Here is a 192,320-nt window from a genome sequence, read left to right as displayed (position 1 = left end):
GCGTCCGGCGGCGCGCGCCGGCGGTGCCGCCGCCGCGCTCGACGTGCTGCGCAATGCAGGGATGCGCGTGTCGTCGGACCGCGGTCGTGCAGGCGCTGCGGCCAAGCCGGCGGCGGCCCAGCCGGCCGCCGAGAAGCCGGCCGCGCCGCGGCCGGCCGTGCAGGTGCCGACGCCGCGTGCCGCCGCCCGCGCGCCGCAAGCCGCCGAGGCGCGCCAGCCGTCGCCGCCGTGGGAGGACATCCCGCCCGACGACTACGTGCCGCTCAGCGCCGACGAAATGTTCGGCGGTTCCGACGACGGCTTCGTGCCGGTGTTCGACAGCGGTCCCGACGATGTGCGCGTGACGCCGAAGCCGGCGGACGCGCGTCCGGCCGCGCCGATCGACACGCGCCCGCTACCGCCGGCGATCGCGCTCGATCCGATCGGCTTCGACGGCGAATGGCCGGCGCTGGCTTCGCGGCTGCCGCTGAAGGGTGTTGCATACCAGCTCGCGTTCAACAGCGAGCTGACGGCCGTCGATGCGAGCGCGTTGAAACTGTCCGTGCCCGTGCCGCAGTATGCGGACGCCGCGCAGGTGGCGAAGCTGAAGGCCGCGCTGGCCGATGCGCTCGGCAAGCCGGTCGAGGTGACCGTGGAGGTCGGGCCCGCACGGCGCACCGCGGCGGCGCTCGATGCGGCCGCGCGCGCGGCGCGCCAGCGCGAAGCCGAGCAGGAGATTCACGGCGATCCGTTCGTCCAGCAGCTCGTGCGCGAGTTCGGTGCGCGCATCGTCGAGGGGTCGGTGCGTCCGCTCGCCGATTCCGCGCCGGACGGTGTGCCGCCTACACTCCATTGAACCGAGCGCCCCACGACAGGCACAATCACGCCCCGCACACATTGGCCGGCACGCGCCGCGTGCCGGTTTTCACACGATCGAGAAGGAGTATTCCCATGTTGAAAGGCAACCTCGCCGGACTGATGAAGCAAGCGCAGCAAATGCAGGAAAACATGAAGAAGATGCAGGAGCAGCTTGCGCTGATCGAGGTCGAAGGGCAGTCGGGCGCCGGCCTCGTCAAGGTGACGATGACGTGCCGCAACGAAGTGCGCCGTGTGTCGATCGACCCGAGCCTGCTCGCGGACGACAAGGACATGCTCGAGGATCTCGTCGCCGCTGCGTTCAACGACGCGGTGCGCAAGGCCGAAGCCACGTCGCAGGAAAAGATGAGCGGCATGACGTCGGGCCTGCCGCTGCCCCCGGGCTTCAAGCTGCCGTTCTGAGCTTGGCGTCCTTGCCACCGTTTGCCGCCGTATGAAACAGCCGTCCGCCCTGTCCGCTCTCGTCGAAGCGTTGCGCGTGCTGCCCGGCGTCGGGCCGAAATCCGCGCAGCGCATGGCGGTTCACCTGATGCAGCACGACCGTGAGGGCGCGGAGCGGCTCGGCCGGTCGCTGCTGTTCGCGACCGAGCACCTGCAGCATTGCGAAAAGTGCAACACGTTCACCGAAGCGCAGATCTGCGAGGTCTGCAGCGACGAGGAGCGTGATCCGACGCTGCTGTGCGTCGTCGAGACGCCCGCCGACCAGATCATGCTCGAGCAGACGATGACCTACCGCGGGCTGTATTTCGTGCTGATGGGGCGGCTGAGCCCGCTCGACGGAATCGGTCCGAAGGAAATCCATTTCGACCGCCTCGTGCGGCGCGCATCCGACGGCGTCGTCAAGGAAGTCGTGCTCGCGACCAACTTCACCAACGAAGGCGAAGCCACCGCCCACTATCTCGGCCAGACTCTCAAGGCGCGCGGGCTGGCGGTCACGCGTCTCGCGCGCGGCGTGCCGGTGGGCGGCGAGCTCGAGTACGTGGACGCGGGCACCATCGCCCGCGCGATGCTCGATCGCCGCACGATGTAAGCCGGGCGCCGCCTGCTAGCGGCGCCGTTCCTCATGCCAGGGAGACACATGAGCACCAGCCAGGGCCCGCTCGCGGGCGTCAAAGTGCTCGAATTCGGAACGCTGATCGCGGGGCCGTTCGCGTCGCGGCTGTTCGCCGAATTCGGCGCGGAAGTGATCAAGATCGAGGATCCGAACGGCGGCGACCCGCTGCGCAAGTGGCGCAAGCTCTACCCGGAGCAGGGCGGCACGTCGCTGTGGTGGTCCGTGCAGGCGCGCAACAAGAAATCGGTCACGCTGAACCTGAAAGCCGACGCCGGCAAGGCGATCGCGCGGCAACTCGCGAGCGAGGCCGACATCGTGATCGAGAACTTCCGTCCGGGCCTGCTCGAAAAGCTCGGGCTCGGCTACGACGTGCTGTCGGCCGACAATCCGGGCCTCGTGATGGTGCGCCTGTCCGGCTACGGGCAGACGGGCCCGTACCGCGACCGGCCCGGCTTCGGCGCGATCGCCGAATCGATGGGCGGGCTGCGCCACATCACCGGCTATCCGGATCTTCCGCCGCCGCGCATCGGCATCTCGATCGGCGATTCGATCGCCGCGCTGCACGGCGTGATCGGCGCGCTGATGGCGCTCCATCATCGCAAGGTCAACGGCGGCGCGGGGCAGGTGGTCGACGTTGCACTGTATGAAGCCGTCTTCAACATGATGGAAAGCGTGGTGCCCGAATACGGCGTGTACGGGATGGTGCGCGAGCGCACCGGCGCGTCGCTGCCGGGCATCGTGCCGTCGAACACGTATGCATGCCGCGACGGCAGCATCGTGATCGGCGGCAACAGCGACCCGATCTTCAAGCGGCTGATGAAGGCGATCGAGCGCGACGACCTCGCCGACGATCCCGCGCTCGCGCAGAACGACGGGCGCGTGCCGCGCACGCAGGAAATCGACGACGCGATCGCCGCGTGGCTCGCGCCGCGCACGATTGACGAGGCGCTCGGCGTGCTGAACGCGGCCGACGTGCCGGCCGGACGCATCTACAGCGCGGCCGACATGTTCACCGATCCGCAGTTCGTCGCCCGCCAGATGATCCAGCGGTTCAAGCTGGCCGACGGCACCGACATTCCGCTGCCGAACATCACGCCGAAGCTGTCGGCCACGCCGGGCGAAACGCGCTGGCTCGGGCCCGAGCTCGGCGAGCACACCGACGAGGTGCTGCGCGGCCTCGGCTACGACACGCAGGCGATTGCCGCACTGCGCGAGGCGGGCGCGATCTGAGCGCAGCCGGCCCGGCGATGGGATCCCGTCGCCCAGACTTTCGTCGGGGCGGCAAATCGGGCGACACGGTGTTTTCCCCAGCGCGCGGAACGCCGCCGCGCAGTACGGCGGCGCATCGCCCGCCCATGCGTATACCCGCCCGTCTGCGGTGGCTGGACTGTCGCTCTCGCGCCATCCTTCCTCGGTTACAATCGCCGGATGCGAATCCTACTCAGCAACGACGACGGCTATCTCGCCCCTGGTCTCGCCGCGCTCAGCGAAGCGCTGCAGCCGCTGGCCGAGCTTACGGTGATCGCGCCCGAGCAGAACTGCAGCGGCGCGTCGAATTCCCTCACGTTGTCGCGGCCGCTGTCGGTGCAGCGTGCAGCGGGTACGGGTTTCTTCTACGTGAACGGCACGCCGACCGATTCGGTGCACGTCGCGCTGACGGGGATGGCCGATGCGAGGCCGGACATCGTCGTGTCCGGTATCAACAACGGCCAGAACATGGGCGAAGACACGCTCTATTCGGGGACAGTTGCAGCCGCCACCGAAGGCATCATGTTCGGCGTGCCGGCCATCGCGTTCTCGCTGGTCGACAAGGGCTGGACGCATCTGGCCGACGCCGCGCGCGTCGCCGCGGAAATCGTCGCGCACTACCTCGCGCATCCGCTGCCGGGCCAGCCGCTGCTGAACGTCAACATTCCGAACCTGCCGTACGATCAACTGAAGGGCTGGAAGGTCACGCGCCTCGGCAAGCGTCATCCGTCGCAGCCGGTGATTCGCCAGACCGACCCGCGCGGCGAGCCGATCTACTGGATCGGCGCCGCGGGCGAGGCGCTGGACGCCAGCGAAGGCACCGATTTCCATGCCGTCGCGAACGGTTTCGTGTCGATCACGCCGCTGCAGCTCGATCTCACGCATACGCAGATGCTGCCCGCGACGCGCGAATGGGCGCGCGCCGGAGGGCGGGCTTCATGAGCGGCGAGCGCGCGAAGCGGTTCCCGCTCGCGCTCGAAGATCTCAAGCGAGCGCCACGCAAGTCGGAAAAAGGCCGGGCCGGCGAACGCCAGACGGCGAGCGCGGTGCCGAAGGCCGCCGACAAACCCGCGGTCGCGGTGAAGCCGGCTGCCTTGCGTGCGCCGCAGCCGGGTATCGCCGCCGCGAAGCCGGCGACCGCACCGAAGCCTACCGCACTGAAGCCTGCGCTGCCGAAGCCGGCCGCGCCGAGTGTCGCGCCGGCCGGCGCGTTCGCGCTTACGTCGGAACGTGTGCGCGAGCGGATGGTCGAACGCCTGCGCGCGAACGGCGTGACCGATGCGCGCGTGCTGGACGCGATGGCCGCGGTGCCGCGCCACCTGTTCGTGGATCCGGGGCTCGCGACGCAGGCCTACGAGGATTCGGCGCTGCCGATCGGCCACCAGCAAACCATTTCAAAGCCGTCGGTCGTCGCGCGCATGATCGAGCTCGCGATGGCCGGCCGCACGCTCGAGCGCGTGCTCGAGATCGGCACGGGCTGCGGCTATCAGGCCGCCGTGCTGAGCCACGTGGCACGCGACGTGTATTCGATTGAACGCATCAAGCCGCTTTACGAGCGCGCGAAGCTGAACCTGCGGCCGCTGCGCGTGCCGAACATCCGTCTGCACTACGGCGACGGGCGTGTCGGCCTGCCGTCCGCGGCCCCGTTCGACGCGATCGTGATCGCGGCGGCGGGGCTCGACGTGCCGCGCGCGCTGCTCGAGCAACTCGCGATCGGCGGGCGGCTCGTCGCGCCTGTCGGTGCGCAGAGCGGACAGCACCAGGTGCTCACGCTCGTCGAGCGCGTCGCGCACGCGCAATGGCGAGAGTCCCGGCTTGATCGCGTTTTCTTTGTCCCTTTAAAATCCGGAGTGATTTGAAACCGATGAGTATGTTGCGCGCGATGCAAAACAACCGATCCAGGGAACCGCTCACGCTCGCCCAGCGCGCGATCTGTGTGGCTGCTTTCTCCACGCTGCTGGCCGCCTGTGCGACGCGGCTCGACAACGCGCCCGTCGTCGATCGCTCCGGGGCGCTCGGCACGAGCACCGCCGCGCAGCCCGCGGTGCCGCTCGGCCCGCCGCCGCCCGGCTTCTATCGGGTGAAGCCGGGTGACACGCTGTACCGGATCGCGCTCGAGAACGGGCAGAACTATCGAGACATCGCGTCGTGGAACAATCTGGCGAACCCGAACCAGATCGAAGTCGACCAGTTGCTGCGTGTCGCGCCGCCGGGCGGCGCCGCGGTCGCGGGCGCGCCGGCCACCGCACCGATCGCCGGTGGTGCGGTCGCGACCGCGCCGCTGAGCAGCGGCCCGGCCACGCCGGCTGCCGGCACGTCGTCGGCGCTTGCCGCCACGCCGCCGGCCGCGGCAACCGGATCGAGCGATACGGCCGCGGCCCCGAGCGGCCCCGTGACGTTCGCGTGGCCTGCGCGCGGCCCCGTGCTGAACGGGTTCGACGATGCGAAGAACAAGGGCGTCAATATCGGCGGGACGGCCGGCGAGGCCGTGAAGGCAGCAGCAGACGGGCGCGTCGTTTACTCCGGCAACGGGCTGCGTGGTTACGGCAACCTCATTATCATCAAACACGATGCAACTTACCTCACGGCGTATGCACACAATCGCGCTTTGATGGTAAAAGAGGGGGACGCGGTAACGAAGGGGCAGAAGATCGCCGAGATGGGTAACAGCGATGCCGACCGCGTGATGCTGCATTTCGAGGTTCGCCGGCAGGGTAAGCCTGTCGATCCGCTGAAGTATTTGCCGCCTCAATAACCGAGACGACCATGCCGAAATCGAAGCGCCACGAGCCGCAAGCCGAGTCTGAGAAGATCAGTCGTGCCACGCAAGCATCGGTGGGGCGAGCAGGTGCTTCGACGGACGACGAAGACGACGTCGCGGAAAACGAACGCGATCTCGAGGCACGCGACGCCGACGCCGACGCGGACGGCGACGACGACGAGCGCGAAGGCCGCCAGGAAGCAGTTCCCGACGTCGACGATTTCCGCACGCTGCTGCAGGCCGAGCTCACGGCCGACACGATCCAGCATTACCTGAACCGCATCAGCGTGAAGCCGCTGCTGACCGTCGAGGAAGAGCAGCGCTATTCGCGCCTCGCGAAGGCCGGCGAATTCGAAGCGCGGCAGGTGATGATCGAGCGCAACCTGCGTCTCGTCGTCAGCATCGCGAAGGGGTACCTGAACCGCGGCGTGCCGCTGCTCGACCTGATCGAGGAAGGCAACCTCGGCCTGATGCATGCGATCGAGAAATTCGACCCGACGCGCGGGTTCCGTTTCTCGACCTATGCGACGTGGTGGATCCGGCAGAGCATCGAGCGGGCAATCATGAACCAGGCCCGCACGGTACGCCTCCCCGTGCACGTGATCCGCGAACTGAACCAGGTGCTGCGCGCGAAGCGCCACCTCGAAAAGAATTCGATGTCGACGGGCGAGGCGGCCGAGCGCCGCGAAGCCAGCATCGACGACATCGCCTATCTCACCGGCAAGACCGCCGAGGAAGTCACCGATATCCTCGCGCTCAACGAACACACGGCGTCGCTCGACGCGCCGCTCGACCTCGATCCCGCGAGCAGCCTGCTCGACCTGCTGCCCGACGACCAGAGCCAGTCGCCCGACGCCGAGGTGCGGCATCGCGAGCTCGAAACGCTGACGCGCGCGTGGCTGTCGCGGCTGTCCGACAAGCACCGGCACGTGATCGAGCGCCGCTTCGGCCTGAACCACATCGAACCGGCGACGCTCGAGGAGCTTGCCGACGAGATGGGGCTCACGCGCGAGCGCGTGCGCCAGATCCAGCAGGAAGCGCTGGTGCGCCTCAAGCGGTTCTTCGCCTCCAACGGCGTGCGCAAGGACGCCGTTCTGTAACTGATGACTCCGATTCTCGTTTTTGACATCGAGACGATTCCCGATGTCGACGGCATCCGCCGTCTGGAAGACCTGCCCGCGACGCTCGACGATGCCGCAGTGGCCGAACATGCGTTTGCCGCACGCCGCGAGAAGACCGGCGGCGATTTCCTGCCGCACCATCTGCAGCGGATCGCGGCGATCTCGTGCGTGTTCCGCGACAACAACGGTTTTCGCGTGCGCTCGCTCGGGACGCCGCAGGACAACGAAGCCACGCTGATCCAGTCGTTCTACCGCGTGATCGAGAAATACACGCCGCAACTCGTGTCGTGGAACGGCGGCGGTTTCGATCTGCCGGTGCTCCATTACCGCGCGCTCGTGCACGGCATTCCCGCCACCCGCTACTGGGATCTCGGCGAGGACGACCGCGAATTCAAGTGGAACAACTACATCTCGCGCTATCACTCGCGGCATACCGACCTGATGGACGTGCTGGCGATGTATCAGGCGCGCGCGAACGCGCCGCTCGACGCGCTGGCGAAGCTGTGCGGTTTCCCGGGCAAGCTCGGGATGGACGGCAGCCAGGTATGGCCGGCGTTCCGCGACGGCCGGATCGACGAAATCCGCAACTATTGCGAAACCGACGTCGTCAACACCTACCTGCTGTATTGCCGGTTTCAGTTGATGCGCGGCGGGCTGACGCCGAGCGAGTACGCGGACGAAATCCTGCTCGTGAAGAACGCGCTCGCGCTGGAGCCGGCGCCGCACTGGGCCGAATACCTGGCCGGCTTCGACGCGTAGCGCGGGCGGCGGCGCCGCAACCTGCGCGATCAGGCCAGTTCGAGCAGCACCGGCTGGTGATCGGACGCGCGCACGTCGCCATCGATCTCGCAGCGGGTGACGCGCGGCAACAGCGTGTCGGTCACGAACACGAAATCGCATGTGAGCGGGCCGTCCGACCATTGCACCGTATCGTAGACGCCGGCCGTCGGCGGCGGCGTACGACCGGGATGCAGCGCGACCCACGCGTCGACGAAACGCGGCGCGTCGGCAATCGGCTCCAGAAAGCGTCGGTATGCCTCGCTGCCGAATGCGCTGTTGAAATCGCCGCAGACGATCGCGTCGCGCGGTTGTCCGGTCGCGCTGAACGGCCCGTCGGCGGTTTCGGCGGGCGCGGGGTGGTCCGCGTGCGCACAGGCCTCGCGATGCCGGGCGCGTAACGCGTCGACCTGTGCAAGCCGCTGGCGCGCCGAGTAATACTCCAGATGCGTGGTGATCACGCGCAACGGCCCGAAGGGCGCCTGCAACTCGATATCGAGCGCGACGCGCGGCATCGACGGCGCGCCGGCGTCGGCGGGCCACGGCAGCAATTGGTGCAGCACGCGCCCGACCGGCAGCCGCGTCGCGATCGCATTGCCGAACTGGCGGCGTGCTCCACCGGGCCGGATGGCAGGCAGGTCGGCGCCGATGGCCTCGACGATCGTATAGCCAGGCAACAGCGCCGCGAGTTCGGCGAACTGATCCGGGCCTGGCCGGCCGGGCAGTGCGTCGAAGCCGCGCGTGACTTCCTGCAGGCACAGCACGTCGAAATCGCCGAGCCGGCGGATGGCCGCGACGGTGCGCGGAAGATCGACGACGCCGTCCGCGTCCCGGCCCCATTGGATGTTCCAGTCGATCAATCGCATGGTCGAACCTCCTGTCGGGCGGGTAGGGATGTTGGGCCTCGGACGTTGCCTCGGCTGATTCCGTGGCCCACGCCGACTGCAGGCGAATCGGAAAGCCGCGTCGAGCGGCCGTCCGGGCCCGCGCCGCATGGTTTATGCCCGCGTGCCCGATGCGTGCCTCATCCAAAGCACGCGGCGAGGGCCTTCGTCGTCTACAATCTCGCCTTCTTCAACGTTTGTCAGGAAAAGCTGGTGTCCGAAGCCGTCCCCACTTCTGCGCGCAAATCGAAAAATGCGCCCGTTCCGCCCGGGCCTGCACCGGTTCTCGAGATCGAATCGCTCGACATGGAAGCGCGCGGTGTCGGCCGCACGATGACCGAGGACGGCCAGCCGGGCAAGGTGATCTTCGTCGAAGGCGCGCTGCCGGGCGAGCGCGTGACCTATTCGAGCTATCGCCGCAAGCCGAGCTACGAGCAAGCGACGGTCGTCGACATTCTGCGTCCGAGCGTGATGCGTACGCAGCCGAAATGCAAGTTCTTCGGCACCTGCGGCGGTTGCTCGATGCAGCATCTCGACATGCGCGCGCAGGTCGCGGTCAAGCAGCGCGTGCTCGAAGACAATCTGTGGCACCTGGCGAAGCTGCGCGCGGAAACGATGTTCGCGCCGATCCACGGCCCGTCATGGGGCTATCGCTACCGCGCACGCCTGACCGTGCGCAACGTCGCGAAGAAGGGCGGCGTGCTGGTTGGATTCCACGAGAAGAAGAGCAGCTACGTGGCCGACATGACGAGCTGCGAAGTGCTGCCGCCGCACGTGTCGGCGATGCTCGTGCCGCTGCGCCGGCTCGTCGAGGGGCTGTCGATTCGCGACCGGATGCCGCAGATCGAACTCGCGGTCGGCTCGGCGGTCACGGCGCTCGTGCTGCGCGTGCTGGAGCCGATCAACGCGGACGACGAAGCGCTCCTGCGCGCGTTCGCGGACGAGCACAAGGTGCAGTTCTGGCTGCAGCCGAAGGGGCCGGACACGGTAACGCCGTTCTATCCGCTCGACGTGTCGCTCGATTACACGCTGCCGGAATTCGGCATCCGCATGCCGTTCAAGCCGACCGACTTCACGCAGGTCAATCACCAGATCAACCGCGTGCTGGTGGGCCGCGCGCTGCACCTGCTCGCGCCGTCGCGCGACGACCGCGTGCTCGACCTGTTCTGCGGAATCGGCAACTTCACGCTGCCGCTCGCGCGGCTGTCGCGCGAAGTGATGGGCATCGAGGGCAGCGACACGCTGACCACGCGCGCGCTGGCGAACGCGCGCGAGAACGGTGTCGACGGCCACACGACGTTCGCGTGCCGGAACCTGTTCGAAGTGACGGGCGACGACCTGCGCGCGCTCGGCGCATTCGACAAATTCCTGATCGACCCGCCGCGCGAAGGCGCGCTCGCGGTGTCGAAGGCGCTGGCCGAGATCGCGCAGAGCGGCGAAGGCCCGCTGCCGAAACGCATCGTCTACGTGTCGTGCAACCCGTCGACGCTCGCGCGCGATGCGGGCCTGCTCGTGCACGAGGCCGGCTACCGCTTGAAGGGCGCTGGTGTCGTGAACATGTTCCCGAATACGTCGCACGTCGAATCGATTGCGCTGTTCGAGCGCGACTAAGCCGGGCGGCGGACGTAAAAAAACCGGCCCGCGGGCCGGTTTTTTCATGGGTGCGCAGCGAACGTCAGTTGCGGTTGCCGCCGAAGATGCCGAGCAGCGCGAGCAGGTTCGTGAACACGTTGTACAGGTCGAGGTAGATCGCGAGCGTGGCCGAGATGTAGTTCGTCTCGCCGCCGTTCACGACGCGCTGGACGTCGAACAGCATGTAGGCCGAGAAGATCGCGATCGCGAGCACCGACACGGTGAGCATCAGCGCCGGCAGTTGCAGGAAGATGTTCGCGACCGACGCCAGCAGGATCACGATCACGCCCATGAACAGCCACTTGCCGAGCCCCGAGAAGTCGCGCTTGCTGACGGTGGCGATCGTCGCCATCACGGCGAAGATGATGCCGGTGCCGCCGAACGCGAGCATGATCAGCGACGGGCCGTTCGAGAAGCCGAGGATGAAGCTCAGCAGCCGCGACAGCATCAGGCCCATGAAGAACGTGAAGCCGAGCAGCACGAACACGCCGGCCGCGCTGTTTTTCGTCCGCTCGATCGCGAACATGAAGCCGAACGCGATCGCGAAGAACGCGAGCAGGCTCATCATCGGGCTCGTGGCCGCGAACAGCGAGAAGCCCGTCGCGACGCCGACCCAGGCGCCCAGCACGGTCGGCACCATCGACAGCGCGAGCAGCCAGTACGTGTTCCGCAGCACGCGGTTGCGAACCTCGGCGGTGCTGACGGAACCGCCGCGGCCGAAATTGTACGGATAGTCGTTCATGGTTTCTCCTAACATTGAACGCGTGGGCGTCCGGGGCCGGTTCGGCGCGCGCGATGTGCGGCGCAGCAAACCGGGGCAGCTATGGCTAAGATACGTTCCGTGCCGCGAGGTTTCAATGGCTCGGCGGAACAAAACATATGGATTCTGAACCTTTCATTCGTGTAAGGGTTCAATCGCAATGATACACGGGATCGTGCTACAATAGCGGATTCATTTGAACCTGTAACTTCTTAATTTTTTGGAGTTTTTATGGCAATCGAGCGCACCCTGTCGATCATCAAGCCGGATGCGGTGGCAAAGAACGTGATCGGCCAGATCTACAGCCGTTTCGAAGGCGCCGGCCTGAAGATCGTCGCAGCGCGCATGGCACACCTGTCGCGTGCTGACGCAGAGAAGTTCTACGCAGTCCACGCGGCACGTCCGTTCTTCAAGGATCTCGTCGATTTCATGATCTCGGGCCCGGTGATGATCCAGGTTCTGGAAGGGGAAGGCGCGATCCTGAAGAACCGCGACCTGATGGGCGCGACGGATCCGAAGAAGGCGGAAAAGGGCACGATCCGCGCCGACTTCGCCGACAGCATCGACGCGAACGCCGTGCACGGCTCGGACGCCGCGGAAACGGCAGCGGTCGAAATCGCGTTCTTCTTCCCGGAAATGAACGTTTACTCGCGTTAAGCCCTGGCTGACAGCAAGTAGGCAGGATTCAGCGCACGCGGCAAGGCAGCACATCATGACGAGCGAAACTTCCGTCAATCTTCTCGACTTCGACGCCGAGGGTCTTGTCGCGTACTGCGGCAGCCTGGGCGAGAAGCCGTTCCGCGCCAAGCAGTTGCAGCGCTGGATCCACCAGTACAACGCCGGCGACTTCGACGGCATGACCGATCTCGCGAAGTCCCTGAGGGAAAAGCTCAAGGGCCGCGCGTCGATCGTGATGCCGGATATCGTCAGCGATCACGTTTCCACCGACGGCACGCGCAAGTGGCTGATCGACGTCGGAAACGGCAATGCGGTCGAAACCGTGTTCATCCCGGAAGAGACGCGCGGCACGCTGTGCGTGTCGTCGCAGGCCGGATGCGCGGTGAACTGCCGCTTCTGTTCGACGGGCAAGCAGGGCTTCTCCCGCAACCTGTCGACAGCCGAAATCATCGGCCAGCTCCGGATGGCCGAGTTTGCGTTGCGCGCGTCGCTGGGCCGCGCGCCCGGCCCGAATGGCCGGGCCGAGCGGGTCGTCACCAACGTGGTGATGATGGGCATGGGCGAGCCGCTCCTGAATTACAGCGCGGTCGTACCCGCGATGCGGCTGATGCTCGACGACAACGCGTACGGCCTGTCGCGCCGTCGCGTCACGCTGTCGACGTCCGGCGTGGTGCCGATGATGGACCGCCTCGGCGCCGAGTTGCCGGTCGCGCTGGCCGTTTCGCTGCATGCGCCGAACGATGCGCTGCGCGACGAGCTGGTGCCGCTCAACAAGAAGTATCCGCTTCGCGAGCTGATGGCTGCGTGCCAGCGTTATCTGAAAGTCGCGCCGCGCGACTTCATCACGTTCGAATACTGCATGCTCGACGGTGTCAACGACACCGAAGCGCATGCGCGCGAACTGCTGGCCGTCACGCGCGACGTGCCGTGCAAGTTCAACCTGATCCCGTTCAATCCGTTTCCGGAATCTGGCCTGATCCGTTCGAAGCCGGAGCAGATCAAGCGTTTCGCGCAGGTCCTCATCGACGCGGGCGTCGTCACGACCGTGCGCAAGACCCGCGGCGACGACATCGATGCCGCGTGCGGGCAACTGGCCGGCGCGGTGAAGGACCGCACGCGCCTCGCGGAACGGACGGGCGCGGCAGGAAAGATCATCGAAGTTCGGGCAGTTTGACGGGGACGCCCAGTTGGGGACGCCTACTCGGGGGCGCGTAGTCGGGGGCGCTTGGTTCGGGGCACCTGCCCAGGGTGCCCGAACCGTTTGGCGGTGCAACACGCGAATAGCGATCGGTCGCGGCGCCTCGGCGCCGCGCAGGGTATGAACCGTTGCGGGTGCCGGCCGGCAGGAGCCGGCGGCACCCGCCAGTGAAGAAGAATCGACGCGAGGACAAGGATGAGTGAGCCGCAGCCGTCTAACGGCGCAGAGACGAATGCCGCGAAGCCGGCACCGGCGGGACTGGAATCGCTGGCGGCGGTCGGCAGCCGGCTGGCGCAGCTTCGGGAGACGAAGGGCTGGTCGGTCGACGACGTGTCGGCGCGACTCAAGGTCGCACCGCAGAAACTCCGGGCGCTCGAGGCCGGCGACATCAGCCATTTGCCCGGCGTGACCTTCGCGCTCGGCGTCGTGCGCAGCTACGCGAAGATGCTCGGCGTCGATCCGGAACCGTTCGCGCAGGCGCTGCGCCGCGAGCGCGGGGTGCCGGAAGTCGACCTGTCGATGCCGGCGTCGTCGGGCACGGATCTGCCGCGCGGCCGCGTGTCGATTCCGCTTGGCGGTTCGTCGCGCCACCATCCCTGGCTCTGGGGAACGGGCATCGTCATCGTCGCGGTGGTCGCCGCACTGATGTGGCACACTGGCGGCGATTCGTCGAGCCTGCTCGCGCGCTTCAAGGGCGGCGACGCCGAACATGCATCGGCCGCGAGCGCGGCGGCAGCGTCCTCCGCTGAAGAAGCGGCCCCGAACGGTGCGTCGGCAGTGGTGGCGAATGAGGTTCCGGCCCCGGCTGCCGCGTCGGCGGCCCCGGCCCCCGCGCAGGCGATTGCATCGGCTGTCCCGGCGCCCGCGGCCCCGGTCGCGACGGCTGCGGCATCCCAGCCCGTGGCGGCAACGACGGCGGCAAGCACGGCCGCGCCGGCCCAGCCGGCGAGCGTCGCGGTCGCGGCAGGCCAGTCGATGGTCGAACTGAAGGTCAAGCAGGATTGCTGGTTCAGCGTGCGCGACAAGAACGGCAGGGAGCTGTTTTCGGCGCTGGTGCGCGCCGGCGAAACGAAGCAGGTTGCCGGCGACGGGCCGTTCAAGGTCACGATCGGCAACAAGGCCGGCCTCGACGCGATTGCGTTCGACGGAAAACCGGTCGATCCGGCAAAATATTCGGCAGCGCGGGGTAACGTGGCGCGGTTCACGCTGCCCTGACGTCAAGCGCCGTGGCGAAGGCCTGCCGTCGATATCGGCAGGCCGCGAGGGCACGGCGCTTTTTCAATTCATGCGCCGCGTCGCGGCGCATTCCGCGTAAATGGATCTATCGATGCAATCCGAAGCTCAATCCCCACGCAGCAGTCAGATTTGTTCAACCGAGCCGGTGTTCGGCGGGCATCAGCCGCGCCGCGTATCGCATGCGGTGGATGTCCGCTGGGGCGGGCAACTCGTGACGATCGGCGGCGACGCGCCGGTGCGCGTGCAGTCGATGACGAATACCGACACGGCCGACGCGATCGGCACGGCGATCCAGATCAAGGAACTCGCGAATGCGGGCTCCGAGCTGGTGCGCATCACGGTCAACACGCCCGAAGCCGCGGCCGCCGTGCCGGCGATTCGCGAGCAGCTCGACCGGATGGGCGTGACGGTGCCGCTCGTCGGCGATTTCCACTACAACGGGCACCTGCTGCTGCGCGACTACCCGGGCTGCGCGGAGTCGCTGTCGAAGTACCGGATCAACCCCGGTAACGTCGGTCAGGGCGCGAAGCGCGACACGCAGTTCGCGCAGATGATCGAGGCCGCGGCGAAGTACGACAAGCCGGTGCGGATCGGCGTGAACTGGGGCAGCCTCGACCAGGATCTGCTGGCGCGCATGATGGACGAGAACGCCGCGCGCGCGCAGCCGTGGGACGCGCAGAGCGTGATGTACGAGGCGCTGATCCAGTCGGCGATCGGCTCGGCCGAGCGTGCGGTGGAGCTTGGCCTCGGCCGCGACCGCATCGTGCTGTCGTGCAAGGTCAGCGGCGTGCAGGACCTGATCGCCGTGTACCGCGAACTCGGCCGTCGCTGCGGCTTCGCGCTGCACCTCGGGCTGACCGAGGCCGGCATGGGCTCGAAGGGCATCGTCGCGTCGACGGCGGCGCTCGGCGTGCTGCTGCAGGAAGGGATCGGCGACACGATCCGCATTTCGCTGACACCGGAGCCGGGCGCGTCGCGCACGGGCGAAGTGATCGTCGGCCAGGAAATCCTCCAGACGATGGGCCTGCGCTCGTTCGCGCCGATGGTGATCGCGTGCCCGGGCTGCGGCCGCACGACCAGCACGCTGTTCCAGGAACTCGCGATGCAGATCCAGACGTATCTGCGCGAGCAGATGCCGGTCTGGCGCAAGGAGTATCCGGGCGTCGAGAAGATGAACGTCGCGGTGATGGGCTGCATCGTCAACGGCCCGGGTGAATCGAAGCACGCGAACATCGGCATCAGCCTGCCGGGCTCGGGCGAGAACCCGGCCGCGCCGGTCTTCATCGACGGCGAAAAGGTCAAGACGCTGCGCGGCGAGCGGATCGCCGAGGAATTCCAGCAGATCGTCAGCGACTACGTCGCACGCAATTACGGCCGCACCGAGGCCCTGAACTAATTCGTCCACACACACGAACGATGACTGAACAGAAACGCAAGATCGAGAAGCTCACCGGCGTCAAAGGCATGAACGACATCCTTCCGCAGGATGCCGGCCTGTGGGAATTCTTCGAAGCTACCGTGAAATCGCTGCTGCGCGCGTACGGCTACCAGAACATCCGCACGCCGATCGTCGAACATACGCAGCTCTTCACGCGCGGCATCGGCGAAGTCACCGACATCGTCGAGAAGGAGATGTACAGCTTCACCGACGCGCTGAACGGCGAGAACCTGACGATGCGCCCGGAAAACACCGCGGCCGTCGTGCGTGCGTCGATCGAGCACAACATGCTGTACGACGGCCCGAAGCGCCTGTGGTACATCGGCCCGATGTTCCGTCACGAGCGTCCGCAGCGCGGCCGTTATCGCCAGTTTCACCAGGTCGGCGTCGAGGCGCTCGGCTTCGCGGGTCCCGATGCGGATGCCGAGATCATCATGATGTGCCAGCGCCTGTGGGACGACCTCGGCGTGACCGGCATCAAGCTCGAGATCAACTCGCTCGGCCTCGCCGAAGAGCGCGCCGCGCACCGCGTCGAACTGATCAAGTACCTCGAGCAGTTCGCCGACGTGCTCGACGAGGATGCGAAGCGCCGCCTGTACACGAACCCGCTGCGCGTACTCGACACGAAGAATCCCGCGCTGCAGGAGATCGCGCAGAACGCGCCGAAGCTGATCGATTTCCTTGGCGACGAATCGCGCGCGCATTTCGAAGGGCTGCAGCGCCTGCTGCTCGCGAACAACATTCCGTTCAAGATCAATCCGCGTCTCGTGCGCGGCCTCGATTACTACAACCTGACCGTGTTCGAGTGGGTGACCGACAAGCTCGGCGCGCAGGGCACGGTCGCGGCGGGCGGCCGCTACGATCCGCTGATCGAGCAGCTCGGCGGCAAGCCGACCGCCGCGTGCGGCTGGGCGATGGGCATCGAGCGCATCCTCGAGCTGCTGAAGGAAGAGGATCTCGCGCCCGAGCAGGAAGGCGTCGACGTATACGTCGTGCACCAGGGTGAAACCGCGCGCGAACAGGCGTTCATCGCGGCCGAGCGCCTGCGCGACACGGGCCTCGACGTGATCTTCCACTGCAGCGCCGACGGCGCGCCGGCGAGCTTCAAGTCGCAGATGAAGCGGGCCGATGCAAGCGGCGCCGCGTTCGCGGTGATCTTCGGCGAAGAAGAGGTCGCGAACGGCACGGTGGGCGTGAAAGCGCTGCGCGGCGCGGGCGCGGAAGGGGAAAAGAACGTTCAGCAGACCGTACCGGTCGAAAGCTTGACCGAATTCCTAATCAATGCGATGGTTGCATCCGCCGAAGACGGCGACGACTGATCGCGCTGGCATCCGCTCGACAAGAAAAGCTGAACAGGAAGGAATCGCTCGCCGATGAGTTATCACGACGAACAAGAATCGATTGAAAGTCTCAAGGCGTGGTGGGCCCGCTGGGGCAACCTCACCACGTGGATCGTGCTCGCGGCGCTCGTCGTCGCGGCCGGTTTCAACGGCTGGAACTACTGGCAGCGCCGTCAGGCCGCCGAGGCGTCCGGGCTGTACGAACAGGTTCAGAAGGCGGCCGCCGCGAACGACAAGGCGACGATGGCCCGCGCGGCTGCCGACATGGAAGACAAGTTCGGCAGCACGCCGTATGCGCAGATGACGGCGCTCGCGGCCGCGAAGACGCTGTACGCGGCCGGCGATGCGGCAGGCGCGAAGGCGCAGCTGCAATGGGCCGCCGATCACGCCAAGGACGAAGAGTACAAGCAGATCGCGAAGCTGCGGCTCGCGTCGCTGCTGCTCGACGAGAAGGCGTACGATGCGGGCCTCGCGCTGCTGTCGGGTACGCCGGTCGATGCGTTCAAGGGCCTCGTGGCCGATCGCCGCGGCGATCTGCTGGCCGCGCAAGGCAAGACCGACGATGCGCGCGCGGCTTACAAGCTTGCGCTCGACGGCCTGTCGAAGGACGACCAGTCGGCACGCCAGCTCGTGCAGTTCAAGCTGGACGCGCTCGGCGGCTGAATCCCGGCCCCCTCAACCTCTTAACTCTGCTTCGCTAACCGATGAATTTGCTGAAACGTTACGCTGTGCCCGTTGCCTGCGCGGCGGCTGTCCTCGCTTTGGCGGCTTGCTCGTCGTCGAAGGACGCGCGCCGCGTGCCGACGCCGCTCACCGAGTTCAAGCCCGTCATGGACGTGCAACAGGTCTGGAAGGCGAGCGTCGGCAAGGGCGGACGCTACCTGTTCTCGCCGGTGGCCGTGGGCGACGCCGTCTATGCGGCGGGCGAAAACGGTTCGGTCGAGAAGATCGACGCGAAGACGGGCCAGACGCTGTGGCGCTCGAAGGTGGGGTCGGACCTGTCGGCCGGTGTCGGCAGCGACGGCAACCTGACCGCGGTCGGTGCGTTGAAGGGCGGCGTGTTCGTGCTGGGCCCGGACGGCAAGCAACTGTGGAAGACCACCGTGCAGGGCGAGATCTTCTCGCCGCCGCTCGTCGGCAATGGTCTCGTGATCGTGCGCACGATCGACGGCCAGGTGATCGCGTTCAACGCGCAGACGGGCGAGCAGAAGTGGAACTACCGCAACCGTGCGGTGCCGCTGAACCTGCGCGTGTCGGCCGGCATGACGTTCGCGGGCGACGCGGCCGTGCTCGCGGGCTTCCCGGGCGGCGGTCTCGTCGCGATCAACCTGCAGACGGGCGAGCCGTTCTGGCAGACCCCCGTGTCGTTCCCGAAGGGCGTGACCGAGGTCGAGCGCATCAATGACGTCAGCGGCCCGCCGACGCTCGTGGGCGCGGAAACCTGCGCGGTGACGTTCCAGGGTCAGCTCGGCTGCTTCGATGCGAACTCGGGCCGTCCGCTGTGGGAAAAACCGTTCTCGAGCCGCAGCGGCCTCGCGCAGGACGATTCGGTGGTCGCCGGCGGCGACGACTGGTCGGTCGTCACCGCGTACGACGCGGCCACGGGCAACCAGCTGTGGCGCAACGACAAGCTGAAGAGCCGTGACGTCGGCGTGCCGTACCTGCTCGGGCACGCGGTCGTGATGGGCGATTACAAGGGCTTCGTGCATTTCCTGTCGCGCGAAGACGGCAGCTTCATCGCGCGGATGAAGACCGACGGCAGCGCGATTACGGCGGCGCCGGTTCTCGCCGGCAATACGCTCGTCGTGCAGACGAAGGACGGCGGCCTGTACGGGTTCCGTCCGCGCTGACACGCGGGAAACAGGCGGGGCCGCGGTGCGGCGGGCCGGTCCCGCGCGCCGCGGCCCCGCGACTTGAAGGCGGCCGGCGTTCCCGGCCGCTCGGTATTTGAAAGGCAGTTCGAGACGAAAGACGACGGCGCGCGACGCGCGCCCGGCGCGCGCATCCGGCGCGGCGCGAATTCGTGATATTTTCATTCAGCGCAGCCGCCCGCAGCAGCGGGCCTCCCGCTGCTGCGCTTCACCGTAGAAAACACAGATGAAACCGGTCATTGCCCTCGTTGGGCGCCCCAATGTGGGGAAATCCACGCTGTTCAACCGGCTCACGCGCTCGCGCGATGCGCTGGTCGCCGACTTGCCGGGCTTGACGCGCGATCGCCATTACGGCGAAGGGCGCGTCGGCGAACGGCCCTACCTGGTCGTCGATACGGGCGGCTTCGAACCCGTCGCGAAGGACGGCATCCTGCACGAAATGGCGCGCCAGACGCGGCAGGCCGTCGAAGAAGCCGATGTCGTCGTGTTCATCGTCGACGGCCGCAACGGGCTCGCGCCGCAGGACAAGTCGATCGCCGACTACCTGCGCAAGACCGGCCGGCCGATCTTCCTCGTCGTCAACAAGGCCGAGGGGATGAAGTACACGGCGGTCGCCTCCGAGTTCTACGAGCTGGGGCTCGGCGATCCGCGCGCGATCTCGGCCGCGCACGGCGACGGCGTGACCGACATGATCAACGAGGCGCTCGAAGTCGCGTACGCGGGCCAGCCCGAGGAAGCGGACGAGGATGATCCGTCGCGCGGCATCAAGATCGCGATCGTCGGCCGCCCGAACGTCGGCAAGTCGACGCTCGTCAACGCGCTGATCGGCGAGGACCGCGTGATCGCGTTCGACATGCCGGGCACGACGCGCGATTCGATCTACGTCGACTTCGAGCGTAACGGCAAGAAATACACGCTGATCGACACGGCCGGCCTGCGCCGCCGCGGCAAGGTGTTCGAGGCGATCGAGAAGTTCTCGGTCGTGAAGACGCTGCAGTCGATCTCGGACGCGAACGTCGTCATTCTTCTGCTGGATGCGCAGCAGGACATTTCCGACCAGGACGCGCACATCGCCGGCTTCGTCGTCGAGCAGGGCCGCGCGCTCGTGATCGGCGTCAACAAGTGGGACGGCCTCGACGACCACGCGCGCGACCGCGCGAAAGCGGATTTGACCCGCAAGCTGAAATTCCTCGACTTCGCGAAATCGCACTTCATTTCGGCCGCGAAGAAGACGGGTATCGGCGCGCTGATGCGCTCGGTCGACGACGCCTACGCGGCCGCCATGGCGAAACTGCCGACGCCGAAGCTCACGCGCGCGCTGATCGAGGCCGTCGAATTCCAGCAGCCGCGCCGTCGCGGCCCGGTGCGTCCGAAGCTGCGCTACGCGCACCAGGGCGGCCAGAATCCGCCGATCATCGTGATTCACGGCAACGCGCTCGACGCGGTGACGGAAACCTACAAGCGCTACCTCGAAAACCGGTTCCGCGAAACTTTCTCGCTGACCGGGACTCCATTGCGCATAGAGTTCCGTTCGTCGAACAATCCGTACGCGGACAAGGGCTGACGCATGGCCCGCCACGGCTAGGCCGGAAGGCCTATGCACCGGGCGGGGCAGGCAAAATCAGCTATAGTGTAGCGATTGGCGCCGGATCTCTTTTTCTTCGCCGCCAATCCAGATCAACCTGCAAAAAAAGATGGAGTACGCCATGAGCAACAAAGGGCAATTGTTACAAGACCCGTTTTTGAACGCACTGCGCAAAGAGCACGTTCCCGTTTCGATCTACCTCGTCAACGGCATCAAGCTTCAAGGGAACATTGAATCGTTCGACCAGTACGTCGTGTTGCTCCGTAATACGGTGACCCAGATGGTTTACAAGCACGCCATCTCGACGGTCGTGCCGGCGCGCCCGGTGAATTTCCACCCGGACGCGGAAGCCTCGTCCTAACCTATCGCAGCGGCCGGCATCCGGTCGCCGCGAGCGACCGATGCCAGCCGCCTTATCTTGACACCCGATAATTTGATCAACGCAGCGCTCGTCGGCATCGATTTCGGCAAGACCGATTTCGAAGCCAGTCTCGAAGAACTCAGTCTTCTCGCCTCCAGCGCGGGAGCCCGTCCCGCCGTCACCCTCACGGGGCGTCGCGCCAGTCCCGATGCCAAGATGTTCATCGGCAGCGGCAAAGCCGAAGAGCTGCGGCTCGCCTGCGACGCGCACAACGTCGAAATCGTCATCTTCAACCACGCATTGGCGCCGGCCCAGCAACGCAATCTGGAGCAGGCGCTTAACAGGCGCGTGGTCGATCGCACGAGCCTCATCCTCGACATCTTCGCGCAGCGCGCCCGCAGCCACGAAGGCAAGCTGCAGGTCGAGCTCGCGCAGCTTCAATACCTGTCGACCCGGCTCATTCGCGCGTGGACCCACCTCGAACGGCAAAAGGGCGGTATCGGCCTGCGCGGCCCCGGTGAAACCCAGCTCGAAACCGACCGCCGGCTGATCGGCGAACGCATCAAGATGCTGAAGTCGCGGCTCGACAGGCTGCGCCGCCAGCACAGCACGCAGCGCCGGCAGCGCGCGCGCAGCGGCACGATGTCGGTGTCGCTCGTCGGCTATACGAACGCGGGCAAGTCGACGCTGTTCAATGCGCTGACGAAAGCGCAGGCCTACGCGGCCGACCAGCTGTTCGCGACGCTCGATACGACGTCGCGGCGCGTGTACCTCGGCGACGAGGTCGGGCAGATCGTCGTGTCCGATACGGTCGGGTTCATCCGCGAGCTGCCTCACCAGCTCGTCGCGGCGTTCCGGGCGACCCTCGAGGAAACGATCCATGCGGATTTGCTGCTGCACGTGGTCGATGCGTCGAGCGCGGTCCGGCTCGAGCAAATCGAGCAGGTCAACGGCGTGCTGCACGAGATCGGTGCGGACACGGTCCGGCAGGTCCTGGTGTTCAACAAGATCGACGCCGTGCCCGAGCTGGCGGCCCGCGGCGACGCGGTCGAGCGGGACGAATATGGTAATATTTCGCGCGTCTTTTTGAGCGCGCGCACCGGTCAGGGTCTTGATACGTTGCGTGCCGCCATCGCCGAAATCGCCTCCGCGGAACACCTTTCCAGCGCGACCTTGTCCGACGCGCTCGATGGCACGTCCGCTGAACCGCACGAAGACCACACGATTTCCGAACACGGGCGCTAACCGGCCCCGGCCGGTTCGCCGGCTTCCAATCTGGTGAACAAACTCTGGTGAACGAATACAACGAGCGGAGTACCTGGCGGCGGATGCGCGCCTTGTTGTCGATCAACGATCCCCGCTGGGGACGCGGCGAAGGCAATGGCAAGGACGGATCCCGCCCCCGCGCGAACGAATCGAAGCGTCCGCAAGGCGGCGACGGCGACGGTCCGCCCGATCTCGACGAGATGTGGCGCAACTTCAACCGACGCCTGAGCGGCCTGTTCGGCGGCAAGGGCGGTAACGGCTTGCGTCCCGACAACGGCCGGGCCGCACGGGTGGGCGTCGGCATCGTGATCGGCGTGCTGGTCGCGGTGTATGCGGGCAGCGGGCTGTTCGTCGTGCAGGAAGGCCAGACGGGCGTCGTGCTGCAGCTCGGCAAGCTGTCGGGCACGGTCGGCCAGGGCGTGCACTGGCGCGCGCCGTATCCGTTCGCGTCGCACGAGATCGTCGACACGTCGCAGGTCCGCTCGATCGAGATCGGCCGCAATAACGTCGTGCGCCTCGCGAACGTGAAGGAGGCCGCGATGCTGACGCGCGATGCCGACATCGTCGACGTGCGCTTCATCGTCCAGTACCGGATCCGTTCCGCCACCGATTACCTGTTCCGCAGCGTCGATCCCGAGCGCAGCGTGTCGCAGGCCGCGCAGGCCGCGGTGCGCGCGATCGTCGGCACGCGCAGTGCGGCCGACATGCTGAATCAGGATCGCGATGCGCTGCGCGAGCAGCTTTCCACCGCGATCCAGCGTGATCTCGACCGCTACCAGTCGGGGCTCGAGGTGACGGCCGTCACGATGCAGAGCGTCGCGGCGCCCGACCAGACCCAGGCCGCGTACGCCGAAGTGGCGAAGGCGCGCGACGAGCGCGAGGCCGCGAAGCGCGCCGCGCAGGCCTACGCGAGCGACCTGCTGCCGAAGGCGCAGGGCGATGCGGCGAAGCTCGTCGACGAAGCGAAGGCGTATGCCGATCGCGTGGTCACGCAAGCCGAAGGCGATGCGGACCGCTTCAAGCAAGTCTACGCGCAGTACTCGAAGGCGCCCGCGGTCATCCGCGAGCGGATGTATCTCGAGACGATGCAGGAAATCTATTCGAACGCGACGAAGGTGTTCGTCGGCAACAAGGGCGGCAACAGCGTCGTGTATCTGCCGCTCGACAAGCTCGTCGAGCAGGGGCGGCAAAACGCCGCGGCGTCGACCGGCGCGTCCGCGCCCGATACGGCGTCGGCCCCGGCGGCCACGACGCCGTCGGCAGCCGCGCCGGCACCGGCGAGCGCCGCACCGGCCGCCACCGCGTCGGGCGTCGACGTGCTGCGATCGCGCGAAGCGTTTCGCAGCCGGTCGCGTGAAGACGATACGAAGTAACGGGGAGCGCAGAACATGAACCGAATCATTGCGCTCGTCGTCGCAATCGTGATCGTCGCCTTCGCGGCATCGTCGACGGTCCTCACCGTCGATCCGCGCCATGCGGCCGTGCTGTCGGGCCGCGACGGTACGCAACCGGAGCTCGCGGGCCCCGGCGTCCACTTCAAACTGCCGCCGCCGCTGCAGACGGCCACGCTGATCGACACGCGCGTGCAGTCGCTCGAGTCGTCCGATCCGCTGCAGCTGGCAACCGAAGACAAGCACGACCTGCTGGTCGCGTATGCGGCGAAGTACCGGATCAGCGATCCGATGAAGTATTTCACCGCGACGGGCGGGGACCCGGCGGCGGCCGCCGACCGGCTGGCCGGCGTGCTGAAGGGCGCGCTCGGCGACGCATTCGGCAAGCGCGCGCTCGACGATGCGCTCGGCGGCCAGCGCGCGATCGCCGAGGCCGCGCGCGATGCGGCGAAGGCGCAAGCGTCCGGTTTCGGCGTCGACGTGGTCGATGTTCAGCTCACGCGTGTCGACTTGCCGGCCGCGCAGGCGGACGCCGTCTATCAACGGATGATCGGCGCGTTGCGCGATCAGGCGGCCCAGGTGCGTGCGCAAGGCGCGGCCGACGTCGAGCAGATCAAGGCCGACGCCGAACGCGAGCAGCGGGCCGTGCTCGCGAACGCGTACAAGTCCGCGCAGACGATCAAGGGCGAGGGCGACGCGAAGGCCGCGACGATCGCCGCCGACGCGTTCGGCCGCGATCCGCAGTTCTATCAGTTCTACGCGAGCCTGCAGGCCTACCGGAATACGTTCAAGCGCAACGACATCATCGTCGTCGATCCCGACAGCGAGTTCTTCCGCTTCATGCGCAGCCCGACGGGCGGCGCCGCACCGGCGGCGCCCGCTCCCCGCAAACATTGACCTTGGGGCGCCGCGTCGAGCGGCGCCGTCGCTCGCATGGACCTGGCTGGCTCGTTGTTGCTCGCGGTAGCGCTGATGCTGATCATCGAGGGGGCGTTCCCTTTCGTGTTTCCCGTCGCCTGGCGCGACACGTTTCGTAGAATAGCTGAGCGGCCGCCGCATCATATCCGGATCGGCGGGCTGATCGTGATGGTGCTCGGGCTCGTGCTGCTGCTGCTCGCGACCTGACCGGCGCCCCGATCCGGACGGCGCATCCGCCGTTCGTTCCGCCCGATTTCGAAATTCCGATTCAACTCGCGGCGCGCGTGTCGCGCGCCGTTTCCCGTCGTAGGACCGTACCGATGTCGACCTGGTTACTTCCCGAGAATATCGCCGACGTGCTGCCGTCGGAAGCGCGCAAGATCGAGGAGCTGCGCCGCAGGCTGCTCGATCGCTTCCGTTCGTACGGCTACGAAATGGTGATGCCGCCGCTGCTCGAGTATCTCGAGTCGCTGCTGACGAGCGGCGGCGCCGATCTGCGCCTGCGCACCTTCAAGCTGGTCGACCAGCTGTCGGGCCGTACGCTCGGCCTGCGCGCGGACATCACGCCGCAGGTCGCGCGGATCGACGCGCACCTGTTGAACCGGCAGGGCGTGACGCGCCTCTGCTACGCGGGCCACGTGATGCATACGCGTCCGCGCGGCCTGCACGCGACGCGCGAGCAGATCCAGATCGGCGCCGAAATCTACGGGCACGCCGGGCTCGAAGCCGATCTCGAAATCCAGCAACTGATGCTCGACGCGCTGCATCTCGCGGGCCTGTCGCGCATCCGTCTCGACCTCGGTCACGCGGGCGTGCTCGCGGCGCTGCTGGCGCGCGACGCGCAGGCCGCCGAGCGCGGCGAGTCGCTGTACGACGCGCTGTCGGGCAAGGACGTGCCGCTGCTGAACGAACTCACCGACGATCTCGGCGCCGATACGCGTGCCGCGCTGCGCGCGCTGCCGAACCTCTACGGCGACGCGAGCGTGCTCGCCGAGGCGCGTACGCGCCTGCCGGTGCTGCCTGAAATCACGCGGGCGCTCGACGATCTCGCGCAGCTTGCGTCGCAGGCGAAGGGCGTCGAAGTCGCGATCGATCTCGCCGACCTGCGCGGCTATGCGTACCACAGTGGCGCGATGTTCAGCGCCTACATCGACGGCGTGCCGAACGCGATTGCGCGCGGCGGCCGTTACGACCACGTGGGGCAGGCCTATGGCCGGGCGCGTCCGGCAACCGGCTTCTCGCTCGACCTGCGCGAGCTCGCGCGGATTTCGCCGGTCGAGGCGCGCGGCACCGCGATCCTTGCGCCATGGGCGCAGGACGACGCGCTGGGCGCGGCTGTCGCAGCGCTGCGCGATGCGGGCGAGGTCGTGATCCAGGCGCTCCCGGGCCACGACCACGTGCTCGACGAATTCGCGTGCGATCGCTCGCTCGTGGAGCGCAACGGCGCATGGGTGGTCGAACCCCGATAAACAGGCGTTCGCGGGTCGCGCTTCGGCGTGCATATCGTTGAAGCGAAACGGAAAAATTCGGAATCGCCCGCGAACATAGGTAGAATACGTTTTTAACCAGCTAACGAATCAACATGTCTGCCAGCGCAGTGAACGTGACTCCCGGGCGCAATGTCGTCGTCGTGGGAACGCAATGGGGTGATGAAGGCAAGGGCAAGATCGTCGACTGGCTGACGGACCACGCTCAGGGCGTCGTGCGTTTCCAGGGCGGTCACAACGCCGGCCACACCCTCATCATCGGCGGCAAGAAAACGATCTTGCGCCTCATTCCGTCGGGCATCATGCGTGAAGGCGTCGCCTGCTACATCGGCAACGGCGTCGTCCTGTCCCCCGAAGCACTGTTCAAGGAAATCGGCGAGCTCGAAGAAGCCGGCGTGAACGTGCGCGACCGTCTGTTCATCTCCGAAGCCACGACGCTGATCCTGCCGTATCACATCGCGATCGACCAGGCGCGCGAAGCGCGCAAGGGCGCGGGCAAGATCGGCACGACGGGCCGCGGCATCGGCCCCGCGTACGAAGACAAGGTCGGCCGTCGCGCGCTGCGCGTGCAGGACCTGTTCGACGCGAAGACCTTCGCCGATCGCCTGCGCGAAAACCTCGATTTCCACAATTTCGTGCTGACCCAGTATTTGGGCGGTGCGGCCGTCGACTTCCAGGCCACGCTCGACACGATGCTCGGCTATGCCGACCGCCTGAAGCCGATGGTGGCCGACGTGTCGCGCCGCCTGTACGACGCGAACAACGCGGGCCAGAACCTGCTGTTCGAAGGCGCGCAAGGCACGCTGCTCGACATCGACCACGGCACCTATCCGTTCGTCACGTCGAGCAACTGCGTCGCGGGCGCGGCATCGGCCGGCGCCGGCGTCGGTCCGCAGAAGCTGAACTACATCCTCGGCATCACGAAGGCGTACTGCACGCGCGTCGGCTCGGGCCCGTTCCCGAGCGAACTGTACGATGCGGACAACCCGCAGCGTCAGGACCAGGTCGGCGTCACGCTCGCGAACGTCGGCAAGGAATTCGGCTCGGTTACCGGCCGTCCGCGCCGCACCGGCTGGCTCGATGCAGCGGCGCTGCGCCGCTCGATCCAGATCAACGGCGTGTCGGGCCTGTGCATGACGAAGCTCGACGTGCTCGACGGTCTCGATGAAGTCAAGCTGTGCGTCGGCTACCAGGTCGACGGCAAGGACGTGGACATTCTGCCGCGTGGCGCGGTCGACGTCGCGCGCTGCGAACCGGTGTACGAAACGTTCGCCGGCTGGAAGGAAAGCACCGTCGGCATCAAGACGTGGGACGCGCTGCCGGCCAACGCGCAGGCTTACCTGAGCCGCGTCCAGGAAGTGGCTGGCGTGCCGGTCGACATGGTGTCGACGGGCCCGGACCGCGACGAAACGATCCTGCTCCGCCATCCGTTCAAGGTGTAATTCCCAAGATGACGCAGCAAATCACGATGACGGCGGCAGACTTGATGACCGATCCGCGCAACGACGACAAGAACCTGTGGGTAGGCTGGGACGAGTATCACCGTCTGATCGAGCTGCTCGCGCTCCAGGTGCATGCGTCGGGCTGGAAGTTCGACCAGATCCTGTGCCTCGCGCGCGGCGGCCTGCGCGTCGGCGACCAGCTGTCGCGCATCTATGACGTGCCGCTCGCGATCCTCGCGACGAGCTCGTACCGGGAAGCGGCCGGCACCCAGCAGGGCGAGCTCGACATCGCGCAGTACATCACGATGACGCGCGGCCATCTCGCGGGCAACGTGCTCCTGGTCGACGATCTCGTCGATTCGGGCGTCACGCTCGCGCGCGTGCAGGAGCACCTGAAGGAGCGCTATCCGGCGGTCACGGCGGTGCGTTCGGCCGTGCTCTGGTACAAGGGTTGCTCGAAGGTCAAGCCCGACTATCACACGCAGTTCCTGCCGACGAATCCGTGGATTCATCAGCCGTTCGAGGAGTGGGACACGGTTCGTCCGCACAACCTCGAGGCGTGGATCAAGCGCGGTCGCGCGCAGCGCGACGGTTCGGGCGCGTAAGCGGCCGGCCGATCGAAGGAAAGCCTGGTACGGCGCCGCTTGCGGCGCCGTTTTCGTTGGTGCGCGCGTTGCGCCGCGCGGCGCGCCTTGCGCACCCCGATAGGCAGGCGGCGCGGTCCCGGCTATGATGGCAGCCCTGCCACAGGTGGCGCCGGATTGCATGCGCGGCGTGGATCACGTGGTTCCACGGCAACACGGCAGGGCGGCGTTTCACGGGGGCGCGAGTAGAATAGCGCTCGTTTTGTCCGACCCGGACCCGATTATTACGCTTCATATGAACGACACGACTCACGCGACCGACGCCGCACACGCGCCGCATTCGACGCAACAACATTCGATGCGGGCGCTAGCGATAGCAGCCATCGGCGTCGTGTTCGGCGACATCGGCACCAGCCCGCTGTATTCGCTCAAGGAGGCGTTCAGCCCCGCGCACGGGATTCCGCTGACCGAAGGGTCGATTCTCGGCGTGATCTCGCTGCTGTTCTGGGCCATCGTGCTGGTGGTCGGCGTCAAATACCTGCTGTTCGTGATGCGCGCCGACAACAACGGCGAAGGCGGCGTGCTCGCGCTGATGGCGCTGTCGCTGCGGCCGCTCGACTCCAAAACCCGTGTCGCGGGCGCGCTGATGGCACTCGGGATATTCGGCGCGTGCATGTTCTACGGGGACGCGGTGATCACGCCGGCGATCTCCGTGATGTCGGCCGTCGAAGGTCTCGAGATCGCGACGCCGCACCTGTCCCATCTCGTGCTGCCGATCACGATCGTGATCCTGATCGCGCTGTTCTGGATCCAGCGGCACGGTACCGCGCTGGTCGGCAAGCTGTTCGGCCCGATCATGGTGCTGTGGTTCGTCGTGATCGCGGCGCTCGGCGTGTACCACATCGTTCGCGTGCCGGGCATCATCGCGGCAATCAATCCGTATTACGCGGCGTCGTTCATGGCCGACCACCTGCTGCAGGCCTACGTCGTGCTCGGCTCGGTCGTGCTGGTGCTGACCGGCGCGGAAGCGCTCTATGCGGACATGGGCCACTTCGGTGCGAAGCCGATCCGCTACGCCGCGTACGGGCTCGTGATGCCGTCGCTCGTGCTGAACTATTTCGGCCAGGGCGCGCTGCTGATCCAGAATCCGAAAGCGATCGAGAATCCGTTCTTCCTGCTGGCGCCCGAATGGGGGCTGCTGCCGCTCGTCGTGCTGTCGACGGTCGCGACCGTGATCGCGTCGCAGGCCGTGATCTCGGGCGCGTATTCGCTGACGTCGCAGGCGATCCAGCTCGGTTACGTGCCGCGCATGAAGGTGCTGCATACGTCCGAGCTCGCGATCGGTCAGATCTACGTGCCGGTCGTGAACTGGCTGCTGCTGTTCGTGATCCTCTGTATCGTCGTCGGTTTCAAGAGTTCGGACAATCTCGCGGCTGCGTACGGTATCGCGGTGACGGCGACGATGGTGATCACGACCGTGCTCGCGTGCGTCGTGATGGTGAAGGTGTGGAACTGGAACCGGCTGCTGGTGGGCGCGATCATCGCCGTGTTCCTCGCGATCGACCTCGGCTTTTTCGGCGCGAACCTGCTGAAGGTCGCGCAGGGCGGCTGGCTGCCGCTCGGCATCGGCGCGCTGCTGTTCTTCCTGCTGATGACCTGGTACAAGGGGCGCCACATCGTCAAGGAGCGCACGGCGGCCGACGGTATTCCGCTGGAGCCGTTCCTGCAGGGGCTGCTCGCGCATCCGCCGCATCGCGTGTCGGGCACCGCGATCTACCTGACCGGCAACGACAAGCTCGTCCCCGTCAGCCTGCTGCACAACCTGAAGCACAACAAGGTGCTGCACGAGCGAACCATTTTCCTGACGTTCGTCACGCGCGATTTTCCTTACGTGCGCGACGACAAGCGCCTGAGCTCACGCGATGCCGGCGGCGGGCTGTACATCGTCAAGGCCGAGTACGGCTTCAACGAGACGCCGGACGTGAAGGCGGTGCTCGAGGAATTCGGCCGCTCGCACGACATGACGTTCGAGTTGATGGATACGTCGTTCTTCCTCGCGCGCGAAACGGTCGTGCCGACGCATCTGCCGGGGATGTCGATCTGGCGCGAGCGCGTGTTCGCGTGGATGCATCAGAACGCCGCGAAGCCGACCGATTTCTTTTCGATTCCGGCGAACCGCGTCGTCGAGCTCGGCACGAAGATCGAGATCTGACCGGTGCGGTGGGGCCGTGCATGCGGCCCATGCCGGCCAGGCTGCGCGTTTCGCCGAAGCAATAAAAAACCCGCCGGAAGGCGGGTTTTTTATTGCTTCGGGCGCCTTCGCGCTCAGCGCTTGAGCTTCGCGAATGCCGCGGCCATCGCGCCTGCCGGTTCCGGCTCGCGGGAACGCTGCGGGCGAGCGGCACCGCGCCCCGCGTTGCCGCGATCCTGGCCGCCGCGCGACGACATGCCGGGCGCTGCCGCGTCGTCGTCGAGGCGCATCGTCAGCGCAATGCGCTGGCGTTTCACGTCGACGTCGAGCACCTTCACCTTGACGACCTGGCCGGCTTTCACGACTTCGTGCGGGTCCTTGATGAACTTCGTCGACATCGCCGACACGTGCACGAGGCCGTCCTGGTGCACGCCGATATCCACGAACGCGCCGAACGCGGCGACGTTCGTCACGACGCCTTCGAGCGTCATGCCCGGCACGAGATCCGATACCTTCTCGACGCCTTCGCGGAACGTGGCCGTCTTGAATTCCGGACGCGGATCGCGACCCGGCTTTTCCAGTTCGGCCAGGATGTCGCGCACGGTCGGCAGGCCGAAACGTTCGTCAACAAATTCCATCGGAGACAGGCCCGACAGCGCTTCGCGGTTGCCGAGCACGTCGTCGATGCGCTTGTTGATCTTCGCGAGCATCCGTTCGACGACCGGATATGCTTCCGGGTGCACCGACGAGCGGTCGAGCGGATTCTCGCCGCCGTTGATGCGCAGGAAGCCGGCGGCTTGCTCGAAGGTCTTGTCGCCCAGGCGCGGCACCTTGCGCAGGTGCTCGCGCGACGGGAACGGGCCGTTCGCATCGCGGTAGTCGACGATGTTGCGCGCGAGCGTCGCGTTCAGGCCCGACACGCGGGCGAGCAGCGGGACGGACGCCGTGTTCGCGTCGACGCCGACCGCGTTCACGCAATCCTCGACGACCGCGTCGAGCGAGCGGGCGAGTTCGCGCTGGTTCACGTCGTGCTGGTACTGGCCGACGCCGATCGCCTTCGGCTCGATCTTCACGAGCTCGGCGAGCGGGTCCTGCAGGCGGCGGGCGATCGACACGGCGCCGCGCAGCGACACGTCGAGCTCCGGGAATTCCTTCGCGGCGAGCTCGGACGCCGAGTAGACCGACGCGCCGGCTTCCGACACGACGATCTTCTGCAACCGCAGTTCGGGGTGCTTCGCGATCAATTCGCTCGCGAGCTTGTCGGTTTCACGGGACGCGGTGCCGTTGCCGATGCTGATCAGCTCGGCCTGCGTCTGCGCGGCGATGCGCGCGAGTTTCGCGATCGAGCCGTCCCAGTCGCGGCGCGGTTCGTGCGGGTAGATCGTGTCGGTCGCGAGCAGCTTGCCGGTGCGGTCGACCACGGCGACCTTCACGCCCGTGCGCAGGCCGGGGTCGAGACCGATCACCGCCTTCGGGCCGGCCGGCGCGGCCAGCAGCAGGTCGTTGAGGTTGCGGGCGAACACGCGGATCGCCTCGGTTTCGGCCGTTTCGCGCAACTGCGTGAGCAGTTCGTTTTCGATGTGCGGCTGCACCTTCACGCGCCAGCACCAGCGGCAGACGTCGGACAGCCATTTGTCGGCCGGGCGATTCTGGTTCGCGATCCCGAAATGGCGCGCGATCATCGCCTCGCCGGGGTGCGGCACCTGCGCGTCGAGCTCCTCGCCGAGGCCGAGCTTGATCGTCAGCACGCCGGCGTTGCGGCCGCGGAACAGCGCGAGCGCGCGGTGCGACGGCACGGTCTTGATCGTTTCCGCGTAGTCGTAATAGTCGCGGAATTTCTCGCCTTCCTCGTTTTCCTTGCCCTCGACGACGGCCGACGACACCACGCCCTGGTTGTGCAGGTAGTCGCGCAGCTTGCCGAGCAGCTCCGCCGTCTCGCCGAACTGTTCGGACAGGATGTCGCGCGCGCCGTCGAGCGCGGCCTTCACGTCGGCGACGCCCTTGTCGGCGTCGACGTACGCGGCCGCCTCCGCCTGCGGGTCGAGCAGCGGGTTCGCGAGCAGCGCGTGCGCGAGCGGCTCGAGGCCGGCTTCGCGGGCGATCTGCGCGCGCGTGCGGCGCTTCGGCTTGTACGGCAGATAAAGGTCTTCGAGCACCTGCTTGCTGTCGGCCGCGTCGATCGCGGCGCGCAGTTCGTCGGTCAGCTTGCCCTGTTCGTCGATGCTCGACAGGATCGCGGCGCGGCGATCCTCGAGCTCGCGCAGGTACAGGAGGCGTTCCTCGAGCTGGCGCAGCTGCGTGTCGTCCAGGTTGCCGGTCACTTCCTTGCGGTACCGGGCAATGAACGGAACGGTCGAGCCTTCGTCGAGGAGTTGCACGGCCGCCGCGACCTGGCGCGGCTGGACGGACAGTTCGGTGGCGATGCGCTGTACGATCTTGAGTGCTACGGTTTCCGTCATGTCGTGGATGGTCTGTCTGCCTGCTGAAATCGCGGCGCGGGCCGGCAGGCCCGCAGCGGCGGACTGCACGGCGGGCCCGCCGGGGCAAGGCCGCGGGTGAATGGAGCGGGGTATTTTGCCATAAATGGCGGAGCGTCCAGCCGGGGGTGATAGAATTTGACACATGTCCCGCAGCTTTCCTACGACGTTGCCAACTTCCCGTATTTCTCTCGTCGCGCTCGGCGCAGCGCTCGCCGCGGCTTTGTCTGCCGGAGCTTCCGGCGCATTCGCGCAGGCCTCGGACGCCGCCGCGTCCGCGCCCGTTGCCGCCTCCGCCGCCCCGGATTTCGACGCCCGTCAAAAAGTGCTCAATCAGCGCTCCGCGGAAAACGATTATCGTTATGCGGTGGCGGAGCACGATTGCTACAGCAAATTCTTCGTCAATCACTGTCTCGGCAAGGCGCGCGACCGGATGCGCGAGGAGCGGGCGAGCATCCGCCAGGAGCAGCTCGCGCTCAACGACGAGCAGCGCGCTGTGCGGGCGCAGCAGCGCGACCAGCAGCAGGCGCTGAAGCAGGCGCAGAACGCGGCGGAAGCGCCGCAGCGGGCGGCGAACGACGCGGCGAACGCGGCTGCATTCCGCGACAAGCAGGAGCAGAATGCACTGAAGCAGGCGCAGCGCGGCGCGGAAGGGCCGCAACGCGCGGCGAGCAAGCAGGCATACGACCAGAAGCAGGCGGATTTCCAGCGCAAGCTCGACCAGGCGCACCAGCAGGCGGCGCAGAAGGCGCAGGAGCGGGCGGACAACGCCGCGCGCTACGAGCAGAAGCAGAAGGAAGCCGCGCAGCACAAGGCCGATGTCGAGCGGCGTCAGCAGGAAGCGGCCGAGAAGGCCAGGCAGCAGCAACAGCAGGGGCAGTAACGTGTTGAATTGATCGGGATCAGTCTCGGGCGCGTCGGCACGCCAGCCGTCGCGCTGCTTCGATGAGGAGGCAACTATGCAAAACCGTCACACGGAACAGCAGCAGGAATTGCACAACCGTTTGGCTGCATTGCAGGAGCAGCACCAGCAGCTCGCTCGGGAGATCGAGCTGAAGGAAGGACACTCCGACATCGACGACATCACGCTGCACCGCCTGAAGAAGGAAAAGCTGGCGGCCAAGGACAAAATCATTTTGCTGCAATCGCAGCTCGAACCGGATAAGCGCGCCTGAGCGCGGCCTGGCAAGCGCCGGCGCCGCCCGGGCGCTGGACACAGGAACGCTTGCCTTGAATTCACCGCTTGAAGCCACCCCCGATGCCCGGCGTGACACGACGTCCGCCGGGCGCGCTCGTGCGCCCGAAGGCACTTTCGAGCTGAGCCGCAAGCGCGTCGACGAACTCGACACGATCTTCGGCGAAGGCGGATTGCTGGCGCGTGCGCTCGACGGTTACCGGCCGCGTACGTCGCAGATCGAGATGGCGCGGGCGGTCGCGTCCGCGATGGAGGCATCCGCACGCCGGATGCCGGAGCCCGAGATCTTCGAAACCCGCAAGCGGCCGGCGCGCCGCTTGGGCGAGGCCGACAAGACGGCCGCGCCGGCCGCGGACGACGCTGCGGCCGCAGAATCCGACCACGACGCAGGCGACAACACGCTGATCGTCGAGGCCGGCACGGGTACCGGCAAGACCTACGCGTATCTGGTACCCGCGATGCTGTGGGGCGGCAAGGTGATCGTGTCGACCGGCACGAAGCACCTGCAGGACCAATTGTTCCTGCGCGACATCCCGACCGTGCGCAACGCGCTCGCGGTGCCGGTGTCGGTCGCGATGCTCAAGGGCCGCGCCAACTACCTGTGCCACTACTACCTGCAACGCACGGCCGACAACGGCCGGCTGCCGTCGCGGCAGGACACGGCCTATCTGCAGGAAATCGTCCGCTTCGCGAAAATCACGAAGAGCGGCGACAAGGCCGAACTCGCGAGCGTGCCCGAAAACGCGCCCGTGTGGTCGATGGTCACGTCGACGCGCGACAACTGCCTCGGCCAGGAATGCCCGCACTACAAGGAATGCTTCGTGATGCAGGCGCGGCGCGAGGCCCAGCAGGCCGACATCGTCGTCGTCAACCATCACCTGTTCTTCGCGGACATCATGCTGCGCGACACGGGGATGGCCGAACTGCTGCCGAACGCGAACACGATCATCTTCGACGAAGCGCACCAGTTGCCGGAGACGGCGACGCTGTTCTTCGGCGAGACGCTGTCGACGACGCAGATTCTCGAGCTGGCGCGCGACACCGTGGCCGAAGGCCTGAGCCACGCGCGCGACGCGGTCGAGTGGGTGAAGCTCGGCGGCGATCTCGAGCGCGCGGCGCGCGACTTGCGCCTCGCGTTCGCGAACGACCAGATCGTGCGCATGTCGCTCGCGCAACTTGGCGACGATCACCCGATGTTCGGTGCGCTCGACGCGCTCGACGTCGCGCTCGATGCGCTCGCATCGGCGCTCGCGAGCCAGGCCGAGCGCGCGGAATCGCTCGGTGCGTGCCTGCGCCGCGCCCGCGAGCTGCAGGACCTGCTGGCCGGCTGGATCGCGCCCGGCGCGGCGGAAGCGGCCGCGCAGGCCGATGCGGCAGCCGCCGGCGACAACGCGGCATCCGCCGGCGATCCGAACGAGAAGGTGCGCTGGGTCGAGGTGTTCGCGCATACCGTGCAACTGCACGAAACGCCGCTGTCGGTCGCGCCGATTTTCGCGAAACAGCGTGCGGGCGTGCCGCGCGCATGGGTGTTCACGTCGGCCACGCTGTCGGTGCGCGGCGATTTCACGCACTACGCGGCGCAGATGGGCCTGAGCTCGCGCCGTTCGATGACGCTCGCCAGCCCGTTCGATTACCAGTCGCAGGGGCTGCTGTACGTGCCGCGCAACCTGCCGCAGCCGTCTTCGCCCGCGTTCACCGATGCCGTGTTCGATGCCGCGCTGCCGGCGATCGAGGCGTCCGGCGGCGGCGTGTTCATGCTGTGCACGACGCTGCGCGCGGTCGACCGGATCGCGTCGAAGCTGCGCGACGTGATCGAATCGCGCGGCTGGAACACGCCGCTGCTCGTGCAGGGCGACGCAAGCCGCACGGAGCTGCTCGACCGCTTTCGCGCGTACGGCAATGCGATTCTGGTCGGCAGCCAGAGTTTCTGGGAAGGCGTGGACGTGCGCGGCGATGCGTTGTCGCTGGTCGTGATCGACAAGCTGCCGTTCGCGCCGCCGGACGATCCGGTGCTGGCCGCGCGGCTCGATGCGTTGACGAAGAAGGGGTTGAGCCCGTTTGCGGTGCATCAATTGCCGCAGGCCGTGATCACGCTGAAGCAGGGCGCGGGCCGGCTGATTCGTGCCGAGACGGATCGCGGCGTGCTGATGATCTGCGATACGCGGCTCGTCGACAAGCCGTACGGGCGCCGGATCTGGCAAAGCCTGCCGCCGTTCAAGCGCACGCGCGAGATCGCGGTCGTCCAGGATTTCTTCGACGAGCACCGCTCGGACAAGCGCGCGTGACCGCATGCGCGGCGCTGGCCGCGCGAACGCACCGGCGCTGCCTGCATGCGGCGCCAATAAAAAACCCGGCTCGTTGGCCGGGTTTTTTGTGTGCGCGCCGGGGTGTTACGTCGCGCCGTGCTTCAGAACTGCCACCACGACTTCTTCGTACCGGGGCGCGAATGGCCCGTCACGTACGGGCTGTCGGGGAACGTGCCCGCGAGCACGCGCTTGGTGTCTTCGGCGAGTTCCGGCTGGTTCAGCTTGCCGTACGACAGGATCATGATGTGCAGCGCATCCTCGATCGCCGGCGCACCCTTGTAGTCCTTGATCGCGAGCTGCGCGCGATTGATGGCCGCGACATACGCGCCGCGGCGGTAGTAGTAGTCGGCCGCATGCACTTCGTGCGACGCGAGCGCGTTGACGATGTAGCGCATCCGCGCGGCCGCATCGGGCGCGTACTTGCTCTTCGGGAAGCGGTCGACGACCACCTTGAACGCATCGTACGATTCGCGCAGCGCCTGCGGATCGCGCTCGCTCATGTCCTGGCCGGAGAACCGCCCGAACAGGCCGAGATCGTCGTTGAAGTGGATCATCCCCTTCAGGTAGTACGCGTACGGGATATCCGGGTGATCGGGGTGGAGCTGGATGAAGCGATCGACGGCCTGGTCGGCCGCTGCCGCTTCGTTGTCCTTCCAGTTGCAGTATGCAACGTTGATCTGCGCCTGCTGCGCGAAATGGCCGAACGGATCGCGGCCCTGCAGCGATTCGAAATATTTCGCGCACTTGCCCCAGTCGCCGCCGGACAGTGCGTCCTGGGCCTCTGAGTATAATTTGTTGTTCGACCAGGTAGCCGTCTCGTCCTGCTTCTGCGGCAAGCCGTGGCAGCCGGCGATGAGGGCCGCGGCCGCTACCGCCGCAGCCCGGGCGGCGACGGTTCTGGCCGTGCGTTTGGTCGAATTCATCATGCTCGCATGTCCTAGCTTCAAGTCTCGGTGACCCAGTCTAAATGACCCGTTCAAGTTCGCAGAATGCCCAGCCGGGCACACCAAATCGCGAAGATTATAGCCCAAGCGATCGGCCCGCCGACGCTGCGTCGGGGGATTCCCTCGATGACGATCTGGCCGGCGACGCCATGCAGCCGCCCGTGGTGCCGTCCGCGGCGGGCGACGACGCGCCGCGCATCGTCGAAGTGCCGCTGTCGCTCGCCGGCGAACGGCTCGACAAGGCGCTCGCCCAACTGTTCCCCGAATTCTCGCGCAGCCGCCTGCAGAGCTGGATCGAGGCGCAGCGCGTGCTCGTCGACGGCGCGCCGGCGAAGATCCGCCAGCCGGTGCCGCTCGGCGCGAAGATCGCGCTCGTGCCCGACCTGCTGCCCGAGCAGCTCGCGTTCACGCCGGAGCCCGTGCCGCTCGACGTGATCTACGAGGATGACGCGCTCGTCGTCATCAACAAGCCGGCCGGCCTCGTCGTGCATCCGGCCGCCGGCAACTGGAGCGGCACGATCCTCAACGGTCTGCTGCACCGCTACGGCGACGCGGCGGCCGGCCTGCCGCGGGCAGGGATCGTCCACCGGCTCGACAAGGAAACTTCCGGCCTGATGGTGGTCGCACGCACGCTGGCCGCGCAGACGGACCTCGTACGCCAGTTGCAGGCCCGCACGGTGAAGCGCCGCTATTTCGCGCTCGTGTGGGGCACGATGCCGGAGGAGGGCACGATCGACGCGCCGATCGGCCGCGACCCGCGCGAGCGTACGCGCATGGCCGTCGTCACCGGCGCGTCGGGCAAGCCCGCGCGCACGCATTTCCGCACGGTTGACACATGCCTGTGGCAACGTCAGCCGGTGTCCGCGATTCAGTGCGATCTCGAGACCGGCCGCACGCACCAGATCCGCGTGCATTGCGCGCACGCCGGGCACCCGCTGCTCGGCGATCCGGTCTACGGGCATGCGCGCGGCAAGCGCTCGGTCACGCCGCTGCCGGACGGATTCGCACGGCAGGCGCTGCATGCGTGGCGGCTCGGCCTCGTGCATCCGGTCACGGGCAAGGCGATGCAATGGCGCTGCCCGCTGCCGGACGACATGAACGCGCTCGTCGCGGCGCTCGGCTTCGGGCAGGGCGACGAGGAATTCGACGACGACGACGGTGTCTACGACGATGACGATTTCGGCGGCGAGTATCACGACGACGAGCCGTATCTGGACGATGAGGAGGAGTGAGTGCCGATGACGAACCTGGCGCCGTTGACGTGGCGGGACTGCGTGCAGCCCGACTGGCAGGTGTCGCCGCGCGTGCGTGTGCTGATCACGACGCGCAACGGCGGTGTGAGCGAAGGTCCGTACGGGCGCTGGCAGGACGGCGCCGCGCTGCCGGGCGGGATGAATCTCGGCCTGCATACCGGCGACGATCCGGACCATGTCGCCGTCAATCGCGCGCGCGTGCTCGCGCTCGCGGGCCAGTCGAGCGCCGCATGGCTCGAACAGGTTCACGGCGCGCAGATCGTGCAGGCGGACGCGGTGATCGCCGCGGCGCCTGCCGCCACGGCGCCGGTGCAGGCCGACGCGAGCGTCACGGACCAGCCAGGCGCCGTCTGCGTCGTGATGGTGGCCGATTGCCTGCCCGTGCTGCTGTGCGACGCGCAGGGTCGCGCGGTCGGCGCCGCGCATGCGGGCTGGCGCGGGCTCGCGGCCGGCATCGTCGAGCAGACCGCGGCGCGCGTCGCGGCGCTCGCGGGCGGCGCGGCGGACACGCTGCATGCCTATCTCGGGCCGGCGATTGGCCCGCGGGCGTTCGAGGTCGGCGCCGACGTGCGCGATGCGTTTCTCGACACGGCTTCGCAGTCGGAGCATGATGAAACCCGTCATGCGTTCGTCGCGATCGACGGTGCGCCCGGCAAGTTTCTCGCCGATCTCTACGCGCTCGCACGCCTGCGACTCGCGCGTGCGGGGGTGGCGCACGTGAGCGGCGGGACGGCTTGCACGGTCGCCGAACGCACGCGCTTCTATTCGTATCGACGCGACCGCGTGACGGGCCGCATGGCCGCGGCAATCTGGCTCGCCGATTGATCGCACGCGCATGCGCGGGTTTTGTTGCGCCGCGAAATCGGTTTATCTCGATATTGAGGCGGCAATGCGGCGTTGCATGCGCGACTGAATGAAAAATTCCGGCGTCAAGCCAGGAAAAATGTTTTATGTTTCGTCGGAACCCTTGTCCCGTCTGTTGTGCGAGGATTATCTCCGCGCGGAAATGTTCAGTGGTTTGGTCGCGCATCACATGGGGAAAACGATAATGATAAAAATACCGCACTGCGGCAGAATCTGGAGACGCCTCTCCAGAGCATGACGGCCCGGCTCGCAGCCGGCACGCCGCGCGCGAGCAGGATTTCACGATTGACGCTCACGAATCACCGGTAAGGCAGGTAATGACAGCATCGAAAAATTCGTCGACGTCCGCGCATGCGGGCACTTCCGCGGGCAGCACCGGTTTCGATCCGGCTGCCCAGCCGATGCAGCAGATGTTCGAGTCGTGGTTGAACGCGTGGCGTGGTTTTGCGGATCCGGCGCGAGCCGCGACGGCGTCGGCCTCCGTCAATCCGTTCGCGACATTCCAGTTCCCGACGTCGTTTCCGTTCCAGATGCCGTCGATGCCCGACCTAGGCGCGATGGCGTCGCCGTTCGCGGGGCTGAAGCTGCCGGTTGCCGCGATTCCGCCCGAACGGCTCCAGGCATTGCAGGCCGACTACGCGCGCGATTGCATGACGCTGATGCAGCAGGCGAGCGCCGCGAAGCTCGAGTCGCCGGAGTTGAAAGACCGCCGCTTCAGCGGCGACGCGTGGAAGGCGTCGCCCGCGCATGCGTTTGCGGCCGCCTGGTATCTGCTCAACGCGCGTTACCTGCAGGAGCTGGCCGACGCGTTGCAGACCGATCCGAAGACGCGCGAGCGCATCCGTTTCACGGTCCAGCAGTGGACGGCCGCCGCCGCGCCGAGCAACTTCCTCGCACTCAATCCCGAAGCACAGAAATCGATCCTCGAGACGCACGGCGAAAGCCTGCGGCAGGGGATGATGAACCTGCTCGGCGATCTGCAGCGCGGCAAGATTTCGCAAACCGACGAATCGCAGTTCGTGGTCGGCAAGAACCTCGGGTGTACCGAAGGCGCGGTCGTGTACGAGAACGACCTGATCCAGCTGATCCAGTACACGCCGAAGACGGACAAGGTGTTCGAGCGGCCGCTGCTGATCGTCCCGCCGTGCATCAACAAGTTCTACATCCTCGACCTGCAGCCCGAGAATTCGCTCGTCGCGCACGCGCTGTCGAACGGCCATCAGGTGTTTCTCGTGTCGTGGCGCAACGCGGATGCGTCGGTCGCGCACAAGACGTGGGACGACTACATGAACGAAGGGCTGCTCGCCGCGATCGATGCGGTGCAGCAGATCAGCGGCCGCGAGCAGATCAACACGCTGGGCTTCTGCGTCGGCGGCACGATGCTCGCGACGGCGCTCGCGGTGTTGGCCGCACGCGGCGAACATCCGGCCGCGTCGATGACGCTGCTCACCGCGATGCTCGACTTCACCGATACGGGCATCCTCGACGTGTTCGTCGACGAGGCGCACGTGCAGATGCGCGAGCAGACCATCGGCGGCAAGAACGGCGCGCAACCGGGGCTGATGCGCGGCGTCGAGTTCGCGAACACGTTCTCGTTCCTGCGGCCGAACGATCTCGTGTGGAACTACGTCGTCGACAACTACCTGAAGGGCCGCACGCCCGCGCCGTTCGACCTGCTGTACTGGAACAGCGATTCGACGAGCCTGCCGGGCCCGATGTACGCGTGGTACCTGCGCCATACCTATCTCGAGAACAAGCTGCGCGAGCCGGGGGCGCTGACCGTGTGCGGTGAATCGGTCGACCTGTCGCTGATCGACGTGCCGACCTTCATCTACGGTTCGCGCGAGGATCACATCGTGCCGTGGCAGACGGCCTACGCATCGACGTCGATCCTGTCGGGCCCGCTGAAGTTCGTGCTTGGCGCGTCGGGGCACATCGCGGGCGTGATCAACCCGCCGGCGAAGAAGAAGCGCAGCTACTGGGTCAACGACGACCTGCCCGAATCGGCCGACGACTGGTTCGCCGCGGCGACCGAGCAGCCGGGAAGCTGGTGGCCGACGTGGGTCGAGTGGCTCGACGTGTACGGCGGCCGCAAGATCGCGCCGCCGGCCCAGCCCGGTTCCGCGCAATTCCCGGTGATCGAGCCGGCGCCCGGGCGCTACGTGTTGCAGCGCGATTGACGAAAACCGGACAGCGGCGCACGCTGTCTGGCGCACCGCAGTTTTTTTAACAGGGCCGGTAACGATGCGCCGTGTCGTGCGGGCCTGGAGGAAAGGGAAATGACGGACGTAGTGATCGTATCGGCCGCGCGGACCGCGGTCGGCAAATTCGGCGGCTCGCTGGCGAAGGTGGCGGCGCCTGAACTGGGCGCGACGGTGATCCGCGCGGTGCTGGAGCGTGCGGGCGTGAAGCCCGAGCAGGTCAGCGAAGTGATCATGGGCCAGGTGCTGACGGCCGGCTCCGGGCAGAACCCGGCGCGGCAGTCGCTGATCAAGGCGGGGTTGCCGAGCGCCGTGCCGGGCATGACGATCAACAAGGTGTGCGGCTCGGGCCTGAAGGCCGTGATGCTGGCGGCGAACGCGATCGTCGCGGGCGACGCGGACATCGTGATCGCGGGCGGCCAGGAGAACATGAGCGCGGCGCCGCACGTGCTGCCTGGCTCGCGCGACGGCTTCCGGATGGGCGACGCGAAGCTGGTCGACACGATGATCGTCGACGGCCTGTGGGATGTGTACAACCAGTACCACATGGGCATCACGGCGGAGAACGTCGCGAAGGAATACGGGATCACGCGCGAGGAGCAGGACGCGTTCGCGGCGCTGTCGCAGAACAAGGCGGAAGCCGCGCAGAAGGCCGGGCGCTTCAACGACGAGATCGTGCCGGTGTCGATCCCGCAACGCAAGGGCGAGCCGCTGCAGTTCGCGACCGACGAGTTCGTGCGTCACGGCGTGACGGCGGAATCGCTGGCCGGGCTGAAGCCGGCGTTCGCGAAGGACGGCTCGGTGACGGCGGCAAACGCGTCGGGGCTGAACGACGGCGCGGCGGCGGTGCTGGTGATGTCGGCGCAGAAGGCGGCGGCGCTGGGCCTGACGCCGCTGGCGCGGATCAAGGCGTACGCGAACGCGGGCGTGGATCCGAGCGTGATGGGCATGGGTCCGGTGCCGGCCTCGCGCCGGTGTCTGGAGCGTGCGGGTTGGACGCCGGGCGACCTGGACCTGATGGAGATCAACGAGGCGTTCGCGGCGCAGGCGCTGGCGGTGCACAAGCAGATGGGCTGGGACACGTCGAAGGTGAACGTGAACGGCGGGGCGATCGCGATCGGCCACCCGATCGGCGCGTCGGGCTGCCGGATCCTGGTGACGCTGCTGCACGAGATGGCCAAGCGCGATGCGAAGCGCGGGCTGGCGTCGCTGTGCATCGGCGGCGGGATGGGCGTCGCGCTCGCGGTCGAGCGTCCGTGACCGGCCGTTCGCCATCGGCGAACCGAATCCGTGCGCCGGCCGGTTGCGGCTTCGGCCGGCGTCACGTGAAGTCAGAGGGGGCTCCGGCAGCTCTCGAAACCAAAAAATGGAGTGAGATTTATGTCTCAGCGAATTGCGTATGTAACCGGCGGGATGGGCGGCATCGGCACCAGCATTTGCCAGCGTCTGTCGAAGGACGGCTTCAAGGTGGTGGCAGGTTGTGGCCCGAACTCGCCGCGCCGGGTGAAATGGCTCGAGGACCAGAAGGCGCTCGGGTACGACTTCATCGCGTCGGAAGGCAACGTCGGCGACTGGGACTCGACCAAGGCAGCATTCGACAAGGTGAAGGCCGAAGTCGGCGAGATCGACGTGCTGGTCAACAACGCGGGCATCACGCGCGACGTCGTGTTCCGCAAGATGACGCATGAAGACTGGACGGCGGTGATCGACACGAACCTGACGAGCCTGTTCAACGTGACGAAGCAGGTGATCGACGGGATGGTCGAACGTGGCTGGGGCCGCATCATCAACATTTCGTCGGTGAACGGCCAGAAGGGGCAATTCGGTCAGACGAACTACTCGACCGCGAAGGCCGGCATTCACGGCTTCACGATGTCGCTCGCACAGGAAGTCGCGACGAAGGGCGTGACGGTCAACACCGTGTCGCCGGGCTACATCGGTACCGACATGGTGAAGGCGATCCGTCCGGACGTGCTCGAGAAGATCGTTGCGACGATTCCGGTGCGGCGTCTCGGCGGGCCGGAAGAAATCGGCTCGATCGTCGCATGGCTCGCGTCGAACGATTCCGGCTTCGCGACGGGCGCCGACTTCTCGCTGAACGGCGGCCTGCACATGGGCTGAGCGTCCGGGCCGCGCGGGCGGATGGCCGCGCGGCCGGGCGTTTTCCGAAGGCCCCCGCCTCCCGGATTCGGGCGGCGGGGATTCGTCACTTGCGCTACGCTGCACTCAAAGGCGTTACATGACTACTACAAAGAAGACGGCCGAACGGCTCATCAAGAAGTATCCGAACCGCCGGCTCTACGATACCGAGACAAGCACGTACATTACGCTGACCGACGTGAAGCAGCTCGTGCTGGAGCAGGAGGATTTCAAGGTCGTCGATGCGAAATCCAACGAAGACCTGACGCGCAGCATCCTCCTGCAGATCATCCTCGAAGAGGAAAGCGGTGGCGTGCCGATGTTCTCGTCGTCGATGCTGTCGCAGATCATCCGTTTCTACGGTCATGCGATGCAGGGCATGATGGGCACGTACCTGGAAAAGAACATCCAGGCGTTCATCGACATCCAGAACAAGCTCGCGGATCAATCGAAGAACCTGTACGAAGGGAACGCGATGAATCCGGAAGTCTGGTCGCAGTTCATGAACATGCAGGCGCCGATGATGCAAGGGATGATGACGAGCTACATCGAGCAGTCGAAGAACATGTTCGTGCAGATGCAGGAACAGATGCAGAACCAGGCGAAATCGATGTTCAGCACGTTCCCGTTCAAGCAGCCGGGAGCGTCGGAACCGGAGAAGAAGTAAGCGGCGATCCGGCGTGGGCGCGCAAAGTGTCGCGCCGGCATCGCGCGGGACGGCAACGGGCCGTTTCGCGGAACGATTGTCCGCACGGTGGCATTGCCCGCGAGTGCATGGGCGTTGTCGTACCGTGGCGCATCAGTGCAAATTAAAAAGGCCGACCGGCAAAGCCCGGTCGGCCGAATATCAGATAAAGCGCTGATTGTAAAAGATGCCGATGGCCGGATTTTCGGCCGGCTTATCGAACCGCGAAGCGGCCTGCCGCCGATCCGTTCGCGCAGTTGTTTCCGTAAATAAAGATATTTCTATTTTCGGAAAATGCCGAGTAGATGATCGGAAAAACTTCCTTGGCGCTGAACGAGTAAATACCATCGTTGATGGATACGAGGAGGTTGCCGCTCGTATCGGTTTCGATCTTGTCGATCTTGCCTGCCTTGCAAAGCGATTCCGCGGAGGCGTACGAGGATGCAGCAAGCATCATGGCCGAAACGAGGGCGGCCGCGAGTTTTCTCATGGTCTTTCCTTGATGAATGGATGACTTGGTTGTGGTACGGGTAATGCGCGGTTCAGTGTTGCCAGGCTGAATAGGTGTCGAATATATTGGAGATTGATCGGGTGTTGGATGGGGGTGGCGGATTTGGAAATGATTTTTGTGGATTATTGACTATTTCAAAATATTTTTGTGAATTGTGCGTTGTGATGGTTTGCAAAGAATGCGGTGATTGGGTGGTCGTAAAAAATAAATTTATAGATTATTTCGAGTTGTTGTTTTGAGTCGTGGTGTGGTTTGGCGATTTTCGTGTGGTTTGTTTTTCTATTTTTATTTTGTCGGTCGGATTTTTTTGAATACGATTCATCGACAAACCCGAGGTCAGCGACGAGCGAGCCGCCGTGCCGGCCGATCGGTCAGGCAAGCGCTGATCGCGCTGGCGCGGGCCGCGCATCGGTGCTCGCGAAATAGACGGGCGGCCCGTTGGCGGGCTTCGACGTGAACGGCGACTTCGTACCGGGCGATGCGCGGGGCGCACACGTTTCGTATGCGCGTTTCGGTACGCTACAGGCGATGGCGGGAAGATTCGCCCGGCGGCGTGCTGCGACGCGCAGGCATGCGATAACGGTGGCGCACAGGCTGGGTGCGTGCGGGGACGGTCGATAGCGATAGTCGCGCGCCTGCGCCGACAACCGGCCGACCGCAACGCGACGTGGCGCTGTGGTCGATCGGCGATGGCGACGATGCGGTCTGGTTCAACCGGTGCTTGACGGCTGCAACGTGTCCGGCGCGAGCATCGGAGCGAGTATGGGCCTGCTGCGGCGGATTTTTGGCGATTTCGTCACGGAACTGGAGGCGTCAGGATTCCGGATCGAACCCGTGTTCGTCATCCGACGGCGGTAGATCGAGAACGAGCTTGACCGCGCTGTAGTTCGCCTTGAGCGAGAACACGCGGCCGATCACGAGAAACGTCTGCCGGGAGTTTTCGAGCTCGACGAAGTCGCCCGGTTGCGGGACGTGCGCGCCCTGATCATACGAAAAGCTGGTGCTCGTTTGCTCGCCGATGGCTTCCGCCGCGTGCTCGGTGAATTCGATCGTGATGTGCGTGGTCATGCGAACCCCGTTGGGTCGATTGAAAAGGGTGGAGGGTTCGATTTTCGCATAGCGGCCGGCTGGGTTCGGGCCGATTTCGGTGTGGCATGTGGCGCCGATGGCGCGCCATGTCGCCTTTGCAGAAGGTGAAGCAGATCATCAGGCGGTGGCACGCATGAGAGAACAGGGTCGCCAGGAAGCGATGTATCCATGGCGCGTTAGCCGTTGTGCCGGGCAGAATCGCTCAGCGTGCTCGTCGCGCCGCCGCCCGAATGAGGCGCGACGACACGCTGATGAATGGTTGCCGCCTGATCGGCGGTGTCGAGCGTGACGGTCCCTGACAGGCGTGCCCACTCGACCGAAGCGAGCACGTGTCACGCAACGCGCTTCGGCTCACAGCGCCAAGGTGGTGATCGTCGGATCCCATTCGTAGTAGCTATGGAACTTTTGCGTTTCCCCATCGGCGCGAGCGTATACAACGCAAACCGGATCCAGAAACCCTCCGTTCCGTTTCCAATGACGCGCGTGTCGAAGAGCGAGAACGAACTCGGGACATGGATCGCATCAAGGCCGTCCTTCGTCTCCGGATTGGGCTCCGCGGCCCACGCCAACGTATAGCCGCGGTGGGTCAGCCCGATTCCCGGGCGCAAATCCAATACGTTATCGCCGCTCTGATGGACAAGATCGTAGACAATGACGGCGTAGCGTGAATTGGTGTGAATCGTGGTCCCAGTAAAATTGACGGAATCGAACTTTTTCGCATAGAACTTGATATTCCATGCCCTTTGGTTTTCGGATGGGCGATAGGGGTCGTCGCACAGCAGGTACTGGTGATTGTGCCCGACCTGGACGGGGCGGCTTTTGTCGGACGACACTTTCCCATTCGCTTCTTCTATTACTTTTTCTGCATTAATAACCGAGAGTAACGTGATTTCCTGAATGCTGGCTTCAACGCTGGGTCCCTTGTAGATTTCATTTCCTCGGGTAAGTGGATGGTTCGCATTCCTGGTACGCGTGTATAAGGCCGTGTTCCTGGATTTGCGGCGTGCTGTTCGATGCTCACGCACGACAAACCGTACATGCTGGAAAACAGTCGATCCATTACAGCCAATTACGCGCGGACGGCATCGAAACGCAGCGCAATTACGAGAAGTCGAGGCGTCCCGATATTTCGACACATCGCCTTGTCGGCATAAACGGGAATGGCACCATCAGGAGCCGTGGTGTCGTGAAGATCTGGCCGAAGGTTTCGACCTCGCGCCAGCGCGCCCGGGGCCGGATAAAGCCCGCAATTTCGGTTTTCTGTCCCCATTGACACGCTTTGCCCGCGCCGTGAGGTGCGCGGGATGCGGACCGTCCGCCCCCCCGACGCGATCGTCAATGACCCGCACGGAGCCGACGAGCACCCGGCATGGGCGCGCGCCGGCTAGCGCTGCGGGATTTTGCCTCGCCGTCCCTAAACGGCTGTAAACTCACGCTTTTGCCGCCACGCCCCCACACCCCAGATGTCTCAGTCCCCCAAAGTAGGCTTTGTCAGCCTCGGGTGCCCGTAAGTCACTAGAAGTAAACCCGGCTCTGTCCGCCCTCATCAGGCTATGTCGCAGGCTGACTGGCGTACTTCTCTCCCTTTTGGGGGGGGGCTCGTTAGTCCTCCGTCTCTCCGTCGCGCGCCGGCACGTGGGTGTGTCGGCCCCACGGAGGCTGGATAGTTACACATTCTTGAGGCAGACCTGCTACGATGGACCTACGATCAAGCGCAAATGGCATTTTTTTGTAATTTTTCTGCCAGAACTAGGGGAAATGATGATTCATTGGTTCGAGGTGTCGAACTTTGCGAGCTTTGGTGACGAGAGCACTCGTATCGACTTCGTACCCGGCAAGGTTGTGGACGACTACACTGTTTTCACCTCACCGTCCGGTGCACGGTTGAGCAAATTTTGCTCGATATTTGGCCCAAATGCAGGCGGTAAGACCAACCTGATCCGCGTTCTAGGCCAAACTGCGAACTTTATAGCTAACTCCTTCAGGAACGCTGAGGACGATTCAACGCCGTTTGTTTCAAATTTTTTTTCAGATTCGGAAAACGTTTCAATCTCAATTCAATTTGAACTTGCTCATTTTACTGCCGAGACAGCAATTCAGTGGAATATCGAGGAACCCAGCATTGTCTACCGCTATGAACTGGTGGCAACGAGCAAGCATGTGGTCAGCGAGGTTCTTCGTCGAAAGACAAGTCATTTGTTTAGCCGCGTCTTTGAACGTCAATTGATTGACGAGGATTATCAGTATTCAGGTGTGCCGGAAAGATTGGTCAAGGAAATTCCGGGTAACATTTCTCTTATTTCATGGCTTGCACGACAGGAAATTCGATTTGCGTCTCAAATGAGATCATATTTTTCAATCATGGCGGGCGCATATGGTTCGGGATATGAAAGAATGCCTGGATTTATGCGGGCACATCGATCTATTGATATATTCAAAAAATCTCCCGATTATCTAAAAAAGGCGATTGAGCTGCTGCGCGCGTGGGATTTTGGTCTCGACGATATGCAAATTCGTCGTCGAACATACATGATAGAAGGCAAAGAAGAGGAGTACTACACCGTGGACGTCACGCACAGAAACGGTGATAGAGAATTCCAGCTTGATCTATTCTCCGAGTCAAGTGGCACAATCGAACTTTTTGCGCACTTAGGTCCGATATTTGAAGCTCTTAGTGCGGGTGGCGTTGCTATTATTGATGAAATCGATGAGGCTCTCCATGTAAATATGATTGAGGCAATTCTCGATCTCTTTATGAGGGAGGAAACAAATCCTAAAAATGCTCAGCTCATTTTTACCTCGCATAGTCCTTGGCTTATGAATCTGTTAAACAAGTGGCAGGTTGTTTTGGTCGAGAAAAGAAATGGTTATAGTGCCGCCTGGCGACTGTCGGATATGGAGGGCGTTCATAGTCGCGACAATCTTTCCGCCCGATATTTGGCAGGTGCTTACGGTGCGGTGCCTCGTGATTTTAGATTCGGAAACCATAATCACGATGAGGTGCACTAATTGCCACCTAAGAAACGTACAGTTCGTGCTGTTCGACGCACGATTCTGATTCAATGTGAAGGGAAACGTGACAAGGCATTTCTAGAGCATCTGCGTAGCATGTATTGCTCCGGACTCGCCGGCGGACCAGATGTGAGTGTAAGGGAGGCGAAAGGAAAGGGCGGGAACAACGTCGTTGATACATTGATTGGGAATCTGATGTCGCGGGACTTCGATCTCGCAGTTGCATTTTGTGAAGCCGACGTTCCGCCTGAGCCTGCCTATGTAAGAAGAATGAAGGGACTGGGCAAGCGAGGGGCGATTGTAACGGCGGATTCGTGCTTGGAAGCGATGCTACTTCGGATCCTTGGGCGCAGAATTCCGGATACTGTGGCAGATTGCAAAGCGGAAATCGAGCAAGTGGCGGGATGTCAGCTCTTTACGCCTGCAGAATACCAGCGATTGTGGACCTTGGGTGTGGTTGAGGCCCACATCGCTCGACACGATCACGATGGAACAGTAACGAGTCTAATTGGATGTTATCGATGACAGGCTTGTGGGGGCGCAGATCACGATGTAACACGGCGCCCCTCGGCGCCGTTTTTCATTGACCCGGGGCCTCTGTCGGCTTTGCCAACACCCGCAGGTGTCCGTTGCCGATCAGGAAATTTCGGTACGCCGAGATCGCAACGTCCCACACCGCCCGCATCACGCTCGGGCCGGCCTCGACGATTTTGCCGTTCTGGTCGACGACGGCGAGCGTTGCGGGATTCCCGTCCGGCGTCACGATGCTGAGCCCCTGATAGCTGACGGCGCTGATCGTGCTGGATATCGCCGCTGCAATCTGCATATCGGCAGTCGGGCTTTCGTGTTTCGATTGTTTCTTCGTCATTCCGACATACCTCCCATTCGTTTGAATTCGACTACCCAGACCCAGGGATTTGCGTCCCAACCGTGACCGCGCGCGGCGTTCAGGCTGTCCCACAGGTCATGGAAGGCGCGGATGCTCGGCGGGCGGAACGCTCCGGCGCTGTAGCCGCGCATGTGATGGTCCTTGATCGTCACGCCTTCGGCGCGGGCGTCCGACTCGCTGATTGATTGCAGGCGCTCGGCGCGCACACCGGTGATCTCGAGCGTGATGCGCGACGCCCAGCGCGGCATGTGGATGGACGGTGTCCAGCCGCGCGACTCCTTGGCGTCGAGCGCCCGGAACGTGTTGAGATCGATGTCGACTTCGGCGCGGCCGTCGTCGGCCTGGTACGCGATGCCGGCATAACGGCGCGCCGGCCGGCCACCCTCGAACGTTTCGGTGCCGATGCGGCGCACCTCATGCGTTTCGCGAACCCAGAGGCGATTGCCGACGTCGCCATGCGGGCAGACGTAGCAATCACCGGTGCGCGTGTGCCAAATCGCAGCCAGCTCTGGCGCGGGCGTTCCGCCGACATACCTCACGGAGCCGCCGCCGGCGGTCGTCGGTTCCCATGCGCCGAGCGGGTTGTTGTGCGGCAGCTTGATGATGCGACGCGTCTGCGTCTTCCGGCCTTCGAGGATGGCGCGCACCATCGGGCCGCTGAAAAGGATAGGGCGTTCAGTCATGCTAGGATTTCTCCAAACTCAAAGCGGGGGCCGGTATATGACGATCTTTCTCGATGCGCGTGGGTACCAGTTTGAAATTGACGTGGACGGGAACCCACGCCGATTTCACATCGGCACTATTTGTCGCGAGAACAATTTGCCGACAAGCGTCCACATCAACGAACTCGACAGAACCGACGGCCGGACAACGCTTGACATTCACCTACCGCAGGCGCTGTGGTGGCCAGCGAAAAATGGCGGCCTCGAGGTCGTTTGTCGAAAAGCGATATCGCTTGCGGTACGAGAAGGATGGTTTCGCGCCGAGGGGCATTACAACGCCGAGTTCTTCGACGAGAACATCGACGGCTGGCCCGGCGAATTGACGCGTATATAGCTTTACGTGAGTGCGCGCGGGAAATCGTCGTGCGTGCGGCCGTCGAGGTGGCGGCCGGCGACGCGCTTGCCGGCGCGGTGGACCATTGCCCACCCGTCGCCGCTCGCCGATCCGCGCGGATAGTCCTCGACACGGTAGCCTCCCGGCGCTACGCGGCCGTCTCGTGCGATTGCGGCGGTTTCGAAGCGGCCGGCGCCGAAGTCGCCAGAGCCCGGCGCCCATTCGCCCCATTGCTTGAAGAGGAACGGCACGCCATAGGCTGCGCACTGGTCGCGCAGGTCGCGCGCCCACTCCGGATGCATCGGCCGCGCGCCGTGGCCGCTTTCACCTCCAACGATCACCCAGTCGATTTCGGGCGAGCTGTAGCCTGTCCCGTCCTCCGCGTATTCGGTGGTTGGTCCGTGAATCCACGGTGCGTCCGCAGGGCAGTCTTCACAGGACGACATTTCCTGCATGCAGCAAACGCCAGTTGGATCGAACCAGGCTCGCAGATCGACCGGCCCCAACAGCGGCTCCATGGACAAGAACCGGCGGCGCGCCGGCGTCATGAGAAGCTTTTCGATGTCGCGGTCTGCCTCGGCCTGGTGTACGATCGTCGCGCCGATCCAGACGCCGGGCCACGGCAACTCGTCCCACGTGTTGAGCCCGCGCGACAGCTCGTCGACAACCTCGTTGAGCATTGCGCGCGCATTGCCGATCCTCTTCGTGAGCAGGAGCCAATCAAGATGCGGCGTTTTCGCGATCAGGCGGAACAGGTCAACGCGCCACGACGGATCGACGGCGTTGTCGAACACGTCGGCGAGCGACGCGCAGAACACGCGCTGGCGCCGGCCGTGCACGGCGAAGAACTGATCGTGGCGCGCATTCCAGCGGATCGGCTCGCGCCACGTCGCGTCCGACGTGCGGACACGCTCTCCGTGCGGCCCCCAGACGACCTTGTGCAGCCGCGTGTCCATCATGTGCTCGGCGTAGCAGTGGTCGCAGCCAGGCGACACCTTCGAGCAGCCGATGAACGGATTGAACGTGTGGTCCGTCCATTCAATCTTGCTGTTCTCGCTCATAGGTCGATGTCCACGTATTTGGTGACGAAGCGCGCGTCTTCGCTGTGGTGACGGCGGTAGATGATGCGGATGCCTCCGCCAAGGTCGAACGGGCGCCCGCGGCCGTTGTCGTCGTTCAGCTCGGCTTGGTGGTCGAAGCAGGCTGAGCGCAGTGTGTCGGCGAGGGAGACGGGATCGACCGACAGTCGAAGCAGGAAGTCGTGGTTGATCTCGATGATGGTTCGGGTGCTCATGCCGCAAGGTCCTCGTCGTTGACGTCCATGGGCTGCTGAAAGACGCGGCCGCGCTCGCCGGCGGGGATCGTTACCAGACCCGCTGCGGCGAGGAACGGATTGCGCTTCATGGCGCTGCGTGCCGCGCGAGCAGCTTCGGTTTTGATAGCGGCCGGGCACGGCACATCGGGCCCAGTGCCGACAGCCCAAACCGCACGCCACTGAGCGCGGCAGACCGGAGGAATCCAGTCGACGATATGCACTTCGGTGCGGTGAATCGTCAGCAGCTCGCTGACACGTTGCTGCGACACGCCGCAGCGCTTGACCAGCTCGCGAACCGACAGCGGCTCCCGTTCGAGAATGGCGCGCATCCTGTCCCACGCCGGCGTCGCACGCGACCGGTAGTCAGGCGCCCGCTTGATCTTGAGCACCCTGGTGGCAAAGGTCTGGACTGACTTACGCGAATGACGCGGAAACGCTGCGTACAGGGCCTTGGACGGGATGGGCGACGGATAGAGGCGGGCGAGCCGGCGCGCCTCGGCGGTCGTCCACAGGTTGTGTGTCGACGTCGACATGCTACGATTCCTCCGGATTCTTCCAGCGAGCACCAGATGAAGACGGTTTTCCTGATGCGTGGGTACGAGATGAACTGCACGCCACGCCCGACCGACGACGGCAAGTTCGCCGCGCAGGTCGAAGTGACGAAGGTGGGATTCAGCCGCGAAGCGGCGTTTCGGCAGCTAGGCACGTTCGACACTGAAGCAGCCGCTGTCGATTATGCGAAGACGTTTTCGGACGAGTGGCTCAGTCGCTACGGCTGAACGCTACTTACGGTTTCAATTTGAAAACTATAACATCGGGGTATTGCATCAATTCACTTCCGGCCTATGATTGGAAATCAGCAACTTAATTGGAGAATAATGTGGCTGATGAATCAATCAATACGAGAATGGAGCGCGGGCGATCCGCATACTTCATTCTGATCAACGCTCGACGCGATTCGAATCTGCTCATGCAGCGCATATGCCGTGGAGACAAAACAGCATTGGCCCTGTACGAACAGACAGTCGTTCGAGAAATGCAAGCGGTGACTCTATTTTTATCCGAGTACCCTGTTGGCAGACGCGGGCTTACCGATTGGAGGGGATAGTCGTGGCGAGAATCCAGACGCAACATGGCGCACGTAACGTCCAAGAGGAAGTCTACAAAGGCCGCAAAATCGAAGTTGTCGCCGGCTATGATTCACTTTCTGACAAGTGGCCGTTTCACATCTACATCGATGGTGAGCACCTGCTCGGCCAATGGAAAGCCGACCGAATGGACGAAGCTTTCGAATCTGGTTTTCGCATCGCTCAAGAGCAACTAGATCGCGTTTAGTCGACCAAAGGTTCTCATTGAACCTGCTGGCGTGATCGACGCCAGGATCAGCGCGTCGAGCTTCTGGAACTTGCTCATGATGGGTCTCCTGGCACGATGCAGGCGGCGCGCCACTCGCCAGTTGCGTCGTGTACTTCGCCGATGTTGTCGCAGTAGGGACAGCGTGGTGTCAGTTCCGGATACAGCGTCTCGCGTAGGTGGTCGGGAAGGCCGGCCGCGCGGATCTCGAACACTTCGACGTCGGTCAGCTTCATTGGATTTCACCCGCGCTGATCGCGTCGATGGCCTCGATGAACTTGCGATGCTCGTTCTCGCGCGCCCACCATGCGAACATCACGTATCGCTTGACCCACATCTCGGACGGTGTGTCGAAACGATCCGGGCCTGTGAGGTTCGGGCTGGAGAACGCGACCGGTTGCGTACGTTGAATCACGCGGCGCTGCGTGCGTTCCACCAATACCTCCGGCTCACCGTTTTTCATCAGCGCGCGCCAGCGCATTCCATCCCGCTGATCGTCGGGTGACGCCGCGGCGCGGGGCTTCCGCAGCGTCAGTTCGCCGTGATGGATATTGATAGCGTTGTCGAGCGCGTTGACGTGCTCGGTCGTGAGCGTCTGCGCACGGTCGGCTTCGATAACTGCACGCGCGGCCGCGATGACGCCGGCCGAGGCTCGCGGCTCCCGCTGACCATTCCACGTGTCGGCCTTCCCGCGCGTCTGGATCGCCGCGACGCCGTTTGTCGGCACGTCGGCCGGCCGCCAGATCGTGCCGCATGCGTGGCAGAGATGCGAGCGGTGGGGCGGGTTTTGCCAGCTCTCTTCGAACGCGGCGCGATTCGATTCACACGTTTCGCATTCGTCCGGGCCAGCGCACTCGCAGCGGCCGGCCGGCGTGAACGGCTCCGGCGCATCGACATGCTGCACGCCGCACTTCGGGCAGAACAAAAGCATGTCAATCGGCTCCGGCTGCGCCGGGTTGTCGAGCATCGCGGTCAGGCGCCCAAGCAACAGCATTTCGGCATCGTAAAATGCCTTGGCGTCCAGATCTTCGCCCCAGTCGCCGTCGACGGTGTGGCAGCTCTTTAGCGCGTCAGCGCTCCGCGAAATGCTCTGGCAGGCGTCCATGATCGTGGCGCGCTCGTTCTCCTTCGGCGCTTCATTCATGCTTGGCTCCCCGCTGCGGCCAGCCGGCGCAGCACATTGACCTTGACTGCCCGAAGTTGCGCTCGACGCGCCCGGCGGCGCTGCCGCGCGTTGCCGCTGGACCATGTGTCGGGTGCGCAGTACTCGACGTACTCGTGTGTGTTGCAGCTCGGGCACGGAATGTCGCCGCCGTTGTGCAGCGGGCCGCCCGGTTCATCGCAACTATCCGCATCCCACAGATAGCCGTCACAGCAAAGCGCGTCGCGATACGGGGCGCCAAAGTGCGAACCTGAGTAGTTACACATGCTTGGCTCCATCGAGAAGCGCGTCGATGGTCGAGAACAGGTCGGTGACGCGGGCCGGTGGATCGTTTTCCCACTCGACCTGCGACAGTTCCTCGCGAGCTTGGCGCAGCGCATCCATCAGCCCGACAGGAGCGGATGCCGGCGCGAGAGGCGGCGGGCCAACGCAAAGCGTCGTTCCCGGCGCCAGTTTGGCGATGTCGCGATGGCGCCAGGCGATGCCATTGATGCCGCCAACGGCGCTGATGCGCGCCACCGGTGACGCCGCCTGCGCGGGGACGGCGGCGGGTTCCCGCCGGCAGGAGCCGCCCGTGCGCTGCTCGCATGGACGGCTCCTGCACATGCACGGCGCCGGCACGCCAGCAAGCCGCGCGCGCAGCCACGTTGCGACGTCTTCTCCCTGCTGGCATCCGAATTCGCTGCAGATCCCATGCAACAGGTTGAGGTTCACGCGCACCGCGTTGTAGACCCAGCGGGCAATCGGACGCAGCAGATCGCCGTCCTGCTGCGGCTCGATGGCGTCGAGCAGGTCGCGCACGATCTTGACGCTCGCCGAACTGTCGTTCGTGAGTTCGTCGATGTTGTCGCCACCGTGTTCGGCGTCGTAGTGGTGGCGGACGAACTCGCGCAGCTGGGCGACGGTATAGCCGCCATACGTGTTGGTGTTCATGGTATGAGCCTCGATGGTCACGCGAAGAGGTCGCCCTGTCTTTTGCCGCTCGACTCCGCGAGGTGCGTAGGGCAGAAGTGGGTATCGGCGCCGACCTGATGCGCGTGCACCGCGCACAGATGCCGGTCGCATGTCTTGCCCGGCTTCGTCTGGAAATCGCACAGGAAGTCGCTCGGCGCATCGCAGCCGTCAACCGAGCAGCGGCGCTCGCGTTTACGACCGCGCGTGCAGATGATTCCGGACATGCCGCGGGGAAGGCGAAACGGGGTGCAAGGCATCAGGTGCCTCCGTTTTAGAAGGTCTGCGGCGCGACGGTCAGCGCGATAGCGATCGGGCGCACCCAGACCGGCGTCGACGAAAGCTGGAACGTCTCGCCGGATTCGGCGAGCAGCAGCGTGGTGCCCATCGCCTCCGCGATCGCCTGCGCGGCGTCAGGAGGCACGGCATTGCCGATGCGCTCGCGCCACGCCTGGTCGGACAGTCCGTCGAGCTCGAGATACTCCTCCGGCTCGACGAGCGATTGCAGGACGGCCAGCTCGAGCGTGGTGAACGGGCGGTGCCAGGTGCCATCCAGCGCGCGGATCACGGCGACGGTCTTCTCGTTTGCCGCGGGCATGCGCGGATCGGCGACGGACCAGCGCCCGTTGTCGTGGCCGGCGGACGCCGACACTGCGCCGCTGTGCTGATCCCAACCGACGACGCCGTAGTGGCCGCCGGTCAGGTACGCGTCGCCGCGCTCGCGGCGCATGCCCGGACGCGGGTCGGCCACGGCGAACGCACCTTGTCCGCTGTCGCTGCGCGCGATGACCGTGCCGGCCGGCTCGTCGAAGCCGGTCACGCGGTACTTGCCGGCTCCTTCGAAACCGGTGCTCGCGCGCGGATCGGCGACCGCATACGCACCCTGGTCATCGCCGCCGATCACCGTGCCGGCGTGGCCGCCCCATTCGGTCACCTTGTACTTGCTGAAGAGGGGACCGGCCGGCGGCCGCGGATCCTGCACGCATTGACCAGTGCCGTGCGCGCTGGTGACGGCACCGGCCGGGTCGCGCCAAGGGACGATCCGGAATTCGTTGTTGTGCTTTGCCGGCCCTTGATGGCGCGGGTCCGCGACGCTGAAGGTGCCTTGCCCTGGCGACTTCTGTCCGGTGATCGTGCCGGCGTGGTCGTTCCAGCCGAGTACGCCGTATTGCTGGTATTGCGCGGCGTCGGCCGGCCCGCGCGGGTCAGCAACCGAAAATGTCCCATTGCCCGGGCGGCTCGCGCCGGCCACGACGCCACACGGTTCCTCCCAGCGATTCACGCCGAGCACGCCGTTGTGCATGTCCGGCACGATCAGGTAGTCGCGCAGATGGCCGTTCTCGACCGCGAGCTTGTTCAGGCTGCGCCAGTCGCTGCCTGCCTCGACGAACGCGAGGCGCACCCACGTTTTCCATTGCAGCGACGGCACGCGGTGCATCGGGCCCGCGGCCTCGACGTCGCCCGGCAGCGGCATGCGTCCGAGCAGGGTGCCGACGCCCTGCAGGCGCTTTACCGGCGGCTCGTACAAGCACGCCGGCACCTTTTCCATGTGCCGCGCGACGAGCAGGAATCGCTTGCGGCTCTGCGCGAGGCCGGCGATCACGCCGCAGTCGTGCGTCGTTTCGTTCACGGCGTAGCCGTAGTGCCGCAGGATCTGGCCGATCTGGTCGAGTAGGTGGCGGCCGCGCGTCGCGAGGCGCGGGACGTTCTCGAAGACGATCAGCTCGACCGGATCGTCCTTCCACGCTTCGCACATCAGCCACACGCAGCGCAGCGTCAGTTCGTTGAGCGCCTGGTACTTCGGCGTCCGGGCTTTGCTCTCCGGGAGCAGACCCGACGCGCCCTTGCACGGCGATGAGATGAACACACAATGTGGGTGCTCGTAGCCGGCAGCACGCTGCACATCCGTGGGCGTCGCCTCGCGCCACCCGGGCGGCGGTTCCGTTTCGTGATACGCCGTGTACTGCCCGCGCGTCATCAGGTCCATGACCGTGCACGGCGTGCCGACCAGCGTTTCGAAGTCGCGTGCGGCCGCCGGGTCGTTATCGATGCCGCCGATGCAGCGCCACGTCGCGGTCATGTTTCCGACGCGGGAGGTCGCTTTGGTGAAGCCCTTGGCGCCGCCGCCGAGGCCGCAGCAGAAACCGAAGCTGTTGTAGACGCGCTGATTGTCCATAGGTGCCACAGGAGAAATCGGGAAAAAAGAAGGGCGCCGGAATTCGGCGCCCCTCGAACGCCGCGCGGACCGAGGTAAACCGCGCGGGATGCTCTGTAGTCGCAACGTGAGAGGTCAGTCGGATGAATCGATGGTTTCGCTGAACCCGCACTTCGTGCACGTGTACTGGTTCATGCAGTTACCGACGTTCTTCCGGTCCATCACGTGCATGCAGCCGAACCGGAAGACCTTGACGGTGCCGCCCCAGTAATCGCCGATCAGCGCGTAGCTGATCTGGTCGTGCATGAAGAACATTCGCGCGTCGCCGAGGAGGGTGCGCGACCAGCCAGTCGCGATCGGCGAGTAGCGAAAGAAGGATGACTTTGCGAATTCATCCCACGAGATCTCGGTCCAGCCATTCGGCAGAACGTCGCAACCGTAGTGGCGCACGGGATGCGGCTCGCAGTCGACCTTGCCGCCCCAGTACAGGTTTTCGATCTGACCGCGAAACGCGGCGTCGGCGCCGCCGATCTTGTCAAGCAACATGGTGGGTCTCCGTCGTCTTCGGCAGCGTCGCGTCGAGGCGTCGAATCAGCTTCACGATGTCCACGGGGATGCGCATCGCATGGCTGCCGTGCATTGCGGCGAACGCCGGCCGCAGAAGGTTCCGTTCGTCGTCGCTCAGCTCGGCGTGTTCGAGGCGCGCGAGCGCGCGCCAGAGCGGGTCTTGCGTATCGGTCATCGGGGGTACTCCTGTTCAATGACGGCCACGACGCGATCGCATGTCGCGACGTCGAACCAGCCGATGTGACATTCCTCGTGGTTCGCGATGCCGAGCTGCCGAGCCAGCCAGATATATGCGTCGGTGCGCGTCATGCCGCCGGACTGCCAGATCGGGTTGAAGGCGGCTTTCGCGCGCTTCCGTGCGTCACGAGTCGGCCCGTCGGCCAGCGTGCCGAGTGGAATCTTGGTGAAGGGGTGCAGGCCGACATACGCCCGGCAGGAACGACACAGGAACGCCCACGGCCACTCGCCATACTCGCGTCCGTAGATCGCTGAGTTGTTCACGATCTCGACAGGGCCGCCGTCGTATGGGCATTTCGTCGGAGCCGGCAGAGGGTTTTTGACCCGGGCGGTCGCGCGCCGTGATAGATTCCACGGTGTTTTCGTCGTTTTCATGACCAGATCGAAAAAATGGGCGCTGTGCGAGCCGCCCGAATGCGCCGCGCAATCCGGGGCACGGAAGGCGCGCGGCGGTGCTGCTATCGGGGCATCCACTGCGTGCCGCGCACGATCCGGCCGACTGGCTCGAGTACGAGCACCTCGGATTCCTTCTCGCTGCGCACAAGTGCGCTGCCGCGCCGCTGGGCTTTCTCGAGCGACGTGTGGCGCTTCGGCTTGCAATACCTGCCGACCGTCACGAACAACGGTGCGCTCGCGCCGACCGGCCCGAGCGTCAGCTCGTCGATGCGCGCTTCGAGTGCCGCGGTATTCGCGCGCCAGGTGTCGGCTCGTTGCTGCGCGGCGTCGCGCTCGGCGGTGAGGCGCTCGACTTCGGCGCGCAGGCATTCGATGATCTGCGAGGCGTCGATGACGCGGGCATTCGGGTCCACAGAGCCGTCGACCGGGTCGACCGAAACCAGCGCCGGAGCAGCATCGCCCGGTGGCGTGTCGCTGGTCGGCGCGGCTGGCGTGGCCGGCTGCGCTGCGCGCGCGAGCCAGTACACATACTCGTTGCCGCCGCCGGCCCGTTTCTCGCGCTCGACGATCGCCTCGCCGAGCATCCGGTTCAACTCCTTCGTCACGTCGAGATGCGGTAGCCCGGTTCCGGTCGCCACGGCCTTCGCCGTGGCTTCCGATGTCGCGGCGAGATACTTCTCGATTTCGTCTCTCACGCTGCCTCCCGGATTGCATGCTGCGCAGCCGGCGCGACCTGACCGCCCTCGACCCAGAATGCTTCGATGGCCTCGGGCAGGCCGCCGGGTGGCGTTTTCAGGCTCATGAAGACGAGCGCCGTGTCGATCTGATTGGTGTATGCGAGGTCGTCGAGCCAGTAGAGCAGCCGATCGCGCTCCGGGCCGACCAGGACGTCGGCGCGATCGAGCACGAGCAGCTTCAGGCCCGAGAAGTGGCTGATCGCCGCGGCGATGTGCGCGTCGACGCGCCAGCGCTCGGATTCGGATAGCAGGGCGTAGGCGCGCCCGTCGGCGAAGATCTCCATCTCCGGCGTGATCGTCACGTCGGCCCATTCGGACATCTCGGCGAGCGCGACGAGGCGCTCGTTCATCGGCGTGAGCGCTTCGCTGAGCAGGTCTGCCGGGATGCCGCTCGGCGCGAGCGCGTCGGCGATCGCCTCGTACGCCGCGACGTCTTCGTGCAGCGCGGCGGCCTGCTTCGCCAGATAGGCAGCGCCGGCGGCGCGCCGCTCGATTTCGCGAAGCGTCGCGATGTCGGTGTCGAGCTGCTTTCGGCGGCGCTGGAGGTCGGCCAGTTCTGAGCGAGCGGCGTCGCCGCTCTCGCGTGCGGCGGCCGCGCCGCTTTCCTCCGCATCGTCTTCGAGTGCGCGCAGCTGCGTCGCGGCCGCGTCGGCCGCTTCGAGGTCGCGTTTGCGGTTCGCGGCGGCGTTTTGCAGCGTCTTCAACCCCTGCTCATACTCGGGCAGCTTTGCGGCCGCGTCAGCGTCGCGCGCGCCGGATGCGGCCGCCGCCGACAGCACGCCGTTGAGGTAGCGCAGGAGCGCGCCGCATTCCGGGCACGAACATTCTGTTCCGGCCGGCGCCGCGCCGGCGAGCACACGAAGCGCTTCGACCTTGGGCAGGAATTCAGCGACCTGCTCGTCGGCGAGCTGCGCGAGCTCGACCGCCTTTGCGTAGCCGGCGGCGCGCGTGCGCAGGTCGGCGATTTTCGACGCGCGCGCACGGGCCGAGGTGTCGGCCGCGTCGGCTGCGCCGATCTGCTGCTGCAGTTCGCCGATCCGGTCGTCGAGCGCCGCGCGGTCGCCCGTGAGCTTCCGCAATGCTGCCTCGTCGAACTCGACCGCCGCCGGGCGCCAGGTGGCGGCCTTCTGGCTGCCGTACGTCTCGCCGGTCGCGGTGCGCCACGACTGCTTCGCGCCGCGCGCGCGATCGGCGGCTTCCTTCTGCGCAGCTTCGAAGCCGGCACGCAACATCGGCGTGATGGCCGCGAGCCGCGCGGCGGCCGGCGCCGGCACCGCATCGGCGCGGAACCCAAGCTTATCGAGCAGCCGGGCCCGCATTTCGTCGACGCCGATCTTCACGCCCATCAGGTCGTACAGGAACGCGCGGCGCTCGGCCGCGCCGAGGTGTGCGAACCGCTGCGCGTCGAGGACCAGCGGCAGGCGCGGATCCTCGGCGAGTTCGCGCTTGAGCTTGCCGGACGGTAGCATGACGCTGTTCGCCTGCTCGCCGCATGCGACCACGATCTGGCCGCCGTCGGCCCCCTCGGTGACGAGCGAGCCGTATTCCTTCTTCAGCGCGACGCGCACGGTATCGCCGGTGAGCGCCATGCGCACGGCTTCCTGCAGGCTGCTCTTGCCTGCGCCGTTCGGGCCGGTGAAGAGGGCGACGGGTTTGGCGAGCCGGATGTCTGCCGTGCGGATTCCGAGCACGTTCGCCACATAGATGTCGGTGATTTTCACGATTGCTCTCCCTGCGGTCCGTGCGGCCGCAGCACCGAGCGGCCGCCGTCCGAATCCATCGCACTGACGACGCCCTTGGCTTCGAGCAACTCGACCAGCCGCGCGGCGCGGTTGTAGCCGATCTTGAACTGGCGCTGCACGCTCGAAATAGTCACTTTCTGTTGCTCGATCACGAACGCTTCGACTTGGGCGTACAGCGGATCCTCGTTGCCGGAGGCGGCTTGTTCCTCGTGCCACTCCTTCCAGCCCTTCACCCATGCGATGCACAGCTCGCCAGCCATCACGGGGCATTCGCTTTCGGGTTTGCCCTCGGCGGCGGCCTGCCGGCCGGCCTGATTCTGTTCGTCGAGTTGCGCTTGCGTCGGGCCGTCGCCGAGCTTCGGCACTTCGCGGAATTCGGCGTCGACGACGTCGTCGCCGTTCGGGCGCTGCCCGTCCATGCCGTCGCCGTCCTGGTCGGTGTACTCGCGGCCGAGGTCCAACCCACGCTGATCGGATTCGCCGCGGATCTCGTCCATGCCGCCGGTGTGCTCGTCGGGGTTTGCGACGACGACCAGGACGGCTTTTCCGCTTGCCTCGTACAGCTCGTGCAGGTTCGGTTGGGAGCCGCCGAATTTCACGACCGCCTTGACGCCGTCCTTGATCGTGATCTGGTCGAGGTCGCCCTGAACGACGATGCGGCCATCGCTCGCGATCAGGTGCGTCGCCATCTTCACGTTGTGCTCGACGCGTGCACGCAGCCGGTCGATGACGTCGTTCTGCTTTTTCTCGGACAGCTTGACCCACAGGTCCGGCAACAGCTTGATCTCGGTGACGAGCGCGGAGAGCAGGTCTTTGCCGATCGATTCGGCGGTCATCTGGAGGACGTTCTTGTCGGTCATGTCGAAATCCTTGGCGGCGGTAGGCGCTCGTTAGTCGGCGTTGATCGGATTGCGCGGGCGGCGGCCGGCCGGCGCGGTTGTCTGAGCGGTTGCCTTGCCGGCGGCCGCCTGTTCGGCTGCTGCCGTGATGGCGCGCATGCGCGCCGAGGCGAGGGCGTTCAGTTCGGCCTTGGCGGTTTCATCGGGCACACCGCTGATCGCGCTCCGGGCGAGGTCGAGGTCTTCGGGAGATTTCGCGCTTTCGATGTCCTCGCGGATGCCGCGCACGAGTCCGGCGACATCGAAGTCGAAGCCGCCTTGGCCGTCGTCATCTTCATCGCCCGGTTCACCCTGGTCGTCGACTGGGTCTGCGTGCGCGTCCGACGGTGGTGTGGCGTTTTCGCGCGATTCGGGGGTGGGACCGGTTTGCGCCGGCGTGGCGCGCGAGACTTCCTCGGCCGGCTGCGCGCGGCCGGCTCGCAGCTCGTCGAGCGTCGACCGGTTGACCGAGTAACTGCCGTCTTCGTGCACGTCGACGATATCCGCCACTTCCTCGACGCTCGTCAGGCCCATCAGTAGCTCGGGCGCGTACAGCTTCCCGAAGAACGACGCGCTGCGGTACCGAAGCATCACTTCGGGCATCGTCTGCCACTTGCTGCCGTTCTTCGTGTACCAGCCTTCCTTCACAGCGAGCTCGATCGACACCGGCGGCGATTCGAGGCGCGTGTCGGTTCCGCGCTCGAGCGCCCAGGCGATGCACTCGATATCCTCGATCTCCACGTCTTGGCGCTTCTCGGTGCGCGAGCGGTTGCCGCTCGGGCCGCTCCATTCGAACGTCACGTATGGCACCGTCTTGCGTCCGAGCTTGCGGATGTCGAAACGCAGCGGGGAGAAGCGTCCGCAACCGTTCACGGCCGCGATGATCCACTGCGACGACCAGGACGGCCGTCCCTCGACGATGTACAGGTTCTGCATCACCATCAGGGGGTCTGCGCCCATGCGTTGCGCCATGTTCAGCGCGACGACGGCATTCGCAATCGCGTTCGGGTTCTCGCGCGATTCGGTGACCTCGCCGTAGCGATTGGTTTTCTCGATCGTTTTGCGGTACGCGGCAGGCACAAGCGTCGACGACGCCAACAGGTTCGCCGCGCGCTGCATCAGCTCGAACGATTGCAGCGAGCCGAAGCCGGGCGCGACGGCGGGGAGGGTGGCCTCGCGCGGCAACGGCGAGCGGACGGATTCGAGAGTGGTGGGCGTGGACATGGATACCTCGGTTATTCGTGGAATTGGCAGGTGCCGTAGCGCGGGCAGTATTTCTTGTCGCACAACAGCGATTTCGGGTTGGGGTAGAAGCGGCCAGATCGGAACATGTCGGCCGCGAACTGGATCAGGCCGGGCGTTTCCTCGGTTCCGATCATCACGCGCTTCGCGTTCTTGACCGGGGCGGTCGCGACCTCGGGCGTACCCTTCGTTTTGAGCCCGATGATCTCGGCTGTATCGGCTATCAGCTCGCCGGTCGTGTGCTCGTACAACAGCTCGTATGTCCCGATCTGCGGCCCGTGGCCCTTCGTGACAGCGACGCCCTGCGCGACGGCCTTCGATCCGCTCTTCAGGTCGGCGATGCCCGGGCCGAGCGCCGTGCGACGGACACGTGCGCGGTCCATCGTGCCGGTGAGGCGGACCACGATCCCACCGCCGCAGTCGATGTCGAGCGGCTTCGTTTCCATCTCGACCGCGACGAAGTCGTACCGCGGCGTGATCTCGAGGCAGTACTTCGTCGTGAGCGAGATCCCGATGCGCTCCGCTTCCTTCAGACTGAGATCGTCGCTCGCCGGGTTGTACTCGTTCGATGGGTCGTGCAGCTTGTCGACGAACGCACCGGCTGCGTCGTCGACGGTCAAGCCGGAGCCGTCAAGCACGCTCTGGTCATAGGCCGCCGTGCCTGCGTGGATCGCGGTACCGAGCGCGGCGCGTAGGCCCACGACGTTGCGCATGCCGAGGATATGGATTGCTTCAAAGCGATATGCACATTCAAATAGCGAGGCCCATGCAGACGCACGGACACGAAAGATCGACGGGGTGATCATCGTTGAGCTCCAAAGCCCCGGCGTGAGACCGGTGCGAACTCCGGCCATGCCGGAGAATTCGAGAGGCGGTGGTGCAGGGCGACGTGATACTCGTGGGTGCACACGAGCAGGTTCTCGGGGCGGTTGTCGTTCTTCACGCCATTGATGTGATGCACGACTTCGGTGTTCGGATTGCCAGTGCCGAAGCTGCGCAATGGGCGGCCAAGCGCAGCCTCGGCAACGAGCACATGTTCGTAACGCCGCGTGTTTGCCGCGACGCGCACCACCACATAGCCTTGCGTGCTGAACGTGCGATTCCCTATCGCCGCTGCCGTCTTCGCGGCCGCCGCTTTGCCGATGCCATGGCCCTTGAGGTACTTCAGCGGTCGGCCCTTGATCCATCCCTTCGAACGATCGTTGACGGGCGCAAGGCGTGTCGGCCGGCCGCAGCCGCACTGGCAAAGGGCTACTGTTGTCGCAGTGGTCATGCTTCACCCTCGGCGACGGCCTGCTCGGCCGCCGGCATCTTCTCGACACACACGTACGGGAATCGATCCGGGAACGGCTTGATGTGCTTGTAGAAGTGCGAGCCGAGGGAGTCGGCGGTCTTGAGCGCATCGAAGTTCGCCTGCGTGAAACCGGTGTAGTGGTACAGCGACGTCGGCGCATTCGTCTTGCGATCCTTGAACCGGACCGCAAGCGTTTCGGACTCAGCGTCGTAGCCGATGCTGTGGATCTGCGACGATTCGACGGGCAGGGTGTCGATGGTTTTCATCTCGGTTGCTCCTGATAGAGGGATCGGGGCGTGCGTCGGCAGCGCGCAAACTCGCGGCGCGGTGGCACTGGATTCAACGGGGCGGGTGGAGACAGCGTCTCGCGGAATGCGAGGCGGTGCGGCTCGGTGGCGTTACAGAATGCCGAAGTGCTTGGCGATGCCGTCGACGGCGACAGCAAGAAGAGCGACCGCGACGAGGATCGCGACGACGAGGGCGCGCGCGGCGCGCGGGTGCCGGCGCTCGAAGAGGTCGGCGTGATCGGTGAAGCGGCTCATGCGGGCCTCACAAAAATGGACGCGGCCGAAGATCCGTCGGCGTTGAGTCCGGCGAGAATCAAAGTGCACGCGGCCGCAATTGCGAGCGCGGCGAGGTAGCCAACTATGGGATTCCACTCGTATAGGCGTTCGAGCAGATTGCCCAGGTAATCGAACGGCGTCATGGTCGGTTGTCTGTTCGGCAGTGCGGGCAGTCCTGTGAATAGCGGTCGGCATCTCGCAGAAACCTGCCACAGCCGACGCAATTCACGCGAAAGGCACGCGGCTTCGGTGGCTCGATCAGCTTGATGCCGGTACCAGACAGCGCCTCATTGCGATCGATGTACTGCATGTCGACAGCGGGGCGGGTCTTGGAATCGATGTATTCCTTGGGCCACGGGATGTCAGTCTCGCGGGCGTTGTGCTTCGCTTGGGCTTCTTCGCGCGTGAACAGGCGTGCCTTCCGCAGATCGGTTGTGTATCCGCCGCAGCCTTTCTCGGCCCACCACAAAACGTCGTTTCCTACGTAGGTGCGGCTGTCTTGGAGATAGAACTGATTGCTCATCCGAGGCTCCGCAGGTAGGGGCCAGCAAGGTCAGCGCCGAACCAGAGCGCGCCGATCACGACGCCGTATGCCGCCGCCCACGCCGATCCTTCGATTACGTAGCGCAGACGCGATACAGCTGATCGTTTGTAATTGCGCGATACAGGCGATAGGCTGTTGAGGGAAACTCGCATCAGTGATTCCTCCGTAGGTTCCGCTCGGCGAAGGTTGCGACGTTGTGCTTCGTCCGGTTGAGGATCTGATGCGCGATCGCCTCGCTGCCGACCATGGCAATCCCGAGCGCGGCCTTGCTGATCAGCATTTCCATCACGTTCGCGAGCGCGTCGGGATTTCCGTATGCGCCGCAGTTGCGCACGTAGTCGGCGATCAGTTTCTCGGCGAGGTCGCCGCATTGGGCAGGGGATTTGAGGGTGCTCATCAGTCGGCTCCGGCGATGGTGATGCGGCGAACGGGATCGGACACCGGCACGGGCGCGCGGAAGCCGGCCTTCGCCAGCGCGTCGTCGACAACGGCGCGGATGCCGGACGTCAGGACCGTCTTCGACGCGACCAGGTGCAGCGCGTCAATCAGGTGCGCCATCGGTTGAAGGTGCGCGTCGAGCGATCGGTCGGCCGCGAGCGAGCGCGCATAGGCATCGGCCGACGCACCGTCGCCGGCATCCGACGGCAGTTCGCCGTAGGAGAAGCTCGAATCGGCCCGCTCCTGCACGAGCTCCTTCGCGCGCAGCAGCCATGTTTGACCGAGCGTGTGCTTGACCTCGTTCATGCTTCACCTCTCGCGCGGAGCATGGCGTCGGCGTAGTGGTAGTTCCAGCGCGTGCGCCGCTGCCACGAGTCGGTTTCACCGGTTGCCCAGCCGAAATCGTCCGGCACGTCGGGTGCATGTGCGGCGAAGTAGTCGCGCAGCGTCATACCAGATTTGCCTTCATAGCCGTTGCAGTCGCCGGGAACTTCCGGAAACGCCGGGCCGCCATGCTTCGTGTTGTCCATTTCGATCCTCTTCGCGGTACTGACGGCCATCGTCAGGCAGCGCCACACGCTGCGACCTCGCCGCGATGCTCTGCGGCGGGCGGTTTCGGCCTTGGGTCAGATTGCTCGCCGTAACGGGCGCGGTAGGTCAGTCGTTAAGCGCGCGACGACTCATGTGGTCGGTGCAGCGGGAAAACCCGGCGTTGCCCGCGGCGAACTTCTGGCCACATCCCGAGCAGTAGACGTTGGCGAAACGCGGCGCGGCGGCGGCGAGATCAGCGTCGGCGATGCGCTGCGCGATTTCCGCGTCGAGGGCTGCCTTGCAGACATTCCAGACCTCGTACACGTCCTCGATTCGGCCGCGACGCAGCGCGGCATCGAGCACAGCGATCTGCTCGGTCGAAAACGGCAGCACGTCGAACGTGACGGCGTCGGCGATCGCTTCGTTGCGCTCGTCGCGCTCCAGCGCGGCGTCGTCGGCCGCCGCCTGCAGCTGGTCGGCGTGTCGGTCGACCCGCACGGGCAGGGTGCGTATATTGTGGCGATGAGGTCGAGGAGTGTGCATAGCGCCCTCCAATTAAAGTAGGATTACTAATTAAATTACGGTCTTGAACTTCGATGCTGCACGCGCAGCTCTCACTGGTGACGCCTCAGAAGAAGAACCGCCACCGGTCAGAGCTGTGAGAAGCGCCGGTTACGTTATCCGGCGCCGGTTAGCATCCCGGCCGTCCTCTTGACCTACCGTCGGCTTGCCAAGCCCGCTTTCTGAGGTGACGGGTCCACTTCTTTATCCCTCGCAGGGCTGGCGAGTCGCGCTCACCGATGGAGTTGGCTGTCCATCTACCCGGGCGCATTTTCGATATAGGCTCATGGAGCCGGGCCGGCGCTGATCTCCGGCTTCGGGACACCAGCATTCGACTGGGTGCGCATCAGCCTGCGCATTCCGGCTCCATGAGACTGCATCACTCGCGCGCCCGACTACTCCCGGCCGTGCCGGCTCCGGGTCGCGCGAGGTTTGTGCCGATTACGACGCCATCGGTCACGTGGTGCTGGCTGTCTTGCATCAGGTTCGTTCAAGCCTGCAAGCGGTAGCCAAACTTCGGCCTAGCGCGCTGCGCCTGTCCTGACTCACGACGCGGATCGCGCCGGCCGGTTGCTCCGCGTGTGCGGTCCCGGCTTACCTTCGATTGTTAGAGAGCGATCCGCCTAGGCGGTGGCGCGACGTCGGTGTCGCGTTGATGGGAATTAAACCAGACGGTGTATGTCGAGTCAACACCATTTGGTTTATGGTGCTCCGAAAATTTGTAACAGCGAATCTGGACCAGCGATTCTTAAGCGTCTGCTGACGGCAGTTGAAAGTCTGCGGGATCTGGGGCTAAACTACTGTACATGCATACAGTATCGTGACAAACCGAAGACGAGGGCGGCCAGTGAAAGAAGAATCGAAGACGCGCCTGCGCTGCAGGCCTGGGGACTTGGCTAGGGTGGTGTCGAGCAGGAACCCCGCGTTGATCGGCACGATTGTGACGATTCAGCGGCTGCGCTCAGACGGTCGATGGGATGTGCTTCTGGAGAATGAGGCGTTCGGTTTTACGGGGCTTGCGAAGCGGCCCGTCGTGACGCGCGAGTTTTCGTTCTGGGATGCGTCGCTCGAGCCACTGCCTGATGTGCTGCGGCGAATCAGTCGCCAAATGGCCGGTCTTCGTCCTGAACAGGCGCGGGGCGCGGAGTTGACTGGGCTAACAGCCCACTGATGAACGCCTCAACCTTGGCGCGGCCGATTTCGTCGAGGCGCTCCCAGCCGGCCGGCGCCGACCTCTGCTGAACTCTTGGGCGCGGCGCGAGCAGGTCGATCACTTCGCCGTCAGTGCTTTCGCGCCAAGCACGCTCAAATTCGAGTGCGACCTTCTCGCCGAAGGACTTCGATTTGGCCATATCGTTGATCTGCTGCGGAACTCTCTTCATCCGCCGAGCGACTTCAGCCTGCCCGTGCAGATCGACCAGGCGCCCGAGCGCCTGACGGCGCAATTCGGTGACTTCGCTATGGGTCAGTAGATCATCTTTCATAGGCCAAATTAGACCACCGTAAACCAAACGGTGAAATAAACCAGAAGGTGTTGCCGCCCATAAACCATACGGTGTATGATGGCCGCATGGACAAGTTCAAATCCTTTTTCGCCGGCATCCCGCGCGCTGATCGCGATCTCTTCGCTGCGCGGTGCGGGACAACTGCCGCCTTTCTGAGAAACGTCATCTACGGACAGCGTAAGGCCGGCGAGAAGCTCTGCGTCGCCATTGAGCGTGAATCGGGCGGCCGCGTAACCCGCCGCGATCTGCGCCCTGACGACTGGCACCTGATATGGCCTGAGCTGGCGGAACCGGCGAAGGAGGGGGCGTGAAGAAGATCCGCAAATTCAGCCCGGTGCGCGTCGACCAGAAGCCTTCCGAGCGCGTGCGCCCGGGGCGACGAATGCATGAACTGCGTCAGGCCATTTCGAAGATCGATTCTCCCGCAATGGTTTTCACGGGTCCGCTCGGCATCGAACTGATGACGCTCCGGTACTCGGTTGAGCAGAAGTTGCGTGATCGGAAACTTCCGAAGACGGCATGTGCCACTGCGCTGAAGCACTACATCGTCAGCCCGAGGACGTGAATGCAATGCGTGACCTGTTACGGCATCCACTTCTTGATGTAGTCGCGCAGCGCCGTCGAGTAGTCGGTAAGTGCCGCGACACAAAGATCCGATCGATCGGACGCGAGTGTTTGTGCTTGCTCTTTTTCGATCTCCATGTCGAAGCAATACAGCAATGCGTCTTTGTCGGGGCAGGTACGAATCAGAGCTTTCATCATTGCCTCGGTAGCGAACTGCAGCCCGAAGAGAACCTCGATCTGCATTTCGTCCTTGGTCATGTGGACGGGTTTTTTCTTGGTCATGCGAACCCCGTTGTGTGGTGGTTGAAGAGGTCAGAGGCTTCGATTTTCGCATAGCGGCGGTTCGCATCTTTCGCAGTTGGCCAGGTGTTGTCCTGGCTTTTATTTCGCCCGCGCGCCAACTGGGTAAGCAAGTGGGTAATCAACTGGGTAACGATTGATTTTTTGTATGAATCAGACCGAATTCAGGATGTTCGCGCCGTGGGTACAGGCAGTGACACTGCCGGACGCGGAGATCGAAGCGATGAGCTTCGAGGACTGCCTCGCGCACGCGCTCGAGCTCGGCCTGCGGCGCTTCGATCGCAAGACGCTCGCGCGCAACTGCGACATTCACTATCCGCACTTCGGCGACCTGATCGCCGGCCGCCGGCCGTTTCCCGCGACGAAACTGCACCTGTTCTGCATGTTCACCGGCTGCGACTACCCGCGGCAGTGGCTCGCCATCCAGGAGCGCAAGGCGATCGAGGAATACCGCCGGCTCAGCCAGCAGGCGATCGGCGAGTTCGTCCAGCAGGCTTTCGGCCAGCGGCAGGTGGCGGCATGACGGTCACGATCAGCCGCCGCGACATCGGCAAGGACTTCGTCCGCAAGCTCGGACGTCCCATGACCTACCTCGGCCTCGTCGAGGAAAAGCACCTTTTCATCTTCCGCGATCCCCCGCAGGACTATCTCGCGTTCCGTCCGGACCAGCTCTGGATGCTCGAGCGCGTGCGGCCCGAGGCGGCGCCGATCGACAACGCGAAGGAGGGCGGCTCGTGCTGACTAAACTGTTCGAGCGCGCGGCGTTCCGCGCAGGCTGGCGCGCCGCGCGCGCAGGCATCCCGTTTCACGAGAACCCGCTGCGCGGCCCGCTCGCGCGCTTCGTGCGGCAGTGGGGGTGCGGCTGGGCGGCGGCGAATGACTGCCCGCGGGCGTACAACGTCTACGACTGGGAGCAGGGCATCTGCTCGACGTCAGCTGAACCGTATCGGGACGCCGCATGAGCGCGCCGACCAGTTGGAATCCTCGATTTCTCGCATACGCGCAATCGCGCGGAATGACGCCCGAGCAAGTGTGCGAGGCCGACCGTGTCGCGTTTCCCGGTGGCCGCATGGCCGGATTCATCTGCTGGAACAGCACGCGGGTTCGGGAATTCGTGGCCGAGACGGGTGCCGACCGCCGCGACGTGACGCGCCTCGGTTCCTACGACGCATGGTTGGCAGCGCGCTTCGGCGCCGCTCAGCTCGAACTGCAGCTGGAGGTCGCATGACGTGGGCGCACGATGACCTCGCCAAGGATCTCGCCGCGCATCTTCGCGGCGCATCCGATCGCCTCGTATGGACCGACATGCAGCTCGGGCCGGCCGGCTCGCCGCGGCCGGACGTCTACACCGTGCCGTGCTCCTTCGCGCGGTTCCAGCCGGTCGCCTACGAATGCAAGATCAGCGTCGCCGACTTCCGCCGCGACGTGACGGCGGGGAAGTGGACGTCGTATTTGCGCTTCGCCGCTGGCGTGATCTTCGCTGCGCCGGCCGGGTTGTTGAAGAAAGAGGACATCCCAGCGGGCTGCGGGCTGATCGTGCGTGGGCCGGACGGCTGGCGATCGCTGAAGGGCCCGACGCTGAAGAACATGGAGAACCTGCCGCGCGACGCGTGGATCAAGCTCATCATCGACGGCATGGCGCGGCTCGCGGACCAAAGCTACGAGCAGCTGCGCGCGGGTCTCTGCAACGAATGGACGCTCGAAAAAAAGCTTCGCGCGCGCCTCGGCGACGTCGTCGCGGATGCTGTCCGGGATCGACTGAACGCGGAGCGCCGACTGAAGGCGGCCACCGAGCGCCTTGAGAATCTGGCCGAAGAGGCGGAAAACGAACGGCGGCTGATCCTCGATCGGGCGAAGCAGCATGCGGAGCGCGATGCGGCGCAGATCGATGGCGCGCGCATCGAGCTCGCGCACGCGCTTGGACTGCCGGCTAGTGCAGGAGCGTGGCAGATCGCCAGTGCCTGCAAGCAAGCCGCGCGGCGCGTTGGCATCGATTCCGAGGTCAAGCGGCTCCGTCAGCAGCTTGAGCGCATTCAGGCTGCGATCGAATCGGCTGCCGAACCGCTGCCGCATATTGCGCGGGAGGTCACATGACTTCCGTTTCGATAGGTGCTGCAATACTGCACCTCGGCGACTGCCGCGAAGTGCTGAAGACCATCACGGACGCGTCGATCGACGCGGTCGTTACCGACCCGCCGTACGAACTCGGCTTCATGGGGCGCGCGTGGGACCGGACCGGCATTGCCTACGACGTGGCAATGTGGGCTGAGTGCCTGCGCGTGTTGAAGCCAGGTGGTCACCTTCTCGCGTTCAGTGCTGCGCGCACCTATCACCGCATGGCATGCGCGATTGAAGACGCCGGTTTCGAGCTGCGCGACCAGATCATGTGGATTTACGGCAGCGGGTTCCCGAAGTCGAAGAACCTCGACGGCGACTGGAGTGGCTGGGGTACCGCGCTGAAGCCGGCGCATGAGCCGATCTGCGTCGCGCGCAAGCCGCTCGTCGGCACGGTCGCGGCGAACGTGCTCGAGCACCGCACCGGCGCGCTCAACATCGATGCGTGTCGTGTGCATGGCGCCGACGCGCTCGGCGGCCAATACATCGTGAAGCGCTTCGCACCCGGTGCATCGGTGAACGCCGACGGCAACTGGAAGCAGAACGTCGAATATACCGCTGAAATGAAGGCCGGCCGCTGGCCCGCGAACGTGATCCACGACGGCTCTCCGGACGTGCTCGAGGCATTCGCGCGGTTCGGCGAGAAAACGAGCGGCACTGGCGCCGTTAAGCGCGCGAGTAGCGCGGACGGACAAGGAAACGCTGGAGCAGCCTTCGGGGCCGAGAGCCGCCCGGCGGGAACCGCGATGATCAGCTACGGCGATTCCGGCTCTGCGGCGCGCTTCTTCTACTGCGCCAAGGCGTCGCGCACGGATCGGAACGAAGGGCTCGACGACCCGGGCTCGCAGTTCAAGCACGGTTCGACGCTACGCGACGCGGAAAACCTTGGGGCCGAGCGCAAGGGCAACCATCACCCGACGGTCAAACCGACCGAGCTGATGGCCTACCTGTGCCGCCTCGTCACGCCGCCCGGTGGCGTCGTGCTCGACCCTTTCATGGGTTCCGGATCGACCGGGAAGGCGTGCGCGCGAGAAGGCTTCGGCTTCGTCGGCATCGACGATCAGCCGGCGCACGTCGAGATCGCGCGAGCGCGCGTCGAATATGAACTGGCGCGTGTCGACGCGGCCGCGGCCGAATGTGCCGCGCTCGCGTGCCAACAAGACCTGTTTGCGGATGCCATTGAGGCAACTGCCAGCACTACAGCGTACGGTCTCAGCGAATGAACGACCTCCCGAATCCTCTCACCCCAGCGGACTGCAACCTCCGCGATTTCCCGTTCATGCCGCTCGAGGTGAAGCGCCTGCTGACGTCCGAAACGTGGATCCTCGGCACCGGCGACGAGCGCGCGGCCGCGATCACGTTGTGGCTTGAGAGCTGGCATCAGATCCCAGCTGCGAGCCTGCCGGCCGACGACCGTATGCTCGGCCATCTGTCTCAGTCGAAGAACTGGAAGCGCGTGAAGGAACACGCGCTGCGCGGCTGGGTGAAGTGTGCCGACGGCCGCCTTTATCACCCTGTCGTCGCCGAGAAGGTGCTCGAAGCGTGGGTATCGAAGCTGACCAGCAGCTTGTCCGGCACCACCGGCAACGCGAAGCGCTGGGGCATCGAGGTCGACACCGTGGCCGTGCGCGCGCAGATCGTCGAGGCCGCGAACCTCCTGAAAGCGATCGCCCCGCAATCCGAATGGCTGCGGAAAAAGCAGGTCCGGGAGATCGTATCCGATTCGCGGCGCGATCCCGATCCGATCGCCCCCCGATCGCCAACGCAATCGCCCCCCGATTCGCCCCCCGATCGCAAGCGAGAGGGAGAGGGAGATGTAAACACAGCAAGCGGCGGCGGCACAGCACAGGGAGACGGGGAAGAACCGCCGATCGCCGCCGCCGCTTTCGTCGAAATCCTTCGCTCGGCGGGCGTCGGCTTCGCCGCCGATGACGCGCGGCTGGCCGGCTGGTCCGCGCGCGGTGTGACGGCCGACGACCTGCGCGCGGCCATTGCCACGGGGCGCAAGCGCCGTGAGCGTGAGCGCTCCGAGCAGCCGCTGAACCTCGGCCTGCTCGAGCTGATCCTCGGCGATCTGCTCGCCGCGCGCGCCGCGAAGCCTGCGACAGGGACGCGCACCGGCGGCGACTGGTGGCGCTCGTGGACCGGCATCGTCGATCACGGCGGCACACTCGGCATCGAGCAAGGCCGCGACGAACCACCGTTCGATTTCAAGCTGCGCGTGTTCGACGCCGCGGGCGACGGCCCGTGGTGGGACGACCACAACCGTGCATTTCGCAACACTGCCGGCCCGGTCGCGGCCGGCGCTTTGATGGGGGAAGGGCGATGAACTGCAAACCTGGTGATTTGGCTTTCACGGTTGGCTCGCCGTTGCATGAGCAGAACGGAATGGTCGTGCAGGTGGTGGGCCTGAGCCCGCGCGGCGCTCCGTGGTGGGTGGTTTCTTTCCGGGGTGCGGTTGAAACGAGGGAAGGGCTGATTGCGCACGGTCGCGCGCAAGTCCGCGATGCCAACCTGCGGCCGATCAGCGGTGTGCCGGTGACCGACGACATCGAAGACGAGGTGACGGCATGAGGGTGTTGGGAATGGATGTGATCGAGTCGCCGCTGTGCGCTGACGTGCCGCGCATGACCGTTTCGCCGCGATTCGCCGAGCTGATGCCCGCCGAGTTCGTGAGCGACTTGAACCGGTGGATGCGCGAGTTCTTCGGCACTTCCGACGTGTCGTACATCGTCGAAGGCCGCACGATCGTCATGAGCCCGCGCGCGGCCGCCGATCTCCGCCGGCAGGCTTCGCAGGCTTCAGTTCGTCCCGGGCATTGGCAAGGGTGGCGGGCATGACGCAGCAATCTCTCATCACGACCTCGCCGATCATGCGGCGCGTCGAGTTCGTCGTTCCCGGCGCGCCGGTCGCGAAGGGGCGCCCGAAGTTCGCACGCCGCGGCGCGCATGTCACGACCTACACGCCCGAGAAGACGGAGCGTTACGAGAACCTCGTGAAGATGGCCGCGCGCGAGGCGATGCGCAGCGCCGCGCCGTACGTCGGCCCGATCCGTCTGATCGTGCACATCGGCCTGCCAATTCCGGCGAGTTGGTCCATGAAGCGCCAGGGCGAAGCGGCCGCCGGCGCCATCGGAGCGACGAAGAAGCCGGACGCCGACAACGTTGTCAAGGCGTTGAAGGACGGCATGAACGGCGTGGTGTACGTCGACGACGGCCAGGTCGTCGACCTCTGGGTGTCGAAGCGCTACGCGCGCACGCCGGGCGTGCGGATCGAGGCGATCGAGTTGAATTTGAAGTCAGCATAGGAGCGGGGCCTTGAAAGCAAAAAGCAAACTCACCATCAACGGGATGATCGGCGCGATGAAGCCCGGCGTCCGGTATTCGGCGCACGACCTCGCACGCCGCACGAAGCACCCCGTTTCGTCGGTGCGCCAGCTGCTGTCGCTCGACGTGGCGCTCGCGCGGCTCGACTGCCATTCGGCGAGCCGCGGCCGGATGTACTCGCTGGCGGGCACGAGCCGCTCGCCCGGTTCGCACGTCGACACGCGCATCCGGCCCGACTTCACGAGCAACCTGTCGGGCTACATGGCCGAGCTCAACACGCGCCAAGCGCTGGCGATGATGACGCGGGGTGCACGATGAGCGATGTCGTCGAGTTCAAGTCGGCGTTCGACGCGGTGCGCTTCGCGCTCTGCTACTCGTCGCAGCAGTACGGCGAGACGATGATGGCGAAGCGGCTGCGCGGCGAGTCGATCGGCACCGGTATGGGCCTAGTCGGGCTCGATGGCGCCGGACAGGCCGGAGAGATTCGCCGGCACCTGTGGGAACTGCCCGATCTGCACCTGTCCGTGCTCGTCGCGCGCGCCGCTCCGCACGACCTGCCGTGCTCGTGCGGAGCGGCGTGCTGCAGCGGCCGGACGCCTAACCTCGAGTGGCAGGCGGCGATCGGCTGGCTGATCCGGGCTTCCGCCGCCTACTGCTCGGGCTTTTCGCACTACCGGGTGCGGCGCGCGATTATCGAGCGGCTGTTCGGTGTGAAGTGCGACCTTGTCGACATCGCGAACGACTGCGAGGCGCACGTGAACACCGTCAGCAAGCATAACTCCGCGGTGCGGAAGTGGATCGAGGGCGACAAGAAGGCCGGTGAGGCGGGCGTCGAGGGGCTCGCTTGGTCGGTGATCGAACGACGGTTCAGCGAGCTCGGATTGCTTCAGGAACGATCAACCGCTTGACAATGTGTGTTTGGCACACAATAATCCGGCATATTCGATACACGTCATACGTGCGTCCGAAGCAAAGAAGCCCGCGAAAGCGGGCTTTTTTATTGCCGTGGCTGCTCTTGCGTGAGCAGCCCATCACGATTCCGCTATCGCAGATTAGTCGGCCCGCAGCTTCGACACGTTGTCGAATACGCTGTCGATTCGATTGCGAATGGCGTTCTTGACGTCATGAGGGATGACGGGATCCGCGTGCAGGGTGTCAAACGCACTGTGGATCCAGAGGCGCATGCGCTGTGCTGCCTCGTCCTTATCCTTCGCGTCCTTGATCTGAATTGAAATCAGCGCTGCCAAGATTGCACCGTCGGCGGTCCGCGTCGCGGCTTGATGTACATCGTTGGCAAGAAGTTGTTGTTCGTTGCTCATTGGTCCCTCGTATAGGTGATTTGCCCGGGCGAGCGCCCGGCCATGAAATTATATAGGTCGCCATCACTTTTGCTTTTGACGTAGGTATGGCGCAGCAACGCACAGCGCCGCCGGAGTCACAGCGCATTGACGCGAGGTCAGTGCTATTCTCGCTTGGACCTCAACTACGCCGGCGGGAAAGACGCAGCGAGGTGATCAGCCAGCGCGCCGAAAGGTGCAGACGGGTTTCCGCCGCCCTGCTGGCACCAGGCATTTCGAGCCCGCTGAGCGAAAGTCAGCGGGCTTTTTACTGGGTCGGCTGGATCTAAACCGACTTTTAATAGCCCCGATTCCTACAGCGCGTCTATTTCCTTGGCGATCTTGGCCACGGTTGCGCCGATAAATTGTCCGAGTTGCTCTCCATTTTTGGCAGGGTCTGTGAACCACCGGTCACCGGTGGCTGGTGCGACCAAACCGGATGCGAGTGCTGTTTTGACGAGTTCGACGGCCTGTTCGGTTGCTCGTGCGGTAGTCATTAATGCTCTCCTGTTTGCGCTTATTAGACGATTTTCCGCGACCGCGTTCTCAGCACGCGGCCATGAGGATATTGCGTTAATCGAGTGATTTAAGTCAACGCCGTTGAATTATCTTAATAATTTCGCTATTTGGATAAAATTGGCGGAATTGACTTGAGCGTTTCATTATTCGAATCAAACTGCAGATGTCACAAGATGAGCAGATCTGCTGCGATAGCGAATGTGTTACCAATATCTCGCCCGTCCCCGCCTGATGCCCTGTTCGGTGACTCGTCCTGGCTCCGCTCGATCATCCCGGCCGACGGCGTCGCCGAGTGGGTGAACGAGACGCTCTTGCGCGACGGCGCGCCGCTCCACAACATTGACCACGAGCACCTGATCGGCGCCGACGTCGCCTACCTATGGGCAGCCGTCGAGAACGTGCGCCATATGCGCCGCGTCGTCGGCCAGTGCGAAGAGGTGGCGATCCGCGCGGGTGGTTGGCAGCGGGCCCGGCAGGAACAGCAGTACCTCGAATGGTTCGGTCGCGTGCCGGCGTTCCTGATCACGCTCGACGCGCACTACGCGCGCGAGTGCAACGATCTGCAGTGGTGCGCGCTCGTCGAGCACGAGCTGTATCACATCGGCCAGCGCACCGACGAGTTCGGCGCGCCGGCTTTCGCGAAGGACGGAATGCCGAAGCTCGGCATCCGCGGGCACGACGTCGAGGAATTCGTCGGCATCGTCCGGCGCTACGGCGCGGCCGGCGGCGCGGGCGACACGGCAGAGCTCGTCGCCGCGGCCAAGCGCGCGCCCGAGGTCGGCCACGTCGACATCGCGCGCGCCTGCGGCACCTGCATCCTGCGGGCCGCGTAACCCGACCGTTTTCCCGCTATGGCAGCACTTCCCGACGCGATCAAGGTGTTCATCGTGCAGTCGCTGGCGTGCTTCGACACGATCTCGCGCACCGCGAAGGCCGTGCGCGACGAGTTCGGCGTCGAGGTGTCGCCCCAGCAGTGCGAGCGCTACGACCCGACGAAGCGGGCGGGCGAGACGCTCAGCAAGAAGTACCGCGAGATCTTCGAGCGCACGCGCGAGGAGTTCCTGAACGACACGTCGCGCATCGGTGTATCGCACCGCGCGGTGCGCCTGCGTGCGCTCGACCGAGCCGTCGCGGAAGCGGAGCGACGCAACAACCTGCCGCTGATGGCGCAGCTGCTCGAACAGGCTGCGAAGGAATCCGGCGACGCCTACACGAACCGGCGCCGCCTCGAACACACTGGGGAGAACGGCGGCCCGATCGAGAACAGGACGGTCGTCGTCGATGAAAGCCAGGTCGCAGCCGCCGTCGCCAAACTCGAAGACGAGTATTGACCCCGCCATCGAGCGGGCCGTCCTGAAGGCGAAGTGCGAGCGGGATCACCTGTTTTTCAGCCGGTACTTCTTCAAGCACCGGCAGGCGATCAAGTTCCGCGTCAACTGGCACCACGTGCTGATCGCCGACACGGTGCAGCGCGTGATCGACGGCACGCTGAAGAACGTCGTCATCAACGTGCCGCCGGGCTCGTCGAAGACCGAGCTGGTCGCGATCAACCTGATCGCGCGCGGTCTCGCGCTGAACCCGCGTGCGCGGTTCCTGCACATCAGCTACTCGGACGACCTCGCGCTCCTGAACAGCGAGACGGCGCGCGACATCGTCGCATCGGACGAGTACCAGGCGCTCTGGCCGCTCAAGGTGGCTGACGACGCGAAGTCGAAGAAGCGCTGGAACGTGCTCGTCGACGGGAAGAAAGCCGGCGGCGTGTACGCAGTTTCGCTCGGCGGTCAGATCACCGGCTTCCGGGCCGGGCACATGGCCGAGGGCTGGCAGGGCGCGATCATCATCGACGACCCGCTGAAGGTCGAGGACGCGTACAGCAAGACGAACCGGGACAAAGCGAACCGCAAGCTGCAGTCGACCGTGAAGAGCCGAAAGGCGAGTCCGGACACGCCGATCATCGTGATCATGCAGCGGCTCGCCGAGGAAGACTCGACGGGCTTTATCAAGGCACGCAAGCTGCCGGGCGACTGGGAGTTCATCGAGATCCCGGCGCTGATCACCGACGAGTACGTCGCGAAGCTGCCGGCGCACATCCGCGACCGCGTGGAGCGCGACGAGCGAGACGAGGACGGCCGGTACAGCTACTGGCCGTACAAGGAACCGCTGCAGGAGCTGCTCGCGTCCGAGAAGGCCGACGCGTACGTGTTCAACGGCCAGTACATGCAGCGGCCGTCGCCGCTGGGCGGCGGGATCATCCAGAGCGGCAAGTTCCTGCGCTACGGCGCGCTGCCGCAGTTGCAGTACCGGAAGATCTTCGCCGACACGGCGCAGAAGACCGCCGAGCGGAACGACTACAGCGTGTTCGAGTGCTGGGGCCTCGGGTACGACAACCGTCTGTACCTGATCGACCTGGTGCGCGGGAAGTGGAAGGCGCCCGAGCTGAAGCGCCGCGCGATCGATTTCTGGAACAAGCACGCGGCCATCGGCGCCGACGACCCGGCCGCGCCGGTGCTGCGGCAGATGAAGGTCGAGGACAAGTCCAGCGGTACCGGGCTGATTCAGGACATTCAGGCCGAGGGCGGGATCCCGATCGAGGGCATCGAACGCGTGAAGGACAAGCTGACGCGCGTCATGGACGTCGTCAGCCACATCGACGCCGGCAACGTCGGTGTGCCGCTGGATGCCCCATGGGTCAGCGACTTCTTGACCGAGTGCGACTCGTTCACGGCTGACGACACGCACATGCACGATGACCAGATCGATCCGATGGTCGACGCAATCAACGACATGCTGGGAGGCGCGAAGGACCTGTCGGTCTGGGAGCGGCTTGCCGGTTGAGCACGACAGGATTTCCCGGAATGTCGAAACGGAAGCAACAGACGCGGCCGCCGCGCGCGCCGGCGGCAACGCACGCCCATCGCACGGTCGACTCGTTCGCCAACTTCGAAGCGCGGCTCGGCTGGGGCGCCGACAACCAGGCGTCGGCAGCGCAGTACACGCTGACGTACCAGAGCCGTAACCGCGTCTGGCTGGAAGCGGCGTATCGCGGTTCTTGGATCGTGCGCGCCGCGGTGGACGCGATCCCGGAGGACATGACCCGCAAGGGCATCGAGATGTCCGGGCTCGATCCGACCGACGTGTCGAAGATGGAGACGGCACTGACCCGCAAGGCGATCTGGGACCAGCTCTGCGACACCGGCAAGTGGGCGCAGCTGTACGGCGGCGCGATCGCAGTGATGCTGATCGATGGCCAGGACATGTCGCAGCCGCTTCGACGCGAGACCATCGGGAAAGGCCAGTTCAAGGGCCTGCTGGTGCTCGACCGCTGGATGGTTGCGCCGCCGGTCGGCGAAGTCGTGACCGAGTTCGGCCCCGATCTCGGCATGCCGAAGTTCTACGACGTGCTGCCGACCGCGATCGGCTTGCCGCAGGGGCGCATCCACCACTCGCGCGTGCTGCGAATGGACGGCGAAGCACTGCCGTTCTACCAGCGCATCAGCGAGAACGGTTGGGGCCTGTCGATTCTCGAGCCGATGTGGGACCGGCTGATCGCGTTCGACAGCGCGACGGTCGGCGCGGGTCAGCTCGTCTACAAGGCGCATCTGCGCACGCTGAGCGTCGAGAAGCTGCGCGACATCATCGCGGCCGGTGGCCCGGCGCTCAACGGCCTGCTGAAGCAGGTCGAAATGATCCGGCTCGGGCAGTCGAACGAGGGCATCACCCTCATCGACGCGACCGACAAGTTCGAGACGCACCAGTACACGTTCAGTGGTCTGTCGGACGTCATGCTGCAGTTTGCGATGCAGCTCAGCGGCGCGACGGGCATCCCGCTCGATCGCCTGTTCGGCCAGCAGCCGGCCGGCCTGAGCGACACCGGCGAAGGGTCGCGCCTGCTGTATCACGAGAAGGTGCACACGCGGCAGGAGCGCCGGCTGCGGAATCCGCTGCACAGCCTGCTCGACGTGATGTGCCGGTCGGAGATCGGGCAGCCGTTGCCCGAGGACTTCTCGTACGAGTTCAACCCGCTGCAGGAGATGTCGGCCGCCGAGAAGGCGGAGATCGGCAACAAGACGGTCGACTCGGTGACGAAGGCGGTCGACGCCGACCTAATTCCGCGCAGCCAGGGCATGCGCGAGCTGAAGGCGTCGTCGCCCGACACCGGCATGTTCGGCGACATCCCCGACGAAGCGATCGAGCAGGCCGAGCGCGACGAAGAGGGCGAAGACCCGCCGGGCATTGATCCGACGCTTCCGCTCGGCCCGGCGCCGGGCGCGGCCGCGCGCACGAACGATTCTCTGCTTCGCAGGCTTTTCCGACGTCGATGATCCTCACCCTCGATCGAAAGCGCGACCGGCGCAAGAATCCTGTCCGGCTGAGCGGTGCCGAGCGGCAGTACGGCAGCCAGTTGCGAAAGATCGCCCATCAGGTCGGCGTGCTCGTGAACGGCTTTCCAGCCGATGACGCGTCGTATGCGCCGACGATCGAGGAGCTCTTGCGGCGGTACGCCGAGGCGCTCGCGCCGTGGGCCGAGGCGACCGCGGCGCGGATGATCGCCGACCTCAATCGGCGCGACGAGCAGATGTGGATGAAGCAGGCCGCTGACATGTCGCGCGCGCTGCGCGACGAGATCCGCGGCGCGGCCACCGGCGAGACGATGCGTGCGCTCCTGTCCGAGCAGGTGTGCCTGATCAAGTCCATCCCGCTCGACGCAGCCGAGCGCGTGCACCGGTTGACGCTCGAAGGAATCGTCGACGGCGCGCGTGCCGCGCAGATATCGAAGGCGATTCAGGAGTCGGGGCAGGTCGCGAAGAGCCGGGCCGACACGATCGCGAGAACCGAGGTCAGTCGCACGGCCGCGACGCTCACGGAGGCGCGTGCGCTCGACGTCGGCAGCCCCGGCTACTTCTGGCGGACGTCGGGTGACTCGGACGTCCGCGAGGACCATCGCGAGCTGGAGGGCAAGTTTTTCACGTGGGACAAGCCGCCGATCGCGGACAAGCGGTCGGGCGCGCGCGCCCATCCTGGCTGCATCTACAACTGCCGGTGCTGGGCCGAAGTCGTGCTTCCGAAGGACTGATATGCGCATTTTCACCACTGACCACGCGTGCACGTGCGGCTCGCATGCGCCGCGCGCCCGCGCGCATACCCGCGACGGCATCACCGCATCGGGCGTGTACGCGACCGAGCAGCTCGGCAAGCGGCAGTCGATCACGCCGGAAGGGTTCCTGCTCTGCGAGGCCGTGCCGATCGCGCGGGTCGGCGCGCAGGACTACGCCTATTTCGAGCTGCCCGAGATCGAGGCGAAGGACGGCGTCATCGTCGCCGAGCACGCGGCCGACGTGCTGTTCAGCCCCGAGACGCTCGCGAGCTTCGAAGGCAAGCCGATCACGATCGACCATCCGCCGGATTTCGTGACGCCGGCGAATTACATGTCGGTCGCGCGCGGCACGGTCCGCAACGTGCGGCAAGGCGAAGGCGACCAGGCCGAGCTGATGCTCGCCGACCTGCTGATCACCGACGCCGAAGCGATCCGCCGCGTCCAGAGCAAGGGCGCGGATGCGCTCACGCAAGTCAGCAACGGCTACGACGCCGACTACGAACAGATTGCGCCTGGGCGGGCGCGACAGGTGGTGATCGTGGGCAACCACGTCGCCCTCGTGAAAAGCGCCCGCTGTGGCCCCGTGTGTTCGATCGGGGATAGCAGTTCCAACCTACTCCCGACAGGAGATGCAAGCATGGCAACCAAGAAAGGCTCCAAGTTCGTCGACGCATTGCGCAAGGCGTTCATGACGCGCGATTCCGAAGCGTTCGAGAAGGTCGCGAGCGAGATGACCGGCGACGAAGGCGGCGAGGGTGGCGACGGCCAACCCCAGATCCACATCCATATGCCCGGCACCGGCGCTGACCCGAAGGCGGCCGTCTCGCCGACCGGCGACGATGGCGCGGGCGGCGGCGAAAGCGACCCGCTGAAGCAGGTGCTCGATGCGATCCAGGCCACCAACGGCAAGATCGATGCGCTTGCCGATCGCGTGACGAAGCTCGAAGGCGGCGGCACCCAGACCGGCGACGCGGACGACGATGACGACGACCTGCTCGGTACCGGTACGACGGACGACGGCTCCGGCGAGGGCGACGACGACAAGACCGGCGCGCGTACCGGCGACAGCACCGCGCTGCGTGACCAGTTTCAGGACGCGCTCTCGCGCGCCGAGATCCTCGCGCCGGGCGTACGACTGCCGACGTTCGACGCGAAGGTCGCGCGAAAGAAGACGGTCGACGCCCTCTGCGTGCTGCGCCGCCGCGCGCTGCGCGCCGCGCTGGATAACGAGAACGCCGAACTGGTCAAGTCTGTGGTCGGCGGCGCGAACGTGGCCAGCATGACCTGCGATTCCGTCGCGGCGTTCTTCAACGCAGCGTCGGAGGTCGTGCGCAGCAAGAACTCCGGCGTCACGCAGCGCCGGACGAACGATTCCGCTCAAGCCGAGCGGAAAGACATCAACGCAATCCACGCGGAATTCTGGAAGGTCCGCAAGTAAGGAGCCGACATGCCCTCGTATCAAGCCTATCAGTACCGCATGCCGGCGGGCTTCGCCGGTGACCTCCAGCGCGCCGAAGTCGCCACGATCGAGACGCAGCTGATCGACCCGGCGGCACCGCCGACGGCGTTCGGCGTTCCCGTGAAGATGGTGAACGGCAAGATCCAGCCGATCAACAACGCCGCCGACACCGCGGTGTCCGTGTACGGCGTGAATCTCCGCGCGTACCCGATTCAGGGCAACGGCACGGATCCGCTCGGCACGTCGACGCCGCCGACGAGCGGCCCGACCGACATCCTGAAGCGCGGCTACTTCGACGCCGCGCTCGGCGGCACCGCACCGGCCACGAAGAACGGTACGGTGTACGTGCGCGTCGCGGCGGTCGCCGCCGGCAAGCCGCTCGGTGGTTTCGAAGCGGCCGCCGACGGCACGAACACCGTCGCGATGCCCTCGAACTGGTACTTCACCGGTCCGGCCGACGCTTACGGCATCGTCGAGATCGCCGTCAACATCTGATCCGGCGCTGAACAGCGCTTCACCCGAAGCCCCGCAATCGCGGGGCTTTTGCATTTCTGGAGCCATTACATGGACATGTCCGAACTGAAGCACCTGCGCCGGGCCGGGGCCTCGATCCCGATGTCGGCGGCCGTCGCGGATGCGACGCGCCGGCTGGTCCGCGCACGTACGCAGGACCAGCAGTACACCTACGATCGCGCGACGATCGACTCGACCGGCGCGTTCCTCGTCGGCCAGCTCGAACGCCTCGACCAGACGCTCAACGAGCCGCTCGTCGAGTACACCTGGTCGCGCGACATCTACATCCGCAGCGACGTGTCGGCGGCTGACGAAGTCGCGTCGTTCACGAACTCGGCGTTCGGGATGAGCGGCGGCATCAACCCGAACGGCCTAAACTGGATCTCGAACGAGGGCAACGCGATCGCTGGCCCGTCGGTCGACATCGGCAAGACGCCGCAGCCGATGCGTCTGTGGGGTGCCGAGGTCAAGTACACGGTGCCCGAGCTCGTGAAGTCCCAGGCGCTCGGCATGCCGATCGACTCTCAGAAAGTCGAAGCCATGAACATGAAGCGCAACATGGACCTCGACCAGATCGTCTACTACGGCGATCCGCCACTGAACTTCACCGGCCTGGTGAACTCGATCGGCGCCGTCGGAAGCGTTTCGAACGTTGCGAACGGTGCGGCCGGCACGCCGCAGTGGAACACGAAGACGCCGGACGAAATCCTGAAGGACGTCAATGAAATCCTGACGTCGGCGTGGCAGGCCACCGGCTGGAAGGTGAAGCCCAATCGCCTGATGCTTCCGCCGGCCACGCTCGGTGGTATCGCATCGCGCATCATCAGCAATGCCGGCAGCAAGTCGATCCTGACCTATCTGCTCGAGAACAACATCTGCACGCAGCAGGGCACGCCGCTGGAGATCCTCGAGCTGAAGTGGCTGATCGGCGCCGGCGCGGGCGGCACGCAGGGGCAGCTCGGCACCGTGGACCGGATGGTCGCGTACAACAGCGACAAGAAGTACGTCCAGTTCCCGATGACGGACCTGCAGCGTACGCCGCTCGAGTACCGCTCGCTCTACCAGATCACGACCTACTGGTCGCGGATCGGTCAGGTCGAGTGGCGCTACGGCACGACGGCTGCTTACCGGGACGGGATCTGACATGGCGAAGATCAACGTTCTGACGGCGTTCACGATCCGGTTGGCCCACGAGGGCGAGGAAGTCATCCGGCGCGTCGAGGCCGGCGTGCAGGAGGTCGAGGACTTCATCGCCGACCACTGGTACGCGAAGGCGCATACGGGCCCACTGCCGGAGAAATCCAGCGATTCGAGCGGCTCGCAAGACGGCGAGGCGGATCAGGATGCCGCGCTGGCGGCAGCGAAGGCCGATCTGCAGTCCGAGTCGGACCGCCTCGACAAGCTGCGGGTCGAGCTCGACACGTTCAGCAAAGGTCTGGACGAACGCGCGGCGGCGCTCGATGCGCGCGAAGCTGCTGTTGCGGCGAGCGAGCAGGATCTCGTCGCGCGGGTCGCCGCCTTCGAGGCGGCCCAGAAGGATGCCACGGCGGCCGCGAAGGATAGCGCAACCGACGGCGCGACCCAGAAGTCCGGCAGCGGGAAGAAGGCATAATGGCCTCCCGGCGCCGCGCCACCCAGGCGCGCGCCGGGCATCCGCATTTTGGCAAGGTGACACGTGGATATCGCCCAGTTCCGACAGTCGTTCCCCGAGTTCGACGATACGACGACGTACCCCGACTCGCTCGTCCAGTTCTGGATGACCGTCGCGGTGTCGCTCGTCAACGCTGACCGGTGGGGCGAACTGACCGATCTGGGTATCGCGCTCGTCACCGCGCACCACCTCGCGCTCGCGTTGAAGGACCAGAAGACGGCCGCAGTCGGCGGCGTGCCCGGGCAGGTGACCGGCCCGCAGTCGTCGAAGGCCGTCGACAAGGTGAGCGCGAGCTACGACACCGCTGCTGTCGCCATCAAGGACGGCGGTTTCTGGAACGCCACGATGTACGGCGTCCGCTATCTCAGCCTGGCGCAGATGATGGGCACGGGCGGCATTCAGCTGTAACGCTGACGCCGCCCATCGGGAGAATCCCATGGACGGCATGAAAATCGACCGCCTCGAAGAGGTGCTGAAGTCGATCAGCGGGCTCGTGCAGAAGGAAGTGCTCGTTGGCGTGCCCGACAGCACAGCCGGCCGCAAGGACGAGGGCGAGCCGCTCAGCAACGCCGAGATCGGCTACATCATGGAAAACGGCTCGCCGGCCAACAACATACCGGCGCGCCCGCACCTGGTGCCCGGCGTGCAGGACGCGCGGCCGAAGTTCGAGCCGCAGCTCCAGAAGGGTGTCGAAGCGGCACTCGACGGCGATCTCGAACAGGTCGAGCGCAGGCTCAAGCTGGCAGGTCTTGCCGGGCAAAACGGCGTGCGCGCGAAGATCAACAGCAACATCGCTCCCAAACTCGCTGACTCGACGCTGGCCGCGCGCCGGCGCCGCGGCGTCACGCGCGAGAACACGCTGGTAGACACCGCTCAGTATCGAAACGCGATCACGTACGTGGTCCGCAAGAAGTAGTTTCCAGTCTCCCCGATCCATGGGCCGCCGCGTGCGGCCCTTTTTCGTTGGTGCCCGCGCAATGGCCTTCCTCGACGTTACCGACGTACTGCTCGACCCGGATTTCATGGACACCGGTCTGCTCTGCAACCGCATGACGCAGACAGTCGACGATCACGGTCGCGCGCAGAACACAGCGGCGCCGACGCCGTTCTCGGCCGTCGTGACCAGCGACAAGGGCGACATCCTGCATCGCAATGCGGACGGCAGCCGAATCATCGGTTCCATCACGCTGCACACGATGTTCCGGCTGATGGACGGCAGCGCCGGCCACGACGCCGACGAAGTCGTGTGGGCGGGCCGCACCTACACGGTCGTGAATGTGAACGACTACTCGCACTTCGGCCGCGGCTTCGTTTGCGCGACGTGCGACATCAAGCCTCTCTCGGGGACCTCATGAACGACAGCTCGACTGGCGGCTACCTGGCGCCAGCCGTCGATGCGCCGCCGGCCGAGGACGACGCGCTCGATGATCTGGTCCACGACCTCATCGCGGGCGTCACGGCGCTCGCGCCGGACCTTGTGCGGCCGCGCTGGCAGCCGACCGTACCGAAGCAGCCGGAGCCGTCCGTCGACTGGTGCGCGTTCGGCGTCCAGGAGCAGGAGCCGGACGCGGGCCCCGCGATCCAGCACGACGGCACAGGCGACGGGCACGACACGTACATCCGGCACCAGGACATCGACGTCCTGTGCACGTTCTACGGCCCGCGCGCGAAGGGTTACGCGCAGCGGCTCGCCGACGGGTTGGCGATCCCGCAGAACCGTGAACAGCTCCAACAGCAGGACATGGCGTTCGTCGGCGTCGGCGTGATTCGCGCGGCACCCGATCTGGTCAACCAGCAGTGGGTGCGGCGCTACGACATGACCGTGACGATGCGCCGCAAGATCACCCGGACCTACGCGGTCCTCAACCTCAAATCGGCCACCGTTGCGACGACGACCGACTCGTCGACGCCGGTGGCCGGCGTTTCGAACATCCACTCGTAGGGGACCAGCATGTCCAAGGGATTGCCGGTATCGCGTCTGATCAACGTGACGATCAACCTCGCCGCGGTGGCGGCGCAGGGCGCGAACATGAACACCGGGCTGATTCTCGGCCCGTCGGCCATCATCGACACCAACGAGCGCGCGCGCTCGTACGGCGGCATCGATGAGGTGACGCCTGATTTCGGCACGAACACGCCGGAGTACTACGCCGCTGCGCTGTACTTCAACCAGGTGCCGCAGCCGAAGTCGCTGTTGATTGGTCGTTGGGCGAAGACGGCGACGTCCGGCTCGCTGCGCGGTGGCGTGCTGTCGGCCGCGCAGCAGGACATCGCGGTGTGGGAGGCGGTCACGACCGGCGCGTTCAGCATTACGGTCGACGGCGTGGCGAAGTCGGTCACGGGCCTCGACTTTTCGGCACAGACGAACCTGAACGGCGTCGCCACCGTGATCAACGCGAAGCTGACGGGCGCGACCATCGCCTGGACCGGTTCGCAGTTCGTCGTGACGTCGAACACGACCGGTACGAACTCGAAAGTCGGCTATGCGACGGCGCCGGGCAGCGGCACGGACATTTCGGCGATGCTCGGCCTGACGAGCAGCCTCGCCGGCGTGCCGGCGGATGGCATCGCGCCCGAGCAACCTGTCGACGCCGCCGCGCTGTTCCTCGATCGCTTCGCGAACCAGTTCCTCGGCCTCGACTTCGCGGACGCGGCGATCACCGACGACCAGCACATCGCGGTCGCGAATCTCATCGAGGCCGACCAGCGGCATATTTACGGAATCACGACGCAGAACCCGCAGGTGCTCGACTCGACGGTGACGACCGACATCGCGAGCAAGCTGAAGGCGCTGAACCTGAAGTACACGATCCTGCAGTATTCGAGCTCGACGCCGTACGCGGTGTCGTCGCTGCTCGGCCGCCTGCTGACCGTGAACTTCGACGGCAACAACACGACGATCACGCTGATGTTCAAGCAGGAGCCGAGCGTCGCCGCGGAACAGCTCACCAGCACGCAGGCGAACACGCTGCAGGCCAAGAACTGCAACGTGTTCGTGAACTACAGCAACGACACTTCGATCATCCAGTACGGCGTGACGCCGAGCGGCATCTATGTCGACTCGGTCTACAACGCGATCTGGTTCCGCAACCGCATCGAGACGGACGTCTACAACCTGCTGTACCAGAGCCCCACGAAGATCCCGCAGACCGACGGCGGCAACGCCCAGATCGCTGCGACGATCTCCGCGGCCTGCGAGGCGGGGGTGAACAACGGGTATCTCGCGCCGGGCGTATGGAACTCGGCCGGCTTCGGCGCGCTGAACCAGGGTGACACGCTCGCGAAGGGCTACTACGTGTATCAGCCGGCGATCGCGACGCAGTCGCAGGCCGATCGCGAGGCGCGCAAGTCCGTCACGTTCCAGGTCGCAGCGAAGGAAGCAGGCGCGATCCACAGCGTGGACATCCTCGTCAACGTCAACCGCTAACAGAGGCATATCAACATGGCGACTTACAGCTTTCAGGACGTCGCGGCGACGATCGTAGGCCCGGGCGGTGCGTTCTCGCTCGGCTACGGAGAAGCGACCGCGGAAGAAGGCATCACGATCGTGCGCGCGGGCGACAAGAACACGATGACGGTCGGCTCGGACGGTGAGGGCATGCACAGTCTGCATGCCGACAAGTCCGGGCAGGTCACGCTGCGCTACCTGAAGACCGCGCCGATCAACGCAAAGTTGATGGCGCTCTACGACGCGCAGTCGCTCGACAGCCGCCTGTGGGGCAAGAACCTGATCGAGGTTCGGCAGACGGCCGCCGGCGACGTGATGACCGCGCGCAGCTGCGCTTTCAAGAAGGCGCCGGACCTGAAGTACGCGAAGGACGGCGACACCGTCGAATGGGTCTTCGACGCGATCAAGATCGACAACATCCTCGGGACGTACTGAGCATGACGACGGAACTCAAACTGAACGGCGTGCGGTACGCGATCGGCAAGCTGAACGCGATGCAGCAGTTCCACGTGTCGCGTCGCATCGCGCCGATCATCCCTCCGATGATCCCGGTGCTGATGAAGTTCTACGCCGAGCTCGAGCAGGCCGACGTCGCGCGCGAGCAGGCGCGCGCGAACGCCGCGCTCGCGGCGCTGGCCGCAGGTGTCGAAGGTGCGGAGGGCGAGGCGGGCTCGGAAGCGCCGGCCGCCGCTGTGCCTGCTGCCGCCGGCGAGCGATCGCGCGACCTGCTGTCGATGGTCGATGCGATCGCACCGGTGCTGCAACCGTTCGCCGACGCGCTGGCTGGCCTGAAGGACGAGGACGCTGAATACGTTTTCGGCACATGCCTGTCCGTTGTCGAGCGCTGGCAGGGCGGCAGCTGGGCAAAGGTCTGGAACCTCGCTCACAAAACGTCGATGTTCGACGACATCGGCATCGACGTGATGCTGCCGTTGGTCGTGCGCGTCGTGGTGGCGAACCTCGGCCCTTTTATCAGCGGGCTGCTTACCAGCCAAGCGAGCAGCCCGGCGGCGACGTAGGCTGGATCCGCACGCTGCCCGGCGGCGAGGACTGGCTGCTCGCGCCTGTATCGCGCGGCTGGTGCAAGTACGAGTCGCTGCTGGACGGCACGCTTGGGCTCGACGACGTCGCGCTGATGAACGACGCGATCGCAGTCCAGGCAGATAACGAAGCGGCGTACCGCCGCAAGATGGAAAGAGAAAATGGCTGATTCGGTCGTCATCCGCGAGTTCCTGGTTGCGCTCGGCTTCAAGGTCGACGAGAAGGGCCTGAAGAACTTCAAGGAAGGCGTCGAAGGCACGACGAAGGGCGTCAAGCAGCTGATCGCCACTGTGTCCGGCGCCGCGCTCACGGTGAGCGCCGGCGTCGCCGCATTCGCGTCGAAGCTCGAGCGGCTGTATTTCGTGTCGCAGCGCACCGGCGCGTCGGCTACCAGCCTGCGCGGCTTCGAATTCGCGGCGCGGAACATGGGCGTCTCCGCCGAAGCGGCCACCGGCACGATCGAGAACCTCGCGCGCTTCCTGCGCAACAACCCGGCGGGCGAAGGGTATCTCGCGACGCTCGGCGTGCAGACGCGCAACGCGAACGGCGAGCTGCGCGACACGGTCGACATCATGTCCGACCTCGGGAAGTCGCTGGCGAGCAAGCCGACGTGGCTGGCGAGCCAGTACGGCAACATTCTCGGCATCGACGAGAACCTGATGCTCGCGATGCGCAACGGGGACTTCGAGAAGCTCCTGGCGCAGTACCGCGAGATGTCGAAGACGACCGGCCTGGACAAGGCGGCTGACGACTCGCACCGCTTCATGACGCAGTTGCGCGGGCTTGGCACGTCGTTCGAGAACCTCGGCATTCGCGTCGAGGGTGCGATGCTGCAGAAGGTCGGGCCCAGTCTCGATCGGTTTCAACGTTGGATGGACGCGCACGGCGACGAGATCGCCAACCGGATCACCGACATCGCGAACGCGGTCGTGAAGGCGGCCGCAGCGATGGGGCCGCCGCTGGCCTGGCTTGCCGACAAGTTCGTCGAGCTCGATCGTGACACCGACGGCTGGTCGACGAAGATCCTGCTGCTCGGGGTGGCGCTGAAGGCGCTGGGCGTATTCAAGATCGCTGGCGGCATTCTGAAGATGGCCGGCGCACTGCGCGCCGCGGGCGCAGCCACGAGTACGGCTACTGCCGCCGGCGGCGGCCTGCTGACGGTGCTCGGAAGTCTCGTGACAGCGGCGGCCGCAGTCGGTGCCGCATTCGCGGGCTGGAAGATTGGCGATGCGTTGCGCGACTCCGTCGACGGTTGGATTTCGAAGGCGTCCGGCGGCCGGTTCCGCTCGATCTGGGATGTGCTGACCGGGAAGGATCGGCGCGGGCTCGACGCGACCGGCGGCTACACGCAGACCGAGATCGACAGCATGAAGGACGGCGGCGGCGCGAAGCTGACGCCGCCGCGCGGCGCTGCTCCTGTGCCGACGCCGACGCGTGCGTCTGCACCTGGACCGGCACCGGGACCTGCGCCCGTCGCGCCGGCCGACCTTGCCGGCGCGATGTCGCGCCTTGCTGATACGGCGTTCGGCAGGCTGATCGCGCGCGGCGAGGGCGACTACAACAGCGTCAACCGCGGCGCGCGCGGCGGCTATCGCTCCGGCACCGAGAACCTCGAGGGCATGACGCTCGCGCAGGTCATGGCGGCGCAGCACGCCGGGCAGTTCAACGCTGCCGGCCGCTACCAGATCATCGGCAGCACGCTGGCGGAGGCGGCGCGCGGGTTGAAGCTGAACGGCAACGAGATGTTCGATAGGAAGTTGCAGGACCGGATCTTCGAGCAGTACCTCGTGCGCAACAAGCGCCGCGCGATCGCCGACTACGTCGAAGGGCGCAGCGACGATCTACGCGGCGCGCTGCGCGCGGCGTCGCGCGAGTGGGCCAGCGTCGCGGATCCGGACACGGGCCGCAGCTACTACGCCGGCAAGGGCAACAACCGCGCGAGCATCACGGCGGCCGAGATGGAATCCGCGTTGCGCAACACGCGCGCGACCTACCAGCCGGCCGGCGCGCTGGCCGCGCAGTCGGCGGCGCGCGGCGGCCCCGCGAAGGTCGAGCTGCACCAGTCCACGCAGATCCACGTGACCGGCGCGGGTGATCCTTCGGCGGCCGGTCGCGCGGTCGAGCGCGAGCAGCGCGCGGTGAACGGCGACATGGTGCGCAATCTACAGGGGGTGATCGCGTGATCCTCGACATGATCATGATCTCGCCGAAGAAGATCGGCAGCATCACGGTTCAGGTCGCGATCGAAGAGGTCTACAACGACGAGCTGACGATCACCGAGCATCCGGTCGAGCAAGGCGCACAGATCACCGATCACGCGTTCAAGCGTCAGCCGGATCTCGTGATGCGCTGCGGGTGGAGCAACGCCGACTACGAAGCGCTGCTCGGCGCGGCGGAGGCGACGTTCGACGGCGGCGGTCTGCCGTCGGCGCAGTACGTCAACGCGATCTACTCGCAGTTGCTGGCGCTGCAGCAGGCACGCACGCCTTTCGACGTCACGACGAGCCGCCGCACCTACCAGAACATGCTTCTGCAGGGGTTGCGGCTCACGGTTGATGCGAAGACGTCGAGCGCGCTGATCCTGACGGCGACCCTCAAGCAGATCCGCATCGTGTCGACGGAGGTGACGAAGCTGCCGCCGCGCGAGAACCAGGCCGACCCGGCGTCGACGGCCGAGACCGGCAACGGCGGCGCGAAGGCCGCCGTGCCTGCGACGCCGGCGCCGGGCGGCACGGTGCCACCGGGGAATATGTGATGCCGAGCTATTTCGAGATTCCGTTTTCGCCGCGCCCGGAGCGCTTCACCGTGACACTGAGCGGGACCGACTATCGCCTGACCGTCCAATACCGCAAGGCCGTCGGCGCGGGCTGGGTGCTCGACATCGCGGACGCCTCGGATAGCCCGCTGGTGTCCGGCATCCCGCTGGTGACGGGCATCGACCTGCTCGGCCAGTACAAGCACCTGGGTTTTCAAGGGCGGTTGTGGGTGCAGGGCGCCGCTGATCCTGACGACGTTCCGACGTACGAGGATCTGGGCATCGGATCGCATGTTTTCTGGGTGACTGACCAATGAGCGTTGAGCAGTTCGGCCGGAAGGTATCGCTGATCATCGGGTTCGACAGCGGCGAGGCACTCGACCTGTCCGAGCTGCGGATCGTGTTCCGCGTGCAGCGGGGCGACCTGCAGACGCCGAACTCGGCGCGGATCCGCGTCTACAACGTGTCTGTGACGACGGCGCGACGCGCGCAGAAGGAGTTCACCCGCGTCGTGCTGCAGGCCGGATACGAGGGCAATTACGGGATCATCTTCGACGGCCAGATCAAGCAGGTGCGACGCGGCCGCGAGAGCCAGACCGACACGTTCCTCGACATCACCGCGGCGGACGGCGACTCCGCGTACAACTTCGCCGTGGTGAACACAACGCTGGCGGCCGGCTCAACGCCGGCCGACCACGTCGCGGCAGCATGCACGGCCATGGGCCCGTATGGCGTACAGCAAGGCTATCTGCCCGAACTACCGTCGAACCCGCTGCCTCGAGGCAAGGTTATGTTCGGCATGGCACGGGATTTCATGCGATGGACCGCGCGAACCACGCAGACGGTCTGGAGCATCCAGGACGGGAAGGTCGTGTTGGTGCCGGAGACGGCGTATATGCCAGGCGAGATCCCGGTGATCACTTCAGCAACCGGCATGGTCGGGCTGCCGCAGCAGACCGCGAACGGCATCGAGGTGAAGATGTTGCTGAACCCCAGCGTGAAGATCGGTCGGCTGATCTGTTTGGACAACGCGAGCATCCAGCAGTACGAGTACAGCTTGAACGTCGGCCAGCAGGCCGAGAACGAGCGGATCGAGATGCAGGCGAAGCTGCAGGACGACGGTTTCTACTACGTGATGCTCGCGGAGGTGAGCGGCGATACGCGCGGTGAAGAGTGGTACACGAGTGTGACCTGCCTGGCGGCCGACGTGACGGTGCTGCCTGATTCTTTCAGGGACAAGGCTGCGGTGCCGTCAGCCGACGTGATCAAGCGGTTCGGCTAACGCAGTTCCTTCTGATACTGCGAGATGCTTTTGCCGAATTCGTCCGGAGTGATCGCGCGTTTCACGAACCTTCCTGAGCCGTCGTTGAGAATTTTCACCTCTGCGTAGTTGATCAGTGAATCTTGGTGACTGTTTCCGAACTTCGTGACGATTAGAACGGAATCATTGACCGGGCTGAGCACTTTTCCCCAGCACGCAGCGACGAGGGCTCGACCATATAACGATTCGGCCGCCCGCATGTTGGGCGCATCGATGATAGGTAGGCGACACGGCATGTTTCTGTAGAGGATCGAGCTCATTGCCGAGCGAGGGATCGTGTCTTCGACGGTTTTCGCGAATACGTAGGCCGACTGTCCAATGGTTGAGCGATCAAATGACCTCGCGCGGATAGCTGCGTCTTCCTGCTCCTGAGCGATTTTCCATTTCGGCACCTCGTTCTGTTCGGCCGCGAACGCTCGATTCTTCGCGATCAAATCCTCAACGTCAGCGGCTTGAACGTAGCAGGCAGTTATTGCCAGCACGGCTGCAACAAACAGTTTCATATCGAAGTCCATGGATAGACGTGAAAGGGTAGGCGACCCGGAGGTCGCCCTGCGTGAAGCGTTCGACGGCGTGCGCGCGGGCATCTGGACGGCGATGCCCGGCATTATCCAGTCGTTCGAAAGCGCGGCCGACCGACCGCCGACGTGCAGCGTCCAGCCGGCCATCAAGGCGCTGGTGCGCGGCATCGACGGCACTATCCAGAGCGTTGCGCTGCCGCTGCTAGTCGACTGCCCGGTCCAGTTCCCTGCTGGCGGAAATTGTACGTTGACGTTTCCGGTCAAGAAGGGCGACGAGTGCCTCGTCGTCTTCGCCTCGCGCTGCATTGATGCATGGTGGCAGTCGGGCGGCGTGCAGGAGCAGGCCGAGCTGCGCATGCACGACCTGTCGGACGGGTTCGCGCTGCTCGGCTTTCGATCACGGCCGCGCGCGCTCGTCGGCGTCAGCGACACCTCGACGCAGCTGCGCAGCGATGACGGCGCGACGTACATCGACCTGAACCCGGCCCTGCAGAAGGTGAAGATTGTGGCGCCGGGCGGCTTCGACGTGGTCGCTCCGCTGTCTACGTTCTCCGCGGCCGTGACGATCACGGGCCTGCTGACGTTCGTCGGTGGCATGGTCGGCAGCGCGGCCAGCGGCGCCGCAGCTGTATTCAACGGCATCTTGAACGTCCTAGGCCAGATCACGGCGAACGGCAAGCGCGTCGACGATACGCACACGCACCCCGATGCGCAGGGCGGCAACACCGGCCCGGTCAACTGAGATTCCCATGCGATACCGAAAACAGGACGCTGACGGCGACTACGTCTTCGGCGGGGGCGACGCTGACTTCCTCGTGAACACACCCGAGACGGTCGCACAGGCCGTGTTGACGCGCCTGCGCCTCCTGCGCGGCGAATGGTTCCTCGACACGACGGCCGGCATGCCTTGGGCGACCGACGTGCTCGGGAAGTACACGAGCGGCAAGTACGACGCGGCGATCCGGCAATGCATCCTCGGCACGCAGGGCGTGACCGAGCTGATCAGCTACTCGAGCACAGCTGATCCCGAGACGCGCGTGCTGACCGTCACCGCGACGATCAACACCATCTACGGCACCACCACGGTACAGGCGACATTGTGACCCTCACGACTCTCGCACCCACCATCGACGCGAACGGCATCACCGCGCCGACGTACGCCGAAGTGTTCGCGTTTCTGCAGGACAAGTACCGCTCGATCTATGGCGCCGACACGTACCTGGAGCCGGATAGCAAAGACGGCCAGCTGCTCGGCGTGTTCGCGAAGGCGATCAGCGACGTCAATTCGGTCGCGATCTCGATCTACCGGTCGTTCAGTCCGGCCACAGCTCAGGGCGACGCGCTGTCGAGCAACGTCAAGATCAACGGCATCGCGCGCAAGGTCGCGTCGTTCTCGAGCGCCGACCTCGTGCTGGTCGGGCAGGCCGGCAAGACGATTACGAACGGCTCGGCGAAGGACGCCAACGGTGTGCAGTGGATGCTGCCGGCCACAGTGACGATTCCGCCGAGCGGTACGATCACCGTCACGGCTACGTGCGCGTCGATTGGCGACGTGTCCGCGCGCGCGGGCACGATCAACCAGATCGCTACGCCCGCACTCGGCTGGCAATCGGTGACGAACCCGGCGGACGCCGCCGAGGGCGCGCCAGTCGAGAAAGACGCCGCACTGCGGCAGCGGCAGACGGTGTCGACGGCGCTGCCGTCGCTCACGGTGCTCGACGGCATCATTGGCGCAGTGGCGAACGTCCCGGGCGTCACCCGATATGTCGCCTACGAAAACGACACCAGCGCGACCGACGCAAACGGCATCCCGTCGCATTCGATTTCGCTGGTCGTCGAGGGCGGCGACGCCACGGCGATCGCAAATGCGATCGCGGCGAAGAAGACGCCAGGCTCTGGGACATATGGCACGACCGCCATCATCGTCTTGGACATCTACGGCCGTCCGATCACGATCAAGTTTTTCCGGCCGGTGGGGGCGCCGACCGCGGCAACGGTCACCCTCAAGGCGCTGACTGGCTACACCAGCCAGACGGGCCAACAAATTCAGCAGGCTGTGTCGGACTACATCAACGGCGTGCAGATCGGCGGCGGCCTGTCCGGCAGCGTCGAATGGGGTGACGCATTGACCGCGGCGAACGGCGTCGGCGGAGGCGTCACCTTCAAGCTGTCCGGCCTGACCCTCACCGGCCCGCGCGGCGCCGGCGCGCCGGACGTCGCACTGCTGTTCAACGAGGCGGCGTCGTGCACGCCGGCGAACGTGACTCTGGTGGTGACCTGATGGCCGAGCTGACCGACTACACCGCGCTGATCACGTCCGAGCACCGCGACCTGCCTCGGTTTTCGGCGGTGCTTGGCGCGCTCGTGCAGCCGCTCGTCGACCAGATGAACGTGCTGGAAAGCATGCCGAGCAAGTTCGACCTCGACAACGCAGTCGGCGTGCAGCTGGACGACGTCGGCCTGTGGGTCGGCGTGTCGCGGAAGATCCGCACGCCGCTGTCCGGTATCTACTTCTCGTTCGATGTCGCGGGCCTCGGATTCGATCAGGGCATCTGGAAAGGGCCGTTCGACCCGGACACCGGCCTCACGGTGCTCGACGACGACACGTACCGGCTCGTCATCCGCGCGAAGATCGGCGCGAACCACTGGGACGGCACGCTCGAGTCGAGCGCCGCGATCCTGAACAGCATCTTCGACTCGGACACGCACGTGTTCATCGAGGACCACCAGGACATGTCGATGACGATCGGGATCGCGGGCAAGGTGCCGTCGGCCGTGTTTCTCGCACTGCTCGCTGGCGGTTATATCCCGCTGAAGCCCGAGGGTGTGCGCGTCGCGTACACGGTCGTCACGTCAGTGGACGGGGCACCCCTTTTCGGTTTCGACATGAACAACGATCTGGTCGCCGGATTCGACACCGGCGTCTGGGGTACCGCGCTGTAACCGACCGTATCACCTGCATAGCAAGCCGCCTTTCGGGCGGCTTTTTTCATTTCTGGAGCATCAATGCCCACGATTCAGAACGACTTCCTGCCGTTCGCGACCGGCCCGGGTGCGAACGTTGTCGATCAGGCTACTTACGCTGCACTCACGGCGCTCACGACGGGCTTCTTGTCTGGCACGGCGCAATCCGTGCAGTTGAACAAGGTGTGGCGTCAGTCGAGCATTATGTCTGCCGTGATCGCGCAGTTCATCGTCGCGCAGACCGGACAAGCCGCGGTCGACGACGGGACCACGCCGACGTTGCTCGCCAACTTCACGAAGGCCGTCAACGCGGCATCGAAGCAGCGCGTCATCTTGACGGACACGGGGTCGGTGAACGCGCTTGCCGCTGCGAACGCAGTTCCGATGACGGCGCTGCCGACGGTGAGCGGTGTTGTGCAGACTATCGCGGTCAAGGTGACGAATACCGGTGCGTCGACATATTCGCCGGACGGTCTCGCGTCTCGGCCGATTTTCGGCCTTGGCGGCGTTGCGCTGCAGGGTGGCGAAATGGTCGCGAACGGTATCGCGACACTGGTTTCCTATGTCGGTCCGCTGCTCAACGGTGGCGCCCTGTGCTGGGTGCTGTTCGAGTGCGTCGGTGGCGCCCAACAGATCGCTCCCGCCACGCAATCGCAACACGCGATGCAGTTGGGACAGGCAGTCGGTCGGCTGCTCAACGTGCAGGTGTTTTCGACGGTTGGGACCACAACGTACACGCCGACGCCCGGCACCGCTTCGATCATCGTCGAAGGCGTTGGCGGCGGTGGATCTGGCGGAGGTTGCGCAGCTACTGGCGCGAGCCAGATATCGGTTGGTTCAGGGGGCGGCGCCGGAGCATATGGCAAGACGCGGATTACGTCCGGATTCGCTGGGACGGCAGTGACTATCGGCGCTGGCGGCGCGCCCGCGAGTGGATTTGCTAGCAATCCGGGGGGCTCGTCGTCCTTTGGCTCATTCATGACGTTGCCGGGTGGCCTCGGTGGCACGTCTGCCGGCCCGACGAGCGCCCCATACTTCACCGGCGTGAACACCAGCTCAGCCCCGAGCGGATACTCGATGATTGGCACTCCGGGTTCGTCCGGGGGTATCTCCGTCGCATTGTCGACTACCGCTGGTTATGGCGCCGCGGGCGGGGCATCTGTTTTCGGTCCCGGCGGCGGACCGGGCACGATCAACATCAATGGTCTACCGTCTCCGTCTCAGGGCGCTGGCGGCGGCGGCACGATGCTGGGGCCGAGCCAAAGCGCGGTTGCTGGCGGCCGAGGCGGCGGTGGGCTGATCGTTGTCTATGAATATGCGTGAGGAAAATGATGCACACATATGCGCGAGTTTATGGTGGAGTTGTCGTCGAGATTATTACCCCGGCCACGGATCAAAATGGAAATGAAATTCCTGTAGCTGAACGCTTCACACCGGAATTCATCGACACGCTCGTCGATATTTCTTCGACCACCCCCATGCCCGGTTACATGTGGACCTACCGGGAGGGGGAATTCGAAGCGCCGATTGCTTGATACGCGGCGAACTATATCGAAGCCTTCGACGAAGAATCGACGCGGGAGTAACGAGGTGAGGGAAGTAACATATCCCTGAATTTCATATAGATCGGCCTCTCAAAGAGGCGGTATACCAAGGTCGCAGTGACGAGAACAACCGGTGCAAAGATTGAAAATCGAATGTAGGGGTTTTCGATTTTCATCATCCCGATATAGACGCCTAGCGTGATCATCGGAAAATGGATGAGGTAGATAGAATAGCTCACACTACCAAGCCATCGCATCGGCGCGGAAGAAAGAAGTCGCGCCACCACACTATGTGAGTTTGCCACGCTGTAGATGAGAAATGGCATCGCGAACAGTGTCGCAAACTCGACGTGTCCGCGCAAGTTGGAGTGCATGATGTAGATGATCGAGCCCAGCGAGATCACTTCGAAAAATCCCGCAATGGCACTGAACCGCGAAGGGTCTGCCGAAGTCGATTTCAATGTGCAGGAAATGCGGTATATTGCGACGCCCATCATTATTCCGCTGAAAGACCGAATAATACCGACACTGAGATTGCCAGAAAGAACGCGATATGGATGCTCGTGAAGCGTTGGGATTGATTGAAATAAGAAGTAGTAACCTGCCATCGCGGCAAGAACAACAAATTCCGTTCTGACTCGCTGAAATACGAATGGCAAGATCAGAACTCCTACCCAGAACTCTCCCGAAATAGACCAACTAGCTGCGTTCCAGCTCCAGCTAGTAGTGAGGCCGGTAGTCTGTAACAGCAGAACGTTCACTATCGCTGACCACGATGCTCCGTCAGCGTAGGGAAGTTTGTTCCAGTACAGGTAGTCGATGCAACCAGCCACGATCATTGTGGCGATATGCAGAGGGTACATACGCACAAGACGATGGCTGATGAAGCGCACGGTCAGGATCGTCTGGCTTCGCAGTCCACTCTCGTAGACATGGCACAGCACGAAACCGGAGAGCATGAAAAAGAAGTCAACCGCAAGGTAGCCGTTTGCGAATGGGAAATTCTTCCATCCGTACGCTGATCCGAAAAAATGCAATGCCACCACCATAACGGCGAAGAGGCCGCGTAGGCCGTCTAGTGCGTGGTATCTCGATTGCCGCGAAGGAATTGGCATTTTATAGGAGTAGGCATAAAAATCGAGACGATATTAGACCACAACTCGCGGAAGCGATCGTCCGTGATTGGTCACTGTTGAAAAACTCACGACCGCCATCGCGCGGTTTTTTCATTTCCGGGGCATGAATGAAGAACGACCTCGCAACAAGCGCCGCGAAGGCAGCGCCGGCGGTGGGAAGCAACTTCTGGCTGTGGCTGACCGGCCACGACATCAACTGGTGGGTAGCCGTCGCGACGATCGCGTACATCGGGCTGCAGGCGTACTACCTGGTCAAGAACAAAGGGAAGAGGGCATTGCTCGATGGCTAACGTACCGAAGAAGACACTCGCCGGTGTTGTGGGGGCTGCTGCGGCAGCCCTTCTTTTTTCCATGGTCCCGAAGTTCGAGGGGCTCGAGCTCGTTGCGCGGCCGGACCCGATCGGGATCATCACCGCGTGCTACGGCGACACGAAGGACGCGCGCGCCGGCCAGCGCTTCACGCGCGACGAGTGCCGCGCGCGGCTCGAACAGCGGCTGATCGAGCACGCCGAGCCGGTTCTGAAATGCACGCCGGTGCTGAAGGGGCACACGTACCAGCTCGCGGCCGCGGTGAGCTTCGCCTACAACGTCGGCACGGGCGCGTACTGCGCCAGCACGACGGCGAAGCGGTTCAACGCCGGCGACTGGAAGGGCGCCTGCCGCGCGATGAACGAGGCGGACAACGGCCGGGCGCAGTGGGTGACCGCCGGCGGCCGCGTGCTGCCCGGTCTGGTGAAACGGCGCGCGGAGGAGCGGACCCTGTGCGAGCGCGATCTATGACGACCACGAAAATCCATGAAACGCGGCGCACGCTCGCCGAGGACGTGTTCTATCCCGATCACGAGCCGCGAATCGAGTCGCCGACGTTCCGCGCGAGCAAGCGCACGATGAAGGCAGCCGGCGGCTACGTCTGCGCGGTATGCGGCGACGACCAGGCCGTCGAGTCGCATCACCGGTTCTTCGAGTGGGCGTTCTCGCACGCGATCGACTGGAAGTGGATCCGCGGCGTCGCGCTGAACCAGGTCGACACGATGTTCAGCCACAAGCTGCAGCGCATCGTGCCGATCCCGCGCCAGCACCCGATCTGGGACGTGATCAAGCTGACGCAGGGGTTCGATTGGGAGGCGTTCGACCCGGGCCGGCCGGAGGCGTTCGTCGACTCGACCTACAACCAATTGCTGCTGTGCGCGCTCCATCACCGGGGCAAGGATCACGGCCGGCACGCGGAAAGCGACCCGGTATGGAGCGTGCAGGCGTTCCTGCTGCCTGGCTTCGTCTACTCGCCGGACGAGCTCAAGCAGCTGCACGCGAAGGAACGGAAATGACACTTCTAAAGCTGGTTTGGCCGTACGTGCTCGCCGTGCTGCTCGGCTTTGCCGCCGGCGTCTACGGCGAGCACCTGATCAGCGCGCGCGAGATCGCCGACATGAAGGCCAGCGCCGCGACGGCTCAGGCGAAGGCAGTGGACGCCGCGCGCGCCGAGGAACAACGCCGCACCGCGGCCCAATCGGAGATTGCAAATGATGCGAACCAACAACGAACCGCCGCGCTCGCGGATGCTTTTGCTGCTCGCGCTGCCGCTGGCAGCCTGCAGCAGCGCGTCGACCAGCTCGTCGCCGCCGCCCGCCATCCCGCCGCTGCCGCCGGAAGCCCGGCAGCCGGCGACGCCCTCGATCTGCTTGCCGACGTGCTCGGCCGGTCTGACCAGCGCGCGGGCGACTTGGCAGAGTATGCTGACCGTGCCCGCATCGCCGGCCAGCAGTGCGAGCGCGACTACGACGCGCTGACCCTTTCTCACGAAGAGAAGTGAGCAGCAGCACGGCGATGGCAAACGGCTAGCTCACAGCGATCCGCTGCCGCTGATTATCACGCGCGTGCGGTCTGGTCTGTCCATGCCGCGCGGCGCTTCTTCGCGAGCGCCTCGACGGGGCGCTCGAATCCCACCTGAAGCAACCACGCCGCGGCGAGCGAGCCGCCGACCAGGATAGCGATCGATGCAGCCGGCGACGTTGTCAGCGCGCGCACGGCCGGTAACATGACAATCTGCACGGGCATGTGCGACAGGTACAGCGGGAAACTGATCGCGCCGAGCCACTGCGCGACGCGCGAATTCAAGGCCGCGCGCAGCACACCGCCGTTCGTCTCGAATGCCCTGACGAGCAGGAACGGCAGGAATCCGACGAGCCCGGCCAACTCGCGCAGGTAGTTCGGCGGCACGTACAGCGAAACCAGCATCAGCACGGCGCCCGCGTAGAAGATAGCGGGCCGCAGGAGCGCGCTACCCGCCGCAGTGAACGCGCCATTCGCACGCGTGTTGCGATAGATCAGCGTGCCGATCGCCATGGCCTCGATTGCCGAGATCAGGCCCGCGCTCACGTGCGGCGCCAAATATGCGCCGTAGAACACGTGGCCGGCAGTCGCCAGCGCCGCGGCGCACGCCACGATAACGGCGACGACCACGCCGCGCGGCGCGCGGTAGAGCAGGGGCAGCACCAGCGCGGATACCCAGAACTCGATCCCGATTGTCCACGAAGGATCGTTGATCAGTTCGACGTTGTGAATGCCGAGCCGCGCGAGGAACGCGAAGTTGAACAGCAGAGTGATCGGATCGGCCATGTCGATGTCCGGCGCGTACTCGCCGTGTGCGCGCAGGACTACGAAGCCGATGCATGCGCCTACCAGGCAGACAGCATGTAGCGGCCACAGCCTCAGGAACCGCGTCACGACGAAGCGGGCCGGCCGCTCGTGCGTGCGTTCCAGATAACCCGACAGCACGAATCCGGACAGCACGAAGAACAGCATCACGGCCATGCGCGCGCCGACCAGCGGGCGGTCAGCCGCCCATCCGGTGAAGAACCCGAAGGTGTGGCTCGCAGCAACGGCTAGCGCCAGCACGCCGCGCAAGCCGTCCAGGTGCTTCAGTCTCATGGTGCTCTATTGGTCGAAGGAATGGGCGCAGTCTACCAGTGTGGCTGCGACCGGATCGATGCCGCGGTCACGTTTCGGTGACCGCGGCACAGGCCGCGACGGGTGACACGGTCCGCTTGTGCAAGCGCGACTACAACGCGCTGACGGCGCCGAAGTGAAGGCGCTCAAGCCCTCGGTCGGGGGCTAATTGAGAGGCTCGAGGTAGAAGCCGCGCGCCGTCAGGTCCATCTTCGCGTCGCTGAACGATTCGAAAATGTCGTATCCGCATTCAACGTGCGTGATCGGGGAATCGAATTTGAGATCCTCGATATTGTGCTTCCCGATTATTCGTTAACCAACTTGTAGATCCCGTTTTTGTTGAAATATTCTCGAATGTGGAAATACGGAATATGAACGGTGAAGTTCCCGTACGCATAGGCCGCAACCTCATACGGTGCGAAATAATAATATAGTCCGGTTGGAGCAATGATGCATTGATCAAAGCTATGATCTTCCAGCCCTTGTTTAATCCAATTTTTTTGACCGTCGTCAGCTTCGTTGCCTGCTTTCCAGAGTTGCTCTAGTATGGATGTTTCACATAGTTCTATAATTTTTGGCTTGGCGTCGATAAATGCCGTAAAAATATCTTTTGGATCGATTTTGAATACTCGGTCATCGTCAGAAATTATGAAGTTGTAAGTTTCAAAATGATTATTGGAGTGCGCGGCGCCGGCTCCGTACCAACCTACGTCGTAACAGACCGATATAATATAATTTGAAGTTGAAACAACGGCGAGCGCATCCCACCGTCCATTTGAAATCGCGTTCTCGTACGGCCAGTCAATGCTTTCGGCCCATGGTCCGAGTCGTTCCCGAGCTAAGGCTTCTGTGGCCCGACCAAGAAAGATGGCGTTAAGGTGCTCCGCAGAACGGGGAAATTTTTCAGAAGTAAAGTGAGGGTAGACAATCCGAACGTCATAACCTGGCTTTCCTTCAGCGGATTCAGATAATGTTTCGGTGAAAAGCTGAAATTGTCCAACGCTTTCGCCCTTATTGATGATGATTCTTTGTTGACGGGCGGCGATGTCAAGGGATTCTCGAATTCTCTTGTCTGATTCGGGGTGTGCTGCTTCGATATATTGGAGTTTTTCTCCAATCTTTTCCGGGATTTCGCATTTCTCCAAGACAATGGGGATAATAAAAATATCGTCATCGAGTTTGTATTGAAGTAGATTGATTGCCTCGTTAAACTCGCGCTGAACGAAGCCTCGCTTGGTGGCGCTTCGAGGACTTATGAATAAGATGATGACGTTCGCCTCCTTGAGGGCGCGATCGATTGCGCCATCCCAATTTTGTCCTGGTCGAATATCATTGCAATCAATCCATGGTGAAAATCCGTATGCTTTGAATTTTTCGTAGAAGGGCAGAACTGCATCGCGATCTTCTTTAGCGTAACTGCAAAATATTTTGAGCATGATGTTCCCCGTGGTTGATATATCTCGTTATCGATTCAATGAGCCAGTCGAGTTTCCCGGTAACGGTAGCGTTCCAGAGGGCGGAACGTCAACATCATCGGCTGCTCGCCATTCCCCGCTCTTCTTGTCCACGTACAGCATGCGAGCGGTGCCGTGCTTCGCCAGGAGCACCACGCCGATCGTTCCGTCGTTGGCGTCGGGCTGGAATCCCGACTGATAGATCACGATCCGCGAGAACGTATCCGCCACAAGCTGGCGGGCCAGCATTCGAGCGTCGTAGTCGAGTTGTTCGACGCCGTGCACGAGCTCCTGCCAAGCTTCCGCTACGGCTGGAGCAACGTTCGACGCCGATGCCGTGAGCTGATGCTCCAACGAGTCGACGTCCCGTCGCTCGATCGCGATCCGGCTCTCGAGCTCGCGAACGCGGCGCAACACGGCAATGGGTGGTTCCCCGTCGTCGAGCAGTAGTGCGTCAGTAACGCGCTGGACCTGTGCCTCTAGTTCGGCGACGCGTTGCCGCGCGTCGGCCAACTGTGCGGCGAGCGATGCCGTGCCAGAGTCACCCTCCATGAGGCGTGTCAGATTTATTTGATCTGAGCAATAAAGCATCAGGGCTCGTTCGACCGGCACGACGCTGCAACTCCCGCTGACCTTGCATCCGGCGCTCTGGCTGTATGTGACACAGTGCAGCCGGCGGTGGCCGGGATAGGGGCGCCCGTCGGCAGCACGCCGGCGCCCCATGATGTTCTGCGCGACGATCGCCGCACCGCAGTAGCCGCAGTAGGTAATGCCCAGGCCCGTCACGACCCCGGGGATTTCACCCTTACCCTTGCGGCGGCCGCGCTGCTCGGCCAGGTATCGCAGGTCGGCAAATTCGGCCGGTGTCAGCAGGGCCGGGTAGTAGCCCTCAAGCCGGAACGTTTCCCCATCCACTTCGACGGATTTCTCGCCGATCAGCATCCGGTTCGCCAGCAGCCTGTAGATATGGCTCGACGCCGAGCGGCCACTGTCCGTTATCTTGAGCCCGCGGTCGGCGAGCTCGCGCACGATCCTGACCGCGCCGTGACCCTGCTTGAACATTTCGATGACGAGGCGCACTGCGGCCACCCGATCGTCGGCCAGTTCGAACCCACTGGTTTCGGTTTCCCGGACCCAATGTGGATCCTTTCCGACGCGGATCGGCGCCCGCCATGTACCCGCGATCCAGCCTTGGCACTGCCGGCGAATCGCCGCCTTCACGCGCTTGCTCTTCGTGTCCGATTCCTCGTGCGCGCGGATCATCACCAGCAGGCTGTAAACGAGATCCATCGGCTGCGCCTTCAGGCGCTCGCGGTTGTATTCGCCGGCCATCGCTGGCCGTCACGACCGTGATGCCGGCGTTCACGATTTGCGCAAGTTGCGCCTGCGCCTGCAGTGGCTCGGCGCGGCTCAAGCGATCCAGTCCCTCAACGATCAGTACCGAGCCGGCCGGCACCTGACCATCCTCGACCGCCCGCAGGAATACCCCCAGAGCGCCTTGCCGCACATGGCGCTGGTGGTACGCCGATAGCCCTTCGTCCCGGAGTGATAGGGACGCATCAAGCTCCATCTCGTTGTCGGCCGCCCAGCGCGCAGCGTACTCGAGCTGCCGATCGACGCTGCCGCCGGCTGCTTGTTTTGGGTCGCTGAACCGTAAATAGCTGTAAACTCTCGCTTTTGCTGCCACGCCCCACACTCCAGATGTCTCAACAGAAATCACCGGCTCACTCCCCGGCACCACGTATAGGTATGGTATCCCTCGGCTGCCCGAAAGCGCTCGTCGATTCCGAACAGATCATCACGCAACTGCGCGCCGAAGGTTATGAAATCTCCGGCAGCTACGACGGCGCCGACCTCGTCGTCGTGAACACCTGCGGCTTCATCGACGAAGCCGTGCAGGAAAGCCTCGACGCGATCGGCGAAGCGCTGACCGAAAACGGCAAGGTGATCGTCACCGGCTGCCTCGGCGCGAAGTCGAGCGCAAGCGGCTCGAACCTGATCGAGGAAGTCCACCCGAAGGTGCTCGCCGTCACCGGCCCGCACGCGGTGGGCGAAGTGATGCAGGCCGTGCATTCGCACCTGCCGAAGCCGCACGACCCGTTCGTCGACCTCGTGCCCGCGGCCGGCATCAAGCTCACGCCGCGTCACTACGCATACCTGAAGATCTCCGAAGGCTGCAACCACCGCTGCACGTTCTGCATCATCCCGTCGATGCGCGGCGACCTCGTCTCGCGCCCGGTCGCCGAAGTGATGCTCGAAGCCGAGAACCTGTTCAAGTCGGGCGTGAAGGAACTGCTCGTGATCTCGCAGGACACGAGCGCATACGGCGTCGACGTGAAGTACCGCACGGGCTTCTGGAACGGCAAGCCGATCAAGACGCGCATGACCGACCTGGTCGCCGCGCTCGGCGAACTCGCCGCGCAGTACGGCGCGTGGGTGCGCCTGCACTACGTGTACCCGTATCCGAGCGTCGACGAAGTGATTCCGCTGATGGCCGAAGGCCCGTTCAAGGGCCACGTGCTGCCGTATCTCGACGTGCCGTTCCAGCACGCGCACCCGGACGTGCTTAAGCGCATGAAGCGTCCGGCGAACGCGGAGAAGGTGCTCGAGCGCGTGCAGAAGTGGCGCGAGATCTGCCCGGACCTGACGATCCGCAGCACGTTCATCGCGGGCTTCCCCGGCGAGACGGAAGCGCAGTTCGAAACGCTGCTCGACTTCATCCGCGAAGCGGAACTCGATCGCGTCGGCTGTTTCGCGTATTCGCCGGTCGAAGGCGCGACCGCGAACGACCTCGATGGCGCGCTGCCGGACGAAGTCCGCGAGGAACGCCGCGCGCGCTTCATGGAAGTCGCCGAGGAAGTATCGGCGAACCGCATGCAGCGCAAGGTCGGCAAGACGCTCAAGGTGCTGATCGATGAGGTGAGCGCAGAAGGCGGCATCGGCCGCACGGCAGCCGACGCGCCGGAAATCGACGGCGTCGTCTACGTCGAGCCGGCGGCGAAGGCATCGAAGCGCTACAAGGTCGGCGATTTCGTGTCCGTGAAGATCACGGGCGCCGACGGGCACGATCTGTGGGGCGAGGTGTAAGTGATGGCCGCCGCATTCCCGGAGATTCTCGCGCTCGGCGAGGCGATGATCGAATTCAACCAGTCGCAGCCGGGGCGTCCTGAATTCCTGCAGGGCTTCGGCGGCGATACGTCGAACTTCTGCATCGCGGCGGCGCGCCAGGGCGCGTCGACGGGCTTCGTGTCGGCGATCGGCGACGATCCGTTCGGCCGCCTGCTGGCCGACATGTGGGCGTCGGAACGCGTCGACACGACGTACGTGCGGATCGACCGTTCGGCGCCGACCGGCGTGTATTTCGTCACGCACGGCGCCGACGGCCATCAGTTCGACTATCTGCGCGCGGGGTCGGCGGCGAGTCGCTACGCGACGGGCGATCTGCCGCTCGACGCGCTCGCGGCCGCGAAGGCCGTGCATTTGTCGGGCATCAGTCTTGCGATCAGCACGGCCGCGTGCGACGCGGCATTCGCGGCGATCGATCATGCGCGCAGCAACGGCGCGCAGGTCAGCTTCGACACGAACCTGCGGCTGAAGCTGTGGCCGCTGCCGCGTGCCCGCGCGGTGATGCGCGAGGCGCTGCGGCAGACGGACATCTGCCTGCCGAGCTGGGACGACGTCACGGCGCTCACGGGCGCGAACGATCGCGACGCGATCGTCGACGCGATGCTCGAACACGGGCCGCGGGTCGTCGCGCTGAAGCTCGGCAAGGAAGGCGCGTATGTCGCGACGCCGAACGAGCGGCGCGTCGTGCCGGGCTTCGCGGTCGAGGCCGTCGACGCGACCGGCGCGGGCGACTGCTTCGGCGGCGCGTTCGTCGCGCGGATCGTCGCGGGCGACGATCCGTTCGCGGCCGCGCGCTATGCCAACGCGGCGGCGGCGCTGTCGACGACCGGTTACGGCGCGGTCGCGCCGATTCCGCACCGCGATGCGGTGGAACGCCTGATGCAGGGCTGACGCGAAACGCGCAAGCCGGCGCATTGGCCGCGCCGGTTCGCGCGGCCACGCAGGAACCGGGTCTCGACCCGGCACGGTCCGCGGTTGTCGGGCGAATCTGAAGCAAGGAGCAACACAACGTGGGTCGATATTCGGAATGGCAACGGGCGCTCGTCGTCGCGGGTGCGCTGGCAGCAGGCGTCGCGATGCCGACGGTGGTCGCGGCGCAGGCCGTCGTACCGGGCGTGCAGCAGGATGAACCGGCGCCGGCGCGGCCGCTGAAGCCGAATCCCGAGTTCGCCCGCCTGCCGCGCTACGAAGGCACGCTCGGCGATCGGCCCATCGTCGTGCATCTCGGCCCGAAGACGGACGAGGAAGGCGTGCACGGCGAATACCAGTTCGCCGACACGGGCAAGGTCGTGCTGCTGGCGGGCGATCGCGACGGCGATACGCTCGAGATCGAGGAGTCGAACGACGGCACGAACATCACCGGCGTGTGGATTGGCCGCTTCGACGCCACGGGCGACCTGAAGGCCGACCGGATGAATTCGGACGAATCGGATCCGCAGCCGGTCGTGCTGCGTCTGGCGCCGGGCAAGCGCGCGGCGCTGCAGGTGCGCGACGGCCGTGTGAACGAAATCGAGACGGTGGGCGGCATCGTCAACCTGCGTACCGACGACTGAGCGCGTGCTGGCTCGGTGTGCGCGGCGCGCATTGTACCGGGCCAAGCGTATCGATTTTGGCTAATCTAGCGACATATTCCGCAACCGAACGGCCTCGTGCCCGGCTCCCCGTCATGACTGCATCCACTCCCAAGCGCGCACTGCAAACCCGTATCGTTCAACCCGACGACGTCATTCCGGAAGGCTTCCGTTCGTTCGTGCCGCCGGTCGCGCGCGCGTCGACGGTCGTGTTCCCCGATCTCGCGACGATGCGCGCGCTGGTCTGGCACGACGACAACCAGTGGCGCTACGGGCTGCACGCGACGCCGACGTCGCTCGCGCTCGCGCAGCGGCTCGCCGAGATCGAAGGCGGCACGCACGCGCTGCTGCAGCCGTCGGGCCTCGCGGCGATCATGAACGTCTACTTCGGGATCGTGAAAGCGGGCGACGACGTGCTGATTCCGCACAACGTGTACGGCCCGAACGCCGATTTCGGCAACTGGCTCGCGAAGGATTTCGGCCTGACCGTGCGCTTCTACGATCCGCTGATCGGCGCCGGCATTGCCGGGCTGATCCAGCCGAACACGCGACTGATCTGGCTCGAGGCGCCCGGCTCGGTGACGATGGAAGTGCCCGACGTGCAGGCGATCACGGCGGCCGCGAAAGCGCGCGGTGTGGTCACCGCGATCGACAACACCTTTTCGGCGGGGCTCGCGTTCAAGCCGTTCGAGCACGGCGTCGACATTTCGGTGCAGGCGCTGACCAAGTACCAGTCGGGCGGCAGCGACGTGCTGATGGGCGCGACGATCACCGCGAACGCGGAACTGCACGCGAAGCTGAAGCTCGCGCGGATGCGCTGCGGGATCGGCGTGTCGGTCGACGATTGCTCGCTCGTGCTGCGCAGCCTGCCGAGCATGCAGGTGCGCTTCGACGCGCACGGCAAGAGCGCGCTCGCCCTCGCGCAATGGCTGAAGACGCGACCGGAGATTGCGGCGGTGCTGCATCCGCAGATCGCCGATTGTCCGGGGCACGCGTCGTTCATGCGTGATTTCACGGGCGCGGGCGGGCTGTTCTCGGTGGTGTTCGACGCGCGCTACAGCGCGGAGCAGGTCGACCGTTTCGTCGAGTCGCTCGAGCTGTTCGCAATCGGCTGGAGCTGGGGCGGCGCGTGCAGCCTCGCGATGCCTTACGACGTCGCGTCGATGCGTCCGGACTGGCCGCATCGCGGCACGCTGGTGCGTTTCTACGTCGGTCTGGAAGACGAAGCGGACCTGCGCGCGGACATCGAGCGCGCGATGCAGGCCGCACTCGGCTGATCGCACGCCGGCAACGTCCGGCACAAAAACAAAACGCCGGCGCGATGCGATATCGCGGCGGCGTTTTTCATTGACGGTGCCGCGGGATCAGAACAGTCGCAGCAGCCCGTCGAGGCCGACATGGTCGAATGCGACGGTGGCGGCATCGCGCACGACGGGCTTCGCGTGGAACGCGACCGACAGCCCGGCTTCGGCCATCATCTTCAGGTCGTTCGAGCCGTCGCCCATCGCGATCGCGCGGCTCGGCTCGAGGCCGAGCGATGCGCACGTCTCGCGCAGCAGACGCGCCTTCACGTCCGCGTTGACGATTTCGCCGAGCACCTTGCCGGTGAGCTTGCCGTCGACGATCTCGAGCGTGTTCGCATGCGCGTAGTCGAGGCCGAGGCGGGCTTTCAGCCGCTCGGTGAAGAACGTGAAGCCGCCCGACACGAGCAGCGTCTTCAGGCCGGCGGCCTTCACGCCGGCCAGCATCGTCTCGGCGCCCGGTGACAGTTGCAGCCGTTCCTCGTACACGCGCTCGAGCGCGTGCGCGTCGAGCCCGGCCAGCAGCGCGACACGGCGCGTGAGGCTTTCGTTGAAGTCGCGGATCTCGCCGCGCATCGCCGCTTCGGTGATCTCCGCGACCTGCGTTTTCAGCCCGCAGAAATCGGCGATCTCGTCGATGCACTCGATCGTGATCAGCGTCGAATCCATGTCCATCACCGCGAGCCCGAAATCGCCGAGCGTGCGGCCGGCCTCGACGAAGCCGAAGTCGAGCGCATGCGTGCCGCAGTACGCGTCGATGTCGAGGCGTTGCGCGGGGTTCGCGTCTTCGATGCGCAGCGCGTGATCGTCGGTCTGCACGACGCGGGTGCCGCGCGACAGCGCGAGCAGCGGTTTGTGATGGGCGTCCGACAGCGGCGCAAGACTCTGGATGACGAGATTGTGGGTCATGACGAGTGGTTGGGAGGCGAATGAATGACGTGCGCGGCCCGCGGGCGGCCGCCTGCGAACGCGGGCCCCGTGCGGCTGCGGGCCGTTGCGTCGCGAACGCGCCATTGTAGCCGGTTGGCCGCGCAGGGCGGCCGGCGCCGGAGCGAAACCCGTGCGCGCAGCGGTGGCGCTCACCCGTTTGCGCGATCCCAGTACGGCGGATCGCCGAAATGCTCGGCCAGGAACGCGATGAACGCGAGCGTTTTCAGCGGCACGTGCGCGCGGCTCGGATAGACGGCCCAGATCGCGACGTCTTCCGCGAACGGGTAATCGTCGAGCACGGTGACGAGCGCGCCGCTCGCGAGCAGCGGGCCGACGTCCCAGGTCGACTTGATCGCGATCCCGAAGCCGTCGACGAGCGCTTCGCGGATCGCCTCGCCGTTGCTTGCAACGAGCCGGCCGCCGACCCGCACCGTGAGCGGGCCCTGCGGCGTCGCGAACGACCAGTCGCGCTGGTCGCCGAGGATCACGCACTCGTGCTGGGTCAGGTCGGCCGGATGGCGCGGCGTGCCGCGTTCGGCGAGGTAGGCGGGCGAGCAGCACAGCACGCGGCGGTTGACGGCGAGCTTGCGGGCGACGAGCGTCGAATCCTTCAGCGCGCCGAGGCGGATCGCGACGTCGTAGCCGTCGTCGACCAGATCGACGATCTCGTCGGATAGCCGCAGATCGAGCGATACGGACGGGTAGCGGCGCAGAAACGCCGGAATTACGGGCGCGACGTGCTGGCGGCCGAACGACGACGACATCGACACCTTCAGCCGCCCGTACGGCTCGCTGCGGCCGCGGCCCACCGACGCGCGCGCCGCATCGGCGGCCGCCAGCAGCGCGTCGGCGCGCGCCATGAAGATTTCGCCGTCCTGCGTAAGGCTGATGCGGCGCGTGGTGCGATGCAGCAGCCGCGCGCCGAGCTGGCGTTCGAGTTGCGCGATGCGCGCGCTGGCGACCGCGGCCGACACGCCGAATTCTCGCCCGGCCGCGCTGACGTTCGCGAGCAGCGCCGCACGCACGAACAGCGCGACGTCGAGCAGGTCGAGCGGCTTGTCGGGCGCAGGCATCGGATCGGACGTCATTATTCTGAAATTCCTGAAAATGTTTCAGGAAATATAGCGGTTTTCTCGAATGATCGCGGTGTCTACGATGGCACGCATGGAGGTTGCGCCGCAGCCTGTCCGAATTCCGTTGAAAGGAGTATCGAGATGAAAGCCGTTGGATTGACCCGTTATCTGCCGATCGACGACCCGCAAGCGTTGCTCGACGTCGAACTGCCGCAGCCCGTGCCGGGCCCGCGCGATCTGCTCGTGAAGGTCGAGGCGATTTCCGTGAACCCGGTCGACACCAAGGTGCGCGCGCCGAAGCCGCAGGTCGAGGAGGCGCCGCGCGTGCTCGGCTGGGATGCGGCCGGCACGGTCGTCGCGGTCGGCGCCGACGTCACGCTGTTCCGGCCCGGCGACGAAGTGTTCTACGCGGGCAGCATCACGCGGCCCGGCGCGAACAGCGAATTCCACGCGGTCGACGAGCGGATCGCCGCGCTGAAGCCGCGCACGCTCGACTTCGCGGCGGCGGCCGCGCTGCCGCTCACCGCGCTGACCGCGTGGGAAGCGCTGTTCGACCGGTTGCGCGTGTCGCCGCAGGGCGCGGACGCCGGCAAGTCGGTGCTGATCATCGGCGGCGCGGGCGGCGTGGGCTCGATCGCGATCCAGCTCGCGAAGACGCTCGGCAAGCTGCACGTGATCGCGACCGCGTCGCGGCCGGCGTCGGCCGACTGGGTGCGCGCGCTGGGCGCGGATGCGGTGGTCGACCATTTCGGCGACCTGCCGGCGCAGTTGCGCGAGCTCGGGCATCCGACGGTCGACTACGTGCTGATCTTCAACGATACCGACCATCATTTCCCGGCCGCGGCGGAAGTCATCCGGCCGCAGGGCGGCATTTGCACGATCGTCGAGAACGCCAAGCCGGTGCCGGTCGAATTGCTGAAGGCGAAGAGCGCCGCGTTTCATTGGGAATTCATGTTCACGCGCGCGATGTTCGAGACGCCGGACATGATCGAGCAGCACCGGATCCTCGGCGAAGTCGCGCGGCTCGTCGACGGCGGCACGCTGCGCACGACGCTCGGCGAACAGCTCGGCACGATCAACGCCGAGAACGTGCGGCGCGCGCATCGGATGCTCGAGGGCGGGCGCGCGATCGGCAAGCTCGTGCTGAGCGGGTTCTGAGCCGGGTACGCGCGATTAAGGTCGCGGCGCCGCGAACGCAAGCGGGGTAACACCCGATGCGTTTGCGGCGCATTGCGTCGCGCTTGGCGGTAGACTGGCAGCGCATCATGCATCTAAAACCGCGCGGCACGCGCGTGCCGCCGCATGACAAGGAGGTCAGCATGAGCCAACGCAGCTTGTCGGTCGCCGCATCGTGGTCGGTCGTGTTCGCGGCGGCGTGCGCCAGCGCGAGCGTATTCGCGGCGCCGCCGGTCAAGGGCAGCCTGAAGGGCGGCGGTACCGGACAGCTCGAATACACCGTCAAGGTCGACTCGAAGACCTTCGGCAACACGCAGGAGACCCGCAAGATTCGCTCGGGCGAGACGGACGATTTCAACTGGAAATCGGTGCCGCCGAGCGGCGCGGTCGCGATGCAGGATGGCTGCCCGAACGCCGACAACCTGCCGCGCGACGCGAACGGCGCGATGGTGCGGCAGACCCAGGTGCGGCTCGCGCCGTCGGTCGACGCGAAGGGCGTCGCCAACGTGCAGTTGAGTTTCCAGGCGGCCGCACCGAAAGGCACGCGCAGCGTGACGGCCGGCGGCAAGTCGCTGCAGTGTCCGGACGTCGTGTCGGTGAGCCAGGTGAAGTGGGTGTCGATTCCGACCAACGGCGGGTCGAAGTCCGTGACGATGAGCGACGGCACCAAGGTGACGGTGTCGATCAAGCATTGAGCGGTGCGCGCGAGCCGGGGCTTCTTCGGTGCGCGCGCAACCGGTTCGATTGGCGTGACGAGCAGGGCGGCGCGCGAGCAAGTCGCGCCGTGTCGCCGTTGCAATGCGCTCCGCTGCCCGCTTCGCGGTACGGCTCGCGCCGTCGCCGCCGCGCGTCACTGCGTGCGCTCTTCGAGCCGCGACGCGAGAAAGCGGTGATCGGCCGAGAACAGCCGGCGATAGGTCATCAGCACCGCGCCGACGGTGCCGAGCGCGGACGCCGCGGCGATCAGGAACATGATCACGATCTGGTAGCGCACGGCCTGCAGCGGCGACTGGCCGGCGAGCACCTGGCCCGTCATCATCCCCGGCAGGCTCACGACGCCGACCACCGCCATCTGGTTCAGCGTCGGCAGCATGCCCGCGCGCACGGCCTGGCGTGCGGCGTCCTGCGCGGCTTCCCAGCGCGTCGCACCCAGCGCGAGCGCAGTTTCGACGCGATCGCGGCGCGCCGTGAGTTCTTCCATCATCCGCTCGACGCCGAGCGAGACGCCCGTCAGCGTATTGCCGAGAATCATCCCGAGGATCGGGATCGCATACTGCGGCGCGTACCACGGATGGATGCGGATCACGACGAACAGGCCGACCGCCGCGACGAACCAGCTGCTGAACCAGATCGACGCGATGCTGTCGACGCGCTGGCCGCGGTACGTGCGCTTGCCGCGCCCCGCGCCGGCGAAGCCGGCGATCAGCGTCATCAGCGCGGTGAGCGGCAGCACGACGTACCAGTGCGGATGGCCGAACACCCAGCCGAGCACGTAGCCGATCGCCAGCAACTGCACGACGGTGCGCACCGCCGCGAGCGCGAGCTTGCGGCCGAGGCCGAGCGACAGCGCCGCCGAGATCGCGCCGTTGACGGCGACGAGCGCGGCGGCGATGCCGACGTCGACGAGGCTCAGGTCCTGCAGTGCCGGGCTCATTGCGCGGCCTCCGTCGGGTTGGCCGCGTGCAGGACGCCAGCCTGCATCACGAGCCGCATCGTGCCGATCCGCGCGGCCTGGGCCGGATCGTGCGAGATCCACATGTAGGCCCGTGCGTCGGGCGCCGCGTCGAACCACGCGCCGACGAGCGCCTCGATCGCGCGCGCCGATTCGGGATCGAGCGCGGAGGTCGGCTCGTCCAGCAGCAGGACGTCGGGGTCGAGTTGCAGCACGCGCAGCAGCGCGGTAATCTGCACTTCGCCGCCGGACAGGTCGCTCGCGCGCTTGTCGAGAAAGTCGGCGCCGCGGCCGGCCTGCGCGGCGAGCGCTTCGGCGCGTGCGCGGTCGAACGCGACGTCGCGATAGATCGCGAGCGAGTAGGGGTAGCGCAATTGCGATTCGACGGTGCCGTCCATCTGCGCGGGGCGCTGGCGGACATAGGCGATGCTGCGCCGGTAGCGCGGGATCGCACTGCGCCGAATCCGGCGGCCGCGCCACAGGAGGTGACCGCCGTCGAGCGGATCGAGCAGCGCGAGCGCGCGCAGCAGCACGCTCTTGCCCGACCCGGATGGTCCGGTGATAGCAATTCGCGATCCCGCGGCGAGGCTGAAATCGGTCGGGGCGAGCAGCGTCTTGCCGCTGCTGGCGTCGCGCCGCGTGATGTGCCGCGCGTCGATGAGGCCGGTGGGGGAGGTCATGTCAAAAATGAAAAAAAGCGTTAATGGCGCCGAAAGGCCGCCATCTCGTGCGCCATAATACCGATTGAAAAGCCGCAGTTGTCGTGCGCCGTTCGTCCACGCAAGCGGCCCGGCATGGTGCGGCAACACTTCAGAACAACAACGGAACCGCCATGACGCTAGCCCGAACCATCGGCAAATCGGCTGCATGGATCGTCGGTATCGTCGCGGTGCTCATCGCGGCGGCCGGCATCTTTCTCTTCACGTTCGACTGGAACCGCGCGAAACCGTGGGTCAACGAACAGGTGAGTACGGCACTTGGCCGTCCGTTCGCGATCAACGGCGATCTCAAGGTCGGCTGGCGTCGTCCCGATGGCGAGACCGGCTGGCGCGCATGGGTGCCGTGGCCGAGTTTCTCCGCCACGCAGCTCGAGATCGGCAATCCCGACTGGGCGCAGGCGCCCAAGTTCGTCACGCTCGACGCCGCGCACTTCGACCTCGCGATCCTGCCGCTGCTCGCGCATGAGATCGTGATCCCGTCGATCGACGTCGTGAATCCCGCCGTCGATCTCGAGCGGCGCGCGGACGGCAGCAATACGTGGACGTTCCAGTTCAAGCAATCGTCGCAGCCGTCGCGCTGGAAGGTGCGGCTCGACAGTTTCGGTTTCGCGAAGGGCACGGTCACGTATCGCGACGCGATCACGAAGGCCGATCTGACCGTCGCGATCGATACGCTCGGCCAGCCGATCCCGCTCGGCGACGTGTTGAAGGAGCAGGAGCAGAAGTCGCGTGCGGCGTCGGCGCAGCGCGTCGGTAAGCACGGCGCCGCGCAACTGGGCGCGAAGGCCGATGCGCAAGCCGCGTCGGGCGCGTCGGTGGCGAGTGCGGCTGCGAGTGCGGCTGCGGCCTCGGGCGCGTCGGCGGCGAGTGTCGTTGCTCCGGCTGCTGCCGGTTCGTCGGGGGCATCCGCTTCGTCCGCGCCTTCCGCGTCAGCGGCTGCCGCGTCCGGCGCGAGCGGGGCCGCGGCGCCCGCGAAGCCCGCCGGCCCGACCTATGCATTCGGCCTGAAGTTCGACGGCCGCTACAAGAACGTGCCGGTCAGCGGCACCGGCAAGGTGGGTGGCGTGCTGGCGATCGAGAACGCGACGCGGCCGTTCCCGCTGCAGGCCGACGTGAAGGCCGGCGATACGCGGCTCGCGATCGTCGGCACGCTGACCGACCCGAGGCATCTCGCGGCGCTCGACCTGCGGCTGTGGCTGCAGGGCACGTCGATGTCGCACCTTTACCAGCTCACCGGCATCACGCTGCCCGATACGCCGCCTTACGCGACCGAAGGGCGCTTGATCGGCAACTTCAAGCCGAACGCGAGCACGTTCCGCTACGAGAACTTCAACGGCCGCGTCGGCGGCAGCGATCTCGGCGGCACGCTCACCTGGGCGCAGCGCGAGCCGCGGCCGAAGCTGTCGGGCGAACTCGTGTCGAACCTGCTGCAGTTCTCTGACCTCGCGCCGGTGATCGGCGCCGACTCGGCCGCGAGCAAGAAGAAGCGCGGCGACACGACGCGCCAGCCGCCGGACCGCGTGCTGCCGGTGGCGACGTTCCGTACCGAACGCTGGAGCGCGATCGATGCAGACGTGAAGTTCACCGGCCGCAAGCTGATCAAGAGCCCGCAGTTGCCGATTACGAACCTGTACACGCACATCCTGCTGCAGGACGCCGTGCTGACGCTCGAGCCGCTGCAGTTCGGCGTCGCGGGCGGCACGCTCGCGACGAATGCGCATCTCGACGGTAGCCGCACGCCGCTCAAGGGGCACTTCACGCTGAGCGCACGCCACCTGAAGCTCAAGCAGTTGTTCCCGACTCAGAAGGTGATGCAGACCGCGCTCGGCGAGATCAACGGCGACGCGTCGCTGTCGGCGACCGGCAATTCGCCGGCCGCGCTCGCCGGGACGTCGACCGGCGAAGTGAAGGCGCTCATCACGAACGGCCGCATCAGCCTCCTGCTGATGGAGGCCGCGGGCCTGAACGTCGCGAACGTCGTCTACGAGAAGCTGTTCGGCACGCGCGACGTCAACATCAATTGCGCGGCGATCGATTTCGTCGCGAACGACGGCATGCTCGAGCCGAAGGTCTTCGCGCTCGATACCGACGATGCGCTGATCAACGTCGACGGCCCGATCAACCTGCGCGACGAATCGCTCGACCTGAAGATCCATCCGCACACGAAGGGCTTCCGGATCTTCTCGCTGCGCTCGCCGTTGTATGCGAAGGGCACGTTCAAGAACCCGAAGGTCGGCGTCGATGCGGGCGCGCTCGCGCTGCGCGCCGGCGCGATGGTCGGGCTCGGGCTGATCAATCCGTTCGCGGCGCTGATCCCGCTGATCGCGCCGAGCAACAACCGCGACGTGCCGTGCTCCGAGTTGTTCGGGCAGATGAAGGCGCAGGCCGCGCAGAAGGCGGCCAAGAAGGCCGGCAAGTAATGCTCAGCCGCCGGAGCGGCTTGCTCCGGTGCGCCCGGGGTGGTTGCGGCGCTCGAGCGCCCGCTGTGCGACGCCGCCGCGGGCGTTCAGCGGCGCGCGCGGGCCCAGACGAGCACCGGTTCGACCTCCCGGCCGCCGATCCGGATCGGGCCGGCGGTGCCGAGTTGCAGCCGGTCGCCGTCCAGGCTGACGACACGCTGCTGGACGTTGCCGATCCAGTTCGGATACAGGCTGACGTCCATTTCATGAGTCAACGTGCCGTCGTCGTCGACGTTGAAGGGGCCGGAATACGCAATGTAGCCGTGCGCCGCGGCCGCGCGCTCCTCGACGCTGCCGCCCTGCAGGTCGCCGTCCGCGTAAGGCGGGCGGCCGGCCGCCATCAGCTGCGCGGACATGTAGCCGTCGGGCGTATAGAGGATCCAGCCCCGCGCGTCGCGGCCGAGCGGATAGGTGATGGTCCCGCCGTCACGCGGGCGGATTTCGTAGGACACGAGGCGCCACGCGCCGACGAGTCGTTCGCGAAGCTGGCTGGCGAGCATGCGGGATTCCGGTAGGACGGCGGTGACGCGCGTGCCGTCGTGTTGACGGGCCGCCGGGCGGCGGGCCGGCGTGGCCGGAATGCGCTGCCGGGGCGGGGCGGTCGGCAGTTTCTCCGACACCTGCTAAAATACACGGTTTTCCGTCGATTTCTCTCTTACGGGACCTGCCGTGCTTTCTACTGCCAACATCACGATGCAATTCGGGCCGAAGCCCTTGTTCGAGAATATCTCGGTCAAATTCGGCGAGGGCAACCGCTACGGTCTGATCGGCGCGAACGGCTGTGGCAAGTCGACCTTCATGAAGATCCTCGGCGGCGACCTCGAGCCGAGCGCCGGCAACGTCGCGCTGGAGCCGAACGTGCGCCTGGGCAAGCTGCGCCAGGACCAGTTCGCGTACGAAGACGTGCGCGTGCTCGACGTCGTGATGATGGGCCACACCGAGATGTGGGCCGCGATGACCGAGCGTGACGCGATCTACGCGAACCCGGAAGCGACCGACGACGACTACATGCACGCGGCCGAGCTCGAAGGCAAGTTCGCCGAATACGGCGGCTACGACGCCGAAGCGCGCGCGGGCGCGCTGCTGCTGGGCATCGGCATCGAGGAAAAGTTCCACAACGGCACGATGGCCGACGTCGCGCCGGGCTGGAAGCTGCGCGTGCTGCTCGCGCAGGCGCTGTTCTCGAAGCCGGACGTGCTGCTGCTCGACGAACCGACCAACAACCTCGACATCAACTCGATCCGTTGGCTCGAGCACACGCTCAACGAGTACAACTCGACGATGATCATCATCTCGCACGATCGTCACTTCCTGAACTCGGTGTGCACGCACATGGCCGACATGGACTTCGGCACGCTGAAGGTCTGGCCGGGCAACTACGACGACTACATGCTCGCATCGGCGCAGGCGCGCGAGCGCCAGGCCGCGGCGAACGCCCGCGCGAAGGAGCGCGTGGCCGAACTGCAGGACTTCGTGCGCCGCTTCTCGGCGAACAAGTCGAAGGCGCGCCAGGCCACCAGCCGCGCGAAGCAGATCGACAAGATCAAGATCGAGGAATTCAAGCCGTCGTCGCGCCAGAACCCGTTCATCCGCTTCGAGTTCGAGAAGAAGCTGCACAACGTCGCGGTGGTCGCCGAAGAGATCACGAAGAAGTACGAGCGCACGATCTTCCAGAACTTCAACCTGTCGGTGCAGCCGGGCGAGCGCATCGCGATCATCGGCGAGAACGGCGCGGGCAAGACGACGCTGCTGCGCTCGCTGCTCGGCAACCTGCCGCTCGATCACGGCACGGTGAAGTGGGCCGAGAACGCGAATGTCGGCTACATGCCGCAGGACACGTACGAGGAATTCCCGGACGACATCACGCTGATGGACTGGATCGACCAGTACCGCAAGGACGGCGACGACGAAACGATGGTGCGCGGCACGCTGGGCCGCCTGCTGTTCTCGTCGGACGACATCAAGAAGTCGGTGAAGGTGCTGTCGGGCGGCGAGAAGGGTCGCATGATCTGGGGCAAGCTGATGCTCGGCCGCCACAACGTGCTGCTGATGGACGAGCCGACCAACCACATGGACATGGAGTCGATCGAGTCGCTGCAGATCGCGCTCGAGCAGTTCGAAGGCACGCTGATTTTCGTGTCGCACGACCGCGAATTCGTGAGCGGGCTGGCGAACCGGATCATCGAAGTGCGCACGGACGGCACGCTGTTCGACTTCGGCGGGAATTATGAGGAGTTCCTGACGAGTCAGGGGCAGGAGTAAGTGTAGCGTCTGAGGTGCCAAAGCGGCCCCTGAGTTCTACTCAGTGGGCTTTTTGGGCGTACCGCGAAGCGGGCGGGCGATATGGGCGGAGGGCGTGCAAAGCTGGGCGGCTTGCGAAGCTCTTCACCAAAAGAAGGGTGTAATACAGTACATCCCCAGCAGTTCCTCCGAGCTGCTGGGGATGTTATCAGGCGGTTACGTCGTTAGTGCGCCGCTCGATTAGCGTGCGCGAACTAAAAACATGAAGCAGTCCGCATTTTTTGGGTACACAAGCTTGCCAGTGCGCCAGTGCTTGAAGCACTTGCAGCAGACCCAGCGATAACCCGGCGGGGCGGGGCGGTTGGTGGTTTCCATATATGGAACTCCATGCCAAGGGCTCCACTTGACACCGGCAATCCACCACCCAATAATGAGCTTCCAAGTCGGGGATTGTTCCCGGCCTCCCTTCCGGACGGAACCATTGTCACAGGGAGATCAAGAGCCCCACACAGCGCCAACTGTGTGGGGCTTTTTCTTTGCGGCAGATGTTTATTCTGCATCTGTATCGTCTGCGAGTTGCATATCGATATACGCCTTCAATCGGTCCTTATCGGCTTCGTAGAAGGGGATAGGTAATTCAAGCCACGCACATCGACCTTTCGGCAGGCGTACCGGAACGCGAATTACGTCTGGGCTATTCGTTGTGGTGGCATGTGGGATATTGGTGACCACCTGCGCCGTGTTTCCGTGGGGCAGTTGCCCCCAGGTTGCCTGGGGCTGCGACGTTTGCTGAGCAGGGGCTGGAGCCAGTTCCGGCTGTTCAGGGGGCGGCTCCGTGAAGCCTGTGATTTCGAGAGTGCCGCCGCCATCCCATGATGCGGGGGGCTTGTCGTAGAAGCGAGAGAATTCGACGGACCGGCGGAATGCGCTTACATATGCGTCGGCGCCGCCTGGGATGAATCCCATGCTGATGAGGTCGAACCTGATGTTTGCGTCCGATGGAAGGCGGCTGTCATATTTGTCCAGTAGCGCTGAGAAGACGGCTGGAGTTCGCAACCACCCAACCAAATATGCCCGCTGCTGTGATTCATCCGGGCTATATTTGTAATTTTCGTAATCTTTGGCTACTGCCAAAACACCATCTTTTGGGCGTTCGAGTAAGCCGTAATAGCGCAGCGATGCGATCGCTTGCGCGGCAGACCCATTCGTGGCGCTTTTGTACCCGAGTGCTTGAGCAACGATTTCCGCAGGTGTCGCGTGGCGGCCCTCTTGCGCGTATATCTTTTCCACGCGATCAAGGGCATCTGGCAGAGCCAGTGTTGGAGCCCGTGGACTCTTCTTGCGCACGTCACTCATGAGACTTCTCCTTATCGACCGTTCCTAGTGTATCCGCAAATTTCAGACTGCGCCACATGATTTTCGGAGTTTGGGGATTTGTTTTCGCCGTATATCCGTATCTTTATTCGTTTAACGTTTGCGGGCAGATGCGCGCGCCGACGTTTGCGACGAAATCGACAGCATCGGTCGTGTAACGGTTCACTCCCCATGAAACGACTTGAGGCAAAATTACGCTCCGAATACCGTCCCCATTTCACCCCCGGAGCCGCCCTCGATGCAGGACCATCCTCTCCCGCTCGACCTGTCCGGCCTTGCGCCCAGCCTGTACGCGCAGGGCACCGAGGAGGGCATCCTGTCGCGCCTGATGGAGCGGATCGCGCCGACCCACCGCTTCTGCGTCGATATCGGCGCGAGCGACGGCCTGCGCAACAGCAATACCGCGCGGCTGCTGCGCGAACAGGATTGGGCCGGCGTACTGGTGGAAGGCAGCGCATACCGGTTCGGCAAGCTTGCCGCGCACTACACCGGTGCGGAGCGCGTCCGCCTGCATCACGATCGCGTCCAGCCCGACACGGTCGATCAGTTGCTCGTCGAGGCGAACGTGCCGGCCGACTTCGACCTGCTGTCGATCGACATCGACGGCAACGATTACTGGGTGTGGCGCGGCCTGCAAGCGTTCCAGCCGCGCATCGTCGTGATCGAATACAACCCGTACTACACGCCGCCCGAGCGCTGGGTCATGTGCTTCAATCCGGACCACGAATGGGACGGCTCGACCTATTACGGCGCGAGCCTCGAATCGCTCGTGCATCTTGGCAGGCAGAAGGGCTATGAGCTCGTGTGCTGCGACGACATGGGCAACAACGCGTTCTTCGTGCGGCGCGACCTGTACCCGCTGCTCGGCATCGCGAACAACGACCCGTCGGTGTTGTTCCGGCCGGCGATGTACAAGCTGCGCTACGTCGGACACAACACGTTCCTGACCGGCCATCCGTATCGGCACGGGCCGGCCGAGCACATCTGAATGGATACGCTCGCCGCCACCTTCGACGAGATTCGCGATGCCTACGGGCTCGGTCGCGGCGGGCCGCCCGCGCAGGTCAGCGAACGGGTGTGGCATCTACCGACCGACAGCGGCGCAGGCGTGGCAGTCAAGCGCTATGCCGGCGAACACCATGCGCGTGCGGTGAAGGAAACCGCCGTCCTCGCGCATCTGGAAACGCACCGCGATACTCGCTTCCATGTGCAGACGCTGAAGCGTACAAGGTCCGGCGAATCGCTTTGGTCAGGACAAAATTCCCATGCGATGCTGACCCGCTGGGAAGTCGGGCAATTCAAAACCTACGATACGTTCTCGCCAGCCGAATGGGATGCGCTCGGCGCGAGTCTGGCCGCATTGCACGTGAGCCTCGAACAACTGCATCTGCCGTCGCTCGACACGATCCATGCGCGGCTGATCTCCATCGACGCGGATGCGGTACGCGGCAGCCTGCTGGATGCACTCGATCGAGCCGATGCGAACGCTGCCGCCGCCCCGAATCTGCGCCGCTACGTCGATCTCGCGCTGCGCATGCTCGACCGCTACTATCCCGGCAGCATCGAAGCGTTTCCGGCCGACGACCCGCAGCATCCCATTCACAACGACTACAACCAGTTCAACTATCTGTTCACGGGCACGCTGCCGCCGCTGATCCTCGACTGGGAAGCATCGATCGGTGCGCCGCGCGAATACGAACTGGTGCGAGGCCTGAATCATTTGCCGCTGGAGGCGCCGGACCGCGCGGAAGCGTTCGTGCGTGCGTACCGGCGAGTGCGGCCGGTGAACCCGGCAAACATCGCATGGGCGGTCGATGCCGCATGCTTGCAGCACGCGCTGAAGCTGTGGATCGTGCAAGGCTGGCTCGACGATCCGTCGCGCTTCGCGTCGCATCTGAACGGCGCGGCGACGATGGCGTCCGCGATGGTGGACGCGCGTGGCCATCTGATCGATTTCTTTTCCCGTTGCGTGGAAGCAGGAAGCTGATGTGAGTACGAGCCCGAACGAGATCCCGAATCGGCCGCGCGCCGGCGAGCGGCAGCACGTGTTTCCGCCGCCGCTCGATCGCGATTACCGCGTCGAGGACGGACGCGTCCAGACGCGCTCGCTGGAAGCGCATATCGTCGATCACTGCAACCTCACTTGCGCGGAATGCTGCTCGCTGTCGCCGCTCCTGCCCGAGTGGCATGCGAGCCCCGCATCGATCGAAGCCGATTTGCGCAAGGCCGCGAAGGTGTTGCGCCCGCGCATGTTCAAGCTGGTTGGCGGTGAGCCGCTGCTGCATCCGGCACTCGTCGAAATCGTCGAGCGCGCGCGCGGCACCGGCATCGCGCCCGTGATCTCGGTCACGACGAACGGCCTGAAACTCGGCGAGATGCCCGACGCGTTCTGGCAAGCGGTGGATGCGCTGACGATCTCGCGCTATCCGAAGCCGGCGCTTTCCACCGATCTGGTCGCGCATGTCGAGCGCCAGGCCGCACGCTTCGACGTGCGTCTGAACTGGAAAGTGCAGGACGTGTTCACGACGATGAACCGCGCACAGCCGGGCACGGATCGCGACGAAGCCCGACGCCTTTATCACGATTGCTGGATCCGGGAGCGCTGCCATATGATTCGCGACGGCATGTTCTACACGTGCACGCGCCCCGCGCATTTCCATACGTTGTACAAGGGCGCGAAGGACTTTCAGGCCGACGGCCTGCCGCTGCGCGACGACGCCGGCATGCTCGACGCGATGCTCGCGTATCTGCAACGCGAGACGCCGCTCGAAGCATGCCTGCATTGTCGGGGCGGCAGCGCGCCGGTCGCGCCGCATCGCATCCTGAAACGCATTGAAGTGGACACCTTGAAGGCTCGTTATCCATGATCGTCGGCACGCGCGACCCGTTCGGTTTCGATCGTCTGCACTACCATCCGCGCAGCGGCGTATCGGCATCCGGCATCCGCGCCGTATTGCGGGCGTCGGGGCAACCGGCCGGCGCGCCGGACGCGGCCGCCATCGCGGGCTACCTGAGCGGCGAGCGTCTCGTCGGCCGTACCGTGCTGCGCGACGTGCTCGCGGTGCCGCCCGGTCATGCATTGACCCGGTCGCCGCAGGGGCTGACGGTGCAGCCGGCGCCCGAGCGGCCACGGCCAGCCGATCTCGACACCGTGCTGCGCGCGTCGCTGCAGCGCGCGCTCGACAGCGGCAAGCGGGTCGCGCTGGCGCTGAGCGGCGGGCTCGATTCGGCGCTGCTGCTCGCGTTGCTGCGCGAACTCGGCGCGTTGCGGCACGTGACGGCCTACATCCTTGCGACCGACATGCCCGATTACTGCGAACGCGACGCGGCGCTCGAACTGGCCGCGCAGATGCAGGCGAACGTGAAGATCGTGCGCGCGAACGAGGCCGATTTCGTCGCGGCGCTGCCGAGAACGACCCATGCGGTCGAGGAACCGATGTTCAACCTGCATCCGGTCGCGAAGCTGCTGCTGGCCGACGCGATGGCGGCGGACGGCGTCGAGGTGGCGATTACCGGCGACGGCGCGGATCAGGTCTTGCGCCGCGACCGCTCGGCCAACTATCTGCCGCTGTGCCATGCGCTGTTCGACGAGGCCTCGGTCGACCTGCATCCGCCGTTCGTCGATGCCGCCGTCGTCGCGCATCTGACGAGCATCGCGCCCGACCCGAACAAGCAGTGTCTGCGCGATCTCGGTGCGCGCCTGAACCTGCCGGACCGTCTCGTGCACGGCCCCAAGCGCGGGCGGCTCGCGCCGGCGATGAATCTCGCGACGCTGCTCGATCGCGGCCGCACGCAGGCACTGGCCGATACGCTCGGCCTTGCCGCGCCCACGTTGCAGGCGGATACCGAACGCGTGCTGTGGACGACGCTGACACTGCTTCTCGATCATCTCGATCGCCTTCACCGCGATGCCGCGCATCGCCCAACCTGAGCCGCTCATGAAACGCATCCTGTTCTGCGTGGTGCCCGAGAAGGGCCACGTCAATCCGTGCATCGGCCCGGCCCAGCATCTGCGCGCCGCCGGCTGCGACGTCGCGTTCTATGCGCCGGCCGACATCAGCGCGCAGCTCGACGGCGCGGGCGGCTTCGCGTTCGTCGGGCCGCGCGAGACGCCCGAGCGCCACGACCTGTCGCGCGGCGCGAGCTTCGCCGCGAACATTCGCGACGCCGACTGGCTGCGGCACTGGATCCGCACGCTGCTGATCGACCTCGCGCCCGCGCAGGTGGACGGCATTCGCGCGGTGCTGCGCGAATGGCAGCCCGACGTGGTCGTGATCGATCCGCTGCTCTATGCGGCGGCGATTGCCGCCGAGCTGGAAGGGCTGCCGTGGGTGTCGATGTCCAATTCGCTGAATCCGGTGCTGCCGGACGATCTCGATTCGGAATTGCTGCGCACGGTGCGATGGCTCGAACCGGAACGCACGCGCCTGTTCGCGCGCTACGGCCTCGACGCGCGCTTTCGCGGGTGCGACGTGCTGTCGCCGCACCTGACGCTCGCGTTCACGACCGACGCGCTGGTCGGCGCGCCGCCGCCCGGCGTCGAGCTGGTCGGCCCCGCGATGCCGTCGGGCCCGCGCGGCGACGAGACGGTATTTCCATGGGAACGCCTCGACGCGGATCGCCCGCTCGTCTACATGTCGCTCGGCAGCCAGCTTTACTACCATCCGGACGTGTTCGCGAAGGTAATCGACGCGACGCGTGCGACGGCCGCGCAACTGGTGCTGTCGGTGGGCGAACTGGTCGATTCGGATCTGCTGCCTGCCGGCGACGAACGCGTGATCGCGGTACGTTACGCGCCGCAACTGGCGCTGCTGCGGCGCACGCATGCGTTCGTCAGCCACGGCGGCGCGAATTCGGTGATGGAGTCGCTCGCGTGCGGCGTGCCGATGCTGCTGTCGCCGTTCTGCAACGACCAGTTCCATTCGGCGCATTTCGTCGAGCGGGCCGGCGCGGGATGCGTGCTCGATCTGCGGCAGGCCGGCGTCGCGGCCATTACCGACGCGCTCGAACGCCTGTTGCGTGCCGGATCGTTGCGCGAGCAGGCGGCGCGGATCCGCGACAGCTATGCCGCGTGCGACGGCTCGGCGCGAGCCGCCCGCCTGATCAGCGCACTCGCTTCAGGAAGCCGCCTGGCGACAGCGTCATGAGCACGCGGTCCTCGATGTCGTGGTCGACTTCGAACCGGTCGTCGCGGCCAAGAAATTCGCGCGCGGCCGTGGCCGGGTTGTTGCCTCGGCCGTACGGCTTGCCGTCGAACATCGACTCGGGCAGGTACTCCATGATCGTGTCCATCACGATCGCGTAGCTGCCGGGCGTCACGAACGGCGCATAGCATTCGAGTTCGCGCAGCACGTGCGTGTGCGTATGCGTGAGATCGAGAATCGCCATCACGCGCGCGCCGTCTCCGATCTGCGCGCGCACCGACGCGAGCGTGTCGGCCGCGCACGATTCGCCCTCGATCAGCACCATGCGGTGGGCGAGCCGGTGCGCGTGCAGGCGCTGGCGGACCTCGTCGCGCAGGCGCGGCTCGATCGCGACGACGCGGCCATCGGTGCCCGCCAGCTCCAGCATCGACGCGGTGAACACCACGCCGCCGCCCGCCGCGATGCCGGTCTGCACGATGCAGTCGGGACGCTCGCGCCAGATCAGTTCCTGCAGCGCGAGCATGTCGCCGGGCAGATGGAAGAAGCGCTCGCCGAGCCAGCGGGTCTGGAACAGATGGCCGAATTCGGCGGCGCGCGTCAGCCATTCGATGTTGATGTCCCGCATGCGGGCCGAAGGACGCTCTGACATGGTCGATGCAACGAATAGGAGTGACGTGAAAACGCTGGAATCGTGGCTTCACCGGTACTGGAACACCGGGCCGGCGCGCCTGCGGGCGCTGGCGTCGGGCCATACTAACAAAACGTATCTCGTCGAGGGCGATGCGGGGCGCACGGTGCTGCGCGTGTCGTGGTCCGGCAAGCCGGTCGCGCAGATGCGGCGCGAGGCGTCGATACTCGCGCGTCTCGGTGAGGCGCGCACGGTGTCGACGCTGCCCGCGCTGCCGCGGCTGCGGCCGACCGTCGACGCGCAACCCGGCGTGCAGACGCCCGACGGGAGCTGGTTGCATCTGTTCGAGCATATCGACGGCCGTCCCGGCCTGCCGGACGACCTGCATGCGGGGGCGATCGACGCGATGCGCACGCTCGCGCATCTGCATGCGGCGCTGGCCGCGATACCCGCCGGCGAAGCGGCGCCGCTGGCGTGGCTGTCGGCCCGTCATGCGCGCGTCGCGGCGCGCGCGATGCCGTCGCTGCCGGCCGGCTTGAGCGACGACTACGGCACGGTGATCCGGCGGATCGGCACGCATCTCGACGCGGCGGCATCGTGGTTGACGGGGCCGGTGCATTGGCTGCACGGCGACTATCACGCGGGCAACCTGCTGTATGTCGGCAACGCGGTGAACGGCGTGCTGGATTTCGACGACGTGGGGCAGGGCGCGCAATGGCTCGAGGCGGCCTTTGCGTCGTTCGCGCTGTCGCGCGATGCGGGCCGGGACGATGGCTTCGTGTTCGACCGCGGGCGATGGACGGCCGGCCTGGAGGCTTATGCGGCGACGCGGCCGGATGCGGCGCCGGCGTGGCTGCGCGACAACCACGACGCGCTGATGACGCTGTTCTGCGCGGATCAGACGCTGATCCATCTCGAGGCCGCGCAGCGCGGGCTGTGGATGCCGGGGCCCGGGATCGGTTTCCTTGGCGGCTGGCGCCAGTTGCTGGACGGGGCGGTGCCCGCCGGTTAGCGGTGCGTCGCGTCGGCGCGCCGCCGGTTCAGGAACAGGCGCACGGCTTCGACCGTGTTGGGCCGCGCTTCGCCATGCCGCGACCCGTCATGCAGGCACAACAGCACGTCGCGCTGCCGCGCCGTGCAGGCGTCGACATGCGCGCACATCGCGTCGAACAGTGCCTGGGGTGACGGGGGCGGCCGCTGCCAGTCGTTCAGTATCGCGGTCCAGCCGGTGTGTTCGCGCCGCAGGCGCGCGAGCACGGCCGCGCGATCGTCGTGCGGCATCAACCCGTACGGAAGGCGCAGCGGGATCGTGCCGGGCGCGGCAAGGCCGGCGCGGCGGTAGACGTCGCGGATCAGCGCATCGGTTGCATCGATCTCGTCGATCAGTGCGGCGTCGGTGAGCGTGCCCGGCCTCGCATGCGAATAGGTGTGATTGCCGAGCCGGTGGCCTTCGCGCGCGATTCTCGTCGCGACGTCGAGCGCGCCTGGCAAGTGCTGGCCGAGCACGAAGAACGTCGCCGCGCACGCGGCGTCGCGCAGCACGTCGAGCAGCGCGGGCGTCGACGGGCCGGGGCCGTCGTCGAAACTGAGGTGAATGGACGTCATGATTGCCAGGGTCGCTCACTGAACCGGCTCGATGGCCAGCGGGCAGGTGCCGACCGGACGCAGCCGGGAGCCGGTCCATTCGTAGAAGAAGCGGGCCGCTTTCGCGTGGCCGTCGCCGCAATCGTCGTTGAAGCAGCCGGCGACGATCAGCAGCCTGCTGCCGGCACGGAAGTCGACGCGCTCGTCGTCGTTGCCCATCACGCCCGAGATGGCCGTCACGCCGGGCATCGTGTACGTCGCGCCCGTGTTCCTGTCGAGGATCGCGAAGTTTCGGCAATCCGTTCCGCAACCCCAGATCGCGACGCGGTAGTGACCGGCAAAATTGGCCGGTTGCGCGAATGCGTCACGAATGACGGTGCGATACAGGCGCGCTTCGCTGCCGGCGAGCCGAGGCGCGGCAGCCGGCTTGCGCGGCGCGCGGATGGCGGCCGGCGCCGGATAACGGTCGAACGCAGGCGAGGCGCAGGCCGCGGCCGGCGAGGCCGCGGGTGCCGCACCGGCCATCGGCGCGATCGAGGCGCCGGCGATCAGCAGAAGTCGATGGGCGAGCGTCACGCGCGTGTTCTTCATGTTCGAGAGGGATGTCGGGCCGCAGCGGCCGAGCTGCCGGCGACGACGATTCTATGACGCTTCGCGCGGGGCGGCGACACGGAATGGCGGTCGTGCGCTTGCCGACCGCGCGATGCCGCGCGGAATCGCTCAGTCGAGCGTCGTCAAACCGCCGCGATATCACGCTGCCTGACGTTTCACGCCGCCTTTGCGCGGCTCAATCGGCCAGCCGCTTGTCGGCGAGCGCCTTGCAGCAGTCCTCGTACACCCACTGCACGAGTTTGGCCCGATAGTCGAGATCGTCGGTATCGACGATTTCCTCGACCGCGTCGCGCGCCCACGACGCGTCGACGAAGCCCGCATGCCGCTTCGCGATGTCCTGCGCGAGCGCCGCGAGCCTGGCGACCGCGAGCCAGTCGGCCTGGCGGTGATGGCGGTCGAGCCAGCGGTGCGCGGCCTGGACCTGGAACGCGGCGTCCGGCCAGGATTCGTTGAGGTAAAACGCGCCGAGGTTGCCGCAGGTGAGCCAGCAAAGCAGCTCCAGGCGGTCTTGCGAGCCGAGGGTATGGGATGCGTCGGACATGGCAGCGCTCACGAAGTGCGTCGATTCCGGGCGGCGCCGGCCGCAACGGGCCGATGCCGATAGTAAAAACATAGCACGATGCGGGCCCGGCCGCGCACCCGGGTGGACGCTGACGTGGCGCCGGCCGGACGAAGGCGCCGCCGGCCATGCGCGCGGGCGGCGGAGCACCGGCGCGGGGCCTCGCCGGTCCTTTCGGATGGCTGTCATTCGTCACACCAGCCACCGAAACGCTCGCTAGAATGGCGGCTTCCCTGGAGGCGGAACACGATGAAAATCTACGACCAGTTCTACATCGACGGCGCATGGCGCAAACCGGCCGGCACGGGCACGATCGACGTGATCGATTCGGGCACCGAAGCCGTGATCGGCCGGATTCCCGAGGGCGTCGCGTCCGACGCGCAGGCCGCGATCCGCGCGGCGCGCGCGGCCTTCGACGCGTGGGCGGCCACGCCGGCCGCGACGCGCGCGGGTTACCTGCGCAAGATCGTCGAGCATCTGCAGGCGCGCAGCGAGGAACTCGCGCAGTCGATCACCGGCGAAGTCGGCATGCCGATCAAGCTGTCGCGGGCGATCCAGGTCGGCGGCCCGATCTACAACTGGAAGGCGTACGCGAAGCTCGCCGAATCGTTCGAATTCGACGCGCGGGTCGGCAATTCGCTGGTGGTGCGCGAGCCGGTCGGCGTCGTCGCGGCGATCACGCCGTGGAACTACCCGCTCAACCAGGTCACGCTGAAGGTCGCGCCGGCGCTCGCGGCCGGCTGCACGGTGGTGCTGAAGCCGTCGGAAGTCGCGCCGCTGAACGCGTTCATGCTCGCCGAAGCGATCCACGAGGCCGGGCTGCCGGCCGGCGTGTTCAACCTGGTGTGCGGGTATGGCCCGGTCGTCGGCGAGGTGCTGGCCAGCGATCCGGACGTCGACATGGTGTCGTTTACCGGCTCGACGCGCGCGGGCAAGCGCGTGGCAGAGCTGGCGGCCGCGGGCGTCAAGCGCGTCGCGCTTGAGCTGGGCGGCAAGTCGGCGTCGGTGATTCTCGACGATGCCGATTTCGCGACGGCCGTGAAGGGCACGGTCAACGCGTGCTACCTGAACGCGGGCCAGACCTGCTCCGCGCATACGCGGATGCTGGTGCCGCAAGCGCGCTACGAAGAGGCGCGCGAACTCGCGAAGGCGGCGGCCGAGTCGTACGTCGCGGGCGACCCGCGGCACGAGGCGACGCGCCTCGGCGCGCTGGCGTCGGCCGCGCAGCAGCAGCGCGTGCAGGCGTACATCCAGCGCGGCATCGACGAAGGCGCGGAACTCGTGACGGGCGGCACCGGATTGCCGGCAGGGCTCGAAAAGGGTTTCTTCGTGAAGCCGACCGTGTTCGGGCGCGTCGATCCGAAATCGACGATCGCGCAGGAAGAGATCTTCGGGCCGGTGCTGTCGATCATCACGTATCGCGATGAAGACGAGGCCGTGCGGATCGCGAACGATTCGCCGTACGGGCTCGGCGGTGCGGTGTGGGCAGGCAGCGACGAGCGCGCGATGCGCGTCGCGCGCCGCATCCGCACGGGGCAGGTCGACATCAACGGCGGCACGTGGAACGCCGCCGCGCCGTTCGGCGGCTTCAAGCAGTCGGGGTACGGCCGCGAGAACGGCGTGTACGGGCTCGAAGAGTATCTCGAGTACAAGTCGATACAGTTGAAGCCGGCGAAGCCGGCCTGAACGCCGCTCGCGGCCCGAATCGGAAACGGCACGCTCGCGTGCCGTTTTTTTCTTGACGGCCGTCAAGGTGCGCGGCGGTGGATCGTCGATCATCGCGGTTCCGATGTTCCGACGAGGTTTCAGATGACCGTACGCACTTCCTTTCCGCCGCTGACGATCCGCGGCCGCACCTTGCTGCCCGTCGTGCAGGGCGGCATGGGCGTCGGCATCTCCGCGCACCGGCTGGCGGGCAGCGTCGCGCGCGAAGGCGCGGTCGGCACGATCGCGAGCATCGACCTGCGCCACCATCATGCGGATCTGCTCGCGCGTTGCCGCGCGCAACCCGATCGCGCGACGCTCGAGGCGGCGAACCTCGACGCGCTCGCGCGCGAGATCCGTCTCGCGAAAACGTACAGCGAAGGGCGCGGGATGATCGCGGTCAACGTGATGAAGGCGGTGAGCGCGCATGCGGACTACGTGCGGGTCGCGTGCGACGAGGGCGCGGACGCGATCGTGATGGGCGCGGGCCTGCCGCTCGATCTGCCCGACCTCACGCAAGGGCGCGACATCGCGCTGATCCCGATCCTGTCGGACAGCCGCGGGATCGCGCTGGTGCTGAAGAAGTGGATGAAGAAGGGCCGTTTGCCCGATGCGATCGTGATCGAGCATCCGGCGCACGCGGGCGGCCACCTCGGCGTCACGCAGCTCGACGACATGCACGACAGCCGCTTCGATTTCGCGCGCGTGCTCGACGAGACCGCGCAGGTGATGGCGTCGCTCGGTGTCGCCCGCGACACGATCCCGCTGATCGTGGCCGGCGGGATCAACAGCCACGACACGGTGCGCGCGGCGTTCGCGGCCGGCGCGAACGGCGTGCAGGTCGGGACGCCGTTCGCGGTGACCGAAGAGGGCGATGCGCATCCGCGTTTCAAGCGCGTGCTTGCCGATGCGACGCCCGACGACATCGTCGAATTCGTCAGCGTGACGGGGCTGCCGGCACGCGCGGTGAAGACGCCGTGGCTCGATCGTTACCTGCGCAACGAGACGCGCATTCGCAACAAGCTCGGCGCGTTCAGGCAGCGTTGCCCGACCGCGCTCGAATGCCTGAGCGTGTGCGGGCTGCGCGACGGCATCGAGAAATTCGGCCACTTCTGCATCGACACGCGGCTCGCGGCCGCGCTGCGCGGCGACATCGCGAACGGGCTGTTCTTCCGCGGCCGGGAAGCGTTGCCGTTCGGCCGCGCGATCCGCAGCGTGCGCGATCTGCTCGACCTGCTGCTGACGGGCAGTGCGACCGAGCCTGCGGCAAACCGTCCCACGTTTACGCTGGCTTGACCAATATCAAGATGACGAAAAGACCCTACAGGGAGAATGGAAACCATTCTTTGGGGGTCCGTACCATGCATAAAACGATTCGAACTTGTGTCACCACCGCCGTCGTCGCGGCAAGCGTCCTCGCGATGTCGTCGCTGTCGTACGCGGCATCGCCGGGGGACGGCATCAACCAGGGTGACGTACTGGTTCGGCTTCGCGCGATCAGCATCCAGCCGAACGAACGCGCGAGCGACACGCTCGGCGCGATCAACACGGGCGTGAACAACGCGATCGTGCCCGAGCTCGACTTCACGTACATGATCCGCGATTACCTGGGCGTGGAACTGATTCTCGGCACGTCGCGGCACCAGATGACGTCGAGCCTCGGCAATCTCGGCGGCGTGGGCGTGCTGCCGCCGACGCTCTTGCTGCAGTATCACTTCAACCATGCGGGCAAGGTGCGTCCGTACGTCGGCGCCGGGTTGAACTACACGTACTTCTACAACAACGGGCTCAACGTCGGCGGGGAGGGCGTGTCGATCAACAAGAGCAGCTTCGGCCCCGCGCTGCAGTTCGGCGTGGACGTGCAGTTGACGAAGAAGGTGTTCATGAACGTCGACGTGAAGAAGATCTGGATGAGCACCGATGCGACGTTGGGCGACAAGGGCATCGGCACGCTGCACATCGATCCGCTGATCGTCGGCGTGGGCGTCGGGATGAAGTTCTAGACGCGACCGTAAAAGAACAGAGTTGGGGTTGGCGGCATGGCGGTCGGCATGCCGCTCTTTTTTTGTGCGCGCGGATTTACAGCTTGTCGTACTGGAAGCGCATCGCGGTGCCTTCGCGCGTGATGCGTTCCCACACCGCCCGCTTTTCGTCGTCGCTCAGGAACACCCAGTTCGAGACTTCGGCGGCCGTGCGGCCGCACCCCTTGCAGACTTCGTCGAAAAGCGTCGAGCACACGCCGATGCAGGGGCTGTCGGGGAGGTCGTGAAGATTGGAGGCCATCGGCAGGGTTCGCGCAGTTGAATCGTCAGCCGCCATTTTAATGCATCGCGGCGGCCCGGCCGGACGTTGCCGCCCGCATGCCGTCCCGGCGCGGGAGCGCGACAGTACGGCCCGGCGTTGCGCGCGGCCGTCGAACGGGCCGTGCGCCATGCAAACGCGGATTCGCCGTCGTCCGTTTTTGCCGGTGGACAACCGCCGATTACCCGATAGAATTCCCCCGGAACGCCCCGCCGCACGGGCGGCTCGACCGACCGGCGGCGGGAATCTGTTCCGTTTGCGCGACACCGGCATGATTTTTTTGTGACGGGGCGCGAATGATGGTAGTTTTCGGGGTTTTCGAGGGGCGGCGCGCCGGAATGCGCCGCCATGACGAGGCAGACGGCAGCCGGGCAATGCGTCCGGCCGAAGGGAGAACGGGATGAAAGCAAAGGTAGTGGGCCGGTTCGCGGCGCTCGCGCTGTGCGTGGGCGCATCGGCGGCAGCGGCGAAGGATACGCAGCTCAATGTCTATAACTGGTCGGACTACATTGCGAAGGACACGATCCCGAACTTCGAGAAGCAGACGGGCGTCAAGGTCCGCTACGACAACTACGACAGCGACGACACGCTGCAGGCGAAGCTGCTGACGGGCAGCTCGGGCTACGACATCGTCGTGCCGACCAGCAACTACGCGGGCAAGCAGATCGCCGCCGGCATCTTCGCGCCGCTCGACAAGTCGAAGCTGCCGAACCTCAAGTACCTCGATCCGCAACTGATGGCGCTCGTCGCCGGCGCGGATCCGGGCAACAAGTACTCGGTGCCCTGGGCGTACGGCACGACCGGTCTCGCGTACAACCTGACGAAGGCGCAGCAGGCGCTCGGCAAGGTGCCGCTCGACAACTGGGACATCCTGTTCAAGCCGGAAAACATCGCGAAGCTGAAGACCTGCGGCGTGTCGGTGCTCGACGCGCCCGACCAGATGTTCGCGGCGACGCTGCACTACATCGGCAAGGATCCGATGAGCACGAACCCGGCCGACTACAAGGCCGCGATGGACGTGCTGAAGAAGATCCGCCCGTACATCACCCAATTCAACTCGTCGGGCTACATCAACGACCTGGTCGGCGGCGACATCTGCTTCGCGTTCGGCTGGTCGGGCGACGTCGTGATCGCGAAGCATCGCGCGATCGAGGCGAAGAAGCCGTACAAGGTCGAGTACTACATTCCGAAGGGCGGCGCGCCGGTGTGGTTCGACGTGATGGCGATCCCGAAGGACGCGAAGAACAAGGAAGCCGCGCTGCAGTGGATCAACTACATCGAGGATCCGAAGGTGCACGCGGCGATCACCAACGCGGTGTACTACCCGAGCGCCAATACCGAGGCACGCAAGTACGTGCGGCCCGACGTCGCGAACGACCCGGCCGTCTACCCGCCGGCCGACGTCGTGAAGACGCTGTTCCTGCTCAAGCCGCTGCCGCCTGAAATCCAGCGTCTGCAGACGCGTCTGTGGACCGAGTTGAAGTCGGGCCGCTGACGCGAGCCGAAGTGAACCCGCGGTCATGAAGCCCCTGGTGCCCCCGGGGGCTTTGTTCGTCTAACGCAGGAGAGAAGCAGCACATCATGAATAGCCAGTCGGGCGCGCCGGTTGTGGGCGCGCCGTTCTCCGTTTCCTCCTCCGGCGCCGATGCGCGCGCCGAGAACTTCATCCAGATCGTCGACGTCGTCAAGAAATTCGGCGACACCGAAGCCGTGCGCAGCGTCAACCTGACCGTGCGCCAGGGCGAGCTGTTCGCGCTGCTCGGCAGCTCGGGCTGCGGCAAGTCGACGTTGCTGCGGATGCTCGCGGGCCTCGAGACGGTCACGTCGGGCAAGATCCTGATCGACGGCGAGGACCTCGCGCAGATGCCGCCGTACAAGCGGCCCGTGAACATGATGTTCCAGTCGTATGCGCTGTTCCCGCACATGTCGGTCGAGTCGAACGTCGCGTTCGGGCTCAAGCAGGAAGGCACGCCGAAGGCCGAACTGAAGGCGCGTGTCGCGTCCGCGCTCGAACTCGTGCAGATGGGCAAGTATGCGAAGCGCAAGCCGCACCAGTTGTCCGGCGGCCAGCAGCAGCGTGTCGCGTTGGCCCGCTCGCTGGTCAAGCGCCCGAAGCTGCTGCTGCTCGACGAGCCGATGTCGGCGCTCGACAAGCAGATCCGCCAGCGCACGCAGATCGAGCTCGTCAACATCCTGAACAAGGTCGGCGTCACGTGCATCATGGTCACGCACGACCAGGAAGAGGCGATGACGATGGCGAACCGGCTCGCGGTGATGAGCGAAGGCCAGATCGTGCAGATCGGCTCGCCGAACGAAGTGTACGAATACCCGAACAGCCGCTTCTCGGCCGAATTCATCGGCTCGACGAACCTGTTCGACGGCGTGACGGTCGAGGACGAGCCCGATCACGTGTACATCGAATCGCCGGAGCTGCCGAGCCGGCTGTACGTGAGCCACGGGATCTCGGGCCCGCTCGGGATGCCGGTCACGGTGTCGGTGCGCCCCGAGCGGATCGCGCTCACGCGCAAGCCGCCCGAAGGCGCGTTCAACTGGGCGCGCGGCCGGATCAGCAACGTCGCGTACATGGGCGGCTATTCGCTGTATCACGTGAAGCTCGACGGGGGCAAGACGGTGATCGCGAACGTGTCGAGCCTCGCGATTTCCGAACTCGACACGCCGGCGCTCGCCGACGAGATCTACGTGCGCTGGAGCGCGACCGCCGGCGTGGTGCTGACGTCATGAACGCGTTCAAGTCCCTGCTCGAGTGGCCGGTGCGGCGCTTCAACCTGACGGGCGCCACGGCGGTCGTGGCCGGCCCGTTCACGTGGCTCGTGCTGTTCTTCCTCGTGCCGTTCGTGCTGGTCGTGAAGATCAGCTTCGCGGAGCTGCAGCTCGGCATCCCGCCGTATACGGAACTCACGTCGTACGCGGACGGCGTCGTGCACATCGCGCTGAACCTGTCGCACTACGCGTTCCTGTTGACCGACAGCCTGTATTTCGCGACCTACGTGAATTCGGTGGTGGTGGCCGCGATCACGACGCTGCTGTGCCTGCTGCTCGGCTATCCGATGGCGTATTACATCGCGCGCTCGAACCCGGCCACCCGCAACCTGCTGATGATGGGCGTGATGCTGCCGTTCTGGACGTCGTTCCTGATCCGCGTGTACGCGTGGATCGGCATCCTGAAGAACAACGGGCTGCTGAACAACTTCCTGATGTGGATCGGGCTCACCCATGCGCCGATCGAGCTGTACCGCACGAACTACGCGGTGTACATCGGGATGGTGTATTCGTATCTGCCGTTTCTCGTGATGCCGCTCTACGCGCACCTCGTGAAGATGGACCTGCGCCTGCTCGAAGCCGCGTACGACCTCGGCGCGAAGCCGTGGAAGGCGTTCGTGCAGATCACGCTGCCGCTGTCGAAGAACGGGATCATCGCGGGCTGTCTGCTGGTGTTCATTCCGGCGGTCGGCGAATACGTGATTCCGGAGCTGCTCGGCGGCGCGAATACGCTGATGATCGGCCGCGTGATGTGGAACGAGTTCTTCAACAACGCGGACTGGCCGATGGCGTCGGCCGTGACCTGCGCGATGGTGCTGCTGCTGCTCGTGCCGATGGCGATGTTCCAGCACTTCCAGGCGAAGGAACAGGGAGGCCGTCGATGAAGCCGAATCGCTACCTGCAGTTCGCGGCGCTGTTCGTCGGCTTCGCGTTCCTGTACATCCCGATCCTCAGCCTGATCGTCTATTCGTTCAACGAGTCGAAGCTCGTCACCGTATGGTCGGGTTTTTCGTTCCGCTGGTACGCGGCGCTCGTCGAGGACGACGAGTTGCTGACGGCTGCGTGGCTGTCGCTGAAGATCGGCGTGCTGACCGCGTTCGCGTCGGTGTTCATCGGCACGTGGGCCGGCTTCGTGCTCGCGCGGATGGGGCGCTTTCGCGGCTTCGCGCTGTTCAGCGGGATGATCAACGCGCCGCTCGTGATCCCCGAGGTGATCCAGGGGATCTCGCTGCTGCTGCTGTTCATCGAGCTCGCGAAGTGGATCGGCTGGCCGGCCGAGCGCGGCGTGTTCACGATCTGGCTCGGCCACGTGATGCTGTGCATTTCCTACGTCGCGATCATCGTGCAGTCGCGCGTGCGCGAGCTGAATCCGTCGCTGGAAGAAGCCGCGCTCGATCTCGGCGCGACGCCGTTGAAGGTGTTCTTCACGATCACGCTGCCGCTGATCTCGCAGGCGCTGATCGCCGGCTGGCTGCTGTCGTTCACGCTGTCGATCGACGACCTCGTGCTGTCGGCGTTCCTGTCGGGCCCCGGCTCGACGACGCTGCCGCTCGTCGTGTTCTCGCGTGTGCGCCTCGGCCTGAACCCGGAGATGAACGCGCTCGCGACGCTGTTCATCATCGCGGTGACGGCCGGCGTCGTGATCGCGAACTTCGTGATGCTGCGTCAGGAACGCAAGTGGATGGCGGGGTTCGCGGCCTGACGCGCCGGTTGCGGCCGTGATGAAAACGCCCGGTGCCGACGACGAGTCGGGCCGGGCGTTTTGTTTGGCGGCGCGTCACGATCGCCGGCCCGTCGCCGGCGTCTATGCGCCGAACGCCGCCTTCGCCAGCAACCCCAACGCGACGCACACGAGCACGGCCGCGAACCCGGCCTGCACGTGCCGCGCGGCGAGGTGGCGCGACGCGCCGCGGCCGGCGGCCATGCCGAGCGCGGTCGCGACGGTGAACCACAGCGTCACGTCGAGCGGCGCGCGCGTGCCCGACACGAGCGTGGCCAACACGCCGCCGGTGCCGACCAGCGCGATCACCATCAGCGACGTCGCGACCACCCCATGCATCGACACGTTCGTGAACTTGCGCAGCATCGGCACGATCACGAAGCCGCCGCCGACACCGAGCAATCCCGTCATCAAGCCCGTGACCGCGCCGGTCGACGCCAGCGCGATGCCCACGGGCCACGACCACACGAGCCGGCCCGTATCGGGATTCACGCGGCCGACGCACAGCGGCGACGCGTCCGCATCGGCCGCCTGCCGCCGCAGCGCCTGTCGCAACAGGCGGCCGGCGACGACCAGCATCGTCAGCGCGAACAGCGTGAGCAGCAGGCGCTGCGGCAGCACGTGCGCGAGCCGCACGCCGAGCGTGGTCAGCGGCACGCCGGCCACGGCCATCAGCAGCGCGGCGCGATAGCGCACGAGCCCACGGCGAAAGCCTTCGAGCGCGCCGAGCGCGGCGCTGCCGGCCACCGCGACGAGCGCGACGGGCGTGGCCTGCTGCATCGGCCAGCTCATTCCGACGACGAGCGCGGGCACCGCGAGAATGCCGCCGCCGGCGCCGGTCAGGCCGAGCACGGCGCCGACGAAACCGCCGAGCACGAGGGAAATCAGCATGACGTCATCGCGCTCCGGTCAGCGTGCGATCGCGGGCTTCGCGAGCCACTCGCGGCCCTTGAGCATCGCCTTCCAGTAGAGCGGCGGCAGCACGCGCTCCTTGAGCAGCCATGCGAGCCGCGACGGGCGCTTGCCGTCGATCAGCCATGCGGGGAAGGTCGGCGCGACCTTGCCGCCGTACAGGAACTCGGCGAGCACGATCTTGCCGCGCTCGACGGTGAGCGGGCACGAGCCGTAGCCGTCGTACACCGCGTCGCCGTGCGCGCGGCCGAGCGACGCGAGCAGGTTGTGCGCGACGACGGGCGCCTGCTTGCGGGCGGCCGCGGCCGTTTTCGCATTGGTCGTGTTGGTGACGTCGCCGAGCGCGTAGATGTCCGGAAACTGCTTGTGCCGCAGCGTCGCCGGATCGACGTCGATCCAGCCGGCCGCATCGGCGAGCGGGCTCGCGCGCACGAAGTCCGGCGCCTTCTGCGGCGGCACGACGTGGATCATGTCGAACGCGCGCTCGACGGTTTCCTTGCCGCCTTCCGGCAGCGCGCGCGAGAACGTCGCATGGCGCGCGGGCCCGTCGATCGCGACGAGGTTGTGGCCGAACGACAGCGCGATGTCGTAGCTTTTCACGTACGCCATCAGCGCGGGCACGTAATCGGCGACGCCGAACAGCGCGCCGCCCGCATTCAGGAATTCGACGTTCGCGGCCGCGAGTCGGCCCGCGCGCCGCCAGTGGTCGCATGACAGGTACATCGCCTTTTGCGGCGCGCCCGCGCACTTGATCGGCATCGGCGGTTGCGTGAAGAGCGCATTGCCGCCGCGGAACGCCCGCACGAGTTCCCACGTGTACGGCGCGAGATCGTAGCGGTAGTTCGACGTGACGCCGTTGCGGCCGAGCGTGTCGGCGAGGCCGTCGATCGCGTGCCAGTCGAGCTTGAGCCCCGGACAGACGACGAGCTTGCGATAGCCGATGCGCCGGCAGCCGTCGAGCACGACCGCATGCGCGTCGGGCTCGAAGCCCGCGACGGCGGCCTGGATCCGCTGCACGCCGCGCGGCAGCACGTCGGTCATCGGCCGCGCGGTGGTGCCGGGCTGGAACACGCCCGCGCCGACCATCGTCCAGCCGGGCTGGTAATAGTGGACGTCGGCCGGATCGATCACCGCGATGTCGAGCGACGCATCGCGCGCGAGCAGGCTCGACGCGACCGCGATGCCCGCCGCACCGGCGCCGACGATCACGACGTCGTGCCGTGCGTCCACGGTCGGCGCCGTCCGGCGGCCGCCTGGCGAGACACGCGAGGCGAGTGCGCTCAGATCGTAGCCAGCCGCGCCGGCGGCGGCCACGAGGTCGTCCAGCGGCCGCAGCCCGGCTTGCGACAGCGCCCACAGCGTGGCCGAACGCGTGCCGCTGCGGCAGTACGCGAGCACGGGCCCGTCGAGCGACGCAAGCAGCGCACCGAACTGCGCGGCCTGGTCGTCGGTTACCTTGCCGGTATCGACCGGCAGGTAATGCACGTCGATGCCGAGCGGCGCGGCGGCCGCGCGGATCTCGGTGACGGTCGGCTGGTCGGCGCCTTCGCCGTCGGGCCGGTTGCAGATGATCGCGCGGATGCCGGCCGCGTGAAGCGCGGGCAGGTCGGCCGCCGCGATCTGCGGCGAGACCGACAGCGTGTCGGTCAGCTTGCGGATGGTCATGTCGGGGTTCTCCGGATGGGCGGGGCGCGCGGCTCAGATCGCGTCGAGCGGAATCTTCAGGTAGCGCACGCCGTTGTTCTCGGGTTCGGGCAGGTGGCCGGCGCGCATGTTGACCTGCACGGACGGCAGCATCAGCACGGGCATGTCGAGCGTCGCGTCGCGCGCGGTGCGCATCGCGACGAAATCGTCCTCGGTCACGCCGTCCTTCACGTGCACGTTCGCGCGGCGCTGCTCGGCGACGGTCGTCACGAACTGCACGTCGCGGCCGCCCGGCTGGTAGTCGTGGCACAGATACAGGCGCGTGTCGGGCGGCAGCGCGAGCACGCGCGCGATCGAGCGGTACAGCGTGCGCGCGTCGCCGCCGGGGAAGTCGCAGCGGGCCGTGCCGTAGTCGGGCATGAACAGCGTGTCGCCGACGAACGCCGCGCGCTGTGTCGCATCGTCCACGCAGTAGGTCATGCACGCGGGCGTGTGGCCCGGCGTGTGCAGCGCGCGGATCGTCAGCGCGCCGAGCGCGAGCGTGTCGCCGTCGTCGACGAGCCGGTCGAACTGGCGGCCGTCTTCCGCGAAGCCGGGGCCGGCGTTGAACAGCGTGCCGAACACGTGCTGCACGCGACGCACGTGCGAGCCGATCGCGATCCGGCCGCCGAGCCGTGCTTTCAGATACGGCGCGGCCGACAAGTGGTCGGCGTGCACGTGCGTTTCCAGCAGCCAGTGCACGGTCGCGCCGAGTTCGGCGACGCGCGCGATCAGCCGGTCGGCGCTGGCGGTGCGCGTGCGGCCGGATTTCGGGTCGTAGTCGAGCACGCTGTCGATCAGCGCGCACGCGCGGCTCGCCGTATCGAGCAGGAGATAGCTGACGGTGTGGGTCGCCGGGTCGAAAAAACCTTCGACCGACAGGGCGGGGGCGTGGCTCACGGGGTGTCCTCGATTGGGTTCTGCATCTGCAATCGCGGTCTTTGCTTCAAGAAGCGTGCCAACCTGCGGTGCAGCGTCCACCGATGTGGCAAGGACTTGATTCGGCTCGGTTTTTCGGTGCATCGGCGGCCCGCCGAAGGCGGCGGCGACATCCGGTTGACGACGATGACTGCCACAACTGGCAGTGTCGTGGCAGAATTGGCAGCCTGCCTGGCAGTCCGTCCGGGCGCCCCTTCGCCGAGCGAGCCGCCGCATGAATCCGCACGACACCATTCCGATCGTCCCCGCCCCGCGCCACGACGCGATGCCCGACGTACGCGCACTCGTCGCGTATCTCGAGCAGGACCCGCAGCCGATGATCGTCGTCGATCCCGACTACCGGATCCTCGCGGCGAACGACGCGTACCGGCGCCAGTTCGGTGTGGCCGGCGTCGAGCACGTGGGCCGGCACTGTTTCCAGGTGTCGCATCACTACGACGTGCCGTGCGATCAGGCCGGCGAGCATTGCCCGATGAAGCAGGCGCTCGAATCGCGCGGGCTGAACCGCGTGCTGCACATCCATCACACGCCGCGCGGCCCCGAGCATGTCGACGTCGAACTGCGGCCGATCTTCGATGCGCACGGCAACGTAATCGCGTATGTCGAGCGGCTGACGACGGTGCGCAGCGCGTCCGCGCAGCCGAGCGCGGAAGGGCTCGTCGGCGGCTCGGACGCGTTCAACGCGGCGCTCGGCGCGCTGCAGCGCGTGGCACCCTCGACGCTGCCGGTGCTGCTGCTCGGCGAATCGGGCACGGGCAAGGAGCTGTTCGCCCGCGCGCTGCACGAGGCGAGCGGCCGCGCGATGGGGCCGTTCGTCGTCGTCGATTGCTCGGGGATCGCCGAGACGCTGTTCGAGAGCGAGCTGTTCGGCTACGAGAAGGGCGCGTTCACGGGCGCGAACCAGCGCAAGCCGGGCCTCGTCGAAACCGCGCAGGGCGGCACGCTGTTTCTCGACGAGATCGGCGACGTGCCGCTGCCGATGCAGGTGAAGCTGCTGCGGCTGATCGAATCGGGGACGTTCCGGCGTGTCGGCGGCGTCGAGGCGCTGCGCGCCGATTTCCGGCTCGTCGCGGCCACCCACAAGCCGCTGCGCGAGATGATCGACGACGGCCGGTTCCGGCAGGATCTCTACTACCGGATCAACGCGTTTCCGATTCCGCTGCCGGCGCTGCGCGAACGGCGGGGCGACGTCGCGCTGCTGGCCGAATCGATCCTGCGGCGCATCGCGAACGCGCGCGGCAAGGCGGGCGACGCGAATGCCCGGCCGTTCACGCTGACCGAACGCGCGCGCGCATGCCTCGACGCGTATGCGTGGCCCGGCAACATCCGCGAGCTGCGCAACGTGCTCGAACGCGCGTGCCTGTTCGCGGACGACGGGACGATTCGCGTCGAACACCTGCCGGCCGAGCTGGTCGCGGCCGCGGCCGCGCCGCACGTGCAGGCGGCGGACACGCGCGGCGTGTCGGACGCGGAGCTCGTGCGCATCGCGCGCGCGTTCGACGGCACGCGCAAGGCGCTCGCCGAACGGCTCGGATTGAGCGAACGGACGCTGTACCGGCGGATGAAGGCGCTCGGTCTCGGTACGCGGGAGCGCTGAACGGCGGGTGTCGCGCGAGGCTGTCGGCGGCGCGCGGCTTCGTCGATAATGGCGCGTTCGATTCTGACCTCGTCGCCGATGAAAATACGCTTCCTTTTGCCTGGCCTGTTTCTCACGGCGGCAGCGCTGTCCAGTCCAGTACAGGCGGCCGATTACACGTGGACCGACGCGGCCGGCGCGCATGCCGTGACGCTCGCCAGAACCGTATCCGGCGACGACGTCGAGCTCAAGGTGTCCGCGACGCTCGACGGCCGCCCCGACTGGACGGTGCGCGACTACGTGAAGGATTGCCCGGTCGACGTGATTCTCGACGTCGTGCCGAAATCGATCGAGATGCGCGACCTGCTCGGCACCGGCCGCAAGCAGTTCCTGTTCGCGTACAAGATCGGTTGCCGCGGCGACGTGAGTGCCGATCAGGTCAAGTATTTCCTGATCGACGCGGGGACGAAGTACGTGCTGCGCGGCGAGGAAACCGTGACGGTCAACGGCAAGTTGGTCGACGGCGGCGCGGCGCCCGTGCCGAACGCGGACCTGAAGGCGCAGCCCGCGTTTCTGCGCTACATGACGAAGCGCTGGCGCGGGATCAGCATGCGCAGCGACTAGGGCGTGTTATTGGCGTGAACGGGCGCTGGCCGGACGCCCGGCCGTTGGGCGCGCGATACCGGCCGCCAGCGGTGAAACGGGCGGCACACGGGAAATCCGCTCGCCGCCCGCCCGTCATGCGATCAACGCACCGGCGCCAACTGCGCCATCGCTGCGCGCATGAAACCCAGCAGCGTGTCGTCGGTCCACGAGTCCTTCGACAGCGCCGGCTCGTTCATCAACGCCTGACGGAATTTCGCGTGCGTGGCCGGATCGTCGCCCGCGTAGCTGCGGAACAGCTCGAGCCAGCGCTGCGCGAGCGCGCGGCCTTGCGGCGAATCGGGCGGCGTGCCCGCATCGATCGCGTCGCGCACGTCGGCCATCAGTTGCGGCCATTCCATCGCGCGTACGGCGTAGTGCGTCCGCATGAAGCGGATCTCGTCCGGCGTGAGGTACTTCTCGAAGAGCCGCATCTTCGTTTCCGACGAAGCGCGCAGCACGTAGTCGCGCAACGCGGTCGAGATGCCGAACTTCGACTGCATCGACGGCTCCTGCTCGTGCATCAGGTTCAGCTTCGCGAGCAGCCGCGGATCGTTGTTCGTGTCGCGCACCAGCAGCGCCATCCAGCGCGCGGCGAGCGCACGCACGCGCTCGTCCTCGGCGGGCACGCCCGCCTCGTGCAGCGCACGAACTTGCGCGACGAGCGCGATCCATTCCGCGTCGCCGGCCTGGCTCTTCTGGTACATCGGCAGGCGCGCGAGTTCTTCCTCGGAGAAATATTTGTCGTACACGGTCATCAACTCCAGTGTGGTGAGCCAATCGGCCAGTTCCGGCTCGGTGCCCGCCGCGAGCTGCGCATGCAGGCTCGCGAGCCGCTCGCGCAGCTGCGCGGTTTGCGCGAGCTGGCGGTCGAGCGACGCGATCTGCTTCGCGACGAGATCGACGAGCGGGGTGCCGGGCTGGTTCAGGTAGTCGCCGATTTCGGCGAGCGACAGTCCGAAGCGACGCAGGGCCTGGATCTGGTGGAGCCGGGCGATGTCGTCGCGGTCGTACAGCCGGTAGCCGTTGTCGGCGCGCGCCGAAGGCGTCAGCAGGCCGATGGCGTGATAGTGATGAAGCGTGCGGACGGTCAGCCCGCTGCGTTTCGCCAGTTCTCCCACTTTCAGCCGCATTCGTTCCTCCGTTCGGTGCGCACACTGGAGTCTCGAACGTTACGCTACGTGAGGGTCAAGCGGAAGATCGGCGATCGGACGCGCGTGGCGGGTAGCCGCACGCGCGTCCGATCCGAGGGGGCCGGTTATTGCGCCGAAGGCGCGGCGGCGCGTGCTTCCTTGCCGGTCGCAGTGTCGCCGGCGGCGTTGCCGGCCTTGTCGGACGGCGCGTCCTTGCCGGCCGGCGGCGTGCCCATCGCCTGGTAAAGCCGCGCGGTATCCGCGAGCCGCGCACCGGTCGCGCGAATCTCGTCGAGCCGCGCATTGCGGTACTGCAACTCGCTCGCGCGCGCGGCCGACGGCGGCAGCGCGCCGAGCCGCACGCGGGCGGCCGCGTCGTCGTATGCGCCCCGTGCGGACAGCGCGGCGCGCGACGACGCATCGAGCGCTTGCGCGTCGTGCTCGAGCGCCGCGAGCGAATCGGCGACGTTCTGGAACGCGCCGAGCACCGCCTGCTTGCACTGGTCGACCGCGGCCTCGTAAGTCGCCTTCGCCGCGCGGCGCTGCGCGAGCAGCGCGCCGCCGTGAAAGATCGGCTGGCTCAGCGACGCGCCGACGTTCCAGATCGCGCCGGCGCCCGACAGCATCGCCGGCCAGCTGAAGCCGCCTTTGCCCATCGCCGCCGACAGTGACAGTTGCGGGAACATCTGCGCGGTCGCGAGGCCCACTTCGGCGGCGGCGGCCTTCAGCCCCGCGTCGGCGGCCTGGATGTCCGGGCGGCTTTGCAGCAGGTCCGACGGCACGACGACGGGCACCTGTTCGGGCAGGTGCAGGTCGGCGAGCGCGAGATCGGCCGGCGGCCGGTCGGGCGTGCGGCCGACCAGCACCGCGAGCGCATGGCGCGCCGAGTCGCGCTGCTGGCGCAGCGCGGGCAGGCTCGCCGCGAACGTGTCGGCGCTTTGCCGGGCATTGAGCGCGTCGCTGCGCGATGCCGAACCGAGCGCGTAACGGCGCTCGGCGTCGTGCGCCTGGTCGTTCGCGAGCGCGACGAGCCGCTCGGTGGTCTCGATCTGCGCATTGAGCACCGACACGGTGATCGACGCGGTGACGATGTTCGCGGCCAGCGCACGCCGCGCGGATTCGAGCTGGAACGCGCTGACGTCGACGCGTTTCGCGAGCGCGCGGTTCCCGAAGCGCGACACGCCGAACAGGTCGACCGTGTAGCTCGCCTGCAGTTGCCCGACGAACGTGTCGTACAGCAGCGTCGGCGCGCCGAGCGCGGGAATCGGCACGCCGAGCGCGCGCTGGCGCGCGGCCTGGCCGACCGCGTCGATCGACGGCAGCATCGAGCTGCCGATCTGCCCGCGCAACTGTTCGCGCGCGGCATCGAGCGAATGCGACGCCGCGCTCAGCGTCGGGCTGTTGCGCAGCCCTTCGTCGACGAGCGCGTTCAGCGCATCGGAACGGTACTGTTTCCACCAGTCCGGCACCGGCTGTGCGCCGACCTCGAACTGCTGCGCGACGCCTTGCGCGGACACGGTCTGCTCGACCTGCGGCGCGGCGCCGTAGTGCGCGGGCGACGGCATCGCGGGCGGCTCGCCGCTCGGCGCGAACCATGCGCAGCCCGCGAGCGGGCCGGCGAGGCTCGCCGCCGCGAGCGCCCGAACGGTTTTCGTTTTCAGGGTCATCGATCGATTCATGGTCAGGTTCCCGACGGCGCGGCAGACGTGGCGCCTGGCGGCGGGCCGTCCCGAGGGTCGCGTTCGTCGCGCTTCACGCGGAACCACGTCGCGTACAGCGCAGGCAGATAGAACAGCGTCAGCACGGTGGCGCTCGTGATGCCGCCCATCAGCGCGGTCGCCATCGGCCCGAAGAAATTCGAGCGCAACAGCGGGATCAGCGCGAGCACGGCGGCCGCGGCCGTCAGCGTGATCGGGCGGAAGCGCCGCACGGTCGCGCCGATGATCGCGTCGACGCGGCCGTGGCCGACCGCGATGTCCTGCTCGATCTGGTCGACCAGGATCACCGAGTTGCGCATGATGATCCCGAACATCGCGATCACGCCGAGCATCGCGACGAAGCCGAACGGCTGGCCGAACAGCAGCAGCGTCGCGACCACGCCGATCAGCCCGAGCGGCGCGGTCAGCACGACCATCAGCACGCGCGAGAAGCTTTGCAGCTGGATCATCAACAGCGTGAACACGGCGATCGCCATCAGCGGCATCTGCGCGTTGATCGATGCCTGCGCCTTCGCGCTTTCCTCGACCGAGCCGCCGATGTTGATCTGATAGCCGACCGGCAACTGCGCGCGCAGCGCGTTCAGCTTCGCGTCGACCGCGTGCGTGACGTCGATGCCCTGTGCGCCGGCGCGCACGTCGGATTGCACGGTGATGGTCGGCTGGCGGTCGCGCTCCCACACGACGCCGTATTCGAGCGTCGGCGTGAAGCGGCCGAGCGAGCCGAGCGGCACGGGGCCGTTCGGCGTCGGCAGCGCGAGGCCCGCGAGCTTCGCCGGATCGACGCGGTCGGCGCGCGGCGCGCGCAGGTCGACGGCGATCAGCTTGTCGCGCTCGCGATACTGCGTGACGGTCGTGCCGGACAGCGTCATCGCGAGGAAGCTCGACACGTCCTGCGACGTGACGTTCAGCTCGCGCGCCTTCTTCTGGTCGAGCTCGAAGCGGACCGAGCGCTCGGCCGGCTCGTCCCAGTCGAACTGCACGTTGACCGTGCGCGCGTCTCCGCGCATCGTCGCCGCGACCTTCTCGGCGATCGAGCGCACCGTCGCGATGCTGTCGCCGCTCACGCGGAACTGCACCGGATAGCCGACCGGCGGGCCGTTCTCGAGCCGCGACAGCCGCCAGCGCACGGCCGGGAACTTGTCGCGCAGCGTGGTTTCGAGCCAGGCCGCGAGCTTCTCGCGATCCTCGACCGATTTCGCGGTGATCACGAACTGCGCGAAGTTCGGCAGTTGCAACTGCTGATCGAGCGGCAGGTAGAAGCGCGGCGCGCCGCTGCCGACGAAGTTCACCGCATGGTCGATCTCGGGACGCTTGTCGATCACCTTCTCGAGGCGCTCGGTCTCGCGCAGCGTCGCCGCGAACGACGCACCTTCGGGCAGCCGCAGGTCGACCAGCAGCTCGGGCCGGTCGGAGCTCGGGAAGAACTGCTGCGGCACGAGCGTGAAGCCCATCAGCGCGACGACGAACAGCGCGCCCGTGATCAGCAGCACGACGAAGCGCCGCTCGATGCACCAGTCGATCCAGCCGCGCAGCCGCCGGTAGAAGCGGGTGTCGTAGATGTCGTGCTCGTGATCGTCGGGCAGGTGCGCCTCGTGCGCGTGCCGCTTGCGCTCGGGCAGCATGTGATAGCCCAGCAGCGGGATCAGCACGACGGCCGCGAACCACGACGCGATCAGCGCGATCGCCGACACCTCGAAGATCGAGCGCGTGTATTCGCCGGTGCTCGATTTCGCGAGCGCGATCGGCAGGAAGCCCGATACCGTGACGAGCGTGCCCGTCAGCATCGGGAACGCGGTGCTGGTGTACGCGAAGGCGGCGGCGCGCGCGCGGCTGTAGCCCTGTTCGAGCTTCACGGCCATCATCTCGACCGCGATGATCGCGTCGTCGACGAGCAGCCCGAGCGCGAGCACGAGCGTGCCGAGCGACACCTTGTGCAGCCCGATGTCGAACAGGTACATGAAGAGGGCGGTGACCGCGAGCACGACCGGAATCGAGATCACGACGACCATCCCGGTGCGCAGCCCGAGCGACACGAGGCTCACGACCAGCACGATCGCGACCGCTTCGGCGACGGCTTCGAGGAAGTCGTCGACCGAGTGCGAGACCGCGTGCGGCATGCTCGATACTTCGGTCAGCTTCAGGCCGGCCGGCAGTTGCGCCTGCAGATCCTTCGATTCGGCGTCGAGCGCCTTGCCGAGCCGGATCACGTCGCCGCCCGGCTGCATCGTCACGCCGATGCCGAGCACCGCATGGCCGTTCGCGCGCATCTGCGTAACCTGGGGATCGTCGTAGCCGCGCCTGACCGTCGCGAGATCGCCGAGCCGGAACGTGCGGCCGTTGATGCGGATCAGCGTGTCGGCGATCGCGGCGACGTTGTCGAACTGGCCGCTCGGCCGCACGAACACGCGATCGTCGGCGGTCGTCAGCACGCCGGCCGACGAGATGTCGTTCTGCGCGTTGATCGCCTGCCCGAGCTGCTGCGGCGAGATGCCGAGCCGCGTGAGCTGCGCGTTGTTGACCTCGATGAAGATCCGCTGGTCGGGGTCGCCGAAATAGTCGACCTTGCCGACGCCCGGCACGCGCAGCAGCACGGTGCGCAACTGGTCCGCGTAGTCGTGCAGTTGCGCGGGCGTGAAGCCGTCGCCCTCGAGCGTCCAGATGTTGGTGTAGACGTCGCCGAATTCGTCGTTGAAGAACGGACCCTGCACGCCGGGCGGCAGCGTATAGCCGATGTCGCCCACCTTCTTGCGGATCTGGTACCAGGTCTCGCGCACGTCCTTCACGGGCGCCGAATCCTTCATCGTGAAGAAGATCAACGATTCGCCGGGGCGCGAATAGCTGCGCAGGAAATCGATGGCCGGCGTTTCCTGCAGCTTGCGGCCGATCCGGTCGGTCACCTGTTCCTGCACCTGCCGCGCGCTCGCGCCGGGCCAGAAGGTACGGATCACCATCACGCGGAACGTGAACGGCGGGTCTTCGGATTGCGCGAGCCGCGTGTAAGCGAGGATGCCCGCGAGCGTCGCGAGCGCGATCAGGTAGACGACCAGCGCCTGGTGGCGCAGCGCCCAGGCGGACAGGTTGAAGCGGCCTTCTTCGTGGGAGACGCTCACGATGCGAAGTCCTCCGGATGCAGCGGCGCGATCGCGCGCACCTTCTCGCCCGCGCTGACCGTATGCACGCCCTGCAGCACGACGCGCTCGCCCGGCTGCAGCCCGCGCGACACGGTGACGGTGCGCTCGTTGAAGCGCGCGACGTCGACGCGGCGCAACTCGAGCGTGTCGTCCTTGGTGCGCACGACCCACACGGCCGGCTGCGCGCCGTCGTGGAACAGCGCGGTGGCGGGCAGCGTGATCGGCTGCGCGTCGCCGGCAACCGGCGCGCCGGCGAACGCGACGTCCGCGGTCATCCCGAGCCGGATCGCGGGGTCGGGCGTGCCGAGCGTGAGCTTCACGCGCCAGGTGCGGCTTTGCGGATCGGCGGCCGGCGCGATTTCGCGCACCTTCGCGGCGAACTGACGCCCCGGCAGCGACGGCAGCGTGACGGTGGCCGCATGACCGGGCGCGAGCGACGCGAGCGCGGCCTCGGGCACGTCGCTCACCACGTCGACGTCGCCCGACCACGCGAGCTGGTAGACCGGCTGGCCGGCCGACACGTTCTGGCCGGTATCGGCCTGTTCGGCGGTGATGGTGCCCGCGTGATCGGCGACGAGCGTCGCGTAGCGGAGCTGGTTCTTCGCGAGCGCGAGCTGCTGCTGCGCCTGGTCGCGCTGCGCGAGCGCCGACGTGTAGCTGTTCTGGGTCTGTTCGAGCTGCGCGGTCGCGATCAGGTTTTCGCGGGCCTGCGCGCGATCGCGGTCGAGCTGCTGCTTCGCGAACGCGAGGCTGTGCGTCGCGGCATCGAGTTGCGCCTGCGCACTCGCGGCGTTCTTCTCGACGTCGGACGGATCGAGCAGCGCGACGACCTGGCCGACCTTCACCGTATCGCCGAGCCGCACCCGGCGCTCGATGATCTTGCCGGCGATGCGGAACGACAGCGGGGTGGCATAGCGCGGCTGGATGTCGCCGGGCAGCGTGCGCGCGGCCGCGGCGGTGTCGGCCCGTGCGGGCAGCGCGACGACGGGGCGCGGGGCGGGCGGCGCGGATTCTTTCGGATGACAGGCGGCAAGGACGAGCGCGGCGCCGATCAGCAGCGCGGCGCGGGAACCGGAGCGATTCACGAAACCCCCAGGTGAGGTGGAGCGGAACGAAGCCGGCAAGCGCGGCGGGCGCTTGCCCCAAAACGGCGCCGGCATCGGCGCGCGCGGACAGACGGACAACATTGTCAGAAACTGTGGCGGATTCTAATACACACCTGTATCCGAATGCAAAGATGAATCTGAAAGGGAAAGGATGCTAGACTGCGCGCCATGAAACCACAGCGCTTAACTCGAGAGCAGAGCCGGGACCAGACGCGCGAACGTCTGCTGAAAGCCGCGCATCGCATTTTTCTGAAGAAGGGCTATGTGGCCGCGAGCGTCGAGGACATCGCGGCGGCGGCTGGCTATACGCGCGGTGCGTTCTATTCGAATTTCCGCAGCAAGTCCGACTTGCTGCTGGAGTTGCTGGAGCGCGATCACGAGGAGGTGCGGGCCGACTTCGAGGCGATTTTCGAAGGCGGCGGCACGCGCGAGCAGATGGAATCGATGGCGCTCGCGTATTACCGGACGCTGTTTCGCGACGACGAATATTCGCTGCTGTGGGGCGAGGCGAAGCTGCAGGCCGCGCGCGACGCGAAGTTCCGCGTGCGCTTCAACCAGTTCCTGCACGGCAAGCGCGTGCAGATGGCCGAATTCATCGAGCGCTTCGCCGAGCGCTCGGGCACGCCGCTGCTGCTGCCGGCCGACACGCTCGCGTTCGGGCTGATGTGCCTGTGCGACGGCGTGCAGTCGTACTACACGGCCGATCCGCAGCACGTGTCGGCCGACGTGGCCGAAGCGGCGCTCGCGGGGTTCTTCGCGCGGGTCGTGCTGGGGCGCGCGCCGGACTGACCGGCGCGCGCGGTGCGGCGGCGCGCGTCAGCGCTCGCCGGTCATCCGCCGGTACGCATCGAGCAGCGACGTCTTGTAGACGACGCCCGCGAGCGTCGGCTCGGCTTCGCTCTCGATCACCGGCAGCCGTTCGCCCTGGAACGCCATGAAGCGTTCGAGCGCGGTCGCGAGCGGCATGTCGGGCGTGAGCAGCGGAAACGGCGTATGCGCGTAGTGCGCGGCCGTCTTGTCGGCCGTGTCGCGCTTGTCGAGCAGATCCGACGTGATGTCCTTCAGCGCGACCGCGCCGCGAAAGCGCCCGGCGTCGTCGGTCACGTACAGGTACTTCACCGGATATTCGAGAAACACGCGCGTCATGTCGGCGACGCTCGCGGTGAGCGGCACGACCGTCTGCGCGGGCTGGATCAGCGCGCGCATCTGCGTGGTGCGCAGCCGCTGCCGCTCCTGCGCGTCCTGGTAGTGATGCTGCGTGATGTCGTACATCGACGTCGTGCCCGTCGCGCGCGCGACGAAATACGCGAACACGCACGACACCAGCAGCGGCAGCACGACCTGATAGCTCAGCGTCATCTCGAAGATCATCAGGATCGCCATCAGCGGCGCCTGCGTGGCGCCCGCCATGAATGCGCCCATCCCCACGATCGCGTACGCGAAATAGGCCGACGTATGGCCGGGCCACAGCGCGTCCATCGCGAGCCCGAACAGCGAGCCGAACACGGCGCCGACGAACAGCGTCGGCGTGAACACGCCGCCGATCGCGCCCGAGCCGGCCGTCGCGGCGGTCGCGATCACCTTGAACACGAGTACCGCGACGAGCGCCTGCCAGGTCCACGGTGAATGGAGGATGTGGTTCACGACGCTGTAGCCGTTGCCCCACACGTCGGGAATCCACACCGAGATCACGCCGACGACGAGGCCGCCGAGCGCGAGCCGCACGGGCAGCGGCACCGGCAGCCGCTTGAACTGCGTCTTCGACGCGTCGAGCAGATGCAGGAACTGCGGCGCGAGCACGCCGCACAGCGCGCCGAGCACGACGAACGGCAGCACCTCGGCGCCCGTCACGGCCGGAAACACCGGCATCTCGTACGGCGGCCGGTAGCCGGCGAATTCGCGCATCACGATGTTCGCGACGACCGATGCGACGACCATCGGCCCGAAGCTCTCCATCGCGATCGTGCCGAGCACGATCTCCGACACGAAAAAGGCGCCGGCGATCGGCGCGTTGTACGCGGACGTGATGCCGGCCGCCGCCCCGCACGCGACCAGCAGGCGCAGGCGCGGCGGGTCGAAGTGAGCGAAGCGGCCGACGAGCGACGCGGCGAGCGCCGCGAGCTGCACCATCGGGCCTTCGCGGCCGATCGAGCCGCCGCTGCCGATCGTCAGCAGCGACGACACGCTGCGCCACAGGCTCTGCCGCACGGGCACGACGCCGTTGCCGAGCGCGACCGATTCCATGTAGTCGGTCTTGGCGGCCTCCTTGTCGCCGCGCGTCGCGAAGAGCAGCACGCAGCCGGCGAGGAAGCCGCCCGCGGCCGGCATCCAGAATCGCACGTACCACGGCAGGCTCCTGGCCATCTGCACGAAGCTGCCGCTGTGCCCCGAGATCAGGCGCTGCATCAGATCGATGCCTTCGCGGAACGCGATCGTCGCGAAGGCGCCGCCGACGCCGACGATGGCCGACCAGATCAGCATCGTATGGGCGTCCGACAGGCGGAGCAGCGTTCGGGCGCGAGTGCGCAGCTTCAGCAGGAACGAGAGCACGGCTGAAAGGGGGCGATGGAAAACGACGCGAAGCATAGCACCGCGCCGCGCCCGCGGGACTCTCCCGTCGGGCGCGGCGCGCGAACCGTCGCGGACGTGCGGCTCAGCCAAGCCAGTGCTGCACGGCCCAGGTGACGCCGTAGCCGCCGACGATCAGCCACACGTACAGGATCAGGCCGGTCATCAGCGCTCGCGGGCCGGCCGCGCGGATCTGCGCGACGCGCGTCTCGATGCCGAGTGCGGTCATGGCCATCGTCAGCGCGAAGGTATCGAGCACGTTCAGCGTATGCGTGACGTCCGCCGGCAGCACGTTCAGCGAATTGACGATCACGAAGCCGAGGAAGCCGAGCGCGAACCAGGGCACCGCCACCTTGCGCCTGCCTTGCGCGCCGCCGGCCGCGTCATGCGCCGAGCGCGCGGACCGGGCGAGCCACCAGCCGAGCGCGAGCAGCACCGGCACGAGCAGCATCACGCGCGTCATCTTGACGATCGTCGCGACGCGCACGACCTCCGGGCTGATGTCGCTCGCCGCGCCGACCACCTGCGCGACTTCGTGGATCGTGCCGCCGAAGAACAGGCCGAGGCCCGCCGGATCGAGGTTCAGCAGACCGGCGTGATAGGCGAGCGGATACAGGAACATCGACAGCGTCCCGAACAGCACGACGCTGCCCACGGCCATCGCGCTCTGGTGCGGCTTCGACTGCAGCGTCGACTCGAACGCGAGCACGGCGGCCGCGCCGCAGATCGCGCTGCCGGCGGCGGTCAGCAGCGCGGCGTCGCGGTCGAGCTTCATCAGCTTCATGCCGACCCAGGTGCCGATCGCGAGCGTGCTGACGACGACCAGCACCGATACCGTGAGGCCCGGCAGCCCGACCTGCGCGATTTCCTGCAGGCTCACGCGCAGGCCGAAGAACGCGACCGCGATGCGCAGCAGCTTGCGCGCGGAGAAATTGACGCCGGCCGCCCAACTGGCCGGCATGCCGTCGCGCAGGCCGTTGCCGTACAGCGCGCCGGCGACGATGCCGACGATCAGCGGCGACAGGCCGAGCCCCGCGATCGCGGGGAGCTCGGACAGGCTCGTGACGGCGGCGGCGAACAGCGCGACGAACAGCACGCCGTTCAACTGGCCGCGCATCGACGGCGCGGCATGGCTGAGATGGGGAGTCGGAGCAGTGGACATGGGGGCACCGTGATGGAGCGTGTGGCGATGGTGTAATCCTAATTTCGTTATATCGATATGAAAAATTGTGATTTGTGACGTAAACTATCCGGAAAGCCGATAATTCATCGCCATGACCCCGGATCAACTGATAACGTTCGCCGCCGTCGCCGAGCATCTGAACATCAGCCGCGCCGCCGTGGCGCTGCATCTGTCGCAGCCGGCCGTGTCGGGCCAGTTGCGGCTGCTGCAGGACGAGTTCGGCGAGCCGCTGTACCAGCGCGACGGCCGCGGCATCCGCCTGACGCCGGTAGGCGAACAGCTCGCGCAGTACGCGAAGGCGCAGCGCGACACGTTCGCGCAGGCGCGTGCGTTTCGCGACGCGGTGCGCGGGCTGGAAACCGGCACGCTGCGCATCGGCGCGAGCACGACGCCCGCGAGCTACCTGCTGCCGTACCTGATCGCGGCGTTCCAGCCGCGCGCGCCGCGCGTGTCGATCCAGACGATGAGCGGCAATACGGCCGACGTGGTCGCGGCGCTGCCGTCGCTCGACATCGCGCTGATCGAAGGGCCGCCCGGCGAGGCGCTGCCGCCGGGTACGGCCGTGCACGCGTGGCACGAGGACGAGATCGTCGCGATCGTGCCGGCCGGCCATCCGCTCGCGGCGCCTGGCCACGACGCGGGCGTGACGCTCGATGCGCTCGCCGCGCATCCGCTCGTGCTGCGCGAGGCGGGCTCCGCGGTGCGGCAACTCGTCGAGCGCGCGTTCGCGCACGGCGGCGCGCCGATGCGCGTCGCGTTCGAGATCGCCGGGGTCGAGGCCGTGAAGGAAGCCGTGCGCGCGGGAATGGGCGTCGGGTTCGTGTCCGCGATGTCGCTGCGTCACGAGGATGCGGCGCTCGTGCCGCGCTCGCTGGCGCCCGCGCCGCTCACGCGGCATTTCTCCATTCTCGTGCCGCACGGCGGCGCGCCGTCGCGAATCGCCGCGCAATTCCTCGAAATGAGCCTCGCGCAGGGCCTCGCATAGACGCTCGACGCTGCGCCGGGAACAGGTGTTGCATGCGTTCGGGCGCGTATTCGTGTGACCAGCGGGCCTTAGGGATTTCCTCTATGGCGTGGGTCTGAAGCGAAGCGCACCATCCGTCTCAAGCAAATGGAACCGGTTCCATTCCGGTTGAAAAAGGGCAACATGGCAGACATCGTGATCGTGGCGAGCGCATTCGGGATGGACCGGGTGCGCCAGGAGGGCCACAGTGCATTCATCGCGACCGTGGCGGCATCCGGTGCGACCGGGTTCGAGGTGCGGCGCGAACTGTTCGCGTCGGACGGCGATACGGCGCCCGGCGCGCTGGCCGCGCTCGGCGCGCAAATCGCCGGCCACGGACTGTGGTCGGTCTATTCGACCCCGGACTCGCTGTATACGGAAACGGGCGCGCTCGATGCCGACGCTTTGCGCGACGCGCTCGCGCAAGCCGATGCGCTCGGCGCGCGCTTCGTGAAATTGCAGCTCGGCGGCTTCGCGGGCGACGCGCACGCGGCCGAGATCGTCGCGCTGTCGGCCGGCGCGCGGGCTCGCGTGGTGGTGGAAAACGGCCAGCTCGAGGTCGGCGGCGCGTTCGCGCAGTTCCGCGGGCTGTTCGATGCGCTGGCCGATGCCGGCATGCGCGAGGCGCTCGGCATGACGTTCGACATCGGCAACTGGCTGTGGCGCGGCGAAGCGCCGCTCGACTGCGCACAGGTGCTCGCGCCGCACGTGGAATACATTCATTGCAAGACCATCGACGGCGAGGGCGCGCGTCGTTTCGCCGTCGCGCCGGCGCCGGACGACCCGCTCGTGACCGGCGTGCTCGCGGCGCTGCCGCGGCATGCGCCGCGCGGCATCGAGTTCCCGTTCGACGCGGCCGACCTGGCCGGCGATGCCTGCCGGCGTGTCGCGTGGCTCGCGACCGCGTGACGGCAGCAGGATCCTGAGGAGTTCAGTCATGAAAGCAGCACTCGATGTCGTGACTTACGGCGAAGCGATGGCGATGTTCGTCGCGACGGAGCCCGGCCACCTCGCGCACGCCGGACAATTCGCGAAGCGGATCGCCGGCGCCGACCTGAATGTCGCGATCGGCCTGTCGCGGCTCGGCTTCCGGGTCGGCTGGATGAGCCGGGTCGGTAGCGATTCGTTCGGCCGCTACGTGCTCGACACGCTGGCGCGCGAGGGCATCGACGCGTCGTGCGTGACCGTCGACCCGCGTTACCCGACCGGTTTCCAGCTGAAGTCGCGCAACGACGACGGCAGCGACCCGACCGTCGAATATTTCCGCAAGGGTTCGGCCGCGAGCCACCTGTCGTGCGACGACTACGTTGCCGACTACGTGCTCGGCGCGCGCCACCTGCACCTGACGGGCGTCGCGCCGGCGATCTCGGCGACGTCGTGTGAACTGGCGTTCCGGCTCGCGCGCGAGATGCGGGCGGCCGGCAAGACGATCTCGTTCGATCCGAACCTGCGCCCGACGCTGTGGCCGTCCGCCGACGTGATGGCGAAGACGCTGAATGCGCTCGCGACGCTCGCCGACTGGGTGCTGCCGGGCCTTGCCGAAGGGCGGCAGCTCACCGGGCACGACACGCCGGCCGACATCGCGGGCTTCTATCTCGCGCAGGGCGCGCGCGGCGTCGTGATCAAGCTCGGCGAGCAGGGCGCGTATTTCCGCACGGCCGACGGCCGCGAAGGCATCGTTGCCGGCGAGCGCGTTGAAAAGGTCGTCGATACGGTGGGCGCCGGCGACGGCTTCGCGGTCGGCGTGGTCAGCGCGCTGCTCGAAGGCCGCAGCGTCGAGCAGGCGGTCGCGCGCGGCAACCGGATCGGTGCGCTCGCGATCCAGGTGATCGGCGATTCGGAAGGGTTGCCGACCCGCGACGCGCTCGACCGGCTCGAAAATGTCAGCAATGACGCCGATCGCTTAGAGGAAACCATCACCGCGCAATGAGAGGCCGGACACGGCACAATCCGCGGGTCCATTTCGTGCGCGACGCACAGCAGTTTTGTTCGAGGCCGGGCAGGCGCCAGCGCGTCCACTCCGGTCCATATACGGAGACACTCACATGGCAGCCAATCTCGCAGCCCGTCGGTGGTGGACGATCATGCCGATCGTCTTCATCACGTACAGCCTCGCCTACCTCGATCGCGCGAACTACGGGTTCGCGGCGGCGGCCGGCATCAACCAGGATCTCGGGATCAGCAAGGGCCTGTCGTCGCTGATCGGTGCGCTGTTCTTCCTCGGCTACTTCTTTTTCCAGATCCCCGGCGCAATCTATGCGGAACGCCGCAGCGTGAAGAAGCTCGTGTTCGCGAGCCTCGTGCTGTGGGGCGGCTGCGCGGCCCTGACCGGCGTGGTCAGCAACATCCCGTCGCTGATGGCGATCCGCTTCGTGCTCGGCGTCGTCGAGGCGGCCGTGATGCCGGCGATGCTGATCTACATTAGCAACTGGTTCACGAAGAACGAGCGCTCGCGCGCGAACACGTTCCTGATCCTCGGCAACCCGGTCACGGTGCTGTGGATGTCGATCGTGTCGGGTTATCTCGTGCATGAATTCGGCTGGCGCCACATGTTCATCGCCGAAGGCATCCCGGCCGTCATCTGGGCCGTGTGCTGGTGGTGCCTCGTGCAGGACAAGCCGGCCGATTCGCCGTGGCTCAACGCACAGGAAAAGCGCGACCTCGACGCCGCGCTCGCGGCCGAGCAGGCGGCGATCAAGCCGGTGCGCAACTATGGCGAGGCGTTCCGCTCGCCGGCCGTGATCAAGCTGTGCGCGCAGTATTTCTGCTGGAGCATCGGCGTGTACGGCTTCGTGCTGTGGCTGCCGTCGATCGTGAAGAACGGTTCCGATCTCGGGATGGTCGCGACCGGATGGCTGTCCGCGCTGCCGTACCTCGCGGCGACGATCGCGATGCTCGCCGCGTCGTGGGCGTCCGACAAGGTCGGCTCGCGTCGCGGCTTCGTGTGGCCGTTCCTGCTGGTCGGCGCGGCCGCGTTCGCCGCGTCGTACGCGCTCGGCTCGTCGCATTTCTGGATCTCGTATGCGCTGCTGGTCGTCGCGGGCGCCGCGATGTATGCGCCGTACGGCCCGTTCTTCGCGATCGTGCCGGAACTGCTGCCGAAGAACGTCGCGGGCGGCGCGATGGCGCTGATCAACAGCATGGGCGCGCTCGGCTCGTTCGTCGGCTCGTACTTCGTCGGCTACCTGAACGGCGCGACCGGGTCGCCCGTCGCGTCGTACGCGTTCATGAGCGCCGCGCTCGTCGCCGCGGTGATCCTCACGCTGTCCGTCAAACCCCAGGCGCGCGATGCGCATCCGCTCGCCGCGCCGCTGCAAGGAAAATGAAACGATGAAGCCCCGTATCGTCGCGTACAAGCCGCTGCCCGATGACGTTCTCGCGTACCTGCGCGAGCATGCGGACGTCGTGCACGCCGACGGCGCCGACGCGCTCGCCGCCGCGCTCGGCGACGCCGACGGCGCGATCGGCGCGAGCCTGAAGATCACGCCGCAGATGCTCGACCGTGCGCCGCGGCTGAAGGCGTGGTCGACGATCTCGGTCGGCTACGACAACTTCGACGTCGCCGATTTCACGCGGCGCGGCATCGTGCTCGCGCATACGCCCGACGTGCTGACCGAGTCGACGGCCGATACGGTCTTTTCACTGATCCTGGCCTCCGCACGGCGCGTGGTCGAGCTCGCCGAGTGGGTGAAAGCCGGCCATTGGCATCGCAGCATCGGCCCCGACCTGTACGGCACCGACGTGCAGGGCAAGACGCTCGGCATCGTCGGGCTCGGGCGCATCGGCGGCGCGGTCGCGCGCCGCGCGGCGCTCGGCTTCCGGATGCAGGTGCTGTACGCGAACCGGTCCGCGCATGCCGAGGCCGAGACGCAGTACGGCGCCCGGCGCGTGACGCTCGACGAGTTGCTCGCGCAGTCGGATTTCGTGTGTCTGCAAGTGCCGCTGTCGCCCGACACGCGCCATCTGATCGGCGCGCCCGAGTTCGCGAAGATGAAGCGCGGCGCGATCCTGATCAACGCGTCGCGCGGGCCGGTGGTCGACGAGGCCGCGCTGATCGACGCGCTGCGTGCGGGGACGATCCGCGGCGCGGGGCTCGACGTGTTCGAGAAGGAGCCGCTGCCGGCCGATTCGCCGCTGCTGCGGATGAAGAACGTGGTCGCGCTGCCGCATATCGGCTCGGCGACGCACGAGACGCGCCATGCGATGGCGCGCTGCGCGGCGGAAAACCTGGTCGGCGCGCTGGCCGGCACGCTGCGCGCGAATCTCGTCAACCCGGATGCGCTGGCGCACGCCTGAGCCGCCTGCGATAACCGCCCTGCGCGGTTAGAGTCGATGGTCTTGGTGCCCGAGGGCTGGCTGCGTTATGATCGCCCGCGCTCGTCGCATCGACGGCCGGCCACGCGGCCGGCGGCGTCGCGCGACGGGCTTCCGCGCCAGGTCCGGTGCGGCCGACTGCTGTAACGCCATTGGCGGGCGCTGCTCGAGCGTGAAGCACCGGGCCGGCGCAGGCGCCGACGCGCCAGGACAGGGGAGGCCGCCGGTTGGCTTACGTTTCCAACAACAATGGTCCGTCTGCTCACGAAGCGGCGCGGATCGTACGTCGCGAGGCACGACAGTGACCGATTCGCAATCTTCCACGACGCGTCCGGCGACGATCAGCGACGTCGCGCGCGAGGCCGGCACGGGCAAGACCAGCGTTTCGCGCTACCTGAACGGCGAGACGCATGTGCTGTCGGTCGATCTGCGCCAGCGGATCGAGGCGGCGATCGCGCGGCTCAACTACCGGCCGAACCAGATGGCGCGCGGGCTCAAGCGCGGCCGCAACCGGCTGCTCGGCATGCTCGCGGCCGACCTGACCAATCCCTACACCGTCGAAGTGCTGCAGGGCGTCGAGGCCGCGTGCCATGCGCTCGGCTACATGCCGCTCATCTGTCACGCGGCGAACGAAGTCGAGATGGAGCGCCGCTTCCTGCAACTGCTCACGACCTACCGCGTCGAAGGGCTGATCGTCAACGCGCTCGGCGCCGAGGAAGACGTGCTGCGCCCGCTACGCGGCGCGGGCATTCCGGCCGTGCTCGTCGATCGGACGGTCGAGGGCTTCGAGGCCGACCTGATCGGCCTCGACAATACCGATGCGATCGAGACGGCGCTCGCGCATCTGGTCGCACAGGGCTTCGACGCGATCCATTTCGTCGTGCAGCCGTTCGAGCACGTGAGCTCGCGGCGCGTGCGCGAGGCCGCGTTCCGCGCGGCGCTGGCGGCGCGCGGGCTGGCGGTGCCGTCGACGGTCGTGCTCGACCTGAACGAACCTGGCGCGGCCGCGGCGGCGCTCGCCGACGTCGATGCGCGCATCGACGATGCGGCGCGGCGCGGCGTGCGCGCGGCGCTGTTCGCCGCGAATGCGCCGGTCGCGCTGGCGATCGCGCGCCACCTGCGCGCGCGTTTCGGCGCCGCGTGGCAGCAGCAGGCGGCGCTGCTGTCGATCGACGATCCGGAATGGGCCGAGCTGATCGGCATCACGACGATCCGTCAGCCGACCTACGAAATCGGCTACAAGGCCGTCGAATTCGTGCACGAGCGGATCGACGGCGCGGCGGGCGACGTGCGCGTCGCGATGCTGCCCGGCGACCTGATCGCGCGCGCGTCGACCGCAAGCTGAGTATCATTCGGGGCACGCAGCGCGCCAGGTGCGCTGCCCCGAACAAGGAACTCCATGACTGTCGCTCCCGTCACGCTGGCGGCGCTGATCGCCGCCACGCTGATCATCGCGCTGCTGCCGCTCGTCCTCTACCGCTTCCTGCGCAAGCCGCTTGCGCTCAACCGCCGCGACACGATCGTCGGCGTCGCCGTCTTCACGCTGTTTGCCATGATCGTCGAGCGCGCGTTCCACGGGCTCGTGCTGAGCCGCACGCCCGAGGACGGCTGGCTGACGCAGCCGCTCGCGTTCGTCGCGTACAGCGCGCTCGCGACCGCCGTATTCGAGGAAATCGGCCGCTATCTCGGCATGCGCGTGCTGAACCGCCGCTATGGCGCATCGGCTGGCGACGGCCGCGGAATCGGCTACGGGATCGGTCACGGCGGCGCCGAGGCGTGGTTCGTCGGCGTGCTCGTGTGGGGTCAGTGGTCGTATCTCGCGTGGCTCGCGAGCCGCGGCCAGCTCGAGACGCAGTTGTCGGACCTGCCGGTCGACACCGTGGTGCGGCTGCACATGATGCTCGCGACGCTGTCGGCCCAGTCGATCCTGCTGTTGCTGCTCGAACGCTGCGCGGCGTTCGCGGTGCAACTGGCGCTGTCGGTGCTGATGTGGCGCGGCGTGCGTGCCGGCCGCATCGCCGTGTTGCCGCTCGCGATCGTGCTGCATGCGCTCGCGGCGACGCCCACGCTGCTGTACCAGGTGCGCGTGCTGCCGGCCGCGTGGGTCGAGGCCGCGTATTTCGTGCTGGCCGCGATCCTGGTGGCCGTGCTGGTGAAGACGTGCCGGCCGTCGCGTGCGACGGCCTGACCGGAGCGACGCAATGGACGACTATCTGATCGAATGCCCGAGCGCGGAATTCGACGCGCTTGCGCGCGTGATCTGCGATCTCTTTCCGGAGCAGACGCGCTTTGTCGAAAACAGCGACGAACGCGGGCGATTCCTGTCCGTGCAGTGGCTCGCGATGCGTTTCGGCGCGACGCCGAAGCGGATGACGCTGGACATCCGGATCGTGCCGGCCGCGCTCGCGCGCTACCTGGCGCTCAAGCCGATGCAGCGCGCGCGCAGCCATGCGGTGCTGCATGCGTATACGGAAGCGATGCTCGGCTCGCTCGAAGAGCGGCACGCGGCCGGCGAGGCCGTCGAGCGCGACGCGGAACTCGAACTCGACGAAGACTTTGCGTGAGCGGCGGCGCCGGCCTTGTGCCGGCGCGGTGCGTGACGCGTCACGCGTCGCGGTAGACCTGCGCGAAGCGCTGCGCCTGCACGACGCCGTAGTCGCCCGGCGCGTATTGCATCACCCAGTCGCCGGCGACGCCGCGCAGCGTGTCGCCGTTTTCCGAGCGGGCGATCGTGAACGGCTCGTCCATCCGGCGCGCGAGCACGACGGCCGGCCGGTTGCGGTAGGCGCCCGGCGTGCCGTGCGCGAGCGCCGGATCGGCGGGCAGGTATTTGGCGTCGAAACGTGCGCGCGACACGACCCAGCGGTCGCCGGTCGAGCCGGTGATCAATGCGTCGCCCGTCACATAACGGTTCGGGCCTTCGAGGCTCATCAGTTCGCCGTCGGCGTCCGCGAAGGACACGGCGACGGTTTCGTCCTTGACGACGCGACGGGCCTGCGGATCGGTACGCAGATCGAGTTGCTTGAGTTCGAGCATGGCGGGGAGGGGCGGGAAAGCGGGAAAAGCCGGGAGCTTATCCCGAATTCGGCGCGCCGTGTGACGCGCCGGTCGCCGATCGACGCGCGGCGCCGTTCGGCCCGGGTGGGCCGGCACGGCGCCGGCGGGGAAGGCGTCAGGGCTGCGCGGGCGCGCTCGCGGCCGGCGCGGCGGCCGCGTTGCCTTCCTTGCCCTTCGTCTTGCCCTTGCCGCGGTGCTCGCCGCCGTGGTGCAGCCAACTGCGGAACGTCGTGTCGGCCAGCGCCTTCTGCTCGGCCGGGAAGCTCTCGTAGAGCGGCGCGAATGCGTCGGCGAGCTTCTTCGCGCCGTCGGCGTTCGCCTGCGACAGTTCCGCGTACTGCTTCATGTCGTCGATCGCGGACACGTCGTGTTTGGCCATCCGTTCACTGTAGAGGCGGCCCATCGTTGCGCCGTTGTCGCGCATCGTGTCGGCGAACGTCTTCCATTGCGGCTCCTGCGCCGACGTGATCTTCAACTGGTCGTGCAGGTACTTGATGCGCTGCTCGATGCGCGCTTCGTGGCGCGCCGCGCGCTGCTCGGCGCTCGGCGCCGACGCCGCGGCCGTCGTTGCCGGCGCTTGCGGCTGTGCCGGGGTTTGCGCGAACGCGCTGGCTGCAACGGCGAGCGTAGCGAGGGTGAGCGAGATTTTCTTCATGGTTGGCTCTCCGGGGTGGTGTCTGGCGAGCGGGCGCGGCGGCCATCGCCGCCAGCGCGCCTCTCGCGTCGCCCGTTATTAGTAGCACGTTGCCTGCCGCGCGGCAGTGAATGCGACACTTGCTTACATCCGATACGAATCGAAATCGAAGGTACGAATCCGGGCCATGCCGGTTGGGCGCGCCGGCGTTCGGCGCTATCATCGCGTCACTTTCCACTCCGCCGGCACATCGCGCGCCGGCTCAGCGTCATGCGTCCACCCCGTCTCGACCAACTCGACGATCTCGACCGGCAACTCGTCGCGCTGCTGCAAGCCGATGCGCGCGCCAGCGTCGCCGATCTCGCGCGCCAGCTCGACGTGGCGCGCACGACGGTCGTCGCGCGCATCGCGCGGCTCGAACGCACCAACGTGATCGCCGGGTACAGCGTGCGACTCGGGCAGGACGTGCTCGACGCGAGTATCTATGCGTACGTCGGCATCATCCTCACGCCGAAGTTCGGCAAGGACGTATTGCGCAAGCTCGACCGGATGCCGGAAGTCCAGCTGCTGTGCGCGGTGAGCGGCGAGTACGACTACGTCGCGTGGCTGCGCGCCGATTCGCCGGAGCGGCTCAACGACCTGCTCGACCAGATCGGCACGCTCGAAGGCGTCGAGCGCACGACGACGTCGATCATCCTGTCGCGCAAGATCGATCGCGGAACGATCGGCGGCTGACCTGTTGGATGCGGCGCCGCGCGGGCGTCGCTGCGTCACGGCTGCCCGGATTGAAGTCGAGGTACCTGCCCGCACGCATTCGTATCGGCCTTCGCTGTCCTTCGTGATCGTCACGGGCCCCCGCCGTTGTCCTTTCGCGCCTCGCGCGCTTCTTTCCAGAATCTCCTTTCGTATTCAGCTTCGACCGGCGTGTCGTACCCGATGCATGTGCGGTTCGTGCGTCCGGTGCGACGCCGTGCGTCGTCTTCATCCTCGCAATGCGCGGCCGCCAACGGCCGGCGTGCGACATCTGCTATACGCGATTTTTATGTGAATCGGTCGTTTCGACGAAATTTATCGTCATAACGTCGAAATTATCGGTCGTTTCGCATCATTCTTCGTCTTGGAACTGATTTTGCGCGTCCCTACACTGTGTTCATTGGCTCAACGCCGTTCACAACACCAAACCCATCATCAGGAGATAAGCGCATGAAAATCGCCATCGTCGGCGCAGGTCTGATCGGCCACACCATTGCTCACATGCTGCGCGAAACCGGCGACTACGAAGTCGTCGCGTTCGACCGCGACGCGGATGCGCTCGCGAAGCTGTCGCGCGAAGGCATCGCGACGCAACGGGTCGATTCGGCCGACGCGAACGCGATTCGCGAAGCGGTGAAGGGCTTCGATGCGCTCGTCAACGCGCTGCCTTACTACCTCGCGGTCAACGTGGCCGCGGCCGCGAAGGCGGCCGGCGTTCATTACTTCGACCTGACCGAAGACGTGCGCGCCACCCATGCGATCCGCGAACTGGCCGACGGCTCCGACCGCGCGTTCATGCCGCAATGCGGCCTCGCGCCGGGCTTCATCGGCATCGCCGCGCACGAACTCGTGAACGGCTTCAGCGAAGTGCGCGACGTGAAGATGCGCGTCGGCGCGCTGCCCGAATATCCGACCAACGCGCTGAAGTACAACCTGACGTGGAGCGTCGACGGCCTGATCAACGAATACTGCCAGCCGTGCGAAGCGATCCGCGACGGCCGCAAGCAGTGGGTGCAGCCGCTCGAGGGCCTCGAACACTTCTCGCTCGACGGCACCGAATACGAAGCGTTCAACACGTCGGGCGGCCTCGGCACGCTGTGCGAGACGCTGTCGGGCAAGGTCGAGACGCTCGACTACAAGTCGGTGCGCTACCCGGGCCACCGCGAACTCGTGCAGTTCCTGCTCGAGGACCTGCGCCTGTCGACCGACCGCGACACGCTGAAGTCGATCATGCGCCGCGCGGTGCCGTCGACGAAGCAGGACGTCGTGCTCGTGTTCGTCACGGTGACGGGCGTGAAGGACGGCCAACTGGTTCAGGACGTGTTCACGCGCAAGATCTTCGCGAAGGACGTGTGCGGGATGCACATGAGCGCGATCCAGATCACGACGGCCGGCGCGATGTGCGCGGTGCTGGATCTGTTCCGCGAAAAGAAGCTGCCGCAGAGCGGTTTCATCCCGCAGGAGAAGGTGTCGCTGAAGGCGTTCCTGTCGAACCGTTTCGGCAAGCTGTACGACGGCGGCACGATGGAGCGCATGCACGCGGTTGCCTGACCGCGGTTGCCAGACGGTAGTTACCAGACCATTCGCCAGCCACTGGCACGAGGGCCGTACGACGCCGGGAGCGCAGCAGCGCTTCCGGCGTTGTTTTTTTGGGGGAGAAGCGGAAGGGCCGGGGGCGCGGGATCAGGCCGGCAGCGGCGGGACCATCGTCGCCGGTTGCGGCGGCGGCACGATGCGGTACAGCAGCGCGTCGATGTCCGCGTCGGACGGCGCGGTGTTGTCGAACATCACGATGCCGTCGCATTCGCGGCCAGTCGGCACGAAGCGGCGCTGCCGGTATTCGTCCCAGTGCGCGAGCTTGTACGCATCGTTCGGGTTCGCACGCGCGACGATCCGCTGGTGCGCGACGTCTTCCGACGTATGGACCCAGACGACCGTCAGCGTGACGTCCGGCGCGATGCCGAGCCACGCGCGATCGAGGATGCGCCGGTCGCGCACTTCGCGCGATAGCGGGCCGACGACGAGCGCGCCGATGCCGAGCGCGAGATTTTCACGGGCCGTGTCGAGCAGGCCCTGGTATTCGGCATCGCGAAGGTGCTTCAGGTAGAGCGGGCTGTCGCGGTCGTTCGGATCGTCCGTGAGCGCCCCCATCGCGGCCGCGCTGTAGCGACCGTACAGCGTGTCCTTGTCGAGCAGGCAGAACGCCTGGCCGGTCGCGCGCATCAGCGGCCCGATGAGCCGCTTCGCAAGCGTGGTCTTGCCGGTGCCGGCGTGACCGCAGAAGAACACCAGGTGCGTCACGAATGCCGGCTCCCCGACCGCTGGCCCGACGTGTCGCCGCGCTTGTCGCCGCGCGAGAATACTTCCGCTTCCAGCCACATCGCGTTGATGATGCCGAAGCCGAGCGCCACGCCGATGCCGAGTATCCACGAGAAATACCACATAGGTCTGTCTCCTTGACGATTGGGCCGCGCGGCCGTTGTGCAGTGCGCAATGCAGGCCCGACGAGCCTGTCGAAGCGCACGGAGCGCGTGCTGCGATGCACGCAGCCCGATCATGACCAATATCGGCGTGCCGTGCAAGCCGGCCCGTCCGTGCAGCAAACCGGTAAACTGATGCGCAAACCGCAATATCGTGAACAACATGCTGATCAACTGTGCTGCTTACCAGGACGGCCGCAAGCTGGCCGATATCGACATCGATGCCATCAGCGATTACGTGTCGAAGCCCGAATGCTTCGTCTGGGTCGCGCTGAAGGATCCGACGCCCGAGGAAATCGACCTGATGGGCGAGGAATTCGGGTTGCACGAGCTGGCGCTCGAGGATGCGCGCAAGGGCCATCAGCGGCCGAAGATCGAGGAATACGGCGATTCGCTGTTCGCGGTGCTGCATACGGTCGAACTCGACGAGGACGGCGAATTCAAGGTCGGCGAATTGAACGTGTTCGTCGGCCCGAATTACGTGCTGTCGATCCGCAACCATACCGAGCACGATTTCCGCGACGTGCGCAAGCGTTGCGAGCGGGAGCCGCATCTGCTGCGGGAGGGGTCGGCGTTCGTGTTCTACGCGTTGATGGACCAGGTCGTCGACCGGTATTTCCCGATCCTCGAAACGCTCGGCACCGAACTCGAGGAACTCGAGGACCGCATCTTCGCGAAGGCCACGCCGGCGTCGTCGCGCGCGATCATCGAGGATCTCTATTCGCTGAAACGCCGGCTCGTGCTGCTGTACCAGCACACGGCGCCGCTGATGGAGCCGCTCGCGAAGCTCACCGGCGGGCGTGTTCCGCAAGTCTGCAGCGGGATGGCGGCCTACTTCCGCGATGTGTACGACCATTTGCAGCGGATCGTGAAAACGATCGAAGGGCGGCGCGAGATGGTCGTCACGGCGATCCAGGTCAACCTCGGAATGATTTCGCTCGCGGAGAACGAGGTGACCAAGCGGCTCGGCTCGTTCGCCGCGCTGTTCGCGATACCGACGATGATCGCCGGCATCTACGGGATGAACTTCGCGAACATGCCCGAACTGCACCTGAAATACGGGTTCTACGGCTGCATCGCGGTGATGGCCGCCGCCGACCTCGCGCTGTGGTGGCGTTTCAAGCGGGCGGGGTGGCTGTAGGGCGGCGTCACGCCGGACGCGGCGCGTGCTTGCCGACCACGACGCGCCACGGCCGCACGCGCCACGATTTCACGAGGCCGTTCTGCACGTACGGATCGGCGCGCGCGAACGATTCGGCCGCTTCCGGCGAATCGCCTTCGAACACGAGCACGGCCTGGTCGGCCGGGTCGGCCAGCGCACCGGCGAGCACGAGTTCGCCGCGCTCGGTCGCCGCCTGCGCGAGCGCGAGATGCTCCGCACGAAGCGGTTCGCGGCGCGACAGGTAATCGTCGACGAGTTCGTAGATCAACTGGTAATGCATGATCGCTCCAGGAATCGGTTTCCGCCTCGGATAGTGGGCGGCCAGGTCAGTATAGGGCAGCGGGAAAGCCCTTGGCGGCGTGGTTTGCCGGCGGGATGGCGGGCATTGGGCGGGGGCGCTTCATGACCCGCGCATCCCGGCCGATATCCCGCTGGCTTCCTTAAAAACGCAACTAACGGTCGAGCTTCCAGACATCGGCGAATTGCCGGGCGCTTCGCGTCCACGGCCGATCCGCGTGGAATTCGTCTACAGGAAACGAGGAGGCGCCGGCCTATGCCGGGTCCGGATTTCGCATGCCGGCGAAGGCAGGGGAGCGGGTGAAAACGATAGGCGCCGGCCCGGGGGCGGGGGGCGTGCGAGGGGTGTTTCCATTGGGCCGGAATGCGACCTATGCTGAACGAATCCGGAGCGAACGCCGTTCGCCCGATTCGCCCAGACGAGGTGTGCCATGCCGGTCTCAGCCACCCTGCAGGATTGCCTGCGCCAGAAGTCATCGCGGTACGAAGTCGTGTACCACCCCTATAGCCATACGAGCATGGAGACGGCCGCCGCCGCGCACATTCCCGGCGATCGTCTCGCGAAAACGGTGCTCCTCGAGGACGCCGAGGGCTACGTCGCCGCCGTGTTGCCGACGACGCACGCCGTGCGTCTGTCGGATCTCTGGGTGAAGACGGGACGCCATCTCGTGCTCGCCCGGGAGGTCGAATTGCGCGACCTGTTCAAGGATTGCGACATGGGCGCGCTGCCGCCCGTGTGCATGGCGTACGGGATGAAGACGTTCCTCGAGGAACACCTCGCGCAGCAGCCGGAAGTCTATTTCGAGGCCGGCGACCACGAAGCGCTGATCCACATGATGCAGGACGAATTCCTGGCGCTGATGGAGACGGCCGAGCGCGCGCATTTCTCGCATCGTATGCAGGGGATGATGCTGTCCTGAGCGATGCCGGCCGTGCATCGATGACGCATGCGCGGGCATTTTTCCCACCGGGCCCGGTGAAGTGGAGATGCCCGTGCGCGCAGAGGGGCGGGCAACGAATTCACGCTGGCGCAGCGGTACCCGGTTTCGGAAAATAGGTTCGTTGTGCAGACGATTATTTCAACCAGGCCAGTAGGAGGGTTTGCTTATTTTAATTTGGAATCCTTTGCAAAAATGCGGCGGGCAAATCCTCGGAATATCGCGTCAACGGGCCCTGGCTCCGCGTGACAACGGTCAATCGGCTTCCATCCTTGCATGAGACAACCAGACGCATCCGGCGGCGCTCATTCCAGACGCGCCAATGCAGTGCGCCGCACTAAATCGGTGATTATTTATGAGAGGCACTGAATTAGTGCGACAGCCTACAAAATAATTACCGAATTAATGGAAAATGTTTGTTGAAGCTTACTAACTTGTTATTCGAGTAAGGCCTCCAAACTTTGTATTTGGGTATCAAATAAAGTTTGACGCCCAAATTTTTTCCTTGCTATCTTCTGCACCCAAGACGAACGGCCTGGCTGACGTCGGCGTGTAACGAAGATTCAATCGTCATACGAGAACGTGCCTGCGCCGACGAAGCTGACAATTGCCTGAACGCGCTGGTGCAGGGCGGACGCCGAATAGGGCGGCTACCCCGTGGTGGTTGAAACGATTCCTTGAAATTGAATGAATTCGGATCCGCGATCGATGCTTTCGATTCGGATTACTAATTGCATCGAAAATGAAATTTCACGTTGAGGCGGAGGCGGAACCGACCCGGTTCCGGCGCCGGCCATCATCGCGAAACTGGGCGATTCGCTTGGGGGGATGGATAGTGGGCATGAAAGTCGAAGAGCATCTGGTTGCTTCGAACAGCGGACTGGCCACGCTCGGCCGTCCGCGGGAATTCGGCAAGAAGCAGCAGAATCCGGTGCGCCGTTTCGGCGGCATCGCAGTCGTCCTCCTGTTGCATGCAGTGCTGATCTACGCATTGCTCAACGGCCTCGCGACGAAAGTCGTGCAGGTGATCCAGCATCCGATCGAAACCCGCATCATCGAGCCGGTGAAGCCGCCGCCGCCCCCGCCGATGCCGGTCGTCAAGCTTCCGCCGCCGAAGTTCGCGCGCCCGCCACCGCCGTTCGTGCCGCCGCCGGAAGTACCGGTGCAGGCGCCGCCGCAGGCGACGATCACGCACCAGTCGGCACCGGTGCCATCCGCGCCGGCCGTGCAGGCGCCGGTCATCGCACCGCCCGCGCCGGCGGCCAAACCGGTCAGTCACGAAGTAGGTGTCGTCTGCCCGAATTCGGACACGATTCGCGCGTCGATGCAGTACCCGAAGGAAGCGCAGGAAAACAACATCACGGGTGACGTGACGATCGAGTTCGTCGTGGATGCGGAAGGGAACATCACGAACGAACGCGTGGCCCAGTCGGCCGACCCCGTGCTCGATCGTGCGGCCTACAACACCGTGAAGCGGTTCAAATGCGTGGCGCAAGGCCAGGCGGTACGGGTGCAGGTGCCGTTCTCGTTCAACCTGAATTGATGCAGTGGGCGGTCCGGCGGGAGCCGGACCGGTGAAAACCGGCTCGAACCTTAATCGTAAGTTCAACGAAAGAATTGGAGTGGGGTATGACGAAGCGTTCTCTGGCCGCGCTGGCGGCAAGCCTGTTGATGTCCGTCGCTGCAATCGACGGGCTCGTTGCACCGCAGCCCGCCTACGCGCAGGCGAGCGGATCCGCGGCGGCATCCGACGCGTCGCAACAGGCCGCGGCGCCCACGCAGGCGCCTTCCGCGGCCGAGCCGGCCCCGCCACCGGCGCCTGCTACGACCGAAGCGATCGAGAATCCGTACGGGCTCGGCGCGCTCTGGAAGAACGGCGACTTCGTCGCGCGCTTCGTGCTGATCCTGCTCGTGATCATGTCGATGGGCAGCTGGTACATCATGATCACGAAGTTCGTCGAGCAATTGCGGGCAAACCGCCGCGCGAAAATCGCGGACGCGCAGCTCTGGAGCGCGCCGTCGCTGGCCGAGGGCGCGAAGCTGCTCGACGAGGCGTCGCCGTTCCGCTTCATCGCCGAAACGGCGATCGAGGCGGGCGAGCATCACGACGAGGCGCTGCTCGAAGCCGTGGACCGCAACACGTGGATCGACGTGTCCGTCGAGCGCTCGATCACGAACGTGTCGAACCGCCTGCAGGACGGGCTCGCGTTCCTGGCGACGGTCGGTTCGACCGCGCCGTTCGTCGGGCTGTTCGGCACGGTCTGGGGGATCTATCACGCGCTGACGGCGATCGGGATCGCGGGCCAGGCGTCGATCGACAAGGTCGCGGGCCCGGTGGGCGAGGCGCTGATCATGACGGCGATCGGCCTGGCGGTCGCGGTACCTGCCGTACTTGGCTACAACTTCCTCGTCCGGCGCAACAAGTCGGTGATGGAACGCGTCCGCAACTTCGGCGCCCAGCTGCATACCGTGCTGCTGGCCGGCAGCAAGCGTGCCGTGCGCGCGCCGTCGCCTGCCGCGTCGCTCGTGAACTGACCGCAGACGGAGGCGCGCGATGGGCATGAACGTCGGGCAGGACGAAAGCGACGAGGTGATCGCGAACATCAACACGACGCCGCTCGTCGACGTGATGCTGGTGTTGCTGATCATCTTCCTGATCACGATTCCGGTCGTCACGCACACGATCCAGCTGCAGTTGCCGAAGGAGGTCGTGCAGCCGCTGCAGACCACGCCGAAGAGCGTCGAGATCGCGGTGAATCGCGACGGCGATTTTTTCTGGGGCGAACAACGGGTGGATGCGTCGGCGTTGCTCGCGAAGCTGAAGGGTGTGTCGCAGCAGCAGCCGCAGCCGAGCGTGCACGTACGGGGCGACCAGAACACGCGCTACGAGTTCATCGGCCGGGTCGTCACGATGTGCGAGCGAGCGGGTATCGCGAAGGTGTCGTTCATTACGGAACCGCCGGCGCGGGGTGGTTAGCCTTGCATGGGAACGGCATACGCGCCGATTCCGATTGACGACGCATGGGATCAGATCAGGCATCGACAGGAGCAGACGATGGGAATGAACGTGCCTTCGGGCGGGAGCGGCGGCGAGCCGGACGTGATGGTCGACATCAACACCACGCCGCTGATCGACGTGATGCTGGTGCTGCTGATCATGCTGATCATCACGATCCCGATCCAGATGCATTCGGTGAAGATGGACCTGCCGGTGGGCAACCCGCCGCCGCCCGCCGCACCGCCGGAAGTGGTGCAGATCGACATCGACTTCGACGGTACGACGACGTGGAACGGCGCACCGGTGCCGGACCGCGCGGCACTCGAGGCGAAGCTGACGGCGGTCGCGCACGAGCCCGTGCAGGCGGAGATCCATCTGCGGGCGAACAAGCTGGCGCCGTACAAGGACGTGGCGGCCGTACTGGCGTCCGCGCAGCGCGTGGGCGCGACGAAGATCGGCCTGATCGGAAACGAGCAGTTCATGCAATGACGGGACAGGCGGACCGATGAACCAGCGACGATGGAAACGGATGATGGCGCTGACGGCGCTCGGTGCGGCCTGCGTGCTCGGCCGGCCGGCGTGGGCGGCCGACGCGTTGCGGCCCGACGTGGCGAAGCCGCTGGCCGCGGCGCAGGACCTGTATCGCGCGCACAAGTATCGCGATGCGCTCGGCAAGATCGCGCAGGCGGCCGCCGTGCCCAACCGCACGCCGTACGAAACCTACATGGTGGAAGCGACGCGCGGCGCGGCGGCGATGGCGGCCGGCGATACCGGCGTGGCCGCGCAGGCCTACGAAACCGTGCTGAACTCGGGGCGCCTGTCGGGCGCGGACGAGCAGCGGACGACGGCGGCGCTCGCGGGAATCTACTTCCAGCAGAAGAACTATCCGCAGGCGATCCGCGTCGCGCAGCGCTACCTGAAGGCGGGCGGCACGGACCCGGACATGCGCACGCTGCTCACGCAGTCGTATTACCTGTCGAACGATTGCGGCCAGGTCGTGAGCCAGTTGAAGGCGAGCACGGAGGCACAGGCGAAGGCCGGCCACGCGCCGGACGAGGGCCAGCTGCAGATGCTGGCGACCTGTGCGCAAAAGAGCAAGGACGCCGTTGCCTATCGCAACGCGCTGGGCATGCTGGTGGCTTTTCATCCGAGCCCCGCGTACTGGGAGGACATGATCTCGGCCATTCGCGGCAGCCCCGGTTACCTGTCGTCGCTCGACCTCGACATCTACCGGTTGCGCAGGGCGACGGGCTCGCTGTCGACGGCCGACGCCTACATGGAGATGACGCAGCTCGCGCTGGTGGCGGGAACGCCGGCCGAGGGCAGGCAGGTGATCGACCAGGGATTCGCGTCCGGCGTGCTGGGCAAGGATGCACAGGCGGAGCGCGAGAAACGGCTGCAGGCGCTGGCTGCCAAGCGTGCGCAGTCGGGTGCGGACGCCGCCAACCCGGTGGCGCCGATCGATGCCGGCATGAATCTGGTGTTCGCGGGCCATGCGGCGCAGGGGCTGTCGATGATGGAGCAGGTGATCGCGAAAGGCGGACTCGAGCATCCCGATGCCGCGCGGCTGCGGCTCGGCGAGGCGTACTACGTGGCCGGCCAGAAGGCGCATGCGGTCCAGGTGCTGCGCACGGTGAAAGGTAACGACGGGTCGGCGGATCTGGCGAAGCTGTGGACGGCGGTGGCGTCCCGGTAGCGCAACGCAAAGCCGCGACGGCATGCGACGCGCACGCAATCGACGAGCAGCGTGGCGCGATGGAAGTACAAGTCCTTGACGTTCGGACATGAAGAGAGACAGGGGAAATGTTGTTAATTAGTAACGCGAATGAAATAGGCGAAACAATCGCGGGCGCGCGGCGACGGTGCCGCGCCGCGTCGGCCGCGTCATCGCATCGGCCAAGGCTGGCCGACATCAAACCGGTTTCGACTGCGAGGCTCCGCACTTCCATGACTGTGCCCCCTGATGAGTCGGTTCTGGTCGCCGTATCGCTGGGCAGCAAGATCCGGGCGCTGCGCCAGCGCCTGAAGCTCACGCTTGACGAGACGGCCGGGATCGCGGGTATTTCGAAGCCGTTCCTGTCTCAGGTCGAGCGTGGGCGCGCGACGCCGTCGATCACGTCGCTGGTCCGGATCGCGCACGCGCTGGGCGTCACGATGCAGTACTTCATCGACACGCCGACGGAAGCGCGTTCGGTGTGCCGCGGGAACGCACTGCAGTACTTCCAGTTCGCGAACTCGGCCAGCCTGTTCGCCAGACTGACGAACCTGGTGGATGGCCGCAAGCTTGACGCGATTCTCGTCAGGATGCCGGCCGGGCAGTCGCCGTCCGAGATAACGACGCATGCGGGCGAGGAATTCGTCTACGTGATGCGCGGGCAGGTCGCGCTGACGCTCGAGGATTGCACGTTCACGCTCAACGCGGGCGATACCGCGCACTACGAATCGACGATGCCGCATGCATGGCGCAACACGGCCGACGAAGAAGCGGTGATCGTCTGGGTCGGCACGCCGAGACTGTTCTAGCGGAGGCGGCAGGCGCCGCATGTCGAACGGGAAGCAGCAGGAAGTGCGCTCATGACATGTAGTAAGTATGACGAAGTAAATATAAAGAAACGGTGATGCCGGGCGGAACGGGTGCCCAAGGCCGATCCGTTCGAGTCGTGGCGGTCGGAAGGGCGGCTATTGCGGGTTCCGTTACACGGGCGCCCAGGACGCGCAAGGAATTCACAAGGTTCCGGCGTACAGCAGGTGGGGTCTTACTACGAGCGAGAGGGAACGAGATGAAGCAGAGAGTATTGGCGTTGGCCATCAAGAGGATAGTCTGGGCGGAACTGGCGCTGACGGCCGCGCTGGTGCCGCCGGCGTTTGCCCAGAGCCAGCCGGCGCCAGGCGCCGCATCGATCGCGGATGCGGTCGCGAATGGCGCACCCGTGACCGTTGCGCAGGCGAACGGTACGGCGGGCACTGTCGCCGCCACGGGCGCAGCGGCATCCGGTGCGGCAGCCGAGGCGACGCCGGCCGCTCCCGGCGCGAACGGACAGGGCAAGGTCGCGCAGATCAAGCGGTTCGAAGTGACGGGTTCGCTGATCCGGCAGGCCGACAAGGTCGGCTTCAACCAGGTTCAGACCATCACGAGCAAGGACATCGAGAACAGCGGCCACACCAGCGTCGCCGACTACCTGCGCAGCACCTCGGCGAATTCGGCAAGCAGCTGGAGCGAAGGGACGACGAACAGCTTCGCGCCGGGCGGCGCAGGCATCGCATTGCGCGGCCTCAGCGAGAAGTACACGCTGGTGCTGATCGACGGCATGCGGGTGTCACCGTATGCGTTCGCGGTGAACGGCAGCGATCAGTTCTTCGACCTGAACACGCTGCCGCTGAACATCATCGACCGAATCGAAATCGTCAAGACAGGCGCGGTGTCTCAGTATGGTTCCGACGCAATCGCGGGCGTGGTGAACATCATCACGAAGAAAAACTTCCAGGGTCTCGAGCTGGGAGGCAGCTACGGCGGTGCGACGAACGGTGAAGGCGGCCAGGGCACGACGAAGTTCAGCATCCTCGGCGGCTTCGGCGACCTGAACGCCGACCGCTTCAACGTGACGGCGGCGCTCAGCTACTACAAGTCGAACGGCATCTCGATCGCCGATCGCGACATGACGCAGAACCAGGATTTCTCCAATTTCCCGGGCGGCCTGTCGAACCAGAGCGTGTCGTACTGGCGCAATCCGGCCACCGGCGCGAAGGTGCCGCTGAGCCCGTGTCCGAACGGCGGTCAGGCCGTGCCGGGCACCTCCGTCGCGCAGGTCAACGGTCCCGGCACGGTCTGCGCAAACAACACCGCGTACGCATCGTCGCTGTCACCGTGGACTGAACGCCTGAGCGCGAAGGTGCACGCCGACTTCAAGATCAGCGACGCGATGCAGGCGTTCGCCGATCTCTGGGAAAGCAACAATACGACGGTCACGAACAACTTCGTCGGCCGCCTCGGCAACAGCACGCAGACCTATGATCCGGCGACGGGCGGTCTCAACCCGATTTCGAACCTCGTGCCGGGCAGCAACCCGTATAACCCGTTTGGCGTGCCGGCCAAGCTGGTCTATACATTCCCGGCCACGCAGGCCGTGCATACGAGCTCCAACTTCTGGCGTGCCGCGACGGGTGTGAAAGGATCGTTCAGCACGCCGCGCGTGGGTGACTGGGACTGGACGGCGTCCTACACGCATTCGCAGAACACGGTGTCGAACAACTATTCGAACCTGATCAACGCGGCCGCGCTCGAAAATATCGTCCAGAACGGTGTATTCAACTTCGCGAATCCATCGTCGACACCGAACGGGTTGAACGGGCTGTACGGAAGCACGTCGACGCAGGCCATCACGAAGCTCGACGCCGTCGATGCGACGCTGTCGACGCCGAACCTGTTCACGTTGCCCACGGGTAACGTCGGCCTGGGTCTCGGTACGCAATTCACGCACCAGAGCCAATACATCGGGACGGGCGCGGACTACGCGAACGGCACGCTCATCCAGCCGTCGCTGCAATCGGTCAACGGCGAGCGCAACGTCGCGGCGGTCTACTACCAGATCGACATTCCCATCCTGAAGAACCTGACGTTCAGCCAGTCGGGGCGCTACGACCACTACAGCGACTTCGGTGGCGCGTTCTCGCCGCGCTTCGCGTTGCGCTTCCAGCCAATCCGCGAGCTGACGATGTACGGTTCGTACAACCGTGGCTTCCGCGCGCCGACGCTGATCGAAAACACCTCGTCGAGGACCTACGGCGCGCAGGGCGCGGTCGATTCGAACGATCCTAACAATCCGAACGCATACAACCTCGTCGAGGAAGTGCAGGCCGGTAACAGCAAGCTGCAGCCGGAGCGGACCAAGAACTACAACATCGGCTTCCAGCTGTCGCCCACCCGCAATACCGATTTCGGATTCGACTGGTACAAGATCCACATCGACAACGTGATCGGCACGGAAGATATCCAGACGGTGGTGGACCAGAACGATCCGTCGAAGGTGGTCCGTAATCCGAATGGTTCGATCGCGTATGTCGTGCTGCCGTACATGAACCTGTCGTCGCTCGATACGGACGGCTTCGAGACCACCTTCCGCCAATCGGTGTCGACCAAGATCGGTACTTTCACGCTGTCGGGCGACTGGGCCTACGTGTGGCACTTCAAGATGCCGGTGGGCGGCGAGACGACCGACTTCGCGGGCAACAACGGTTCGCTGAACGAGCCGTTCGGCGGCAGCTTCCCGCGCTGGAAGGGCAACACGAGTCTGAACTGGAACTACCACAACCAATGGAACGCGACGTTGACGTGGATGTTCACGGGACCGTACAGCCAGGCCATCCTGTCGCCTGGCCAATATCCGAACATGCAGGACAGCGTGGCGTCGTACAGCCAGTTCAACCTGATGGTCAGCTACACCGGCTTCAAGCATTGGACGATCTACGCGGGCATCGACAACATCTTCAATCGTGCGCCGCCGTTCGACCCGGTTTTCATGAACGCGAGCTACCAGACGGGCTACGACACGTCGCTGTACACGTATGTCGGTCGATTCGCGCAGGTTGGCGCGACCTACAAGTTCTGATGCCGATTGCGATGCACGGATGGGCTTTAGACCGGCCGCTCCACGTCCACCTCCCCATTTTTTGGAGCGGCCCTTTTTCGCCTGGCGCCACGACGGCCTGCAACCGGGACGTGCGGCGATGCAGTTCGCAGGCGCGTTTTCAGCACGAACAACCAGTGGGATGCAGGTGGCACGCGGCATCCTGCACCGGCATCTACCGCGCGCAGGCATCACGCCCGCACGCTTTCGGACAGACCGACCATGAAACTGTTGAAATGGCGATGGACAGGCGTGCCGCGCGCGGCGCTGTTCGCATGCGTCGTGCTGCTCGTGTCGGGTAGCGCCATGCCACGTGCGGCGCTCGCGGTGTCGGCGATCGCGCAATACGATCAGCCGAAGTACCCGACCAATTTTGCGCATTTCGATTATGCCGATCCCGACGCGCCGGACACCGGCACGCTCAATTTCGAAAACTACGACACAGCGCAGAGCTACGACTCGCTGAACCCGTTCCTCGTGCGCGGCTCGCCCGCGCCGGATATCAAGAACCTGATGTTCGACACGCTGATGCAGCGCAGCTGGGACGAGCTCGCGTCCGAATACGCGCTGATCGCCGACGACGTCGAGGTGGCACCCGACGGGCTGTCGGCCACGTTCCACATCAATCCGGCCGCGCGCTTTTCGAACGGCGACGCGATCACCGCGGCGGACGTCAAGTATTCGTTCGACACGCTGACGAGCCCGCAGGCGTCGCCGATCTACAACGCGCAGTTCTCCATCATCAAGCGCGCGGTGGTGATCGACCGGCACGCGATCCGCTTCGAATTCCAGCACGCGGAGCGCGACGCGGCGCTGATCGCGGGCGACCTGCCGGTGTTCTCGCCGAAGTGGGGGCAGCGCGCGGACGGTACGCGGCCGCCGTTCGACCAGATCGCGAACGTGCCGCCGATCGCGAGCGGCGCGTACCTGATCGAGCAGCGCAGGAACGACAAGCAGATCACGTACGTGCGCAACCCGCACTACTGGGCCGCGAACCTGCCGTCGCGGCGCGGGATGTTCCGCTTCGCACGCGTGTCGTTCAAGCTGTACCTCGACCAGTACACGGCGCTCGAGGCGTTCAAGGCCGGCGACGTGGACGCGCGGGTGGAGTACAGCTCGACGCAGTGGGCGCGCAAGTACGTCGGCAAGAATTTCCGCAACGGGCTGCTGAAGAAGGGTGAATTCCCGGACGGCCCCGCGCAGATGCAGGGTTTCCTGATGAACCTGCGCAAGCCGATGTTCCAGGACGTACGCGTGCGGCATGCGCTCGCGCTGGCATTCGACTTCGACTGGATGAGCCGGATGATGTTCTACGGGCAGTATCGCCGCACCAACAGCTTCTGGGAGGCGAGCCCGTTCGCGGCATCCGGCATGCCGAGCGCGAAGGAACTCGCATTGCTGGAGCCGTTCCGCTCGACGCTGCCGCCGGAGGTGTTCGGCCCGATGGTCAAACAGCCGTCGACGCTGCCGCCCGGCTCGCTGCGCGCGAACCTCAGGCAAGCGCGCGACCTGCTCGCGCAGGCCGGCTGGCACTATCGCGACGGTGCGCTGCGCGACGCGAACGGCACGCCGATGACGATCGAGATCATCGACGACGAGCCCGGCATGGATCGTCTGATCCTGCCGTACACGCAGGCGCTCGCGACGCTCGGCATTCATGCGTACCTGCACGAGATCGACAGCGCGCTCCACCAGAAGCGGCTCGACAATTTCGAGTACGACATGACGACGTATATCTACTCGCCCGTGACGATCCCCGGCGCGGAGCTGACGCGCCGCTTCGGCAGCGCGGCCGCCTCGCAGCCCGGCTCGGAGAACTATCCGGGCGTGAAGTCGAAGGCCGTCGACGCGCTGATCCGCGCGGCGCTCGCCGCAGATACGCTCGACGATCTCGAGACGGCCACGCACGCCCTCGACCGCGTGCTGATCAACCTGTACGTGCTGGTCCCGCAGTACTACCTGCCGAACGCGCGGATCGCATACAAGACGACGCTCGGCCATCCGGCGGTCGTGCCGGCTTCCTATCAGTACGAGGACTGGATCGTCGACTACTGGTACGTGAAGAAGCCGGCCGCACGACCACAACCCGCTCCGGCGGCCTGACGGGGAGCAACGATGCTGGCATACATAGTGAGGCGGCTGCTGCTGATGATTCCGACGCTGATCGGCGTCGTGACGATCACGTTCGCGGTCACGCAGTTCGTGCCGGGCGGCCCGGTCGAGCAGGTGCTCGCGCAGTTGCGCCACGGCAGCGCGCGTGGAGGCGACGCGGGCGGAGGCGGGGGCGGCTACCACGGCAGCCAGGGCGTCGATCCGCAGCAGATCGAGCAGATCCGCAAGCAGTTCGGTTTCGACAAGCCGCCGCTCGAACGCTACGCGCTGATGCTGAAAAGCTACGCGACGTTCGACCTCGGGCAATCCTATTTCGCGCACCGCAGCGTATGGGCGGTGATCCGCTCGAAGTTGCCGGTGTCGATCACGCTCGGGCTGTGGACGGTGATTCTCACGTATCTCGTGTCGGTGCCGCTCGGCATCGCGAAGGCGGTGCGCAACGGCTCGCGGTTCGACACCGTGACGAGCGTGCTGGTGCTGACCGGCTACGCCGTGCCGGGCTTCGTGCTCGGCGTGCTGCTGCTGATGCTGTTCGGCGGCGGCACGTTCTGGCAGGTGTTCCCGATGCGCGGGCTCACGTCGGACAACTTCGACGACCTGACGCTGATCGGCCAGATCCTCGACTATCTGTGGCACATCGCGATGCCGGTCACCGCGTCGGTCGTCGGCAATTTCGCGATCGTCACGATTCTCACGAAGAACACGTTCCTCGAGGAAATCGGCCGGCAATACGTGCTGACCGCGCGCGCGAAGGGCGCGCCGGAGCGCGACGTGTTGTGGAAGCACGTGCTGCGCAATGCGGCGATTCCGCTGCTCACCGGGCTGCCGGCGGCATTCGTCGGCGCGTTCCTGAACGGCAACCTGCTGATCGAGACGCTGTTCTCGCTCGACGGGATGGGGCAACTGTCGTACGACTCGGTGATCCGCCGCGACTATCCGGTCGTGCTCGGCTCGCTGTTCCTGTTCACCCTGATCGGTCTGCTGACCAAGCTTATCGCGGATATCTGCTATGTCCTCGTCGACCCCCGTATCCAGTTCAGCCGCCTGGACCACTGATCCGGCCGCCGTCGCATGCGCGGCGTCGCCGTCGCCGTGGCGACGCACGTGGCTGCGGTTTCGCGCGCAGCGGCTCGGCTACTGGAGCCTCGTGATCTTTGCCACGCTGTTCGCACTCAGCCTGCTGGCCGACGGATTGTCGAACGACCGGCCGCTCGTGGTGCGCTATGACGGGCACCTCTATTTCCCGATCGTGAAGGACTATCCGGAGACGCAGTTCGGCGGCGATTTCCCGGCGAAGACCAACTATCTCGATCCGTACATCCGCGCGAAGATCGAGTCGCACGGCAACTTCGCGATCTACCCGCCGAACCGCTACCGCTACGACACGATCGATTATTTCGCGTCGCGGCCGTACCCGGCGCCGCCGTCCGCGAGCAACTGGCTCGGCACCGACCAGTTCGGCCGCGACGTGCTCGCGCGGCTACTGTACGGATTTCGGCTGTCGGTGCTGATGGCGTTCGCGCTGACGGTCTCGGGCGTCGCGATCGGCGTGCTGACGGGCGCGCTGCAGGGCTTCCACGGCGGACGTACCGATCTCGTCGGGCAACGCCTGATCGAGATCTGGAGCGCGCTGCCCGACCTGTACCTGCTGATCATCTTCGCGTCGATCTTCGAACCGTCGCTGTGGCTGCTGTTCATCCTGCTGTCGATGTTCGGCTGGCTCGTGCTGTCCGACTACGTGCGCGCGGAGTTCCTGCGCAACCGCGCGCTCGACTACGTGAAGGCCGCGCGCACGATGGGGCTGTCGAACTGGCAGATCATGTGGCGGCACGTGCTGCCGAACAGCCTGACGCCGGTGATCACGTTCCTGCCGTTCCGGATGAGCGCGGCGATCCTGTCGCTGACGAGCCTCGACTTCCTCGGCCTCGGCGTGCAGCCGCCGACGCCGAGCCTCGGCGAGCTGCTGCAGGAAGGCAAGAACTACCTCGACGCGTGGTGGATCTCGATCTCCGCGTTCTCGGCGCTGGTCGTCACGCTGCTGCTGCTCACGTTCATGGGCGACGCGCTGCGCAACGCGCTCGACATGCGCGCGCGCGGCTCGGCCTTCGGCGGGGAGCAACGATGACGACGCCATTGTTGGAGATCCGCCAGTTCTCCGCGCACTTCGGCGCGAAAGCCGCCGTGCAGGACCTTGACCTCGCGGTCGCGCGCGGCGAGCGCGTGGCGCTCGTCGGCGAGTCGGGCTCGGGCAAGAGCGTGACGGCGCTGTCGATTCTGCGGCTCGCGCAGCAGGCGACGCTGTCGGGCCAGATGCTGTTCGACGGCGAGGATCTGCTCGCGAAGACCGAGCAGCAGATGCGCGGCATCCGCGGCGCCGATATCGCGATGGTGTTCCAGGAGCCGATGACGGCACTCAACCCGTTGTATACGATCGGCAAGCAGATCGCCGAGAGCCTGCGGCTGCACGAGGGGCTGCGAGCGGGCGACGCGCGCGAGCGCGGCATCGCGCTGCTGCGGCGCACCGGAATTCCGGAGCCGGAACGGCGCATCGACAGTTTTCCGCACCAGTTGTCGGGCGGCCAGCGGCAGCGCGCGATGATCGCGATGGCACTCGCGTGCCGGCCGCGGCTGTTGCTCGCGGACGAGCCGACGACGGCGCTCGACGTGACGGTGCGCCAGCAGATCGTCGACCTGCTGATCGAGCTGCAGGAGCAGGAGGCGGCCGCGCGCGGGATGGCCGTGCTGCTGATCACGCACGACCTGAATCTCGTGCGGCGCTTCGCGCAGCGCGTGGCCGTGATGGAGCGGGGCGTGCTCGTCGAGACGAACACGACCGGCGCGCTGTTCGCCGCGCCGCGGCACGCGTACACGCGCCGGCTGCTCGACAGCGCGCCGCAACGCGCGGTCGAGCCGGTCGCGGCCGACGCGCGGACGATCCTCGATGTCCAGCAGCTTGCCGTCGATTACCGCATCGCGGCGAAGGGTTGGCGCGCGGCGTTCGGCAAGACGGCGTTCCGGGCCGTGCACGACGTGAAGCTGAGCCTGCGGCGCGGCGAGACGCTCGGGATCGTCGGCGAATCGGGGTCGGGGAAATCGACGCTGGCGGCGGCCGTGCTCGGCCTGCAGCGGCCGGCGTCGGGCGGCATCGAGATCGACGGCATGCCACTGGCGTCGCTGCGCACGACACGCGGCCGGCGCGCGCTGTACGGCCGCATGCAGGTCGTGTTCCAGGATCCGTTCGGCTCGCTGTCGCCGCGCATGACGGTCGAGCAGATCGTCGGCGAGGGGCTCGCCGTGCACCGGCCGACGGTGGCCGGCGCCGCGCGGCGCGCGCGCGTCGCGGCCTTGCTGCAGGAGGTCGGCCTGCCGGCCGAGGCGATGCTTCGCTATCCACACGAATTTTCCGGCGGCCAGCGCCAGCGCATCGCGATCGCGCGCGCGCTGGCGGTGGAGCCTGAGTTGCTGGTGCTGGACGAGCCGACGAGCGCACTCGACGTGTCGATCCAGAAGCAGGTGCTGAATCTGCTGACGAATCTGCAAAAGAAGTATGAACTGAGCTATCTGTTCATCACGCACGATCTCGCGGTGATGCGTGCGATGGCTCATCGGGTCATCGTGATGAAGGCGGGGCGCGTGGTCGAGGAGGGCGATACGCTCGACGTGTTGCACGCGCCGTCCCACCCGTATACGCAGGCGCTGCTCGCGTCGTCGATGCTCGCGCCGGAACCGGAACCGGGGCCTCGGCAGCGGCAGCGGGAAGGGGACGCGGATGAGTGACGTGAAGCGGGCGCGGCGCGCCCGTACCGTTCGCTGACGCACGCCGATGCCGTCGTTCTTCATCGACCGCCCGGTGTTTGCGTGGATCGTCGCGCTCGCGATCGTCGTCGCGGGCGTGCTGGCCATTCCGCAATTGCCGGTCGCGCAGTATCCGCGCCTTGCGCCGCCACGCGTCGTGATCACGGCGGCCTATCCGGGCGCGTCGACCGAGACGGTCGACGGCGCCGTCGGCAGCATCATCGAGGAAAGCCTCGACGGCGCCGACGGGCTGCAGTACTACGAAACGAGCAGCGACGGTCACGGCAATCTCGAGATCGACGTGACGTTCGCGCCCGGCACCGATCCGGACATCGCGCTCGTCGACGTCAACAACCGGCTGAAGCAGGTCGAGCCGCGGCTGCCGCAGCAGGTCGTGCAGCAGGGCATCGGCGTGTTCAAGGCCGCCAACACGTTCCTGATGCTCGTCACGCTGACGTCGACCGACGGCACGCGCGACTCCGCCCAGCTCGGCGACTATCTGAACCGTTACGTGCTGCGCGAACTGAAGCGTGCGCCGGGCGTCGGCGCGGCCCAGCTGTGGGACGCCGACGAGGCGCTGCGGGTCTGGCTCGATCCGAACAAGTTGCGCGAATACGACCTCGGCGCCGACGACGTGATCGCCGCGATCGGCGTGCAGAACGCGACGGTCACGGCCGGCGCGATCGGAGACGCGCCGTTCGAGCGTGGCCAGCAGCTCACCGCGACGATCGTCGTCAAGGGGCAACTGACGTCGCCGGAGGAGTTCGGCCGGATCGTGCTGAAGTCGAAGCAGGACGGTTCGGTGGTGCGTGTCGCCGACGTCGCCCGCGTCGAAATCGGCCGCGACGACTATTCGTTCTATTCCCGGCTGAACGGCCGCCCGGCGGCCACCGTCGGGATCCAGCTCGGCCCGCGCGGCAACGCGCTCCAGACGTCGAACGCGATTCGGGCGCGGCTTGCCGAGCTGTCGAAGACGCTGCCGCCGGGCGTCGCGGTCGAGATTCCATTCGACGGCGCGCATTTCGTGACGATCGCCCTTCGGGAAGTCGTGCTGACGCTCGTCGAGGCCGTCGTCCTGGTGTTCTGCGTGATGTGGCTGTTCCTGCGCGAGCTGCGCTACACGCTCGTGCCGACCGTCGTGATTCCCGTCACGCTGATGGGCGCGTTCGTCGCGATGTGGGCGTTCGGGCTGTCGATCAACGTGTTCACGATGTTCGGCCTCGTGCTGGCGATCGGCATTCTCGTCGACGATGCGATCGTCGTGGTCGAGAGCGTGCACCGCGTGATGGAGGAGGGCGTGTCGCCGCGCGAGGCGACGCGCCTCGCGATGAAGCGGATCGGCGGGGCGATCGTCGGCGTGACGGCGGTGCTGACGGCCGTGTTCGTGCCGATGGCGTTCTTCCCGGGCAGCGTCGGCGGCATTTACCGGCAGTTCGCGGTGTCGATGATCGCGTCGATGCTCGTGTCGTCGTTCATGGCGCTGTCGCTCACGCCGGCGCTGTGCGCGAATCTGCTGAAACCGGTCGGCCGTCGCGAAGGCGCCCACGTGCCGCGACGCGGCCTCGGCGCGCGCCTGGCCGACCGTTTCGGCGTCGCGTTCGCGCGGGCCGAGGCCGGCTATCGGCGCGTGACCGTGTCGGCGGTACGCCGCACGGGCACGGTCGCGGGCCTCTATGCCGCGCTCGTGGCCGTGTGCGGACTGCTGTCCTGGATGATGCCGGGCGGCTTCCTGCCGACCGAAGACCAGGGGCAACTGCAGGTGATGATCCAGTTGCCGGCTGGCGCGACGCAGGCGCGCACGGTGGCGGTCGTCCAGCGCGTCGAGGCGATTCTGCGCGCGGAGCGGGCCGTCGCGAACGTGACGAGCGTGATCGGCTGGAGTTTCGCGGGCAGCGGCCAGAACGTCGCGATGGCATTCGTCGAGTTGAAGGACTGGACGCAGCGCGACGTCGATGCGACGACGTTGCGCGATCGCCTCAACCGGCGCTTCGACGGGATGCTCGACGGCGACGTACAAGCGACGCTGCCGCCATCGGTGCCCGGCCTCGGTCACGCGGACGGCTTCACGTTCCGTCTCGAGGATCGTGGCGGGGTCGGGCTCGACGCGCTGAAGGCCGCTCGCGAGCAGATGGCCGCGCGCGCGAAGGCGGACCCGGCGCTCGCGTCCGTCCATTTCGAGGACTTGCCCGATGCGCCGCGCATCGAGCTCGACGTCGATCGCGCGAAGGCGTATGCGCTTGGCGTGCCGTTCGAGCGCATCGCGGGGCTGCTCGGCGGTACGTTCGGCTCGAACTACATCAACGATTTTCCGGCGTCGGGCCGGATGCGCCGCGTGATCATCGAGGCAGACCCGGCCGCACGCGCGACCGACACGCAACTGATGGCGCTGACGGTGCCCAACCGCACGGGGGACATGGTGCCGCTGTCGGCCATCGCCGCGCCGCACTGGACGGTCGGGCCCGTGATGCTGAATCGCTACGACGGCTATCCGTCGCTCGACGTCAGCGGCCGGGCGGCGACCCACACCAGTTCGGGCGCGGCGATGGCGGAGATGGAGCGGCTTGCCGCGATGCTGCCGGCCGGGATCGGCTACGACTGGGTGGACGCGGCGCGCGAGGAGCGGATCGCCGCGCGGCAGACGCCGCTGCTGGTCGGGTTGTCGGTGCTCGCGGTGTTCATGGCGCTTGCCGCGCTGTACGAAAGCTGGACGATTCCGTTGTCGGTGCTGACGATCGTGCCGCTCGGCATCGTCGGGGCATTGGCGGCGGCGCTCGCGCGCGGGATGCCGAACGACGTGTACTTCAAGGTCGGGATGATTACCGTGATCGGGTTGTCGGCGAAGAATGCAATTCTGATCGTGCAGTTCGCGCGTGAGCTCGTCGGGCGCGGCGTGCCGCTGCGGCAGGCGGTGGTGGAGGCGGCGGCTGCGCGGTTTCGGCCGATCGTGATGACGTCGATGGCGTTTCTGCTCGGCGTCGTGCCGTTGGTGCTGGCGACCGGCGCGGGTGCGGAAAGCCGGCGTTCGATCGGAACCGGCGCGTTCGGGGGCGTGCTGGCGGCGACAGTGTTCGGGCTGGTGTTCGCGCCGGTGGCGTTTCGGGTAGTCGTGTCCATAGGCCGGCGCGGGCGGCATGCGGCGGTGACGAAGCGCGACGCGCAGCGCGTGGAAACGCCCGGGAATCTGGAGACCGATTGATGGTCGCGACGGGTGTTCCGCACGAAGGCTGTCAACTCGCCGGTGCGCGACGCCGCGCACGTGCGCGAAGGGCTGCTCCATCAAGAGTCCGATCTGTTCTCAGGATGAGTGCCCGCTCTTTGCTAAACAAAAAAGTTTTGGCTGACGAGTACCGGCAGTGTGCTCCATTGCGGCGCATTCGGGAGGGGGGCGAAAAACAGCCGAACAAGGAAGACAAGACAACGGTATCGGCTGGTGAACCATATCGCTTTCATTCGGCACCAACCGAGTGCGCTTAATGCACCTAAACAAAGTTATGCGGCATCAAATATTTTTTGACGCATAGTTTCTGTCCTGCTATGTTCGCGTCCAACGTAAAACTTTGGTAGTGAACGGTAATGAAGATTCCGTGCATTAAGACTCTCAAAGTGAAGACGTAAAGCAGCCCTTCGACGAGCGACTGGTTTTCCTGCCAACGCGTACGCGCTAATTGACGAGGCGCCATGGTGCGAATTTTCCAGGGTGCAGCTTGTTTGCAGCCGTTCGATGCGCGGAAAGATCGACTCATGTAATTAGGTTTCCTAACTCTATGGGAATGCCGTTTCTTGTATTTCAAATTAATTCCACTTGTCGGCAGAAGAAATAACGTTGAAAGAAATGCGCAGGCGAACGGAATGGTTGCGATCTCTAGATGACGAATCAGGAAAGCGGGGCAGCGCTATTTAAAGGCCGGCGAATCTCCGTGCATACAAAAAGGTCAGGCCTTGCGACGACAGAGGGGTGTTATGAAACCAACGGCTTTGGGATCGGCAATACGCAGCATCGTATGGGCTGAAGTCGCGTTGACGGCGGCTTTGGGTACCTCCGCTTACGCGCAGACAACGCCTGTCGACGGAAGCGTCGCCGCCGAGCAAACCGGCAGCGCTGCCGCCGCCGCGCCGGCGCCGGCATCTGGCGCCACCGCCGGCGGGCAGAGCGTGAAAAAGCTCGACAAGTTCGAGGTGACGGGCTCGCTGATCCGCACATCCGACAAGGTCGGTCACACCGAAGTGCAGGTCATCACCGCGAAGGAAATCCAGCAAAGCGGATACACGACGGTCGCCGATTTCCTGCGTTCGACCTCGGCCAACTCCGCAAGCAGCTGGGGCCAGACGACGATGAACAGCTCGGCCCCCGGCGGCGCCGGCATGGCGTTGCGCGGGCTCAGCGAGAAATACACGCTCGTGCTCGTCGACGGCCAGCGCGTCGCGAACTATGCGCAGTCGGTGAACTTCACCGACACGTTCTTCGATGTCAACGCGATCCCGCTGAACATGGTGGAGCGCGTCGAGATCGTCAAGACCGGTGCGGTATCCGTCTACGGCTCCGACGCGATCGCGGGCGTCGTCAACATCATTACGAAGAAGAACTTTCAGGGCCTGCAGATCGACGGCCAACTCGGCAAGGCGCAGCATCCGGGCGACGGGCAGGGTAACTTCAGCGTACTGGCCGGCTTCGGCGATCTGAATTCGGATCGCTTCAACGTCACCGCGGCCGCCAGCTATTACCGCGATTCGGGCTCGACGCTGGGCGATCGCGACATGACGTCGGCGCAAGACTTCACGCAATATCCCGGCGGGCTGGCAGCGCCGCTCGGGCCGAACCAGCAATCGTACTGGTCGCTGGCGGACGGCTCAAAGGTGCCGCTTTCGCCGTGCCCGCCCGGCAGCAAGACGAGCGCGACTAATTGCACGTACAACCCGGCCGCGTCGACATCGCTCGTTCCGTCCACGACGCGCCTGAACGCGAAGGTGCGCGCCACCTTCAAGATCGACGACAACACGCAGGCCTATGCGGGCTTCTGGGTGAGCCGCGATGAAACCGTCCAGCTGCAGGGACCGGCCTCGATCTCGAGCACGACGAACGTCTACAACCCGGCGACCGGGTCCGTTTCGCCGCTGCCGCGCACCGTACCGGTGAGCAACCCCTATAACCCGTTCGGCGTGCCGACGGCGATCAACCTGACCTTCCCGGGCAACGTCGTGGGGGCGGACACGGTATCGACGTTCTGGATGGCGAACACGGGCGTCAAAGGGTCGTTCGATGCAGGCAGATTCGGCGCATGGGACTGGTCGGCCGATTACGGCCATTCGCAGAGCACCGTCGATACGACGTATCGCAACCGGATCAACGTCGCGGGCCTCGAGAACATGCTCGCGAACGGCACCTACAACTTCTCGAACCCGGCCGCCACGCCGAACGGCCTGAACGGCGTTTTCACGGACGACGATCAGCAGGCCATCTCGAAGGTCGACAGCGTGACAGCCAAGGCCTCGACGTCGAATCTCTTCACGCTGCCCGGCGGCCCGGTCGGCCTGGGCCTGGGTACCGAGTTCCGCCACGAATCGTCGACGATCAACCCGCAGACGCTCGCGTCGCAGGGCGTATCCGCGCCCGCGAACGTGCAGACGGTGGAGGGGTCGCGCAACGTCGCCGCCGCGTTCTACCAGGTCGACATTCCGATCCTGCGCAACCTGACGTTCACGCAGGCGGGCCGCTACGATCACTACAGCGACTTCGGCGGGGCGTTTTCGCCGAGTTTTGCGCTGCGTTTCCAGCCGGTGCAGATGCTGACGACGTATGCTTCGTACAGTCGCGGCTTCCGCGCGCCGACCCTCGTCGAAAACTCGCAGGCCGTCTATCTCTCCCACCAGAACCTCGTCGATCCGAACGATCCGAGCGGTGTGCCGACGAAGCACTTCACGACGGAGCAAGTCGCGGGCAATCCGAATCTTCAGCCCGAGCACACGAAGAACTACAACATCGGCTTCCAGCTTTCGCCCGATGCGATGACCGATATCGGCGCGGCGTTCTACAAGGTCCGCATCGACGGCGTCATCGGCACCGACGATCCGAACGCGGTGCTCGTCGCCAACGATCCCTCCCGCGTCGTGCGCAACGCCGACGGATCGGTGCGTTACCTCGTTCAGCATTTCGTGAACCTCGGTGCGCTCGACACCGATGGTTTCGATCTCAACTTCCGCAAGGCGGTGCGCACCAAGTACGGCACGTTCACGCTCGCAGGCGACTGGGCTTATGTGTGGCACTTCAAGCTGCACAGCCCCGGAACTGCACCGCAGGACTTCGCCGGCAACAACCTTGCGCTGCTGCAGCCGTTCGGCGCGAGCAACCCGCGCTGGAAGGGCAACACGAGCCTGAGCTGGGACTACCGGCAGCTGACCACCACGCTGACCTGGCAATACACGGGACCCTATACGAACGCCGTGGCCGCGGAATTCGGCGACGGCGGTACGGGATCGGTGGCGTCGTACAGCCAGTTCAACCTCATGTTCAACTATCGCGGCTTCAAGCATTGGACGATTTACGGCGGCATCACGAACCTTTTCGACAAGAAGCCGCCGTTCGACGTCGAGTGGCAAGCCGTGCCCGACATCACTGGCTATGACCAGTCGCTCTACACGGACCTTGGCCGCTTCTTCCAGATCGGGGCGACGTACCGGTTCTGACAGGGAGGAAACCGCCAGGCGGCAACCGGTCCCGGCGCGCAGCCCGCGCCGGGACGACGAGGAATGAGCTGGACTGGCAGGCGGCTTTACTCAAGGCAAGGGCGGAGGTGCAAGGTTCGAATGCGAGGATGCTTGGCTAGCAGCACTCCGTGCAGTCGACTTTATCGTATTTGACATAATCATAATTATCACCCAAGCAAGTTGTAGCGGCTAGATAGAAATGTCCGCTTTTGGCTACATAGAGATGTCCGCATTCGGGCTGCGTAAGCTGACGGGCCGCCGGTTGTCCGGCGCCGGAGGCTGCGATGGCTGCAACGGAACGGATCA

Annotated in this window: 205 protein-coding genes and 1 pseudogene; 135 read left to right on the top strand and 71 right to left on the bottom strand. The window is 65.9% G+C overall.

Translation table 11 applies throughout. The features are described from left to right. From LGN10_RS19795 to LGN10_RS19755, 9 genes are all read left to right on the top strand, one after another. On the top strand, positions 1-835 hold an 835-nt coding region (locus LGN10_RS19795), incomplete at its 5' end, for a DNA polymerase III subunit gamma/tau C-terminal domain-containing protein (protein ID WP_319001243.1). 95 nt (positions 836-930) lie between these two features. Then, on the top strand, positions 931-1,257 hold the full coding sequence (locus LGN10_RS19790) for a YbaB/EbfC family nucleoid-associated protein (protein ID WP_006482124.1): 327 nt from the start codon (positions 931-933) through the stop codon (positions 1,255-1,257). A gap of 31 nt (positions 1,258-1,288) precedes the next feature. Then, positions 1,289-1,885 (top strand): recombination mediator RecR, encoded by a 597-nt coding sequence (gene recR / locus LGN10_RS19785; RefSeq protein ID WP_006478665.1) that lies wholly within the window; start codon positions 1,289-1,291, stop codon positions 1,883-1,885. A gap of 48 nt (positions 1,886-1,933) precedes the next feature. Next, the gene (locus LGN10_RS19780) at positions 1,934-3,139 is read left to right on the top strand and encodes a CaiB/BaiF CoA transferase family protein (RefSeq protein ID WP_059585302.1); all 1,206 of its coding nucleotides are present in this window, start codon (positions 1,934-1,936) and stop codon (positions 3,137-3,139) included. Between the two features lie 198 nt (positions 3,140-3,337). Continuing rightward, positions 3,338-4,099, top strand: coding sequence for a 5'/3'-nucleotidase SurE (gene surE / locus LGN10_RS19775; RefSeq protein ID WP_059585303.1), 762 nt, complete (start codon positions 3,338-3,340; stop codon positions 4,097-4,099). Beyond that, complete coding sequence (locus LGN10_RS19770; RefSeq protein ID WP_226224744.1) at positions 4,096-5,016, top strand: protein-L-isoaspartate(D-aspartate) O-methyltransferase; 921 nt, start codon at positions 4,096-4,098, stop codon at positions 5,014-5,016. Before surE ends, LGN10_RS19770 begins: the two co-directional genes overlap by 4 nt. Positions 5,017-5,021: 5 nt before the next feature. Continuing rightward, positions 5,022-5,912 carry a peptidoglycan DD-metalloendopeptidase family protein gene (locus tag LGN10_RS19765; RefSeq protein WP_059585304.1) on the top strand — a complete coding sequence of 297 codons (891 nt, stop codon included), beginning with the start codon at positions 5,022-5,024 and terminating at the stop codon, positions 5,910-5,912. 11 nt (positions 5,913-5,923) lie between these two features. Further along, a complete protein-coding gene (gene rpoS, locus LGN10_RS19760) occupies positions 5,924-7,018 on the top strand; it encodes an RNA polymerase sigma factor RpoS (protein WP_226224742.1) in 1,095 nt (364 codons plus the stop codon). A gap of 3 nt (positions 7,019-7,021) precedes the next feature. Beyond that, on the top strand, positions 7,022-7,798 hold the full coding sequence (locus LGN10_RS19755) for a 3'-5' exonuclease (RefSeq protein ID WP_059645787.1): 777 nt from the start codon (positions 7,022-7,024) through the stop codon (positions 7,796-7,798). Positions 7,799-7,827: 29 nt separating this feature from the next. On the opposite strand, the gene LGN10_RS19750 is transcribed toward LGN10_RS19755, so the two are convergent. Beyond that, positions 7,828-8,682, bottom strand: coding sequence for an endonuclease/exonuclease/phosphatase family protein (locus LGN10_RS19750; RefSeq protein WP_226224740.1), 855 nt, complete (start codon positions 8,680-8,682; stop codon positions 7,828-7,830). A 324-nt stretch (positions 8,683-9,006) separates the two neighbouring features. Between LGN10_RS19750 and rlmD the strand changes: the two genes are divergently transcribed. Further along, complete coding sequence (gene rlmD / locus LGN10_RS19745; RefSeq protein ID WP_264163213.1) at positions 9,007-10,311, top strand: 23S rRNA (uracil(1939)-C(5))-methyltransferase RlmD; 1,305 nt, start codon at positions 9,007-9,009, stop codon at positions 10,309-10,311. Positions 10,312-10,375: 64 nt separating this feature from the next. On the opposite strand, the gene LGN10_RS19740 is transcribed toward rlmD, so the two are convergent. Continuing rightward, positions 10,376-11,074 (bottom strand): Bax inhibitor-1/YccA family protein, encoded by a 699-nt coding sequence (locus LGN10_RS19740; RefSeq protein ID WP_059585309.1) that lies wholly within the window; start codon positions 11,072-11,074, stop codon positions 10,376-10,378. A 249-nt stretch (positions 11,075-11,323) separates the two neighbouring features. Between LGN10_RS19740 and ndk the strand changes: the two genes are divergently transcribed. From ndk to LGN10_RS19655, 17 genes are all read left to right on the top strand, one after another. Then, positions 11,324-11,749 carry a nucleoside-diphosphate kinase gene (gene ndk, locus LGN10_RS19735; RefSeq protein ID WP_040144283.1) on the top strand — a complete coding sequence of 142 codons (426 nt, stop codon included), beginning with the start codon at positions 11,324-11,326 and terminating at the stop codon, positions 11,747-11,749. A 55-nt stretch (positions 11,750-11,804) separates the two neighbouring features. Further along, a complete protein-coding gene (gene rlmN / locus LGN10_RS19730) occupies positions 11,805-12,944 on the top strand; it encodes a 23S rRNA (adenine(2503)-C(2))-methyltransferase RlmN (RefSeq protein WP_060316423.1) in 1,140 nt (379 codons plus the stop codon). Positions 12,945-13,163: 219 nt separating this feature from the next. Beyond that, positions 13,164-14,183 carry a helix-turn-helix domain-containing protein gene (locus LGN10_RS19725; protein ID WP_226224737.1) on the top strand — a complete coding sequence of 340 codons (1,020 nt, stop codon included), beginning with the start codon at positions 13,164-13,166 and terminating at the stop codon, positions 14,181-14,183. Positions 14,184-14,295: 112 nt separating this feature from the next. After that, the gene (ispG, locus tag LGN10_RS19720) at positions 14,296-15,600 is read left to right on the top strand and encodes a flavodoxin-dependent (E)-4-hydroxy-3-methylbut-2-enyl-diphosphate synthase (RefSeq protein ID WP_059585331.1); all 1,305 of its coding nucleotides are present in this window, start codon (positions 14,296-14,298) and stop codon (positions 15,598-15,600) included. A 20-nt stretch (positions 15,601-15,620) separates the two neighbouring features. Continuing rightward, positions 15,621-16,961, top strand: a complete 1,341-nt coding sequence (hisS, locus tag LGN10_RS19715) for a histidine--tRNA ligase (RefSeq protein WP_226224736.1) — start codon at positions 15,621-15,623, stop codon at positions 16,959-16,961. Between the two features lie 54 nt (positions 16,962-17,015). Beyond that, positions 17,016-17,645 (top strand): tetratricopeptide repeat protein, encoded by a 630-nt coding sequence (locus tag LGN10_RS19710; protein ID WP_006761402.1) that lies wholly within the window; start codon positions 17,016-17,018, stop codon positions 17,643-17,645. A gap of 41 nt (positions 17,646-17,686) precedes the next feature. Then, entirely contained in the window at positions 17,687-18,832 is a 1,146-nt protein-coding gene (gene bamB / locus LGN10_RS19705; RefSeq protein WP_059645732.1) for an outer membrane protein assembly factor BamB, read from the top strand. Between the two features lie 247 nt (positions 18,833-19,079). After that, a complete protein-coding gene (gene der / locus LGN10_RS19700; protein WP_059585312.1) occupies positions 19,080-20,417 on the top strand; it encodes a ribosome biogenesis GTPase Der in 1,338 nt (445 codons plus the stop codon). Between the two features lie 142 nt (positions 20,418-20,559). Next, entirely contained in the window at positions 20,560-20,799 is a 240-nt protein-coding gene (gene hfq / locus LGN10_RS19695) for an RNA chaperone Hfq (RefSeq protein WP_006399927.1), read from the top strand. Positions 20,800-20,871: 72 nt separating this feature from the next. Continuing rightward, positions 20,872-22,044 (top strand): GTPase HflX, encoded by a 1,173-nt coding sequence (gene hflX / locus LGN10_RS19690; protein ID WP_179231732.1) that lies wholly within the window; start codon positions 20,872-20,874, stop codon positions 22,042-22,044. Between the two features lie 47 nt (positions 22,045-22,091). Next, complete coding sequence (gene hflK / locus LGN10_RS19685; protein WP_226224734.1) at positions 22,092-23,438, top strand: FtsH protease activity modulator HflK; 1,347 nt, start codon at positions 22,092-22,094, stop codon at positions 23,436-23,438. A 15-nt stretch (positions 23,439-23,453) separates the two neighbouring features. After that, positions 23,454-24,353 carry a protease modulator HflC gene (gene hflC / locus LGN10_RS19680; RefSeq protein ID WP_226224732.1) on the top strand — a complete coding sequence of 300 codons (900 nt, stop codon included), beginning with the start codon at positions 23,454-23,456 and terminating at the stop codon, positions 24,351-24,353. Positions 24,354-24,389: 36 nt separating this feature from the next. Then, complete coding sequence (locus tag LGN10_RS19675; RefSeq protein WP_006478685.1) at positions 24,390-24,581, top strand: DUF2065 domain-containing protein; 192 nt, start codon at positions 24,390-24,392, stop codon at positions 24,579-24,581. A gap of 113 nt (positions 24,582-24,694) precedes the next feature. Beyond that, positions 24,695-25,843: an ATP phosphoribosyltransferase regulatory subunit gene (locus LGN10_RS19670; RefSeq protein ID WP_006496416.1), complete on the top strand. Its 1,149-nt coding sequence runs from the start codon at positions 24,695-24,697 to the stop codon at positions 25,841-25,843. Positions 25,844-25,956: 113 nt separating this feature from the next. Next, the gene (locus tag LGN10_RS19665; protein WP_059585316.1) at positions 25,957-27,303 is read left to right on the top strand and encodes an adenylosuccinate synthase; all 1,347 of its coding nucleotides are present in this window, start codon (positions 25,957-25,959) and stop codon (positions 27,301-27,303) included. A gap of 8 nt (positions 27,304-27,311) precedes the next feature. Further along, on the top strand, positions 27,312-27,908 hold the full coding sequence (locus LGN10_RS19660) for a phosphoribosyltransferase (RefSeq protein WP_059585317.1): 597 nt from the start codon (positions 27,312-27,314) through the stop codon (positions 27,906-27,908). 274 nt (positions 27,909-28,182) lie between these two features. After that, positions 28,183-30,099, top strand: a complete 1,917-nt coding sequence (locus LGN10_RS19655) for a potassium transporter Kup (protein ID WP_059585318.1) — start codon at positions 28,183-28,185, stop codon at positions 30,097-30,099. A 113-nt stretch (positions 30,100-30,212) separates the two neighbouring features. Here the strand turns inward: LGN10_RS19655 and LGN10_RS19650 are convergent, their stop codons facing one another. Then, on the bottom strand, positions 30,213-32,537 hold the full coding sequence (locus LGN10_RS19650) for a Tex family protein (RefSeq protein ID WP_059585319.1): 2,325 nt from the start codon (positions 32,535-32,537) through the stop codon (positions 30,213-30,215). Between the two features lie 163 nt (positions 32,538-32,700). Here LGN10_RS19650 and LGN10_RS19645 point away from each other — a divergent pair, with 163 nt between their 5' ends. The 3 genes from LGN10_RS19645 (at position 32,701) to LGN10_RS19635 (ending at position 36,035) form a co-directional block, all read left to right on the top strand. Next, positions 32,701-33,438, top strand: a complete 738-nt coding sequence (locus LGN10_RS19645) for a hypothetical protein (RefSeq protein ID WP_059585320.1) — start codon at positions 32,701-32,703, stop codon at positions 33,436-33,438. Between the two features lie 76 nt (positions 33,439-33,514). Continuing rightward, entirely contained in the window at positions 33,515-33,730 is a 216-nt protein-coding gene (locus LGN10_RS19640) for a YdcH family protein (RefSeq protein ID WP_006478692.1), read from the top strand. Positions 33,731-33,785: 55 nt separating this feature from the next. Beyond that, a complete protein-coding gene (locus LGN10_RS19635) occupies positions 33,786-36,035 on the top strand; it encodes an ATP-dependent DNA helicase (protein ID WP_124861721.1) in 2,250 nt (749 codons plus the stop codon). Positions 36,036-36,157: 122 nt separating this feature from the next. Here LGN10_RS19635 and LGN10_RS19630 read toward each other — a convergent pair whose 3' ends face one another. Continuing rightward, entirely contained in the window at positions 36,158-36,982 is an 825-nt protein-coding gene (locus tag LGN10_RS19630; RefSeq protein ID WP_046545840.1) for an outer membrane protein assembly factor BamD, read from the bottom strand. Between the two features lie 41 nt (positions 36,983-37,023). Here LGN10_RS19630 and LGN10_RS19625 point away from each other — a divergent pair, with 41 nt between their 5' ends. From LGN10_RS19625 to phaR, 6 genes are all read left to right on the top strand, one after another. Further along, the gene (locus tag LGN10_RS19625; RefSeq protein ID WP_099316454.1) at positions 37,024-38,232 is read left to right on the top strand and encodes an RluA family pseudouridine synthase; all 1,209 of its coding nucleotides are present in this window, start codon (positions 37,024-37,026) and stop codon (positions 38,230-38,232) included. A 6-nt stretch (positions 38,233-38,238) separates the two neighbouring features. After that, a complete protein-coding gene (gene pgeF / locus LGN10_RS19620) occupies positions 38,239-39,078 on the top strand; it encodes a peptidoglycan editing factor PgeF (RefSeq protein WP_226224730.1) in 840 nt (279 codons plus the stop codon). Between the two features lie 356 nt (positions 39,079-39,434). Further along, entirely contained in the window at positions 39,435-41,297 is a 1,863-nt protein-coding gene (phaC, locus tag LGN10_RS19615; protein WP_089464803.1) for a class I poly(R)-hydroxyalkanoic acid synthase, read from the top strand. Between the two features lie 99 nt (positions 41,298-41,396). Beyond that, entirely contained in the window at positions 41,397-42,578 is a 1,182-nt protein-coding gene (locus LGN10_RS19610; protein WP_089464802.1) for an acetyl-CoA C-acetyltransferase, read from the top strand. 120 nt (positions 42,579-42,698) lie between these two features. Further along, positions 42,699-43,439 carry a 3-ketoacyl-ACP reductase gene (locus LGN10_RS19605; RefSeq protein ID WP_059583517.1) on the top strand — a complete coding sequence of 247 codons (741 nt, stop codon included), beginning with the start codon at positions 42,699-42,701 and terminating at the stop codon, positions 43,437-43,439. Positions 43,440-43,557: 118 nt separating this feature from the next. Continuing rightward, positions 43,558-44,124: a polyhydroxyalkanoate synthesis repressor PhaR gene (phaR, locus tag LGN10_RS19600; RefSeq protein ID WP_006485265.1), complete on the top strand. Its 567-nt coding sequence runs from the start codon at positions 43,558-43,560 to the stop codon at positions 44,122-44,124. 232 nt (positions 44,125-44,356) lie between these two features. On the opposite strand, the gene LGN10_RS19595 is transcribed toward phaR, so the two are convergent. The 3 genes from LGN10_RS19595 to LGN10_RS19585 all read right to left on the bottom strand — a co-directional run bounded on the left by LGN10_RS19595 (position 44,357) and on the right by LGN10_RS19585 (position 46,767). Beyond that, positions 44,357-44,632, bottom strand: coding sequence for a hypothetical protein (locus tag LGN10_RS19595; protein WP_226224728.1), 276 nt, complete (start codon positions 44,630-44,632; stop codon positions 44,357-44,359). Between the two features lie 834 nt (positions 44,633-45,466). Beyond that, positions 45,467-45,721 carry a hypothetical protein gene (locus LGN10_RS19590; RefSeq protein WP_059583515.1) on the bottom strand — a complete coding sequence of 85 codons (255 nt, stop codon included), beginning with the start codon at positions 45,719-45,721 and terminating at the stop codon, positions 45,467-45,469. 353 nt (positions 45,722-46,074) lie between these two features. Beyond that, positions 46,075-46,767 carry an AidA/PixA family protein gene (locus LGN10_RS19585; protein ID WP_226224727.1) on the bottom strand — a complete coding sequence of 231 codons (693 nt, stop codon included), beginning with the start codon at positions 46,765-46,767 and terminating at the stop codon, positions 46,075-46,077. Here LGN10_RS19585 and LGN10_RS19580 point away from each other — a divergent pair. Further along, a complete protein-coding gene (locus LGN10_RS19580) occupies positions 46,746-47,015 on the top strand; it encodes a hypothetical protein (RefSeq protein WP_146075193.1) in 270 nt (89 codons plus the stop codon). The two genes, LGN10_RS19585 and LGN10_RS19580, sit on opposite strands and share 22 nt — an antisense overlap. 404 nt (positions 47,016-47,419) lie before the next feature. After that, positions 47,420-48,751, top strand: a complete 1,332-nt coding sequence (locus tag LGN10_RS19575; RefSeq protein WP_226224726.1) for an AAA family ATPase — start codon at positions 47,420-47,422, stop codon at positions 48,749-48,751. A gap of 583 nt (positions 48,752-49,334) precedes the next feature. On the opposite strand, the gene LGN10_RS19570 is transcribed toward LGN10_RS19575, so the two are convergent. Further along, on the bottom strand, positions 49,335-49,622 hold the full coding sequence (locus LGN10_RS19570) for a hypothetical protein (protein WP_226224725.1): 288 nt from the start codon (positions 49,620-49,622) through the stop codon (positions 49,335-49,337). Beyond that, entirely contained in the window at positions 49,619-50,326 is a 708-nt protein-coding gene (locus LGN10_RS19565; protein ID WP_226224724.1) for a hypothetical protein, read from the bottom strand. Before LGN10_RS19565 ends, LGN10_RS19570 begins: the two co-directional genes overlap by 4 nt. A gap of 37 nt (positions 50,327-50,363) precedes the next feature. Here LGN10_RS19565 and LGN10_RS19560 point away from each other — a divergent pair, with 37 nt between their 5' ends. Further along, a complete protein-coding gene (locus LGN10_RS19560; RefSeq protein WP_226224723.1) occupies positions 50,364-50,699 on the top strand; it encodes a hypothetical protein in 336 nt (111 codons plus the stop codon). A 2-nt stretch (positions 50,700-50,701) separates the two neighbouring features. Here LGN10_RS19560 and LGN10_RS19555 read toward each other — a convergent pair whose 3' ends face one another. Genes LGN10_RS19555 through LGN10_RS19545 form a run of 3 tightly spaced genes read right to left on the bottom strand, consistent with a single transcriptional unit; the run spans position 50,702 to position 52,547 of the window. Next, the gene (locus LGN10_RS19555; protein ID WP_226224722.1) at positions 50,702-51,760 is read right to left on the bottom strand and encodes a phage Gp37/Gp68 family protein; all 1,059 of its coding nucleotides are present in this window, start codon (positions 51,758-51,760) and stop codon (positions 50,702-50,704) included. Next, positions 51,757-51,993: a hypothetical protein gene (locus tag LGN10_RS19550; RefSeq protein ID WP_226224721.1), complete on the bottom strand. Its 237-nt coding sequence runs from the start codon at positions 51,991-51,993 to the stop codon at positions 51,757-51,759. The genes LGN10_RS19555 and LGN10_RS19550 overlap by 4 nt, the downstream gene beginning before the upstream one ends. Further along, a complete protein-coding gene (locus LGN10_RS19545) occupies positions 51,990-52,547 on the bottom strand; it encodes a MarR family transcriptional regulator (protein WP_226224720.1) in 558 nt (185 codons plus the stop codon). The genes LGN10_RS19550 and LGN10_RS19545 overlap by 4 nt, the downstream gene beginning before the upstream one ends. Before the next feature lie 36 nt (positions 52,548-52,583). On the opposite strand from LGN10_RS19545, the gene LGN10_RS19540 reads away from it, so the two are divergent. Beyond that, a complete protein-coding gene (locus tag LGN10_RS19540; protein ID WP_226224719.1) occupies positions 52,584-52,793 on the top strand; it encodes a hypothetical protein in 210 nt (69 codons plus the stop codon). Between the two features lie 331 nt (positions 52,794-53,124). Then, positions 53,125-53,349 (top strand): hypothetical protein, encoded by a 225-nt coding sequence (locus LGN10_RS19535; RefSeq protein WP_226224718.1) that lies wholly within the window; start codon positions 53,125-53,127, stop codon positions 53,347-53,349. Between the two features lie 74 nt (positions 53,350-53,423). Here LGN10_RS19535 and LGN10_RS19530 read toward each other — a convergent pair whose 3' ends face one another. The 24 genes from LGN10_RS19530 to LGN10_RS19415 all read right to left on the bottom strand — a co-directional run bounded on the left by LGN10_RS19530 (position 53,424) and on the right by LGN10_RS19415 (position 68,849). After that, complete coding sequence (locus LGN10_RS19530) at positions 53,424-53,603, bottom strand: hypothetical protein (RefSeq protein WP_226224717.1); 180 nt, start codon at positions 53,601-53,603, stop codon at positions 53,424-53,426. Further along, positions 53,600-54,511, bottom strand: coding sequence for a hypothetical protein (locus LGN10_RS19525; RefSeq protein ID WP_226224716.1), 912 nt, complete (start codon positions 54,509-54,511; stop codon positions 53,600-53,602). Before LGN10_RS19525 ends, LGN10_RS19530 begins: the two co-directional genes overlap by 4 nt. Continuing rightward, positions 54,508-54,795 carry a hypothetical protein gene (locus tag LGN10_RS19520; RefSeq protein WP_226224715.1) on the bottom strand — a complete coding sequence of 96 codons (288 nt, stop codon included), beginning with the start codon at positions 54,793-54,795 and terminating at the stop codon, positions 54,508-54,510. Before LGN10_RS19520 ends, LGN10_RS19525 begins: the two co-directional genes overlap by 4 nt. Next, positions 54,788-55,462, bottom strand: coding sequence for a hypothetical protein (locus LGN10_RS19515; RefSeq protein ID WP_226224714.1), 675 nt, complete (start codon positions 55,460-55,462; stop codon positions 54,788-54,790). Before LGN10_RS19515 ends, LGN10_RS19520 begins: the two co-directional genes overlap by 8 nt. Before the next feature lie 17 nt (positions 55,463-55,479). Beyond that, positions 55,480-55,707, bottom strand: coding sequence for a hypothetical protein (locus LGN10_RS19510; protein WP_226224713.1), 228 nt, complete (start codon positions 55,705-55,707; stop codon positions 55,480-55,482). Positions 55,708-55,754: 47 nt separating this feature from the next. After that, complete coding sequence (locus tag LGN10_RS19505; protein WP_226224711.1) at positions 55,755-57,656, bottom strand: DNA cytosine methyltransferase; 1,902 nt, start codon at positions 57,654-57,656, stop codon at positions 55,755-55,757. A 114-nt stretch (positions 57,657-57,770) separates the two neighbouring features. Beyond that, a complete protein-coding gene (locus LGN10_RS19500) occupies positions 57,771-58,181 on the bottom strand; it encodes a hypothetical protein (RefSeq protein ID WP_226224710.1) in 411 nt (136 codons plus the stop codon). Then, positions 58,171-58,377, bottom strand: a complete 207-nt coding sequence (locus tag LGN10_RS19495) for a hypothetical protein (RefSeq protein ID WP_226224708.1) — start codon at positions 58,375-58,377, stop codon at positions 58,171-58,173. The genes LGN10_RS19500 and LGN10_RS19495 overlap by 11 nt, the downstream gene beginning before the upstream one ends. Next, positions 58,374-58,814 (bottom strand): zinc-finger-containing protein, encoded by a 441-nt coding sequence (locus LGN10_RS19490; protein ID WP_226224706.1) that lies wholly within the window; start codon positions 58,812-58,814, stop codon positions 58,374-58,376. The genes LGN10_RS19495 and LGN10_RS19490 overlap by 4 nt, the downstream gene beginning before the upstream one ends. Before the next feature lie 83 nt (positions 58,815-58,897). Continuing rightward, positions 58,898-59,530, bottom strand: a complete 633-nt coding sequence (locus tag LGN10_RS19485; protein WP_226224705.1) for a 1-pyrroline-5-carboxylate dehydrogenase — start codon at positions 59,528-59,530, stop codon at positions 58,898-58,900. Next, positions 59,527-61,263, bottom strand: coding sequence for an AAA family ATPase (locus LGN10_RS19480; RefSeq protein WP_226224752.1), 1,737 nt, complete (start codon positions 61,261-61,263; stop codon positions 59,527-59,529). The genes LGN10_RS19485 and LGN10_RS19480 overlap by 4 nt, the downstream gene beginning before the upstream one ends. 26 nt (positions 61,264-61,289) lie before the next feature. After that, on the bottom strand, positions 61,290-62,174 hold the full coding sequence (locus LGN10_RS19475) for a DNA translocase FtsK (protein WP_226224703.1): 885 nt from the start codon (positions 62,172-62,174) through the stop codon (positions 61,290-61,292). A gap of 30 nt (positions 62,175-62,204) precedes the next feature. Continuing rightward, entirely contained in the window at positions 62,205-63,416 is a 1,212-nt protein-coding gene (locus tag LGN10_RS19470) for a hypothetical protein (RefSeq protein WP_226224702.1), read from the bottom strand. A gap of 11 nt (positions 63,417-63,427) precedes the next feature. Then, the gene (locus tag LGN10_RS19465; RefSeq protein ID WP_226224750.1) at positions 63,428-64,240 is read right to left on the bottom strand and encodes a RecB family exonuclease; all 813 of its coding nucleotides are present in this window, start codon (positions 64,238-64,240) and stop codon (positions 63,428-63,430) included. Beyond that, a complete protein-coding gene (locus tag LGN10_RS19460; RefSeq protein WP_226224700.1) occupies positions 64,237-64,707 on the bottom strand; it encodes an HNH endonuclease signature motif containing protein in 471 nt (156 codons plus the stop codon). Before LGN10_RS19460 ends, LGN10_RS19465 begins: the two co-directional genes overlap by 4 nt. Beyond that, a complete protein-coding gene (locus tag LGN10_RS19455; RefSeq protein WP_226224698.1) occupies positions 64,704-64,994 on the bottom strand; it encodes a KTSC domain-containing protein in 291 nt (96 codons plus the stop codon). Before LGN10_RS19455 ends, LGN10_RS19460 begins: the two co-directional genes overlap by 4 nt. Before the next feature lie 132 nt (positions 64,995-65,126). Then, positions 65,127-65,270, bottom strand: coding sequence for a hypothetical protein (locus LGN10_RS19450; protein ID WP_226224696.1), 144 nt, complete (start codon positions 65,268-65,270; stop codon positions 65,127-65,129). Beyond that, positions 65,267-65,434, bottom strand: coding sequence for a hypothetical protein (locus LGN10_RS19445; protein WP_196485768.1), 168 nt, complete (start codon positions 65,432-65,434; stop codon positions 65,267-65,269). The genes LGN10_RS19450 and LGN10_RS19445 overlap by 4 nt, the downstream gene beginning before the upstream one ends. After that, entirely contained in the window at positions 65,431-65,814 is a 384-nt protein-coding gene (locus LGN10_RS19440; protein WP_081059086.1) for a hypothetical protein, read from the bottom strand. Before LGN10_RS19440 ends, LGN10_RS19445 begins: the two co-directional genes overlap by 4 nt. Before the next feature lie 172 nt (positions 65,815-65,986). Further along, positions 65,987-66,232: a hypothetical protein gene (locus LGN10_RS19435; RefSeq protein WP_226224695.1), complete on the bottom strand. Its 246-nt coding sequence runs from the start codon at positions 66,230-66,232 to the stop codon at positions 65,987-65,989. Then, complete coding sequence (locus LGN10_RS19430) at positions 66,232-66,579, bottom strand: hypothetical protein (RefSeq protein ID WP_226224693.1); 348 nt, start codon at positions 66,577-66,579, stop codon at positions 66,232-66,234. Before LGN10_RS19430 ends, LGN10_RS19435 begins: the two co-directional genes overlap by 1 nt. Continuing rightward, positions 66,576-66,803, bottom strand: a complete 228-nt coding sequence (locus tag LGN10_RS19425; protein WP_226224692.1) for a hypothetical protein — start codon at positions 66,801-66,803, stop codon at positions 66,576-66,578. The genes LGN10_RS19430 and LGN10_RS19425 overlap by 4 nt, the downstream gene beginning before the upstream one ends. A gap of 127 nt (positions 66,804-66,930) precedes the next feature. After that, on the bottom strand, positions 66,931-67,347 hold the full coding sequence (locus tag LGN10_RS19420) for a hypothetical protein (RefSeq protein ID WP_226224691.1): 417 nt from the start codon (positions 67,345-67,347) through the stop codon (positions 66,931-66,933). 1,115 nt (positions 67,348-68,462) lie between these two features. Next, positions 68,463-68,849 carry a hypothetical protein gene (locus LGN10_RS19415; protein WP_226224690.1) on the bottom strand — a complete coding sequence of 129 codons (387 nt, stop codon included), beginning with the start codon at positions 68,847-68,849 and terminating at the stop codon, positions 68,463-68,465. Positions 68,850-68,935: 86 nt separating this feature from the next. Here LGN10_RS19415 and LGN10_RS19410 point away from each other — a divergent pair, with 86 nt between their 5' ends. Both LGN10_RS19410 and LGN10_RS19405 read left to right on the top strand, forming a co-directional pair. Next, the gene (locus tag LGN10_RS19410) at positions 68,936-69,181 is read left to right on the top strand and encodes a transcriptional regulator (RefSeq protein ID WP_226224689.1); all 246 of its coding nucleotides are present in this window, start codon (positions 68,936-68,938) and stop codon (positions 69,179-69,181) included. Beyond that, a complete protein-coding gene (locus LGN10_RS19405; RefSeq protein WP_226224688.1) occupies positions 69,178-69,435 on the top strand; it encodes a hypothetical protein in 258 nt (85 codons plus the stop codon). The genes LGN10_RS19410 and LGN10_RS19405 overlap by 4 nt, the downstream gene beginning before the upstream one ends. A 17-nt stretch (positions 69,436-69,452) precedes the next feature. Here LGN10_RS19405 and LGN10_RS19400 read toward each other — a convergent pair whose 3' ends face one another. Continuing rightward, the gene (locus LGN10_RS19400; protein ID WP_226224687.1) at positions 69,453-69,716 is read right to left on the bottom strand and encodes a hypothetical protein; all 264 of its coding nucleotides are present in this window, start codon (positions 69,714-69,716) and stop codon (positions 69,453-69,455) included. 166 nt (positions 69,717-69,882) lie between these two features. Here LGN10_RS19400 and LGN10_RS19395 point away from each other — a divergent pair, with 166 nt between their 5' ends. The 12 genes from LGN10_RS19395 to LGN10_RS19340 are packed head-to-tail and all read left to right on the top strand — an operon-like array spanning position 69,883 to position 76,083. Next, positions 69,883-70,257, top strand: a complete 375-nt coding sequence (locus tag LGN10_RS19395) for a hypothetical protein (protein ID WP_060010001.1) — start codon at positions 69,883-69,885, stop codon at positions 70,255-70,257. After that, positions 70,254-70,475, top strand: a complete 222-nt coding sequence (locus tag LGN10_RS19390) for a hypothetical protein (RefSeq protein WP_060966022.1) — start codon at positions 70,254-70,256, stop codon at positions 70,473-70,475. The genes LGN10_RS19395 and LGN10_RS19390 overlap by 4 nt, the downstream gene beginning before the upstream one ends. Beyond that, complete coding sequence (locus LGN10_RS19385; protein WP_060009998.1) at positions 70,469-70,696, top strand: hypothetical protein; 228 nt, start codon at positions 70,469-70,471, stop codon at positions 70,694-70,696. The genes LGN10_RS19390 and LGN10_RS19385 overlap by 7 nt, the downstream gene beginning before the upstream one ends. Further along, positions 70,693-70,962 carry a hypothetical protein gene (locus tag LGN10_RS19380; protein WP_226224686.1) on the top strand — a complete coding sequence of 90 codons (270 nt, stop codon included), beginning with the start codon at positions 70,693-70,695 and terminating at the stop codon, positions 70,960-70,962. Before LGN10_RS19385 ends, LGN10_RS19380 begins: the two co-directional genes overlap by 4 nt. Continuing rightward, positions 70,959-71,828 (top strand): hypothetical protein, encoded by an 870-nt coding sequence (locus LGN10_RS19375; RefSeq protein WP_226224685.1) that lies wholly within the window; start codon positions 70,959-70,961, stop codon positions 71,826-71,828. Before LGN10_RS19380 ends, LGN10_RS19375 begins: the two co-directional genes overlap by 4 nt. Before the next feature lie 50 nt (positions 71,829-71,878). Further along, positions 71,879-73,072: a DNA-methyltransferase gene (locus tag LGN10_RS19370; RefSeq protein ID WP_226224682.1), complete on the top strand. Its 1,194-nt coding sequence runs from the start codon at positions 71,879-71,881 to the stop codon at positions 73,070-73,072. Then, a complete protein-coding gene (locus tag LGN10_RS19365) occupies positions 73,069-74,178 on the top strand; it encodes a DUF1376 domain-containing protein (protein WP_226224679.1) in 1,110 nt (369 codons plus the stop codon). Before LGN10_RS19370 ends, LGN10_RS19365 begins: the two co-directional genes overlap by 4 nt. Beyond that, entirely contained in the window at positions 74,175-74,423 is a 249-nt protein-coding gene (locus LGN10_RS19360) for a hypothetical protein (RefSeq protein WP_226224676.1), read from the top strand. Before LGN10_RS19365 ends, LGN10_RS19360 begins: the two co-directional genes overlap by 4 nt. Positions 74,424-74,440: 17 nt before the next feature. After that, on the top strand, positions 74,441-74,689 hold the full coding sequence (locus LGN10_RS19355) for a hypothetical protein (protein ID WP_226224673.1): 249 nt from the start codon (positions 74,441-74,443) through the stop codon (positions 74,687-74,689). Continuing rightward, on the top strand, positions 74,686-75,156 hold the full coding sequence (locus LGN10_RS19350) for a RusA family crossover junction endodeoxyribonuclease (protein WP_226224671.1): 471 nt from the start codon (positions 74,686-74,688) through the stop codon (positions 75,154-75,156). Before LGN10_RS19355 ends, LGN10_RS19350 begins: the two co-directional genes overlap by 4 nt. Positions 75,157-75,166: 10 nt before the next feature. Continuing rightward, positions 75,167-75,493, top strand: a complete 327-nt coding sequence (locus LGN10_RS19345) for a hypothetical protein (protein WP_226224668.1) — start codon at positions 75,167-75,169, stop codon at positions 75,491-75,493. Continuing rightward, positions 75,490-76,083, top strand: a complete 594-nt coding sequence (locus LGN10_RS19340) for a DNA-binding protein (protein WP_226224665.1) — start codon at positions 75,490-75,492, stop codon at positions 76,081-76,083. The genes LGN10_RS19345 and LGN10_RS19340 overlap by 4 nt, the downstream gene beginning before the upstream one ends. A 144-nt stretch (positions 76,084-76,227) precedes the next feature. Here the strand turns inward: LGN10_RS19340 and LGN10_RS19335 are convergent, their stop codons facing one another. Continuing rightward, positions 76,228-76,494, bottom strand: coding sequence for a hypothetical protein (locus tag LGN10_RS19335; RefSeq protein ID WP_226224664.1), 267 nt, complete (start codon positions 76,492-76,494; stop codon positions 76,228-76,230). Between the two features lie 332 nt (positions 76,495-76,826). Next, positions 76,827-77,009, bottom strand: a complete 183-nt coding sequence (locus tag LGN10_RS19330) for a hypothetical protein (protein WP_156349303.1) — start codon at positions 77,007-77,009, stop codon at positions 76,827-76,829. 195 nt (positions 77,010-77,204) lie between these two features. Here LGN10_RS19330 and LGN10_RS19325 point away from each other — a divergent pair, with 195 nt between their 5' ends. The 21 genes from LGN10_RS19325 to LGN10_RS19230 all read left to right on the top strand — a co-directional run bounded on the left by LGN10_RS19325 (position 77,205) and on the right by LGN10_RS19230 (position 94,275). Further along, a complete protein-coding gene (locus LGN10_RS19325) occupies positions 77,205-77,864 on the top strand; it encodes a putative metallopeptidase (protein WP_226224661.1) in 660 nt (219 codons plus the stop codon). 18 nt (positions 77,865-77,882) lie between these two features. After that, positions 77,883-78,362: a DUF2280 domain-containing protein gene (locus LGN10_RS19320; RefSeq protein WP_226224658.1), complete on the top strand. Its 480-nt coding sequence runs from the start codon at positions 77,883-77,885 to the stop codon at positions 78,360-78,362. After that, positions 78,313-79,866 carry a phage terminase large subunit gene (terL, locus tag LGN10_RS19315; RefSeq protein ID WP_226224657.1) on the top strand — a complete coding sequence of 518 codons (1,554 nt, stop codon included), beginning with the start codon at positions 78,313-78,315 and terminating at the stop codon, positions 79,864-79,866. Before LGN10_RS19320 ends, terL begins: the two co-directional genes overlap by 50 nt. 20 nt (positions 79,867-79,886) lie before the next feature. After that, the gene (locus LGN10_RS19310) at positions 79,887-81,353 is read left to right on the top strand and encodes a DUF1073 domain-containing protein (protein WP_226224655.1); all 1,467 of its coding nucleotides are present in this window, start codon (positions 79,887-79,889) and stop codon (positions 81,351-81,353) included. Next, positions 81,350-82,105 carry a phage minor head protein gene (locus LGN10_RS19305; RefSeq protein ID WP_226224654.1) on the top strand — a complete coding sequence of 252 codons (756 nt, stop codon included), beginning with the start codon at positions 81,350-81,352 and terminating at the stop codon, positions 82,103-82,105. The genes LGN10_RS19310 and LGN10_RS19305 overlap by 4 nt, the downstream gene beginning before the upstream one ends. A gap of 1 nt (position 82,106) precedes the next feature. Beyond that, positions 82,107-83,564, top strand: a complete 1,458-nt coding sequence (locus LGN10_RS19300) for a DUF2213 domain-containing protein (RefSeq protein WP_226224748.1) — start codon at positions 82,107-82,109, stop codon at positions 83,562-83,564. Between the two features lie 9 nt (positions 83,565-83,573). Next, complete coding sequence (locus LGN10_RS19295; protein ID WP_060966037.1) at positions 83,574-84,080, top strand: hypothetical protein; 507 nt, start codon at positions 83,574-83,576, stop codon at positions 84,078-84,080. A 69-nt stretch (positions 84,081-84,149) separates the two neighbouring features. Next, complete coding sequence (locus LGN10_RS19290) at positions 84,150-85,241, top strand: DUF2184 domain-containing protein (RefSeq protein WP_226224653.1); 1,092 nt, start codon at positions 84,150-84,152, stop codon at positions 85,239-85,241. Between the two features lies 1 nt (position 85,242). Further along, positions 85,243-85,710: an STY1053 family phage-associated protein gene (locus tag LGN10_RS19285; RefSeq protein WP_226224652.1), complete on the top strand. Its 468-nt coding sequence runs from the start codon at positions 85,243-85,245 to the stop codon at positions 85,708-85,710. A gap of 63 nt (positions 85,711-85,773) precedes the next feature. Continuing rightward, the gene (locus tag LGN10_RS19280) at positions 85,774-86,157 is read left to right on the top strand and encodes a DUF4054 domain-containing protein (RefSeq protein WP_226224651.1); all 384 of its coding nucleotides are present in this window, start codon (positions 85,774-85,776) and stop codon (positions 86,155-86,157) included. A 28-nt stretch (positions 86,158-86,185) separates the two neighbouring features. After that, positions 86,186-86,665, top strand: a complete 480-nt coding sequence (locus LGN10_RS19275; protein WP_226224650.1) for a hypothetical protein — start codon at positions 86,186-86,188, stop codon at positions 86,663-86,665. 61 nt (positions 86,666-86,726) lie between these two features. Next, the gene (locus tag LGN10_RS19270; RefSeq protein WP_319001244.1) at positions 86,727-87,104 is read left to right on the top strand and encodes a hypothetical protein; all 378 of its coding nucleotides are present in this window, start codon (positions 86,727-86,729) and stop codon (positions 87,102-87,104) included. Beyond that, positions 87,101-87,691, top strand: coding sequence for an LIC_12616 family protein (locus LGN10_RS19265; RefSeq protein WP_226224645.1), 591 nt, complete (start codon positions 87,101-87,103; stop codon positions 87,689-87,691). Before LGN10_RS19270 ends, LGN10_RS19265 begins: the two co-directional genes overlap by 4 nt. 9 nt (positions 87,692-87,700) lie before the next feature. After that, positions 87,701-89,176 (top strand): DUF3383 domain-containing protein, encoded by a 1,476-nt coding sequence (locus LGN10_RS19260; RefSeq protein WP_226224642.1) that lies wholly within the window; start codon positions 87,701-87,703, stop codon positions 89,174-89,176. A 15-nt stretch (positions 89,177-89,191) separates the two neighbouring features. Beyond that, positions 89,192-89,632, top strand: coding sequence for a phage structural protein (locus LGN10_RS19255; protein WP_089436541.1), 441 nt, complete (start codon positions 89,192-89,194; stop codon positions 89,630-89,632). Positions 89,633-89,634: 2 nt separating this feature from the next. Further along, positions 89,635-90,216, top strand: a complete 582-nt coding sequence (locus LGN10_RS19250) for a phage tail assembly chaperone (RefSeq protein WP_264163203.1) — start codon at positions 89,635-89,637, stop codon at positions 90,214-90,216. A gap of 5 nt (positions 90,217-90,221) precedes the next feature. Continuing rightward, on the top strand, positions 90,222-90,407 hold the full coding sequence (locus LGN10_RS33815) for a DUF6889 family protein (protein WP_081059093.1): 186 nt from the start codon (positions 90,222-90,224) through the stop codon (positions 90,405-90,407). Next, positions 90,400-92,421, top strand: coding sequence for a mannosyl-glycoprotein endo-beta-N-acetylglucosamidase (locus LGN10_RS19245; protein WP_226224638.1), 2,022 nt, complete (start codon positions 90,400-90,402; stop codon positions 92,419-92,421). The genes LGN10_RS33815 and LGN10_RS19245 overlap by 8 nt, the downstream gene beginning before the upstream one ends. Beyond that, the gene (locus LGN10_RS19240; RefSeq protein ID WP_226224637.1) at positions 92,418-92,993 is read left to right on the top strand and encodes a phage baseplate protein; all 576 of its coding nucleotides are present in this window, start codon (positions 92,418-92,420) and stop codon (positions 92,991-92,993) included. The genes LGN10_RS19245 and LGN10_RS19240 overlap by 4 nt, the downstream gene beginning before the upstream one ends. Further along, complete coding sequence (locus tag LGN10_RS19235) at positions 92,993-93,310, top strand: phage baseplate plug protein (RefSeq protein WP_226224636.1); 318 nt, start codon at positions 92,993-92,995, stop codon at positions 93,308-93,310. The genes LGN10_RS19240 and LGN10_RS19235 overlap by 1 nt, the downstream gene beginning before the upstream one ends. Continuing rightward, complete coding sequence (locus LGN10_RS19230; protein WP_226224635.1) at positions 93,307-94,275, top strand: phage protein; 969 nt, start codon at positions 93,307-93,309, stop codon at positions 94,273-94,275. The genes LGN10_RS19235 and LGN10_RS19230 overlap by 4 nt, the downstream gene beginning before the upstream one ends. Here the strand turns inward: LGN10_RS19230 and LGN10_RS19225 are convergent. Beyond that, positions 94,272-94,817: a hypothetical protein gene (locus tag LGN10_RS19225; protein ID WP_226224634.1), complete on the bottom strand. Its 546-nt coding sequence runs from the start codon at positions 94,815-94,817 to the stop codon at positions 94,272-94,274. The genes LGN10_RS19230 and LGN10_RS19225 overlap by 4 nt on opposite strands. Before the next feature lie 10 nt (positions 94,818-94,827). Between LGN10_RS19225 and LGN10_RS19220 the strand changes: the two genes are divergently transcribed. From LGN10_RS19220 to LGN10_RS19195, 6 genes are all read left to right on the top strand, one after another. Next, positions 94,828-95,577, top strand: coding sequence for a Gp138 family membrane-puncturing spike protein (locus tag LGN10_RS19220; protein WP_226224633.1), 750 nt, complete (start codon positions 94,828-94,830; stop codon positions 95,575-95,577). A gap of 7 nt (positions 95,578-95,584) precedes the next feature. Continuing rightward, on the top strand, positions 95,585-95,938 hold the full coding sequence (locus LGN10_RS19215) for a hypothetical protein (RefSeq protein ID WP_226224630.1): 354 nt from the start codon (positions 95,585-95,587) through the stop codon (positions 95,936-95,938). Further along, a complete protein-coding gene (locus LGN10_RS19210; protein ID WP_226224626.1) occupies positions 95,935-97,116 on the top strand; it encodes a baseplate J/gp47 family protein in 1,182 nt (393 codons plus the stop codon). Before LGN10_RS19215 ends, LGN10_RS19210 begins: the two co-directional genes overlap by 4 nt. Further along, positions 97,116-97,778, top strand: a complete 663-nt coding sequence (locus tag LGN10_RS19205) for a DUF2612 domain-containing protein (protein WP_226224624.1) — start codon at positions 97,116-97,118, stop codon at positions 97,776-97,778. The genes LGN10_RS19210 and LGN10_RS19205 overlap by 1 nt, the downstream gene beginning before the upstream one ends. 63 nt (positions 97,779-97,841) lie before the next feature. Then, positions 97,842-99,122 (top strand): hypothetical protein, encoded by a 1,281-nt coding sequence (locus LGN10_RS19200; protein WP_226224621.1) that lies wholly within the window; start codon positions 97,842-97,844, stop codon positions 99,120-99,122. A gap of 5 nt (positions 99,123-99,127) precedes the next feature. Continuing rightward, positions 99,128-99,334, top strand: a complete 207-nt coding sequence (locus LGN10_RS19195) for a hypothetical protein (RefSeq protein WP_226224618.1) — start codon at positions 99,128-99,130, stop codon at positions 99,332-99,334. A gap of 11 nt (positions 99,335-99,345) precedes the next feature. Here the strand turns inward: LGN10_RS19195 and LGN10_RS19190 are convergent, their stop codons facing one another. Further along, entirely contained in the window at positions 99,346-100,458 is a 1,113-nt protein-coding gene (locus LGN10_RS19190) for an acyltransferase family protein (RefSeq protein WP_226224616.1), read from the bottom strand. Between the two features lie 128 nt (positions 100,459-100,586). Here LGN10_RS19190 and LGN10_RS19185 point away from each other — a divergent pair, with 128 nt between their 5' ends. From LGN10_RS19185 to LGN10_RS19170, 4 genes are read left to right on the top strand one after another with little or no spacing between them, the layout of a single operon-like run. Next, positions 100,587-100,769, top strand: coding sequence for a hypothetical protein (locus LGN10_RS19185; protein ID WP_071767391.1), 183 nt, complete (start codon positions 100,587-100,589; stop codon positions 100,767-100,769). Next, a complete protein-coding gene (locus LGN10_RS19180; protein ID WP_226224614.1) occupies positions 100,762-101,259 on the top strand; it encodes a lysozyme in 498 nt (165 codons plus the stop codon). The genes LGN10_RS19185 and LGN10_RS19180 overlap by 8 nt, the downstream gene beginning before the upstream one ends. Beyond that, complete coding sequence (locus LGN10_RS19175) at positions 101,256-101,804, top strand: hypothetical protein (RefSeq protein WP_226224613.1); 549 nt, start codon at positions 101,256-101,258, stop codon at positions 101,802-101,804. Before LGN10_RS19180 ends, LGN10_RS19175 begins: the two co-directional genes overlap by 4 nt. Continuing rightward, a complete protein-coding gene (locus LGN10_RS19170; protein ID WP_226224611.1) occupies positions 101,801-102,289 on the top strand; it encodes a DUF2514 family protein in 489 nt (162 codons plus the stop codon). Before LGN10_RS19175 ends, LGN10_RS19170 begins: the two co-directional genes overlap by 4 nt. A 56-nt stretch (positions 102,290-102,345) precedes the next feature. Here LGN10_RS19170 and LGN10_RS19165 read toward each other — a convergent pair whose 3' ends face one another. The 4 genes and pseudogenes from LGN10_RS19165 to LGN10_RS33710 all read right to left on the bottom strand — a co-directional run. Further along, positions 102,346-103,383, bottom strand: coding sequence for an acyltransferase family protein (locus tag LGN10_RS19165; RefSeq protein ID WP_264163202.1), 1,038 nt, complete (start codon positions 103,381-103,383; stop codon positions 102,346-102,348). Between the two features lie 347 nt (positions 103,384-103,730). Beyond that, a complete protein-coding gene (locus LGN10_RS19160; protein ID WP_226224606.1) occupies positions 103,731-104,861 on the bottom strand; it encodes a TIR domain-containing protein in 1,131 nt (376 codons plus the stop codon). A gap of 27 nt (positions 104,862-104,888) precedes the next feature. Next, positions 104,889-106,211 (bottom strand): recombinase family protein, encoded by a 1,323-nt coding sequence (locus LGN10_RS19155; protein ID WP_319001241.1) that lies wholly within the window; start codon positions 106,209-106,211, stop codon positions 104,889-104,891. 28 nt (positions 106,212-106,239) lie between these two features. Beyond that, positions 106,240-106,566 (bottom strand): annotated as a pseudogene (locus LGN10_RS33710) (recombinase family protein); the annotation flags it as partial. Between the two features lie 14 nt (positions 106,567-106,580). Between LGN10_RS33710 and rimO the strand changes: the two are divergent. From rimO to LGN10_RS19135, 4 genes are all read left to right on the top strand, one after another. After that, positions 106,581-107,966 (top strand): 30S ribosomal protein S12 methylthiotransferase RimO, encoded by a 1,386-nt coding sequence (rimO, locus tag LGN10_RS19150; RefSeq protein ID WP_226224604.1) that lies wholly within the window; start codon positions 106,581-106,583, stop codon positions 107,964-107,966. A 3-nt stretch (positions 107,967-107,969) separates the two neighbouring features. After that, positions 107,970-108,896: a sugar kinase gene (locus LGN10_RS19145; RefSeq protein WP_060318750.1), complete on the top strand. Its 927-nt coding sequence runs from the start codon at positions 107,970-107,972 to the stop codon at positions 108,894-108,896. 119 nt (positions 108,897-109,015) lie between these two features. Continuing rightward, positions 109,016-109,558: a hypothetical protein gene (locus tag LGN10_RS19140; RefSeq protein WP_226224602.1), complete on the top strand. Its 543-nt coding sequence runs from the start codon at positions 109,016-109,018 to the stop codon at positions 109,556-109,558. A gap of 113 nt (positions 109,559-109,671) precedes the next feature. Then, positions 109,672-110,853 (top strand): cystathionine beta-lyase, encoded by a 1,182-nt coding sequence (locus LGN10_RS19135; RefSeq protein WP_226224600.1) that lies wholly within the window; start codon positions 109,672-109,674, stop codon positions 110,851-110,853. An 87-nt stretch (positions 110,854-110,940) separates the two neighbouring features. Here the strand turns inward: LGN10_RS19135 and serB are convergent, their stop codons facing one another. Together serB and LGN10_RS19125 are read right to left on the bottom strand one after the other, a co-directional pair. After that, positions 110,941-111,786, bottom strand: a complete 846-nt coding sequence (gene serB / locus LGN10_RS19130) for a phosphoserine phosphatase SerB (RefSeq protein WP_060966172.1) — start codon at positions 111,784-111,786, stop codon at positions 110,941-110,943. Between the two features lie 170 nt (positions 111,787-111,956). Next, positions 111,957-112,895: a LysR family transcriptional regulator gene (locus LGN10_RS19125; RefSeq protein ID WP_059583504.1), complete on the bottom strand. Its 939-nt coding sequence runs from the start codon at positions 112,893-112,895 to the stop codon at positions 111,957-111,959. A 126-nt stretch (positions 112,896-113,021) separates the two neighbouring features. On the opposite strand from LGN10_RS19125, the gene LGN10_RS19120 reads away from it, so the two are divergent. Beyond that, positions 113,022-114,038: a zinc-binding alcohol dehydrogenase family protein gene (locus LGN10_RS19120; RefSeq protein ID WP_226224599.1), complete on the top strand. Its 1,017-nt coding sequence runs from the start codon at positions 113,022-113,024 to the stop codon at positions 114,036-114,038. Positions 114,039-114,199: 161 nt separating this feature from the next. Further along, a complete protein-coding gene (locus tag LGN10_RS19115) occupies positions 114,200-114,751 on the top strand; it encodes a DUF6013 family protein (RefSeq protein WP_226224598.1) in 552 nt (183 codons plus the stop codon). Between the two features lie 155 nt (positions 114,752-114,906). On the opposite strand, the gene LGN10_RS19110 is transcribed toward LGN10_RS19115, so the two are convergent. Further along, on the bottom strand, positions 114,907-115,710 hold the full coding sequence (locus tag LGN10_RS19110; protein WP_059583499.1) for an ABC transporter permease: 804 nt from the start codon (positions 115,708-115,710) through the stop codon (positions 114,907-114,909). Next, positions 115,707-116,408 (bottom strand): ATP-binding cassette domain-containing protein, encoded by a 702-nt coding sequence (locus LGN10_RS19105; protein ID WP_226224597.1) that lies wholly within the window; start codon positions 116,406-116,408, stop codon positions 115,707-115,709. Before LGN10_RS19105 ends, LGN10_RS19110 begins: the two co-directional genes overlap by 4 nt. A 152-nt stretch (positions 116,409-116,560) precedes the next feature. On the opposite strand from LGN10_RS19105, the gene LGN10_RS19100 reads away from it, so the two are divergent. After that, complete coding sequence (locus tag LGN10_RS19100) at positions 116,561-118,867, top strand: AsmA family protein (RefSeq protein ID WP_226224596.1); 2,307 nt, start codon at positions 116,561-116,563, stop codon at positions 118,865-118,867. 86 nt (positions 118,868-118,953) lie between these two features. Here LGN10_RS19100 and LGN10_RS19095 read toward each other — a convergent pair whose 3' ends face one another. Continuing rightward, a complete protein-coding gene (locus tag LGN10_RS19095; RefSeq protein WP_124863563.1) occupies positions 118,954-119,406 on the bottom strand; it encodes a lipocalin-like domain-containing protein in 453 nt (150 codons plus the stop codon). A 169-nt stretch (positions 119,407-119,575) separates the two neighbouring features. Between LGN10_RS19095 and LGN10_RS19090 the strand changes: the two genes are divergently transcribed. Next, positions 119,576-121,168, top strand: a complete 1,593-nt coding sequence (locus LGN10_RS19090; RefSeq protein WP_060318733.1) for an ABC-F family ATPase — start codon at positions 119,576-119,578, stop codon at positions 121,166-121,168. A gap of 528 nt (positions 121,169-121,696) precedes the next feature. On the opposite strand, the gene LGN10_RS19085 is transcribed toward LGN10_RS19090, so the two are convergent. Next, complete coding sequence (locus tag LGN10_RS19085) at positions 121,697-122,503, bottom strand: hypothetical protein (RefSeq protein ID WP_144029730.1); 807 nt, start codon at positions 122,501-122,503, stop codon at positions 121,697-121,699. Between the two features lie 256 nt (positions 122,504-122,759). Between LGN10_RS19085 and LGN10_RS19080 the strand changes: the two genes are divergently transcribed. The 5 genes from LGN10_RS19080 to LGN10_RS19060 are packed head-to-tail and all read left to right on the top strand — an operon-like array spanning position 122,760 to position 127,668. Beyond that, positions 122,760-123,509 (top strand): FkbM family methyltransferase, encoded by a 750-nt coding sequence (locus LGN10_RS19080; protein ID WP_226224595.1) that lies wholly within the window; start codon positions 122,760-122,762, stop codon positions 123,507-123,509. Then, positions 123,510-124,508, top strand: a complete 999-nt coding sequence (locus LGN10_RS19075) for a phosphotransferase enzyme family protein (protein ID WP_226224594.1) — start codon at positions 123,510-123,512, stop codon at positions 124,506-124,508. A gap of 1 nt (position 124,509) precedes the next feature. Next, entirely contained in the window at positions 124,510-125,388 is an 879-nt protein-coding gene (locus LGN10_RS19070) for a radical SAM protein (protein WP_226224593.1), read from the top strand. Beyond that, positions 125,385-126,452, top strand: a complete 1,068-nt coding sequence (locus LGN10_RS19065; RefSeq protein ID WP_226224590.1) for an asparagine synthase-related protein — start codon at positions 125,385-125,387, stop codon at positions 126,450-126,452. The genes LGN10_RS19070 and LGN10_RS19065 overlap by 4 nt, the downstream gene beginning before the upstream one ends. Before the next feature lie 7 nt (positions 126,453-126,459). Further along, positions 126,460-127,668 (top strand): glycosyltransferase, encoded by a 1,209-nt coding sequence (locus LGN10_RS19060; RefSeq protein ID WP_226224588.1) that lies wholly within the window; start codon positions 126,460-126,462, stop codon positions 127,666-127,668. Here the strand turns inward: LGN10_RS19060 and LGN10_RS19055 are convergent. Further along, positions 127,625-128,314, bottom strand: a complete 690-nt coding sequence (locus tag LGN10_RS19055) for a cephalosporin hydroxylase family protein (RefSeq protein ID WP_059583480.1) — start codon at positions 128,312-128,314, stop codon at positions 127,625-127,627. The two genes, LGN10_RS19060 and LGN10_RS19055, sit on opposite strands and share 44 nt — an antisense overlap. Before the next feature lie 25 nt (positions 128,315-128,339). Between LGN10_RS19055 and LGN10_RS19050 the strand changes: the two genes are divergently transcribed. Next, a complete protein-coding gene (locus tag LGN10_RS19050; protein ID WP_226224586.1) occupies positions 128,340-129,305 on the top strand; it encodes a phosphotransferase in 966 nt (321 codons plus the stop codon). On the opposite strand, the gene LGN10_RS19045 is transcribed toward LGN10_RS19050, so the two are convergent. From LGN10_RS19045 to LGN10_RS19035, 3 genes are all read right to left on the bottom strand, one after another. Then, complete coding sequence (locus LGN10_RS19045; protein ID WP_226224584.1) at positions 129,302-129,898, bottom strand: polysaccharide deacetylase family protein; 597 nt, start codon at positions 129,896-129,898, stop codon at positions 129,302-129,304. The genes LGN10_RS19050 and LGN10_RS19045 overlap by 4 nt on opposite strands. A 15-nt stretch (positions 129,899-129,913) precedes the next feature. Further along, complete coding sequence (locus LGN10_RS19040) at positions 129,914-130,453, bottom strand: hypothetical protein (protein ID WP_226224746.1); 540 nt, start codon at positions 130,451-130,453, stop codon at positions 129,914-129,916. A gap of 211 nt (positions 130,454-130,664) precedes the next feature. Continuing rightward, positions 130,665-131,030 carry a hypothetical protein gene (locus LGN10_RS19035; protein ID WP_027784520.1) on the bottom strand — a complete coding sequence of 122 codons (366 nt, stop codon included), beginning with the start codon at positions 131,028-131,030 and terminating at the stop codon, positions 130,665-130,667. Positions 131,031-131,297: 267 nt separating this feature from the next. Here LGN10_RS19035 and LGN10_RS19030 point away from each other — a divergent pair, with 267 nt between their 5' ends. From LGN10_RS19030 to LGN10_RS19020, 3 genes are all read left to right on the top strand, one after another. Further along, positions 131,298-132,734, top strand: coding sequence for an aldehyde dehydrogenase family protein (locus LGN10_RS19030; protein ID WP_059583475.1), 1,437 nt, complete (start codon positions 131,298-131,300; stop codon positions 132,732-132,734). A 123-nt stretch (positions 132,735-132,857) separates the two neighbouring features. Beyond that, complete coding sequence (locus tag LGN10_RS19025) at positions 132,858-134,048, top strand: NAD(P)H-dependent flavin oxidoreductase (RefSeq protein WP_060318707.1); 1,191 nt, start codon at positions 132,858-132,860, stop codon at positions 134,046-134,048. A gap of 65 nt (positions 134,049-134,113) precedes the next feature. Beyond that, on the top strand, positions 134,114-134,755 hold the full coding sequence (locus LGN10_RS19020; protein ID WP_226224582.1) for an OmpW/AlkL family protein: 642 nt from the start codon (positions 134,114-134,116) through the stop codon (positions 134,753-134,755). A 76-nt stretch (positions 134,756-134,831) separates the two neighbouring features. On the opposite strand, the gene LGN10_RS19015 is transcribed toward LGN10_RS19020, so the two are convergent. Continuing rightward, positions 134,832-135,035 (bottom strand): DUF1289 domain-containing protein, encoded by a 204-nt coding sequence (locus tag LGN10_RS19015; RefSeq protein ID WP_006493160.1) that lies wholly within the window; start codon positions 135,033-135,035, stop codon positions 134,832-134,834. A gap of 418 nt (positions 135,036-135,453) precedes the next feature. Between LGN10_RS19015 and LGN10_RS19010 the strand changes: the two genes are divergently transcribed. The 4 genes from LGN10_RS19010 (at position 135,454) to LGN10_RS18995 (ending at position 139,536) form a co-directional block, all read left to right on the top strand. Next, on the top strand, positions 135,454-136,548 hold the full coding sequence (locus LGN10_RS19010) for a polyamine ABC transporter substrate-binding protein (protein ID WP_059645918.1): 1,095 nt from the start codon (positions 135,454-135,456) through the stop codon (positions 136,546-136,548). An 86-nt stretch (positions 136,549-136,634) separates the two neighbouring features. After that, entirely contained in the window at positions 136,635-137,795 is a 1,161-nt protein-coding gene (locus LGN10_RS19005; RefSeq protein ID WP_226224581.1) for an ABC transporter ATP-binding protein, read from the top strand. Next, complete coding sequence (locus LGN10_RS19000) at positions 137,792-138,718, top strand: ABC transporter permease subunit (RefSeq protein WP_059583463.1); 927 nt, start codon at positions 137,792-137,794, stop codon at positions 138,716-138,718. Before LGN10_RS19005 ends, LGN10_RS19000 begins: the two co-directional genes overlap by 4 nt. Beyond that, the gene (locus LGN10_RS18995) at positions 138,715-139,536 is read left to right on the top strand and encodes an ABC transporter permease subunit (RefSeq protein WP_226224580.1); all 822 of its coding nucleotides are present in this window, start codon (positions 138,715-138,717) and stop codon (positions 139,534-139,536) included. Before LGN10_RS19000 ends, LGN10_RS18995 begins: the two co-directional genes overlap by 4 nt. Before the next feature lie 102 nt (positions 139,537-139,638). On the opposite strand, the gene LGN10_RS18990 is transcribed toward LGN10_RS18995, so the two are convergent. The 3 genes from LGN10_RS18990 to LGN10_RS18980 are packed head-to-tail and all read right to left on the bottom strand — an operon-like array spanning position 139,639 to position 143,049. Beyond that, positions 139,639-140,445: a sulfite exporter TauE/SafE family protein gene (locus LGN10_RS18990; protein ID WP_027784512.1), complete on the bottom strand. Its 807-nt coding sequence runs from the start codon at positions 140,443-140,445 to the stop codon at positions 139,639-139,641. A gap of 18 nt (positions 140,446-140,463) precedes the next feature. Next, on the bottom strand, positions 140,464-142,131 hold the full coding sequence (locus tag LGN10_RS18985; RefSeq protein WP_226224579.1) for a bifunctional protein tyrosine phosphatase family protein/NAD(P)/FAD-dependent oxidoreductase: 1,668 nt from the start codon (positions 142,129-142,131) through the stop codon (positions 140,464-140,466). Between the two features lie 33 nt (positions 142,132-142,164). After that, positions 142,165-143,049 carry an MBL fold metallo-hydrolase gene (locus LGN10_RS18980; RefSeq protein ID WP_059583456.1) on the bottom strand — a complete coding sequence of 295 codons (885 nt, stop codon included), beginning with the start codon at positions 143,047-143,049 and terminating at the stop codon, positions 142,165-142,167. A gap of 253 nt (positions 143,050-143,302) precedes the next feature. On the opposite strand from LGN10_RS18980, the gene LGN10_RS18975 reads away from it, so the two are divergent. Together LGN10_RS18975 and LGN10_RS18970 are read left to right on the top strand one after the other, a co-directional pair. Continuing rightward, the gene (locus LGN10_RS18975) at positions 143,303-144,685 is read left to right on the top strand and encodes a sigma-54 interaction domain-containing protein (RefSeq protein ID WP_124863587.1); all 1,383 of its coding nucleotides are present in this window, start codon (positions 143,303-143,305) and stop codon (positions 144,683-144,685) included. Between the two features lie 78 nt (positions 144,686-144,763). Beyond that, positions 144,764-145,288: a M949_RS01915 family surface polysaccharide biosynthesis protein gene (locus LGN10_RS18970; RefSeq protein ID WP_099316639.1), complete on the top strand. Its 525-nt coding sequence runs from the start codon at positions 144,764-144,766 to the stop codon at positions 145,286-145,288. Positions 145,289-145,410: 122 nt separating this feature from the next. Here the strand turns inward: LGN10_RS18970 and LGN10_RS18965 are convergent, their stop codons facing one another. The 4 genes from LGN10_RS18965 to LGN10_RS18950 all read right to left on the bottom strand — a co-directional run bounded on the left by LGN10_RS18965 (position 145,411) and on the right by LGN10_RS18950 (position 152,373). Beyond that, a complete protein-coding gene (locus LGN10_RS18965; protein WP_226224578.1) occupies positions 145,411-146,439 on the bottom strand; it encodes a MerR family transcriptional regulator in 1,029 nt (342 codons plus the stop codon). 125 nt (positions 146,440-146,564) lie between these two features. Then, entirely contained in the window at positions 146,565-148,118 is a 1,554-nt protein-coding gene (locus LGN10_RS18960) for an efflux transporter outer membrane subunit (RefSeq protein ID WP_226224577.1), read from the bottom strand. A gap of 2 nt (positions 148,119-148,120) precedes the next feature. Then, positions 148,121-151,267 (bottom strand): efflux RND transporter permease subunit, encoded by a 3,147-nt coding sequence (locus tag LGN10_RS18955; RefSeq protein WP_226224576.1) that lies wholly within the window; start codon positions 151,265-151,267, stop codon positions 148,121-148,123. Continuing rightward, positions 151,264-152,373, bottom strand: a complete 1,110-nt coding sequence (locus tag LGN10_RS18950) for an efflux RND transporter periplasmic adaptor subunit (protein WP_059583447.1) — start codon at positions 152,371-152,373, stop codon at positions 151,264-151,266. Before LGN10_RS18950 ends, LGN10_RS18955 begins: the two co-directional genes overlap by 4 nt. Positions 152,374-152,562: 189 nt before the next feature. On the opposite strand from LGN10_RS18950, the gene LGN10_RS18945 reads away from it, so the two are divergent. Next, positions 152,563-153,183: a TetR/AcrR family transcriptional regulator gene (locus tag LGN10_RS18945; protein WP_059583446.1), complete on the top strand. Its 621-nt coding sequence runs from the start codon at positions 152,563-152,565 to the stop codon at positions 153,181-153,183. 27 nt (positions 153,184-153,210) lie between these two features. On the opposite strand, the gene LGN10_RS18940 is transcribed toward LGN10_RS18945, so the two are convergent. Both LGN10_RS18940 and LGN10_RS18935 read right to left on the bottom strand, forming a co-directional pair. Beyond that, positions 153,211-154,944, bottom strand: coding sequence for a ClcB-like voltage-gated chloride channel protein (locus LGN10_RS18940; RefSeq protein WP_196485766.1), 1,734 nt, complete (start codon positions 154,942-154,944; stop codon positions 153,211-153,213). A 103-nt stretch (positions 154,945-155,047) separates the two neighbouring features. Then, positions 155,048-156,124: a YeiH family protein gene (locus tag LGN10_RS18935; RefSeq protein ID WP_226224573.1), complete on the bottom strand. Its 1,077-nt coding sequence runs from the start codon at positions 156,122-156,124 to the stop codon at positions 155,048-155,050. Positions 156,125-156,236: 112 nt separating this feature from the next. Between LGN10_RS18935 and LGN10_RS18930 the strand changes: the two genes are divergently transcribed. The 8 genes from LGN10_RS18930 to LGN10_RS18895 all read left to right on the top strand — a co-directional run bounded on the left by LGN10_RS18930 (position 156,237) and on the right by LGN10_RS18895 (position 164,026). After that, positions 156,237-157,130, top strand: a complete 894-nt coding sequence (locus LGN10_RS18930; RefSeq protein WP_226224572.1) for a LysR family transcriptional regulator — start codon at positions 156,237-156,239, stop codon at positions 157,128-157,130. 162 nt (positions 157,131-157,292) lie between these two features. Further along, entirely contained in the window at positions 157,293-158,057 is a 765-nt protein-coding gene (locus tag LGN10_RS18925) for a TIM barrel protein (RefSeq protein WP_226224570.1), read from the top strand. A gap of 28 nt (positions 158,058-158,085) precedes the next feature. Then, a complete protein-coding gene (locus LGN10_RS18920) occupies positions 158,086-159,078 on the top strand; it encodes a sugar kinase (RefSeq protein WP_059645878.1) in 993 nt (330 codons plus the stop codon). A 115-nt stretch (positions 159,079-159,193) separates the two neighbouring features. Beyond that, positions 159,194-160,474 (top strand): MFS transporter, encoded by a 1,281-nt coding sequence (locus LGN10_RS18915; protein ID WP_059583435.1) that lies wholly within the window; start codon positions 159,194-159,196, stop codon positions 160,472-160,474. A 4-nt stretch (positions 160,475-160,478) separates the two neighbouring features. After that, complete coding sequence (locus tag LGN10_RS18910; RefSeq protein ID WP_059583521.1) at positions 160,479-161,444, top strand: NAD(P)-dependent oxidoreductase; 966 nt, start codon at positions 160,479-160,481, stop codon at positions 161,442-161,444. A gap of 319 nt (positions 161,445-161,763) precedes the next feature. Then, the gene (locus LGN10_RS18905) at positions 161,764-162,807 is read left to right on the top strand and encodes a LacI family DNA-binding transcriptional regulator (RefSeq protein WP_226224568.1); all 1,044 of its coding nucleotides are present in this window, start codon (positions 161,764-161,766) and stop codon (positions 162,805-162,807) included. 54 nt (positions 162,808-162,861) lie between these two features. Beyond that, on the top strand, positions 162,862-163,650 hold the full coding sequence (locus LGN10_RS18900; protein WP_089464777.1) for a YhfC family intramembrane metalloprotease: 789 nt from the start codon (positions 162,862-162,864) through the stop codon (positions 163,648-163,650). A gap of 13 nt (positions 163,651-163,663) precedes the next feature. Then, positions 163,664-164,026: a DUF3022 domain-containing protein gene (locus LGN10_RS18895; RefSeq protein WP_089464776.1), complete on the top strand. Its 363-nt coding sequence runs from the start codon at positions 163,664-163,666 to the stop codon at positions 164,024-164,026. Between the two features lie 40 nt (positions 164,027-164,066). On the opposite strand, the gene LGN10_RS18890 is transcribed toward LGN10_RS18895, so the two are convergent. After that, positions 164,067-164,498 (bottom strand): PGDYG domain-containing protein, encoded by a 432-nt coding sequence (locus LGN10_RS18890; protein WP_059583428.1) that lies wholly within the window; start codon positions 164,496-164,498, stop codon positions 164,067-164,069. 136 nt (positions 164,499-164,634) lie between these two features. Further along, on the bottom strand, positions 164,635-165,174 hold the full coding sequence (locus LGN10_RS18885; RefSeq protein WP_060009782.1) for a Spy/CpxP family protein refolding chaperone: 540 nt from the start codon (positions 165,172-165,174) through the stop codon (positions 164,635-164,637). A 249-nt stretch (positions 165,175-165,423) separates the two neighbouring features. On the opposite strand from LGN10_RS18885, the gene LGN10_RS18880 reads away from it, so the two are divergent. Together LGN10_RS18880 and LGN10_RS18875 are read left to right on the top strand one after the other, a co-directional pair. Then, positions 165,424-165,888 carry an Lrp/AsnC family transcriptional regulator gene (locus LGN10_RS18880; protein ID WP_006481526.1) on the top strand — a complete coding sequence of 155 codons (465 nt, stop codon included), beginning with the start codon at positions 165,424-165,426 and terminating at the stop codon, positions 165,886-165,888. Positions 165,889-166,356: 468 nt separating this feature from the next. Then, a complete protein-coding gene (locus tag LGN10_RS18875) occupies positions 166,357-167,457 on the top strand; it encodes a saccharopine dehydrogenase family protein (RefSeq protein WP_059583425.1) in 1,101 nt (366 codons plus the stop codon). A gap of 132 nt (positions 167,458-167,589) precedes the next feature. Here the strand turns inward: LGN10_RS18875 and LGN10_RS18870 are convergent, their stop codons facing one another. Together LGN10_RS18870 and cydX are read right to left on the bottom strand one after the other, a co-directional pair. Further along, positions 167,590-168,207 (bottom strand): AAA family ATPase, encoded by a 618-nt coding sequence (locus tag LGN10_RS18870; protein WP_059583424.1) that lies wholly within the window; start codon positions 168,205-168,207, stop codon positions 167,590-167,592. Next, entirely contained in the window at positions 168,204-168,350 is a 147-nt protein-coding gene (gene cydX, locus LGN10_RS18865) for a cytochrome bd-I oxidase subunit CydX (protein ID WP_063892434.1), read from the bottom strand. Before cydX ends, LGN10_RS18870 begins: the two co-directional genes overlap by 4 nt. 199 nt (positions 168,351-168,549) lie before the next feature. Here cydX and corA point away from each other — a divergent pair, with 199 nt between their 5' ends. Further along, positions 168,550-169,527 (top strand): magnesium/cobalt transporter CorA, encoded by a 978-nt coding sequence (corA, locus tag LGN10_RS18860; protein ID WP_059583422.1) that lies wholly within the window; start codon positions 168,550-168,552, stop codon positions 169,525-169,527. 7 nt (positions 169,528-169,534) lie between these two features. Here the strand turns inward: corA and LGN10_RS18855 are convergent, their stop codons facing one another. Beyond that, the gene (locus LGN10_RS18855) at positions 169,535-169,828 is read right to left on the bottom strand and encodes a YciI-like protein (protein WP_059583421.1); all 294 of its coding nucleotides are present in this window, start codon (positions 169,826-169,828) and stop codon (positions 169,535-169,537) included. 448 nt (positions 169,829-170,276) lie between these two features. Between LGN10_RS18855 and LGN10_RS18850 the strand changes: the two genes are divergently transcribed. The 14 genes from LGN10_RS18850 to LGN10_RS18785 all read left to right on the top strand — a co-directional run bounded on the left by LGN10_RS18850 (position 170,277) and on the right by LGN10_RS18785 (position 191,993). Continuing rightward, on the top strand, positions 170,277-170,765 hold the full coding sequence (locus LGN10_RS18850; protein WP_059583420.1) for an aminoacyl-tRNA deacylase: 489 nt from the start codon (positions 170,277-170,279) through the stop codon (positions 170,763-170,765). Between the two features lie 859 nt (positions 170,766-171,624). Further along, positions 171,625-172,326 (top strand): energy transducer TonB, encoded by a 702-nt coding sequence (locus tag LGN10_RS18845; RefSeq protein ID WP_226224566.1) that lies wholly within the window; start codon positions 171,625-171,627, stop codon positions 172,324-172,326. 86 nt (positions 172,327-172,412) lie between these two features. Next, positions 172,413-173,318 carry a MotA/TolQ/ExbB proton channel family protein gene (locus LGN10_RS18840; RefSeq protein WP_099316429.1) on the top strand — a complete coding sequence of 302 codons (906 nt, stop codon included), beginning with the start codon at positions 172,413-172,415 and terminating at the stop codon, positions 173,316-173,318. A gap of 19 nt (positions 173,319-173,337) precedes the next feature. Continuing rightward, positions 173,338-173,760 (top strand): ExbD/TolR family protein, encoded by a 423-nt coding sequence (locus LGN10_RS18835; RefSeq protein ID WP_059645854.1) that lies wholly within the window; start codon positions 173,338-173,340, stop codon positions 173,758-173,760. 78 nt (positions 173,761-173,838) lie between these two features. Continuing rightward, complete coding sequence (locus tag LGN10_RS18830) at positions 173,839-174,270, top strand: ExbD/TolR family protein (RefSeq protein ID WP_060966919.1); 432 nt, start codon at positions 173,839-173,841, stop codon at positions 174,268-174,270. A gap of 16 nt (positions 174,271-174,286) precedes the next feature. After that, entirely contained in the window at positions 174,287-175,477 is a 1,191-nt protein-coding gene (locus LGN10_RS18825; protein ID WP_226224565.1) for a tetratricopeptide repeat protein, read from the top strand. 251 nt (positions 175,478-175,728) lie between these two features. Then, complete coding sequence (locus tag LGN10_RS18820; RefSeq protein ID WP_059645851.1) at positions 175,729-176,304, top strand: helix-turn-helix domain-containing protein; 576 nt, start codon at positions 175,729-175,731, stop codon at positions 176,302-176,304. A 257-nt stretch (positions 176,305-176,561) separates the two neighbouring features. Then, positions 176,562-179,387: a TonB-dependent receptor gene (locus LGN10_RS18815; protein WP_226224564.1), complete on the top strand. Its 2,826-nt coding sequence runs from the start codon at positions 176,562-176,564 to the stop codon at positions 179,385-179,387. Between the two features lie 240 nt (positions 179,388-179,627). Beyond that, positions 179,628-181,508, top strand: coding sequence for an extracellular solute-binding protein (locus LGN10_RS18810; protein ID WP_226224563.1), 1,881 nt, complete (start codon positions 179,628-179,630; stop codon positions 181,506-181,508). A 12-nt stretch (positions 181,509-181,520) separates the two neighbouring features. Then, positions 181,521-182,573, top strand: coding sequence for a microcin C ABC transporter permease YejB (locus LGN10_RS18805; protein ID WP_059645841.1), 1,053 nt, complete (start codon positions 181,521-181,523; stop codon positions 182,571-182,573). Beyond that, positions 182,527-183,642 carry an ABC transporter permease gene (locus LGN10_RS18800; protein WP_059645838.1) on the top strand — a complete coding sequence of 372 codons (1,116 nt, stop codon included), beginning with the start codon at positions 182,527-182,529 and terminating at the stop codon, positions 183,640-183,642. Before LGN10_RS18805 ends, LGN10_RS18800 begins: the two co-directional genes overlap by 47 nt. Next, positions 183,639-185,294: an ABC transporter ATP-binding protein gene (locus LGN10_RS18795; protein WP_226224562.1), complete on the top strand. Its 1,656-nt coding sequence runs from the start codon at positions 183,639-183,641 to the stop codon at positions 185,292-185,294. Before LGN10_RS18800 ends, LGN10_RS18795 begins: the two co-directional genes overlap by 4 nt. Before the next feature lie 46 nt (positions 185,295-185,340). Then, the gene (locus LGN10_RS18790; protein ID WP_226224561.1) at positions 185,341-188,508 is read left to right on the top strand and encodes a multidrug efflux RND transporter permease subunit; all 3,168 of its coding nucleotides are present in this window, start codon (positions 185,341-185,343) and stop codon (positions 188,506-188,508) included. A gap of 764 nt (positions 188,509-189,272) precedes the next feature. Further along, positions 189,273-191,993 carry a TonB-dependent receptor plug domain-containing protein gene (locus LGN10_RS18785; RefSeq protein ID WP_226224560.1) on the top strand — a complete coding sequence of 907 codons (2,721 nt, stop codon included), beginning with the start codon at positions 189,273-189,275 and terminating at the stop codon, positions 191,991-191,993. Between the two features lie 136 nt (positions 191,994-192,129). Here the strand turns inward: LGN10_RS18785 and LGN10_RS18780 are convergent. Beyond that, positions 192,130-192,320: hypothetical protein (locus LGN10_RS18780; protein ID WP_226224559.1), on the bottom strand; the 191-nt coding region annotated here is incomplete at its 5' end.

The organism is Burkholderia sp. AU32262 (genome assembly GCF_020419985.1).
GTDB classification, from domain to species: domain Bacteria; phylum Pseudomonadota; class Gammaproteobacteria; order Burkholderiales; family Burkholderiaceae; genus Burkholderia; species Burkholderia semiarida.
The sequence above is the reverse complement of the archived record's forward strand: the minus strand, read 5'-3'. Positions and strand labels throughout refer to the sequence as shown.

Bases quoted from the DNA above. Each gene is read 5' to 3' on its own strand.
- LGN10_RS19790 (WP_006482124.1), top strand. From the start codon at position 931: ATGTTGAAAGGCAACCTCGCCGGACTGATGAAGCAAGCGCAGCAAATG.
- recR (WP_006478665.1), top strand. From the start codon at position 1,289: ATGAAACAGCCGTCCGCCCTGTCCGCTCTCGTCGAAGCGTTGCGCGTG.
- LGN10_RS19780 (WP_059585302.1), top strand. From the start codon at position 1,934: ATGAGCACCAGCCAGGGCCCGCTCGCGGGCGTCAAAGTGCTCGAATTC.
- surE (WP_059585303.1), top strand. From the start codon at position 3,338: ATGCGAATCCTACTCAGCAACGACGACGGCTATCTCGCCCCTGGTCTC.
- LGN10_RS19770 (WP_226224744.1), top strand. From the start codon at position 4,096: ATGAGCGGCGAGCGCGCGAAGCGGTTCCCGCTCGCGCTCGAAGATCTC.
- LGN10_RS19765 (WP_059585304.1), top strand. From the start codon at position 5,022: ATGAGTATGTTGCGCGCGATGCAAAACAACCGATCCAGGGAACCGCTC.
- rpoS (WP_226224742.1), top strand. From the start codon at position 5,924: ATGCCGAAATCGAAGCGCCACGAGCCGCAAGCCGAGTCTGAGAAGATC.
- LGN10_RS19755 (WP_059645787.1), top strand. From the start codon at position 7,022: ATGACTCCGATTCTCGTTTTTGACATCGAGACGATTCCCGATGTCGAC.
- LGN10_RS19750 (WP_226224740.1), bottom strand. From the start codon at position 8,682: ATGCGATTGATCGACTGGAACATCCAATGGGGCCGGGACGCGGACGGC.
- rlmD (WP_264163213.1), top strand. From the start codon at position 9,007: ATGGAAGCGCGCGGTGTCGGCCGCACGATGACCGAGGACGGCCAGCCG.
- LGN10_RS19740 (WP_059585309.1), bottom strand. From the start codon at position 11,074: ATGAACGACTATCCGTACAATTTCGGCCGCGGCGGTTCCGTCAGCACC.
- ndk (WP_040144283.1), top strand. From the start codon at position 11,324: ATGGCAATCGAGCGCACCCTGTCGATCATCAAGCCGGATGCGGTGGCA.
- rlmN (WP_060316423.1), top strand. From the start codon at position 11,805: ATGACGAGCGAAACTTCCGTCAATCTTCTCGACTTCGACGCCGAGGGT.
- LGN10_RS19725 (WP_226224737.1), top strand. From the start codon at position 13,164: ATGAGTGAGCCGCAGCCGTCTAACGGCGCAGAGACGAATGCCGCGAAG.
- ispG (WP_059585331.1), top strand. From the start codon at position 14,296: ATGCAATCCGAAGCTCAATCCCCACGCAGCAGTCAGATTTGTTCAACC.
- hisS (WP_226224736.1), top strand. From the start codon at position 15,621: ATGACTGAACAGAAACGCAAGATCGAGAAGCTCACCGGCGTCAAAGGC.
- LGN10_RS19710 (WP_006761402.1), top strand. From the start codon at position 17,016: ATGAGTTATCACGACGAACAAGAATCGATTGAAAGTCTCAAGGCGTGG.
- bamB (WP_059645732.1), top strand. From the start codon at position 17,687: ATGAATTTGCTGAAACGTTACGCTGTGCCCGTTGCCTGCGCGGCGGCT.
- der (WP_059585312.1), top strand. From the start codon at position 19,080: ATGAAACCGGTCATTGCCCTCGTTGGGCGCCCCAATGTGGGGAAATCC.
- hfq (WP_006399927.1), top strand. From the start codon at position 20,560: ATGAGCAACAAAGGGCAATTGTTACAAGACCCGTTTTTGAACGCACTG.
- hflC (WP_226224732.1), top strand. From the start codon at position 23,454: ATGAACCGAATCATTGCGCTCGTCGTCGCAATCGTGATCGTCGCCTTC.
- LGN10_RS19675 (WP_006478685.1), top strand. From the start codon at position 24,390: ATGGACCTGGCTGGCTCGTTGTTGCTCGCGGTAGCGCTGATGCTGATC.
- LGN10_RS19670 (WP_006496416.1), top strand. From the start codon at position 24,695: ATGTCGACCTGGTTACTTCCCGAGAATATCGCCGACGTGCTGCCGTCG.
- LGN10_RS19665 (WP_059585316.1), top strand. From the start codon at position 25,957: ATGTCTGCCAGCGCAGTGAACGTGACTCCCGGGCGCAATGTCGTCGTC.
- LGN10_RS19660 (WP_059585317.1), top strand. From the start codon at position 27,312: ATGACGCAGCAAATCACGATGACGGCGGCAGACTTGATGACCGATCCG.
- LGN10_RS19655 (WP_059585318.1), top strand. From the start codon at position 28,183: ATGAACGACACGACTCACGCGACCGACGCCGCACACGCGCCGCATTCG.
- LGN10_RS19650 (WP_059585319.1), bottom strand. From the start codon at position 32,537: ATGACGGAAACCGTAGCACTCAAGATCGTACAGCGCATCGCCACCGAA.
- LGN10_RS19645 (WP_059585320.1), top strand. From the start codon at position 32,701: ATGTCCCGCAGCTTTCCTACGACGTTGCCAACTTCCCGTATTTCTCTC.
- LGN10_RS19640 (WP_006478692.1), top strand. From the start codon at position 33,515: ATGCAAAACCGTCACACGGAACAGCAGCAGGAATTGCACAACCGTTTG.
- LGN10_RS19630 (WP_046545840.1), bottom strand. From the start codon at position 36,982: ATGATGAATTCGACCAAACGCACGGCCAGAACCGTCGCCGCCCGGGCT.
- LGN10_RS19625 (WP_099316454.1), top strand. From the start codon at position 37,024: ATGACCCGTTCAAGTTCGCAGAATGCCCAGCCGGGCACACCAAATCGC.
- pgeF (WP_226224730.1), top strand. From the start codon at position 38,239: ATGACGAACCTGGCGCCGTTGACGTGGCGGGACTGCGTGCAGCCCGAC.
- phaC (WP_089464803.1), top strand. From the start codon at position 39,435: ATGACAGCATCGAAAAATTCGTCGACGTCCGCGCATGCGGGCACTTCC.
- LGN10_RS19610 (WP_089464802.1), top strand. From the start codon at position 41,397: ATGACGGACGTAGTGATCGTATCGGCCGCGCGGACCGCGGTCGGCAAA.
- LGN10_RS19605 (WP_059583517.1), top strand. From the start codon at position 42,699: ATGTCTCAGCGAATTGCGTATGTAACCGGCGGGATGGGCGGCATCGGC.
- phaR (WP_006485265.1), top strand. From the start codon at position 43,558: ATGACTACTACAAAGAAGACGGCCGAACGGCTCATCAAGAAGTATCCG.
- LGN10_RS19595 (WP_226224728.1), bottom strand. From the start codon at position 44,632: ATGAGAAAACTCGCGGCCGCCCTCGTTTCGGCCATGATGCTTGCTGCA.
- LGN10_RS19590 (WP_059583515.1), bottom strand. From the start codon at position 45,721: ATGACCACGCACATCACGATCGAATTCACCGAGCACGCGGCGGAAGCC.
- LGN10_RS19570 (WP_226224725.1), bottom strand. From the start codon at position 49,622: ATGACGAAGAAACAATCGAAACACGAAAGCCCGACTGCCGATATGCAG.
- LGN10_RS19565 (WP_226224724.1), bottom strand. From the start codon at position 50,326: ATGACTGAACGCCCTATCCTTTTCAGCGGCCCGATGGTGCGCGCCATC.
- LGN10_RS19560 (WP_226224723.1), top strand. From the start codon at position 50,364: ATGACGATCTTTCTCGATGCGCGTGGGTACCAGTTTGAAATTGACGTG.
- LGN10_RS19555 (WP_226224722.1), bottom strand. From the start codon at position 51,760: ATGAGCGAGAACAGCAAGATTGAATGGACGGACCACACGTTCAATCCG.
- LGN10_RS19550 (WP_226224721.1), bottom strand. From the start codon at position 51,993: ATGAGCACCCGAACCATCATCGAGATCAACCACGACTTCCTGCTTCGA.
- LGN10_RS19545 (WP_226224720.1), bottom strand. From the start codon at position 52,547: ATGTCGACGTCGACACACAACCTGTGGACGACCGCCGAGGCGCGCCGG.
- LGN10_RS19540 (WP_226224719.1), top strand. From the start codon at position 52,584: ATGAAGACGGTTTTCCTGATGCGTGGGTACGAGATGAACTGCACGCCA.
- LGN10_RS19530 (WP_226224717.1), bottom strand. From the start codon at position 53,603: ATGAAGCTGACCGACGTCGAAGTGTTCGAGATCCGCGCGGCCGGCCTT.
- LGN10_RS19525 (WP_226224716.1), bottom strand. From the start codon at position 54,511: ATGAATGAAGCGCCGAAGGAGAACGAGCGCGCCACGATCATGGACGCC.
- LGN10_RS19520 (WP_226224715.1), bottom strand. From the start codon at position 54,795: ATGTGTAACTACTCAGGTTCGCACTTTGGCGCCCCGTATCGCGACGCG.
- LGN10_RS19515 (WP_226224714.1), bottom strand. From the start codon at position 55,462: ATGAACACCAACACGTATGGCGGCTATACCGTCGCCCAGCTGCGCGAG.
- LGN10_RS19510 (WP_226224713.1), bottom strand. From the start codon at position 55,707: ATGTCCGGAATCATCTGCACGCGCGGTCGTAAACGCGAGCGCCGCTGC.
- LGN10_RS19505 (WP_226224711.1), bottom strand. From the start codon at position 57,656: ATGGACAATCAGCGCGTCTACAACAGCTTCGGTTTCTGCTGCGGCCTC.
- LGN10_RS19500 (WP_226224710.1), bottom strand. From the start codon at position 58,181: ATGTTGCTTGACAAGATCGGCGGCGCCGACGCCGCGTTTCGCGGTCAG.
- LGN10_RS19495 (WP_226224708.1), bottom strand. From the start codon at position 58,377: ATGACCGATACGCAAGACCCGCTCTGGCGCGCGCTCGCGCGCCTCGAA.
- LGN10_RS19490 (WP_226224706.1), bottom strand. From the start codon at position 58,814: ATGAAAACGACGAAAACACCGTGGAATCTATCACGGCGCGCGACCGCC.
- LGN10_RS19475 (WP_226224703.1), bottom strand. From the start codon at position 62,174: ATGACCGACAAGAACGTCCTCCAGATGACCGCCGAATCGATCGGCAAA.
- LGN10_RS19470 (WP_226224702.1), bottom strand. From the start codon at position 63,416: ATGTCCACGCCCACCACTCTCGAATCCGTCCGCTCGCCGTTGCCGCGC.
- LGN10_RS19465 (WP_226224750.1), bottom strand. From the start codon at position 64,240: ATGATCACCCCGTCGATCTTTCGTGTCCGTGCGTCTGCATGGGCCTCG.
- LGN10_RS19460 (WP_226224700.1), bottom strand. From the start codon at position 64,707: ATGACCACTGCGACAACAGTAGCCCTTTGCCAGTGCGGCTGCGGCCGG.
- LGN10_RS19455 (WP_226224698.1), bottom strand. From the start codon at position 64,994: ATGAAAACCATCGACACCCTGCCCGTCGAATCGTCGCAGATCCACAGC.
- LGN10_RS19450 (WP_226224696.1), bottom strand. From the start codon at position 65,270: ATGAGCCGCTTCACCGATCACGCCGACCTCTTCGAGCGCCGGCACCCG.
- LGN10_RS19445 (WP_196485768.1), bottom strand. From the start codon at position 65,434: ATGACGCCGTTCGATTACCTGGGCAATCTGCTCGAACGCCTATACGAG.
- LGN10_RS19440 (WP_081059086.1), bottom strand. From the start codon at position 65,814: ATGAGCAATCAGTTCTATCTCCAAGACAGCCGCACCTACGTAGGAAAC.
- LGN10_RS19435 (WP_226224695.1), bottom strand. From the start codon at position 66,232: ATGAGCACCCTCAAATCCCCTGCCCAATGCGGCGACCTCGCCGAGAAA.
- LGN10_RS19430 (WP_226224693.1), bottom strand. From the start codon at position 66,579: ATGAACGAGGTCAAGCACACGCTCGGTCAAACATGGCTGCTGCGCGCG.
- LGN10_RS19425 (WP_226224692.1), bottom strand. From the start codon at position 66,803: ATGGACAACACGAAGCATGGCGGCCCGGCGTTTCCGGAAGTTCCCGGC.
- LGN10_RS19420 (WP_226224691.1), bottom strand. From the start codon at position 67,347: ATGCACACTCCTCGACCTCATCGCCACAATATACGCACCCTGCCCGTG.
- LGN10_RS19415 (WP_226224690.1), bottom strand. From the start codon at position 68,849: ATGAAAGATGATCTACTGACCCATAGCGAAGTCACCGAATTGCGCCGT.
- LGN10_RS19410 (WP_226224689.1), top strand. From the start codon at position 68,936: ATGGACAAGTTCAAATCCTTTTTCGCCGGCATCCCGCGCGCTGATCGC.
- LGN10_RS19400 (WP_226224687.1), bottom strand. From the start codon at position 69,716: ATGACCAAGAAAAAACCCGTCCACATGACCAAGGACGAAATGCAGATC.
- LGN10_RS19395 (WP_060010001.1), top strand. From the start codon at position 69,883: ATGAATCAGACCGAATTCAGGATGTTCGCGCCGTGGGTACAGGCAGTG.
- LGN10_RS19390 (WP_060966022.1), top strand. From the start codon at position 70,254: ATGACGGTCACGATCAGCCGCCGCGACATCGGCAAGGACTTCGTCCGC.
- LGN10_RS19380 (WP_226224686.1), top strand. From the start codon at position 70,693: ATGAGCGCGCCGACCAGTTGGAATCCTCGATTTCTCGCATACGCGCAA.
- LGN10_RS19375 (WP_226224685.1), top strand. From the start codon at position 70,959: ATGACGTGGGCGCACGATGACCTCGCCAAGGATCTCGCCGCGCATCTT.
- LGN10_RS19365 (WP_226224679.1), top strand. From the start codon at position 73,069: ATGAACGACCTCCCGAATCCTCTCACCCCAGCGGACTGCAACCTCCGC.
- LGN10_RS19360 (WP_226224676.1), top strand. From the start codon at position 74,175: ATGAACTGCAAACCTGGTGATTTGGCTTTCACGGTTGGCTCGCCGTTG.
- LGN10_RS19350 (WP_226224671.1), top strand. From the start codon at position 74,686: ATGACGCAGCAATCTCTCATCACGACCTCGCCGATCATGCGGCGCGTC.
- LGN10_RS19340 (WP_226224665.1), top strand. From the start codon at position 75,490: ATGAGCGATGTCGTCGAGTTCAAGTCGGCGTTCGACGCGGTGCGCTTC.
- LGN10_RS19335 (WP_226224664.1), bottom strand. From the start codon at position 76,494: ATGAGCAACGAACAACAACTTCTTGCCAACGATGTACATCAAGCCGCG.
- LGN10_RS19330 (WP_156349303.1), bottom strand. From the start codon at position 77,009: ATGACTACCGCACGAGCAACCGAACAGGCCGTCGAACTCGTCAAAACA.
- LGN10_RS19325 (WP_226224661.1), top strand. From the start codon at position 77,205: ATGAGCAGATCTGCTGCGATAGCGAATGTGTTACCAATATCTCGCCCG.
- LGN10_RS19320 (WP_226224658.1), top strand. From the start codon at position 77,883: ATGGCAGCACTTCCCGACGCGATCAAGGTGTTCATCGTGCAGTCGCTG.
- terL (WP_226224657.1), top strand. From the start codon at position 78,313: ATGAAAGCCAGGTCGCAGCCGCCGTCGCCAAACTCGAAGACGAGTATT.
- LGN10_RS19310 (WP_226224655.1), top strand. From the start codon at position 79,887: ATGTCGAAACGGAAGCAACAGACGCGGCCGCCGCGCGCGCCGGCGGCA.
- LGN10_RS19305 (WP_226224654.1), top strand. From the start codon at position 81,350: ATGATCCTCACCCTCGATCGAAAGCGCGACCGGCGCAAGAATCCTGTC.
- LGN10_RS19300 (WP_226224748.1), top strand. From the start codon at position 82,107: ATGCGCATTTTCACCACTGACCACGCGTGCACGTGCGGCTCGCATGCG.
- LGN10_RS19295 (WP_060966037.1), top strand. From the start codon at position 83,574: ATGCCCTCGTATCAAGCCTATCAGTACCGCATGCCGGCGGGCTTCGCC.
- LGN10_RS19290 (WP_226224653.1), top strand. From the start codon at position 84,150: ATGGACATGTCCGAACTGAAGCACCTGCGCCGGGCCGGGGCCTCGATC.
- LGN10_RS19285 (WP_226224652.1), top strand. From the start codon at position 85,243: ATGGCGAAGATCAACGTTCTGACGGCGTTCACGATCCGGTTGGCCCAC.
- LGN10_RS19275 (WP_226224650.1), top strand. From the start codon at position 86,186: ATGGACGGCATGAAAATCGACCGCCTCGAAGAGGTGCTGAAGTCGATC.
- LGN10_RS19270 (WP_319001244.1), top strand. From the start codon at position 86,727: ATGGCCTTCCTCGACGTTACCGACGTACTGCTCGACCCGGATTTCATG.
- LGN10_RS19265 (WP_226224645.1), top strand. From the start codon at position 87,101: ATGAACGACAGCTCGACTGGCGGCTACCTGGCGCCAGCCGTCGATGCG.
- LGN10_RS19260 (WP_226224642.1), top strand. From the start codon at position 87,701: ATGTCCAAGGGATTGCCGGTATCGCGTCTGATCAACGTGACGATCAAC.
- LGN10_RS19255 (WP_089436541.1), top strand. From the start codon at position 89,192: ATGGCGACTTACAGCTTTCAGGACGTCGCGGCGACGATCGTAGGCCCG.
- LGN10_RS19250 (WP_264163203.1), top strand. From the start codon at position 89,635: ATGACGACGGAACTCAAACTGAACGGCGTGCGGTACGCGATCGGCAAG.
- LGN10_RS19245 (WP_226224638.1), top strand. From the start codon at position 90,400: ATGGCTGATTCGGTCGTCATCCGCGAGTTCCTGGTTGCGCTCGGCTTC.
- LGN10_RS19235 (WP_226224636.1), top strand. From the start codon at position 92,993: ATGCCGAGCTATTTCGAGATTCCGTTTTCGCCGCGCCCGGAGCGCTTC.
- LGN10_RS19230 (WP_226224635.1), top strand. From the start codon at position 93,307: ATGAGCGTTGAGCAGTTCGGCCGGAAGGTATCGCTGATCATCGGGTTC.
- LGN10_RS19225 (WP_226224634.1), bottom strand. From the start codon at position 94,817: ATGAAACTGTTTGTTGCAGCCGTGCTGGCAATAACTGCCTGCTACGTT.
- LGN10_RS19220 (WP_226224633.1), top strand. From the start codon at position 94,828: ATGGATAGACGTGAAAGGGTAGGCGACCCGGAGGTCGCCCTGCGTGAA.
- LGN10_RS19215 (WP_226224630.1), top strand. From the start codon at position 95,585: ATGCGATACCGAAAACAGGACGCTGACGGCGACTACGTCTTCGGCGGG.
- LGN10_RS19205 (WP_226224624.1), top strand. From the start codon at position 97,116: ATGGCCGAGCTGACCGACTACACCGCGCTGATCACGTCCGAGCACCGC.
- LGN10_RS19200 (WP_226224621.1), top strand. From the start codon at position 97,842: ATGCCCACGATTCAGAACGACTTCCTGCCGTTCGCGACCGGCCCGGGT.
- LGN10_RS19195 (WP_226224618.1), top strand. From the start codon at position 99,128: ATGATGCACACATATGCGCGAGTTTATGGTGGAGTTGTCGTCGAGATT.
- LGN10_RS19190 (WP_226224616.1), bottom strand. From the start codon at position 100,458: ATGCCAATTCCTTCGCGGCAATCGAGATACCACGCACTAGACGGCCTA.
- LGN10_RS19185 (WP_071767391.1), top strand. From the start codon at position 100,587: ATGAAGAACGACCTCGCAACAAGCGCCGCGAAGGCAGCGCCGGCGGTG.
- LGN10_RS19180 (WP_226224614.1), top strand. From the start codon at position 100,762: ATGGCTAACGTACCGAAGAAGACACTCGCCGGTGTTGTGGGGGCTGCT.
- LGN10_RS19175 (WP_226224613.1), top strand. From the start codon at position 101,256: ATGACGACCACGAAAATCCATGAAACGCGGCGCACGCTCGCCGAGGAC.
- LGN10_RS19170 (WP_226224611.1), top strand. From the start codon at position 101,801: ATGACACTTCTAAAGCTGGTTTGGCCGTACGTGCTCGCCGTGCTGCTC.
- LGN10_RS19160 (WP_226224606.1), bottom strand. From the start codon at position 104,861: ATGCTCAAAATATTTTGCAGTTACGCTAAAGAAGATCGCGATGCAGTT.
- LGN10_RS19155 (WP_319001241.1), bottom strand. From the start codon at position 106,211: ATGGCCGGCGAATACAACCGCGAGCGCCTGAAGGCGCAGCCGATGGAT.
- rimO (WP_226224604.1), top strand. From the start codon at position 106,581: ATGTCTCAACAGAAATCACCGGCTCACTCCCCGGCACCACGTATAGGT.
- LGN10_RS19145 (WP_060318750.1), top strand. From the start codon at position 107,970: ATGGCCGCCGCATTCCCGGAGATTCTCGCGCTCGGCGAGGCGATGATC.
- LGN10_RS19135 (WP_226224600.1), top strand. From the start codon at position 109,672: ATGACTGCATCCACTCCCAAGCGCGCACTGCAAACCCGTATCGTTCAA.
- serB (WP_060966172.1), bottom strand. From the start codon at position 111,786: ATGACCCACAATCTCGTCATCCAGAGTCTTGCGCCGCTGTCGGACGCC.
- LGN10_RS19125 (WP_059583504.1), bottom strand. From the start codon at position 112,895: ATGACGTCCGATCCGATGCCTGCGCCCGACAAGCCGCTCGACCTGCTC.
- LGN10_RS19120 (WP_226224599.1), top strand. From the start codon at position 113,022: ATGAAAGCCGTTGGATTGACCCGTTATCTGCCGATCGACGACCCGCAA.
- LGN10_RS19115 (WP_226224598.1), top strand. From the start codon at position 114,200: ATGAGCCAACGCAGCTTGTCGGTCGCCGCATCGTGGTCGGTCGTGTTC.
- LGN10_RS19110 (WP_059583499.1), bottom strand. From the start codon at position 115,710: ATGAGCCCGGCACTGCAGGACCTGAGCCTCGTCGACGTCGGCATCGCC.
- LGN10_RS19105 (WP_226224597.1), bottom strand. From the start codon at position 116,408: ATGACCTCCCCCACCGGCCTCATCGACGCGCGGCACATCACGCGGCGC.
- LGN10_RS19100 (WP_226224596.1), top strand. From the start codon at position 116,561: ATGACGCTAGCCCGAACCATCGGCAAATCGGCTGCATGGATCGTCGGT.
- LGN10_RS19095 (WP_124863563.1), bottom strand. From the start codon at position 119,406: ATGCTCGCCAGCCAGCTTCGCGAACGACTCGTCGGCGCGTGGCGCCTC.
- LGN10_RS19085 (WP_144029730.1), bottom strand. From the start codon at position 122,503: ATGAGTGACGTGCGCAAGAAGAGTCCACGGGCTCCAACACTGGCTCTG.
- LGN10_RS19080 (WP_226224595.1), top strand. From the start codon at position 122,760: ATGCAGGACCATCCTCTCCCGCTCGACCTGTCCGGCCTTGCGCCCAGC.
- LGN10_RS19075 (WP_226224594.1), top strand. From the start codon at position 123,510: ATGGATACGCTCGCCGCCACCTTCGACGAGATTCGCGATGCCTACGGG.
- LGN10_RS19065 (WP_226224590.1), top strand. From the start codon at position 125,385: ATGATCGTCGGCACGCGCGACCCGTTCGGTTTCGATCGTCTGCACTAC.
- LGN10_RS19060 (WP_226224588.1), top strand. From the start codon at position 126,460: ATGAAACGCATCCTGTTCTGCGTGGTGCCCGAGAAGGGCCACGTCAAT.
- LGN10_RS19055 (WP_059583480.1), bottom strand. From the start codon at position 128,314: ATGTCAGAGCGTCCTTCGGCCCGCATGCGGGACATCAACATCGAATGG.
- LGN10_RS19045 (WP_226224584.1), bottom strand. From the start codon at position 129,898: ATGACGTCCATTCACCTCAGTTTCGACGACGGCCCCGGCCCGTCGACG.
- LGN10_RS19035 (WP_027784520.1), bottom strand. From the start codon at position 131,030: ATGTCCGACGCATCCCATACCCTCGGCTCGCAAGACCGCCTGGAGCTG.
- LGN10_RS19030 (WP_059583475.1), top strand. From the start codon at position 131,298: ATGAAAATCTACGACCAGTTCTACATCGACGGCGCATGGCGCAAACCG.
- LGN10_RS19025 (WP_060318707.1), top strand. From the start codon at position 132,858: ATGACCGTACGCACTTCCTTTCCGCCGCTGACGATCCGCGGCCGCACC.
- LGN10_RS19020 (WP_226224582.1), top strand. From the start codon at position 134,114: ATGCATAAAACGATTCGAACTTGTGTCACCACCGCCGTCGTCGCGGCA.
- LGN10_RS19015 (WP_006493160.1), bottom strand. From the start codon at position 135,035: ATGGCCTCCAATCTTCACGACCTCCCCGACAGCCCCTGCATCGGCGTG.
- LGN10_RS19010 (WP_059645918.1), top strand. From the start codon at position 135,454: ATGAAAGCAAAGGTAGTGGGCCGGTTCGCGGCGCTCGCGCTGTGCGTG.
- LGN10_RS19005 (WP_226224581.1), top strand. From the start codon at position 136,635: ATGAATAGCCAGTCGGGCGCGCCGGTTGTGGGCGCGCCGTTCTCCGTT.
- LGN10_RS19000 (WP_059583463.1), top strand. From the start codon at position 137,792: ATGAACGCGTTCAAGTCCCTGCTCGAGTGGCCGGTGCGGCGCTTCAAC.
- LGN10_RS18995 (WP_226224580.1), top strand. From the start codon at position 138,715: ATGAAGCCGAATCGCTACCTGCAGTTCGCGGCGCTGTTCGTCGGCTTC.
- LGN10_RS18990 (WP_027784512.1), bottom strand. From the start codon at position 140,445: ATGCTGATTTCCCTCGTGCTCGGCGGTTTCGTCGGCGCCGTGCTCGGC.
- LGN10_RS18985 (WP_226224579.1), bottom strand. From the start codon at position 142,131: ATGACCATCCGCAAGCTGACCGACACGCTGTCGGTCTCGCCGCAGATC.
- LGN10_RS18975 (WP_124863587.1), top strand. From the start codon at position 143,303: ATGAATCCGCACGACACCATTCCGATCGTCCCCGCCCCGCGCCACGAC.
- LGN10_RS18970 (WP_099316639.1), top strand. From the start codon at position 144,764: ATGAAAATACGCTTCCTTTTGCCTGGCCTGTTTCTCACGGCGGCAGCG.
- LGN10_RS18965 (WP_226224578.1), bottom strand. From the start codon at position 146,439: ATGCGGCTGAAAGTGGGAGAACTGGCGAAACGCAGCGGGCTGACCGTC.
- LGN10_RS18960 (WP_226224577.1), bottom strand. From the start codon at position 148,118: ATGAATCGATCGATGACCCTGAAAACGAAAACCGTTCGGGCGCTCGCG.
- LGN10_RS18945 (WP_059583446.1), top strand. From the start codon at position 152,563: ATGAAACCACAGCGCTTAACTCGAGAGCAGAGCCGGGACCAGACGCGC.
- LGN10_RS18935 (WP_226224573.1), bottom strand. From the start codon at position 156,124: ATGTCCACTGCTCCGACTCCCCATCTCAGCCATGCCGCGCCGTCGATG.
- LGN10_RS18930 (WP_226224572.1), top strand. From the start codon at position 156,237: ATGACCCCGGATCAACTGATAACGTTCGCCGCCGTCGCCGAGCATCTG.
- LGN10_RS18925 (WP_226224570.1), top strand. From the start codon at position 157,293: ATGGCAGACATCGTGATCGTGGCGAGCGCATTCGGGATGGACCGGGTG.
- LGN10_RS18920 (WP_059645878.1), top strand. From the start codon at position 158,086: ATGAAAGCAGCACTCGATGTCGTGACTTACGGCGAAGCGATGGCGATG.
- LGN10_RS18915 (WP_059583435.1), top strand. From the start codon at position 159,194: ATGGCAGCCAATCTCGCAGCCCGTCGGTGGTGGACGATCATGCCGATC.
- LGN10_RS18910 (WP_059583521.1), top strand. From the start codon at position 160,479: ATGAAGCCCCGTATCGTCGCGTACAAGCCGCTGCCCGATGACGTTCTC.
- LGN10_RS18900 (WP_089464777.1), top strand. From the start codon at position 162,862: ATGACTGTCGCTCCCGTCACGCTGGCGGCGCTGATCGCCGCCACGCTG.
- LGN10_RS18895 (WP_089464776.1), top strand. From the start codon at position 163,664: ATGGACGACTATCTGATCGAATGCCCGAGCGCGGAATTCGACGCGCTT.
- LGN10_RS18890 (WP_059583428.1), bottom strand. From the start codon at position 164,498: ATGCTCGAACTCAAGCAACTCGATCTGCGTACCGATCCGCAGGCCCGT.
- LGN10_RS18885 (WP_060009782.1), bottom strand. From the start codon at position 165,174: ATGAAGAAAATCTCGCTCACCCTCGCTACGCTCGCCGTTGCAGCCAGC.
- LGN10_RS18880 (WP_006481526.1), top strand. From the start codon at position 165,424: ATGCGTCCACCCCGTCTCGACCAACTCGACGATCTCGACCGGCAACTC.
- LGN10_RS18875 (WP_059583425.1), top strand. From the start codon at position 166,357: ATGAAAATCGCCATCGTCGGCGCAGGTCTGATCGGCCACACCATTGCT.
- cydX (WP_063892434.1), bottom strand. From the start codon at position 168,350: ATGTGGTATTTCTCGTGGATACTCGGCATCGGCGTGGCGCTCGGCTTC.
- corA (WP_059583422.1), top strand. From the start codon at position 168,550: ATGCTGATCAACTGTGCTGCTTACCAGGACGGCCGCAAGCTGGCCGAT.
- LGN10_RS18855 (WP_059583421.1), bottom strand. From the start codon at position 169,828: ATGCATTACCAGTTGATCTACGAACTCGTCGACGATTACCTGTCGCGC.
- LGN10_RS18850 (WP_059583420.1), top strand. From the start codon at position 170,277: ATGCCGGTCTCAGCCACCCTGCAGGATTGCCTGCGCCAGAAGTCATCG.
- LGN10_RS18845 (WP_226224566.1), top strand. From the start codon at position 171,625: ATGAAAGTCGAAGAGCATCTGGTTGCTTCGAACAGCGGACTGGCCACG.
- LGN10_RS18840 (WP_099316429.1), top strand. From the start codon at position 172,413: ATGACGAAGCGTTCTCTGGCCGCGCTGGCGGCAAGCCTGTTGATGTCC.
- LGN10_RS18835 (WP_059645854.1), top strand. From the start codon at position 173,338: ATGGGCATGAACGTCGGGCAGGACGAAAGCGACGAGGTGATCGCGAAC.
- LGN10_RS18830 (WP_060966919.1), top strand. From the start codon at position 173,839: ATGGGAATGAACGTGCCTTCGGGCGGGAGCGGCGGCGAGCCGGACGTG.
- LGN10_RS18825 (WP_226224565.1), top strand. From the start codon at position 174,287: ATGAACCAGCGACGATGGAAACGGATGATGGCGCTGACGGCGCTCGGT.
- LGN10_RS18820 (WP_059645851.1), top strand. From the start codon at position 175,729: ATGACTGTGCCCCCTGATGAGTCGGTTCTGGTCGCCGTATCGCTGGGC.
- LGN10_RS18815 (WP_226224564.1), top strand. From the start codon at position 176,562: ATGAAGCAGAGAGTATTGGCGTTGGCCATCAAGAGGATAGTCTGGGCG.
- LGN10_RS18810 (WP_226224563.1), top strand. From the start codon at position 179,628: ATGAAACTGTTGAAATGGCGATGGACAGGCGTGCCGCGCGCGGCGCTG.
- LGN10_RS18805 (WP_059645841.1), top strand. From the start codon at position 181,521: ATGCTGGCATACATAGTGAGGCGGCTGCTGCTGATGATTCCGACGCTG.
- LGN10_RS18800 (WP_059645838.1), top strand. From the start codon at position 182,527: ATGTCCTCGTCGACCCCCGTATCCAGTTCAGCCGCCTGGACCACTGAT.
- LGN10_RS18795 (WP_226224562.1), top strand. From the start codon at position 183,639: ATGACGACGCCATTGTTGGAGATCCGCCAGTTCTCCGCGCACTTCGGC.
- LGN10_RS18790 (WP_226224561.1), top strand. From the start codon at position 185,341: ATGCCGTCGTTCTTCATCGACCGCCCGGTGTTTGCGTGGATCGTCGCG.
- LGN10_RS18785 (WP_226224560.1), top strand. From the start codon at position 189,273: ATGAAACCAACGGCTTTGGGATCGGCAATACGCAGCATCGTATGGGCT.